This window comes from Rhodococcus ruitaii, from assembly GCF_055230935.1.
In genome coordinates, this window is sequence record NZ_JBUYWC010000004.1 from 1 (window position 1) to 230,686 (window position 230,686).

At 65.1% G+C, this 230,686-nt stretch carries 212 protein-coding genes, 3 tRNA genes and 1 pseudogene (1 of these 216 cut by a window edge); 102 read left to right on the plus strand and 114 right to left on the minus strand.

Going from position 1 to position 230,686, the window contains the following annotated elements:
- From ACZI8W_RS05800 to ACZI8W_RS05815, 4 genes are all read left to right on the plus strand, one after another.
- On the plus strand, nucleotides 1–902 hold a 902-nt coding region (locus ACZI8W_RS05800), incomplete at its 5' end, for a sensor histidine kinase (protein ID WP_463367547.1).
- Between the two features lie 112 nt (nucleotides 903–1,014).
- Nucleotides 1,015–2,934, plus strand: a complete 1,920-nt coding sequence (locus ACZI8W_RS05805) for a HAMP domain-containing sensor histidine kinase (RefSeq protein ID WP_463367548.1) — start codon at nucleotides 1,015–1,017, stop codon at nucleotides 2,932–2,934.
- 65 nt (nucleotides 2,935–2,999) lie between these two features.
- The gene (locus tag ACZI8W_RS05810; protein ID WP_463367549.1) at nucleotides 3,000–3,599 is read left to right on the plus strand and encodes a histidine phosphatase family protein; all 600 of its coding nucleotides are present in this window, start codon (nucleotides 3,000–3,002) and stop codon (nucleotides 3,597–3,599) included.
- A 41-nt stretch (nucleotides 3,600–3,640) separates the two neighbouring features.
- Nucleotides 3,641–4,015 (plus strand): hypothetical protein, encoded by a 375-nt coding sequence (locus ACZI8W_RS05815; protein ID WP_463367550.1) that lies wholly within the window; start codon nucleotides 3,641–3,643, stop codon nucleotides 4,013–4,015.
- A gap of 35 nt (nucleotides 4,016–4,050) precedes the next feature.
- On the opposite strand, the gene ACZI8W_RS05820 is transcribed toward ACZI8W_RS05815, so the two are convergent.
- The 4 genes from ACZI8W_RS05820 to ACZI8W_RS05835 all read right to left on the minus strand — a co-directional run bounded on the left by ACZI8W_RS05820 (nucleotide 4,051) and on the right by ACZI8W_RS05835 (nucleotide 8,679).
- On the minus strand, nucleotides 4,051–4,959 hold the full coding sequence (locus tag ACZI8W_RS05820) for a cutinase family protein (protein WP_463367551.1): 909 nt from the start codon (nucleotides 4,957–4,959) through the stop codon (nucleotides 4,051–4,053).
- A gap of 117 nt (nucleotides 4,960–5,076) precedes the next feature.
- A complete protein-coding gene (locus tag ACZI8W_RS05825; RefSeq protein ID WP_463367552.1) occupies nucleotides 5,077–5,871 on the minus strand; it encodes a YncE family protein in 795 nt (264 codons plus the stop codon).
- Between the two features lie 57 nt (nucleotides 5,872–5,928).
- Nucleotides 5,929–7,443 carry a carotenoid oxygenase family protein gene (locus ACZI8W_RS05830; protein WP_463367553.1) on the minus strand — a complete coding sequence of 505 codons (1,515 nt, stop codon included), beginning with the start codon at nucleotides 7,441–7,443 and terminating at the stop codon, nucleotides 5,929–5,931.
- A 15-nt stretch (nucleotides 7,444–7,458) separates the two neighbouring features.
- Nucleotides 7,459–8,679, minus strand: a complete 1,221-nt coding sequence (locus ACZI8W_RS05835) for an acetyl-CoA acetyltransferase (protein ID WP_463367554.1) — start codon at nucleotides 8,677–8,679, stop codon at nucleotides 7,459–7,461.
- A 149-nt stretch (nucleotides 8,680–8,828) separates the two neighbouring features.
- On the opposite strand from ACZI8W_RS05835, the gene ACZI8W_RS05840 reads away from it, so the two are divergent.
- The 4 genes from ACZI8W_RS05840 (at nucleotide 8,829) to ACZI8W_RS05855 (ending at nucleotide 13,825) form a co-directional block, all read left to right on the plus strand.
- On the plus strand, nucleotides 8,829–9,767 hold the full coding sequence (locus ACZI8W_RS05840) for a winged helix-turn-helix transcriptional regulator (protein ID WP_463367555.1): 939 nt from the start codon (nucleotides 8,829–8,831) through the stop codon (nucleotides 9,765–9,767).
- Between the two features lie 108 nt (nucleotides 9,768–9,875).
- Nucleotides 9,876–11,063: an acetyl-CoA C-acyltransferase gene (locus tag ACZI8W_RS05845; RefSeq protein ID WP_463367556.1), complete on the plus strand. Its 1,188-nt coding sequence runs from the start codon at nucleotides 9,876–9,878 to the stop codon at nucleotides 11,061–11,063.
- Nucleotides 11,064–11,126: 63 nt separating this feature from the next.
- On the plus strand, nucleotides 11,127–12,860 hold the full coding sequence (locus ACZI8W_RS05850; RefSeq protein ID WP_463367557.1) for a class I adenylate-forming enzyme family protein: 1,734 nt from the start codon (nucleotides 11,127–11,129) through the stop codon (nucleotides 12,858–12,860).
- The gene (locus tag ACZI8W_RS05855) at nucleotides 12,857–13,825 is read left to right on the plus strand and encodes an NAD(P)H-dependent flavin oxidoreductase (protein ID WP_463367558.1); all 969 of its coding nucleotides are present in this window, start codon (nucleotides 12,857–12,859) and stop codon (nucleotides 13,823–13,825) included. The genes ACZI8W_RS05850 and ACZI8W_RS05855 overlap by 4 nt, the downstream gene beginning before the upstream one ends.
- A 57-nt stretch (nucleotides 13,826–13,882) precedes the next feature.
- Here the strand turns inward: ACZI8W_RS05855 and ACZI8W_RS05860 are convergent, their stop codons facing one another.
- The 3 genes from ACZI8W_RS05860 to ACZI8W_RS05870 all read right to left on the minus strand — a co-directional run bounded on the left by ACZI8W_RS05860 (nucleotide 13,883) and on the right by ACZI8W_RS05870 (nucleotide 20,809).
- A complete protein-coding gene (locus ACZI8W_RS05860) occupies nucleotides 13,883–15,334 on the minus strand; it encodes a glutamate synthase subunit beta (RefSeq protein ID WP_463367559.1) in 1,452 nt (483 codons plus the stop codon).
- Nucleotides 15,327–19,922, minus strand: a complete 4,596-nt coding sequence (gene gltB / locus ACZI8W_RS05865) for a glutamate synthase large subunit (RefSeq protein WP_463367560.1) — start codon at nucleotides 19,920–19,922, stop codon at nucleotides 15,327–15,329. The genes ACZI8W_RS05860 and gltB overlap by 8 nt, the downstream gene beginning before the upstream one ends.
- Nucleotides 19,923–20,224: 302 nt before the next feature.
- Nucleotides 20,225–20,809, minus strand: a complete 585-nt coding sequence (locus tag ACZI8W_RS05870) for a TetR/AcrR family transcriptional regulator (protein ID WP_463367561.1) — start codon at nucleotides 20,807–20,809, stop codon at nucleotides 20,225–20,227.
- 68 nt (nucleotides 20,810–20,877) lie between these two features.
- Here ACZI8W_RS05870 and ACZI8W_RS05875 point away from each other — a divergent pair, with 68 nt between their 5' ends.
- The 5 genes from ACZI8W_RS05875 to ACZI8W_RS05895 all read left to right on the plus strand — a co-directional run bounded on the left by ACZI8W_RS05875 (nucleotide 20,878) and on the right by ACZI8W_RS05895 (nucleotide 25,831).
- Nucleotides 20,878–21,909: an FAD-dependent monooxygenase gene (locus tag ACZI8W_RS05875; RefSeq protein WP_463367562.1), complete on the plus strand. Its 1,032-nt coding sequence runs from the start codon at nucleotides 20,878–20,880 to the stop codon at nucleotides 21,907–21,909.
- Nucleotides 21,910–21,983: 74 nt separating this feature from the next.
- The gene (locus tag ACZI8W_RS05880) at nucleotides 21,984–22,340 is read left to right on the plus strand and encodes a hypothetical protein (protein ID WP_463367563.1); all 357 of its coding nucleotides are present in this window, start codon (nucleotides 21,984–21,986) and stop codon (nucleotides 22,338–22,340) included.
- Entirely contained in the window at nucleotides 22,341–24,704 is a 2,364-nt protein-coding gene (locus ACZI8W_RS05885; RefSeq protein WP_463367564.1) for a TPR repeat domain-containing protein, read from the plus strand. It abuts the gene before it with no gap.
- Entirely contained in the window at nucleotides 24,704–25,516 is an 813-nt protein-coding gene (locus ACZI8W_RS05890; RefSeq protein WP_463367565.1) for a hypothetical protein, read from the plus strand. The genes ACZI8W_RS05885 and ACZI8W_RS05890 overlap by 1 nt, the downstream gene beginning before the upstream one ends.
- A gap of 15 nt (nucleotides 25,517–25,531) precedes the next feature.
- On the plus strand, nucleotides 25,532–25,831 hold the full coding sequence (locus ACZI8W_RS05895) for a YbaB/EbfC family nucleoid-associated protein (RefSeq protein ID WP_463367566.1): 300 nt from the start codon (nucleotides 25,532–25,534) through the stop codon (nucleotides 25,829–25,831).
- Nucleotides 25,832–25,985: 154 nt separating this feature from the next.
- Here ACZI8W_RS05895 and ACZI8W_RS05900 read toward each other — a convergent pair whose 3' ends face one another.
- From ACZI8W_RS05900 to ACZI8W_RS05915, 4 genes are all read right to left on the minus strand, one after another.
- The gene (locus ACZI8W_RS05900; RefSeq protein WP_463367567.1) at nucleotides 25,986–27,482 is read right to left on the minus strand and encodes a carboxylesterase/lipase family protein; all 1,497 of its coding nucleotides are present in this window, start codon (nucleotides 27,480–27,482) and stop codon (nucleotides 25,986–25,988) included.
- Between the two features lie 106 nt (nucleotides 27,483–27,588).
- A complete protein-coding gene (locus ACZI8W_RS05905; protein WP_463367568.1) occupies nucleotides 27,589–28,251 on the minus strand; it encodes a superoxide dismutase family protein in 663 nt (220 codons plus the stop codon).
- A 65-nt stretch (nucleotides 28,252–28,316) separates the two neighbouring features.
- Nucleotides 28,317–29,048, minus strand: coding sequence for a Clp protease N-terminal domain-containing protein (locus tag ACZI8W_RS05910; RefSeq protein ID WP_463367569.1), 732 nt, complete (start codon nucleotides 29,046–29,048; stop codon nucleotides 28,317–28,319).
- Nucleotides 29,049–29,174: 126 nt separating this feature from the next.
- On the minus strand, nucleotides 29,175–29,591 hold the full coding sequence (locus ACZI8W_RS05915) for an AMP-binding enzyme (protein WP_463367570.1): 417 nt from the start codon (nucleotides 29,589–29,591) through the stop codon (nucleotides 29,175–29,177).
- 695 nt (nucleotides 29,592–30,286) lie between these two features.
- Between ACZI8W_RS05915 and ACZI8W_RS05920 the strand changes: the two genes are divergently transcribed.
- On the plus strand, nucleotides 30,287–30,793 hold the full coding sequence (locus ACZI8W_RS05920) for a hypothetical protein (RefSeq protein ID WP_463367571.1): 507 nt from the start codon (nucleotides 30,287–30,289) through the stop codon (nucleotides 30,791–30,793).
- A gap of 68 nt (nucleotides 30,794–30,861) precedes the next feature.
- Nucleotides 30,862–31,371, plus strand: a complete 510-nt coding sequence (locus ACZI8W_RS05925) for an RES family NAD+ phosphorylase (RefSeq protein ID WP_463367572.1) — start codon at nucleotides 30,862–30,864, stop codon at nucleotides 31,369–31,371.
- Nucleotides 31,372–31,672: 301 nt separating this feature from the next.
- Here the strand turns inward: ACZI8W_RS05925 and ACZI8W_RS05930 are convergent, their stop codons facing one another.
- Genes ACZI8W_RS05930 through ACZI8W_RS05940 form a run of 3 tightly spaced genes read right to left on the minus strand, consistent with a single transcriptional unit; the run spans nucleotide 31,673 to nucleotide 33,479 of the window.
- Complete coding sequence (locus ACZI8W_RS05930) at nucleotides 31,673–32,047, minus strand: hypothetical protein (RefSeq protein WP_463367573.1); 375 nt, start codon at nucleotides 32,045–32,047, stop codon at nucleotides 31,673–31,675.
- Nucleotides 32,044–32,871 carry an NAD(P)H-binding protein gene (locus ACZI8W_RS05935; RefSeq protein WP_463367574.1) on the minus strand — a complete coding sequence of 276 codons (828 nt, stop codon included), beginning with the start codon at nucleotides 32,869–32,871 and terminating at the stop codon, nucleotides 32,044–32,046. The genes ACZI8W_RS05930 and ACZI8W_RS05935 overlap by 4 nt, the downstream gene beginning before the upstream one ends.
- Complete coding sequence (locus ACZI8W_RS05940) at nucleotides 32,868–33,479, minus strand: TetR/AcrR family transcriptional regulator (protein ID WP_463367575.1); 612 nt, start codon at nucleotides 33,477–33,479, stop codon at nucleotides 32,868–32,870. The genes ACZI8W_RS05935 and ACZI8W_RS05940 overlap by 4 nt, the downstream gene beginning before the upstream one ends.
- 498 nt (nucleotides 33,480–33,977) lie before the next feature.
- Between ACZI8W_RS05940 and ACZI8W_RS05945 the strand changes: the two genes are divergently transcribed.
- On the plus strand, nucleotides 33,978–34,298 hold the full coding sequence (locus tag ACZI8W_RS05945) for a hypothetical protein (RefSeq protein WP_463367576.1): 321 nt from the start codon (nucleotides 33,978–33,980) through the stop codon (nucleotides 34,296–34,298).
- A complete protein-coding gene (locus ACZI8W_RS05950; RefSeq protein ID WP_463367577.1) occupies nucleotides 34,288–35,037 on the plus strand; it encodes a hypothetical protein in 750 nt (249 codons plus the stop codon). The genes ACZI8W_RS05945 and ACZI8W_RS05950 overlap by 11 nt, the downstream gene beginning before the upstream one ends.
- 158 nt (nucleotides 35,038–35,195) lie before the next feature.
- On the opposite strand, the gene ACZI8W_RS05955 is transcribed toward ACZI8W_RS05950, so the two are convergent.
- Nucleotides 35,196–36,050, minus strand: a complete 855-nt coding sequence (locus ACZI8W_RS05955) for an SDR family NAD(P)-dependent oxidoreductase (protein ID WP_463367578.1) — start codon at nucleotides 36,048–36,050, stop codon at nucleotides 35,196–35,198.
- Between the two features lies 1 nt (nucleotide 36,051).
- Nucleotides 36,052–36,534, minus strand: a complete 483-nt coding sequence (locus ACZI8W_RS05960; RefSeq protein WP_463367579.1) for a nuclear transport factor 2 family protein — start codon at nucleotides 36,532–36,534, stop codon at nucleotides 36,052–36,054.
- 293 nt (nucleotides 36,535–36,827) lie between these two features.
- Here ACZI8W_RS05960 and ACZI8W_RS05965 point away from each other — a divergent pair, with 293 nt between their 5' ends.
- Complete coding sequence (locus tag ACZI8W_RS05965; protein ID WP_463367580.1) at nucleotides 36,828–37,361, plus strand: hypothetical protein; 534 nt, start codon at nucleotides 36,828–36,830, stop codon at nucleotides 37,359–37,361.
- Between the two features lie 49 nt (nucleotides 37,362–37,410).
- Here ACZI8W_RS05965 and ACZI8W_RS05970 read toward each other — a convergent pair whose 3' ends face one another.
- The 3 genes from ACZI8W_RS05970 to ACZI8W_RS05980 are packed head-to-tail and all read right to left on the minus strand — an operon-like array spanning nucleotide 37,411 to nucleotide 39,769.
- The gene (locus tag ACZI8W_RS05970; protein WP_463367581.1) at nucleotides 37,411–38,787 is read right to left on the minus strand and encodes a DUF6297 family protein; all 1,377 of its coding nucleotides are present in this window, start codon (nucleotides 38,785–38,787) and stop codon (nucleotides 37,411–37,413) included.
- A complete protein-coding gene (locus ACZI8W_RS05975; protein WP_463367582.1) occupies nucleotides 38,778–39,398 on the minus strand; it encodes an ABC transporter ATP-binding protein in 621 nt (206 codons plus the stop codon). The genes ACZI8W_RS05970 and ACZI8W_RS05975 overlap by 10 nt, the downstream gene beginning before the upstream one ends.
- Entirely contained in the window at nucleotides 39,341–39,769 is a 429-nt protein-coding gene (locus ACZI8W_RS05980) for a DUF6412 domain-containing protein (protein WP_463367583.1), read from the minus strand. Before ACZI8W_RS05980 ends, ACZI8W_RS05975 begins: the two co-directional genes overlap by 58 nt.
- 282 nt (nucleotides 39,770–40,051) lie before the next feature.
- Between ACZI8W_RS05980 and ACZI8W_RS05985 the strand changes: the two genes are divergently transcribed.
- Nucleotides 40,052–40,615, plus strand: a complete 564-nt coding sequence (locus tag ACZI8W_RS05985; RefSeq protein ID WP_463367584.1) for a TetR/AcrR family transcriptional regulator — start codon at nucleotides 40,052–40,054, stop codon at nucleotides 40,613–40,615.
- Nucleotides 40,616–40,647: 32 nt separating this feature from the next.
- On the opposite strand, the gene ACZI8W_RS05990 is transcribed toward ACZI8W_RS05985, so the two are convergent.
- The 4 genes from ACZI8W_RS05990 to ACZI8W_RS06005 form a co-directional block, all read right to left on the minus strand.
- Complete coding sequence (locus tag ACZI8W_RS05990) at nucleotides 40,648–41,994, minus strand: MFS transporter (protein ID WP_463367585.1); 1,347 nt, start codon at nucleotides 41,992–41,994, stop codon at nucleotides 40,648–40,650.
- A gap of 30 nt (nucleotides 41,995–42,024) precedes the next feature.
- On the minus strand, nucleotides 42,025–43,944 hold the full coding sequence (locus tag ACZI8W_RS05995; protein ID WP_463367586.1) for a flavin-containing monooxygenase: 1,920 nt from the start codon (nucleotides 43,942–43,944) through the stop codon (nucleotides 42,025–42,027).
- Complete coding sequence (locus tag ACZI8W_RS06000) at nucleotides 43,941–45,119, minus strand: alpha/beta hydrolase family protein (protein ID WP_463367587.1); 1,179 nt, start codon at nucleotides 45,117–45,119, stop codon at nucleotides 43,941–43,943. The genes ACZI8W_RS05995 and ACZI8W_RS06000 overlap by 4 nt, the downstream gene beginning before the upstream one ends.
- 130 nt (nucleotides 45,120–45,249) lie before the next feature.
- Nucleotides 45,250–46,032 (minus strand): SDR family NAD(P)-dependent oxidoreductase, encoded by a 783-nt coding sequence (locus ACZI8W_RS06005; RefSeq protein WP_463367588.1) that lies wholly within the window; start codon nucleotides 46,030–46,032, stop codon nucleotides 45,250–45,252.
- Between the two features lie 140 nt (nucleotides 46,033–46,172).
- Here ACZI8W_RS06005 and ACZI8W_RS06010 point away from each other — a divergent pair, with 140 nt between their 5' ends.
- Both ACZI8W_RS06010 and ACZI8W_RS06015 read left to right on the plus strand, forming a co-directional pair.
- Entirely contained in the window at nucleotides 46,173–46,595 is a 423-nt protein-coding gene (locus ACZI8W_RS06010) for a YidH family protein (RefSeq protein WP_463367589.1), read from the plus strand.
- Nucleotides 46,571–46,915: a DUF202 domain-containing protein gene (locus ACZI8W_RS06015; RefSeq protein WP_463367590.1), complete on the plus strand. Its 345-nt coding sequence runs from the start codon at nucleotides 46,571–46,573 to the stop codon at nucleotides 46,913–46,915. Before ACZI8W_RS06010 ends, ACZI8W_RS06015 begins: the two co-directional genes overlap by 25 nt.
- Before the next feature lie 166 nt (nucleotides 46,916–47,081).
- On the opposite strand, the gene ACZI8W_RS06020 is transcribed toward ACZI8W_RS06015, so the two are convergent.
- Both ACZI8W_RS06020 and ACZI8W_RS06025 read right to left on the minus strand, forming a co-directional pair.
- The gene (locus ACZI8W_RS06020) at nucleotides 47,082–47,213 is read right to left on the minus strand and encodes a hypothetical protein (RefSeq protein WP_463367591.1); all 132 of its coding nucleotides are present in this window, start codon (nucleotides 47,211–47,213) and stop codon (nucleotides 47,082–47,084) included.
- Between the two features lie 49 nt (nucleotides 47,214–47,262).
- Nucleotides 47,263–49,080 carry a plasmid pRiA4b ORF-3 family protein gene (locus ACZI8W_RS06025; protein ID WP_463367592.1) on the minus strand — a complete coding sequence of 606 codons (1,818 nt, stop codon included), beginning with the start codon at nucleotides 49,078–49,080 and terminating at the stop codon, nucleotides 47,263–47,265.
- 164 nt (nucleotides 49,081–49,244) lie between these two features.
- On the opposite strand from ACZI8W_RS06025, the gene ACZI8W_RS06030 reads away from it, so the two are divergent.
- Complete coding sequence (locus ACZI8W_RS06030) at nucleotides 49,245–50,201, plus strand: ERCC4 domain-containing protein (protein ID WP_463367927.1); 957 nt, start codon at nucleotides 49,245–49,247, stop codon at nucleotides 50,199–50,201.
- 127 nt (nucleotides 50,202–50,328) lie between these two features.
- Here ACZI8W_RS06030 and ACZI8W_RS06035 read toward each other — a convergent pair whose 3' ends face one another.
- The 9 genes from ACZI8W_RS06035 to ACZI8W_RS06075 all read right to left on the minus strand — a co-directional run bounded on the left by ACZI8W_RS06035 (nucleotide 50,329) and on the right by ACZI8W_RS06075 (nucleotide 57,085).
- A complete protein-coding gene (locus ACZI8W_RS06035) occupies nucleotides 50,329–51,195 on the minus strand; it encodes an RNA polymerase sigma-70 factor (RefSeq protein ID WP_463367593.1) in 867 nt (288 codons plus the stop codon).
- A complete protein-coding gene (locus tag ACZI8W_RS06040) occupies nucleotides 51,192–51,764 on the minus strand; it encodes a carboxymuconolactone decarboxylase family protein (RefSeq protein WP_463367594.1) in 573 nt (190 codons plus the stop codon). The genes ACZI8W_RS06035 and ACZI8W_RS06040 overlap by 4 nt, the downstream gene beginning before the upstream one ends.
- A 116-nt stretch (nucleotides 51,765–51,880) precedes the next feature.
- Nucleotides 51,881–52,363: a DinB family protein gene (locus tag ACZI8W_RS06045; RefSeq protein WP_463367595.1), complete on the minus strand. Its 483-nt coding sequence runs from the start codon at nucleotides 52,361–52,363 to the stop codon at nucleotides 51,881–51,883.
- Nucleotides 52,364–52,419: 56 nt separating this feature from the next.
- Nucleotides 52,420–52,638, minus strand: coding sequence for a GlsB/YeaQ/YmgE family stress response membrane protein (locus ACZI8W_RS06050; RefSeq protein ID WP_463367928.1), 219 nt, complete (start codon nucleotides 52,636–52,638; stop codon nucleotides 52,420–52,422).
- A 107-nt stretch (nucleotides 52,639–52,745) separates the two neighbouring features.
- On the minus strand, nucleotides 52,746–54,311 hold the full coding sequence (locus ACZI8W_RS06055; RefSeq protein WP_463367596.1) for an MFS transporter: 1,566 nt from the start codon (nucleotides 54,309–54,311) through the stop codon (nucleotides 52,746–52,748).
- A 54-nt stretch (nucleotides 54,312–54,365) separates the two neighbouring features.
- Nucleotides 54,366–54,506, minus strand: a complete 141-nt coding sequence (locus tag ACZI8W_RS06060; RefSeq protein ID WP_463367597.1) for a hypothetical protein — start codon at nucleotides 54,504–54,506, stop codon at nucleotides 54,366–54,368.
- A 120-nt stretch (nucleotides 54,507–54,626) separates the two neighbouring features.
- Nucleotides 54,627–55,031 (minus strand): MerR family transcriptional regulator, encoded by a 405-nt coding sequence (locus tag ACZI8W_RS06065; protein WP_463367598.1) that lies wholly within the window; start codon nucleotides 55,029–55,031, stop codon nucleotides 54,627–54,629.
- A gap of 6 nt (nucleotides 55,032–55,037) precedes the next feature.
- Nucleotides 55,038–56,300, minus strand: a complete 1,263-nt coding sequence (locus tag ACZI8W_RS06070) for an MFS transporter (protein ID WP_463367599.1) — start codon at nucleotides 56,298–56,300, stop codon at nucleotides 55,038–55,040.
- Nucleotides 56,301–56,443: 143 nt separating this feature from the next.
- The gene (locus ACZI8W_RS06075; protein WP_463367600.1) at nucleotides 56,444–57,085 is read right to left on the minus strand and encodes a dihydrofolate reductase family protein; all 642 of its coding nucleotides are present in this window, start codon (nucleotides 57,083–57,085) and stop codon (nucleotides 56,444–56,446) included.
- A 519-nt stretch (nucleotides 57,086–57,604) separates the two neighbouring features.
- On the opposite strand from ACZI8W_RS06075, the gene ACZI8W_RS06080 reads away from it, so the two are divergent.
- Nucleotides 57,605–58,039, plus strand: coding sequence for an anthrone oxygenase family protein (locus ACZI8W_RS06080; RefSeq protein ID WP_463367601.1), 435 nt, complete (start codon nucleotides 57,605–57,607; stop codon nucleotides 58,037–58,039).
- 24 nt (nucleotides 58,040–58,063) lie between these two features.
- Nucleotides 58,064–59,170 (plus strand): alpha/beta hydrolase, encoded by a 1,107-nt coding sequence (locus ACZI8W_RS06085; RefSeq protein ID WP_463367602.1) that lies wholly within the window; start codon nucleotides 58,064–58,066, stop codon nucleotides 59,168–59,170.
- 31 nt (nucleotides 59,171–59,201) lie between these two features.
- Here ACZI8W_RS06085 and ACZI8W_RS06090 read toward each other — a convergent pair whose 3' ends face one another.
- Nucleotides 59,202–59,549, minus strand: a complete 348-nt coding sequence (locus tag ACZI8W_RS06090; protein WP_463367603.1) for a hypothetical protein — start codon at nucleotides 59,547–59,549, stop codon at nucleotides 59,202–59,204.
- A gap of 95 nt (nucleotides 59,550–59,644) precedes the next feature.
- Nucleotides 59,645–59,833 carry a ChaB family protein gene (locus tag ACZI8W_RS06095; RefSeq protein WP_463367604.1) on the minus strand — a complete coding sequence of 63 codons (189 nt, stop codon included), beginning with the start codon at nucleotides 59,831–59,833 and terminating at the stop codon, nucleotides 59,645–59,647.
- A gap of 103 nt (nucleotides 59,834–59,936) precedes the next feature.
- On the opposite strand from ACZI8W_RS06095, the gene ACZI8W_RS06100 reads away from it, so the two are divergent.
- A complete protein-coding gene (locus ACZI8W_RS06100) occupies nucleotides 59,937–60,476 on the plus strand; it encodes a putative immunity protein (protein ID WP_463367605.1) in 540 nt (179 codons plus the stop codon).
- Nucleotides 60,477–60,485: 9 nt separating this feature from the next.
- Here the strand turns inward: ACZI8W_RS06100 and ACZI8W_RS06105 are convergent, their stop codons facing one another.
- From ACZI8W_RS06105 to ACZI8W_RS06115, 3 genes are all read right to left on the minus strand, one after another.
- Nucleotides 60,486–60,881, minus strand: a complete 396-nt coding sequence (locus tag ACZI8W_RS06105; RefSeq protein WP_463367929.1) for a RidA family protein — start codon at nucleotides 60,879–60,881, stop codon at nucleotides 60,486–60,488.
- 346 nt (nucleotides 60,882–61,227) lie between these two features.
- Nucleotides 61,228–62,091: a cytochrome c biogenesis CcdA family protein gene (locus ACZI8W_RS06110; RefSeq protein WP_463367606.1), complete on the minus strand. Its 864-nt coding sequence runs from the start codon at nucleotides 62,089–62,091 to the stop codon at nucleotides 61,228–61,230.
- A complete protein-coding gene (locus tag ACZI8W_RS06115; protein WP_463367930.1) occupies nucleotides 62,091–62,804 on the minus strand; it encodes a DsbA family protein in 714 nt (237 codons plus the stop codon). The genes ACZI8W_RS06110 and ACZI8W_RS06115 overlap by 1 nt, the downstream gene beginning before the upstream one ends.
- A gap of 168 nt (nucleotides 62,805–62,972) precedes the next feature.
- Between ACZI8W_RS06115 and ACZI8W_RS06120 the strand changes: the two genes are divergently transcribed.
- From ACZI8W_RS06120 to ACZI8W_RS06145, 6 genes are all read left to right on the plus strand, one after another.
- On the plus strand, nucleotides 62,973–63,536 hold the full coding sequence (locus tag ACZI8W_RS06120) for a hypothetical protein (RefSeq protein ID WP_463367607.1): 564 nt from the start codon (nucleotides 62,973–62,975) through the stop codon (nucleotides 63,534–63,536).
- Nucleotides 63,533–63,919: a BlaI/MecI/CopY family transcriptional regulator gene (locus ACZI8W_RS06125; RefSeq protein WP_463367608.1), complete on the plus strand. Its 387-nt coding sequence runs from the start codon at nucleotides 63,533–63,535 to the stop codon at nucleotides 63,917–63,919. The genes ACZI8W_RS06120 and ACZI8W_RS06125 overlap by 4 nt, the downstream gene beginning before the upstream one ends.
- The gene (locus tag ACZI8W_RS06130) at nucleotides 63,916–64,911 is read left to right on the plus strand and encodes a M56 family metallopeptidase (protein WP_463367609.1); all 996 of its coding nucleotides are present in this window, start codon (nucleotides 63,916–63,918) and stop codon (nucleotides 64,909–64,911) included. The genes ACZI8W_RS06125 and ACZI8W_RS06130 overlap by 4 nt, the downstream gene beginning before the upstream one ends.
- A gap of 651 nt (nucleotides 64,912–65,562) precedes the next feature.
- A complete protein-coding gene (locus ACZI8W_RS06135) occupies nucleotides 65,563–65,844 on the plus strand; it encodes a transposase (RefSeq protein ID WP_463367610.1) in 282 nt (93 codons plus the stop codon).
- Nucleotides 65,845–65,876: 32 nt separating this feature from the next.
- Nucleotides 65,877–66,065, plus strand: coding sequence for a hypothetical protein (locus ACZI8W_RS06140; RefSeq protein ID WP_463367611.1), 189 nt, complete (start codon nucleotides 65,877–65,879; stop codon nucleotides 66,063–66,065).
- Between the two features lie 415 nt (nucleotides 66,066–66,480).
- Entirely contained in the window at nucleotides 66,481–66,852 is a 372-nt protein-coding gene (locus ACZI8W_RS06145; RefSeq protein WP_463367612.1) for a hypothetical protein, read from the plus strand.
- Nucleotides 66,853–67,325: 473 nt separating this feature from the next.
- Here ACZI8W_RS06145 and ACZI8W_RS06150 read toward each other — a convergent pair whose 3' ends face one another.
- The 5 genes from ACZI8W_RS06150 to ACZI8W_RS06170 all read right to left on the minus strand — a co-directional run bounded on the left by ACZI8W_RS06150 (nucleotide 67,326) and on the right by ACZI8W_RS06170 (nucleotide 73,580).
- Nucleotides 67,326–69,110 carry a hypothetical protein gene (locus ACZI8W_RS06150; protein WP_463367613.1) on the minus strand — a complete coding sequence of 595 codons (1,785 nt, stop codon included), beginning with the start codon at nucleotides 69,108–69,110 and terminating at the stop codon, nucleotides 67,326–67,328.
- Entirely contained in the window at nucleotides 69,107–70,243 is a 1,137-nt protein-coding gene (locus ACZI8W_RS06155) for a hypothetical protein (RefSeq protein WP_463367614.1), read from the minus strand. Before ACZI8W_RS06155 ends, ACZI8W_RS06150 begins: the two co-directional genes overlap by 4 nt.
- A 193-nt stretch (nucleotides 70,244–70,436) precedes the next feature.
- Entirely contained in the window at nucleotides 70,437–70,697 is a 261-nt protein-coding gene (locus ACZI8W_RS06160; RefSeq protein ID WP_463367615.1) for a hypothetical protein, read from the minus strand.
- 504 nt (nucleotides 70,698–71,201) lie between these two features.
- On the minus strand, nucleotides 71,202–71,825 hold the full coding sequence (locus ACZI8W_RS06165) for a hypothetical protein (protein ID WP_463367616.1): 624 nt from the start codon (nucleotides 71,823–71,825) through the stop codon (nucleotides 71,202–71,204).
- Nucleotides 71,826–72,482: 657 nt separating this feature from the next.
- Nucleotides 72,483–73,580: a DUF4238 domain-containing protein gene (locus ACZI8W_RS06170; RefSeq protein WP_463367617.1), complete on the minus strand. Its 1,098-nt coding sequence runs from the start codon at nucleotides 73,578–73,580 to the stop codon at nucleotides 72,483–72,485.
- A 483-nt stretch (nucleotides 73,581–74,063) separates the two neighbouring features.
- Here ACZI8W_RS06170 and ACZI8W_RS06175 point away from each other — a divergent pair, with 483 nt between their 5' ends.
- Nucleotides 74,064–75,227: a hypothetical protein gene (locus tag ACZI8W_RS06175; RefSeq protein WP_463367618.1), complete on the plus strand. Its 1,164-nt coding sequence runs from the start codon at nucleotides 74,064–74,066 to the stop codon at nucleotides 75,225–75,227.
- On the plus strand, nucleotides 75,220–75,735 hold the full coding sequence (locus ACZI8W_RS06180; protein ID WP_463367619.1) for an endo-1,4-beta-xylanase: 516 nt from the start codon (nucleotides 75,220–75,222) through the stop codon (nucleotides 75,733–75,735). The genes ACZI8W_RS06175 and ACZI8W_RS06180 overlap by 8 nt, the downstream gene beginning before the upstream one ends.
- 209 nt (nucleotides 75,736–75,944) lie before the next feature.
- On the opposite strand, the gene brxL is transcribed toward ACZI8W_RS06180, so the two are convergent.
- The 7 genes from brxL to ACZI8W_RS06215 form a co-directional block, all read right to left on the minus strand.
- Nucleotides 75,945–78,002, minus strand: a complete 2,058-nt coding sequence (gene brxL / locus ACZI8W_RS06185) for a protease Lon-related BREX system protein BrxL (protein WP_463367620.1) — start codon at nucleotides 78,000–78,002, stop codon at nucleotides 75,945–75,947.
- Nucleotides 77,999–80,338, minus strand: a complete 2,340-nt coding sequence (gene pglZ, locus ACZI8W_RS06190; RefSeq protein ID WP_463367621.1) for a BREX-1 system phosphatase PglZ type B — start codon at nucleotides 80,336–80,338, stop codon at nucleotides 77,999–78,001. The genes brxL and pglZ overlap by 4 nt, the downstream gene beginning before the upstream one ends.
- Nucleotides 80,335–83,553: an Eco57I restriction-modification methylase domain-containing protein gene (locus tag ACZI8W_RS06195; RefSeq protein WP_463367622.1), complete on the minus strand. Its 3,219-nt coding sequence runs from the start codon at nucleotides 83,551–83,553 to the stop codon at nucleotides 80,335–80,337. The genes pglZ and ACZI8W_RS06195 overlap by 4 nt, the downstream gene beginning before the upstream one ends.
- Entirely contained in the window at nucleotides 83,553–86,999 is a 3,447-nt protein-coding gene (gene brxC / locus ACZI8W_RS06200) for a BREX system P-loop protein BrxC (protein ID WP_463367623.1), read from the minus strand. Before brxC ends, ACZI8W_RS06195 begins: the two co-directional genes overlap by 1 nt.
- Entirely contained in the window at nucleotides 86,996–87,532 is a 537-nt protein-coding gene (locus tag ACZI8W_RS06205; RefSeq protein WP_463367624.1) for a BREX protein BrxB domain-containing protein, read from the minus strand. The genes brxC and ACZI8W_RS06205 overlap by 4 nt, the downstream gene beginning before the upstream one ends.
- A gap of 20 nt (nucleotides 87,533–87,552) precedes the next feature.
- The gene (locus ACZI8W_RS06210) at nucleotides 87,553–88,308 is read right to left on the minus strand and encodes a BTB/POZ domain-containing protein (RefSeq protein ID WP_463367625.1); all 756 of its coding nucleotides are present in this window, start codon (nucleotides 88,306–88,308) and stop codon (nucleotides 87,553–87,555) included.
- A 342-nt stretch (nucleotides 88,309–88,650) separates the two neighbouring features.
- A tRNA-Leu gene (locus ACZI8W_RS06215) sits at nucleotides 88,651–88,733 on the minus strand.
- Nucleotides 88,734–88,936: 203 nt separating this feature from the next.
- On the opposite strand from ACZI8W_RS06215, the gene ACZI8W_RS06220 reads away from it, so the two are divergent.
- The 7 genes from ACZI8W_RS06220 to pknB all read left to right on the plus strand — a co-directional run bounded on the left by ACZI8W_RS06220 (nucleotide 88,937) and on the right by pknB (nucleotide 98,883).
- A complete protein-coding gene (locus ACZI8W_RS06220; protein ID WP_463367626.1) occupies nucleotides 88,937–90,328 on the plus strand; it encodes an FHA domain-containing protein in 1,392 nt (463 codons plus the stop codon).
- Between the two features lie 200 nt (nucleotides 90,329–90,528).
- Complete coding sequence (locus tag ACZI8W_RS06225) at nucleotides 90,529–90,990, plus strand: FHA domain-containing protein FhaB/FipA (protein ID WP_463367627.1); 462 nt, start codon at nucleotides 90,529–90,531, stop codon at nucleotides 90,988–90,990.
- On the plus strand, nucleotides 90,987–92,459 hold the full coding sequence (locus ACZI8W_RS06230) for a PP2C family protein-serine/threonine phosphatase (protein ID WP_463367628.1): 1,473 nt from the start codon (nucleotides 90,987–90,989) through the stop codon (nucleotides 92,457–92,459). Before ACZI8W_RS06225 ends, ACZI8W_RS06230 begins: the two co-directional genes overlap by 4 nt.
- The gene (locus ACZI8W_RS06235; RefSeq protein WP_463367629.1) at nucleotides 92,459–93,907 is read left to right on the plus strand and encodes an FtsW/RodA/SpoVE family cell cycle protein; all 1,449 of its coding nucleotides are present in this window, start codon (nucleotides 92,459–92,461) and stop codon (nucleotides 93,905–93,907) included. Before ACZI8W_RS06230 ends, ACZI8W_RS06235 begins: the two co-directional genes overlap by 1 nt.
- Complete coding sequence (locus ACZI8W_RS06240) at nucleotides 93,904–95,388, plus strand: peptidoglycan D,D-transpeptidase FtsI family protein (protein ID WP_463367630.1); 1,485 nt, start codon at nucleotides 93,904–93,906, stop codon at nucleotides 95,386–95,388. The genes ACZI8W_RS06235 and ACZI8W_RS06240 overlap by 4 nt, the downstream gene beginning before the upstream one ends.
- A gap of 1 nt (nucleotide 95,389) precedes the next feature.
- Nucleotides 95,390–96,970, plus strand: coding sequence for a serine/threonine-protein kinase (locus ACZI8W_RS06245; protein ID WP_463367631.1), 1,581 nt, complete (start codon nucleotides 95,390–95,392; stop codon nucleotides 96,968–96,970).
- Complete coding sequence (pknB, locus tag ACZI8W_RS06250) at nucleotides 96,967–98,883, plus strand: Stk1 family PASTA domain-containing Ser/Thr kinase (protein ID WP_463367632.1); 1,917 nt, start codon at nucleotides 96,967–96,969, stop codon at nucleotides 98,881–98,883. Before ACZI8W_RS06245 ends, pknB begins: the two co-directional genes overlap by 4 nt.
- Before the next feature lie 26 nt (nucleotides 98,884–98,909).
- On the opposite strand, the gene ACZI8W_RS06255 is transcribed toward pknB, so the two are convergent.
- Nucleotides 98,910–99,572, minus strand: coding sequence for an aminodeoxychorismate/anthranilate synthase component II (locus ACZI8W_RS06255; protein ID WP_463367633.1), 663 nt, complete (start codon nucleotides 99,570–99,572; stop codon nucleotides 98,910–98,912).
- A 22-nt stretch (nucleotides 99,573–99,594) separates the two neighbouring features.
- On the minus strand, nucleotides 99,595–100,320 hold the full coding sequence (locus tag ACZI8W_RS06260; protein WP_463367634.1) for a DUF881 domain-containing protein: 726 nt from the start codon (nucleotides 100,318–100,320) through the stop codon (nucleotides 99,595–99,597).
- A 104-nt stretch (nucleotides 100,321–100,424) separates the two neighbouring features.
- Here ACZI8W_RS06260 and crgA point away from each other — a divergent pair, with 104 nt between their 5' ends.
- Together crgA and ACZI8W_RS06270 are read left to right on the plus strand one after the other, a co-directional pair.
- The gene (gene crgA, locus ACZI8W_RS06265) at nucleotides 100,425–100,691 is read left to right on the plus strand and encodes a cell division protein CrgA (protein ID WP_463367635.1); all 267 of its coding nucleotides are present in this window, start codon (nucleotides 100,425–100,427) and stop codon (nucleotides 100,689–100,691) included.
- A gap of 85 nt (nucleotides 100,692–100,776) precedes the next feature.
- On the plus strand, nucleotides 100,777–101,247 hold the full coding sequence (locus tag ACZI8W_RS06270) for a PH domain-containing protein (protein ID WP_463367636.1): 471 nt from the start codon (nucleotides 100,777–100,779) through the stop codon (nucleotides 101,245–101,247).
- Here ACZI8W_RS06270 and ACZI8W_RS06275 read toward each other — a convergent pair.
- Nucleotides 101,232–102,158, minus strand: a complete 927-nt coding sequence (locus ACZI8W_RS06275; RefSeq protein WP_463367637.1) for a rhomboid family intramembrane serine protease — start codon at nucleotides 102,156–102,158, stop codon at nucleotides 101,232–101,234. The genes ACZI8W_RS06270 and ACZI8W_RS06275 overlap by 16 nt on opposite strands.
- A 70-nt stretch (nucleotides 102,159–102,228) precedes the next feature.
- Nucleotides 102,229–102,756 (minus strand): peptidylprolyl isomerase, encoded by a 528-nt coding sequence (locus ACZI8W_RS06280; protein WP_463367638.1) that lies wholly within the window; start codon nucleotides 102,754–102,756, stop codon nucleotides 102,229–102,231.
- A 131-nt stretch (nucleotides 102,757–102,887) separates the two neighbouring features.
- Between ACZI8W_RS06280 and ACZI8W_RS06285 the strand changes: the two genes are divergently transcribed.
- Together ACZI8W_RS06285 and ACZI8W_RS06290 are read left to right on the plus strand one after the other, a co-directional pair.
- A complete protein-coding gene (locus tag ACZI8W_RS06285) occupies nucleotides 102,888–103,355 on the plus strand; it encodes a hypothetical protein (RefSeq protein WP_463367639.1) in 468 nt (155 codons plus the stop codon).
- A gap of 93 nt (nucleotides 103,356–103,448) precedes the next feature.
- Nucleotides 103,449–105,389 (plus strand): acyl-CoA dehydrogenase family protein, encoded by a 1,941-nt coding sequence (locus tag ACZI8W_RS06290; RefSeq protein WP_463367640.1) that lies wholly within the window; start codon nucleotides 103,449–103,451, stop codon nucleotides 105,387–105,389.
- A gap of 25 nt (nucleotides 105,390–105,414) precedes the next feature.
- Here the strand turns inward: ACZI8W_RS06290 and ACZI8W_RS06295 are convergent, their stop codons facing one another.
- Nucleotides 105,415–106,707 (minus strand): lipase family protein, encoded by a 1,293-nt coding sequence (locus ACZI8W_RS06295; protein ID WP_463367641.1) that lies wholly within the window; start codon nucleotides 106,705–106,707, stop codon nucleotides 105,415–105,417.
- Nucleotides 106,708–106,770: 63 nt separating this feature from the next.
- The gene (locus ACZI8W_RS06300) at nucleotides 106,771–108,474 is read right to left on the minus strand and encodes an alpha/beta hydrolase (RefSeq protein WP_463367642.1); all 1,704 of its coding nucleotides are present in this window, start codon (nucleotides 108,472–108,474) and stop codon (nucleotides 106,771–106,773) included.
- Nucleotides 108,475–108,596: 122 nt separating this feature from the next.
- Between ACZI8W_RS06300 and ACZI8W_RS06305 the strand changes: the two genes are divergently transcribed.
- The gene (locus ACZI8W_RS06305; RefSeq protein WP_463367643.1) at nucleotides 108,597–109,760 is read left to right on the plus strand and encodes a hypothetical protein; all 1,164 of its coding nucleotides are present in this window, start codon (nucleotides 108,597–108,599) and stop codon (nucleotides 109,758–109,760) included.
- A gap of 16 nt (nucleotides 109,761–109,776) precedes the next feature.
- On the opposite strand, the gene ACZI8W_RS06310 is transcribed toward ACZI8W_RS06305, so the two are convergent.
- The 6 genes from ACZI8W_RS06310 to ACZI8W_RS06335 form a co-directional block, all read right to left on the minus strand.
- Nucleotides 109,777–110,748: a R2-like ligand-binding oxidase gene (locus ACZI8W_RS06310; RefSeq protein WP_463367644.1), complete on the minus strand. Its 972-nt coding sequence runs from the start codon at nucleotides 110,746–110,748 to the stop codon at nucleotides 109,777–109,779.
- Between the two features lie 44 nt (nucleotides 110,749–110,792).
- Complete coding sequence (locus ACZI8W_RS06315; RefSeq protein WP_463367645.1) at nucleotides 110,793–111,965, minus strand: Dyp-type peroxidase; 1,173 nt, start codon at nucleotides 111,963–111,965, stop codon at nucleotides 110,793–110,795.
- The gene (locus tag ACZI8W_RS06320) at nucleotides 111,958–112,476 is read right to left on the minus strand and encodes a copper chaperone PCu(A)C (RefSeq protein ID WP_463367646.1); all 519 of its coding nucleotides are present in this window, start codon (nucleotides 112,474–112,476) and stop codon (nucleotides 111,958–111,960) included. The genes ACZI8W_RS06315 and ACZI8W_RS06320 overlap by 8 nt, the downstream gene beginning before the upstream one ends.
- Nucleotides 112,477–112,566: 90 nt before the next feature.
- A complete protein-coding gene (locus ACZI8W_RS06325; RefSeq protein WP_463367647.1) occupies nucleotides 112,567–113,070 on the minus strand; it encodes a hypothetical protein in 504 nt (167 codons plus the stop codon).
- 66 nt (nucleotides 113,071–113,136) lie between these two features.
- Nucleotides 113,137–114,282: an RNA polymerase sigma factor gene (locus ACZI8W_RS06330; protein WP_463367648.1), complete on the minus strand. Its 1,146-nt coding sequence runs from the start codon at nucleotides 114,280–114,282 to the stop codon at nucleotides 113,137–113,139.
- A 31-nt stretch (nucleotides 114,283–114,313) separates the two neighbouring features.
- Nucleotides 114,314–114,721, minus strand: coding sequence for a YciI family protein (locus ACZI8W_RS06335; RefSeq protein ID WP_463367649.1), 408 nt, complete (start codon nucleotides 114,719–114,721; stop codon nucleotides 114,314–114,316).
- Nucleotides 114,722–114,932: 211 nt separating this feature from the next.
- Between ACZI8W_RS06335 and ACZI8W_RS06340 the strand changes: the two genes are divergently transcribed.
- The 5 genes from ACZI8W_RS06340 to ACZI8W_RS06360 all read left to right on the plus strand — a co-directional run bounded on the left by ACZI8W_RS06340 (nucleotide 114,933) and on the right by ACZI8W_RS06360 (nucleotide 120,694).
- Entirely contained in the window at nucleotides 114,933–115,139 is a 207-nt protein-coding gene (locus ACZI8W_RS06340; protein ID WP_463367650.1) for a heavy-metal-associated domain-containing protein, read from the plus strand.
- 35 nt (nucleotides 115,140–115,174) lie between these two features.
- The gene (locus tag ACZI8W_RS06345) at nucleotides 115,175–116,095 is read left to right on the plus strand and encodes a hypothetical protein (RefSeq protein WP_463367651.1); all 921 of its coding nucleotides are present in this window, start codon (nucleotides 115,175–115,177) and stop codon (nucleotides 116,093–116,095) included.
- A 26-nt stretch (nucleotides 116,096–116,121) separates the two neighbouring features.
- On the plus strand, nucleotides 116,122–118,371 hold the full coding sequence (locus tag ACZI8W_RS06350; RefSeq protein WP_463367652.1) for a heavy metal translocating P-type ATPase: 2,250 nt from the start codon (nucleotides 116,122–116,124) through the stop codon (nucleotides 118,369–118,371).
- Nucleotides 118,372–118,419: 48 nt separating this feature from the next.
- Complete coding sequence (locus tag ACZI8W_RS06355; protein ID WP_463367653.1) at nucleotides 118,420–118,767, plus strand: metal-sensitive transcriptional regulator; 348 nt, start codon at nucleotides 118,420–118,422, stop codon at nucleotides 118,765–118,767.
- A 382-nt stretch (nucleotides 118,768–119,149) separates the two neighbouring features.
- A complete protein-coding gene (locus ACZI8W_RS06360; RefSeq protein WP_463367654.1) occupies nucleotides 119,150–120,694 on the plus strand; it encodes an RNA-directed DNA polymerase in 1,545 nt (514 codons plus the stop codon).
- Between the two features lie 251 nt (nucleotides 120,695–120,945).
- On the opposite strand, the gene ACZI8W_RS06365 is transcribed toward ACZI8W_RS06360, so the two are convergent.
- The 3 genes from ACZI8W_RS06365 to ACZI8W_RS06375 all read right to left on the minus strand — a co-directional run bounded on the left by ACZI8W_RS06365 (nucleotide 120,946) and on the right by ACZI8W_RS06375 (nucleotide 123,443).
- Nucleotides 120,946–122,751, minus strand: a complete 1,806-nt coding sequence (locus ACZI8W_RS06365; protein WP_463367655.1) for an AAA family ATPase — start codon at nucleotides 122,749–122,751, stop codon at nucleotides 120,946–120,948.
- Nucleotides 122,752–122,871: 120 nt separating this feature from the next.
- Entirely contained in the window at nucleotides 122,872–123,132 is a 261-nt protein-coding gene (locus tag ACZI8W_RS06370; protein ID WP_463367656.1) for a hypothetical protein, read from the minus strand.
- A 92-nt stretch (nucleotides 123,133–123,224) separates the two neighbouring features.
- Nucleotides 123,225–123,443 carry a helix-turn-helix transcriptional regulator gene (locus ACZI8W_RS06375; RefSeq protein WP_463367657.1) on the minus strand — a complete coding sequence of 73 codons (219 nt, stop codon included), beginning with the start codon at nucleotides 123,441–123,443 and terminating at the stop codon, nucleotides 123,225–123,227.
- Between the two features lie 119 nt (nucleotides 123,444–123,562).
- Between ACZI8W_RS06375 and ACZI8W_RS06380 the strand changes: the two genes are divergently transcribed.
- Genes ACZI8W_RS06380 through ACZI8W_RS06390 form a run of 3 tightly spaced genes read left to right on the plus strand, consistent with a single transcriptional unit; the run spans nucleotide 123,563 to nucleotide 125,519 of the window.
- Nucleotides 123,563–124,060, plus strand: a complete 498-nt coding sequence (locus ACZI8W_RS06380; protein WP_463367658.1) for a helix-turn-helix domain-containing protein — start codon at nucleotides 123,563–123,565, stop codon at nucleotides 124,058–124,060.
- On the plus strand, nucleotides 124,047–125,126 hold the full coding sequence (locus ACZI8W_RS06385; protein ID WP_463367659.1) for a site-specific integrase: 1,080 nt from the start codon (nucleotides 124,047–124,049) through the stop codon (nucleotides 125,124–125,126). The genes ACZI8W_RS06380 and ACZI8W_RS06385 overlap by 14 nt, the downstream gene beginning before the upstream one ends.
- Nucleotides 125,127–125,162: 36 nt before the next feature.
- The gene (locus tag ACZI8W_RS06390) at nucleotides 125,163–125,519 is read left to right on the plus strand and encodes a hypothetical protein (RefSeq protein WP_463367660.1); all 357 of its coding nucleotides are present in this window, start codon (nucleotides 125,163–125,165) and stop codon (nucleotides 125,517–125,519) included.
- Nucleotides 125,520–125,622: 103 nt separating this feature from the next.
- On the opposite strand, the gene ACZI8W_RS06395 is transcribed toward ACZI8W_RS06390, so the two are convergent.
- The 13 genes from ACZI8W_RS06395 to dnaA all read right to left on the minus strand — a co-directional run bounded on the left by ACZI8W_RS06395 (nucleotide 125,623) and on the right by dnaA (nucleotide 142,691).
- A tRNA-Ala gene (locus ACZI8W_RS06395) sits at nucleotides 125,623–125,695 on the minus strand.
- 137 nt (nucleotides 125,696–125,832) lie between these two features.
- Nucleotides 125,833–125,906, minus strand: a tRNA-Ile gene (locus ACZI8W_RS06400).
- Nucleotides 125,907–125,981: 75 nt separating this feature from the next.
- Nucleotides 125,982–127,178 (minus strand): DUF3566 domain-containing protein, encoded by a 1,197-nt coding sequence (locus tag ACZI8W_RS06405; RefSeq protein ID WP_463367661.1) that lies wholly within the window; start codon nucleotides 127,176–127,178, stop codon nucleotides 125,982–125,984.
- Nucleotides 127,179–129,683, minus strand: a complete 2,505-nt coding sequence (gene gyrA / locus ACZI8W_RS06410; protein WP_463367662.1) for a DNA gyrase subunit A — start codon at nucleotides 129,681–129,683, stop codon at nucleotides 127,179–127,181.
- 197 nt (nucleotides 129,684–129,880) lie between these two features.
- Entirely contained in the window at nucleotides 129,881–130,435 is a 555-nt protein-coding gene (locus ACZI8W_RS06415) for a GTP-binding protein (protein ID WP_054715879.1), read from the minus strand.
- 13 nt (nucleotides 130,436–130,448) lie between these two features.
- Complete coding sequence (locus tag ACZI8W_RS06420) at nucleotides 130,449–130,823, minus strand: DUF742 domain-containing protein (protein WP_054805600.1); 375 nt, start codon at nucleotides 130,821–130,823, stop codon at nucleotides 130,449–130,451.
- A gap of 13 nt (nucleotides 130,824–130,836) precedes the next feature.
- Nucleotides 130,837–131,253, minus strand: a complete 417-nt coding sequence (locus ACZI8W_RS06425) for a roadblock/LC7 domain-containing protein (protein ID WP_054805599.1) — start codon at nucleotides 131,251–131,253, stop codon at nucleotides 130,837–130,839.
- Nucleotides 131,250–134,855, minus strand: a complete 3,606-nt coding sequence (locus ACZI8W_RS06430) for a sensor histidine kinase (protein WP_463367663.1) — start codon at nucleotides 134,853–134,855, stop codon at nucleotides 131,250–131,252. The genes ACZI8W_RS06425 and ACZI8W_RS06430 overlap by 4 nt, the downstream gene beginning before the upstream one ends.
- A 385-nt stretch (nucleotides 134,856–135,240) precedes the next feature.
- On the minus strand, nucleotides 135,241–137,277 hold the full coding sequence (gene gyrB, locus ACZI8W_RS06435) for a DNA topoisomerase (ATP-hydrolyzing) subunit B (protein WP_463367931.1): 2,037 nt from the start codon (nucleotides 137,275–137,277) through the stop codon (nucleotides 135,241–135,243).
- 213 nt (nucleotides 137,278–137,490) lie between these two features.
- Entirely contained in the window at nucleotides 137,491–138,048 is a 558-nt protein-coding gene (locus tag ACZI8W_RS06440; RefSeq protein WP_463367664.1) for a DUF721 family protein, read from the minus strand.
- Nucleotides 138,035–139,273 (minus strand): DNA replication/repair protein RecF, encoded by a 1,239-nt coding sequence (gene recF, locus ACZI8W_RS06445; protein WP_463367665.1) that lies wholly within the window; start codon nucleotides 139,271–139,273, stop codon nucleotides 138,035–138,037. The genes ACZI8W_RS06440 and recF overlap by 14 nt, the downstream gene beginning before the upstream one ends.
- A 25-nt stretch (nucleotides 139,274–139,298) precedes the next feature.
- Nucleotides 139,299–140,483 (minus strand): DNA polymerase III subunit beta, encoded by a 1,185-nt coding sequence (gene dnaN / locus ACZI8W_RS06450; protein WP_463367666.1) that lies wholly within the window; start codon nucleotides 140,481–140,483, stop codon nucleotides 139,299–139,301.
- Between the two features lie 561 nt (nucleotides 140,484–141,044).
- A complete protein-coding gene (gene dnaA, locus ACZI8W_RS06455; RefSeq protein ID WP_463367667.1) occupies nucleotides 141,045–142,691 on the minus strand; it encodes a chromosomal replication initiator protein DnaA in 1,647 nt (548 codons plus the stop codon).
- Between the two features lie 470 nt (nucleotides 142,692–143,161).
- Here dnaA and rpmH point away from each other — a divergent pair, with 470 nt between their 5' ends.
- The 9 genes from rpmH (at nucleotide 143,162) to ACZI8W_RS06500 (ending at nucleotide 150,029) form a co-directional block, all read left to right on the plus strand.
- A complete protein-coding gene (rpmH, locus tag ACZI8W_RS06460; RefSeq protein ID WP_040744549.1) occupies nucleotides 143,162–143,305 on the plus strand; it encodes a 50S ribosomal protein L34 in 144 nt (47 codons plus the stop codon).
- Between the two features lie 21 nt (nucleotides 143,306–143,326).
- The gene (gene rnpA, locus ACZI8W_RS06465) at nucleotides 143,327–143,701 is read left to right on the plus strand and encodes a ribonuclease P protein component (RefSeq protein WP_463367668.1); all 375 of its coding nucleotides are present in this window, start codon (nucleotides 143,327–143,329) and stop codon (nucleotides 143,699–143,701) included.
- Entirely contained in the window at nucleotides 143,698–143,979 is a 282-nt protein-coding gene (yidD, locus tag ACZI8W_RS06470) for a membrane protein insertion efficiency factor YidD (RefSeq protein ID WP_463367669.1), read from the plus strand. The genes rnpA and yidD overlap by 4 nt, the downstream gene beginning before the upstream one ends.
- 70 nt (nucleotides 143,980–144,049) lie before the next feature.
- On the plus strand, nucleotides 144,050–145,162 hold the full coding sequence (gene yidC / locus ACZI8W_RS06475; protein WP_463367670.1) for a membrane protein insertase YidC: 1,113 nt from the start codon (nucleotides 144,050–144,052) through the stop codon (nucleotides 145,160–145,162).
- Nucleotides 145,163–145,184: 22 nt separating this feature from the next.
- Nucleotides 145,185–145,727: a Jag family protein gene (locus ACZI8W_RS06480; protein ID WP_463367671.1), complete on the plus strand. Its 543-nt coding sequence runs from the start codon at nucleotides 145,185–145,187 to the stop codon at nucleotides 145,725–145,727.
- A gap of 111 nt (nucleotides 145,728–145,838) precedes the next feature.
- A complete protein-coding gene (gene rsmG, locus ACZI8W_RS06485) occupies nucleotides 145,839–146,519 on the plus strand; it encodes a 16S rRNA (guanine(527)-N(7))-methyltransferase RsmG (protein ID WP_463367672.1) in 681 nt (226 codons plus the stop codon).
- Nucleotides 146,520–147,089: 570 nt separating this feature from the next.
- On the plus strand, nucleotides 147,090–148,064 hold the full coding sequence (locus ACZI8W_RS06490) for a ParA family protein (RefSeq protein WP_463367673.1): 975 nt from the start codon (nucleotides 147,090–147,092) through the stop codon (nucleotides 148,062–148,064).
- Nucleotides 148,061–149,281, plus strand: coding sequence for a ParB/RepB/Spo0J family partition protein (locus tag ACZI8W_RS06495; RefSeq protein WP_463367674.1), 1,221 nt, complete (start codon nucleotides 148,061–148,063; stop codon nucleotides 149,279–149,281). Before ACZI8W_RS06490 ends, ACZI8W_RS06495 begins: the two co-directional genes overlap by 4 nt.
- Nucleotides 149,282–149,336: 55 nt before the next feature.
- Nucleotides 149,337–150,029: a GNAT family N-acetyltransferase gene (locus tag ACZI8W_RS06500; protein WP_463367675.1), complete on the plus strand. Its 693-nt coding sequence runs from the start codon at nucleotides 149,337–149,339 to the stop codon at nucleotides 150,027–150,029.
- 68 nt (nucleotides 150,030–150,097) lie between these two features.
- Here ACZI8W_RS06500 and ACZI8W_RS06505 read toward each other — a convergent pair whose 3' ends face one another.
- The 8 genes from ACZI8W_RS06505 to ACZI8W_RS06540 form a co-directional block, all read right to left on the minus strand.
- A complete protein-coding gene (locus ACZI8W_RS06505) occupies nucleotides 150,098–151,276 on the minus strand; it encodes an N-acetylmuramoyl-L-alanine amidase (RefSeq protein WP_463367676.1) in 1,179 nt (392 codons plus the stop codon).
- Nucleotides 151,277–151,397: 121 nt separating this feature from the next.
- A complete protein-coding gene (gene trxA, locus ACZI8W_RS06510) occupies nucleotides 151,398–151,721 on the minus strand; it encodes a thioredoxin (protein WP_463367677.1) in 324 nt (107 codons plus the stop codon).
- 61 nt (nucleotides 151,722–151,782) lie between these two features.
- Entirely contained in the window at nucleotides 151,783–152,748 is a 966-nt protein-coding gene (gene trxB / locus ACZI8W_RS06515; protein WP_463367678.1) for a thioredoxin-disulfide reductase, read from the minus strand.
- Nucleotides 152,749–152,943: 195 nt separating this feature from the next.
- Nucleotides 152,944–153,687, minus strand: a complete 744-nt coding sequence (locus ACZI8W_RS06520) for a hypothetical protein (protein ID WP_463367679.1) — start codon at nucleotides 153,685–153,687, stop codon at nucleotides 152,944–152,946.
- Nucleotides 153,688–153,741: 54 nt separating this feature from the next.
- Nucleotides 153,742–154,341 (minus strand): RNA polymerase sigma factor SigM, encoded by a 600-nt coding sequence (sigM, locus tag ACZI8W_RS06525; protein WP_463367680.1) that lies wholly within the window; start codon nucleotides 154,339–154,341, stop codon nucleotides 153,742–153,744.
- 51 nt (nucleotides 154,342–154,392) lie between these two features.
- Entirely contained in the window at nucleotides 154,393–158,343 is a 3,951-nt protein-coding gene (gene murJ, locus ACZI8W_RS06530) for a murein biosynthesis integral membrane protein MurJ (protein ID WP_463367681.1), read from the minus strand.
- Nucleotides 158,340–160,715, minus strand: coding sequence for a glycoprotein (locus tag ACZI8W_RS06535; protein WP_463367682.1), 2,376 nt, complete (start codon nucleotides 160,713–160,715; stop codon nucleotides 158,340–158,342). Before ACZI8W_RS06535 ends, murJ begins: the two co-directional genes overlap by 4 nt.
- Entirely contained in the window at nucleotides 160,712–161,317 is a 606-nt protein-coding gene (locus tag ACZI8W_RS06540; protein ID WP_463367683.1) for an NUDIX hydrolase, read from the minus strand. Before ACZI8W_RS06540 ends, ACZI8W_RS06535 begins: the two co-directional genes overlap by 4 nt.
- 75 nt (nucleotides 161,318–161,392) lie before the next feature.
- Here ACZI8W_RS06540 and ACZI8W_RS06545 point away from each other — a divergent pair, with 75 nt between their 5' ends.
- The 8 genes and pseudogenes from ACZI8W_RS06545 (at nucleotide 161,393) to ACZI8W_RS06580 (ending at nucleotide 171,306) form a co-directional block, all read left to right on the plus strand.
- Nucleotides 161,393–162,847, plus strand: a complete 1,455-nt coding sequence (locus ACZI8W_RS06545; RefSeq protein ID WP_463367684.1) for a CCA tRNA nucleotidyltransferase — start codon at nucleotides 161,393–161,395, stop codon at nucleotides 162,845–162,847.
- A gap of 157 nt (nucleotides 162,848–163,004) precedes the next feature.
- A complete protein-coding gene (locus ACZI8W_RS06550) occupies nucleotides 163,005–167,066 on the plus strand; it encodes a bifunctional nitrate reductase/sulfite reductase flavoprotein subunit alpha (protein ID WP_463367685.1) in 4,062 nt (1,353 codons plus the stop codon).
- A gap of 203 nt (nucleotides 167,067–167,269) precedes the next feature.
- Entirely contained in the window at nucleotides 167,270–168,199 is a 930-nt protein-coding gene (locus tag ACZI8W_RS06555; RefSeq protein WP_463367686.1) for an MHYT domain-containing protein, read from the plus strand.
- A gap of 30 nt (nucleotides 168,200–168,229) precedes the next feature.
- The gene (locus ACZI8W_RS06560) at nucleotides 168,230–168,634 is read left to right on the plus strand and encodes a TOBE domain-containing protein (RefSeq protein ID WP_463367687.1); all 405 of its coding nucleotides are present in this window, start codon (nucleotides 168,230–168,232) and stop codon (nucleotides 168,632–168,634) included.
- Nucleotides 168,631–169,398 (plus strand): molybdate ABC transporter substrate-binding protein, encoded by a 768-nt coding sequence (modA, locus tag ACZI8W_RS06565; RefSeq protein WP_463367688.1) that lies wholly within the window; start codon nucleotides 168,631–168,633, stop codon nucleotides 169,396–169,398. Before ACZI8W_RS06560 ends, modA begins: the two co-directional genes overlap by 4 nt.
- 35 nt (nucleotides 169,399–169,433) lie before the next feature.
- Nucleotides 169,434–170,195, plus strand: a complete 762-nt coding sequence (locus tag ACZI8W_RS06570; protein ID WP_463367932.1) for an ABC transporter permease — start codon at nucleotides 169,434–169,436, stop codon at nucleotides 170,193–170,195.
- 73 nt (nucleotides 170,196–170,268) lie between these two features.
- A pseudogene (locus ACZI8W_RS06575) lies at nucleotides 170,269–170,706 on the plus strand (ATP-binding cassette domain-containing protein); the annotation flags it as partial.
- 69 nt (nucleotides 170,707–170,775) lie between these two features.
- Nucleotides 170,776–171,306, plus strand: a complete 531-nt coding sequence (locus ACZI8W_RS06580; protein WP_463367933.1) for a TOBE domain-containing protein — start codon at nucleotides 170,776–170,778, stop codon at nucleotides 171,304–171,306.
- Here the strand turns inward: ACZI8W_RS06580 and ACZI8W_RS06585 are convergent.
- The 3 genes from ACZI8W_RS06585 to ACZI8W_RS06595 all read right to left on the minus strand — a co-directional run bounded on the left by ACZI8W_RS06585 (nucleotide 171,278) and on the right by ACZI8W_RS06595 (nucleotide 174,483).
- Nucleotides 171,278–172,057 (minus strand): acetoin reductase, encoded by a 780-nt coding sequence (locus ACZI8W_RS06585; RefSeq protein WP_463367689.1) that lies wholly within the window; start codon nucleotides 172,055–172,057, stop codon nucleotides 171,278–171,280. The genes ACZI8W_RS06580 and ACZI8W_RS06585 overlap by 29 nt on opposite strands.
- A gap of 154 nt (nucleotides 172,058–172,211) precedes the next feature.
- Nucleotides 172,212–173,504: an MFS transporter gene (locus ACZI8W_RS06590; protein ID WP_463367690.1), complete on the minus strand. Its 1,293-nt coding sequence runs from the start codon at nucleotides 173,502–173,504 to the stop codon at nucleotides 172,212–172,214.
- Nucleotides 173,505–173,535: 31 nt separating this feature from the next.
- Nucleotides 173,536–174,483 (minus strand): NAD-dependent epimerase/dehydratase family protein, encoded by a 948-nt coding sequence (locus ACZI8W_RS06595; RefSeq protein ID WP_463367691.1) that lies wholly within the window; start codon nucleotides 174,481–174,483, stop codon nucleotides 173,536–173,538.
- A gap of 132 nt (nucleotides 174,484–174,615) precedes the next feature.
- Between ACZI8W_RS06595 and ACZI8W_RS06600 the strand changes: the two genes are divergently transcribed.
- A complete protein-coding gene (locus tag ACZI8W_RS06600) occupies nucleotides 174,616–175,323 on the plus strand; it encodes a TetR/AcrR family transcriptional regulator (protein ID WP_463367692.1) in 708 nt (235 codons plus the stop codon).
- Nucleotides 175,324–175,335: 12 nt separating this feature from the next.
- Nucleotides 175,336–175,944 (plus strand): YqgE/AlgH family protein, encoded by a 609-nt coding sequence (locus tag ACZI8W_RS06605; RefSeq protein ID WP_463367693.1) that lies wholly within the window; start codon nucleotides 175,336–175,338, stop codon nucleotides 175,942–175,944.
- 7 nt (nucleotides 175,945–175,951) lie between these two features.
- On the opposite strand, the gene ACZI8W_RS06610 is transcribed toward ACZI8W_RS06605, so the two are convergent.
- The 3 genes from ACZI8W_RS06610 to ACZI8W_RS06620 form a co-directional block, all read right to left on the minus strand.
- On the minus strand, nucleotides 175,952–177,223 hold the full coding sequence (locus ACZI8W_RS06610; RefSeq protein WP_463367934.1) for a reverse transcriptase family protein: 1,272 nt from the start codon (nucleotides 177,221–177,223) through the stop codon (nucleotides 175,952–175,954).
- 301 nt (nucleotides 177,224–177,524) lie between these two features.
- On the minus strand, nucleotides 177,525–178,487 hold the full coding sequence (locus tag ACZI8W_RS06615) for a DUF1648 domain-containing protein (RefSeq protein ID WP_463367694.1): 963 nt from the start codon (nucleotides 178,485–178,487) through the stop codon (nucleotides 177,525–177,527).
- A 34-nt stretch (nucleotides 178,488–178,521) separates the two neighbouring features.
- The gene (locus ACZI8W_RS06620) at nucleotides 178,522–178,923 is read right to left on the minus strand and encodes an SdpI family protein (protein WP_463367695.1); all 402 of its coding nucleotides are present in this window, start codon (nucleotides 178,921–178,923) and stop codon (nucleotides 178,522–178,524) included.
- 103 nt (nucleotides 178,924–179,026) lie between these two features.
- Here ACZI8W_RS06620 and leuS point away from each other — a divergent pair, with 103 nt between their 5' ends.
- The 3 genes from leuS to ACZI8W_RS06635 all read left to right on the plus strand — a co-directional run bounded on the left by leuS (nucleotide 179,027) and on the right by ACZI8W_RS06635 (nucleotide 183,261).
- Entirely contained in the window at nucleotides 179,027–181,903 is a 2,877-nt protein-coding gene (leuS, locus tag ACZI8W_RS06625) for a leucine--tRNA ligase (RefSeq protein WP_463367696.1), read from the plus strand.
- A gap of 126 nt (nucleotides 181,904–182,029) precedes the next feature.
- Nucleotides 182,030–182,752, plus strand: a complete 723-nt coding sequence (locus ACZI8W_RS06630; RefSeq protein ID WP_463367697.1) for a hypothetical protein — start codon at nucleotides 182,030–182,032, stop codon at nucleotides 182,750–182,752.
- A gap of 92 nt (nucleotides 182,753–182,844) precedes the next feature.
- Nucleotides 182,845–183,261, plus strand: coding sequence for a VOC family protein (locus ACZI8W_RS06635; RefSeq protein WP_463367698.1), 417 nt, complete (start codon nucleotides 182,845–182,847; stop codon nucleotides 183,259–183,261).
- A 27-nt stretch (nucleotides 183,262–183,288) separates the two neighbouring features.
- Here the strand turns inward: ACZI8W_RS06635 and ACZI8W_RS06640 are convergent, their stop codons facing one another.
- The 3 genes from ACZI8W_RS06640 to ACZI8W_RS06650 form a co-directional block, all read right to left on the minus strand.
- Nucleotides 183,289–184,182, minus strand: coding sequence for an alpha/beta fold hydrolase (locus tag ACZI8W_RS06640; RefSeq protein ID WP_463367935.1), 894 nt, complete (start codon nucleotides 184,180–184,182; stop codon nucleotides 183,289–183,291).
- A 5-nt stretch (nucleotides 184,183–184,187) separates the two neighbouring features.
- Entirely contained in the window at nucleotides 184,188–184,904 is a 717-nt protein-coding gene (locus tag ACZI8W_RS06645) for a TetR/AcrR family transcriptional regulator (RefSeq protein WP_463367699.1), read from the minus strand.
- A gap of 95 nt (nucleotides 184,905–184,999) precedes the next feature.
- On the minus strand, nucleotides 185,000–185,764 hold the full coding sequence (locus tag ACZI8W_RS06650) for an alpha/beta hydrolase (RefSeq protein ID WP_463367936.1): 765 nt from the start codon (nucleotides 185,762–185,764) through the stop codon (nucleotides 185,000–185,002).
- 218 nt (nucleotides 185,765–185,982) lie between these two features.
- On the opposite strand from ACZI8W_RS06650, the gene ACZI8W_RS06655 reads away from it, so the two are divergent.
- The 3 genes from ACZI8W_RS06655 to ACZI8W_RS06665 are packed head-to-tail and all read left to right on the plus strand — an operon-like array spanning nucleotide 185,983 to nucleotide 188,448.
- Nucleotides 185,983–186,366, plus strand: coding sequence for a nuclear transport factor 2 family protein (locus ACZI8W_RS06655; protein WP_463367700.1), 384 nt, complete (start codon nucleotides 185,983–185,985; stop codon nucleotides 186,364–186,366).
- A complete protein-coding gene (locus tag ACZI8W_RS06660) occupies nucleotides 186,366–187,343 on the plus strand; it encodes an alpha/beta fold hydrolase (RefSeq protein WP_463367701.1) in 978 nt (325 codons plus the stop codon). The genes ACZI8W_RS06655 and ACZI8W_RS06660 overlap by 1 nt, the downstream gene beginning before the upstream one ends.
- A gap of 37 nt (nucleotides 187,344–187,380) precedes the next feature.
- Complete coding sequence (locus tag ACZI8W_RS06665) at nucleotides 187,381–188,448, plus strand: DUF6777 domain-containing protein (RefSeq protein WP_463367702.1); 1,068 nt, start codon at nucleotides 187,381–187,383, stop codon at nucleotides 188,446–188,448.
- 8 nt (nucleotides 188,449–188,456) lie between these two features.
- Here ACZI8W_RS06665 and ACZI8W_RS06670 read toward each other — a convergent pair whose 3' ends face one another.
- Together ACZI8W_RS06670 and ACZI8W_RS06675 are read right to left on the minus strand one after the other, a co-directional pair.
- Entirely contained in the window at nucleotides 188,457–189,143 is a 687-nt protein-coding gene (locus ACZI8W_RS06670) for an SDR family oxidoreductase (RefSeq protein WP_463367703.1), read from the minus strand.
- Nucleotides 189,144–189,189: 46 nt separating this feature from the next.
- On the minus strand, nucleotides 189,190–189,840 hold the full coding sequence (locus tag ACZI8W_RS06675; RefSeq protein WP_463367704.1) for a SanA/YdcF family protein: 651 nt from the start codon (nucleotides 189,838–189,840) through the stop codon (nucleotides 189,190–189,192).
- Nucleotides 189,841–189,891: 51 nt separating this feature from the next.
- On the opposite strand from ACZI8W_RS06675, the gene ACZI8W_RS06680 reads away from it, so the two are divergent.
- Together ACZI8W_RS06680 and ACZI8W_RS06685 are read left to right on the plus strand one after the other, a co-directional pair.
- A complete protein-coding gene (locus tag ACZI8W_RS06680) occupies nucleotides 189,892–190,902 on the plus strand; it encodes a PHP domain-containing protein (protein ID WP_463367705.1) in 1,011 nt (336 codons plus the stop codon).
- Between the two features lie 16 nt (nucleotides 190,903–190,918).
- The gene (locus ACZI8W_RS06685; RefSeq protein WP_463367706.1) at nucleotides 190,919–192,358 is read left to right on the plus strand and encodes a flavin-containing monooxygenase; all 1,440 of its coding nucleotides are present in this window, start codon (nucleotides 190,919–190,921) and stop codon (nucleotides 192,356–192,358) included.
- Nucleotide 192,359: 1 nt separating this feature from the next.
- Here ACZI8W_RS06685 and ACZI8W_RS06690 read toward each other — a convergent pair whose 3' ends face one another.
- On the minus strand, nucleotides 192,360–193,385 hold the full coding sequence (locus tag ACZI8W_RS06690) for a pirin family protein (protein ID WP_463367707.1): 1,026 nt from the start codon (nucleotides 193,383–193,385) through the stop codon (nucleotides 192,360–192,362).
- 14 nt (nucleotides 193,386–193,399) lie between these two features.
- The gene (locus ACZI8W_RS06695) at nucleotides 193,400–194,296 is read right to left on the minus strand and encodes a spermidine synthase (protein ID WP_463367708.1); all 897 of its coding nucleotides are present in this window, start codon (nucleotides 194,294–194,296) and stop codon (nucleotides 193,400–193,402) included.
- A 36-nt stretch (nucleotides 194,297–194,332) separates the two neighbouring features.
- Here ACZI8W_RS06695 and ggh point away from each other — a divergent pair, with 36 nt between their 5' ends.
- Nucleotides 194,333–195,670 (plus strand): glucosylglycerate hydrolase, encoded by a 1,338-nt coding sequence (ggh, locus tag ACZI8W_RS06700; protein WP_463367709.1) that lies wholly within the window; start codon nucleotides 194,333–194,335, stop codon nucleotides 195,668–195,670.
- Between the two features lie 10 nt (nucleotides 195,671–195,680).
- On the opposite strand, the gene ACZI8W_RS06705 is transcribed toward ggh, so the two are convergent.
- From ACZI8W_RS06705 to ACZI8W_RS06720, 4 genes are all read right to left on the minus strand, one after another.
- Nucleotides 195,681–197,765 carry a PhoX family protein gene (locus tag ACZI8W_RS06705; protein ID WP_463367710.1) on the minus strand — a complete coding sequence of 695 codons (2,085 nt, stop codon included), beginning with the start codon at nucleotides 197,763–197,765 and terminating at the stop codon, nucleotides 195,681–195,683.
- 102 nt (nucleotides 197,766–197,867) lie between these two features.
- Entirely contained in the window at nucleotides 197,868–199,055 is a 1,188-nt protein-coding gene (locus ACZI8W_RS06710) for an alpha/beta fold hydrolase (protein WP_463367711.1), read from the minus strand.
- Between the two features lie 68 nt (nucleotides 199,056–199,123).
- Entirely contained in the window at nucleotides 199,124–199,918 is a 795-nt protein-coding gene (locus ACZI8W_RS06715; RefSeq protein WP_463367712.1) for an LLM class F420-dependent oxidoreductase, read from the minus strand.
- Nucleotides 199,915–201,180, minus strand: coding sequence for a glycosyltransferase 87 family protein (locus tag ACZI8W_RS06720; protein WP_463367713.1), 1,266 nt, complete (start codon nucleotides 201,178–201,180; stop codon nucleotides 199,915–199,917). Before ACZI8W_RS06720 ends, ACZI8W_RS06715 begins: the two co-directional genes overlap by 4 nt.
- Nucleotides 201,181–201,273: 93 nt before the next feature.
- Between ACZI8W_RS06720 and ACZI8W_RS06725 the strand changes: the two genes are divergently transcribed.
- Nucleotides 201,274–201,750, plus strand: coding sequence for a nitroreductase family deazaflavin-dependent oxidoreductase (locus ACZI8W_RS06725; protein ID WP_463367714.1), 477 nt, complete (start codon nucleotides 201,274–201,276; stop codon nucleotides 201,748–201,750).
- 12 nt (nucleotides 201,751–201,762) lie between these two features.
- Here ACZI8W_RS06725 and ACZI8W_RS06730 read toward each other — a convergent pair whose 3' ends face one another.
- A complete protein-coding gene (locus tag ACZI8W_RS06730) occupies nucleotides 201,763–202,395 on the minus strand; it encodes a TetR/AcrR family transcriptional regulator (RefSeq protein ID WP_463367715.1) in 633 nt (210 codons plus the stop codon).
- Between the two features lie 121 nt (nucleotides 202,396–202,516).
- On the opposite strand from ACZI8W_RS06730, the gene ACZI8W_RS06735 reads away from it, so the two are divergent.
- Together ACZI8W_RS06735 and ACZI8W_RS06740 are read left to right on the plus strand one after the other, a co-directional pair.
- A complete protein-coding gene (locus ACZI8W_RS06735; RefSeq protein WP_463367716.1) occupies nucleotides 202,517–203,686 on the plus strand; it encodes an acyl-CoA dehydrogenase family protein in 1,170 nt (389 codons plus the stop codon).
- 10 nt (nucleotides 203,687–203,696) lie between these two features.
- The gene (locus ACZI8W_RS06740; RefSeq protein WP_463367717.1) at nucleotides 203,697–204,833 is read left to right on the plus strand and encodes an acyl-CoA dehydrogenase family protein; all 1,137 of its coding nucleotides are present in this window, start codon (nucleotides 203,697–203,699) and stop codon (nucleotides 204,831–204,833) included.
- A gap of 7 nt (nucleotides 204,834–204,840) precedes the next feature.
- On the opposite strand, the gene ACZI8W_RS06745 is transcribed toward ACZI8W_RS06740, so the two are convergent.
- Together ACZI8W_RS06745 and ACZI8W_RS06750 are read right to left on the minus strand one after the other, a co-directional pair.
- Nucleotides 204,841–205,356, minus strand: coding sequence for a TIGR04338 family metallohydrolase (locus ACZI8W_RS06745; RefSeq protein ID WP_463367718.1), 516 nt, complete (start codon nucleotides 205,354–205,356; stop codon nucleotides 204,841–204,843).
- The gene (locus ACZI8W_RS06750; RefSeq protein ID WP_463367719.1) at nucleotides 205,353–206,159 is read right to left on the minus strand and encodes a DUF2786 domain-containing protein; all 807 of its coding nucleotides are present in this window, start codon (nucleotides 206,157–206,159) and stop codon (nucleotides 205,353–205,355) included. Before ACZI8W_RS06750 ends, ACZI8W_RS06745 begins: the two co-directional genes overlap by 4 nt.
- A 103-nt stretch (nucleotides 206,160–206,262) precedes the next feature.
- Between ACZI8W_RS06750 and ACZI8W_RS06755 the strand changes: the two genes are divergently transcribed.
- The 7 genes from ACZI8W_RS06755 to ACZI8W_RS06785 all read left to right on the plus strand — a co-directional run bounded on the left by ACZI8W_RS06755 (nucleotide 206,263) and on the right by ACZI8W_RS06785 (nucleotide 214,713).
- On the plus strand, nucleotides 206,263–207,711 hold the full coding sequence (locus ACZI8W_RS06755; protein ID WP_463367720.1) for an alanine/glycine:cation symporter family protein: 1,449 nt from the start codon (nucleotides 206,263–206,265) through the stop codon (nucleotides 207,709–207,711).
- A 44-nt stretch (nucleotides 207,712–207,755) separates the two neighbouring features.
- Nucleotides 207,756–208,829, plus strand: a complete 1,074-nt coding sequence (locus ACZI8W_RS06760; RefSeq protein ID WP_463367721.1) for an ABC transporter ATP-binding protein — start codon at nucleotides 207,756–207,758, stop codon at nucleotides 208,827–208,829.
- Between the two features lie 157 nt (nucleotides 208,830–208,986).
- Nucleotides 208,987–210,267, plus strand: a complete 1,281-nt coding sequence (locus ACZI8W_RS06765) for an ABC transporter substrate-binding protein (RefSeq protein ID WP_463367722.1) — start codon at nucleotides 208,987–208,989, stop codon at nucleotides 210,265–210,267.
- Between the two features lie 17 nt (nucleotides 210,268–210,284).
- On the plus strand, nucleotides 210,285–211,364 hold the full coding sequence (locus ACZI8W_RS06770; RefSeq protein WP_463367723.1) for a carbohydrate ABC transporter permease: 1,080 nt from the start codon (nucleotides 210,285–210,287) through the stop codon (nucleotides 211,362–211,364).
- 77 nt (nucleotides 211,365–211,441) lie between these two features.
- Complete coding sequence (locus ACZI8W_RS06775) at nucleotides 211,442–212,263, plus strand: carbohydrate ABC transporter permease (RefSeq protein WP_463367937.1); 822 nt, start codon at nucleotides 211,442–211,444, stop codon at nucleotides 212,261–212,263.
- The gene (locus ACZI8W_RS06780) at nucleotides 212,260–212,457 is read left to right on the plus strand and encodes a hypothetical protein (protein ID WP_463367724.1); all 198 of its coding nucleotides are present in this window, start codon (nucleotides 212,260–212,262) and stop codon (nucleotides 212,455–212,457) included. Before ACZI8W_RS06775 ends, ACZI8W_RS06780 begins: the two co-directional genes overlap by 4 nt.
- Nucleotides 212,458–212,571: 114 nt before the next feature.
- Nucleotides 212,572–214,713 (plus strand): transglycosylase domain-containing protein, encoded by a 2,142-nt coding sequence (locus tag ACZI8W_RS06785; RefSeq protein WP_463367725.1) that lies wholly within the window; start codon nucleotides 212,572–212,574, stop codon nucleotides 214,711–214,713.
- On the opposite strand, the gene ACZI8W_RS06790 is transcribed toward ACZI8W_RS06785, so the two are convergent.
- Nucleotides 214,688–215,311, minus strand: coding sequence for a TetR/AcrR family transcriptional regulator (locus tag ACZI8W_RS06790; protein WP_463367726.1), 624 nt, complete (start codon nucleotides 215,309–215,311; stop codon nucleotides 214,688–214,690). The two genes, ACZI8W_RS06785 and ACZI8W_RS06790, sit on opposite strands and share 26 nt — an antisense overlap.
- Before the next feature lie 117 nt (nucleotides 215,312–215,428).
- Here ACZI8W_RS06790 and ACZI8W_RS06795 point away from each other — a divergent pair, with 117 nt between their 5' ends.
- Together ACZI8W_RS06795 and ACZI8W_RS06800 are read left to right on the plus strand one after the other, a co-directional pair.
- Nucleotides 215,429–216,502 carry a phosphotransferase family protein gene (locus ACZI8W_RS06795; protein WP_463367727.1) on the plus strand — a complete coding sequence of 358 codons (1,074 nt, stop codon included), beginning with the start codon at nucleotides 215,429–215,431 and terminating at the stop codon, nucleotides 216,500–216,502.
- Complete coding sequence (locus tag ACZI8W_RS06800; protein WP_463367728.1) at nucleotides 216,499–217,257, plus strand: SDR family oxidoreductase; 759 nt, start codon at nucleotides 216,499–216,501, stop codon at nucleotides 217,255–217,257. The genes ACZI8W_RS06795 and ACZI8W_RS06800 overlap by 4 nt, the downstream gene beginning before the upstream one ends.
- A gap of 144 nt (nucleotides 217,258–217,401) precedes the next feature.
- Here ACZI8W_RS06800 and ACZI8W_RS06805 read toward each other — a convergent pair whose 3' ends face one another.
- The 3 genes from ACZI8W_RS06805 to ACZI8W_RS06815 all read right to left on the minus strand — a co-directional run bounded on the left by ACZI8W_RS06805 (nucleotide 217,402) and on the right by ACZI8W_RS06815 (nucleotide 219,409).
- Nucleotides 217,402–218,532, minus strand: coding sequence for an inositol-3-phosphate synthase (locus ACZI8W_RS06805; RefSeq protein WP_463367729.1), 1,131 nt, complete (start codon nucleotides 218,530–218,532; stop codon nucleotides 217,402–217,404).
- Nucleotides 218,525–219,085 carry a PadR family transcriptional regulator gene (locus ACZI8W_RS06810; RefSeq protein WP_463367730.1) on the minus strand — a complete coding sequence of 187 codons (561 nt, stop codon included), beginning with the start codon at nucleotides 219,083–219,085 and terminating at the stop codon, nucleotides 218,525–218,527. The genes ACZI8W_RS06805 and ACZI8W_RS06810 overlap by 8 nt, the downstream gene beginning before the upstream one ends.
- Nucleotides 219,086–219,208: 123 nt before the next feature.
- Nucleotides 219,209–219,409: a DUF1707 SHOCT-like domain-containing protein gene (locus ACZI8W_RS06815; protein WP_463367731.1), complete on the minus strand. Its 201-nt coding sequence runs from the start codon at nucleotides 219,407–219,409 to the stop codon at nucleotides 219,209–219,211.
- 96 nt (nucleotides 219,410–219,505) lie between these two features.
- Between ACZI8W_RS06815 and ACZI8W_RS06820 the strand changes: the two genes are divergently transcribed.
- From ACZI8W_RS06820 to ACZI8W_RS06835, 4 genes are all read left to right on the plus strand, one after another.
- Complete coding sequence (locus tag ACZI8W_RS06820; RefSeq protein ID WP_463367732.1) at nucleotides 219,506–219,925, plus strand: DUF5318 domain-containing protein; 420 nt, start codon at nucleotides 219,506–219,508, stop codon at nucleotides 219,923–219,925.
- Nucleotides 219,926–220,445: 520 nt separating this feature from the next.
- On the plus strand, nucleotides 220,446–222,956 hold the full coding sequence (locus ACZI8W_RS06825) for a transglycosylase domain-containing protein (RefSeq protein ID WP_463367733.1): 2,511 nt from the start codon (nucleotides 220,446–220,448) through the stop codon (nucleotides 222,954–222,956).
- Nucleotides 222,957–222,965: 9 nt separating this feature from the next.
- Entirely contained in the window at nucleotides 222,966–224,621 is a 1,656-nt protein-coding gene (locus ACZI8W_RS06830) for a glycosyltransferase family 87 protein (protein ID WP_463367734.1), read from the plus strand.
- 22 nt (nucleotides 224,622–224,643) lie between these two features.
- A complete protein-coding gene (locus tag ACZI8W_RS06835; RefSeq protein WP_463367735.1) occupies nucleotides 224,644–225,108 on the plus strand; it encodes an RNA polymerase subunit sigma-24 in 465 nt (154 codons plus the stop codon).
- A 169-nt stretch (nucleotides 225,109–225,277) separates the two neighbouring features.
- Here the strand turns inward: ACZI8W_RS06835 and ACZI8W_RS06840 are convergent, their stop codons facing one another.
- From ACZI8W_RS06840 to ACZI8W_RS06850, 3 genes are read right to left on the minus strand one after another with little or no spacing between them, the layout of a single operon-like run.
- Nucleotides 225,278–225,691, minus strand: a complete 414-nt coding sequence (locus ACZI8W_RS06840; protein WP_463367736.1) for a DUF2752 domain-containing protein — start codon at nucleotides 225,689–225,691, stop codon at nucleotides 225,278–225,280.
- A 24-nt stretch (nucleotides 225,692–225,715) separates the two neighbouring features.
- On the minus strand, nucleotides 225,716–226,060 hold the full coding sequence (locus ACZI8W_RS06845; protein WP_463367737.1) for a CD225/dispanin family protein: 345 nt from the start codon (nucleotides 226,058–226,060) through the stop codon (nucleotides 225,716–225,718).
- Complete coding sequence (locus ACZI8W_RS06850) at nucleotides 226,057–227,418, minus strand: glycosyltransferase 87 family protein (RefSeq protein WP_463367738.1); 1,362 nt, start codon at nucleotides 227,416–227,418, stop codon at nucleotides 226,057–226,059. Before ACZI8W_RS06850 ends, ACZI8W_RS06845 begins: the two co-directional genes overlap by 4 nt.
- Nucleotides 227,419–227,548: 130 nt before the next feature.
- Between ACZI8W_RS06850 and rpsF the strand changes: the two genes are divergently transcribed.
- The 5 genes from rpsF to dnaB form a co-directional block, all read left to right on the plus strand.
- Complete coding sequence (gene rpsF, locus ACZI8W_RS06855; RefSeq protein ID WP_463367739.1) at nucleotides 227,549–227,836, plus strand: 30S ribosomal protein S6; 288 nt, start codon at nucleotides 227,549–227,551, stop codon at nucleotides 227,834–227,836.
- A gap of 64 nt (nucleotides 227,837–227,900) precedes the next feature.
- Entirely contained in the window at nucleotides 227,901–228,422 is a 522-nt protein-coding gene (locus tag ACZI8W_RS06860; protein WP_463367740.1) for a single-stranded DNA-binding protein, read from the plus strand.
- Nucleotides 228,423–228,462: 40 nt separating this feature from the next.
- A complete protein-coding gene (gene rpsR, locus ACZI8W_RS06865) occupies nucleotides 228,463–228,705 on the plus strand; it encodes a 30S ribosomal protein S18 (RefSeq protein WP_054806388.1) in 243 nt (80 codons plus the stop codon).
- Nucleotides 228,706–228,720: 15 nt separating this feature from the next.
- On the plus strand, nucleotides 228,721–229,176 hold the full coding sequence (rplI, locus tag ACZI8W_RS06870) for a 50S ribosomal protein L9 (protein WP_463367741.1): 456 nt from the start codon (nucleotides 228,721–228,723) through the stop codon (nucleotides 229,174–229,176).
- A 521-nt stretch (nucleotides 229,177–229,697) separates the two neighbouring features.
- On the plus strand, nucleotides 229,698–230,686 hold the start of the coding sequence (dnaB, locus tag ACZI8W_RS06875; protein WP_463367742.1) for a replicative DNA helicase. Its footprint extends 2,209 nt past the window's final position; the window shows 989 of its 3,198 coding nt (coding positions 1–989); its start codon is at nucleotides 229,698–229,700; its stop codon lies beyond the right edge, outside the window.

A 230,686-nucleotide genomic window follows, 5' to 3' on the forward strand; every position in this document is an offset into this window, starting at 1 on the left:
TCGCCGCAGTCAAGGACGGCGCCGACATCAACAGCGTCCAACTCCCCCCCATCAGCATCGACACCGACGAAGAAGTCGGCGAACTGTCGCGGGCCGTGGACTCGATGAAGAACGAAGCACTCCGACTCGCAGGCGAACAAGCCCACCTGCGACAACAAGTCAACGTCATGTTCGAAACCCTCGCACGACGCAACAAAACCCTCGTCGAACAACAACTCTCGCTCATCGACTCCCTCGAATACCAAGAAAAAGACCCCGCCCGCCTGCAAAGCCTGTTCTCCCTCGACCACCTCGCCACCCGCATGCGCCGCACCGGCGAATCCCTGCTCGTGCTCGCCGGCACCCGACCCCGCACCCGCACCTCCCCGGCACCCCTGGCCGACGTCCTGCGCGGCGCCGTCTCCCAGGTCGAGAACTACCAACGCGTCCACATCGGACGCACCCCCCACGGATACCTCCTCGGCAGCGCCGTCGACGACGTCGTGCACCTCATCGCCGAACTCGTCGACAACGCCCTGCGCGCATCACCACCCAACAGCCCCGTCCGGCTCGAATTCGCCTCCGCAGAAGGCGGCGGACTCCTCCTCGAAATCGCCGACGTCGGAATCGGCATCCCCCGCGACGCACTCGACCAGATCAACACCCGCCTGTCCGACGGCGCCGAAGCCGACGTCAACGCACCCCGCCAGATGGGCCTGTTCGTCGCGGGACGCCTCGCCGCACGCAACGGAATGAACGTCCGGCTCCGGCCCACCTTCGACTCCGACACCAACGCCGGTGTGACGGTATCGATCTACTTCCCGGCGACGCTGCTCTCCGAGGTCAGCTCCACCGTCCCCTCCGCGATGACCGAGCGACCGAGACGATTGCCGGACCGGCTCGAGGCGGGAGCTGATCGGTAGCGGGACACACCCTGTACAAGATCGAGACTTTCCTGTAAAAACTTGGGCTGACATGTCTGCACCAACGGTGATCGGTCGGGGGTCCCGTTTATGGAAGGTAACGGCTCGCGTAATGCGCAATATCGGTATCCGGGGGGTTCAGCCGCGTAATTGGCGGTTGGGATTCAAGCTCGGCGTTGTTCTCGCAGTGCCATTGCTCGCCGCGAGCGTACTCGGTGGGCTCCGCGTGTCGTCCCAGCTCGACGATGCTCAGCGCGCCGCTTCGATCTCCGACCAGATCGAAGTAGCGCCGGAGATCCTCGAATTCTCCCGGGCCGTCACCAGCTTGTCGATGAGTACCTCGCTCGGACTTCCTGTCCTGCCCGAATACTCGGAAGGCATCGACACCTACGGGTCGCGCCTCGCCGCGCGGACCGAACTCGACCCACAGATCACGGACGGCGTCGACCTCGTTCTGACCAACGGCCAAGCGCTCCATCAGTCGGCCACCGGGTCGCAGGTCAACGTCGACCAACTACGTCGCGCCACTGCAGACTTCGTCGCGCTGGGCAGGCACACCGTACGCGCCGTGTTCAACCTCCTCGAGGACAATGAAGCTCTGGTGGATGCCTCGAACCTGCTCACCGTCTGGGACGCCCAGAACAACATGGTCGATCAGATGGAATCGTTCCGATTCATGGGCACCAATCCCGAGGCTGCCCAGTTGATCGCCGAGAACGCGATGAACAACGAGCAGGCGACACTGCAGCTTCTCATCGGATCCCGTCTCGATACCGGTCAGATCGACGAGATGCTCGCCGACCTCGAGAGTCGACGCTCCCTCATCCGGGCGATGGAGCCGAGCCCCGAATACGGCGAGCAGCTGGGCTACGCGATGATGGCGGCAGTCCAGCCCTACACCACAGCCATCGAAAACGCCGTCGAGCAGATCACCGTCACACTCGACAAGCTCACCTCCGATGCCCGCTCCGCCGCCACCCGCGACGCGATCCTCGTCGCCATCATCCTGATCGCAGCCCTCGTCCTCGCCCTGTTCGTCGCACGCTCTCTGTCGATTCCGATGCGGCGCCTCCGAGACGACACCCTGACTGCCGCCAACACCGAACTCCCGGCCGCACTCGCCGCAGTCAAGGACGGCGCCGACATCAACAGCGTCCAACTCCCCCCCATCAGCATCGACACCGACGAAGAAGTCGGCGAACTGTCGCGGGCCGTGGACTCGATGAAGAACGAAGCACTCCGACTCGCAGGCGAACAAGCCCACCTGCGACAACAAGTCAACGTCATGTTCGAAACCCTCGCACGACGCAACAAAACCCTCGTCGAACAACAACTCTCGCTCATCGACTCCCTCGAATACCAAGAAAAAGACCCCGCCCGCCTGCAAAGCCTGTTCTCCCTCGACCACCTCGCCACCCGCATGCGCCGCACCGGCGAATCCCTGCTCGTGCTCGCCGGCACCCGACCCCGCACCCGCACCTCCCCGGCACCCCTGGCCGACGTCCTGCGCGGCGCCGTCTCCCAGGTCGAGAACTACCAACGCGTCCACATCGGACGCACCCCCCACGGATACCTCCTCGGCAGCGCCGTCGACGACGTCGTGCACCTCATCGCCGAACTCGTCGACAACGCCCTGCGCGCATCACCACCCAACAGCCCCGTCCGGCTCGAATTCGCCTCCGCAGAAGGCGGCGGACTCCTCCTCGAAATCGCCGACGTCGGAATCGGCATCCCCCGCGACGCACTCGACCAGATCAACACCCGCCTGTCCGACGGCGCCGAAGCCGACGTCAACGCACCCCGCCAGATGGGCCTGTTCGTGGCGGGACGCCTCGCCGCACGCAACGGAATGAACGTCCGGCTCCGGCCCACCTTCGACTCCGACACCAACGCCGGTGTGACGGTATCGATCTACTTCCCGGCGCGCCTGCTCGCCGAGGTACAGGGGCCGAACGCCACCGCACTCACCGAGCGTCCGCGGCGACTCTCCCGAGAGGACGACTCTGCGCAGTACCCACAAGGTGGACGCTGACAGGGCGTGTTTCACGTGAAACGCGCGTTCTCACCGGCGCGGGCCGACATGGCATGGTGGACACCGTGCAGCTTCTCCTGATCCGCCATGCCCAGCCGGAGTACGCCCGAGTGAACCTGGGGCGCGCCGATCCGTCCCTCACCGAACAGGGCGTGGTGCAGGCCGGACGGTTGCTGGAAGCACTCGCGCCCTACCGAATCGCGCGGTTGTTCTCGAGCCCGCAACTGCGCGCACTCCAGACAGCACAGCCGCTCGCCGAGTGGAAGAAGCTGTCGGTCGAGCAGATCGACGGGCTCGCGGAATACGACTACGAGCTCGATCACTACATTCCGTTCGAGACCGCCAAAGAACTCGGATCCGACGCCTACAAGCGCATCCTCGCAGGCCATCTGCCCGATTTCGTCGATGCGGAATCATTCCGCACCCGCGTGCTGGCCTCCGTCGACCAGGTCGTGTCCTCGTGCGCGCATGAGGAGACCGCGGTGGTCGTCGCGCACGGCGGTGTCATCAACATCGTGTTGCAAGACCTTCTCGGGCTCGAGCTACCGCTGACGTTCCCGGTCGAATACGCATCGGTCACGCGCATTCTCGTCTCTCGCACCGGCCGACGCCGGGTAGCGTCGATCAACGAGACAGGGCACGTGCGCGACACGTTGCGTGTGTGAATCCAGGCGCTGCCAAGCACGGGCGCCTACGCTGAAGGATCATGCGAACCCTCACTCGAACTGTCTCGATTGTTGCTCTCGCCGGCGCTGCGGCACTCGGCACCGCCAGCACCGCCGCCGCGGAGGAGTGGCCCTCCGACAACGGCGCGGTGAGTGTCGTCGAGCAGCCCGACTTCCTCGTCCCGGGCGACGCCGACTACTGGAATCCCCTCGTGGCCCAGAACCGGCTCACCTCACCGTACGGAGAGACGACCCGCATCGCGTGCACGCAGTTCCACGGCGTGCTCCTCGAATGCTGGCAGGCCGACGAGAACGGCAACCCGCACAAGCTCACCGAGTTGCCGTTCAACTTCCCTGCGATCACCGGCTCGTCGCAGCCGGGTGGAGGACCGTCGCACTTCGTGTATCTACCCTGATCCGGGTATCACCAGCCGTGGTCGACGGCTCCACGTCATACCTTGGACGCGAGCCAGTTGTTGAGCCAGATCGTCGCCGTAGTGCCATTCTCGTCGACCACGTAGTTGGAGTAGTCCTGGTGGACCTGCGACCCGTAGAAATCCCGAAGCTGCGTTTGGCGTTCGGCATTCGCTTCCGGACTGATCTGCAACTGCAGCGTGGGCACTCCACCGGCGGTCATGATGTCGTTGTAGAGGATGGTTGCCTCGTCGCGGTAATGATCGACAGCGTCGGTACCCGTTCCCGCCGACATCGCCATGAACCCGGCGAGCCGGGTGACGTAGTCGTCTCGGGATGTCGAGCAGTACAGATCTCCGACCGCGCAAATGGTACGGACGTTGGGGCTCACGAATCCGAATCCACCGACTCGGGATCCGCTGGCCCCATCGCCGGACACGGGAGGACCGACCAGCTGGTCGGCCTCGGAGCGACGGGGATCGGAAATCAGGCCGACCGCGGTGAGCCGATGTGGCGGGATCACGCCGAGCCCGGTGCCGATCTCGGCGGCCAGATCACCCGCGGCGTCGGCACCCTGGCTGTATCCGACGAGCGCGAAGTCGGTGCCCGGGCAGTGCGCTGCAGTACCGGCGATCAGGTCTCGGGCATTGTCGACCGCCCGGTTTCGAGAGACCCCGTACATGTCGCCTTCCCACGGGAAGGCAGTGGCCGGGTACTGCACGTAATCGACGCGGGCACCGGCCGGTAATCCAGACGTGACCTGAGCCAGCATGCCGTTACCACGCTCCGGGTCCGGGGTGCTCGACGTCTCCCATGTGCCGGGAACCGCGACCACGTTAAACGTCGGGCAGCCACCCGGATCTGCCTGTGCGGCAGGAACTGCCACGATCGAACCCACTACCGCGGCAGCCGCCGCGACCATCGTCGATGCCCTACCGAAACGCATCCGAATATCCCCCGACCTCGTCGTCATGTCACGCCACGCCCACAGTGTGCATTACGAATATGACACATTCGTGAACGCCGCGTGATACGAGTCCCCCACATTCGGGGCAGTAAGGCACTACTCGCGCACGACGGTGACGGCCCCACCCCCGATGTTGGTGACGAACACATTGCTGGTGCCGTGATCGAGGGAGGTGACCGGATCAGGTTTCTCGACGACCCGCGAGACCGGCCCTCCTGAGCGACCCACCACGGTCACTGCCGGACCGAACAAGTTGGTGACGTAGACGTTGCCGGTGATCGGATCGGTGACGACCATGCCGGGCGGAGCCGGAATCTCGTCCGGCAACGGGCCACGCGCATCGTCCCAGTCGACCACGTCGACCGAGCCAGTTCCGAGGTTGGTGACGAACACACCGTCGCTACCGGCGTCGAGCGTCAACTGTGGCAGCGGATCAGGTGTGTCCGCGGCGGGCTGTTGGCCTGAAGCAGCCGGGGGTGGCGGTGCGACCGAGTTGCGGTCGACCGTCACGGCGCCCGTTCCGAGATTCGTGACCGCAATGTTGCCGAGGCCCCCGTCGACACGCATCTCGAGCGGAGCATCCGCTACGTAGTTGCGGCCCGGTTCGCGGCCTTCCGGGTGGGTGACATGCACAGCGCCCGGCCCGACGTTGGTGATGCAGGAATTACCGCTTCCACCGTCGACACCCAGCAATCTCAGCCCGTCGAAGCCGAAAACCGGTGGCACCGGTGGCGCTCCGTCGACCGATACGATCCCCCCGCCATTGCGAACACACTCGCCCAGTGGCTCTGCCCCGGCAGTCGGCGCCGTCAGCCCGGCCATCGCGGTGGCTCCGGCGCCGACCGCGACCATCGCCAGTGCCCGCTTCGTGACACTCCGTGATGCAGTCATGCGCAGAACGATAACGGCTCGCTCACCCGGCAGCAGCAGAACTGTCGACGGCGAGAGTTACAAGCCCAGTGCGGCCTCTGCACGATCGGTATCGCGCCAGCCGGGGATCTGCGCCCCCGGCGCCCACGTCGAGTGCGTTCCCGAGCTGATCCGTTCGGGAAGACGGATGCGGGCGCGCGGACCGTCGGACAGACGCGTCGCGTCGAAGATCAGGCACTCGGATAGATCGCGGTTCATGTCGACCGTCATCGTGATGAGGTATCCGTCGTCCTCATCGGTGGATCCGACGCGCGGAGCCATCACCGTCTCGCTACCGAAGACCCCGTCGCCCAGGGAGAAGTGTTCTTCGGTGCCCGCGACGGTGTCGTGCCGAACGAGCCCGTCGAACAGGAACCAGCCCGGTTTGCCGGTCGCAGCATAGGTGTAGCGGTGCGCGATGCCGGCGTGACGGGGATTGATCATGCCGAATTCGGTGATCCGATCCGAGAGCCGCTCCTCCGTCACCCGACCGGTGCGCAGATTCAGGCGCCAACGGTGCAGATGCGTTCCCATGCGATCGAGTGCGAGGAAGCGGAACATCCGCTCGTAAATCGAGCCGGTTCCGGTGTCCTCCGGTTCCGGGGCCTCCTGATGGAACCCTTCGAGGACGATCTCGTCCCCGTTCTCGTAGGCATTGGTCCAATGCAGCACATAGGTCGGTGCGGCATCGAACCACATGATGTCGCTGCCGTCACCGCGACGCGGGAGGACGCCCAGACGCATCGGTAGGTCGGGGTGGAAGCGCGACACGTACTTGCCTACCGCGAGGGCTTCCGGAATCCAGAACAGCGGGCAATCGTTGAGGATCGCGTAGTTCTCGGTGAACGCCATGTCGTGGGGCAATCGCGGGCCGGGCAACTCGATGCCGGTGTAGTGGACGAGGTTGTCGTGGGCGTCGACCACTCCGTAATTCATGTACGGCGCGTCGGTGCCATAGTTGAAGAACAACATTTCGCCGGTCCGCGGATCGGGCTTGGGATGCGCCGAGACGCCGAGGTCCGCGGGAAACCCCCCACCCCATTCGGATCGCCCGCGGGTCTCGCCCGACACCGGGTCGATCCGGTACAGGTCTCCGCACTGCCAGAAACTCGTGAGGGCCACTCCGTTGTGGAATGCGACATCGGTGCTCGACGCATCCTTCATGCGGCCCCGGGCGCACCAGCCGTCACGTTCCGATTTCGCGGGGTTCTCCGCGATGCCCGCCCACAACGCGCGGCCGGATTCCTGCTCGGCGATGAACCCGTCGGTCTTCACGAACCGGTTCCGGTAGAACGCCTTTCCGTCCCGGAATCCCGCAATGTGCACCATGCCGTCGCCGTCGAAAGGATGGTAGCGCCCCTGCTGGGCAGGATGGACCGGGTTCTCGGTGTTCCGGATGTACACGCCGTCCAGGTCGGTAGGCAGATCACCGATCACTTCGAGGTCGTCCGCCTGGTATTCGACGTGCTGGGGCCGCCACGGCCCGGTGCGGTACGGGTGGTCGTCGTCCGCCGGCAACGTCGACAGTGCGCGACCGAGAATTTCGAGTTCCATCCATACTCCTTGGCGTCAACCGATGATCAGGGACACTGCCGTGGTGGTGCTCCCACCGAAATTGAGCGTGGCCGCGCGGCGCGCGCCGTCTACCTGGTAGGAACCTGCCGTACCGGTGACCTGCCGGTGACCGTCCAGAGCCATACGCACTCCGGTCGCACCCACCGGGTGCCCACCACCGAGCAGGCCACCGCTGGGGTTCATCGGCATCCGTCCCCCGATCTCCAGATCGCCCGATTCGACGGCACGCCAACACCGGCCCGGATCCGTCAGCCCGAAATGGTCGATCGCCAGATATTCACTGACACTGAAACAGTCGTGGGTCTCGATCAGATCGACATCGTCGACACCGCGGAGTCCCGCCCGGCCGAACGCATCGTCGATGGTGTCGCGGAGATGCGGGAACATCAGCCCGTCGCCGGAGCTGCGTGCGAGCTTGTCGTCGAGTGACAGGCCCACCGTGCGGTGCCCCCAGCCGAGGATGCGCGAGCGCGGCCGACCATCGAATGCCGGATTGCGCCCGACATACCGGTCGCTGACGAGGACGACACCGGCGGCACCGTCGGTGAGAGGTCCGCAGTCGATCCTGCGGAGGCTCCCTTCCACCACCGGATTCTCGGTATCGTTCGCGGTGAACGACTCCGGGGAATAGTCACGGGTGCGCGTCTGGGCATTGGGATTGCGGCGCGCGTTGCGGAGGTTCAGTTCGGAGATGCTCCACAGGTGTGCGGGATCCAACCCGTAGCGGTCGCGGTATTCGTCAGCGATCCGACTGAACATATAGGGCCACATGTACTTTGCGTCCTGGCCTTCGCGGCCGACCCACGCCGCAGGACTCATGTAGTTCGTACCGACGTCGCCGGGCACGGTCTTCTCGAGCTCGATTCCGATGACGAGCGCGGTGTCGTACCGGCCGGATTCGAGGTCGGCCATCGCGGCGAGGATCGCCAGCGACCCCGAAGCGCAGGCACCCTCGTGTCGAGTGGCGGGGACATGCCACAAGTCGGGGATCATCGAAGCGGGCATTGCTCCGAGGTGCCCCTGGCCGGTGTAGAGCTGACCGAAAGCATTCCCCACGTGAACGACGTCGACATCGCTCGCTGCGATACCCGCGTCGTCGAGGGTGTGCATCGCGACCTCGGCTGTGAGATCGGCGATATCGAGTCCCTCGCGCGTGATGTTCCGCGCGAAGTCGGACTGGTAGCCACCTGCGATCCATACCTGCGCTGGAGACATATCGCTTCACTTTCCGAATCGATTCGAGGCGGGGCGTGTAGTTGGATGAGCGAGTCGGCGACGGAACCCTCCGGCCGATTCAGTACAGTTATTGAAGCATCTTGGCGCACGCACCGCAATGGAACTGCGCCAACCGGAAGAGGCAGACCGTGGACCACGAACCGACATCCCATCCAGAGCCCGCGGCGGTGAATCCGGTCGCCGCCACCCTCGATCTACTGGGCGACCGCCTCACCCTCGCCCTACTCGGCCACGCATTCGTCAGCGGAACGACCCGGTTCAACCAGTGGCTCGACCTGACCGGCGCACCGTCGTCGGTCCTCACCGACCGCTTGCACTCGCTCGTGGCCGCCGGCGTGCTCCGGCGTTCACGGCAATCCGCTGTGTCGGAACGACACGAGTACCTGCTCACCGACCTCGGTACCGCGACCTGGCCGATCCTCGTGTGCATCTGGGGCTGGCAACGGGAGTGGACACCGGAAGGGGCGTGGCAACCCGATCTCGTACACATCCCGTGCGGGCACCGCGGGCCCGCGGTGGTGCGCTGCGGAACCTGCGGCACCACCGTGACCGGCCACGATACCGACATCGAGATGAATGCCGAAGCGGTCTGGACGGTGACTTCGGGTGCGCGGCGCAGGTCCACTCGCGGCCCCGCGCGCGACACCTCCCGCGGGGACATGCAGTTCAACGCGATCATGGAGGCTCTCGGCGACCGGTGGAGCGGGGCCGTCACCGGCCTCGCACTGGCCGGTACCCGACGATTCGGAGAGTTCCGCACGGCACTCGACATCTCGCCGACCACACTGTCCGACCGCCTCGCCCGGCTCCACACCGCGCAGATCCTCGAGCGCCCCTCCGGCAGCGACCGCGAATACGGCCTCACGCCCCGCGGCCGCGCCCTCTTCGGCGTGTTCGTCTCCCTGATCCGGTGGTCCGCACAGGCGTATCCCGAAGTTCCCGGACCACTACGGATCCTGCATCGACGCTGCAGCACCCCGCTTGCACCCCAGTTGCAGTGCCGTGGCTGTGACGGGCGGGTCGATCGGCACACGGCACGGATCGAATCCGTGTCGGCGCACCCGTAGCCGGTACCGCGTCCGGATCACCGCCCTTGACACCATCGGACGTGATCGGTAACACTTCATTAGCTGTAGTGCGCTGTATCACGAATCTTCCCGAGTCGGAGCAAATCTGTGAACCGGAGCAATCCCGCATACATCTACGACGCCGTCCGCCTCCCTCGCGCACGGGTCCGCAAGAGCGGAGGCACCCTTGCCGGTCTCCCTCCCGTCGAGTTGGCCGGCCGGTTGCTCGAGGCATTGGCTGCGCGGTCCGACGCCACCGACGTCGTCGACGACGTGATACTCGGCATCAGCACCGTCACCGGTGAGCACTCCGGCGATCTCGCACGCGCAGCTGTGCAATGGGCCCGCTGGCCCGACCGCATCCCGGGCGGCGTGGTGACGAGACTGTGCTGCTCGGGCCTCGACGCCATCGAGAGCGCCGCGGCACGAGTGACCGCGGGCGCCGCACGCGCCGTGGTCGCGGGCGGTGTCGAATCGATGTCCAGGGTTCCGATGTTCTCGGACACACCCCCGATCGCGTCCGATGCGGACCTCGGCGAACGCACGGGATTCGTCACCATCGGTGTATCCGCCGATCTCACCGCGGCACGATACGGGTTCACCCGAGAACAACTCGACGGCTACGCCGTCACCTCGCACAGACGTGCCGCAGCGTCGCCTCCATCACCGTCCCTCGTCGGTGTGAAAGTCGGCGATACCGAGTTCGTCACGGACGAAGGAGTGCGACCGGATCTCACGGTCGAGGATCTCGCAGCACTGCCCGCGTTGTTCGGGGAGGATCCGGGGTGGGAACGGGTCGCCAGGCAACTGCCTTCTTCACCTCGTCCGGTCGAGGGTCTACATACCGTCGCCACCGCGCCTCAGCTAGCGGACTGCGCGTCGGCCGTACTGATCGGCGGGACCGATGCCGGGGCGGCGCTGTCGATGCCGCCCCGCGCACAGATCGTCGGCACCGCGCAAAGCGCAGTTCGCTCCCCGCTTCTCACCGCACCGGTGGAGGCATCCCGCGGGGCGCTCGGGCGTGCCGGTATCGTCGCCGCCGATCTCGACGTGGTCGAGGTCAACGAATCCTTCGCCGTCACACCGCTGATGATGATCGAGGAACTCGGTATCGATCCTTCCCGGGTGAACGCGCACGGTGGGGCTCTCGCCGTAGGGCATCCTCTCGGCGCCACCGGCGGAATACTGGTCGCACACGCCCTCGATCAACTCGAACGCACCGGCGGCGAGCACGCACTGGTCACCATTCCCGCCGCACTCGGCCTGGGTGCGGCCGTCGTGCTGCGTCGCATCTGAACCCGAACTCCGCCGAATTCACCTCTCTTGAATCCCTGCCGGACTCCCGTGAAAGGTCACCCGATGTCCTCACCCCACCCCACGGCACGCGCTGCGCGCGAATGTCATTCCACCGACAAGGTCTCCGACTACCTCGCACGCGGCTGGTGGCAGCCAGAAACGCTCGTCGACCTGTTCGACGCCTGGATCGAGCGCAGGCCGGATCACCTCGCAACCACTGACCCTGCCAATCTCGCGGACCTCACGGGAGCGCAGCCTACGGCGCTGACCTGGCGAGAACTGGACGGATACGTCACCCGCGTCGCTGCGGTTCTCTACTCACACGGAATCCGGCAGGACGACACGGTCGCGGTGCTGATCCCGAATTCGGTTGCTCTCACCGCCACGTACCTGGCGCTCTGGCGTCTCGGTGCCGTCGCAACGCCGATGCCGGCGTCGTATCGGCGCCACGAACTGTCCGGCATCGTGACGGCATGCTCAGCGGTTGCGGTCATCACCGTCGGGAAACTCGGTGAGCGAGCACCCGCCACCGAAGCCTTGGAACTGGCACCGGACCACGCGAGCCTGCGCACCGTATTCGCCTTCGGCCCCGAGGTTCCGCCGAATGCGGTGGAGATCGGTGCGGCAACAGCACCCACCGATGTCGCCGACACCGCACACACCTACATCACCGGGGTACGCCGGACGATCAACGATCGAGTTACCATCTGCTGGACCAGCGGGACGGAGGCCGCACCCAAAGGCGTACCACGGTGTCACGCAGACTGGCTCGCCATCGGTCAGGGGGTGCAGGACGCACTCGGTACCACCGAGGACTCGGTCTTGGTCAATCCGTTCCCGCTGGTCAACATGGCCGGGTTCGCCGCAGCGCTGCTGCCCTGGCTCATCGGCGGCGGTCACCTCGTCCATCATCAGCCCCTCGATATCGGCGTCTTTCTCGGTCAGATCCAGCAGCACCGGGCCACCCATACGACGATGCCGCCGGCAATCCTGACGATGCTCCTACAGAACGACGCGGTGCGCGGGGCCTTCGATCTGTCGTCGCTGATCCGCGTCGGGGCAGGCGGTGCGCCGCTACCACCGTCTGTAGTCGACAAATGGCAGAACGACCACGGTGTCGAAGTGATCAACTTCTTCGGGTCCAACGAAGGAGTGTGCCTACTCAGCGCACCGGCCGACTTCCCGGATCCAGATCTTCGCGCCCAGCATCTGCCGAATTACGCGACACAGCACCGTTCGTGGGCAGTCCGATTGAGCCGAAGCACAGAAGTGCGTCTCGTCGACCCCGCGACGGGCGACGTTGTCGACTCGGTCGGTGGCCGAGGCGAACTCCGCTTGAAGGGCCCCTCCGTCTTCGCCGGGTACCTCGAGGGTACGGCTACCGCATCCCCCTTCGATGACAACGGGTTCCTCTGCAGCGGTGATGTATTCGAGCTGTGCGGTGAACACGGCGAGTACCTGCGCTTCGTCGACCGCATCAAGGAGATCATCATCCGCGGCGGGATGAATATCGCACCCGCCGAAATTGAAGGCCTGTTGCAGGATCATCCTGCTGTGTCCGAGGTCGCGGTGGTCGGGATCCCCGACGACGTCCTGGGCGAGAAATGTTGCGCAGTGGTCGTTCCCGTCGACGGGACCGTACCCGAGCTCGAGGATCTGACCGCGCATCTACGTGCCCGCGACGTCGCGTCCTTCAAGTTGCCGGAACGCATCGAGGTCGTCGACACACTGCAGCGCAACGCAGTCGGCAAGCTGCTTCGCCGCCACATCCGTGCCGAACTCCTGGAGAACCGTTGACCGATCACCGCACTCACACCGCTCGCACCACCCTCCCCGCCCGGCTACGGGTGCCCGTGGTCGCGGCACCGATGTTTCTGGTGTCCGGCCCCGAACTGGTTGTCGCAGCAAGCACGGCGGGAGTGGTCGGGGCATTCCCGACGCCGAACTGTCGCACCACCGCCGAGCTCGACCGATGGATGGGAACGATCTCCGACGGCGTAGCGGCCGCAGGATCGGGCACAGCACCGTGGGCCGTCAATCTCGTGACGCACAGTTCCAACCAACGGCTCGCTGAGGATCTGCGTCTGGTGGCCGAACACCGACCTCCGGTGGTCATCACTGCCCTGGGTTCCCCCCGCCCGGTCGTGGAGACCGTCAAGGAGTACGGCGGCGTGGTACTCGCCGACGTGTCTTCACTCCGGCTCGCACGCAAGGCATCCGAGTTCGGGGTGGACGGGCTCGCATGCATTTCGGCGGGAGCCGGCGGCCACACCGGCCACCTGTCGCCGTTCGCCTTCGTCTCCGCCGTACGAGAGTTCTTCGACGGACTCGTGGTCGTCGGTGGTGGCATCGCCGACGGCTGGGGCGTCGCCGGTGCGATCGCCGCCGGTGCCGATCTGGTGTACATGGGCACCCGCTTCCTCACAGCAGCGGAAAGCATGGCACCGAACGACTACAAGCGGATGGTCGTCGAATGCGGAGCGGACGATCTTGTCGTCACCTCCGGGATCACCGGTACCGCCGCATCCTGGTTGCGGCCCAGCCTGATCGCGAACGGGCTCGATCCCGATATCCTCGCTGCCCCCGAAACGCGCGACTACAACGCGACGGAGGATGTCCACGGCCGGTGGAAAGACATCTGGGCGGCCGGTCAAGGGCTCGGCCTCATCGACGCGATAGAACCCGTCGAGGCCATCGTTGCTGGGATCGAGAAAGAGTACTCGGCCGCGACCTCCAGATTTTCCGCCATGCACCGCCGCTGAAAACAAGCGCGATGAGGCCGCACTCCGGAGTGCGGCCTCATCGCGGGGTCTACCGCGTCAGCGCTGCGGCACGGTTCGCGTGGTGATCGGGACGGGAAGCGCCGTTGCTCCCTCGAGGTACCGATCGACCGCAGCCGCGCACGCGCGGCCTTCTGCGATGGCCCACACGATCAGCGACTGCCCGCGACCCATGTCGCCCGCGACGAACACACCGTCGACGTCGGTGCTCCATTCAGACGAGCGGGCGACGTTGCCACGCTGGTCGAAGTCCACACCCAGATCGGTGAGCAGTCCGGGTTTCTCGGCACCGGTGAAGCCCATCGCGAGCAGCACGAGATCGGCTTCGAGTTCGAAGTCGCTGCCCTCGACCTTCTCGAACTTGCCGTCCACCATCTGCACCTCGTGTGCCTTCAGTGCGGTGACCTTGCCGTCTTTGCCGACGAACTGCTCGGTATTGACCGAGAAGACCCGTTCGCCGCCTTCCTCATGCGCGGACGACACCCGGTACATGAGCGGGTAGGTCGGCCACGGGGTCGAGTCGGCACGTTCCTCCGGCGGGCGGGGCATGATCTCGAACTGGTGAACGCTCTCGGCGCCCTGACGGTGCGAGGTGCCCAGGCAGTCGGCGCCGGTGTCGCCGCCACCGATGATGATGACCTTCTTGCCCGTCGCCGTGATGGTGGGGGCGGGCAGGTCGCCGAGCTGGACACGGTTCGCGATGGGCAGGAACTCCATCGCCTGGTGGATTCCGTCGAGTTCCCGGCCCGGAATGGGCAGGTCGCGTGCAACAGTGGCACCGCCGGCGAGGACGACCCCGTCGAACTGCTCACGCAGCTGCTTTGCAGTGATGTCGACGCCCACGTTCACGCCGGTGCGGAAGATGGTGCCTTCGGCCTCCATCTGCGCGAGACGACGATCGATGAACCGCTTCTCCATCTTGAACTCGGGGATACCGTAGCGGAGCAGACCACCGATGCGGTCGGCGCGCTCGAACACCGTCACGCTGTGCCCGGCACGGGTGAGCTGCTGAGCCGCAGCGAGTCCGGCCGGTCCCGAACCCACGACCGCGACCTTGCGTCCGGTGAGCTTCGACGGCGGAATCGGAGTGACCTTACCCTCGTCGAATGCCTTCTCGACGAGTTCGACCTCGACCTGCTTGATGGTCACCGGATCCTGATTGATGCCCAGCACGCACGACGCCTCGCACGGAGCGGGGCACAACCGGCCCGTGAACTCCGGGAAGTTGTTCGTGGCGTGAAGACGCTCGATCCCGTCCTCCCACTTGCCCTTGTACGCGAGGTCGTTCCACTCGGGAATCAGATTCCCGAGGGGGCAACCGTTGTGGCAGAAGGGGATACCGCAGTCCATGCAGCGGCTCGCCTGGATCTGGAGCGTCTCGAGCGGAAACGGCTCGTAGACCTCCTTCCAGTCGAGCAGTCGCAGCGGAACCGGGCGACGGACCGGTGTTTCGCGAGAACCGTGCTTCAGGAAGCCGTTGGGATCAGCCACGAGCCGCCTCCATGATCGCTTCGTCCACGTTCGCGCCACGAATGTTGGCGTCCTTGATAGCCATGAGAACCTTCTTGTAATCGCGCGGCATGACCTTCGCGAAGTGACCGACCTGCTGTGACCAGTCGGCCAGGATGCGGGCTGCAACCTCGGAGCCCGTTTCGTCACGATGTCGTTCGACGGCACCCTTGAGCCAGACGAAGTCCTCGCCTTCGAGGTCTTCGAGATCGACCAGCTCGGTGTTCAGGTTGTCTTCGAATTCCTTGTCCGGGTTGTACACGAACGCGACACCACCCGACATACCCGCGCCGAAGTTGCGCCCGGTCTTGCCCAGGATCACAACCTTACCGCCGGTCATGTACTCGCAGCCGTGGTCGCCGACGCCTTCGACGACGGCCGTGGCTCCCGAGTTACGCACGGCGAAACGTTCCCCGGCGACACCGCGGATGAGTGCTTCACCGCCGGTCGCGCCGAACAGGATCACGTTGCCGGCGACGATGTTGTCCTCGGCGACGAACCCGGGCGCCACCTTCTCCGGCGGACGCACCACGATGCGTCCACCCGACAGGCCCTTGCCGACGAAGTCGTTGGCGTCGCCGAGCAACTTCAGCGTGATGCCCTTGGGGACGTACGCACCGAAGCTGTTCCCTGCCGATCCGGTCAGGGTGATGTCGATCGTGTTGTCCGGCAACCCTTCCGCACCGTAGCGCTTGGTGAGTTCGTGACCGAGCATCGTGCCCACCGTGCGGTTGACGTTGGTGACGGTCGTGTCGATGGACACCGCGGCGCCCGATTCCAGAGCAGCCTGCGCCTTGACGATCAGCTCGTTGTCGAGCGCCTTGTCGAGAGCGTGGTATTGCTCCTTGGTGCAGCGCGTGTCCTGATCGGCGAAGATCGGCGACGTCACCTTCTCGAGCAGCGGCGACAGATCGAGCTTCGATGCGCGGAAGTGGTCGACGGCCTTGGCGGTGTCGAGGTGGTCGACCTGGCCGATCGCCTCGTCGAGACTGCGGAATCCGAGCTCGGCCAGATACTCACGTACTTCCTCTGCGATGTACAGCATGAAGTTCTCGACGAACTCCGGCTTGCCGGTGAACCGCTCGCGCAGCACCGGATTCTGCGTCGCCACACCCACCGGGCACGTATCGAGATGGCACACGCGCATCATGATGCAGCCCGACACGACGAGCGGCGCGGTCGCGAACCCGAACTCCTCGCCACCGAGCAGCGCCGCGACCATCACGTCGCGACCCGTCTTCATCTGACCGTCGACCTGCACCACGATGCGGTCGCGCAGACCGTTGAGCATCAGGGTCTGCTGAGTCTCGGCGAGGCCGATCTCCCACGGTGCACCCGCGTGCTTGAGCGAGGTCAGCGGCGATGCACCGGTACCGCCGTCGTGGCCCGAGATGAGCACGACGTCGGCGTGTGCCTTCGAGACACCCGCCGCGACCGTACCCACACCGAGCTCGGAGACGAGCTTGACGTGAATGCGGGCCTGCGGATTCGCGTTCTTCAGGTCGTGGATGAGCTGCGCGAGATCCTCGATCGAGTAGATGTCGTGGTGCGGCGGCGGCGAGATGAGGCCCACACCCGGCGTCGAGCCACGCACCTCCGCCACCCACGGATACACCTTGTGCGGCGGCAGCTGACCGCCCTCACCGGGCTTGGCGCCCTGCGCCATCTTGATCTGGATGTCGGTGCAGTTCGACAGATAGTGCGACGACACGCCGAAGCGGCCGGACGCGACCTGCTTGATCGCCGAGCGGCGGAAGTCGCCGTTCTCGTCGGGAGTGAAACGCGCCGGATGCTCGCCGCCCTCACCGGAGTTGGAGCGTCCACCGAGGCGGTTCATCGCGATCGCGAGAGTCTCGTGGGCCTCCGCCGAGATCGAGCCGTAGCTCATCGCGCCCGTGGAGAACCGTTTGACGATCTCACTTGCCGGCTCTACTTCCTCGATCGGGACCGAGGGACGCAGGCCCGTCTTGAACTCGAAGAGCCCCCGGAGCGACGCGAGCCGCTCCGACTGGTCGTCGACCAGCTTCGTGTACTCCTTGAAGATCTTGTACTGACCTGTGCGCGTGGCGTGCTGGAGCTTGAACACCGTGTCCGGGTTGAACAGGTGGTACTCACCCTCGCGACGCCACTGGTACTCGCCGCCCACCTCCAGCTCGCGGTGCGCATGCGCCGACGGGCGATCGAGGAACGCCATCCGGTGCCGCGCAGCGACATCCGCCGCGATCTCCTCGAGGCCGACACCACCGAGCTGGCTCTGCAGCCCGGTGAAGTACTCGTCGACGAGCTCCTGCGACAGACCGATGACCTGAAACAGCTGTGCACCGGTGTACGAGGCGAGAGTGGAGATGCCCATCTTCGACATCACCTTGAGCACGCCCTTCGACGCGGCCTTGATGTAGTTGGCGATGGCCTTGTCGAGGGTCATGCCTTCGGGCAGGTCGCCGTTCTGGAGCAGCTCGTCGATGCTCTCGAACGCCATGTACGGATTCACCACAGCCGCGCCGAAACCGCACAGGGCGGCGATGTGGTGCACCTCGCGCGCGTCGCCCGCTTCGACGAGCAGACCCACTTTGGTGCGGGTCTTCTCGCGCACGAGGTGATGGTGCACCGCGGAGGTGAGCAGCAGCGATGGGATCGGAGCGAGCTTCTCGTCGGATTCGCGGTCGGATAGCACGATCAGGCGCGCGCCCTTGTCGATCGCCTGCGACACCTGCTCGCGGATGCTCTCGAGCGCGGTGTGCAGACCCCGCGCGCCCTCGGCGACCGGGTAGAGACCGCGCACGATGACGCTGCTGAATCCCGGGTACTGCTTCTTGTCGTTGACATGGATGAGCTTCTGCAGGTCGTCGTTGTCGATGACCGGTGCAGAGATCAGGATCTGGCGGCACGACTCCGCCGTGGGCCGCAGTACGTCGCCCTCGGGTCCGAGCATGCCGCCGAGGCTCGTGACGATCTCCTCGCGGATGGCGTCGAGCGGCGGGTTGGTGACCTGAGCGAACAGCTGGGAGAAGTAGTCGAACAGCGTCCGCGGACGCGCCGAGAGCACAGCGATGGGGGTGTCGGTACCCATCGAGCCGAGCGCCTCACCACCGGTCGCCGCCATCGGCTTGACCAGCAGGTCCACTTCTTCCCGGGTGTATCCGAACACCTGCTGACGCAGCACGACACGCTCGTGCGACATGTAGGTGTAACGGGACGGCGGGAGATCCTCGAGACGGGAGACGCCCTTCTCGACCCATTCCTCGTACGGGTGCTCGGCAGCGAGCTCCGACTTGATCTCTTCGTCCTCGACGATCCGCCCCTTTGCGGTGTCGACGAGGAACATACGACCCGGCTGGAGACGTCGCTTGCTGATGATCTTCTCGGCCGAGATGTCGAGCACGCCGACCTCGGAGGCCATGACGACGAGACCGTCGTCGGTGACCCACGCACGCGACGGTCGCAGGCCGTTGCGGTCGAGGACCGCACCGATGACCGTGCCGTCGGTGAAGCACACCGACGCCGGGCCGTCCCACGGCTCCATGAGCGCCGAGTGGTACTCGTAGAACGCGCGGCGGGCGGGATCCATCGTCTCCTGACGTTCCCACGCCTCCGGGATCATCATGAGCACGGCGTGCGGCAGACTGCGGCCACCGAGATGCAGCAGCTCGAGCACCTCGTCGAAACGCGCGGTGTCGGATGCGTCCGGCGTGACGACGGGGAAGATCTTCTCGAGTTTGCCGCGGCCACCGAAGACGTCGGTGTCGATGAGCGCCTCTCGGGCACGCATCCAGTTCGAGTTGCCGATGACCGTGTTGATCTCGCCGTTGTGTGCGACACGACGGAACGGGTGCGCGAGCGGCCACGACGGGAACGTGTTGGTGGAGAAGCGTGAGTGCACCAGGCCCAGCGCCGACTCGACACGCTCATCCTGCAGATCGAGGAAGAAACCCTTGAGCTGCGGCGTCGTGAGCATGCCCTTGTAGACGAACGTCGACGCCGACAGGCTCGGGAAGTACACGGTCTCGCTGCCGGGGCCGTCCTGGCCGGAACCGCTGTTGCCGAGTTCGTGCTCGGTGCGCTTGCGCACCACGTATGCACGGCGCTCGAGGTCCAGGCCGGTGAGTGCCCGCGCACCCGACGCGACGAAGATCTGCCGGAAGGTCGGCATGGCGTCCTTGGCCATGGAGCCGAGATCGGCGGTGTCGATCGGCACCTCGCGCCAGCCGAGGACCTCGAGGCCCTCTTCCTCGACGATCCGATTCACCGCGCTCTGCGCCTCGTCGGCCGCATCCGTGCCCTGGGGCAGGAACGCCATTCCGGTGGCGTAGGCGCCGGCGGCGGGCAGGTCGAAGTCCACGACCGCGCGGAAGTACGCGTCGGGTACCTGGATGAGAATGCCGGCGCCGTCGCCGGTGTTCTGTTCTGCGCCCGCCGCACCGCGGTGTTCGAGATTGACCAGCGCCGTGATCGCCTTCTCGACGATGTCGCGGCTGCGTCGACCGTGCATGTCCACGACAAACGCGACGCCACAGGAATCGTGCTCGTTTGCCGGGTGATAGAGCCCTCGAGGCCCGGGAAGATGAGTCATACCTAGCCTTCGTTGCGGTGATGGCAACTGACGACCAGCAACACTGATGGCCATCTACTGCTGTAGATGGGTATCGACCCGGGTGCGCCGATACCTTGTCTTCGCCAGTATCCGCCCATCCGCGACGGTGCGGGTGCCTTTTTCGGCAGCGCGGGTACGAACCTGACGATCGGTGGGACGTCGTGGGCCCACCGCCTCGCACCAAACGATATGCCAGGCTACGGGGGGCTACGCAAGCAAGGCTGCCCTACTTTGCACGTGAGCAGCGGAAATACGTCGGTAACGAGCCGTTAGCAACGGTGTCACCGTGCACCTCGAGGGTGCAGCGCCACTGCGAGGATCCGGCGGATCCCCTCTCTGGGATCCGGGTCGCTCCCGGACGTCAACCGATGCAGGATCACGCCGTCGAGATAGTCGACGATGAGCCTCGCACCGGCGTCGGATTCACCCGGCTCGTCCACTCCGAGACCTGCCAGCATGGCCGCGCCCCACGCCCTCAGCTCGCCGCGTCTGACCTCCACCGCGGTGCGGAGTTCCGGCACGGCCATGGCCTCGACGAACATCGCGAAACGCGCCCGCGTCCGCACCGCGTCCTCGCCGGTTGCGAACAGCACGTATCCGTACAGCAGGTCTTCGAGGTCACGCTCGCGCGGCGCTGCGGATGCGGATCCGGTCCCTGCAAGTGCGGCCACGTCGGCCCGGTCGCGTTCGAGAAGGCGATCGAGGACCCCTTCGACGAGGGCCTGTCGCGTGCGGAAGTAGTTGGATGTCGACCCCGGCGGCACGTCGGCAATCCGGTCGACGCGTCGGTGGGTGAGTGCGCGCAGGCCTTCTGTTCCGAGTAGTTCGATCGCAGCGTCGAGCACGGTGGTGCGTTTGTCCGTCACGTTGCGATCCTACGACCTTCACTACGCATGTAGTGACAACTCCACTACATGCGTAGTATGTTGCAGGCATGACCACCACATACACCGGAAAGGCCGCCGTGCTCGGCGGAGGAATCGGAGGGCTCACCACCGCGAACGCCCTCATCACCCGCGGCTGGCACGTGGACGTGTTCGAACGTGCCGCGGCGCCGCCCGACACCGGCACCGCGCTGGGACTGTGGCCCGAAGCCCTCGAGGCGCTCGAACTCGCCGGTCTCGGCGGGCAAGCGCAGCGCCTCGGTGTGCTGCAGGACTCCGGGGCACTCATGAGCTGGAACGGAAAGGTCCTCGGACGTTTCAGCGACATCCGCACGCCGGCGATCCTGCTGTCACGTCCCGTCCTGCTCGGGCTCCTCACCGGCGGCATTCCCTCCTGCACCGTCAGGTTCGGGGCGGCCGCTCCCGAACTCGCCGAGCTCGCGGGCTACGACGTCACGATCGGCGCCGACGGCATAGGCAGCGCGGTCCGAGACCAGATCTTCGGCCCGTCGTATCGGCCCGTGCACTCCGGCTACGCAGCCTGGCGCGGCTGGGTTCCCGGTGCCACCACCGCGATGAGCGAGACGTGGGGGCCGGGTGCACTCTTCGGGATCACCCCGCGCGACGGCGACCTCACGAACTGGTTCGCCGCCGTGCGCGCGCCCGCGGGTGGAGCAGGAACCATCGACGAACTGCACGCACGCTTCCGGGATTGGCATCCCGCCGTGCTCGACGTGCTGGCCCACATCGATCCCGCCGAAGTGCTGCACCACGATCTGTACGAGTCGCCGCGACTCCCGTCGTATGTGCGCGGGAATGTTGCCCTGATCGGCGACGCAGCGCACGCGATGACCCCCAACCTCGGCCGAGGCGCGTGCGAAGCGATGGTGGACGGCGCCACACTCGCCGCGCTACTGGCCGAGTATCCCGTCAGCGAGGCCCTCGGCCGCTACGACCGGGCACGACGTCGTCGCACACAACGTCTGGTTCGTGCATCCCGGATGGTCGCGCGGGTTGCGACGGCAACCCGGCTCACCGGGCTGCGCAACGCAGTGATCGGCACCGCCGTTCGATTCGCCTGAAATCTTGTGGAACCGATCGGACACCTGCTGCGTCCAACCCCATAGGACTGTTTCAAGATCAGAGGGGCGACCGGATGACATCGTGGCAAGTCGACATCGACGCGTTGAGGGCGCTGGCGGCGGCATTGACGTCGGAAGCCGAGATCATCGGCGAGCTGAACCCGGGGACCCCACTCGCTGCTGAGGTCAGGGCGATGACGTCGTCAGCGGTCGGTGCCGCGCTCACTCGCGCCGAAGCTCCACTGCACACCGCGTACCATGCCATGTCCATCTGCCTGCACCGCATGGCCGAAGCAACATCCGCCGGCGCGATGAACTACGACACCGCGGAGGACGAATTCAGGAGGCAGGTCGAGGCAGTAGGAAGCAGCTTCGAGAGCGCGGGTACCTCTGAGAGCAGCGCGGGGACTGCCGAAAGCACAGTGTCGTAGATGTCGACGCTTTCGCAGATCCGAAAGCTCGACCCCGCCGCGCTCACCTATGCAGCCGACGGTGTGGAAGCCGCCAACTTCGCGTTCGGCAAGGCAACCGACCAGGTCGACCGTCACGTGGACCACGCGTTCCGCACGTGGGAGGGCGATGCGGCCACCGCCGCAGCGGCCCGCGCGTGGAGCGATCGAGTCGTCGGCCGCGGCATTTCCAATGCCGTCGCCGAGCAGGTCGAAGCTCTTCGTTCCGCATCCACTGCGCTGGTTCCCGCGCGCGACACCGTGGTCCGCATCGCCGACAACGCGATCGGCGCCGGGTTCACCGTCCACGACGACGGCAGCGTGGTTCCACCTCGGTGCGACACGGGAGATTCCCGCGCCGATGTCGTCGCGCAGGCGTGCCTCGATGAGGAAGCCGCCACATTCGAGGCGCAGTTGAAGTCCGCACTGAGCACCTTCGACGAACTCGACGTGCACGCCGCCGACCTGATCGACCAGAACTCCATCCGCTTGTCGACATTCGGAGGAGACTTCCGGACTCAGGGCGTCTGGACCCTGAGCGGTCCGGGCGGCGACGAGGAGGCCGAACTCCTCATGTCCGGCCACGCCCGCGACTCCGACCTCGAACGCATCGGACGTGCACTGTCCGCCGGAAGCGGCGCAAGTATCGACTACCTCGACGCCTTCTACAACGGACTCGAGCAGGACGACCTCACGGAACTGTTCGCGACCTTCAAGGAATGGGAGGCGGACGGTCATCCGCATGCGGCGGGCTGGGCCGACGCGGTGGGCAACGGTCTCCTCACGTTGTCGAATCCCGACTACGGCGGTAGCTGGGAGCGGATACCGCAGGACATCCGCGACACCCTCCACTACGGATACGAACCCGGGCCTCGTGAACCGGGTGCCGGTATCCAGTTCGACCGTCTCGGTGCGCTCGGCGCGGTGCTCGGCGAATCGAATCCCGAGTATCGGCCCGGCACCGAGATGGGGATCGAGCTGAATCGGGTCGCGGGATATATGGCGGGCGTACCGACCTATGCCGATCCGCACCTGGTGCCCACACCGGATCCGGCGTACTACGACGAGACCGCGCGCACCTTCCTCGACATCGGCACCCGCAACCCCGATGCGTCGTACCACCTCTTGTCAGGCACCGATGTCGACGGCACTCCCGCAGCGTTCGACCGCGACGAAGTGCTCGTGCCCCTGCTTACCCGCGAATGGGACGACGACGGCGCTACCCTGGCCGGCCTCACCGACTGGATCGCCGCCGACGCAGTGCCCGCCGACCCGACCGACCCGGGCGACGTCGCACGGGCAGAGCGTGCCGGGCAAGCCGCATACGGTCTCGCGGAGGTGTTGTCGTCGCCTGAATCGGAGTGGGACGGCGGCAACAACTTCGACCGCTTCCTCCACATGCCCGAGCCCGGCGGAGGGCTGTCCGACCGGACGATCGGCGACGTCAACCCCCTTGCAGTCCAGTCATTCTCGGAATCACTGGCGCCGTATGCATCCGACATGGTCGGGGCAGACGAAGACGCCACACCCACTCACGGCTTCGGCGACCTCGGCCCTGTTCCGGCGACCCGAGTGTTCACTCTCCTCGATACCGACCCCGCGGCCGGGGCGCTCATCAACGGCGCAGCGCTCGCGCAGGCCACCGACTTCGATCGGCAGTTTGCGCTGGATCAGCTGGAGGGTGAGGGGAAGTACTCCTACGGTACGTATTCGGGCCGGTTGCAGAGTCTCGTCGAGGTCGGTTTGAGCAGTGCGTACGAGAACGAGAAGTCGATCGAGCAGGCTGCGATCGACAACCGGAACCAGTACCGGTCCGATGCTTTCGCGGTCGCGCAGACTCTCGCCACCGGTGCCGTTGCGGCACTTCCCGGTGGGATGGTCACCGGGCCGATCGTCTATTCGGCCGGGGTTCTCTTGGATTCCGAAATCATCAATGCTGAAGGACAATACGTGGGACACGCATCGGGAATCGAAGGTTTGGATACCTCGATGTACCTGACGGAAACGAGTGCGCAAAGCACGATGCGGTACAACATGTTGCGGGGACTCGCCGACTCTGGGCACGTGGAGGCGTCGGCGCTCCCAATCGATTGGGTCGAAAATGGGGTACTCAACGAGCGCGAGTATATTTCAGACAGCGAACTCACCCGGGAAGCAACCTGGATCCTGGCTAACGCTGGAATTCCTCAAGAGGTACAAGGCGGCTATCTCAGCACGTCCGCTGCCGGTAGCCAGGATCTCCGCAACATCATTTACGCCGACCAGCGGGATGGCGAATCCGGTTTCCGCGAGGTGCTCCTCGGCGGCGTGGTTGTCTCTGGCGGTGAACGATGGGACTACTCGTAGTGAAGCGAAAGTCGGTACAGTTCATTCGTTCTGCTGCTGCAGTGTTGAGCATTCTTGTGCTCACATCATGCTCACACGATGCCCCCAAGGAGGCAATCACCACAACCCTCACAACGCTTGAGCCTTCAGAGTACGAAACGCCCGCACACGTCCGCAACGCCACCTATGAGTGGTCGGCTGAAACCGGTATCGATTTGCTCGGCGAACGTGGCCAAATCATCCGTGCCGCACACGAGTCCAAAACTATCGCGCACTATGCCGGCATGGACGCAACCTACCCTGGATTCGCGGAAGCACTCGATCCCAGGTATGCCTCCCAAATCAATACACGCTGGGATAGATCGCTCGCGGGCACCATGCGATCACACATCCTACAGATCGTCGAGACCGACATCGGCTTCAAAGCCACTGTATGCAGTCAGCCTTCGCACTTCGCAATCCGTGAAGCCGACGGCACGTACCGCATAACCAACGGATCTGGAAGGGAGGAGTACATCCAGTTCGACCACATCGTCTACACCCCCGACAACCCCAGACTCGACCCTGAAGACTTCTGGCCGACCGTACACAACACCGGGCACTTTCCGGTACCACCAGGCCTGCCAGTATCCGAACACCAATGGTCCGCCCCCACCGAAGATCTCTTCACTGACACCGGATGGACCATCACCTTCGGCGCCGACCTCGGCGAAACAATGCACCGCTGCCAAGACTGGGGACGCAGCATCGAACCCGACGTCCCCGACGAAGGCTCCGAAACCATTCGCTCCCCCATCCCACCCAAGACCCTGCCCGCCTACCCCGGCTGGTAAGAGAAGGAGAATGCCGTGACTCGAACCGAAGAGTTCTCGTCGAAGGTCCGCAGGATCCAGGACGCGATCGACATGATCAGAGGCACCGGATCCTCACACGGGATCACGATGACGGTGTCGCCCACGGGACAGATCCTGAGCCTCGAGATCCCTCCTCACGCGTACGACCTGTCGCCCCGGGCACTCTCCGGCCACATCACGAGCGCGCACGCGTCTGCTTATTCGGACGCGAACGAGAAAGCACGGAACGTCCGGGAGGAGCTTGCCGAAGACCCAAGGGTTCGTCGCATCATGGCCGAGACGGGGCACTCATGATCCGGCCAGCCCAAGATCAGGCGAACTACCCGTAAATAACAACTGGCCGCAGCGAGAATATCAGCTGCGACCAGAGGTAACGAAAGAATAACTTGGGGCGCCCCAACTTCGTAAGCCCCGGTTCCCGTGAACTCGGTCACATGAAACGGGGCGGTCAGCGAATCCCGTCCCACAGCACACGAAGCTCGGCCTCGGCGTCGTCCACGGTCTCGCAGCCGGCCGCCTCGGAGGCGTCGCCGAACACCATCTCGGTCCGGGATGTCCCGTACGGGGCCCATCCCGGCGTGCCGGTCGTCACGAACGTGATCCACGCCTGGTGCATGTGCTGCGCAAGGTCTCGCGGCGGATTCGGCCCGGCCAACGCACTGATTCCCGAGACGTGAAGGTTATCGAACACGAAACCGATGTCGAGCGCATGCGTTGCGCCGAGCCGGCCGCCGTACTCCGGCGACTTCCAATCGAAGCGATACACATAGGTCGCCGCGTCGAACGCGGAGCGCGCCTCGGCGACGCGAACGACCGGAATGCGATACATCCAGTCGCGCACCACATGCATGAGCACCTCGCCGGGCGTCGCCTCGGATCGCGCTGCCCGGTAGGCATCGAGGGCTCCGGGTTCCGTCAGACCGTAGGGCGCCACGAGTGCGGGAAGCATCGTGTCGTCGATCGCGTCCGCAACGCCGGTGGGCACGAGGAACAGCGTCATCTCGTCGCCGTTGTGGCCGATGAGAACGTCGACATCACGCGACGACCCTGTGGCGATCCGATCAATCGGCAGCTCCGACAGCACGCTGCCGTCGATGCACGGTTCGAAGGCCATCGCATGGGTAGGGATCTCACCCCACACCTGGGGATCCGACTCGCCGCGGATCCGCGCGACCAACGCTTCCTGCGCCTCGACGAGTGCGTCGGGATCGATTATCGAGAGACCTGCGCGGGTGGGTTCGACATCGAGCGCGTCGGCCAGGGCCCGCGACACCTTGCGCGCGGTGTCGGCCGACATCACCGAATGCCCGGCTCCGCTCTGCGCGATCGCTCGACGGAACAGCCCCTCTGCAGACGGCATCGACAGTAGCGATCCGACACTCATCCCGCCCGCCGATTCGCCGACGATCGTCACTGCATCGGGGTTCCCGCCGAACGCGGCGATGTTGTCTCGAACCCACTCGAGTGCAGCCACCTGATCGAGCAACCCCCGGTTGGCGGGTGCATCGGCGAGTAAGGCGAACCCTTCGGCACCGAGTCGGTAGTTGATACTGACGAAGACCACGCCGTCACGGGCGAAGTTCGCACCGTCGTACAGCGGCACCGCGCTGCTGCCGCGAACGAACGCACCGCCGTGGATCCAGACGAGCACCGGCAGCGACGCATCGAGGCCGGGTGTCCACACATTCAGATTCAGTGGGTTCGCACCGGGGATTGCCGGATCTTCCAAGAGTCTGTCGAACGGCGCGCCGTAGGGCGCCTTCGGTGCGGTGGGGCCGAATTCGACCGCGTCTCGCACGCCGTCCCACTTCGGTGCAGGTTCAGGTGCCGCGAATCGACGGTCGCCGAACGGTGCGGCCGCGTACGGTATGCCCTTGAAGATCGCGGTGCCCCCCACGGCTGTTCCCCGCACCCGTCCGCGCGTGGTCTCGACGACGGGATTCATTCGCTCTCCTCATGTTCGGACCGTGTCGACCGTCAGCATGGCATGCCGGACGTACAGTTTCGAGGCAAACGCGCACCTCGACACCTGCCGCAGTCGTCATGAGAGATCAGTCCTCGTCGATGCAGGCGAGACGATCACCGGCAGTACCGGCCTCACCGGGCCCCGTCATGGTGTGGTGTTCGTGGATCACCAACGACTCGCCTTCATCATCACGGAATTCCCAGTCGACCGTGCTCGTGGCACGGGCATTTCCGCTGTCATCGGTGGTGAAGTCCAACCAGATCTCGTTCTGCGGGTTGGCGTAGGCCGGGTCGGTGGATGGCGAGTCCGGTGTCGCCGCGGGGTCCGCCTGATTCTGATAGTGCGGTCCTGCATCCGCGGGGTCCGGTCCGCACGGTCTCGTATGCACGTGAGCACCGAAGTCGCGGTTGGGCTGGAGACCTGTCACGGTGAGTGTGACGGTGGTACGGCCGTCGTCGTCTTCGGTGTCCACGTCAGCCCGCGCGCCGACCGGCACGGCAACCTCGTCATAGGTCACGGCGTCGACGTCGACACCTCCAGGAAGCGCGAATGCATCGTCGTCGTCGATTCCAGACCCGGGTGCGGGCGTCCCCGAGGTTGCCGTGCCGGTCGGCGGCTCCGCCGTTGTCGTCACGGGGGGCGCTTCGACGGTGGTCGCGTCGTTGCCGCTTGTGTCGTCGCTACACCCGGACGCGAAGAGTGCGGTCAGGGAGATTCCGGCCAGGAATGCTGTGGTTCGGGTATTCATGGCCGGAGGTATACCCGTTCGGAGCTTGAACTGAACACTCCGCCACGGGAGAATTCAGCAGGCTTTCACTCCTGCTGCGCAGCCACGATCGCTTCGAGGGCTTCCGCGATGTTCGCTTCGGCCTTCGACTTGTCCACCCCGGCCGACGACAACGCCCCCGTACCGTTCTCCAGTTCGAGGAGTGCCAGCAGAATGTGTTCGGTGCCAACGTAATTGTGCCCGAGTCTCAGCGCCTCGCGGAAGGTCAGTTCGAGAGCCTTCTTGGCTTGTGCGTCATACGGAATGAGCTCGGGAGGCGTTCCGGTCGTGCTTACCGGCAGCGCGGCAAGAACGGTACGTCGCAGATCGTCGAGCTTGATTCCCTGTGCGACGATCGCGCGAGCCGCGAGCCCGTCAGGATCGGCCAGTAGACCGAGCACGAGGTGTTCGGGAGCGATCTCCGTGCCGCCTGCAGCGCGCGCTTCGTTCATCGACGCCATCACCGCGTTCTTCGCGCGCGGCGTGAACCGGTTGAAGCCTTCATTCGGATCGAGGTCGTTGTCGGCTTTGGTGACGAATTTCTTCTGAGCGGCCTGTTTGGACACCCCCATGCGTTGTCCGATCTCCGACCAGGAGGCACCCGAGCGTCGGGCCTGGTCCACGAAGTGGCCGATGAGGTGATCGGATACATCACCGAGATGATCGGCGGCGATCATGGCGTCTTGGAGTTGGTCGAGGACGTCGGGATGGACCTTCTTGATGGCCTCGATGAGGTCGTCGAGGCGAATCGGGTGAGTGCTGCGTATTGGTTCGGTCATATGTCAACCATAGGTTGACGATAGGCGATCGTCAATCATAGGTTGACGAATACGGGTCGATTTTGCGTCGGCAGCACATGGCGATTGTCGGGCTGGCGTGAGGCCTCCGCAGGCGCCAGGATGCCTTTACTGCCCCGGCCGGCGGATTTGTCGGAGCGCAGCGGCCCGGGCCGCGTTCCGGTCTGTTTTGCCGCCGGCGCCGACGTCGAGCCGGTCGACGGTGACGACGTATTCGGGCAGGTATTCTGTGGTCACCCCGCGGGAGCGCAGCCATTCCGCCATCGAGGCGGTGTCGATACAGCAGCCCTCGTCCAGGACCAGGACAGCGCAGACACGTTCGCCGTAGATCTCGTCGGGAACACCCACCACCGCCACGTCGGTTACTGCAGTGTGACGGCGGACGAGATCCTCGATTTCGAGGATTGAGATGTTTCTGCCGCCCCGGATGATGAAGTCGGCCGTCCGTCCTACCACCCGTATCCGTCCACGGTCGTCGACCTCCACGATGTCGCCGAGGAGCATCCAATCGTCGTCGGTGTACAACTCCTGATTCGCTGCCGGATCCTCCCAATAGCCGGCGGACAGCAGTGGCCCGCGCCGAGAAGTCGGAGTACGCGGCGATCTGCTTCGTGCACAGCAAGTGGTCCAGGTACTCACCCACCGTGCTCACACCAGGGATCGGGGACGCTCCGCCGAACCGCCGACCGTGCTCGTCGTCCCAGGTGAAGTCGACGCCCAGGTCATCCCACCGACGGTGCATATCGCAGGAACACTCCGCGCACCTGGTACGGGTGGGCGCGGTCACGGCGGGCAGGGGATAGGTGGGGCGGCAGTCTGTCGGCATGGCGGTCACGCTCCTGGTTCGTCTAGGGGTGCCACCAACGGTGGAGACAGGGGTGATGCGTTGCGGCACAACACGTCATGCGCGGACGCCAGCAACAGTTCGGACAGCCCGACCCGTGTTGCTCGTTCACTCAGTTCGGCACAGCCACCCCTCGGACAGGGGTGAGGCCCGGCACTTCTTCGCTCGGGCGCTACCGGGAGCCGGGCCGAAACTGATACCCGGCGCAGTGAACTGCGCCGGACACCCGTCCGGTCCCCACGTGGGTTAGCTCCACTGCACGTCGCGGCCGTTCGCAGCCGACCGCAGTCGATGACTCGCCCCACGGCATCGACGCGCCCGAGCCGCACTGCTTGACCGCTTGACTTGACCTACTTGACCGAGGGCGATGGGGGGTATGACCACTGCACTCCAAAAGGTCGTAGACGACCAACTCGCCGCCAGCGGGATGGCCGCCGAACAACTCGACGACGACGCCGCCACATACGTCGCCGCTGGCGTGAAGAACGTCCTGTCCAACCTCAAGGCACGCCGAGCCTGGGAGAACCACATCGGCGCGATCTTGACCCACAAGCAGGCCGTCGACGCCACCGGCTGGACGAAGCAGGCCCTGAGCCAGGCAGTCAAGGACCGTCGTGTCCTGCGCCTCGAAGCCGCGGACGGAACCATCGGCTACTGGTCCGGCGGACTGACCGACACCGCACCACACGTCCCGATCCTCGGCATCAAGGACGTCCTGAAAGCGTGGGCCCACGCCGACGTCCAGGCATGGACCATCGCATCGTGGGTATCGAGCAGGCAGCCTGAACTCGGCGACCGCACTCCCAGACAAGCACTCCTCGACGGCGACACAGCCGAGGTCGTGAAGCTGGCACGGCAGGCCGCTGAACGGCTGGCTTCGTGAGTTCGCCTCGCGCAACACAGCACCTCGCCGCACCACCGTCCCCGAACACACTCCGGGGACGGTTCCGTGTGTTCACCCTTCCCGCCGGCACGACGACGTACCGCACGAACGGCGCCAAGTTCGGGCCATGGTGGTTCGGTTCCAGCGGCGGTGGCCGGTTCGAGACCTGGTGCGGGATCCAGCTCATCCCGAGCACGGAGATCGCACAGCGAGCGATCTCGACGGTGGCGGTGCGTCGAGATTTGCGGGTCGCCGACGCGACCTCGAATGCCGCGAACCAGTTCGGCATGACCTCCGAGATCGCGACGACCTCCGACTACAGCCTCACCCAGCGGTGGGCACGGGAGCTCCACGCCGCCGGCTTCGATGGCATCCGCTACTGGGCGCGCCACGACATGGCACACGTGGACGCCTGCGTCGCCCTGTTCGCACCGAGTGGAGACCGGACCAGCACCGTGGCGATTCCCAGTGACTTCACCGTCCCGAGCACCGCCGCGTTGCCTGATCGCCCCGACCTCTGGGAATTGTTGCGGGAGACCGCCGGGATCGAAGTCCTGCACATCCCCGGCAGCATCTGAACGACGCGACCCCGAGACGCCCGCAGACCCCTCGGGGTGCGCTCGGTCATGGTCAGGAGGCCGCCGCGGTCGGCGGCTCGGCAGCACGGGGCAGCGTCGCCAGCCATGGTAGGAGTCCAGCCGCGATCCGCGCTTGGGGGCCGGCTTGCGCTCTTTCGGCCACGCTGGCGGAGCGCCGCAGTGGGCTGTGCGGATGCCGGCGATGATCGTGCTCGTATGGGTTGATCTTCTCGTGGGTCGGTGGCTGCCAGGTAGGCGTGGCCGCGTTCGGACAGTCCGTAGCCGACCCGCAGGCTGCGGGTCAGGGCGTACCCGCATCGATCCGATCCAGCTGGACGTCGATGTCCGCGAAGTCGGCGGGTGAGAGTACCGCGTTCTCTGCGCGCGCTTCTCGGGGATCGGGGCCGGCCCAAGCCAGGGTGATGCACCAGAGCGGACAGACATGGTCCTCGTGGAGGGTGGCGAGCAGCTCGTCCGGTGTGGCGCAGCCCGCGTCCTGCGCGGCGGTGGCGTCGATCAGTTCGGGATCTGTCTGGTCGATTGCTTCGACACGCACGATTCCGGCCACGGTGCGGAACGTCGATCCGGGTTCGACGCGCGGGTGCTTCCAGCGGCGGTAGGCGACCGTGACTGTCCCGGCGGCGACGTCGTGGGCGATCCGGTTCGTGAGAATCATCGGGCCTCCGCGAGGAACTCGACGAGCGACCGCGGCGCGCGACCCAGAACCTCGGCGGTGTCCGGGAGGACGGGTTCGGCGTGACCGGCGGCAATCGTGGCGAACAGGCCGCTCAGGGTGTTCACGTAGTCGGGGTGCCAATCCAGGTTGAGGGCGGCGCGACGGAAACCCGCCTCGGAGACCGGCTGGTAGGCCACCACCGGCACCGGCGAGTTCCGGCATGCTTCGGCGACCTGGTTGAAGGTCAGGCTCTGCGGTCCGGTGAGCGCGTACTCGCGGCCGTGATGATCGCTGAGCAAGGCTTCGACGGCCACGGCCGCGATGTCACGGGTATCGATGAAGCTCACCGCTGCATCGCCCGTTGGCAGGCACAGTGCGCCCTCGTGTACCTCAGCGAGGGTGCGCAAGGGTCCGTGGGTGAGGTTCTGGAAGAACCAGTTCGGGCGCAGGATCGTCCAGGCGAGATCGCGGTCCTGCAGGTGCAGCTCGACGGCACGCTGCTCCACCTCGGCCGGAGCGTATTCCATGCCGAGTGCGGTCATCAGCACCACACGCTCCACGCCCCGACCCTGGGCGAGGTCGATGAACTCGACCACCCCGCTGCCGAGCCCAGTGACCGAGCGGTGCCCGTCGTCGCCGCCGGGCATGATCAGGAATACCCGGTCGACACCGTCCAGCACGGCCGGCCAGGTTGCAGGATCGCTCCAGTCCAGCGGTGGCGCGCTGCGCCGGGACCCTGCCCGCAGCTCGACATCCCGAGCCTGAAGCTGCGCGGCAACCTCACGGCCGACCTTCCCTGTCGCTCCGGTGACCAGAACCGTCATGCGTCGGTCCCGAGCGCGAAGGCGAGCTGGGCGAGCACCGCATCGCGGTAGTCCAGATCGGCCGAGGCCCGGTGACCCAAGACGAGCGGATAGAGCAGCCCGTCCATTGTCGCGACCAGCACGTCCACGACCGCCGTGACCTCGAATCGGGAGGAGAACGCCCCGGCGTCCACCCCACGCCGCACCGTCTCCAGGAAGGGCTCCCGATACTGCCCGGCCAGTACCGCGGCATGCGCGCGCAGCTCCGCGTCGTGAGCCGCGGCGGTCCAGAACTCCATCAGCATCCGCCATGTGGGCACCGGGGTGGACAGGCCCCGATCGACCAGCGCGACGAGCTGCTGCCACGGATCATCGAACCCAGCAGCAAGGTCGTGGAGCGCCGCTACCTCACCGGAGGTGGCACCCCTCAGCGCCTCGATGAGCATGTCCTCACGCGAGCCGAAGTAGCCCTGCAAGGTGCTGACCGCCACCCCGGATGCCGCGGACACGTCGGCGAACCGAGTCCCGGCGAACCCACGGTCTGCGAGCACCTCGACAACCTGACCGAGAACAACTGCTCGCCTGCTCCCGCCTGCGCGCCGGGTACGACTCGATGCCGACTGACTCATAGCCCTACCGTATCACCATACGGTAGGTCGGTACGTCGCGATCGGATCAGAGAACTCTGAAACTGCTTCATAGCCGGGGAGATCAGGTGGTGCCAGGACTCGCCTACAGACGGTGTCGGATGAGACCCCCGAAGCCAGAATCGTTGCGTGGTCACCGTCGGAACGCCGAGTAGTGCGGGCAGGAAGTGTGCCGACCACAGACCGAATCCGAATGGTGCCGGCACCATGGAACACACGACGTCCGAGGCACTGATCCGGCCACCGGACATCACCATCCGAACCCACCCGGTTTCCCTGTCGCGCCGCCACCGGAATGGTCTGTATGTGCGTTACCATCGTTTGGGTGCCCTTCTCGGCTGGGTTTCTGTTGTCTTCGCAAACATCATTGTTCCAGCTCAGAGGGTGCTTTCATGTCATCGACACCCCGGTCCTACTCGCGGATTCAGGTTAGAGCTCGCCTTCAGTGCAACACTGCACAGATATGTATAGAGTTGCAGCATGACCTCGACTATGAACTTGCCGGTGTCCCTCGCGGCGCGTAAGGGTGTTTCCGCCCTCGCCGAGCTGAGCGAGGAGAAGCGTGTGGCCTTGACCAGTCACGGTCGCGTGGTCGCCGTCGTGGATTCTCCTGCCCGTGTTGACGCCGAAGTCCGCGAGGTCCGCGACGCCGCCTGGGCCGTGGTTGAAGCCGCGGCTGATCTGGCCTCTCAGCGTTCCCGCCGGTACAGCCTCGACGAGCTGTGCGCGAAGGTCGGCGTCGACGCCGGTCGTGTCCGAGAGCGCGCGGCGCAGCTGCGCACGCAGTCGGATGCGCGGTAACGAGCGACTGCCTGGCGATCAGGCGGAGATGGTCTTCTCCGAGCCGTTCCTGCTGTACCTCGACGAGCTGACGACCGATGAACGGGAGTCGGTGATCTCCGACGTCGTGGCGCTCTGCGGCAATCCGGTCGGTAAGCACCCGTTGAGCAACAAGTCGGCCACCGACCGCCTCGCGGGCCTGAACACTGTAGAGGTGCTGAACAAGAGGCACCGCGTCATCTTCTCCGCGCGCATCGAACAGGGCGTCGGGCTCATCGAGGTGATCTGCGCAGGTCCCCGAACCGGGAACGCGGTGTACGACGTCGCGAACGCCCTCGTGCAGTCGGGGCAGCTCACCGAGGAGGAGGCTACGCAGGTCTGGGACGCCCTTGCGTTGCTGGACGTCATTACCGAGACTGTGGGGCTCGACAACTGGGACTACACGCCCCAACCTGCCGAGGCGCACCTCGTCCGCGCGCTGGTGCAACTCAGGCTTCTCCCCGAGGAACTCGCTGTGGTTGTGTCCCGCCCCGAGGCCGAAGCGGCGATGCGCGACGGATACGACGAGTCGGGCCAGCCCAACCAGCACGCTGCTTTGGCGGCAGTGATGCGCGCGGCCCGCAGTCGATCGGACTACGGTGATGCAACCGACGTCCTCAAGCGTCGGACCGAGGAACGTTGCGGTGCGGATATGCCGCGGGCGCGGGCGACGTGCATCCGCCGTGTCGGCCACCCGGGGCCGCACCGCGCTACTGCCTGAACCCGGGACCGGGTCCGGTGGTGGTGCGATGGGCGACGTCGACCGGACTCCAGAGTCGTTCGGCGCACAGGCTGAGCGGCTCGCCGCTCAGGCCTGGCGGTACGCGCAGGGGTTGTGATCGGTACTCAGCAGCGGTGTACTCCAGCGCACCGCCCTGGTCACCCACCGAACAGTGGACCTCCTCCGAATACATCTCGGTGTGAATCCGGGTGGTTTCCTTCGACGTCCACAACACCGTAGTCCAGTGCCGCTTCTGCAGTGATCAGCGTGGATCCATTGCGTTCGTTCACCTTCGGGTCGGCAGCGAGCGCCGCGACCACCCGGCCGATGAACTCGGGAGTCTCAGCGTTGGCGAGCGGGAAGCCCTGGAAATTGTCGAGCCCGCGGGCAAGCATGGCCTCGTTCTTCACGAGCCCCGGCCACAGCGACAGTGCCGTCACCCCCGTGTCGCGCAGGTCGACCGCCATGTCCGCAGCCATCTTGTCCAGACCCGCCTTCGACATCCCGTACAGCACCGAATGCAGGTATCCCCGGGTACCGAACGACGAGATGTTGACGATCATCCCGCTTTCCCGAGGCACCATGAGCTGCGCGGCCTCGACCGAGGCGACGTAGTGAGCGCGCAGGCCGATTCCGATGAGACTGTCCCAATCGTCGATGGGGCGTTTCCAGAACGGGTCGGAAAAGCCTGCGAACCCTTTCGGGCTCGCCCACACATTGTTCACGAGCAGGTCGAGGCGGCCGTCCTGCTCTTCGGCGATACGCGCGACGAGTTTCTGGATCTGCGCGTCGTCGCCGTGGTCGCACTGCACCGCGATTCCGCGTCCGCCACGTTCGGTGACGGTGGCGGCGGTGTCGTCGAGCGGACCGCCCACACCGACCGGGCCGCGCGCGGTGACGTACACCGTCCAGCCTGCAGACCCGAGCGCGCACGCGATCCCTTTACCGACGCTGCGACTCGCACCGGTGACGAGAGCGATCTTCTGTTCTGCCGTGTCTCCGTGCTCCGCCATCTCACTGCACCACTTTCACATCGTCGGTCAGGGCACGTTCGATCGACCAGAGCATCTTCACGTGGCACCGGGAGATCTTCCATTCACCGTCTTCGACGAGGTAGTCGTCGTCGTAGTCGAGCGCGGTGACCCGCTCCGTACCGGCGTTGAGGTCCACCTGGCGGAACCGCAATGTCCAGGCGCCGGCGGCCGTGTCCGCTCCGGTAATGGAAATGCTCGGGTGCATGCCGTGATGCATGTCGAGGATGACGTACCGGTCGTCGACGCGCTGAAGTGCGATGCGCGAATAGATGTCGACGAGTCCGTCGGCGTCGTCGAAGCTGCCGAGCGCCGGCCCGTAGTAGATGTCGGCACCCGTCGCGATGAAGCATGCGCGCATCGCCTCGGGATCCTTGGCATCGCATGCGCGGAAGTACCGGTGCTTGAGCATCTTGATTTCTTCGAGCGCCTCGAGACGTGCGAGGCGGTCTTCCACGGTCGGCATGTCCTGGTCCTTCCGGCGGAGATACGACGGGCACCGGCCGTGCCCGCTGCGCCATCCTTACATGGAACGTGTTTCAGAAAATACCCGTCATCCCGGCCATCGGCCGGGTAGCAGCCTGCCTGCCCGGCAGAATGCCTGCCACTTGCAGTTTCCAGACCCGGAGCCGCGCGGCCACGGTTGTGACATATCCAAATTCGCTCGGATACCCGTGACGAATCGAGCATCGGCTCCGATAGAGGGGTGGCACATGTACCGACAGGTCGGACGGCTGTCAATCTATCGGAGGAGTGTTCATGAGCAAGCGAAACATGCGTCGTATGGGTGCGTCCGCACTCACCGCGGTCGGGTTGGGCGCCGCGATGGTGGCCGGCGGGGGCGTCGCGCACGCAGCGCCGACGTCCACGGATATGACGTGCACGAGCGCGAATCCGCTCCCTTGGGCTCCGGCGTTCACGTGGAACATCCGGGCAGGGTCCGGCGAATCACTTCCACCGGGCGGCGACGACCTTGTGCCGTCGCTCCTGCTCAGCGGCGGTAACGATCTGCCCTACCCCCCGGCCGGACTCATCCCGAGCATCGGCCCCAACTGGTACGGCACGCAGGTGCTGGTCGACTGGAACAACACGACCACGGGAGAATCCGGGCGTAGCGTCAGCGACCAGGAAGCGTGGAAGCAGAATCCCGGTATACCGGTCAACCGTGCGTTCACGGGGACGGGGACGGTCGATTTCACCGTCACCGTTCAGACCGGCGGCGGATGGTGGTTCGTCAACACCCAGAACGCGGTGTGCGAAGGCACCATTGACATCGTCGAGCGAGGCCGGTAACCGAACGAGCCCGACACAAGGCCGCTCGCACCCCGTGCGAGCGGCCTTCTCAGCTCACGAGCACCAGCACGAGCGCGGCAACCGCGAGGACGTCGAGCCCACGAATCCGTTGCCGGATCAGGTCGACGGGGATCTGCCCCACCGCCGTCTCCAGAATCAAACCGTCGTAGTCCGTATGGGGGTGCGTCCGCGCTCGATAGGTCGCGGCACACGCTCCAACCAGGCAGATCACCATCACCATGGGATTCGTCGCCGTCAGAATCGCCGTCAGAATTGTTGTCATTACAGCGAATACGGCCGGAACCACCATCAGTGGCATCTGCACTGCTCGATCGTCCGCACCGAGCATGGCCCGTAACTCACTGTTGGCGGCCAAATCCCGCAGACCACCGCTGAAAGCCATTGCCACAACAAAGGCCAGTGCGAGGTGCACGAATACCGACGCCAGCGGAGACAGTATCGCCACCAGCGTCGATCCCACGAACACTGCGCCGACAACCACCAGAAGCGACGACGGACGTCGCCGATGACGCAGCACATCGCTGCGGATCAACGCGCGAGCACGACCCCTCGGTAGGGTGCGCGACGGAGTGCGGGCCACCTGACGCCATGCGCGCTGCCCGGCAACCCCGGTCAGCACCGACAGGTCCAGTGCCGTGAGTGACACGTTCGCTGCAACGGCCATGTCGGATCCCTCGGCGAGGTCGGCGAGGCTGATACGGCCACACAGCGACACGGCAGCAACACCGACCAGCAGCGCCGCGACACCCGCAAGGACAACCGGGGTCCATGTGACGACCATCGGTACCGTCACGCCTGCCGCAGCGCACACCACCGCTGCACACCCGATCAGCACCCACACCACCGTCAACACACGAGGGATCCACGCGGGCAACAGAGTGCATTGCACAAGTACCGCCGCGGCCACAACACCGAGTCCGATACTCGCCCCGAAGGCCGTGAACGGAACCCACGTTGCGAGAGCTCCGGCGAAAGCCGCGACACGCCCCGCTGCGGCACCGAGCAGCGCACCGACGCTGAGCGCCGCCAGCACACGCGACCGTAGGAGCCCCCCGCGATCGACCGGGGTGGACAGCACCCACCACACCGTATCGCTCCCGGTGGTGACCGGTCCGAGCGCTCGCGCCGCGGTGGTGGCCAACGCAGTGAGAATCGCGAACACCACCCAACCCCAAGTCGGACCCCATCCTTGGCCTTCCGCGAACAGGCGTGACTCGGTGAGGACGGTCGGCGGACGCGTCGCCAGCCACCATATGAGTCCACCACACACGTAAACGCCGAGAATCGCCACGAAGATCCTGCCTTCGCGCTTCGACCGCGGGGCGTGGGTGCGCTCGAACCCACGCCGCAACCGGTTCAGAGTGCGCACCGTGGGAATGAACAACGATGACTCGGTCAGCGCCATGAGTCTGCGTCCACGGTGTCGTCCGCAATCTCGGTGACGAGAGAGGCATCGTGGGAGACCACCAGCACCGTGGTGCCCGCTCGTTTCTCGGCGCGGATCGCATCGGCCAACCAGGCTCGTCCGTCGGCGTCGAGGTGCTGTTCCGGCTCGTCGAGCACCAAGAGCCGACGAGGCCGTACGAACGCGGACGCCAGGGCCAGTCGACGGCGTTGACCACTCGACATGGTGCTCGGAAGCTGGTCGGCGGCGTCAACCAGACCGACGTCGCCGAGCGCCCGCGATGCCTCGTCGTACGGGTCTGATGCGCCGTGGGCGGTGGCGACGAGCTGCAGATGTTCGTGTGCGGTGAGGTGCGCAAATACCGCGACATCACCGACGACGGACGCCACAGCGGCTCGAAAGCCCGGTGACGACTCGTCGACGACGGTGCCCTCGACGGTGATGCTGCCGTGGTCGAGCCGCTCGGCACCGATCACGCATCGCAGTAGTGTTGATTTACCTGCACCATTGGCACCGACGATCGCGCAGCAGTGTCCCGCTGCGACGTCGAAGCTCAGTTCGGTGAATACGCACAGGCCACCGTAGTGGCGTTCGGCGTCGCGTACAGACACGACGGGGTCGTGTGACGACATAGGGTTGTTCTGCCTTCCTCGAAACTGACGGTGTATGCGAGGAAGGCAGACCCGGGTGCGCGCGGCCGTGGACGGCCGGCAGTGTTCGGATGAGAGTGGCGACGGAGTTCGCCGTGACGGCGATGTTCCTCCTCCGTCGGCCCGCGGGTGGTACGACCGAGCGCGAAGAGCAGGTCGTCGGCCCGCCACACCAAGACGAGCGCAGCAACTGCCACGACAGTGACGAGCAGACCCGCGAGCAGCGTCGACGTACTTCCGGCGGAGGTGACATCGACGGTCAGGAAGACCGCGGCGGCCCACGACAGCACGAAGAGGAGTACCTCCACCCCGTTGCGGGTACCGAAGAACATGCTGTGCAGTCTATCCGGCGGGCAGCAATCTATCCCGGCGGGCACTGGAATGCCGTCATGCATGTATACCGGAACAACCGCAGCAACCGCCGCGTGTTCGGGATCCGCCACCACACAGGGGCTTCACACCACGCAGTGAGATCTCGAGAGCGTATCGACGCAACCGCTCTTCACCGCGTCGGCGGCACGCGGTAGCTCTTGATGGCGTTCACCGAGCAATTGATTCGCCCTGCGAACTCTGCGATGGACAATCCGCTAACGGTCACGCGATAGAGTCGGGGAGTGACAGGTTCGAAGAAATCTTCCGCGACGGACAAAGCTGGTGACACAAACTCGCGGACCGCACTCATCGAAGGCGCTCAGCGCCTACTTGCCCAACGGCCCCCGAGCGCGATCACCGGCAAGCAGATTGCGAAAGAATCCGGCGTCCACTACGGCCTGATCTATCACTACTTCGAGTCGAAGGACGCACTGTTCCTGACTGCCATGCAGGAACTGACGTCGAACTACATCGCGTATCGAAGCGCCACAGTCGACCGTTCGATAGCTCTTCCTCGGATGCCGTTCGAAGGTCACGAGTTGTGGTGGAGAGCGGCCGCTAACTTTTCCGCGGACGGTGGTGCATCGTATACGTCGATGGGGTGGACGTATCCGGTGATGAATCACGAGCTCGGTGAAATCCTCGAGCATCATCCGGAGGTATCGGAGTTCGAGGCCAAATCGCACATCGTGCGGGAAGTGTGTCTGAATTTCGGGTGGATGTTCTTCAAGGAAACGCTGGCTCGCGGCATGCAGATAAGTGAGGAGCAGATGGCCGAGCTGGGACATTTCATCTCGGAGAGATGAGTCCCAACTCGACCATCGAGGGGTGCGACGTTCTAGGCAGGGCCACCTGCCGTGTCGGTCCCGACCAGTAAGGTGCCGAGCCGCTTGGCTTCGCGTCCCGGATCGATCAACAAGAAGCCGGCCAGGCCCCCGGCGAGGACGATCACGCCGGATACGATGAAGGCCTGGTTGTAGCCTTGTCCTTCACCGAAAGCGTCGACGATCCACCCGAACACGGTGGGACAGAAGACCCCGGCGGACGTAATGATCGCGACGTAGATGCCCAGGGCTGCCCCGCGTTGCAGAACTGGCAGGAACTCGGAGAGCAACGTCGCTCCGGTGGTGAAGGTCACCAGTCCGAGCCCGAAGCCGATGCACAGGGCGACGATCTGCGCCGTTCCTGGCGCCATCTGTGTGCTGACTATGACGAAGATGCCAGCGAGGGTGACGCTGCCCGCGGCCATGTAACCCCGCGCAATCTTGCTGCTGACGCCGTTCTTCATGAGTTTCTGTGTGACGAACGCTTGGCCCAGCAGGAAGAAGATCGCGGTGAGTGAGACTGACATGACGATAGTCGACGCCCCTTGCGCAGAGTATCCCTGGGCTTGGCGGAGGAAGGCCGGCAGCCACGCGGACACGATCGCCAGTGCCCAGTAGGCGGCGAATCCGACGCACACAGTGCCGATGTAGGTGCGGCTCAGCAGCAGTGTTCGGTAGGGGACTCGTCCGTCGCCGTCGAAGACCGATCCGCTCAGGGCGGCGCCCTTGGCGCTGCCGGTGTAGGGACCGTCCTTGCCGACGAAGAACCAGATCACCATCCACACCACACCGGCGGCACCGACGGCGAAGAAGGCCCAGTGCCAATCGTGGTTGCTGATGATCCAGGTCAGTGCCGGTGCTGCGACAGCGATGCCACCGAACGCACCGACATTCTGCAAGGCGATAGGCATGGTGCGTTCGTGGTCGCGGAACCATTGCGTGGCGGCGTGGAACGACAATCCGGCCGAGGGCCCTTCGCCGAGGCCGAGGATGATGCGCGAAATCAGGATGATGAGGAACCCGGGTGCCAGCCAGATGGAGAATTGGCTGATCGACCAGATCGCGACCATGATGAACAGCAGCCATTTCATGCTGCGTTTGTTGGCCAGGAAGCCGGCGCCGACCGCGGCGAGGGAGAACAGGAAGTAGATCGAGCTTGCGAGCAGTCCGTACTGGCTCGCGTTGATGTTGAGATCGTCCATGAGCGGGACGGCGACGAGACCGAGGACCGCTTTGTCTGCCCAGTTGACCAGGGCGAGGGCGACGAGCATGGCGGTCACTGCCCAGGCTCGTCGGGCGGATCGATGCGCTACGGGTGCAGCGGCAATGGGGGCGGCGTGCGCGCCGACTTCAAGGGACATGCCGATCAACCTTCGATTCTGGTGACCACGTTAGCGGGCCGAGGAGGCTTGTGGGGAGATGGCGTTGAGCGTGAAGTGGCCGAGGTTCACTTCCTGGGTCATGGCCCAGTACTCGAAGGAGGTCCACGGCATGTTGGTGGTGACTCGTCCGACGCTGTTGCGGTACCAGGTGCCGCCGGCCGAGACCGACCAGACCATCTCACCGAGTCGCTGGTCCAGAGCTTCGTTGTAGTCCTCGAAGGCCTCGGGGTTCACCTCGACGACACTGGCGTCGCGCTCGAGCATGGTCTTCACGAGGTCGGCGATGTAGCGCGACCAGTTCTCGGCTTGGAAGAAGATGCTTCCACCGGTGCCGATGTTGGTGTTGGGCCCGTACATGATGAGGAAGTTCGGGAATCCGGGCACTGCCATACCGAGGTAGGCGCGCGGGTCGTCGTCACCCCACACCTCGCGGATGGATTGTCCGGCGCGGCCGTAGATCGAGTAGGACGCCAACATCTTCGATGCTTCGAACCCTGTGGCGAACACGGCGATGTCGACGGGGTGACGCTGCCCCTCGTCGTCGACGATAGCGTCGGATTCGAAGCGAGGAGTGCGGCAGTTGACCAGTTCCACGTTGTCGCGGCGAAGCATGCGGTACCAGCCGTTGTCCCGCAGCATGCGTTTGGTGAACGGCGGGTAGTCCGGCAGCACCTTGGGTAGCAGATCCTGGCGGTCACCGAGTTCGTCCGCGATGTACTGGGTGAGGACTTCACGCATGCGTGCGTTCTCGGCGCTGATCGAGCCGTCGTCGCTGCGCCACGTCGGATCGACTGTCTGGGCTGGGCGCATGACGTCGTTCTGCGACAGCAGGGTGCGGGCACGGAACCATCGTTCGTAGGCGGGCACATTCGCCAGCAACCATTTCTCGCCGTCGGTGACGTTGTCGCTGTAGTTCTCGACGCCGACGTTCCACTGGGCGCTGCGCTGGAAAACGGTGAGTGTGTCGACGACTGGGGCAAGTGTCGGGCCGATTTGATTGCCGCTGGCCCCGGTGCCGATCAGCGCCACCCGCTTACCGTCCACCGCGACCGAGTGGTCCCATTCGGCGGCGTGGAAGGCCGGTCCTTCGAAATCGGTCAGGCCCGGGAGGTCCGGGATGCTGGGGCGATGGAGGAGTCCGGCGGCGCTGACCACGACGTTGGCGCGGATCTCGCGAGCGTGACCGTCGGCAGTGCGGGCGCTCACCAGCCATACCCCGTCGTCCTCGCGCCACTCGGCGGCGAGTACCTCGGTGTTGTAGCTGATGAAGTCGGTCAGTCCCTCGAGTTCGACGCATCGGCGGATGTAAGCGAGGATCTCGGGTTGTTTGGCGTAGTACCGGTCCCAGTCGGGATTACGCGCGAAGGAGTAGGAAAAGTAGTGGCTGGCGATGTCGACGCCGCAGCCGGGGTAGGTGTTGTGATGCCACGTGCCACCGCTGTTGTCGCTCTTCTCCACGACCTCGAACGAGATCCCGAGCCTGTTGAATCGTCGTGCGGCGGCGATCCCGGACAGGCCGGCGCCGATGATGACGATATGGAAATTGTCGGCTGTCTGCGGCCGCCCTGCCGACCACTCGACCTCTGCCGTATCGGACAAACCCATCTCTTTGTGCAGCATCGCGTGCTCAGCAGCGGGCAGGGCGACGCCCCGGGCTCGGTCGAGCAGAGTGTCCACCAGCGACAGCTCAGGTGTGCCGTCGATGCCGACGGACAGGATGGCATCTGCCAGCCGGTTGCGGATTTCGTCGAGGGCATCGTCGGGGAATGTGTGGTCCCAGGGGTTGGCGCCGGTGATGTGGCCTGCCCACCGGTCGGCCGGTGAGGTGTCCTCGGTGAGCTCGCACAGGGTGAGCAGCTGGCTCGCCGGTTCGCCGTCGCGCAGCAATGCCACGAGCTGGTCACGGCTCAGTGTTGTCGGTTCGGTCATGATGTCGGCTTCTCCTCGAGATGTCGCTGGTCGGTGGTGGTCAGGACACGGTCGACGCGGTCGCGCATCCATGTCCGGGTGATGTGGTGTTTGTCGGCTGGATAGCGGTTGAGGACGTGCTCACCGCGCTCGAACAGCGCCATGTGCTTGTCCGGTGAGGCGAGGTGTTCGAGTAGTCGTTCGCCGTCGGCAAGGGAGACCATCGGGTCGGCGTCCCCCTGCAGGAGTAGATAGGGGCAGGTCAGGGCGATGCGTTCAGCGGACAGTTCCATCGACTCGAACACCGCCCGCACGTCCTCGGCAGCGACGTCGTTGCCGCAGAAGGTGCCGAGTTTGCGGGCGTAGCTGCGACGGGTCAGCGTGGAGGGCATCGACAGGACAGGTCCGTTGCTGCAGACGGCCGCGAACACCGGATAACGCGAGGCGATGAGAACGACGAGAGCGCCGGCCATGCTGTTGCCGAGGGCTGTGATCGGCATTCCTTCTGCGCGCATCACCAGGTAATCACAGACCTGCTCGTAGGACTCGAGCCACCGGGTCGTCAGGTAGTGCTCGTGGACGAACCGTGTTTCGCCTTGTCCGGGCCCGTCGATGACCACGGCCACAAAGCCCTCGTCGACCAGCGGCAGCGCGGTGCTTTCCCAGTCCATCGACCACCCGTCGACCCCGCCATGCACCAGCACCACTGGATGAGGGCCCGGCGTCGAGGGAGTGATGACCCACGCGGCCACTGGTCCGCCGACAGTGTCGATGACGACGTGCTCGTACCGAGGATCGTGTGCTCGTGCCGTGGCGAAGTTGGCCGCTGCTGCGAGATACGTTGCGCGCCTTTCGGCGGTGTTCTCGAGGTCCATGACCTGACTGATGCGCTGCAACGACGATGCGCGTGCGTACAACATCGATTGTCCCAGCACGGTCTTGGGTACATCCGGCGCTTCGGCTCGGGCCAGAAGCTGATCGGCCAGCGCCAGCGCCGACCGTTTCCAGGAATCGGTCTCTGCGGCGAGTTCCATCAACCGCAGCCCGTCGCCGAGTTCGACGCCGTAGGCGTGCAGCCGATGCACGGTGAACTGTCGCAGCGCAGCCGCGGTCGTTGTTGCGTCGTCATGTGTCGCCGCGATCCCCGTCGGATAACTGAAGTCGTCGACGAGCGCGGACCGTGCACGTGAGGTCACGGGTATTTCTCCTTCGGAGGTGATCGGGGAAACGCACACCCGTCACGGCCAGCAGGCAATCGGGGCAGGTTTCGGTGCACCGCCGCAGCACTGCGCGGGGCGTGCGATGGGGGGCGCCGGTCCCGGCTTGTCAGGCCCCGTCGGTGGCTGCGGTCATCGCGTCGGAGATGATGCGCAGACCGACGTGACCGACCGCGCCGCCGTCGACGGGGATGTCGACTCCGGAGATCCACGAGGCGGCGTCCGACATGAGGAAAGCGACGACGGGGGCGACGTCGGCGGGCGCTCCGACCCGACCCAGCGGGATCAGACTGAGGTGCGCGTCGATGAAATGCTGCGGCGTGCTGTTCTGCATGGGGGTGTGGATATAGCCCGGCAGGACGCTGTTGACGCGAATGCCGCGGGGCCCCAGTTCCATGCTGGCAATTCGTGAGAGTCCACGAAGCGCCCACTTGCTCACCCCGTACCCGGCGGCGAGGTGCGCGCCGACTCCTGCGATGGAGCTGATGTTGACGATCGACCCACTTCCGGACGACATCAGCGGTGCCATGGCCTGAATCGCCAGCAGCGGGCCGGTCGTGTTGACCGCGATCAGCTTGTTCCAGTCTTCCAGCGAGATATGTTCCAGCCGACCGGCTTTCCCTCGCGCGCCGACGATGCCGGCGTTGTTGACCAATCCGAAGATCGAGCCGTAGGACTTCTCCAGTTCGCCGGCCAGTTGCGACCAGTCGGTGGGCGATGTCACGTCCATGTGCCGATAGGTCACGCCGTGGGGCAGGTCGCCTTCGGGTTCGAGAAGATCGGTGACGACGACCGTCGCCCCCTGGCCGGCCATCAATTCGGCCTCTTCTCGGCCTTGTCCGCGAGCACCCCCGGTCACCACCACGACCCGACCTTCCAGTACTGCATCCATGCGTCCTACCTGCCCTTCTCGGTTGTCACCAACGAACTCCTTCAGCGTGACCGATGCCCGCGGTGGCCGTTGGTTGTGATCTATCCCACCTATAAGATAGGCATTGACTGACAGATCAGTCAACCCATCGGAGGGGTGCAATGACGCGGTACGGGCAGACAACGAAATACGAGAACGGGGCCGGTCGAATGGCGTCGGACCCCCAGGAGGCCGCGGCGAGAGCGCACGACGAGGTGCGTGACGACGAACCGGACTACCGATTCACCTTGGCCAACGAGCGCACTTTCCTCTCGTGGATCCGAACCGCCCTCGCACTGTTGGCCGCGGGCGTAGCGGTGGGTGAACTATTCGCTGATGCGTCCGATGGTGTCGGACATGCCGCACTGGCCGTGACCTGTGTCATCGTGGCGACCACGCTGTCCTTCGGCGCGTTCTACCGATGGCGCCAGGTACAGTCGGCGATGCGCCGCAGTGCACCATTGCCTTCGGCCGTCATCGTGCGCGTGACGATCATCGGAATATGTGTGATCGCAGGTGCATGCGCGCTGGTTGTGATTGCGTGAACGCCGCACCGCACCGAGATCCCGGGCTCCAGCCGGAGCGGACCGTCCTGGCGTGGCGTCGAACTACCCTCACCGGTACCTGTCTCACATTCCTGTGCTATCGCGCCTGGGCCTCGGACCGTCATTGGACAGCGAGTGTCTTGCTGGCCTTCAGCGTGCTGCTTGTTGCGCTGTTGTGTGTCGGTATGGCGATCCGCGCGCGCCGCTATCGACTCGACCATGCCTCACCAGAACCTCTGCCGGCCAGGCTGATGATGGTCACCGTCGCGGTAGTGAACGGCGTCGGCATTTCACTTCTGGCAGCGATCCATCACCCCTGACACGACAATGAGGTGACGTTCCTGCGGCGTCGACATGTGAGCGCAGCCAAAGGTTCCCGCGGTAAGGGTGCTGGTAACCGGTCATGGGCGGGGTCCACCCCCTTGGTGGTCGGTGTGCTCGCGCCGCGGCGATCCTCGACCACGGCAACACCGTGCCATGCGAGGACTACTTCACTTGCATCGCGATCCCTCGACTGCCGACCGGGTCCACCACGACCCCGGCGATCTGCCCGAGTATGTCGGCGCTTGCGGAGCTGACCACCTGGCGGCCGGTGGCGTTGGAGAACCGCATCATCATGCCCCGTTCGGTTGGGTCCGGAACGCCTGCACGGCAGCCCCGAACGCGGTCAGGGGAACAACCGCTGCAACCGCGTGTTCGGCACGTCGACGTCGAACGCCTTCGGGTCGACACGTTCCCCGGGCGTCAGACCGAGAAGATCGCGCATCTCGTCGTGCTCGTCCGCGGACGGATCATTGGCGCTGGCCACGGCGTGCTCCCAACCCCACGATCCCCCGCAATCCTCGGCGGGTGCCCTGCCACGTCCGGTCGTGCATACCGCGCGCGGGGCGTCCGGATCGACATCGCCGATCGACTCCACGACGATCTCATGGATCCAGCTGTCGCCGAAGTCGTACTCGTAGGTCAGCTTCGAACCCACCTCCGGAAGCGCTTCGGAGACCGCTACGGTCTCCTCGGCCACGGTGTCACGGAGACCGAACATGAAATTGTCATTCATCTGGTCTTCCGGTAGATAGGTACGACCGGTCCGATTCCGGGTCCCCTCGGTGAACTGGTGCAGATGGCTGTCGTCCCAATCGAAGCACGCCTGGATGGTGTCGTGCAGGCAGCACAGGGGCATTGCGCCGTCGACGATGATCCGCCGCCACACCGGGGGCTTCATACCTCGCAGTGAGATCTTGAGGGTGTATCGACGACCCGGCTCATGCTCGACGACGTCACCCTCGCCGAAAAGCACGGTGAGTGCATGATGCACTGCCGGTTTCAGTGGATCAGGGACCCGGAATGCACCGCTTGTGACGTCCAAGAACCCGTCTTCGACGAGTTTTTGGGTCCGGGTGGTCACCACCATGTCGATGATGGCGAGCAACCCGTCGGGTGCCCCCTCGAACTGTGCCCGCCTCTCCTCCGGGTCACACGGCACGGGAGTGTCGCCGAGCCCCAGCATCAACACGACGGTGACCGCCTGATCGAACGTCTGAAGGAACGAGGCAAGGCCTGTGCTGCCGCGGGAAGACAGACTCGTCACCAGCCAGGCGGAGGCGACATCCCGGCGCAATGCGAGAAAGGCGTCGGGGTCGGAGTCCGGGTCGTGCCAGAGTCCCGCGGCCGGTCCGGGCGTGACGACGGTGGATCCGCTCACGAGAAGGCCCGTGCTCTGCGCGATCTTCCACGATTCCGACAGTCCCGCCACATCCCACATGGACCTCACCGGATGCGGCGGGTCGTCGGAGGAACCTCCGGTCGTGGAGCGGCGGGCCGCGGTGGTGACGGAGTGACCGAACAACGCTGCCGCTTCCGGGACCACAGCTAGCTTCAGTGCCCCCGTGGAGGTGACCGGTCGCGACGAACCGACCCAGTCGAGCAGTGCGGACATTTGCTGCACCAGTGGAAGCGCGTTCAGCGCAGCAACTTCGACGTCGGGGGCGATGCTGGGAACCAGCTCGTCCCAGGCCGCCTCCTCCGGTGCCTCGAGTTCGATGTACTCGTCCACCATGTCGATGCAGTGCGACAGATCTTCATCCGATCCGGTCCACAGGTCCGACTCGGCGAGGAAAAGCAGGTAGGCCGCCGCATGGCTTGCGATCAGATGCCGAGCGTCCTCACCGTGGAGCACCACCCCGAGCAGGTGGTCGATGTCCGACGGGCGCCACGCGGTCGCCGAGAACCGGATCGTTTCGTCTGCGAGTATGTTCACGGTCTGTTCGACGCTGGCAACACCCAGCGCGGCCACTTGCTCATCGGGCGCCACGTCGCTCTCGAGCAGCCACGCATAGAGTTCCGGGGCGAGCCGGTGGTATTCCTCGACAGCACCTTGCCGAGACCGATCCGCCAGCGAGATTACTGTCGCCTGGTTCTTCTGCTGCCGCTTCTTGGCCTTCGCGGCGCGTTTCTGCCCCGCTGAGCCTCTGTTCTTGTTGGACATCTCCGGCAGGCGAACCCTTCGTCGGCGTACGGTAGCGGGGGTTCATCCTATTTGTCGCGGGACCACGCGTCGATCGCGACCGCCGACCACTTGTCGCCGCTCACCGCGTACCGGACACTGCTCGGTAAGACCCGTCGACCGAAAGGCAATCGCGCGCCGTGGAGATGGTGATCGCCCGCAACCCGGACCCCGACTCACGGTTGCCGTTCCTCCTGCGGCTGCCTCTCTCGGGCGGACTGGTGTTCCGCACCTCCGATACCTGGCCACGCACCAAGGCACTGTTCTGTTATCCCGTCCCGACCGGTGAATGGCCCGACGACCCCGAGATCATCGAGCAGGTGGGGCTGCGTTCCTGTGTACGTCGCGGTGCTGCAATCGATGTAGTGCTGGATCGGGGCAGGGAGAACCGGTCTCAGATCGTCTTCACCAAAGCCCGCGGACGCGACGCCGTGTTCTGGCAATCGCCGCGCACCCGCAAGCAGGCGCGTCCGAATGTGCGCACCCCCACCGCTCGAGCTGCCGGAATCGCCGACCTGACCATCGTCGTCGATTCTCACGAGCGCTACGCCTACAAGTTCTCCGGTCAGCAGGTCGTCACCGTCAGCCGTGCGCTGCCGTGTGGCGACTACGGCCTCATGGTCGACGACCGGTTGGTCGCTTCCGTCGAACGCAAATCGCTGGCCGATCTGGTCGGTAGCCTGACCGGCGGCAAACTCCGCTTCGCGATGGCCGAACTCGCTGCCCTGCCGCGCGCTGCCGTGGTGGTCGAAGATCGCTACTCGGCGGTGTTCAAGTTCGAACGGGTCCGACCGGCGGTGATCGCGGACGGACTCGCCGAACTCCAGATCCGCTACCCGAGCGTGCCGATCGTGTTCTGTGAGACCCGGCAACTCGCCGAGGAGTGGACGTACCGCTATCTCGCGGCTGCGCAGGACTGGACCGGTATCGAGGATGCGGCCCGCGACCGGATCGCACCGCAGCAGAAGAATGCTGACGCCACGGAACCGTCCACCGCCGAGGTACGCACGTGGGCACGCGGGGCGGGCATCGACGTGCCGGATCGTGGCAGGCTGCGCCCCGAGGTGTGGGCCGCCTGGCGCAACGCCCACGGCTCCGACTGACTTGCTGATCCTGGCCACGAGCGGCAGCGCGATGGGCGTAGAACATGCGGTGCTCTTCCAGGCGCACGATCTGCAGGCACCGCCTTCCCTACCCACCCCGGCTGGGGTCGACGAATAGCTTCATCCGTCAAATCCCGGTCAGATCCACCGCCGCGTCCATCCTCCCCAGCTTGTGGGGATTCGCGATCCCGTAGAAGTGCGTGATCCTGCCGCCCTCCATCACGATGCTCACCGCCACCGTGCCGCCGCCGGCGGAGAGTCGTGCGCCCGGCATCCCATTGATCCGCGCGGCCGTCACCTCGAAATCTCGAACGTTCACGTACCGGACCAGCAGCGACGCCAGGCGCTCGGCTCCGACAATCGGTTTCCGCGACGCCGGCGCCAATCCGCCACCGTCGGCGATCGCCACCACATCCGGGGCAAGAACGTCCAGTAGCGCCTGCAGATCACCGGTGGTGACTGCCGCGAGGAATTTGTCGACCACCGCGGATTGCTCGACGGGGTCGACGTCCATCCGCGGTCGTCGTGCGGCGACATGTCGGCGGGCACGATGCGCGATCTGCCGGACCGATGCAGGGGTCTTCTCCACCGCCGCGGCGATCTCCTCGTACGGAGTATCGAATACCTCCCGCAACACGAACACTGCTCGTTCGGTCGGCGCAAGGGTCTCGAGCACGGTCAGCATTGCGATCGAGACGTGCTCGGCAAGTTCGACGTCGTCGGCGACATCGGGACTCGTGAGCAGGGGCTCCGGCAACCACTCCCCCACATATTCCTCGCGTCGTCGCGTCGACGCTCGAATCTGATTGAGCGACAACCGTGTCACGATCCGAACCAGATAGGCGCGGGCATCGCGCACCTCGGCACGATCCGCCGCGTCCCACCGCAGCCAAGCTTCCTGGACGACGTCCTCGGCGTCGGCTGCGGAACCGAGCATCTCGTACGCGACCGTGAAGAGCAGGCTGCGGTGGGTGACGAACGGATCGTCGCTCATGTCTTCGACGCTACGGCGAGTGGGGCGAGATCGCAGCTCGCCGCATACTCTTCCGACCTCACGCCCAGTGCGATATTGGACCGAGTAGCGAAATTCGCGAACGCGATGTGTGCCGTCAACTCGACCAGCGCCGCCGGGCCGAGCGCATCGAGCAACCGGGCCGACAACTCGTCGGTGACGGTCGGCGGAGTAGAGCTCATCGCTTCGGCATACTCCATCACGTCGCGTTCGAGCGGTGTGAACGCAGCGGACTCGCGCCACCGCGGGACCTCACGCGCCTTCGTCACATCGAGGCCCTTGTTGTGTGCCTCGAAATATCCGTAATCGAGGCAGAATTCGCATCCGACGAACGCCGCCACCGCCATGTTGGCGAGCGACTTCAAATTCTCGTCGCATCGATCCCACTTCTTCACCTTGCGACCGACACCGAGGCTGAAGTTCATCACCTTCTTGTTGTGCCACAACACGGCTACACCGTCAGGTACGTTGCCGACCATACGTCGCGATATGCGTTTGACGAGTTCGCCGTAGACGCCGGTCATCTCTGCCGTCGGGATCCTGGTGGTCATGGTTCCTCCGATCAAAAGTGGCTTCGACATGAAGACACCGGCGACATCGGAAATGTGACAGCCGCTGCCAAGAATTCAGGGCCGGCATCGCCGACGTCAGACCGCCCCGGCAGTTGTCAGTGATCGTTCGTCGAAAGCAGATCGCGAGTGATCTCGAGTTGCCCGAGGTGCTGGGACAGCTCACGCACGATATGCAGGAGCACCCACGTCGGACTGGCAGTCTGTGCGTTGTTTCGCGTAGTACCGATGGCGGTGCGATCGCGGATACCTTCGGTCAGTGCGATTCTCACCCAGCCGGGGAATCGTCGACGCAGCCGTTCGATCTCGTCACACAGGTCTCGCGGGTCGCCTTGCGCCTCGAACTCGGCATCTCGGTCGCGTGGGATGCGCAGGCCGGCGATCAGCGATCCGCCCCAATAGTCGGTCATACCGACACAGTGGGTGACGATGGCATATGGACTGTTGGCGCCGGGTAACGCCGGAACGGTGTTCGCCACCTGATAGCTCATCCGAGACAGAATCTTCCGCATGTGTTCCAGCGACTCGTCCGCGATCGCCACCACGGCCTGGTGTATCTCGTCGACGTCGGTTTCTGCCATGCACGCGAGGATAACCCGATCACATCCCGGTGCTGGGCATCAGCGTGTATCGACTGTCAACGACGGGCACCACGCCCGGTGACAGCCTTGACCACGAACAACAAGACCACCGCTCCGAGCCGGCACGTCAGGAAACTGAAGATCAAGCCGCCACCCTCGACATCGACTCCGAACAGCCCCAACAAGAATCCTCCGAGCAACCCTCCGACGATGCCCACGACAATGTTGAGAATGATGCCTTGCTGCGCGTCGGTCCCCATGACCTTGCTGCCGATCCAACCGGCCGGACCCGGACCTCAACAGTACTGACGCCGAGTACCCATCGGGCAACGGATTCACACAATTCCGCGCTCGCCGCCACGGCACGGTATGACGCAGAAGCCTATTCCGAGTCCTCAGCGGCATACCCGGCCAGCAACTCACGCTCCGCATCGCGCTTCGGGAACACGAAGAACACCAGTGCTGCGCCAACGAGGACAATCGCGATCGCTGCTGCGTATGCGCGCGTGTCGCCGTCGAGGAACGCCGCGCGCGCGGCGGCGATGATCTGCTGCGCGTATTGCGGATACTGCTGTGCGATGTTCGCGGCGCCGGCGAAAGACTTCTCGAGTGCCGACTGCGTCTGTTCGCTGACCGACGACGCCTGCGGATTCGCGTCGATGGTGGCCGCGAACGACGCGGTGTACCCCGCGGTGAGCAGCGCACCGAGGATGGACTGCACGATAGCGCCACCGAGGTCGCGTTGCAGATCCGCGGTACCCGACGCCATTCCGGCCCGCGACACCGGAACCGAACCCGTCAGCGAATGCGATGCCGGAGTCCCCGCCAGGCCGACGCCGGCACCGAGGAACATGAAGCCGAGCGCGATCACCCAGTAGTGGGCGTCCTCGCCCCACATGGTCAGGGCAACGACCAAGCCCACCACGATCGCGACGTACCCCAGCAACAGCGTAAACCTCGCCCCGTGTGCTTCGACGAGTTTCGCCGACTGCGGCGCCACCAGCACCATGACGAACGCCGCGGGCAACGCCGCCGAGCCTGCCGCGAGCGTCGAATAGCCAAGGACGTTCTGCAAATACTGCTGACTGATGTACATCGTCCCCATCAGGGTGCCGAACACGATGATGCCCGCAACGGCCGCGACCCAGAAGATCCGGCGACGCGCGACCCGCAGATCGAACAGCGGGTTCCGCGCACGTCGTTGCCGAAGCACGAACAGGACACAGGCCGCCGCAGCGATCACCAGCGCGGACACCGCAATTGTCATCATGCCGTCGACCGGAGCGAAGTTGATTCCGACGACGAGCGACCCCACCAGCACCACCGACACGATGCCGCCGAGATGATCGACAGGATCGGTGGACTCGTTGACGTGGCTCGGCACGAACACCACGGTCAGCCCGAGCGCCACAAGCGCCAGCGAAATCGTGACGAGGAAGACGGAACCCCAGAAGAACCCCTCCAACAGCGACCCTGCGACTAGCGGTCCGAGTGCGGTGAGTCCGCCGCCGATCGCCGACCACAATGCGATTGCACGGGTGCGCGCGGCACCCGACCACAAAGCGGTGATGAGCGCCAACGTCGTCGGGTAGGCGAGACCGGCGGAGATCCCCCCGACCACACGCGCAAGAAACAAGATCTCCTCGTTCGGTGCGAACCCCGCGACGAGCGACGCGGGGACCGACAGCGTCATGCCCAGCATCAGCATGGTCTTGCGTCCGTAGCGGTCGCCGATGGCGCCGAGGTAGAGCACGGACGCCGCAAGACCGAGCGAGTACCCGACAGCGATGAGGTTCAGGCTCGTCTGGGTTGCGTCGAACGCCTTCCCGATGTCGGGCAGCGCGACGTTCGCGACGGCGAGATTAAGGTTCGCCACCGCCGCGACGAGGATCAACGACGCCAGAACCAGCGGTGCCCGGGTGGGACTGCCCTCGTGGGGTGTGGTCACAGAACAATGGTGCGTGATCGGCTGTGCGTCCGGTCCGGTTCGCAGGAAGTCACCTCAGCCGATCTGACCGATCGACAGCACAGCAAATGACGATGGCAAGGGAACCTCGTTGGCGCGCATGGTTTCCTGCTGCAGGTCGTCGGCTCGGGGTAGTACTTCGGCGACCGAAGGTGAGGTGATCGCGCTCGGCCACATTGCCTGCAGCGCGTACGCGGCCGGAAGAGGTTTGTGGCGACAAGGCGTAACATCCAAGACCAATCGGGCGTTGCTGCGCCGCAAAGGCATCAACGCTGGTGATAATCACGCCCCCAAAAGCTATTCTGGAGAAGGGCCGTCCGCCTCGATGGAGTGCGCTACTGCGGTCTGGTGCGCAGCCAGACGCTCTCGAAGGCTTTGAAGCCGCGAGATCCGTTCGTCCAATCCGGAGAGCCGCTCTCGTACCGTGTCCAGTTCACCGGCGCAACGCGGTGACTCGATCAATGGCCGGTCCAAGCAGCCGTTCTCAATGTAGTGGCGGACATCCGTCGATGTGAGGCCGACCTCGAAGAGCCGCTTTATATTGTCGGCCCGGACGGTTGAGAGCGGATCGTAGAGCCGATAGCCGTTCGTGTCGCGGGAGGGTGTCAAGAGTCCCTGTTGCTCGTAGTAACGCAACGAGCGGGAGCTGACACCGATATGTTTCGCCAGCTCACCGATCTGCATTGTCTTCGGATGGGACATTGCTTCCTATTCTAATGCTCTGTTGAACTCGATGGGACCCGTCGAACCAGCGTCGGCGGAACCAACTAACTGGGCGGTACCCGAGGGATAGAAGCGAATCGAAAGGCCCATGACGACCAGCGTCACCAGACCGATCCCGGCAGCTGCGATCGCCGCACCGGTGCCACCGAAGACAGTGACCGCAGCGCCGCCCAGTGCGCCAGCAATGGCGATTCCGACGTAGAGGCCACTCGTATTCAGGGCGACGGCCTCGGTCCCGGCGTCGCCGGCCAGATTCAGCGCGCGGGTATTCATAGGCGGGTTGAATCCCCATCCGGCGAACCCGTACACCGCCAGAGCCGCGATCACCATCCAGATTGGGGCGGCCCCCTGCCCCAGCAGGCCGATCGTGGACAGGCCCACCGTGGCCAGGACCAATACGGCGAAGGTGGCGATCAGCGTGCTATCCGCTCCCCACTGGTCAGTCAGGCGTCCGCCCACGAAGGTACCGATCGCGCCCGCCGCACCGACTGTGCCGACGAACACCGCGAGCATTCCGCCGCTCTTGCCGCTGAGGGCCTCGGTGATGGGGCCGATGTAGGTGTAGACCAACAACCCGCCGCTGGCACCCATCACGGTGCCGATCACGCAGGTCAGGATGGCAGGACGCGACAGAATGCTCAGCTGTTGACGCACTCCGATCTCCGGCGCTCCGGCCAGGTGCGGAAGTAGCGCGGCGCAGGCGATCAGCACAGCCACGGTGAGCAGGGCGACCGCGACGAACGTCGAGCGCCACCCGAAGGTGGTCCCCAGTAGCGAACCGATCGGCACCCCCACGAACAGGGACACGGTCAGTCCTGCCGCAACCACGCCCATCGCCTGGCCCACTCGTTCGGGGGCGGCGAGTCGTCCTGCCATACCGAATACCGCGGGCGTGATCGATGCGGCCACCAGGGCGGCGAGTACCCGCAGCACCATGAGAGCAGCGTAGGTGGGGGCGAACGCCGTCACGATGTTCAGTGCTGCAAAGGCCAGCAGGCCTCCCACGATCAGCGTCTTGCGCGGCCACCGGGCCGTCACTACAGCGATGGGAGGCGCGGCCACCGCGTAGGTGATCGAGAAGACGGTGACCAGCTGTCCCGCGGCCGCTTCGCTCACGTGCAGGTCAGTGGCGATAGCCGGCAGGAGGCCGGCGATGATGAAGTCATCGGTGCCGATGACGAACGTGACCAGTAGGAGGCACAGCAGCCATCCAGCCCCCTCGCGATTCGTGTGCTTCTGCGAAATCATGGAACGACCGTAAAAGGTTGACGTCAGCGTCAAGGTCAACCTCTGTGGCGCTGTCCACACGGTGCTTCCACCTGCGACCGCGCACAGATTTCGGCCAGTTACTGATCCACAGTGGTTCCACGGTCGCACGGCAGGCCGCGCGGTCACTTCCTCCAGAACAAGTGGTGAGTGACGCCGCTCGGACTGGGCACCACGTCGAGGTGGAACCGATCGAGTAACTCGTCGGGCGACTCCCACAACCGAAGGCCACTACCGAAGGTCACGGGCGACACCACCACATGCAGGGTGTCGACGAGATCCGCGTCGAGGAATTCCTTGATGGTGGTGACCCCTCCGCCGAGTCGGACGTCCTTGCCGTCCGCGGCCGTCTTTGCTTGCTCGAGGACCATCGCCGGATCTCCGTCGACGAAGTGGAACGTGGTATCGCCGAGCGTGAACGACGGGCGCTCGTAGTGGGTCATCACGAACACCGGCGTGTGGAACGGCGGTTCGTTACCCCACCATCCGAGCCATTCGTGATCGGCCCAGGGGCCACGTTGCGGACCGAACTTGTTTCGCCCCATGATCTCGGCGCCGATGTTGTGTGTGAAGTCGCGTGCGAAGTAGTCGTCGAGGCCGCGACTTCCACCGGGCTCGGTGCGATTGGGCCAGCTCGCCGTAGCACCGGCCCACGCGAGCAGATCGCCGTGGTCGAGACCGAACGGGCTCTCGAAACTCTGCTTTTCACCTGCAGCGATGCCGTCGCTCGACACGGTGAAGTTCTGGACTCTCAGCAGTTGACTCACTTCGGTTCTCCACGATTCGTCGTTGATGACACAGCTGTTGATGACACAGGATGAGACTCTCCGCGTCAGCGAAAGTCATCACGCGTCGCGACAACGAACGTGCTCCCGCGACGGCGGAACATAAGGGTCGTGCGTCAGCGAGGCGCCCAGAGGCCGGCTGAGCTAAGAACCGGTGAGCCCGCCACCGTCGGTCGACCCGGTCGCGATTCCGATGAGAATCGCAAGAAGCGGGTTCAGCACATTGCACCGTAGCGGTTCCGAATTGCACCCCCAATTGTCGATAACCGGGAGTGGCGACACCGGATCCGCAGCAGCAGTCCCCACCGACCCCAGGCAGAGCGACACAGACACAGCACCGACCAGAGCGAGCTTTCTGAACATGATGCACCCTTCGACGTTGTGTCGATCTCGATAATTCGCCTATGTATCGCGGTCGACGGTGCAGCGTTACAAGGCCAATGACACACCACGACAAGCCTTCACGTTGTCGCCCACGACCGGAAGGAGCATCATGCCTGCATGTCGATACTCGGTCTCATCACACTCGTCCTGCACGGAACTCTCGCCGGCACGTACTACTCGTTCTCGATGTCGGTGATCCCCGGGCTCAAAGCGATCGACGCCGACGCAGCCGACCTCGCCATGCGGAGCATGAATCAGAAGATCCTCACCCCGTGGCTGTTCGTACCCTTCTTCGGTGCTCCGATCCTGGCTCTCGTATCCGGGTTCTTCGCAGAGGGGTCGTCAGCGCTGTGGTTCTTCGTCGCGGCAGCGGTCAGCCTGGTCGGCTCCCTGATCGTTACCGTCATCGTCAACGTTCCGTTGAACAATTCACTCGCTTCCACACGTATCGGATTCGCTGAATTCCATCCCCGCTGGAACACATTCAATATCGTGCGTACGGTATCGTCCCTCGCGTCGCTCGTTCTTGTCGGTGTGGGACTCATCGGCTGAAGCAAACTGGGGGGAAGGACCAAGATGCGGTCGGTATCGACAAGGCGAATCAAGACCACGGTCGTTGCTGGAGCAATTGCGGCGATGCTGGCAGCCACTGCCGGTGGCGGCATCGCGTTCGCGCAGGATCAGGTATCGAGCGATCCCATCGTCGCGACGCAATCCCTGCTTGCGGATCCGGTGTCGCCGAATGGCTCCCGAATCGTCTCGAGCGAGATCGACGGACAGTATCTGACCCTGCAGGTCCACTCCGCCGCGATGCGCAAGGACATCACGGTCCGAGTCCAGCGTCCACGCGACGCATCTACTCCTCGGCCAGTGTTGTACCTGGTCAACGGCGCCGGCGGCGGCACCGATTCTGCAACGTGGTGGGCCAACACCGACGTCGGCGACTTCCTGAAGACGCAGGACGTCAACGTGGTGATGCCCATCGGCGGCGCGTTCTCGTACTACACCGATTGGAAGCGCGAAGATCCGAACCTCGGCCTCAACAAGTGGCAGACGTTCTTCCTCGAAGAACTTCCGCCCCTGGTCGATGGCGCGCTGGGCACCAACGGGGTGCAGGCCATCGCGGCGAACTCGATGACGGCAACCGCGGTGCTCCAATACGCAATCGCCAAGCCCGGATTCTATTCCGCGGCGGCCGGTTACAGCGGCTGCGCACAGACATCCGATCCGATCGGCAAGGAATTCGTCAAACTCGTCGTCGAAACCTGGGGTGGCGGCGACGTCCGCAACATGTACGGCGAGGACGACGATCCGGCGTGGGTGGAGAACGATCCCGTGGTCAATGCCGAAGGTCTACGCGGAACCGAGCTGTTCATCTCCGACGCCACCGGACTGCCCGGCCCGCACGAAACCCTCGGCAATGAGTTCACGATCGAAGAACCCGACGCGAGTGTCGAGGATCAGGCGCTCGCACTGGCGAACCAGGTCGTGGTCGGTGGAGTGATCGAGGCCGCGGTGCACTGGTGCACGACGAACCTGCAGAAACGTCTGAACGAACTCGAGATCCCGGCAACCTTCGACCTGCAGCCCCAAGGGACCCATTCGTGGGGCTACTGGCAAGACGCCTTCCACCAGTCCTGGCCGCTCCTCGCCGACGCACTGAGTTTGCCGCCCACCCAGTGATTCGCCCCGATCGGTCAGTGCGGATCGATCACTACGTTGGAACCTCGGTGAGATCAGGGCCCGCTGGGAAAGGAAGGGCGAACTCCTGCCCGACGTCGCCTATTGCATCGGACACCGCGGTGGTGACGATGACACAGTCCTCGTAGAGGTGCCTGATCCGCACGGTGTGCCCGCGGTAGTGGAATCGGTTCATCAGGAAGCGCAGGCCCAGGTCGTCGAGCACCTCCTCGGCTGCGTTCCAATCAGGGACCGATGGGAGGGGCCGACCCAGGCGGTCGATCGGAATGAGGTCCGGTTCCTGAGATTCGAGGTCGATCCAACCGATGATCTCCCCGTCCTCACGACGGTGCGGAATCCAGTGGCTGGGAATGTCGCTCATGGCCTCACCGTATCCGGAAGGTCAGGACAGAGACACCAACGAACACGAACAGCCGACCGGCGGTCGATGACGTTCACCGAGCCTGTCGCCGAGAATCAATCCTGCTTCGGTACCCAATGGTCGTTCTCGAGCTCGTACTTCTCCTTGACCGCCCCGTACGCGGCGCGCTCGGCGTCCTCGCCCTCGCCAACCCGCTCGGCCGCAGCTTCGTAGGCAGTCCCGTACAGCTCCTGCACCTCCTTCGACGATCGACGCAGCGTGTGCGGAAGCTCGAACCGATCCACTTGGACACCTCTTCGTCGGCGACGGACGTGCTGTCATCCATTGTGGGTCGGTTGGCGGCGCCGCGGTGCAAATCGGGCCACTTCGACAATGAGAGGATCGGGTATGGCATCCGTGACCGGCGACTTCGAACTGACGCACGATGAACTGCGCGTAGTGGCCCGCTACGTCGCCGAGTCCGCGCAGGAGGTGCTCCCCTTGTTCGAGGGCACCACACCGGACGATCCCCGACCGCGTGCCGCCCTGGATGCCGCTTGGGAGTTCATCAACGGTGCGCGCCGCACCAAACGCCAGCGTGTCACCTCGATGGACGCGCACCGCGCGGCCGGCGACGCACCCACCGAGATCACCCGTCTGGCGGCACAAGCCGCCGGCGACGCCGCCTCGGCTGCCTATCTGCATCCGATCGCGAAGGCCCACCAGGTCGGGCACATCCTTCGTGCGGCAGCCAACGTAGCGCGTATCGCCGAGATCGAAGCCGGCGACGACCCTGCCGTCGGGGACGAGATGATCGAGCGGGCGCGTACACGAGCAACGCCGGTGTTGATCGACGTGCTGTGCCGGTATCCCGTTGTGCCGACAGGCAGGAGCCGTGCTGCGCACCTCATGACCGTCCTGGACGCCTCGCTCCGAGCCTCCCGCTGATTCCGACCCCTACCCGACGGCGGTCCCCTCCAGCTCGATCATCAGACTGGGGATCGCCAGCCGTGTCACCCCGAGCAACGTGCTGGTCGGCGCCACCTCGGCAGCGGCCAGCCGCGAGGTCAGTAGTCCGTAGTGTGGGAAGAGCAGATCGATGTCGGTGGTGTAGACGTTGAGCCGGACCAGGTTCGCGAGGGACATACCGCCCTCGCCGAGCACAGCCTCCAGGTTGTCGAGACTCAGCGTCAACTGTGCCGCCATGTCGCCGTCATGCTGAGGCTCACCGTCACTGTTCGTCGCAGTCTGCCCTGAGCAGTACAGCGTCCGGGTGTGTCCGGAGACGATCTCGCCCTGGTTGAATCCCATCTCCATCGACCACTTCACCGGGTTGACCGCAATACGTTCCATTGCCACATCAGCTCCATTCGATTCGACAGTGCGTGCGTCCCAGCAGCGCGGAAGCCACCGTGACGGACCAAGCCTCCCAAATATTTACGACACCTTGTGTCGTATATTCCTGGCTCGGCATTGGTTGCGCTGAACCGTTGCCTTCTGGTGAGCAAACGTGAACACGCTCGGTGTGCTCGGCTGGTTCTCGACGCGATCTTTTTTCGTGGTGCGCGGCGGTATCGCGTGCACGACGGATCGCCTCGACCACCAACGGCCGTCCTCGGCACCTTCAGCGACGGACAACACCCCTCGCCGGAGGAGCCCACACATGCTGGGTTCTGGCGATGTGCGGACCGCTAGCCTTTCACTGTCCCGCATCACACGAGCGCCCACCCACATTTTTCCCGGGGATGCCGCTTCTGGCGGTGTGTCGAAACGACGACACGACCGCACCGATCACCGCGACGGCCGCAGACGCAGCCACAACGACGACATCCGACACGTTCCGGCCGAAGTCCGCGACACCGGTTTCGATCCGGTACTGAACTGCGATCGGCAGGAGGCCATCCGCCTCGGGGTCACGCGCAACGAACAGCAACACCACACCGAGAACAACGGACAACACCCCCGCAATGATTGCGTGCCAACTGTTGCTCCAGCGTCCGATAGTTAGTTCACGCGGGGTGAGGAAACTGCGGAGCCTGCCGGACCGCCTCTTCCACACGAGCGCAAGCACAAGCAACGGAAGGGCCATTCCGGCCGCATAGATCGCGAGCAGAATGGCCCCGTAGACTGGATTCGCTCCCACAGCGGCGACCATCAGCACTGAGCCGAGGATCGGGCCGGTGCATACCCCGGCAACTCCGTAACCCGTACCCAAGACATAGATCGTCCATACACGCCCGGCATCCCCGGTCTGTCCGCTTCGCGACAGCCCCGGAACCGGGATGCCTGCCAGCTGCACCGCTCCGAAGACGACGACCACAGCGGCGACGATCGTGAGCAGCAGCCCGCGGTTCTGATTGAGGAATGCACCGGCCGTACCGGCGAACACGCCCAGCGGAACAAGGGTCGTGATCATGCCGAGGTAGAACACGCCGGTGCGTGCGACAAGGGTGGCAGGGTGCGAGAAGGCATAGGCGAAAAAAGCCGGGAGCAGCATCACCGAGCACGGCGACAACAGACTGAGTACACCACCGAGAAACGCGCCGAGATAGCCGATGTCCATCAGTTGCCTCCGTCTAGCTGCGCGTCCAGAACCTGCTCGAATGCGTAGAGGGGTTGCGCGCCCTGGAGGACCTCGGTGCCGACGATGAATGTCGGTGTCGCCGTCACGCCGAGGGACTGGGATTCGGCCCCCTCTCGTCGGACCGCGTCCGCCAGCGCGGGATCATCCAACGCCGCGGTGAACTCGCCGACGTCGACCCCTTCCACTTGGCCGGCGAGACCGATCAGCGCGTCGCGGCTGTAGTCCTGCGACCCGGCAACCGTATGTTCGAACATCTTCTGATAGAACTCCCAGAACAGGTTCTGTTCCGCCGCTGCGCGTCCCGCCATCGCGGTGCTCTCGGAGTTGTCGGTGAGGATAGGGGTGTCCCTCCATTCGAAGCGGACGTGACCGGGCTTGATGTAGTCCTCGAATAGTGTCGGGAACGTCTCGACGGCGAAGACCCCGCAGTACGGACAGGTGAAGTCCGCGTACTCGATGATCACGATGGGAGCGTCGACGTCGCCGATGGCGAAGGGGTCGTTTCCGTCCCGGCGCGCGAGATCTGCCAGCTGATTCGATTGCTCGGTCGACTGCGAGGTAGCTGTGGATTCGCCGCCGCTCTTCGTCTGCGAGCCGATCGCGATACCGACAGCCAGCAGCGCAACAACGATCGCGCCAACGGCTACGAGTTTCCAGGGGAGTGAACGCGTGGGAGTGGCCTTCTCGGAGATTTTCTTGCTCCTGACATATCGGAGGTTGGGGCGTCACTGCTGTGATGTGGGCACCTGGGACGAGGACCCTCTTGCGATGCACTGGGACAGAAGAACGACTGGGACAGAGATCTACTATGCAAGGTAGTCGACTATGAAAGGTAGTCGACTATCGGGCATAGTAGAAGAATGAGTCGCATCACCCGCTGGGCGAGCCGGCAGAAGCTGTCGCTCCGTCTCGCCGCCCGCGCCCTGCGCGATTGGGGTCCCAGGCAGATGATCACAGCAACCGTGGCGGCCACAGCCGTCGGTGCGACGGTCGGTATCGCCACCGTCCTGATCCCGAATCCTGTTTTCACACGCGAAATCCTGCCGGTGCCATGGAACTATCCGGTGTGGGCGGTCACATCGATCCTGACCGGAATCCTCATCGCCACGTACGTGCGCCCCGCCGAGACTGCCCCGAACGAGCACGCAGCGGAGCGTGCGACGAGCCACGACGATTCGGACCGATACAGCGCACGCCTCGGCGGAGCCGCCGGGGTCCTGGCCTGGTTCGCGGTCGGCTGCCCAGTCTGCAACAAGATCGCACTTCTCGCCCTCGGATACACCGGGGCACTGACCTGGTTCGCTCCCCTCCAACCCGTGCTGGCGGTCGCCGCACTCTGGCTGTCCGCCCTCGCTGTCCTCTGGCGGTTGCGAGGGCAGGCCTCCTGCCCTCTCCCCCGCTCCCGGGAGGTGGTGGCGTCATGACGTCAGACGAACGAGCGCGAGCGTTCGAGCCGGTGCGCCTCGGCGCACTGGAACAGCAGGTCATGGACGTGCTGTGGGATCACGGAGCATGCACGATCCGGCAAGTCATCATCCATCTGGGAGACAACTTGGCATACACCACGATCGCCACTGTCTTGACCAACCTCGAGCGCAAGCGACTCGTGCGCTCGGAGAAGCACGGGCGGTCGGTGTTCTACACGGCGCTCCACACGCGTGAGGTTCACGCCGCTCAGCTCATGGAGCAGGCACTGTCCACCAGCAACGATCGCATTGCGTCGATCGTGCATTTCATGGACTCGATCGATCCTCATGACGCGCAACGATTGCGAGACTATCTCGCACAGAGAGGGAGCCAGGAATGAACCTCCTCGTCCCGGCGCTCGTTGCCGTCGTCGTGATTGCGGCCGCGGTAGGCGGGCCGACGCTCGTGCGTTCCGCAGCGCCGCTCCTGATGCGGATACCTCGCACGGCGATACTCCTGCTCACCGGCAGTCTGCTGCTGTGGCTGCTGGCGGCAGCGTCACTGAGCCTGATGACGGCCTGGATGGTCACCGGCCCGAGCCTGCTTCCCACGCCGCTCGCCGACGTCTGCCAGCAGTGCCTCGATGCGGCCAACCCGTTCGCATCGAACACCGTGAAGACAGCTATACCCGTCCTACTGCTGCTCTTCGTTCCGGCACTCGCTCTCCTCACACTCATCAGCGTGGGAGCGTCTCGGTGGATGCGCCGCAGGCGCGCCACACGCTCTGCCGCCCAGTCGGTTTCCGACCAGGCTCACAGCACGTATGTCATCGGGCACCGCGTCATGCTGCTCCACGATCCGCAACCGATAGCGTTCTCCCTGCCGAAACGATCCGGCGGCATCGTCATATCCGACGGACTGTACGCGGCACTCGAACCCGACGAACTCGCGGCAGTCCTCGCTCACGAACAAGCCCACCTGCGGCAACACCATCACATGATCCTGACCTTCCTCGATGCCCTCGTATGGCCGATGCGACGAGTGCCTCTGATAGCGACCATCGCCGACAGCATTCCGCACTACTTGGAGATCGCAGCAGACAACGCCGCGCGTAGCCACTGCGGGACGCCCGCCCTCGCCAAGGCACTGCTCAAAATCGGTGCCCGGGAAAGCGGTCCGATCGAACCATTGGGGTGCCCTGCCGTCGGTACGGAACTCCACGCGGCCGGCCCCGATCGGATCGGGCACATCGTGGCTCCGTCCCGTATTCGTTCTGCTGTGGTGCCGGTGTCGGCGCTGGGAATCCAACTGGCCGTATTCACGATCGTCACGGCTGCTGTCCACGGGCCGTACTTCCGTGTCGTCCTCGCGGGTTGTGGTCTATCCGCATAGCCAACGCCATCACGGAATCCAGAGTTCGTGTGGCTGATCGCAGCTGCTGGCAGAAAACAGCATTCGACACGCATCGATAACCTACCAGCGCAGATGCGGCGAAACCTTGCGCGCGTTCCGTCGCCCTCTGTGCTGCGACTCGCCCGACGCCGCGCACCCATCCCTAGCTTCGACGACTACACCGACCACTATCTACTACATTCTGTAGTAGCCATGGCGTACCGGGTACGACACGGAAGGTTCAGATGCCAGTCAGAGCCGTAAGGACGACCAGGTTCTTCACCGCGAGTCACGCACTCGTTGACGCGTAGCGTTGGTCCCGATGTCCCATGTGGGAGTTGTGAGGGACTGACAGACCGCAAGCTCGCTCTGGGGGCTCTAGGTTCATCTGCTGCCGCAGACTCCACATTCCTGCTGTCGGAGGTCATCTCTAGACTCCGCATTGGTCTCACGATGAACACAGGGGGCGAAGGTGCGGGTGCGGCAGGTCTGGATTCGTTTCTGTAAGAGTGTGTTTGTGAACGCTGATACTCGAGGCCACCGGCGTGGCTAAAGACAACTGAAGTGGACTCCTGGTAGGTCAGTAGGTGCTTACGCCACGACCAAGCCAGGAGCCACGTTGTCATCATCGCTCATCGAGCTGCGCCCGTCATGTCCTACCCCCGACAACGACGCCGGGCACCGGTACCGGGTGGATCCGTCCTCGTCGGTCACCGACACCCATTGGTCGATCCTCGAACCGCTGCTCCCGCCGCCGGTAACCACACCGAACGCGGAGGACATCTCGAAAAGCACTGCCGTCGGCTGGTTCTCGACGCGATCTTTTTCGTGGTGCGCGGCGGTATCGCGTGGCGGCAACTGCCGTCGGAGTTCCCGCCGGCAATGACCGTCTACGCGATCTTCGCTCGGTGGGTCCGATCCGGCGCCTGGTAACGGATCCACGATGCCCTACGCGAGGCTGCCGAGTGGACGAGGGGCGCGACCCGATGCCGACGGCCGCGATCCTCGACTCGCAATCGGTGCGAGGCGCGGACACCGTGCCGAAGTCGAGTCGCGGATACGATGCGGGCAAGAAGGTCAACGGACGCAAGCGGCACCATCACGAGCGAGCATCGGGAACGTCGACCCAGAAGGTGCCCGATGCCAACCGGTGAGCAGGCACCGGCATCCGGTCCTCGAGGAACCATCGGTGCGCGATCTGCGGATGCACACCCTGCGTACGCGCCACTCGGCCGGCTTCACGTACGTACTGATGTGCACATTCGATCATGTTTGTTCACAGAATGTCGGGCAGTTCGCAACCCTTCCGCGACCGCACCGCTGCGATCGTGCGCATCGCTCAACACACTTATCCCCAGGTGTGGAAGAACGGACAAACACGGCGAAATGGTCGAGGTGTGCTCGAGGGCACCCGTCATCCTGCACTTTCCAAGCCGGCACCGAACCAGTTTCACGTCGAGCACAACTTCGATGCTCGATCGCCCCAGAACGCACGACCTGATCGCTCTCACCGTGCACTCGAGTAGAGCCACTCAGGACACCTGGTCGACCGCGCCGAACAATGAACACATGACCTCGATGAGCCACGACCGTGCCGGCGAAGGCGCACAACGGTCCACTCGTCGCACGATCGATGCCGTCGTGACCACTCTGTTCATAGTCGCGACGATCGTGTTCGCCGCCGTTGCGTTCGTCCTGTCCCTGCTCTTCCCGATGGCGACGGATTCGTGCAGCCCGGACGGCTGCCGGGAGGGCTATCTCACCGCTGCGTTCGCAGTCACCTGGGGTGGCATCGCGGTAGCTGTCGTCGGCACCGTCATGGGAGTCGTCGCTGCCGCGCGACGTCAGGCGATGATGTGGGTGTGGCCGCTACTCGGTGCCACGATGATCATGGTGGTGGTCATCGTCGGCCTGGATCTCGCGGAACGTGCGGGAGGATGAATCGGCCGCCTCGGTCTTCGTCGTCGAACAGGGGAGAATATCTCGGACCGCCGTATTTGTCGTGACAGGTGAGTTTCCACTGCACCTATAACCCAAAACGAGGCCCGGAACTCTATCGAGTTCGGGGCCTCGTTCATTGCAATTCATCGAACTGCATTCTGTGTGGGGTCCACGAAGCCTGGTCGGCCCGGGTAACCCGCGGAGCGGTCCAGAGCATTGTCCACCGATCTCCCGAGATTTTGCGTGATTGTCCTGGGAAGGTACGTGTCGCACTTCCGGGCCCTGGTTCGCGTCACGGCTCACTCCGCCGCGGCGCCTCGTCGTCGACGTTGCCGGACGAGCGGATCTGCCACGGTGGACCCCAGACAGACTCGAACTGGTGTTCGGTGAACGTTCCCGAAGATTCGCCCCGGTGCAGACACGCCGATGGGGCGATCGGCGGTAGCCGGTCGCCCCATCGGAGGTAGCGCGGGTCAGGTTCGCGGAGGAGTTTTCGTCGGATCACGACCGAGGTCGCGGGCGAGTTGCCGCATCCGCATGTCGATCGATTCGGCACGCAACGCCGCACGGTTGGCGTAGCTGCGTTGTACCGCCCAGTTGGCGGTCGCGACCGACAGCGCGATGATGAGTTTGAGCATCGGTTCGCGCCGCGGCGCCCAGGTCAGGTCCTGGTAGCCGGTGACGTGCTGCGACTTCGGGATGCTGAAACGCTGCTCGGTCAGGGCGCGGGCCGCCTCGTAGTAGGTGGCGTGTTCCCACGATCCGGGTACCAACCCAAACTGAGCTCGCTTGAACTGTTCATCGGTCAAAGTCACGGTGGTGGAGGACTTTTCACAGCAGGTGTACTGCGTCGCCGGCCAGGTCGGCTCCACCAGCGGTGCGTCGACGGGTGCCGAGGTCAGTGATTCTGGCTTGAGCGGGCAGCGGCAGCGTCCCTGCACCGCCGGGCACACAAGATCCAGCTTGACGACCTGGGCCGGCGACGGGTCCCCGAGCCGCGGGCGTCCCCGGGTAGGACGTGCCAGCTTGGGACGCGAGTTGGTGCCCATCAGCAGTGGAAGCAGGTTCGCCAGGCGTCGATCGTGTGCGCGGAACCCGTCGGATTCGAGGAGGTCGCGGGTGCGGTGCACGAGCACGGGCCCGAGCTTGGGGGTCGCTGCCGGGCAGTAGAAGGCTCCGTGCCCCTGCACCGGTCCAGGAAGCTGCTGCCCGGACGGGGCACCGGGAGGAACCGAGGAGGGCAGGACCTTGGTCCAATGCTTCGGGTAACGGGAGACGTGGGCGTACCTGCCGTCGAGCATCAGCCGTCCGAAACCCGACGCGGTGATGTAGCCCATATCGGTGGTCAGCAGCGGCCAGGCGTGTCGACCGCCCCGGCGACAGTCGAAGCCGTTGCGGTGGTGATGTTCGAGCGCGTGAGAAAGGCCGTCGACATCGGCGGCATTCGGGTGGTGGATGTCGATCGCGGTGATCACCGGGGTCACCGCGTGAAGGGCGTGGCGCGGCCCGATCCGGGTCAATGCCGTGACACCGACGCTGAATCCGGCCTTGTGGGTCTCGATGACCGTGGCACCGGTGCTGTCCACCTTCTTCCTGCTCTGCACGTGGTACCTGCCGAGATACGCTGCACCCCTGCGCTTGTCTGGCCTGCTGCCGAGACCGGCGGATGGACCGGCCAACCGGATGATCGTCTCGTCGGCCACCACGTCCCCCACAGCCCTCTCGGGGTGCGCGTCGAGGACACTGCCCGCGACGATCCGGTTGGTCACGGTCCTTGCCCGCTCCACGGCGGCTGCACTGATGTCGCGTTGCTCGGCGGTCCGCTCACTGACCTGCCTGCGGTGCGTCTCGTTCGTCACTCGTTTGGCCGGTAGATCCGATCCCGAGTCGAGCGGCCTCAGGCGCGAGTTCAGCCACCCGTCGAAGACCTTGTACTCACGGTTCCACTGCTCCAGCACGACCGACAGGTCCTCGCCTGCCATACCGACCGCCGTCAGCTGACGCTCGGTGAAGTTCACGATCGCTCCCAGAATCTGCTTGATACTGGCTGTCCGCCCGAGCATCAGCAGGGTCAGGGCGGCGACCAACACCGCACGAATCGTGTACCGCGGGCCTTTCCGGGGCCGCCCACCAGCGCCGCGCTCGTCCTCCCAGTACCCCTCGATGAGGCGATCGGCGCCCCCGCGGTCAATGACGGTCAGTGCCTCGTCGAACAGATCGTGGTCGAGTTCGTACTCACGGATGATGGGAGAGATCACTGCTGCACCGCCCGCAGGTAGGAGCTCAGCGCATCGATGTCCTCGACCACGTCGAACGCCCTCACCAGCCGGTGCAGGTCCTCACGCGAGACATCCGCGAGGGAGGTGAGGATCGCAGCCGGAACCCGACTCGCCATGTCGACGACCCAGCGGTTGCGCAGCGCTTCGAAATCTATTGGCGGACAACCACGCTTGCTGAGGCGTTCGGACACCCGATTCACCGCGTTCCGCTCGACGTAGACTCCGTCGGGAGCGAGCACGAACGCCTCCGCGCGGTGCCCTTCACACACCCTCAGCAGCCGCAGCGCCTTGCCGTCATCCACGATCGGCACCCGCCGCACGCGCCGACCGGATGAGGTGACGGACACGACCGCAACAACCACACCGTCGGGAAGGTTCCGGGCGGCGATGTCACCGAAACGCAGGCGCCGCAACTCCGCGGCCCGCAGTCCGGCCCCGGTTACCAGGTCGAGAACAACCTGCGCGCGGCGCGTGAAGGAACTGTCACGCTGCGCCCACCCGTAGGCGTTGACCTCGTCCTCACGTGAGGCGACACGAAACGTCGCTCCCTTGACCGCCCCCGGCGTCACACTCAGCCGACGAATCTCGGTCAGGGACCGGCAGCGCAGCGGCGGGAACAATGCCGGATGCACCACCCGGCCCGCAGCGGTCAGGTAGGCGCGGTAGGTCGGTATCGACACCGGGGACCAGCCACGCGGGTTCATCGCGAGCACCCGCTCGATCTCCCTCGGCATCAGCACCGTGTCCGCGTCGACGGTGCCGCGGTCATCCGCATCCAATTGCAGGACCGTCGCCAACGCGGTCACCGCGTCACGATCCGCGGCCGGCGCCTGTGGCGGGGTGCGGACCCAGATCCCGATGGCGACCGCCACGGCCCGCTCGGTGTGCACCGACGACGGCAATACCCGGCCCTGAGCTGCGAGGGCATCGGCACGGCGACGGTGAGCGTCGTCGATGTCGGTCCACGACGCACTCGCCGGGGCCACGGTGGAACCGGCAGGCGACGCCGTGCCCTGCTCGCACGAGGATGCCCGCACCCGCTGGGCGACACCCGACATCGATATCGGCCCCTCGACCGGCGACGCCGACTTCATCGCGGCATGGCGTCCCATCAGCGATCACCCCCCGAAACGGTGGAGGTCGTTCGGTTGACATCGAACTGCGGGCACGGTGAAATAGGCACAGCGAAACTCCCTGCATCATCAGGATCGAGATTTGCTAGGACAGCGGCATACACCGCTGAACGAAAGTCGATGGATCAAGCCGGGGGGCAACCCGGCTTCTTCCATGTCTAGGGTCCGGCGATCACACGTCGGCCACCCCCTCCGCAGGCTCCCCGGACACCGAAGTCGACGGGAGAGATTCCGGGCCGAGCGGATTGCGCTGGCCGTACTCGCGGATCGCCTGACCACCGACCGAACTGATGGTCCGCTCCATCTGGTGGGCGTACTCGAACAGCATCGCTGCTGTGGATGCGGGGAGCCTGAGCTCAACCCGGACGATCTCGTCAGCGGCGACCGCACGGGTCACGTGCCGTCCGAAACGGGCGGGCCTGACAAGAATCATCGGAGAAGCTCTTTCTGTTGTTTGGTGCTGGTCTATTCAGTTTTTGGTGCTGATCATCTCCGATAGCCGGGACTATACCGGTTGGAACCGGGATCCCGGAAGTCGAAACGACAACGATGTAATTCCCCTGGTACGAGGCCCCACGAGGCGTTGATGGACCCGCCCGTCGAGGCCGCGCGGCCATCGGATCCACGACGCGATCACACCGTCCCTGGCAGTCGTGTCGCCCGGCACCGAACAGGGGTGGACCCTCATCAGGCGGGAGGGGCGCCGACCGACCACCGCGACGCCTCGCCGGCCCCGTGTCCGGATATGCTTACCGAAGCATCGAATCAGGCTTCTGGCCAGGGGTTTCTCATGTGGCCGTACGCCCTGCCTCGATGACTGAACCGACCGACACCTCGACTATCGCTCTCCACACACCGGCGAATGACACAGCCAACCCCGCGACCGGGTCTCGCTACCGCCAGGTCGCCGACCGTCGCCCGATCGCGCGCCGGCCGCCTACGTCGATTCCCACTCGGCCGCAGCAAGTGCCTCAACCGCCCGTGCGATGTCGGCCGCGCAGCAGGCGCTCCGGGACAGCCACGTCACGATCGACACCGGCCGGCCCTCGACGAGAAGCGCCGGGTGCGGCCGGGTGAGCAGCGCCTGCACGGTCAGTGGGTGCAGATCCCGTCCGAGGTGGGCAACGACCGCCTCCATGTGCGGGACCTGGCCGGTATCAGTGAACTGTGCCGGGAGCAGCAACCGGCGACGGTCGACGTCGAACGCCCACAAGGTGCCGGCCGCGATACGCTGGACCCGAACCTCGGCGACACCCAGCCGGACCGCTGCATCGGAGATCGACAACGACGTCACGACGAGGTTCGCCATCCGAATATCGCGGTCAAGGCGCGCCAACGCCGAGGCCGCCGGATCTGACGTGAACCCGGCACCGTCGAGAACCTTCGCGTCGTACCCGGACAACGCCGGGCCGGTTCCGTCCCCGAAGGGCGTGCGCAGGCCGACAAGGATGCGAGCCAACCCGGCGCGACCGAGGTCGACGCCCGTCACCTCCCGCAGGGCCGACTCGAAGTCGAGATCGCCGCGCAGATAGCGGGCCTCGGCCGTCGATGCACTGTCCACTGGAACCGCCCGCTCCTTCGTTGCCGAACGCACCTACAGGCTAGGGCCACAGTCGCGGTCAGCCATCCTCCATTGCCCTGCTACCCCGCCCATCTCGACGTGGGACCGAACCACCGGAAGCCCTGCACCGTGACGCTATCCGACATACCGCTGAGAAGCGGACTGAGCAGCCGGGTCCTGGGCCGATCGTGGCCGACGCGGTACACCCGAACCCGATCATCCTGTGGCACGCGCTGCGCGCAGCCGTGAACGTACGCTGTCTGGCTACTCACCCCGCAACACGATCTCCGCGACCGCACCGTCGTCGACGGATCACGACCGGACACCCCATCGACACCCACTCACCCTGGCGCGCGCCGATGTTGCACGGTGGGCCGTGTGACCCATGATCACGTCGCAGTGTGCGCCGTACCCGCTCACCCACTCCATCGCGAATGCGGACGACGCCCGGCGAACTCCGCGGTCGCGGAACCTTTGCATTACGGTGCTTCACGCTTCCACACCATCGGGTAGTCCTGAACACATCTGCTGCCCAATCATTCTGACTCGACACCAGGCGGTTGCGCCCACCAATCGCGCCGCAATGGTGACCCGTGGTCACGATCGCATTCGACTTCACCGCACATGGCGGGCGGGTCAGTTCCCGCGCTTGGCGGCCTATCCCGCGTACCATCGTGGGACGGGCCAGGCAGGTGCGGCCGTGATGTCCGCGGCCCACCGTGTGCGAGGGCTGGCCGCCTGCAGCAGGTGCTGCAACGCCGCAGCGTCTGCGAGGTTGCGGGCCTGCTCGTCATCGAGGTCGGGTACAACCGGACGCGGAGGCACCGCGATGTTCACGGCAATGTTGTCGCCGGGGCGTTCGAATGCCGTCTTGGTTGCTGCGGCGACGATTTCGGTGTTGATGCTCGCGGTCTCGGATGCGTTGAGCGTGTACGGGCCCCGATGGTAGAGGCCCGGCCGGAGCATGGCGAGGAGGACGTGTGGTCCAACCGGATACAGGACCACGGCGCTGCCGATCGCGCCAACCGAGACTGACCGCGGTAGCGGTGGTCCTGCGAGGAAGACCACCGGTTCGTCACAGGTGACGAGTGGAGATGCGGTCCGGTAGACCGCCCATTCTCGTTGGTAAAGGGCGTCCGCGACGACGTTGCGCACATCGGTGATCATCAGGTCGAGCGCCTCGTGCTTCGGATCGTCCTGCCGGCGGTTCATCGACTCCTCGATCTGTGCCTGACTCCACTGTGGGTTCGCCTTCTTCAAGAACAGACGCTTGGCAGAGTCCGGTCCCTCGACGAGGAGAAGTGTCCGCTGCCGGTTACCGACCGTCCGGGTGACCTGCAGGCCGAGGAACACCGATAGGTCCCGTTTCAGCGCTTCATCGGACACCACTCCGGCACCCCATGCTGTGAGTACATCCAGGTGGCGGGTGGATTCGGATTCAATTCTCCCCAGGTGGGTTTCGATCCACTTCAGCGGAAGGTCCATCGTGCCGTCGACTTCGGGCAGGCTGTAGAAGTTGTTCCGGTACGCAACCTCCTTCGGAGGCTGCGGTCGATGAACCTGCCGGGAGTCGACCTGGATCGGCTGCACCATTCCGTCGATTGCCCACCGCCGCAGGTACATCTGCGGGATGTGGTGGTGCTTCCTCCCTTGCTCGGAGCGACCGATGCGCCGTGATTCCTCGACGAACTCGTCCTCCAGCCACGGGTGCTCGAACCGCATCGTTCCGATGAGCGTCGTCAGGCTGGGAAGCATGGGCCGCAGTGTAGGGACCGGGTCCGACACCCGACCCCAGCGTCGTCGTCCTCCTCCCTACAGGCGATCACCGGGACAGCAGCGGGATGATCTCCGCTGCGACACCTCACACCTGCAGGCGCAACGGCATCTCTCCCGCCGCAGCCACTGGCTGCACGCGACCGGGGCCCGCCGGAGCCGGCACCAGTTCCGAGCTTTCGTACGCCTCCGTCGGGGGAGGTCAAGATGTGAGCCAGACCGGAGGAAGTCCCTCCGGGCATCGCGAAGGACTGGGAGACTGGATGGGGCGTTCACCCAACCGTCTGACCGTGGCGCAGTACGACCTGCTGAAATGGGTGAGATCGACTGAGATCGGTATCAATCACGACCTGGCTCTGGATCCGGGTGAACCGACTATCGGGGACCTGTCAGCTGTGTTCCGTGATCGGGGCTCCCTGAGGGTTCGCCCCACGACGGTCGGTAGCCTCGGCTAGCCTGCTGACTATGACCGAGCCCGAAAACCAGGACACCCGCATCCTCGCGGTGATGCGCCTGAGCGGGGCACGGTTCGACTCCGAGGGCATGCCCGCCGACGCGCTCGTCGAGGTCGCCGCCTTCGAGGACATCCTCCGTTCGCTTGTCCGGCTCTATTGGTTCGACCGTCACCCCGGCCGCAAGCGAATTCCCAAGGGCTACGACAACGAGATCACCTTACGCCTCACTGCGATCGGCGAGGGCTCAGCCGTTCCTTTGCTCGAATACGATCCGAGACTGCGCGCCGACGATTTGTTCGGTCCGGACGAAATCATCCAGGACTTCTCACGCGCCATCGAAGCCATCGAGAACTTCATCAACTACGGCTACACCGACCAAGGACATATCCCTGCCGACATCCGGCGACTCCCCGCCAACAAGGTCAAGAAGCTCGGGCAAACAATGCGCAAGGGTGAGGCTATCCAGGTCGCCTCGACCCCGGAAGTCGCCTGGGACACGGTTACCCGCTACACCCCTGACGCCCGAACCAACGCCCTCGTCAGCCTCGTCGGCAACTTCACGCAGCGCGTCACCATCGAGGGCCAGGTCATCGACTTCAACGTCTCCTCGGGACGACTCGTCGTCCGAGACCGAGAACACAAGCGCGACATTGCTATCCCCTACTTGGAGTCCAATCTCGCTGTCCGTATTGACTCCGATCCTCAATTGTTCGAGTGCGAGGCTGAGGGTATCGGCGAGTTCAACGCCGACGGTCGGCTGACGAAGCTCGTGACCGTCGACTCCCTCAATGTCAGCGACGTCACTGAGGACGCCCGCGTCGCCCGCACTTCTCTCGATGCTCTCGCCGATCTCGAAGAGGGCTGGCTCGACGGCGAGTCCGGCGAGCCGATTGCGACGTCGGTGATCGAGCGTGGCCGGGCGGTGATCGATGCGATGATCACCCTGAGCAATATCACTCGCACCGTAGGCCCAACAGAGGAAGGTGGCGTGAGCTTCTTCTGGCCCGAGGCCGAGAACCAACTTTCCATTGAGGTCGAGCCGAGTGGCGATCTCTACGTGCACACGACCGACCTGTCCGCTGGGACATTTGCCGACGGCAAGGTCTCCGCCGACGTTGATGACCTGGTCGAGGCGCTCGACTCGTGGTTGTCGGAGGTGGCGATCGATGAGTGAGGACGCCGAGATGGCCGAGGCCGTCCGTGAACAGATCACCGCCTCCGACAAGATGCTGTTCCGGCCGATCGTTCGTGCGTGGGTTCCGAATGGCGTCGTCACCCCTGCCGCCTTCAAGCTCACTGAGAAGGACAAGGCCGACTCGAACCGCCTCTCGATTGCCCGGGGCGATGCCGCCAGCGCTGAGGACGCCTACAACGAGCGCGCCGCAGCGATCAAGAAGCGGTGCGACGACAACGGCAAGCCTTACCGCCCTCCGGCGGGCGTGCTGGCCGTGACTGTCGGCGACGTCGAGTCGATCGAGATCAAGCCTCCTGAGGGCTCCGAGTCGCGGCGGCCGTTGACTGCGTGGGACGACTCAATGAACGACCACATCCCTGACACGCACGGGCACATCGACTACAGCGACCTGCCTCCGTCGGATCGTGGCACGTACGATTTCGCGGCGAAGGCACTTCTCGCCCGAGCTGTTGCGAACGGATGGAAGTTCGGCCCGACCGACGAATGATCGGGCGCGAATCGTGGTCGCCCCGAGGTCGTCGAGTATCCGCAACGAATCGACCTTCGAGGTCGGTTCGACAATCCGGGCGATCGCCAGGTCCTTGATCACGGCGTCGTCGACGGTGTCTACGGCCGAGTCGGTCGTAGACGGATCCGATGAAGTTGGCATGTCCCTCGATCACTTCGAATGGCTCCGCATTCGCTGAGTCGCTGCAGTCACTCGTCTAGCGCCTTCACGAGGGCATCCTGGGCGTCGCTGTAAAAGAGGAAGGAAACCTTCGTCGCGACCTCGTCGCTGACGTCGAGCAACTGCCTGCGGGCAGACACCGGGAGCAACAGGGCAGTTGCACCCTTCTCCATCGCGTGCTCAGCGAGAGCAGCCGCGTTGAGGACAGTCTCCACACCGCCACCGAGCGAGAGGTTGCCAACCGCGATCAGTCCGCCACGAACAGAGCGCTGGAGCATGGCCGAGGCAAGCGCAAGGAGAATCGGCAGGCCGAGACCAGCCCCACTCTTCGCGGCATCGAGAGCGCGAACCTGCGCGGTCAGGTTGTGCTCCCGAGGGTCACGGTCCCCCACAATGGCACGCGACTGAGCGATGAGGTTCTGCTCGGCAACCTTGAAGCTTTCGCGAAGCGGTGCTGGTGCAGCCTGGTTGAGGAGGCCCCGGGTGCCGGCGCCCGGAGTGTCGGCGGCTTCGATCCGGTAGAGGCCAGGACCAACTTCGCCGCCGCCCTCGGCGATGGCCCACACCTGCCCCGGCGGTAAGGGGTCGAGTCCGATGGAATCCGGGCTGGCGAGCTCCGGAGTCGAGACGAACTGCTCGACGCCCTCACCGATCCGGTAGCCGAACTGCGTGTTGCGGAACTCGGCTGCGCCGATGCGACGTTGCTGCTCCTTCACGCGCCGGCGGCACTCGAGTGCAATTCGAACAGCCCACTCCAGGTCCTCGTCGGAGATCGACGCCTCAGCGTCCGGAGAGAGCAGTTTGAGAAGGCCGTCGACCGTCTTGTTGACAGCCGAGAGATCACGCCCCGACAGAGCGTCCGAGTAGTTGACGCGCCCTTGGATCGACGCCAGCCGCGACTGCGTCCGCAGGTGCGACCAGCACTCGGAGAGGAAGTCGCTGACGAGGCCGAAGTGATGGGTGAAGTACGAGGGGTTCAGCTTTGGGACGTCCCAGCCGGGCAAATAGGCGTGGATGCGGTCCATGAATGCGGTGTCGTCGCGCATCTCGGGCGGCAGCGGGGAGAGCAGATGGCCGATCCGCTGCTGGTGCGCGACGTCGACGTCGAAGTTGCCGACGAGCACGATCGAGCCATCTGCACGGATGGACTCGCGTCCCCGTGAGAACTCGCCGGACTCCATGTAGCCCTTCATGATGTTGACGCCGTCCTTCTGATCGAAGGAGACGCCGGAGACCTCGTCGAAGCAGACGACGTCGAACTGCGCCACGAGTCCGCGCTGCCCCGTCGCATTGTTGACGAACATGCGCGCAACGGTGGCCTTGCCGCCTGAGATGAGGTGTGCGTACGGCGAGACCTGCTGGAACAGGTGCGACTTACCGGTGCCGCGGGGGCCAAGTTCGACCATGTTGAAGTTGCGCTGCACGAACGGGACCATGCGCAGCAGCAAGATGTCCTGTTCGCGTACCGAGAGTTGCTCTGGCTCGAAGCCCACGGAACGGAGCAGGAGGTGCTTCCACTGTTCGGTCGTGAACCGGGAGCGGCCTTCGGCCAGTCGCTCCAGTGAGTCGCGGGTGGAGAGCTGGATGGGCCGGAGGGAGCCGATGGCGAACGGCTTGCCGTTGCTTTCGTCCGCGATGACCGCGTCGTACGAGAGGTCGACCTCGGCGTAGAAGCCGCCCGTCAGCATGCGCTCATGATCACGCACGACCGCGTCGTCGATACGGACGTCCTTGAGGCCCAGGCTCGGCAGTTCGGCGAGGTAGACGTTCGACTTCGCATCGAGGCGCGCCTTGACGAGGTCAATGAGCTTGATCGTCGTACGTTCGCGGGCGCGGGACTTGAAGAGCTCTTCTTCGCCGGCACGCACCGTTCGATCCGACAGCAGCCGGCGCACGACTTGCAGGCCCTCTTCGATCTCTTCGGGATCGGTGGTGGCGCAGTATCGACCGATGAGGAACTCGCCGACGTAGGTCGGAACGGGGTATGCGCCCTTGAACTGCTGCGCGAGATCCTTGCGTACGACATAGCCCTCGAATGCCGACGCTGCGAGTTCATCAATAGCGTCGAGCGTGATCGTGTCGGTCATGCGGTACCCCCTACCGTCGTCTGGCGTTGCGCAATGACGGTGCCGTCCGGCGCGACCAAAACCACATACGCGTTCGTTCCCTCAGCGGCCTCGTCCTCGTCGACGAGGACCTTGATCTCGCCGGGCTCCGACGGCGACTTCGGACCACCGACCGCAGTCGACGGATCGGCCGGTGCGAGACGGACCTCAGCGAGTACGTCAGCTTCAACGGGCTCGAAGTCGATGCGACAGCGTTGGCCGGTCCAGCGGATGCCCTCGATCTGCGCAGGGCCGGACGTGCCCGCGCCGGCAGAGATCTCGATGACGGCGATGACGCATTCCTGGGGACTCAAGCCGCCGTGCTCGTAGATCGTCCCTGCCTCGAACGCCGCGGCACCGGGGGCGCTGACCATCTCAACCGAGTTGTCCCACGTCCACGGAACGATCGGAAAATCTGGTCGCGTGGCACCCGCCTTGAGCCGGGCAACCCGTGGCTTACGTGCGGCGTCACCTTCGGTGACCGCAAGCGGCAGGTTCACCTTGAGGGCTGCCGCGGCAGGCATCAAGAATCCGTGGTCGGTCACAACCACGACACTCCGCCATCCGGCTGCTAGGAGGCCCTGGACACGTTCCGCCACGAGGTCGAGCTGTTGGTCGAGCATGTCTGCAAGGGCATGGTCGTGATCGTGGCCAAGCGCGTCGATCGTGTTGGTCTGCGTCCACCCGATCTTGTTGACGTCGCCTGTCTCGGCTGCCTTCCAGTCGAGGTACTGCACCCCAGCCGCAGACAGCGCCGAGCGAAAGACCTGGCCCTTCACCGAGCGCCCTTCCTCATCGGCCGCGTCGAACGCCTGGCCAGCACCGAAACTGGCCGCCACGGGTGCAACGGCAGGCTGCCCGGTCGGAGTAACCGTGGGGAACGCCGCAAGCCTCGACGAGATCGAAACCTCGAACGATGCCAGGCGTTTGGCAAGTCGCTGCCCGAGGTCGAAGCGCAGCGCGTCAACGAACACAACGCATGTCCCGGCTGGGACGTCGAGCCCGGTCTCGCCCGGGTATCCAGCCACCGCTGCCGCTTGGAAGGTGCGCGCTGTCGCTTCGACCCACGGGTCGTAGAGTCCCTTGAGCACCTTGCACACGGCGTCGCGGTCCGATGCCGTCGTCGCCGCGGCAATGGCGCGTAATGCCAGGTCATCGACCTTGTAGCCTTCGGCCGCGTGCCACACTGCCTGTGCCTTCACGTCGCCGGCGGGCGCAGGTGTCATCGACAACTCGGCCAACTCCGCGAGGTACCCCGTGGCACGGGCCAGTGGCGTCTGACCAAGCTCGCCCCAGACACTCTCTTCTCGCCGCAGGTGGGCGGCGGCGAGTTCCTTGACTGCTGTGCAGACCTGTCCGGGGTCGTTCTGCCCGTCCAGGTCTGCGAGTGCTTTGCGAAGTTGATCCTCCTGCTCCTGGTTCCAAGATGGCCACGAGTCAGGGTGCGGGTCGGTGCCGCCAAAGAGGTCACCGTCTGGACGGGCCTTGTCCAAGACGGCTGGAAGGTTCGGGTAGCGACGAGGATTGTCGGCGAAGCGAGCCCAAGCGTCACGCCAGGCACCCTCCCGGGCTCCCAGGCGCGCAGTAGCGGTGAGCTGGCCGTCCTTCACCGGGTCGAATCCGTAGGTCGAATGGCATGCTTCGGCGAAGGCCGCCCAGTGAGCACCATCGAGTGCCTGCTTCGTGCCGTCGGGGTCGTCGAGCCATTCCAAGAGGGTCCGAACGCTGTCCGTCAGCACAAGCGAGTGCAGGCGCGAGGCATCGAGGCGGCCCATGTGGCGCAGTTCGTCGACGTCCTCTACGAGGAGTCGGTCGAGCACACTCGTCAGGGCAGACTTGGTCTTGGCGTCGCCCGCGATGTCGAGGCCTGCTCCGCTCTTCGAGCCAAGGAATGAATGTGGCGTCCACGCGGCGTGGCCGTGCGCAGAAGGCCACCAGTTCGACCGAAGCGCCACCTCCGCGAGAGGTGACACGTCGGAGTCGAGGGTAGTGACGTCAGATAGTGCGCTTCGGCCGTGACCGGGAAGGTAAATCACCCAAGGGTTTCGGTCGTTGCGCTCGGCTAGATGTGATGGGAGCTCAACTGACTCTGACGCAGAAAGCACAGCCCGAATCCAGATCGCGGGCCCCTGCGCCTTAGCCGAGTCATACCCGCCGAGCACGAGGATTGGCACGGCTTCCTGCAAGAGGCTTATCACCGGCTCCCACGCGCGGTCCGGGTCAGGCCAGAAGACGGCCGCCGGCGGGGAGTTGGAATCTGCGTTGTACTTCGCGGCCTCGCACAGTGCGTGCGCGACCACAGCTCGAACGACACTCACGGTTTCACCCCAGCGTGCCGTCGTGCATCTCGGCGCTCTTCCAGCGTGGGGTGGAGATCATTCAGACGCTCGCTGCCATCCGGGTTCGTTCCACGGTCCTTCGCCCACTTGATCTTCGAACTCAGCTTGTTTCTGAGAACATCTGCAGTCACGAACGGGCGGATGTTGAGTCGTACGCCGTCGTTCAGATCGGGGTTCCAGCCGATCGGCTGCTCGTGAAGTTCCTTCCACCGGACATAGACGTCGAGCGGCGGCGCGCCGTCGAGGATCAGTTTGAGCTTCTCCTGCAATGCCTCCGCCGCCGCGAGACGAACGTCGGCCCCGGCGCGGCCGGCAACGACCTCATGCTTCTGCCGCTCGATCCATGCGCCAAGCGAGGTGAAGGTGAGTTTCTCCAGTGTTCGATGGTCGAACCGGTGGTAGTTGACGATTGCAGAGAACCCGTCCTTGCGGCCATCCCAGATGTGCCACAGGAAGGGACGGTTGTCGAAGACCTTGACGTGCTGCGCGAAGAAGGTGTCCCGGAGCCAGTCCTCCAACCGACCGTTCTTCCCGCCCGCTTCAGTGACCAGCGTCCGTTCGAGGGCGCTAGACCATGTGTCGCCGTACGCGAACGCAAGAAGCTCACGCAATCGAGTCGCAAGGTCAGGCTCGCCAGGGAGCGACTGCAGCGAAGCAATGCCGTCGTTGTCGACAAACCCGTCGAGATCATCGCCCTTCTGTTCGGGCCACCGGTAGCCAAGCAGGCGCGCGACCGCGACTTGGAGCGACTGCGTTGATGAGACAACGTCGCCCTCGAACAACCACTGAGTCGGGTCGTTCGAGTGCGTCGACGGCAATGACTCAGTCTCGGCCGCGACACGTTGCCAACGCTCCAGATCAAACGGGACCTTGGGCATGCTGGACACCGTGGCGATGACCTTCTGATTGATGGCACGGACTGCTCGGACGTACTCAGTCGTCTGCATGAAGTGCCAGATTGCGGGGATATGAAGTGGATCGTTGGCAACGATCACAGCAGCGCTGTCAAGGAACAATTCACCCGCATACAGCGTCGTGGGAAATGTCCCGGCTCGCGAGGCGCAAATTCCCAGGCGATCCCACGCACCGCGTCCGCGAATCCAGGTGCCTTGGCGACCGTCACCCAGCCGCTCGGTAATGAAGTCGTAGAGCTCTCCCGCTCCGTCTTCCCACTTCAGGTACTCAGATCGCCCGCCGTAGGGTGTACTGACCGACGTCGTGCCAACGATGCGCTCCCAGCCTTGCCCCTTAACTCCGAACTCCCAGAACTTGCGAGCAAAGCGGTTATTGTCACCCGTAGAGATTCCCAGATGCGCAGTGCAGTAGTCGCTCAGATAGCGCTCCGCCTGTGCGGCTCGAAACGTAATTGCACTGTTTGGATTACCAAGCTGATTCGTTCCATCAGTGGCATACGGAGACTCCGTTTGCAATGCTTCCACTCGTGCGTTCGGAGAGTATTCCGACACATCAATCATCAACATCCCATCATCGAAACGCCCTGGGATGTGAATCGATAGAACCGGCTTCACGACCTCGCCGCTCAACTCTGCAAAAGAGTTTGGACCTAACTGGGCCATCAATGGCACTTCTCGAGTCCGCAACACCTTTACTCGGAAGGCCAAATACGGCTTCAAGTACAGCCAGTTGTTTGGAGAAACGAAGACCATTGCCCCGCCCGCGGCAAGCCTCTTCCTGAAGGCAGCGATGAAGACAGTCGCCAACTCGGTCGAAGCCTCCGGCCAGTGGGACTGGCAGTGGGCGAGGAGTACGGGCGACATCTTCTGATCGTTCAAGAACGGCGGGTTTGTCGCAATCAAGGTGTAGGTCTGGGCTAGGAGGCCAGCAGAATGGACAACATCGTCGGCCGCGTTTCCGAGTACTGTTCGGTCCTGCTTCTCGCTCCGTAGCGCCTTCGCCAAAGCCGACCGAACGGATTCCCAGCTTGTACCTATGCTCGTGTCCCGCCCGAAGAGCGCGTCCTCGCCGTCCGCAGACCTTGGTTGGATCAGCGACCCCAGCGTGTCAGCGTGACGAAAAAGGGAGTGCAGCCAAACCAGAACTTTCCGAAGTTCGTCGTCGCCCCCGGCGTGAGCTTCCCACTCGCTAAGCGTTCCTCGAACCGGCACTCCCGAGCACGCGATCTGCGGTGCGGGGAGTTCCCGGAACCCGCCTTGCTTCCAGGCTTCGAGTGCCACGTTGAAAGTGGCGATCTGGGTGCAGCGGGGATCGAGCTCGAGTCCGTGAAGGTTGTCGCGCAGCACCGCGTCCTGTGCATCCGCCGGAGACAAGCCCTCCTCCTCGGCCCGCATCCGCCAGAGCATCCCGAACATTGCGACGAGGAAGTGGCCGGAGCCGCAGCACGGGTCCATGACCGTGACTTCCGCCGCGGTTGCGGGCCACTCCTCGAAGGTCCCCGCAGCGGGAGTGCCGTCGTCGAGGCGGCGCAGGTACTTCCAGGAGTCGACCAGCGGAGAATCCGGGTGCCGAGCGGCCCACCACGCACCGAGTGAGTTCTCCAAGAGGAAACGAACCATGTAGTTCTCGGTGAACAACTGCGTGACAGGCGACAGGTCCGCTCCACCGATCTTGACACCGGACTCGTTGACACGCTTCTTCTCTGAGGTCTGCCAGAACTGGTAGACCCAGCCGAGTGCGTCCTCGGTGACGAAGACCTCCGACGGAATGCTGAGGAGGATCTGCTCCAGTTCGAGGCGATGCTCGGTCGCGAACCGCACTTGGACAGCCGGGTCATCGAGCCGGAAGACACCCGGAAGAATCTCCGAGGCGAATCGAGCTGCGACCGACCAGCTATCGGGTTCGCCCAGGTCATCGGCGAGGTCAGCACAGTCGTCGAGGGTGACGGGGGTGTCCCGGAACTCGGGGTGGCGAAGGAGTCCGTTGACTTCGAGGAATCGGGCGAAGAGCAAACGATGCCACTGCTCATAGGCAACGTCACGCACAAGGTTGGTGAGATCGGCCCCACTTCGCACGGTGTCGTCGCCGAGCTGGCGTGCCTTCTCCCGAAGAGCCAAGCGCAGGGTGTTGCCGTCGTCACTCAGGTATGCCGGGCGACTCGGCTCAGCCACCGCGAACGCGAGCAAGGCATCGGCAGCGGCCTGCTCCGCTGCGGTTCGAGCTCGTTGGACAGCGCGGTCAAGGTGGTTCCTCTGGTCGCTGTTGAGAACTTCGCCCATCAACCCTTCACCACCACCGTGTCGTGTTCCGAAAGCGCCGCGGCCAGCGTCGACCGAAGGTCTGAGAGATACTTTTCGACATCCTCGGCGCTGCTGAGGGTGGCCGTGGGCACGGTGACGGTGCCCGCCTTCGGCGCCGTCAGCCGAACCGCGGCCTCCAGTGCCTTCGCCGCCCGAGCCGGCACCGCGTCGAGAATGGCGTCCCATGACGTCAGCGGCCTCTGCTGGACTGATTTCAGGACTGCATCCGTATCACCCAACTCAGGCTTCCCCTCCGGGGCCAGGTTGTGGTCGTTCAGGAGCTGCTGCTGCTTTTCGGAGTCGAGGGCAACCCATGCTGGCTGATGTCCCAACCCATCGACAGCGGCCCGCCGGGCTTGCTCCACGGCCTCAGTCGCCCTACTCACCGATTCGCGCACGGCACTTGCGAGGTCGGCTGCGATCGGACTGATCTGGTCCGTGTCCGAGAGGAGCTCGCGCGTCTGCTCGAATGCCTCCAACCGTGATCGAGTTGCAGCGGCACCATCGAGGTTCGCAGCGGCACTCGACAGCGCGCGGGTCGTCGCCAGTGCTTCGAGCCTGGACGGGCGCCGCTTCTCGAGCGTGCCGAGGCGATCCGCGAAGTCGGCCAGCTCGTCCTTCGCTGCCAGGAGGGCACGAACACGGTCGTTTCCGGACGCTCTCTTAACCTGCTCAATGCTGGCGGGAAGTGCAATGTCCGGGAGGGGCGCGGGACCGCCGATCGAACCAGCTCTCTGAGCGAGCCCATTGACGGCCTGCTCGGCACTGGGGACGAGCGAATCGTTGTCCGCCGTCACGCCGAGCTTGCTCAGCAGGCTCCGGGCGGCAATCTTGTCGGCGGTCTTCAGGACTGTGGCCTCACGTCTCAAATTCATGGTGCCGAGACGGGTCTGAGAGAGGACCTGGCTTGTTGAAGCGTCAGAGCCGTTGATCGTGGCTCGGACGAGTCCGTTGTCAAGCAGAACACCAAACGCTCCCATGAGGGCGTCACGCGGCCACCCGAATGGAGCAGACAGAACCGTCTTCTCCACTTCGCTCGCTGGTGTGCCGGCACCACCGATCCGGCCGAGGATCTCCTTGACCACGGGATGCTGCTCGGGGCCGGCGTCGTACCCAATCGCCTTGAGCGCGTCCGCGCCGGAACCCTTCTTGGTCCGGTCGATCACCTGGTTCCAGCGAGCGTCATCGGCCATATCGAACTTGCTGAACAGGCGCGTGGCTGCCGACTGAGCGCCGTTCTCGATGCGGTCTCGCAACGCGGTCCCCGTCGGCACAGAACCTCCACCGAGCTGAACACCGGCCTTGGACAAGACATCTCGGATGTGGTCGTTGACCTGCCCCTGGGCACGCGAGAGTCGGGACTCCATCGCGCGTCTTGCCTGCTTGCCCTCATCGTCCTGGGGGATTCCCTGCTGATCGAGGGTGCGTTGCGCAGCAATCTGATTGCGCAACGCCGCGGCGAACGCCTGGGCCTGAACTCGCGGGAGGTGTACGAGCACGACTGACGAATCAGAGCCGAGACCCCGTGCCAGATCCTCGAACTGCTTGGCGGTTGTGCCGTCGTCCCACTCCGAGCGGAGCCACAGTGGGATCGTATCGGATGCGGCCGGCGGGGAGCTGTCAGTGTGCAGGCCGAGCTTTCGTGCGACTTTCGCCTTGCCTTGCGGGACGGAGACCGGCAACGCCTTCTCGACTTCTCCGCGCAATCTGGTGTCGCGCTCGGTGCTGATCTCGCTGTCGGTGAGCTGAGCGGAGTGCCTCCGGAAGGCCTCGTCCCACATCCGGCCGGCCGCTGTCTGGAGTCGGTACTCGTCTCCGTCGCGCTGGAGGATGCCCGCTTCGGTCAGGGCAGCCAGAACCTCAGGAACCTCCTGGCGAAGTGCGGTGCCGTCGTTGGCCAGATCCTCGACGAGCAAGTCGACCAGATGGTCAACCGTGGCGCGGACGCCGATGTCACCGGGAGGAGTGGTCGGCAGCAGGCTGATCAGGTGAATCAGCCCGAGGATCCGGCCTCGCAGTGGCTCCTTCTGCCCCTGCTCGTGAATCAGGCGCTGGGTCTCCTTGAGCAGCAGTCCGGCACCGTTGAGGTCCTCGTGCTTCGCCGAGTACAGGTAGTCGGCACCGACGACCGTTCCGACTGGCTTGTTGGCAACCAGGCGGTTGGCGTCGTGCACGATGCGAAGCTGTGACCGCAGTTGTCCGGCTCGACCTGCGTCGGCCTGGCGCAGGACGCTCTCCCAGAACCGGCGGCGGCTAGGGAGCAGCGGGTAGTCCTCGGGCAGATCCTTGTCGTCCTGAGCCGTGTGCTGAACCTTGCTGCCAACAAGCTGGCGAGAGATCTGGCCGGCGACATCGGCGAGCGTCTTCGCGAGCGTTGAGCGCTCGGCGGGCTCCTTGTTGAGAAGAACTCGGCGGACGACAGCGTCGACGTCCTGGTTCTTCAACACGACCTTGACCGTGAACCGATCCTGAATCTTCTGCAGCGTGGCGTCGGCGGTGAGTTCCTGCTGACCGGTCGCCACCAGAAGGACTCGGCCTTCAAGTTCCCGGGAGACCGACTCAACAAGGTTCTGTACCTCCATCGCGCGGCCGCCATCTCCGCTGATGTACTGCTGTACCTCATCCAGAACGATCAACGTGGGAGGGATTGCCCCGGCACCAACGTGCTGGAGAACCTTGCGGAGAAGAGTGATCGTCCCGTCCATGTTCGGGGTCGACTCGGGTGGGAACTGGCTACGCAAAGCCTTCCTGACCTCCGCGCCGCTCGAGGCGAAGCTCGGATCGACAGCAAGAATGGCGTCCGCGAGTCGGGTGCTGAGGTTGTACTCGCTGAGTTCCTCGATGAAATCCGCACCGTTCGCCTCGACGTGAGCTCGCACGGCGTCCAGGTCGCCCTTGCTTGCCAGCCAGAGCGCGACCTGTGCGGGTTCGACGCGGGTGGGAAGGCCAGCCGCCCCAAACACAATGGCAAGAACGACCGCATTGAGGGTGTCGCCGCTCCGATCGAGCGCACCAGCGGCCGACCACGGGGCGACACCGTCTCGCTTGCCGACCGTGGAGAGTTCGACGAGCTGGTCCTTGATTCCCTGCGGCGGGTTGACCAGCCCGCGGGCAGATGCACCGGTCGGGAGAGCGGTGTCAGCCCACAGGTGTTGGAGTACCCGAACCAAGTGCGACTTACCGCTTCCGTAGAAGCCGGACACCCAGACCGCCGGCTGGGTCGTGCTGCTCCGGTGACGAAGGTAGGAGTCGAGGATGCGCTCGAGCCCGTGTTCGTACTCTCCTTCGCACACGAAGCTCGTGAGTTCGTAGTCCAGAACCTTCCACTGGTTCGAGTCGTCCGGCCGGTCGACGTTAGTCACGCCGTCGTTCGGGATCTCGAAGTCCAGCGGCCGGCGGGTGAAGAGTTCGTTGTTGATGGTCACGCGATGTCCTTCTGCGGGTCGATAACGCGAGCCCGGTAGTTGAAACCATCCCGAGCATCCAGCAAACGGAATGAGTGGGTCTCGGGGTCGTGAAGGCCAGGGAACAGGACGAGAAGCCTCCCGCTCACCTCGTCGTCGATTGCTTTGATCACGCTCGACGCACGAAGGAAGGGGAAGATTGATCCGATCCCTACGAGTGCCACCACGTTGTCTTCGGGTGCGGCGGACAGTTGCTCACGAATTTTCTTCACGAGTTCTGTTTCGAACTTGTCGATGATCGCGGGAGTGAGGTCACTGGGCTCTTCGAAGAAGGCCTCGGCATGCCGATGCGAAGCGAGCCAGCGGCCGAGCTCATCGGTGATGTCGATAAGTGTCCAGCCATGACCTCCTTGGCCTGTGACCAGCTCCAGTCGCGGGAGGGCGGCGCGCATGGCGCGCTCCATGTCCGGCGGATAGACGAGCATCCATACGCGCTCTCCGCCGGAGAGTCCTGAGCGCCACGGGAGGCTCAGCTCCCCGGCAAAGGCATCCACGAGGTCCGATACCCGACTCATCAGCGGGTCCCGTCGATCAGCGGGAAGCTGACATCGACCACGTTGCCTGCGACGAGGAGGTCGAGGAGTCCCTGGGTATGGGCGGTGCGCAGAGCGTCGAGGGCGGCTCCGCCTGGAAGATCGAGCAGGGCAGCCCAGGGAGTGTCCAGAACACCGATACCACGGTTGCCCGCGAGGTGTCCGAGGTAGGCAGCGAAGGCAACAGCAGCCGGGAACGATTCGACCATCTGGCGGACCTTCTTCGTTCGCCCGGCGAGATGACCTGTCTGGGTCCAGCAAGCGCCCGTGTTCCGCCCCGTCTTGCCGAGCGTCGACTCGGAGAGGTCGGCGCCATAGACGGCGGTCACGGCCTTCGTAAGGTCGTCGGAGGTGACGATCGCCCCCGGGGGCGCATGCTGGACAGCCGGGAGTGAGGCGCGGAGGATGCCGTCCCTCGTGAAGGCCAAGACGCCAGCCATGAGAGGTTGTGCAGCGGCATCAACCTCCCAAAGGTTGCGCAGCGCAGCGAATTCCGGCCGCGAGGGATCAAGGAAGTAGAGTTCGCGCAGGTGACGGAACGTGCGTTGACGTCCCGCCTGCGTCGGCCGACCGAGCACGTTGTCGTCGACGACTGCCTCGCGGTAGCGCTCATGGGGTGCGTCTGCCAACACTGCACGAAGCAACTCAATGAGATGCGGGACGGCGATGGTGTGGCTCGATGTGGTGCGCAACGACCCCAGAGCGAAGTGTCCCCCCGGGGAATCCGAAACGGTCATCTGACAGCCATCTCCCACTTGTTCGCGGATCACACCTGAAGTCCAGACCTGCCGGGCGTGACGCACAGCGACTGGCTGAGCGCTGAAGCTACGGTAGTGGAAGGGCTCACCGTTGGCAGGCGACGGGTAGGTGTGTTGCTCGTGCAACTATCGGGCTCCACCGACCATCAGCCACCCCGTCGCGAAATCTGCCGAGCGGAGGTGTGGTGTGGGATCCGCAGCCCTACGTCCCCATCCACTGCCGCCGAGAGATCCATGACCCCAACGAGCCAAAAAGAACGAGGTCACGACCTCTTTCGAGTTCGTGACCTCGTTCGTCGCAGTTCGTGGAACTGCTCTCTGTGGGCGAAGGGGGACTTGAACCCCCACGTCCCGAAGGACACTGGCACCTGAAGCCAGCGCGTCTGCCATTCCGCCACTCGCCCGAGCAACGCAGGAAACAGTAACACAAGGCATACCCGATCACCGATTCACCAGGTCAGGGGAGTTTTCCCGAGCCGATCGAGGCATCGAACGTGTCAAGTTGAACACGCGCAGCAATCCGCCCGGTCGAATCCGAGCAAAAGTAGATACCATGCAGTAGCGAGATCTGCACCCACGACACGCTGTGACCGGAAAGGGGGTCGTCATGGGTATCGCCCAACGCTTCGAGCGAAAGCTCCAGGCTGCAATCGGCGACGCGTTCGCCCGCGTCTTCGGTGGCGGTGTCGTCCCCCAGGAAGTCGAAGCTGCCCTCCAGCAGGAGGCAACCGACGGCGTCCAGCATCTTGCTCGTGGCCACATATTGGCCCCGAACAAGTACGTCATCACCATCAGCGACTCCGATCACGAGGCCTTGGCGGCTGATCGGGACTTGACTGTGAAGGCGTTCGCACGTCACCTTGAGGACTTCATTCGCGAACAGGGATGGCAGACATACGGTGAGATCCAGGTTGTATTCGAGTCGTCCTCGGCGCTGCACACCGGGCAGTTCCGAACACACGGCTCAGTCGACCCTGAGGCAGGGCGTCCACAGACGCACGCCCCGTCACAGCGGACCCCGAAGAACCGTCCAACAGTGACCCCCGAACCAGGAGTTGGCTCCATGACGCAGAACCCCGGCTACGACCCAAGCCGTGACCCCGCTGAGGCGGAAGCACAGTACGCGCGAAACGGTCACGCGCACGGCGGCCAGGATCAGCGCTACGCACAGGGCTACAACGCCGGTTACGCCCCCCAGGGGGGTGGGTACGAAGGCCAGGGCGGCTACGACCAGCCGGCCTACGGCGCCCAAGGTTTCGACCAGCAGCAGGGTTTCAACCAGCAGGGTTTCGACCCGCAGGGCTACCAGCAACAGAGCTACGACCAGCAAGGTTACGGTGCCCCGGGCTATCAGCAGGACCAAGGCGGCTACCAGCAGGATCAGGCCTACGGCCAGGAACAAGCGTACGGCCAGCAGGGCTACGCAGACCAAGGCTACGCAGACCAGGGCTACGCCGATCAAGGCTATGCCGACCCCGGCTACCAGCAGCAGGCATACGGCCAGCAGGGCTACGCAGACCAAGGCTACGCAGACCAGGGCTACGCCGATCAAGGCTATGCCGACCCCGGCTACCAACAGCAGGCATACGGCCAGCAGGGCTACGCAGACCAAGGCTACGCAGACCCCGGCTATCAGCAGGCCGATCAGGGCTACCAGCAGCAGGCATACGCAGGTGGCGGCTACCAACAGCCCCCGGCTGCAGCCGGACGCGTTCTGACGGCGACTCTGCAGCTCGAAGACGGCAGTGGCCGCTATTACCAGCTCCGCGAGGGCAGCAACATCATCGGTCGCGGGCAGGACGCTCAGTTCCGCCTCCCCGACACGGGCGTGTCCCGTCGCCACATCGACATCCGCTGGGACGGGCAGGTCGCGATGCTCTCCGATCTCGGTTCGACCAACGGCACTACGGTGAACAGTGCGTCGGTTCAGGACTGGCAGCTCGCCGACGGCGACGTGATCCGCGCAGGCCACTCGGAAATTCTGGTTCGTATCCTCTGACCAGCGAAAAAGCCGGCTCACCGGATCCGCAGAACTCGTCCGAAGCGCGAGCTGCGGATCTGACTCTGCATGGAGTCGGTCGGTGTCCGTATTGTGAATGACCGCACCGAACCTTGTGAGTAGCTGCACCGAACCTTGTGAGTAGCTGCACCGAACCGGACGACCGAGCACTGGTCGCACACGCCGAAGGAGGGCATGCCGTGCAGGGGCTGATTCTGCAGCTGAGCCGGGCAGGTTTCCTTCTGCTGCTGTGGCTCTTCGTGTGGGCAGTGCTACGTGCACTGCGCTCGGACGTCTACGCGGGTACTGCGCGACCACTGCCGCGCTACTCCCCCAAGCAATCGGTGTTACCGTCGCTCGGCCGCGGCAAGACCGCCAAGCATCTGGTAGTGACTCAGGGTGCACTCGCAGGCACCCGAATCACACTCAGTACGCAACCGGTGATGATCGGTCGCGCCGACGATTCGACGCTGGTACTCACCGACGACTACGCGTCCACTCGACACGCGCGGTTGTCTCCGCGCGGCTCCGACTGGTATGTCGAAGACCTCGGCTCGACGAACGGAACGTACTTGGACCGAGCTAAAGTCACCACTGCTGTCCGCGTACCCCTGGGCACTCCTGTGCGCGTGGGTAAGACCGTGATCGAGCTCCGCCCGTGACACTAGTACTGCGTTACGCTGCCCGCAGCGACCGAGGCCTCGTTCGCTCCAACAACGAAGACTCGGTCTACGCCGGAGCGAGACTGCTCGCCCTGGCCGACGGAATGGGTGGCCACGCCGCCGGCGAGGTCGCCTCGCAACTGATGATCGCCGCGCTCGCGCATCTCGACGACGACGAGCCGGGCGGCGATCTCCTCGGCAAACTCGACGACGCGGTGCGGGAAGGCAATGCCGCGATCGCCGATCAGGTCGAGGAAGAACCCGAACTCGACGGCATGGGGACCACGCTCACCGCGATCCTCTTCGCCGGAAGCAAGCTGGGCCTGGCTCATATCGGCGACTCCCGCGCCTACCTGCTGCGCGACAACCAGCTCACCCAGATCACCCGCGACGACACATTCGTGCAATCGCTCGTCGACGAGGGCCGCATCACCGCGGAACAGGCACACACGCACCCGCAGCGTTCGCTGATCATGCGCGCTCTCACCGGCGCCGAGGTCGAGCCGACGCTGACGGTGCGCGAAGCGCGCGCCGGAGACCGCTACCTGATCTGTTCCGACGGCCTGTCCGATGTGGTGAGCGACGAGACGATCGGCAACACTCTGGGCGAAGACGGTCACGACGAGTGCGCCGACCGTCTCATCGAATTGGCATTGCGCAGCGGCGGACCGGACAACATCACGGTGGTCGTCGCCGACGTCATCGATTTCGACTACGGCCAGAGCAACCCCATCGTCGCCGGAGCAGCCTCGGGTGAGGACGACGACGAAACTCCCCGGCCGAACACCGCCGCCGGTCGCGCCGCTGCGATGCGACCGCCACGCGCCACACCCAAGCGCGTCATCAACAAGACTCCCGAAGAGCCGAAGAAGCGTCGTAGCCGCTGGCGGGCTCCGCTCATCGCGCTCGTGGTGCTCGGTCTGATAGCCGCCGGCGGCTTCTTCGGTCGGCAGATGATCCAGAACAACTACTTCGTCAGCGCCGCCGATGCCCGGGTCACCGTGCTGCGCGGACTCCCCGGCAGCGTCCTCGGCTACTCGCTGCAGCAACCGGCACGCATCGGCTGCGTGACCGACGACGGCGAGCTGACCCTCGTCGATCCGGGCGATGCCCAGTGCCGCGTGATGATGGTCGACGATCTCCAACCTGCCGCACGCGAACAGGTTCGTGCCGGTCTCCCGTCCGGGTCGCTCGACGACGCGAGCGTGCAGATGGCACGCCTCGCCGAACAAGACCTGCTTCCCGTATGCCGGGTCGAGGAGGCCGCGCCCGCACCGCCCGCGCCCGGTGAACCGACACCGGGCGAACCCGCCCCCGGCGAGACTCCTCCTGCCGCACCTGCCCCCGGTGAGGCAGCACCCGAGCCTGGGGAACCGGTGCCCGGAAACGGTGAGACCGACACAACGGTGGCACCGGAGCCGGCGCCCGTACCCCAGGTCCCCGGCCAGAACTGCAGGGTGGGCGCCTGATGTCGGTGACCCATGGTGCGGGGGCTTTTCCAAGCCCCCCCGGTGGTTTCGCTCCGGCCCCTGCTCAATCCACGAAGCGCAACACCGAACTGGGACTAGTACTCGTCGCGATCGGCATCACGACAGTGTCGATGATGCTCGTCGAGGCGTCCCTCGAGCAGGCGCTCACTCTCGACCTCGTCAAGTACGGGTTGGCATACGCCGGGTTGTTCCTCGTCGCACACGTGGCTGTCCGGAGGTACGCCAAGTACGCCGACCCGCTACTGCTGCCGATCGTCGCGCTACTCAACGGCCTCGGTCTCGTCCTGATCCATCGGCTCGACCTCGCCGATCAGGAGAACGCGCGCTACATGGGTCTGCCCATGCCGTCACCCGACGCGAACCAGCAGATCTTGTGGACGGCGATCGGCATCGCGCTGTTCATCGCTGTCCTCGTGTTCCTGCACGACTACCGATTGCTTGCCCGCTTCAGCTACACCCTCGGCTTGATCGGCCTGATCGCGCTCGCGATCCCCGCGTTGCTGCCGGCGCAGTTCTCCGAGGTCAACGGCGCCAAGATCTGGATCAGACTCCCCGGATTCAGCATCCAGCCGGGTGAATTCGCCAAGATTCTGCTCATCATCTTCTTCGCATCCGTGCTCGTGGCGAAACGTGATCTGTTCACCACCGCAGGCAAGCATTTCCTCGGCATGGATTTCCCCCGCGCCCGCGACCTCGGTCCGATCCTCGCCGCGTGGGTCATCTCGATCGGCGTCATGGTGTTCGAGAAAGATCTCGGCACGTCGCTGCTGCTGTTCACCACCGTCCTCGTGATGCTCTACATCGCAACGGAACGAGTGGGCTGGCTGGTCATCGGGTTCTCCCTGCTCGCTGTCGGCTTCGTGTTCGCGTATCAGATGTTCGGTCACGTCCGAGTCCGCGTCGAGACGTGGATAGATCCCCTGGCCGACTACAGCAACACGGGCTATCAGATCTCCCAGTCGCTGTTCGGTCTGGCCACCGGTGGTGTCGCGGGCACGGGCCTCGGTAGCGGACGGCCTGCGCAGGTGCCGTTCGCGAAGACCGACTTCATCATCGCCACGATCGGTGAGGAGCTGGGTCTGATCGGGCTCGCCGCGATCCTGCTGTTGTTCCTCATCCTCGTCATCCGCGGATTGCGCACCGCCCTCGCCGTGCGCGACAGTTTCGGCAAACTGCTCGCCGCCGGTCTGTCGTTCACGCTCGCCGTCCAATTGTTCGTCGTCGTCGGCGGTGTCACGAAACTGATTCCTCTCACGGGCCTGACCACACCGTTCGTCTCGTACGGTGGGTCGTCGCTGCTCGCGAACTATTTGCTGCTGGCCCTGCTCATGAAGATCTCGCACGCCGCACGCGAACCTGCGCAACCGCGCAAGAAGCCGGTGACACCCATCGCGGACGCTCAGACGGAAATGATGGGGCGCGAATGAACAATCCGCTCCGCAAGGTCGCGATGGCCGTGATGTTCATGGTTGTCGCACTGCTCGCCAACGCCACCTACGTGCAGGTCATCAAGGCGGACGATCTTCGCACCGACCCCCGAAACTCGCGAGTGCTGCTCGACGAGTACTCGCGTCAACGCGGCCAGATCTCAGCTGCCGGGCAGGCACTGGCGGTGTCGATCCCCACCGACAGCCGCTACAAGTATCTGCGTGAGTACCCGTCGACACCGGCACAGCCGATGAGTCCGCTCGCCTACGCGCCGGTCACCGGGTTCTACTCGATGCAGTACGGCAGCACGGGTCTCGAACGCAGCGAGGACGAACTGCTCAACGGTTCCGACAACCTGCTGTTCGGGCGTCGGCTGTTCGATCTCGTGTCGGGGCGAAACCCGCGCGGCGGAAATGTGGTCTCGACGATCGATCCGGCCATGCAGCAGGTCGCGTACGACGAACTGACGTCCAAGGGATACACCGGGTCGGTCGTGGCCATCGAGCCGTCGACGGGCCGGATTCTCACGATGGTGAGCACGCCGAGCTACGACCCGAACCGGTTGTCCGGTCATGACGGCGCGGCGACCTCGGAAGCATGGGACGAGTTGAACGCCGACCCCGACAAGCCGATGCTCAATCGCGCGATTTCCCAGACGTACCCACCGGGTTCGACGTTCAAGGTGGTGACGACGGCCGCTGCTCTCGACTCGGGTGTCACTCCGAACGATCAACTCACTGCCGCGCCGAACATCACGCTTCCCGACAGCACGACAACTCTCGAGAACTACGGCGGCGCTGCCTGCGGCGACGCCCCCACGGTGTCGCTGCGCGAAGCGTTCGCACGCTCGTGCAACACCGCTTTCGTCGAAATGGGCATCAACACAGGTCGCGAGGCTCTCGTCGACCAGGCGGAAGCTCTCGGTATCGGCGAGACCATCGACATTCCGCTGCCGGTTGCGGAGAGCACCGTCGGACAGATCGCCGACGGCGCAGCGCTCGGACAGTCCACCATCGGCCAGCGTGATGTTGCGCTGACTCCGCTGCAGAACGCGGTCATTGCTGCGACCGTCGCCAACGGTGGTGTGCGCATGAAGCCGTATCTCGTCGACCGTCTCGAGGGGCCCGATCTCGCGCTCCTCGCGGAAACCAAGCCCGAATCCCTCGGGCAGGCCATCGACCCCTCGGTGGCGGCAACACTGACCGATCTGATGATCGGCTCCGAAGAATGGTCGGGTGGACAGGGTGCGATTCCCGGTGTTCAGATCGCGTCGAAGACCGGCACCGCCGAGCACGGCAGCGACCCGCGTAACACCCCGCCGCACACGCTGTATATCGGGTTTGCACCCGCTCAGCAGCCCACGGTGGCGGTGGCCGTGATCGTCGAGGATGGTGGCGATCGTGCCCTCGCCGCAACAGGCGGCTCGGTGGCCGCACCTATCGGACGGGCCGTGATTGCGGCCGGAATACAGGAAGGCTGACATGGCTTTGTACAGCGGCGCCATGGTCGCCGACCGCTATCGCCTCACGCGACTCATCGCCACGGGCGGTATGGGACAGGTCTGGGAAGGCCTGGATACACGACTGGACCGGCGGGTCGCAGTGAAGGTCCTCAAGGCAGAATTGTCTCACGACCAGGACTTCCTGACTCGATTTCGGTTCGAAGCGCGTACCACGGCGCAACTCAATCACCCGGGCATCGCCGGGGTGTTCGACTATGGCGAGACGACCGACGAGGAAGGGCAGTCCGTCGCCTACCTGGTGATGGAGCTGGTGCACGGCGAGCCGCTCAATGCGGTCTTGTCCCGCGTGGGCCGGTTGTCGTTGCCGCAAGCCCTCGACATGCTTGAGCAGACCGGCCGGGCTCTTCAGGCCGCGCACAATGCGGGTGTCGTGCATCGCGACGTCAAGCCCGGCAACATCATGATCACCCCCACCGGCCAGGTGAAGATCACCGACTTCGGTATCGCGAAGGCCGTCGACGCGTCCCCGGTCACGCGCACCGGCATGGTCATGGGCACGGCGCAGTACATCGCGCCGGAGCAGGCTCTCGGCCAGGAGGCGACGTCAGCGAGCGATGTCTATTCGCTCGGTGCGGTCGGCTACGAAGTGTTGTCGGGCCGGCGGCCATTCCTCGGGGAGAGCGTCGTCACGGTTGCGATGAAGCACGTGCAGGAGACTCCGGCGCCGCTGCCCGCCGATCTCCCGCACGAGGTGCGCGACCTAATCGACATCGCGATGACGAAAGATCCGAAGTACCGGTATTCGAGTGGTGGCGAGTTCGCCGATGCCGTGTCGACGGTGAGGTCGGGCCGACCGGCTCCTCCGCCGGGCAATGTGCCGCCGGTCACGAGCGCGACCCGAGTGCTGCCGCCTGGGGTTCCGGGGGCAACCACGACGGTGCCCATGCAGTCGGGGCCGCAGCAGACTCAACAGTCCAAGCAGTACTCGCCCACCGCATACACACAATCGCCGTACTCGGGGGCGGGGCAGCCGCCGACCGGCCGGCCCCCGTACGGTGCCGCGGCTGCAGCCCAGGACGAAGGTGACGGCGGCCGGAAGGGGCCCAGCCCGACGGCACTCGCCTGGGCTGCGGGCGTGGCGATCGTGCTCGCACTGGTGACGCTGGGCGTCGTTCTGTTGACCAGTGGCAACGACAACGCACCGGAGACGGGGCAGTCGCCCACCACGCAGATCACCACGACCAGGCAACAACCCACCACAACGACACGTCCGCCGCAAACGACGACGTCGGAATGGACTGCTCCACCCCCCGTGCCCACCGAACCGCCGACGTTCGAGCCGACCACCACAGTCGAAGTTCCGACGGTCGAGCCGACCACCACGGTCGAGGTTCCGACTCAGACCACGACGCAAACGCCCACCACGACCACCGCGACACCGACAACCACCACCGCCACCACGACGGAACCCGTCGAAGAAGAGTTGCCAGACGGCGCCTCGGGTGACGGCGAAGGCGACGGAGGTACGGGAGGCGACCAACAACCCGCAGCCAGCAACGGTACGAACAACGCACCGCCGGACACCCGAGGAACGTCATGACCACACCGCGCAAGCTCTCCTCACGCTACGAGCTGGGTGAGATCCTCGGCTTCGGTGGCATGTCCGAGGTGCATCTGGCACGGGATCTGCGGCTCGGCCGCGACGTGGCGATCAAGGTTCTGCGTGCCGATCTCGCCCGGGATCCTACGTTCTACCTGCGGTTCCGCCGCGAGGCCCAGAATGCGGCAGCACTGAACCATCCGGCGATCGTCGCCGTATACGACACCGGTGAAGCCGAAACCGAGGCCGGCCCGATCCCGTACATCGTCATGGAGTTCGTCGAGGGCGACACTCTGCGCGACATCGTGCGCGGCGAAGGGCCCATGCAGCCGAAACGGGCGATGGAGGTGATCGCCGATGTGTGTGCGGCGCTCGACTTCAGTCACCGCAACGGGATCGTGCACCGCGACGTCAAACCCGCCAACGTCATGATCAACAAGGCCGGTGCCGTCAAGGTCATGGATTTCGGTATCGCTCGCGCGATCTCCGACGCCTCGAGTCCGATGACACAGACGGCCGCGGTCATCGGCACCGCTCAGTATCTGTCACCCGAGCAGGCGCGAGGCGAGCAGGTCGATGCGCGCTCCGACGTGTACTCGGTGGGCTGTGTCCTGTTCGAGATCATGACCGGCGAGCCACCGTTCAAGGGTGACTCGCCGGTGGCGGTTGCCTACCAGCATGTCCGTGAGGATCCGCCGCTGCCGTCGTCGGTGAACCGGCAGGTTCCCCCCGAGCTCGATTCGGTGATCCTCAAGGCGATGGCGAAGAATCCCGCCAACCGTTACCAGTCCGCGGCGGAGATGCGCAGCGACCTCATCCGTGTTCTCAGCGGTCAACGTCCCAGCGCACCGATGGTCATGACCGATGAAGACCGCACCACCCTGATCGATTCGGTCGAGGAGAACGCAGGCAGGCACCACCGTCCCGCCGCAGCGGCCGCTGCGGGTGGTGGCGCCGTCAGCAGTGATTCCGGAGGCGGCGGAGGGTCCACGCTGCGCAAGGTCCTGCTCGGTGTCGCGGCCGTGATCGTGGTGGGTGTCGTCGGCGTGTTCCTGTGGTCGCTGGGCCCGGGGTCCACCGCGGCGCAGGTGGCCGTCCCGGACGTCCGTAATCTGGCGGCGAACGAAGCCGAGGCGCAGCTTCAGAACAGCGGCTTCCGGGTGGCTATGCAGGAGAAGCCCGACTCGGTGGTGGCCGACGGCAACGTGGTCAACACCCGGCCGGTGCCGGGTAGCCAAGCCGAAGAAGGTTCGACGGTCACCCTCGAGGTGTCGAGCGGGCCCGAACAGGTGCAGATTCCGCGACTCGCCGGCCTCTCCCAGGAGAATGCCGCCCAGCAACTCGACTCGGTGGGCCTGCGGCTCGACCCGAACGTGTTGCGGGCACCGTCCGACGAAGATCAGATAGACACCGTCGTCGAGCAGAGCCCGTCGGCCGGCGCGAACGTCGACCGTGACGGCTCGGTGACCATCACGCTCGGCTCCGGGCCCGAACAGGTCCGTGTCCCGAACGTAGTGGGTCAGGCGGAGGAGGTTGCCCGCGGCAACATCGAGGGCGCCGGATTCGAGGTCGTCGTCGAGCAGGTCGAATCGAGCGAGCGGGCCGGCACCGTCGTATCGACGAGCCCGGCCGGTGGCGCCACGACCGACCAGGGTGGCACCGTCACGATCCAGGTTTCCGACGGCAACCGGATCGAGATGCCTGTGCTGACCAACCGCTCGGTGTCGCAGGCCCTGTCGGCGCTCCGCGCGGCCGGCTGGACAGGCTCGGCTGCGCAGCTCGTACAAACCCGTGAGGCCACACTCGATGCCAGCCTTGTGGGCACGATCATCACCCAGCAACAGCCACCCGGTTCGGAGATTTCCACGTCCGACACGGTGAGTGTCGGCGTCGGCATCCTGGGAATCCCGTAAGGGCCTTCTCACCGAGCGTGGTTACGTCAGGCAGCGCCGTCGTCGAGCGCTCGGGCCATTTCACCCTCGAGCTGCGCGACGAGCGATTCCTCCGGCGCCTGACCGCACACCCCGAGCCAGTTCGCCAGCATGCGATGACCACCTTGGGTGAGTACCGATTCGGGATGGAACTGCACGCCGTGAATGGGCAGTTCCGCATGCCGCAGCGCCATGATCACGCCGCTGTCGGTCTGTCCGGTGGCGACGAGTTCGTCGGGCATCGTTTCCGGGAGCACGGTAAGCGAGTGGTACCGCGTTGCGGTGAACGGGGCGGGCAGACCGGCCAGGACGCCACTGCCATCGTGGTGCACCAGGCTCGTCTTACCGTGCAGGAGTTCCGGGGCACGATCGACTGTCCCGCCGAATGCGACACCGATCGACTGGTGACCGAGACACACGCCGAGCAGCGGCGTGCGTGCGGCTGCGCAGGCCTTGACGAGGTCGATGCTGACGCCGGCGCGTTCGGGAGTGCCGGGGCCGGGGCTGAGCAGGATGCCGTCGAACTCGGCGACGACCGTCTCGAGTGCGCCCGGTGCAGTCAGCCTCTCGTCGTCGTTGCGCCACACCTGCGCCTGTGTCCCGAGCTGACCGAGGTACTGCACGAGGTTGAACACGAAGCTGTCGTAGTTGTCGACGACGAGAATGCGCATGGTGGGAAGAGTACTCACCGAATCATCGCGCTGCTGCTCCACCGGTGTATGCGGGGACGGTGAGCACGGTGCCGGTCTGTTGCATGAAACCCAGCCCGTAGCGAGTGGAGTACTGCTTGTAGACGCGCACTCCGGGTTCGGCATCGAGCGACGCAGCGATCTTCGCGGGATCTCCCAAAGCCGTGATGACATACGGCGGCGAATAGGTACGCCCGTGCAGAAGGAGGGTGTTGCCGATGCAGCGGGGCGCCGACGTCGCGACGATCCTCTGATCCTGCATCGAGATGGCTTCGGCACCACCCGCCCACATCGCGTTGAGCACGCTCTGCACATCCTGCTGGTGCACGACGAGGTCGTCGGGCGAGGCGTCTGCCGGATACCGGCCGTGCGCGTCGCGCGGTGCGTCGGTCAAGGTGACGGTGACGCCGGCGCCCTGCAGTTCGGTCAGGCCCGCTGGGGCCTCGAGCGCATCGAGCTGAGCGAGCACAGCCGCGACCTCCCCGTCGTTGGTGGCCGCGCTGCTCTGGAGCTGAGCGACCTGTGTGGCCAGCGTGTCGCGGGTGGCGGCGAGATCGTCGGACTCCGACTGCGCCACGCGCACGAGGTCGGACAGACGCGGCGAGTCACCCGCGCGCAGTTCGGTACCGTCGGAGACCCCGCGGGTGGTACCGAGCAGCAGCCCCGCGACCAGACACACGACGAGCGTCGCGGAGCCCCAGGCCAGAGTGCGCAGCCGACCGTTCGACACGTCGAACCTCCCTTTCGGCTACTGCGTTAGCGTGTACAGCACAGGTAGATGCCCAACCTACTCTGCCGGCCTGCAGGAGGCGGAGTCGTACCAGCGAGGACACCATGCCCAAGTCGAAGGTCAGAAAGAAGAAGGACGACGCGGTCGAAAGGTCGGTCAGCCGGACACCGGTGAAGGTGAAGGCCATGCCGTCGAGCACCCTCTACGTCTCGGTGATGCTCGGCCTGATGATCATCGGCTTGGTGTGGCTGATCGTGTACTACCTCGCCGCTGAGCACATTTCCTTCATGAACAGCCTCGGTGCATACAACTTCCTCATCGGATTCGGATTCATGGTGGCCGGTCTGGTCATGACGATGAAGTGGCGTTGACGATCGTCGGCGCCGCCGGATTACACACGTGTGATTCATCCCCACCTGTGGAGAAACCTGTGCACAACTGTGCGGAATCAGCAGTATGACCGCCCGATCCCCACTCGAATGGGCGACGCCACCTGTTGCCGTCGCGGCTCTCGCGGTCGGCGGAGTCGTGCTTGCGGTGGCAGCGGTGGTCGCGACGCCCGACGCGGTGGGCCGGGTCCTGATCGGATTCGCCTCGCTACTCGTTCTCGCGATGGCGTTCTCCGCCGCCCGGCAGCGTCCTCGACTCGAGATTCTCGGCGACTCCGACCGCCCGGCATCGGGCATCGCGACCACGCGCCTGACCGGTCGCCGCGAGTTCACGCGCGCGCAGTTACACCGGGTGCGAATCGTCGACTACCCACGACTCGGGCGGCGAGTCCCGATGCTCGAAATCGACGCGTTCGACCCCGACACCGGCGACGAGCGGCTGATGATCTTCGGGCGGTGGGATCTGGGTACCGATCCGCGCGAGGTGTACGACACACTGGCGGTGCACGGTCTGGCGCCCGATCACACCCCCAATTGAGAGCGCAAACGTAGTACGGCGAGCACCACCAGCACGAGCGACAACACCGCTACCGCAGTGAGCGCGATCCATCCCGTACGGACGATCTTGTTCCGATCGGTACCGGCGCCGAGATACTGCGGTGCGTAGAGCAGGGCAGCCGTCGACGCCGCGCCCGCGACCAGGCCGCCGAGATGCCCCCACAACGAGATGCCGGGGATCGTGATGCTGATGAAGACGTTGAGCGCGACCACGGCGAGGACCGGTGCGGGGCTACGACGCAATCGCAGCAGAATGATGGCCTGAGCGCCGAGCAGGCCGAATACGGCGCCGGACGCTCCGACGGTGACCGCGTTGGGCTGCAGGAACATCACCGCGGCGGAGCCACCGATGATCGACACCGCGTACACCGCGAGGTACCGGGCACGACCCAGCACCAGTTCGGTGTCGCGACCGATGATCCACAACGCGAACATATTGATCGCAAGGTGCATCAGGCCGTAGTGCAGGAAGCCGCCGCCGAGAACACGGATGTAGTCGCCGTTGGCGGCGATCATGGGCGGCCACAGCGCCCATTCGAAGAACAGACTGGACGCCTGCTCGTTGTTCATCACACTGCCGGACTGCGCGGCAGTGACCCCGAAAATCGCGACATTGAGCGCGATGAGGATGTAGGTGACCAGCGGAGTTTGCCGATCGGTGCGCACCGGCGCACCGGCGACCGTCCGGGCCTGCGGCGCGGATCGCTGGGCAGCGGCGACACACTCGACACACTGGTGCCCCACCGACGCGGGGCGTAGACACTCGGGACAGAACGGTCGACCGCACCGCGTGCACGCGAGCAGTGTGGGGCGGTCGGGGTGACGGACGCACCGCGGCTGGGACGCAGGGCCGCCCCCCTCGGCCGCTGGGCCCCAGCCGGGGTTCGTCATAGCAATCTCTCTCGGACTGTGTTTCTGATCAAGCTGTTCTGATCAGGCTGTTCTTATCAGGCTGTTTCTCTCAGGCGATGGTGATGCTGTTGATCACAACGTCGTCGGTCGGGCGGTCGCCACGATCGGTCGCGGTGGAACCGATGGCGTCGACGACCTTCTTCGACTCCTCGTCGACGACCTCACCGAAGATCGTGTGGCGACGGTTCAGGTGCGGCGTCGCGCCGACCGTGATGAAGAACTGCGAGCCGTTGGTGCCCGGCCCCGCATTCGCCATCGCGAGGAGGTAGGGACGGTCGAACTGCAGCTCCGGGTGGAACTCGTCGCCGAACTGGTAGCCCGGGCCACCGCGACCGGTGCCGGTCGGGTCGCCGCCCTGGAGCATGAAGCCGTCGATGACCCGGTGGAAGATCGCGCCGTCGTAGAACGGGCCCGTGGCCTCGCCCTTCGCGTTCTTGGTCTTGTACTCCTTCGAGCCGTCGGCCAGGCCGACGAAGTTCTCGACCGTTTTCGGCGCGTGATTGCCGAACAGGGCGATCACGATGTCTCCGCGGTTGGTGTGGAGAGTGGCGGTTGCTGTCTGGTTGGGTGAAGTCACACCCCCATGTTGCCATCCTCGGATTCTTCGACGCTGTGTTGTTCGGCTCGACAGTCCTCCGACTGTGATGTGCCTCCCGCGCTTGGGTCGGAAGGATCACCCGGTGTGGCAATGTGGGAGCCATGTCGAGTGTGAGCGAGTCCCTTTCCGATAGCGCAACCCCCGAGTCCATCCGCGACCTCGTACGCCCGATCGACGACCGCACCGATCTCGGAGGCGCACTGCGGGTCGCCGGCGACGGTGCTGTGGCATTGGCCCAGGGGTCGGCAACGGCCGGCCTCGTCGTAGCCCGCAAAGGTATCGAGGCATCCAAGCAACTCGCTGCTCGCGCACGCCGCGCACGAGAAGAGGCTTCGCCGCTGATCAAGGCCGCCACCGAAAAAGCCCTGGCCGATAAGAGCGCGGCGGAACAGGCCGTGGAGAAGGTCGTCCCGAAGTCGCGTCGCGGGCGGAAAGCACTGCTCATCACCGGTGTTCTCGGTGCCGTCGTCGCCGGCGGTGTCGTCTTCTACCGCAGTCGTCGCCCGTCTTTCCCGCCCGTCGCAGCCGAGCCGCCCCGCGTGCATGCGGTACCCGACGACGAGATCGCCGGCGCCTGAGTTACCGGTCGGTATCGAAACCGACCAACTGTGTGACGCGTACCACAGAAGAGTGGATACTCACGGGTAGACACTCTCTGATGGAGGCGCATCATGACCGGATCCGCGCACGTCACCGAAGAACAAGCACGCGCAGTGGCCGAAGAATCTCGTGAAACCGACTGGGACAAGCCCTCGTTCGCGAAAGAACTGTTCCTCGGCCGGCTCACCCTCGACCTCGTCCACCCCTTCCCGCGACCCACCCCCGATGAGGATGCCCGCACCGAAGCATTTCTGACCACGCTCCGGAACCTGTGCCGAACTATGGACGGCAGCATCATCGAACGCGACGCGAAGATCCCCGACGAGTACGTCGCCGAACTCGTCGCACTCGGGTGTTTCGGCATGAAGATCAAGCCCGAATACGGCGGACTCGGACTTTCCCAAGTGGCCTACAATCGCGCATTGACACTGGCGGCGAGTGTGCATCCGAGCATCGGCGCCCTATTGTCCGCCCACCAGTCGATCGGTGTCCCCGAGCCCCTCGCGCTCGCCGGCACCGACGAGCAGAAGGCGGAATTCCTGCCGCGATGCGCGAAAGGGGCCATTTCTGCCTTCCTTCTCACCGAACCCGACGTCGGCTCCGATCCTGCGCGGCTCGCATCGAGCGCAACTCCGATCGAGGACGGTGACGCCTACGAACTCGACGGCGTCAAGCTGTGGACCACCAACGGGGTCGTTGCCGAACTGCTCGTCGTCATGGCACGTGTTCCGCGGAGCGACGGCCACCGCGGCGGGATCTCGGCGTTCGTCGTCGAAGCGGATTCGCCTGGCATCACCGTCGAGCGCCGCAACAGTTTCATGGGTCTCAGGGGCATCGAGAACGGCGTGACCCGCATGAACAAGGTGCGTGTTCCCGCGCGCAACCTCATCGGACGCGAAGGAGACGGTCTCAAGATTGCACTGACCACGCTCAATGCCGGCCGTCTCGCCATTCCTGCGATGGGTGCAGGCGCGGGGAAGTGGTCGCTGAAGATCGCGCGAGAGTGGTCGGCTGTCCGCGTTCAATGGGGCAGGCCGGTGGGCGAACACGCCGCGGTGGCGTCGAAGGTCTCGTTCATCGCTGCCACCACCTACGCTCTCGAGTCCGTCGTGGAACTGTCCGGGCAGATGTGCGACGAGAAGCGCAACGACATCCGCATCGAGGCGGCGCTTGCGAAACTGTGGGCAAGCGAGATGGCGTGCATCATCGCCGACGAACTGATCCAGATCCGCGGTGGACGCGGCTACGAGACCGCGCAATCCCTCGCCGCACGCGGAGAACGAGCCGTGCCGACCGAACAATTGGTTCGGGATCTGCGGATCAACAGGATCTTCGAAGGATCCAGCGAGATCATGCGCCTCCTCGTCGCACGCGAAGCCGTCGACGCCCATCTACGGGCCGCAGGAGATCTCGCCGACCCGAAGGCCTCGACGTCTGCGAAAGCTCGAGCGGCCGCCAATGCAAGCGGCTTCTACGCGAAGTGGCTCCCCAAGCTGGTCGCAGGTCGCGGACAGATTCCGGGTTCGTACGCCGAATTCGGTTCTCTTGCCACTCACCTCAGATACGTCGAACGCGCGTCCCGCAAACTCGCGCGATCGACGTTCTACGGGATGGCGCGCTGGCAGGCAGGACTCGAGAAGCGGCAGAACTTCCTCGGGCGCATCGTCGACATCGGTGCCGAACTGTTCGCGATGTCGGCGTGCTGTGTGCGCGCCGAACAACAACGCGCCGACATGCATCCCGGTTCCGAGGGTGCCACCGAACTCGCCGACACATTCTGCAATCAGGCACGCGTACGCATCGATGCGCTCTTCGCCGGGTTGTGGGCCAACACCGACGACGCCGACGTCGCATTGACCCACGGAGTGCTCGAGGGCCGCTACACGTGGCTCGAGAACGGGGTACTCGATCAGAGCGAGGGCACCGGGCCGTGGATTGCCGAATGGACACTCGGCCCGTCGCGGGAGGAGAACGTGGCGCGCCGCATCGGACTGTCACCGCATCATGCATAGCCGCTCGACGGCGGTGGGAACCCGGTCAGAAGGCCCCGCAGTTCGACGGCGCGGGTTTGTCTGCGAAACGATCGTTCATATAGACGACAGCCTCGGGCATGCCACCGAGCATCGGTAGCGCGTGGTTGACGATGAATCCGGGGAGGATCGGCGGCGTGTGGTTCGGGGAGAACTGCACGGTGGCGCCCTGATCACACCAATCCACCGCCAACTGACGGCCCTGCCCGTACGGCACGGTGTCGTCCTGGGTGCCGTGCTGAACGAGCACCGGAACCTGTGGTGTCAGGCGGCCGATGCGCTGCGCGTCGACGATCTCCCTGGCCTCCGGGATCCGCGAGATCACCGCGTCCAGGGGTTCGCCGGTGCGCGTGAAGTCGCTGGTCTGTTGGAAGGCGTGGCGGAAGATCGTCTCGGGCAGGCACTGACCTGCGACGGCCGCGAGCATCTCACGACCGCGATCGTTGATTTCCGCATCGAGGACGTCCGTCAACTGCGGGTACGCCTCGATGATGCCGTTGATCGTGTAGCCGATGGCGCCGGTGAGCGCGGTACCGTCTATCTGCTTCAGCGTCTCGAGCAGGTCCGCCGGAGGCGCCCCTGCGTACGCGCCCTTGAGATCGAGTTCGGGGGCGTATCCGGGCGCAAGTTCGGCCGCGGCGGCGGCTGCCCCACCACCTTGGGAGTAGCCGAAGAGTCCGACCGGCCCGTTCTCCGAGATGGAGGCGTCGGGGAGGTTCTGTGCAGCGCGCGCGGCGTCGAGTACCGCGTGCGCCTCTGCCAGACGATTGACGTACGTGTGATGACCGGGGGTACCCAATCCGTCGTAGTCGGTGACCACCACGGCGATCCCCTGCACGAGCATCGCGTTGATGGAGAGGAGTTCGTATTCGGTGAAGAGGTCGAGCGGCGGTGTGTACTGCACAAGGTGGTTGAGCACCTTCGACGGCGCGCACTGGTCGCCCTGCCCCTGCGTTCCCGGGGCCAGGACCACCAGGGGCCGCTCGCCCGGCCCGTTCCAGGCCATCGACGGTTCGAGGTAGGTGCCACTGACGGCATTCGCGGCGCCGTTGGCGTCGTTGCTGCGATAGAGCAGCCGGGTTCCCTGCGCGGGGAACATACCCTCGGGGGTAGGAACTCGGATGGCAAGGTCGGACGGCTCGGTACGAATGAGATCGCCCGGTGCTCCCCCGAGCACCTCCGGCGGCTGATAGAAGTCGCCTTCGGCATTCGCGGTCGCCGGACCTGCCAGTAATCCACCCACCAGCGCCGCAACGACGACTGCTGCCGGCACCCCCCATCGCCGGTTGCGACCCGCCATTGCTTCCTCCCAGCGTCCAGAAAATGTGCCGCCCATCACGGCAGGACGTAATGTAACACGCACCTACTCGCCAGTAGCTTCCATTTGGACATTCTGTGAACTGACGGCAATAGCTTCCTGCGCCCGAATGGTCTTCTCCTCGTCCCACCCTTGCGGAGCGAGGATTCCCGCCCACAGATCTACCGCCTCGGCGCCATACGAGTGACCGTGTCCGTCGGGAACGTCCGCGGAGAAAACCATGTCGAGGGTCACCTGCCAGAACGTCACGAACGGAATCCAGCTCATCCCCGGATCCACATCAGGGCCGAGCGGTTCACGTAACCAGTCCGGCTCGTGCAGGATCAGGTCGAACGACCACCACGTGATCGGGTCACTTGCGTGCTGCCAGAACACCACACGCGGGAACTCCCATTCGGCGGGAAGATCGACATCGTCCGGGGCGGACGCGAACCGGATGTTCCGGCCGTCGTCGACCACAGGAAGCCGTTCGTACGAACCCTCATCGCGGCCTGCGGTGATCCATCCCCAGGGCTCCGCGAAGTTCGGCGTACCCACGAGCAGGGCTCCGTCGGTGAGCTCGACGATCGCGTCACCGGACGCGAACGCCGCTTGTCCACCGTACGATCCGAGACTCTCCCCGAAAACCACGAGCTTCGGTCGAGCATCCTCGGGGAGTTCGGACCACCGTGCATGCACCGCCTCGAACAAGGCACGACCGGCATCCTGCGGGGTTTCACGGTCAGCGAGAAATGCCAACGGACTCGGCAGGAACGAATACTGCATGGCCGCAATCGCCGAATCACCACCGCTGACGAATTCGAGTGCACTCGCGACGTTTTCGTTGACCCAACCGCGGCCGGTCGTGGTCACTACCGCCAGCACCGACCGGTCGAACGCACCCGTGCGTTCCAGCTCGGCAACCACTTTCCCGGCACCTTCGCCGACCGTGTCGGCGGATTCCTTACCCGCGTACGCGCGGATCGGTGTCAGCGCGGGTTCGCCGGTGACGCCGCTGATCTCATCGGCTGTGGGGCCGCCCGCAACGAAGGTTCGGCCCTCCCGCCCCAGCGTCTCCCAACCTTCGAGCGAGTCGGGGGAACCCGACCGTTCGGGTGCGGTCGGACTGGTTACGCCGTCTTCCGTTCCATGATCCGACACCGCTGCCGAATTCTCTGCGACCGAAAGGATTCCCCGGTAGACCCCGTAGTCGAAAACCACCACCAGCAACAGCAACACCACGACGATCGCGGCGACCTTCGCGACCGCGTCCGGCAGGAATCGTGCGGAGAACGCAGACAGCCACACCACCCCGAACCGCAGAAGACGTGCCACTGCGATCAGCACGAGCGCCACCACTACAGCGACGGGTAGAACCGGCAGGTACAGAAGGCGTTCGAGTCGTTCGAGCCCGACCAATTCGCGAACGATCTGCTGCCACCACGAGCCGAGAACGAGGAAGGTCGGGACCACGACGATCGCGACGGCGGCCAGCACCCACCAGCCGCGTCGCCGTGTCGTCGCAGACCATCGGGGGTGTACTCCGCACCGGCGCAGAGTCCAGGCGACGACGCAGCCGAGCCCATAGCCGGTGGCCACCGAGATTCCTGTGGCAACACCCTGGAGGTACCACACGCGCGGCAACAGCGACGGCGTCATCGACTGCACGAAGAAGAACAATGCGAACGCGAGTCCGACCGGGTGAACCGCACGCCGGTAGACGGTATCCCGGAACGATCCGGGGTCCGGTGGCGCCTCCTGCTGTCTCATCGCTGGAGTCTAAATGGGATATTCACGACACGCTCGGTCTACGGTGGCCTATATGGCGTGCCACGCCCTCCTAGAAGGGCAACGGGGCATGATGTAAGCAAATCGTTACAGGGAGGGTTTTGATGGCCATCGGGGTAGGGCTTCGGATAGGCAGGATCGTCTCCACAGCTGTGGTGGCGTCCAACGAACCCGGCACCCCGGATCCCGTCGTCATCGCCCGCGACACGGTCCTGCACATCGACCACGACGGCAACTCCCAACTCGGCGGCTCCACACGCACTGTCGACGAGGCACGCACCCTTTCCGGGTTCCTGTCCCGTGTAGGCGATCCCGGTGGAATCGCTGCGAGCGACGGTCGCGTCTACCGCGCCGAGGACGCCATGGCGACCGCAGTCCACTGCCTCCTCAACGAATGCCACCCGCTCCCGACCTTCGGAGGCATGGATCGGGACACCGACCCCGGATACACAGCCACCTACCCATCGCACTGGGATCCGTCGAAGGTCTCCGTGCTCCGCGCCGCGCTCGACTACGCCGAACTGAGGCACGTCGACCTTGTCTCCGACGCTCAGGGTGCCGCGACGTGGTACGCCTCGGAAATCTCTGAAACCCCAGGCCTGCTCATCGGCGTCTACCACGTGGACGACGCCGGATCCACGGTCACGCTCGTTCGCTCCGGTGTGCCCGCGGGAAAAGCCTTCCGTGTTGCGGCAAAGGGCGCGCCGTCCCCGGCTGCTCAACTCGCAACTGCACTCGGGGCGTTCGGGTGGATGCCCGACAACCTCGACGCCGTCGTGGTCATGGGCGACGGACTCGTCGCACGCGACCGGTCGCACATTCAGGACATCGCCAACAGTCTCGCAACCAAACTGATGGTGCGAAGCCTCGTCGGTCCCGGTCCCGAGCAAACAGCTGCGCTCGGTGCCGCGATCCTGGCAACGGGCTTCACACCTGCCCGAGAGAAGAAGGCACGCATCGGCCTACCGCCGTCGTACGACCGGACAGACGTCCTCACCGGAGGATTCGCGCGCCTGCGCGAAGCCGAGTCCGATTCGGAGGATGACATACCTGTGGCAATTGCCGCCACCTCCGATTCGGCCTCGGCCGGAAAATCCTCGGCCGGAGACTCCGCAGCGTCCGAGGTGGTGGACGAAGATCAAGAGGCATTGAACGGCTCGGAGTCCTCCGAATCATCCGTCGATCCGAAAGTGTCGACCCTCACCTACGCGCTGGCCGGGATCGGTGCAGTGATCGTCGTTCTCCTCGTGCTCGCCTTGACGCTCTGATCACCGGATTTTTCGACTACCCGGCCGTGTCCGACGCGACTATCGACGCGAGTTCCGCTGCGTCCTCTGCGCCGAACTTCTCCTCGAGCACCTCCGGTGTGTAGTCGAGGTCGATCTCTCGGACATCCCGGCCCCGGGCGGATTCGATCGCCCCCAGACGACGTTGTGCTCGGTCGGCCGCATAGGCGACGAACTCTTCGGGATCGAGTCCGTAAGGCTGTTCGTCGAACTGGTCGTTGACCCACCCGATCATTCCGAGCGCCATCGGGAGCAGTTCGTTCATCCGCTCCTGCACGACGTTCCAATTCGAGTCGTCTGCCGCAACGTGTCGCCGGCACGTGAACGTCCCCCACGCCATGTGCCGGCGTTCGTCGTCGCCGATACGCTGCACCAGTTCCTGCATGCCCGGCAATATTCCCCGCGTGGTGCAGACCTTCTGCCAGGCGTAGTAACCCGTGAGAGCGAGACTTCCTTCGATCACGTGGTTGTACGTGACGCTCGCCCGAACCTGGTTCGCGGGTGACGGATCGGAATCGAGCACCAGCAGCGAGTGCGGTAGTTCCTCGTAGAACAACTGGCGATAGTACGGGTTGTCCGCCACATACGGGTGCAGATCCGACGTGAGGCCCACTTCGTCCATCCACAGCCGGAACACCTGCATGTGTTTGGCTTCCTCGAAACAGAACTGCGTCAGATACATTTCGTCGCCGATCCTGCCCTCAGCGGCCATTGCACGCAGGAACGGCTGAATGTCCTGGGTGACGGCTTCTTCACCGGCAGCGAACTGCGCCACGAGAAACGTCGAGCTGCGCTGTTGCTCCGAGTTCAGATCCGCCCAATCCGCGGCGTCACGGGAGAAGTCGAGATCGTGAGGATCCCAGAACTTGGCGTTGCCCTTCGAGAAGAGCCGAAGCGGGAAGGCATCCCAATTGAGGCCGCCTTCCCGCAGCGACGCAAACCCCTGACGTTCCTGTGTTATCCGCGTCACATCAACCAGGTTAGCGCTGTGCGCGCCCGGAGTCACACATTCGGTCAGTTCTCCAAGAGCACATCCCCTGGATACCCATCTGCCTCATATCCAGGCGGTATGAGGAAAACCGCCGATCCGACCGGGGTGGTCCAGGTGTTGAGTGCGTCGTGCTCCGCGAGCCGCTTCTGCACGGGAACGAACTGTCGTTCCACATCAGCCTGATACGCGGCGAACAGCAGACCTGCACCGTCGTCGTCGTAGTTGTAGGCGCGGCGGAGGAACTGTTCGTCGGCGCTCCGCGGCCGGGCCCGGGCGACATGCGACTCCGGTGGGATCACCGGGATCCCATGGTGGTCGACCGCCTCGAAGTCAGCGTCGTCATGCTCGGCGGTGCCGGTCAGCGGTGAGCCGTCCGATTGCCTGCGACCCATCACGAGGTCCTTCGCTGGACGGTCGAGTTCATCCCACGTGTCGAGTTCCATACGGATACGACGCAGTACGAGTGACGTTCCGCCCGCGAGCCACGGCAGATCACCCGCATTCCAGACCTGGCGATCGAAATCCGGGGTCGTCGGTTGCGGATTGATGGTGCCGTCGACCTGGCCCATGAGGTTGCGCATCGTCTGCCCGTCGGGTCGGGTGCCCACAGCATGGCGGAAACCTCGCTGCACCCACCTCACCGATGCCTGCGACCGCACGCTCTTGGTGAGTGCGCGCACCGCATGCGACACCGTCACCGGGTCGTCACCGCACACCTGCAGCAGCAGGTCGCCTCCGGACCATCGGTCCTCGAGCATGTCGACGTCGAACGGCGGCAGCGGCCGAAGCCACGAGGGCCGCGCCGCGACCATGTCTGCCGCATCGAACACGGCGCTGCCGTAACCGACGGTGACGGTGAGCCGCGCGGGGTCCACCGCCAACTCGGGTTCGGTGTCGCCCAGCGCGGGCACTCCCCGGGTGAGCCGGTGCGTGTCCTCGGCCCACACCTTCATGACACCGATCACACCGACTCGATCGACATCCGGGTTCAGGTCGAGTGAGATGAACGCGGCGAACGCCTGTGGCTCGGTGGCGATGCCCGCCTGGTGCACACCATGGGCCTCGACAATGTTCGTGCCCATCCTCTCGGGTTCCCGCGTTGCGGCGGCGACCCCCGCGCCTGCGGCACCGAGACCGGCTGCACCCAGCATCGCGGCGCCACCGCCCAGCAGTCGGCGCCGACTGAGGTCAGCCACTGTGGTCGGTTCCTTCCCCGTCATTGTGGTCGGGCGCGTATTCCTCCTGGGCACCCGCGAAATCCCGGACCTGAGCTGTGAAGTCCTTCGTGGAACCGTCGGTGAAGGTGAGGGTGAAGCTCACGTCCGCTCCGGGGACGATCGGTCCGGTCAGGTCCATGAGCATGAGGTGGTCGCCTCCCGGCTCGAGGGTGTGCACGCTGCCGGCCTCGACGACGAACCCGGATTCGGATTCGCGCATCACCATCGCGCCGCCGTCGCCCGCAACCATTTCGTGCAGTTCGGTGCTACCCGCACTGGGGCTCGTCGCCGACACGATGTGCAGGTCGTCGTCACCGGTGTTCTCGAGTTCCGCGAACGCGGCGGTCATGCCGGAGTCGGCCGCCTTCGCCCAGGAGGACGACACGACGAGTGCGTCGGCGGCGGGGGTATCGGTACTGCTGTCGGTGCTGCATCCCGCGACGAGAACGGCGGCGGTCAGAAGTAATGGTGTGCTGAAAGTCTTGATCACAGTTGTTCTCCATGCTGATGTCCGGGCATGCGGCAACGCCGAACGCCGCACAGCGGCGATCCCGGGAGTGACTCGTGTACGAGGTCGAGGTCAGGCGACGAAGCCCGGTGGACCTCTCGTGCCGAGCCCAGCAGCGGGGAGGAGCACCCGACGTGCGGGTGGGTGGTGCGCGATGCACGGGGTGGTCCGAGAGCGCACGGGCGGCGGGTTGTAACCGCGAGGGACGAGACGCCGCACTGCCGCCAGGGCGATACGGCAGCCTCGCTCGGCGCCGGTGATCAGAACGGCCGCGACACCCACCGCCGCGATGTGTGCGGCGACCATGGCGAGGCTCGGCACGTGCGTGTGCTCGGACTCGAGCGCAAGTGCGATGTGGCCGAAGACCTGCCCCATCGTGAGGATCGCCATGACGGGAAGTCGCGTTCCCTCCGCGACCGCACCGGCGGCGACCGCCGCAAGGAAGAGGAGGACGGCCGCACTCTGACCGGGTGTCGCTCCCCCGGCCGCCGCGTGCGCGGCGACGCTCACCGCAGCGGACGTGCCACCGACGAAGCCCCCGCGCACATGCGCCACGAGGTTTCGTTCGGCGAACATGGACCCCAGCGTACGTGGGTACTACAAGCCGTCGTACAGGGGTCTCGTTTCACGTGAAACACGCGATTACCCGTGCAGCGGTCGACTCACCCTCGCCGCCTGCTTCGCGAGATGGTGACGTTCGGCCAGGTTGGGGGCCGACCGAGCCGCGTCGGCATACAGCCGTGCGGCATCCTCGAGATCCCCTGCCTTCTCATGGAGGTACGCCGCCGCTGCGCTGTATCGCGGAAGGTCGGGATCCACCGCGGCCAAGGCCGCGAGGCCTGCGGCCGGACCGTCGGCCTCACCGACCGCAACGGCACGGTTGAGCGCCACGACCGGGCTTCCGGTGAGCCGGAGGAGCTCGTCGTACCAGCCGACGATCTGCACCCAATCGGTTTCTTCGACACGCACCGCATCGGCATGCAGAGCAGCGATGGCAGCCTGGGCCTGATACTCACCGAGACGGTCCCGAGCCAACGTGGTCTGAAGGATCTCCACGCCCTCGGCGATGAGCGAGGTGTCCCAGCGGAAGCGATCCTGCTCCGCGAGCGGAACCACGCTTCCATCGCCACGCGTGCGAGCGGACCGCCGCGCGTGGTGCAGCAGCATCAACGACAGCAGCCCGGCAGTCTCCTCCTCATCGCTCATGTCCGCCAGCTGCCGAGTGAGCCGGATCGCTTCGGCGGCCAGGTCGACGTCGCCCGTGTAGCCCTCATTGAAGATCAGGTAGAGGACGCGTCGCACCGTTGCGAGATCGCCCGACTCCTCGAACCGTGCACCGCTGACGGTTTTCTTGGCACGACTGACCCGCTGCGCCATCGTCGCCTCGGGGACGAGATAGGCCGACGCGATCTGCCTGGTCGTCAGACCTCCGACGGCGCGTAGGGTGAGCGCCACCGCCGATGTCGAGGTCAGTGACGGATGGGCGCAGAGCATGAACAGGCGCAGCGTGTCATCGTCGGACTCGGCCGGTCCGGGTGGCGGCTCGACGCCCACTCGTTGCTCACGGTCCCTCCGCGCCACCTCGGAGCGGTATACATCGAGGGCCTTGCGCCACGACACCGTAACCAGCCACGCTTTCGAGTCGTCCGGCGCACGGACCGGCCATGTCCGGATCGCCTCGATCAGCGCCTCCTGCACGGCATCCTCCGCGGTCGCGAAATCGACCCCGCGACGTACGAGCACGCCGATCACTGCGGGCACCAATTCCCTCAGCAGCAGTTCGTCCATGTTTTCGGTGATCGGCGTTGTTCGGTGAACGTCATTCGGTGATTGTCGGTGGCGCGGTCAGGAACGGGCGCAATTCGAGCCACTCGTGAATCGGTTTACCGGCGGCGCCGGGCGCTGCCGACAACTCACCGGCGAGGGCGACGGCACGCTCGTAGGAGTCGACGTCGATCACCATCCATCCGGCGATGAGATCCTTCGTCTCCGCAAAGGGCCCGTCGGTGACCGGTGGACGACCTTCCCCGTCGTATCGGACGAAGGTGCCCTCGGGCGCAAGTGCCTGCCCGTCGACGAATTCGCCGGTCGTCTCGAGTTTCGCCGCGAAATCCCGCATGTATTTCATGTGGTCGTCGACCTCTTGCGGCGTCCACTGATCCATGGGGACGCTGTTCACAGCCTCGGGCGCGCCTCGGTAGTGCTTGAGCAGCAGGTACTTCGCCATGGTGGCCTCCTGGGTTCTGTGCAGCCAGTGTGGCTGCATCCATACCTGGGACGGAACTGTTCGGCCGATCTCGACATCGCCCGGCCGAAAATACTCGGCAGTCTTCGTCCTCGATGTCATTCGCAGTCACCGCACTCCCTTGATACCTATAGGGGGTATATGTATATTGACAGGCGGTACACCGTCGTGCAGCGATCGAGAAGAGGCACCCATGAGCACCACCACCGTCACCGTGACCGGCATGACCTGCGGGCACTGCGTTTCGTCGGTCCGTGAAGAAATCAGCGAGATCCCCGGCGTGACCGGCGTGAACGTCGACCTCGAAACCGGACGCGTCGATATCGAGTCGAACACCGCGATCGACAGTGCGGCGATAGCAACAGCCGTCGATGAGGCCGGTTACACGATCGCCGACTGATCCACCCATTCGGACTCGGACAGGAAGCCCCTCCGATGAAAACATCGACGAAGGTCGCCGGATTCGTTCTCGGCCTGGCCGCAGTCTTCACCCTTGCCCTCGGGGCCGGCGCTCTGACCGGCCCCGAGAACAGCACCGGCACCCCCGGGGACGAAGGTGCGCCCGAGAGGGGGGTATCGGTCATCGAGGGGATCCCTGCAGGACTGACGGCCACCGACGGCGGTTACACCTTTTCCCTGGAAACGACCGATGTCGACGCGGGCACAGGGGTCCCGGTGCACTTCCGCATCCTCGACCCCGACGGGCAGCCGGTCACCCGGTACGTCGAAAGTCATGACAAGCAACTCCACCTGATCACGGTGCGACGCGACCTGACCGAGTATGCGCACGTACACCCTGTCCTCGACGACACCGGAACATGGACCGTGCCGCTCGACCTCGACAAGGCAGGAACGTATCGACTCTTCGCCGACTTCACGCCCGCTGGCGGCGCACCCCTGACGCTGGGCGCCGACCTGCAGGTGGCCGGACACTTCGATCCGTATCCACTCCCCCTGGCGACCGCAACCACCACGGTCGACGGATACACCGTCACGCTCGACGGAGCGCTCACCCCGGGCCAGGCATCCACCGTGACCGCGACGGTATCGCGGGACGACCACCCGGTCACCGACCTGCAGCCGTACCTCGGCGCCTACGGACATCTCGTGGCACTGCGAGCAACCGATCTGGGCTACCTTCATGTGCACCCGAGCGGACATCCCGGTGACGGGATCACGCCGGCCGGCCCCGGAATCGACTTTGCTGTGACGACCCCCAGCGCCGGCGACTACCGACTGTTCCTGGATTTCCAGCACGACGGGGTGGTGCGGACCGCCGAGTTCACGCTGACCGCCGAACCCGCACCGTCAACCGGTACCGACACCCCTCCCGCATCCGGCGGGCACGGGCACTGACCACCGCATCCGAGGGGAGGATCCGAATGAACTCCATCACCCGACCGGCAGACGGCCGGATCGAGCTCGAGATCGGCGGCATGACCTGCGCGTCCTGCGCGAACCGGATCGAGCGCAAGCTCAACAAACTCGACGGCGTCACAGCGACCGTCAACTACGCCACCGAGAAGGCACGCGTCGACTACGTCGGCGATGTGTCGCCCACCGACCTCGTCGCCACCGTCGAGGAGGCCGGATACACCGCGTCACTTCCCGCACCACCGGCCACCACCGGATCCGAACCCTCCGCGGAACCCGATCCGACCGCCGCGGTACGCCAGCGCCTACTGGTCTCACTGGTCCTGAGTGTCCCGGTGATCGCGATGGCCATGGTTCCGGCCTTCCAGTTCCCGAACTGGCAGTGGCTCTCGCTGACCCTTGCTGCTCCGGTCGTCGTGTGGGGTGCCTGGCCGTTCCACAAGGCCGCCTTCACCAACCTTCGGCACGGTGCCGCCACCATGGACACTCTCATCTCCATCGGCACCCTTGCCGCACTCGGCTGGTCGATCTACGCCCTGTTCTGGGGCACAGCCGGAACGACGGGTATGACGCACCCGTTCGAGTTCACCATCGCCCGCACCGACGGCTCCGGCAACATCTATCTCGAAGCCGCCGCCGGGGTCACCACTTTCATCCTTGCGGGCCGGTACTTCGAGGCCCGATCCAAGCGCAGCGCCGGCGCAGCGTTGCGGGCACTGCTCGAACTCGGCGCCAAGGAAGTCTCGGTGCTCCGCGACGGTGTCGAGCAACGGATACCGGTCGACGAATTGAGTGTCGGCGACGAGTTCGTGGTCCGCCCCGGCGAGAAGGTCGCCACCGACGGCATCGTCGTCGACGGCTCTTCCGCGGTGGATGCCGCGATGGTCACCGGCGAATCGGTGCCGGTCGAAGTCGGGCCCGACGACCAGGTCGTCGGCGCCACCGTCAACGTGGGGGGGCGCATCGTCGTGCGCGCCAACCGCGTCGGATCGGACACGCAGCTCGCGCAGATGGCCGCGCTCGTCGAGGACGCCCAGACCGGCAAGGCCCAGGCGCAACGGCTGGCCGACCGAATCTCCGGAGTCTTCGTTCCGATCGTGATCGCCCTGTCGGTCGGCACTCTCGGGTTCTGGCTCGGCACCGGCGGCTCGGTCGCAGCTGCGTTCACCGCCGCCGTCGCCGTGCTCATCATCGCCTGCCCCTGCGCCCTCGGGTTGGCGACACCCACCGCACTGATGGTCGGTACCGGTCGCGGTGCCCAGCTCGGCGTCCTGATCAAGGGCCCCGAGGTCCTCGAATCGACCCGCCGCGTCGACACCGTCGTTCTCGACAAGACCGGCACCATCACCGCCGGCAAGATGACCCTGGTCGACGTGGTCGTCGCCGACGGCGAAGACACCGGCGAAGTCCTCCGTCTGGCAGGAGCCCTGGAGGACTCCTCCGAGCACCCCATCGCACAGGCAATCGCCAAGGGCGCCCGCGAGAAGGTGGGCGACCTGCCGACGGTGGAGCAGTTCACCAATGTCGCGGGACTCGGCGTACAGGGCACCGTCGACGATCATGCCGTACTCGTCGGACGTACCCGGCTACTCGACGACTTCGCTGCCCATCTCCCCGCCGAGCTCGACGACGCCATGAAGACCGCCGAAGCCGACGGCAGGACCGCGGTCGCTGTCGGCTGGGACGGAACTGCGCGTGCAGTGCTCGTGGTCGCCGACGTCGTCAAGCCCACCTCTGCTGAGGCGATCGGCCAGCTGCGCGATCTCGGGCTGACGCCGATCATGCTTACCGGCGACAACACCGCCGCCGCCCGGGCCATCGCAGGTCAGGTGGGAATCGACGAGGTGGTTGCCGAAGTTCTGCCGTCCGAGAAGGTCGACGTCGTCAAGCGCCTGCAGGACCAGGGCAAGGTGGTCGCCATGGTCGGTGACGGGATCAACGACGCTGCCGCGCTCGCCCAAGCCGACCTCGGATTGGCGATGGGCACCGGTACCGACGTCGCGATCGAAGCAAGCGATCTGACGCTCGTTCGCGGCGACCTGCGCGCCGCCGCAGATGCGATCAGGCTTTCCCGTCGTACCCTCGGCACGATCAAGGGCAACCTGTTCTGGGCCTTTGCGTACAACGTCGCCGCACTGCCGCTCGCGGCGATGGGTCTGCTCAACCCGATGATCGCCGGCGCCGCGATGGCCTTCTCGTCGGTGTTCGTGGTCAGCAACAGTCTGCGGCTACGCCGATTTCGCTCCACCGCACGATAGGCATAATCGACGATGCGCCACATGACAGCCGGATTCCAGGAGGACACAATGGCCACCCCCACCCCCGCGGCCACACCATCGGATGTTCCCGCGGCCGACTGCCATGAGCACGCCGGTCACGGATACATCACCGAGAAGGATGCTTATCTCAAGCGACTCAAGCGCATCGAGGGCCAGGCCCGTGGGCTGCAGCGAATGGTCGAAGACGAGAAGTACTGCATCGACATCCTCACCCAGGTCTCGGCGATGACCAAGGCTCTGCAGGCCGTCGCGATGGGTCTGCTCGAAGATCACATCAGTCACTGCGTAGTCGACGCTGCGGTAGCCGGCGGACCGGAAGCGGACGAGAAGATCAAGGAAGCAACAGACGCCATCGCCCGGCTGCTTCGCTCCTGAACTGCAGCTTTCCTCCGGTCCTGAGGGTTTCCGTTGGTTCTGAGCGAGCGGAAACCCAGGTATGTGGAGGAAGGTTCACCCACAATGACCGAAGGGCGCTTCCGATTTCGGAAGCGCCCTTCAACTGTGGAGCCTAGGAGATTCGAACTCCTGACATCTGCCTTGCAAAGGCGCTGCAGGTAGGCAAGTGAACCACTTAAACAGCCATCTACCTGCATAAATACATGGGCATACCTCTCTGTTGAACAGCCACACTTCCGGTCGAATGTGGGCAACATATGGGCAGAAGCCCCTCACAGGCCACTGCCAAGCAGGCGGGTCGAACCGTGGATAGAGACAACGGGGCCAAAAAATGCACCCACGCTAACGTATTATCCACCGAGTGGACGTTCCCGGATCGCTTTCAAGAGGTTTCCTTCCCAAGGAAGTGCCTCCTTGCTTCTCATCATCGAAGTTTGCGAAAAATATTGGTTCCATTTCCACTCCATCGAGCAAAGAATGGGTGCAACCCGTTCGCTTTAGCGTAACTCGCGCGGGCGGGGTGCGCAGAACGCTGGAGATACCGAACCCTTTCAGCCATTACTACATTTCCGTCGAATGTTCTAATAATTGGGATACTCTACGCCGCCTTACGGCTCGAAGTGAAATTTCCCTGAGTCGACCATTACGCGGTGGAGAGGAGCGGTCACTTCGCTACCGCACTCCCATGTCGAAATGGGGGCGCACGCTCATCTCAAAAATGCCGGGAGGTCGCGTAACCCTTAAGACCGATATAAGCCAGTTCTACTCTTCAATCTATACTCATGCGGTTGATTGGAGCATCCGCGGAAAATACCAGGCGAAAAAGAAAATTCAAGCGAATGGCCTGGGGCCCAAGATCGATAAACTACTTAGGAATTCTCGCCACGGGCAAACGATCGGATTATCGGTAGGCCCTGATACTTCCTGGCTTATCGCGGAGGTCGTCTTAGCGAGAATTGATTCAGAATTAGCGAAGAAGTTCCCTAAGACAGTGCGTCGCAGCGCTCGATTCGGTGACGACATGACGGTGTACGCAACCTCAATCGGCGAAGCCGAAGACGTTCTTGCGACATACCAAATGTTACTCCTTGAATATGAACTTTCCGTTAATCCAGTAAAAGTAACTATCGTAGACGGACTTGCTCCGGTAGAAGCCGAATGGGTCCGAAAACTAAGATCCCATCGTTATCGGGATGATCGAGACTTCAATCTCACCACCGACGTAATTGATATATTTGATACCGCTTTCGAAGAACGTGCAAAGTACCCCACTCAGGCTGTACTAGGCTATGCGATCAAGCGCTGCAACCCATTCCCTGCAGGCGAGGATAGCTGGTTGGTATATCGCGATCTGGTATTAGCTTCGATTGGATTGGAACCCAGCGCACTCCCACAGGCCCATGCTGTACTTGAGTTCGCCCACAGGCACGGGTTACTTGTTGACAAGTCACGGGTTTCGGAGATTTTGAACGAGCTCATTATTGATCACGCACGACTTGAGCACGGATTCGAAACAAGTTGGATGCTCTACATGATACAGTCTCTCAACCTAGAGCTTGATTCTGAAGCTGCACGCCAAGTCTCAGAAATGTCCGACAATTGCTCACTGATCATCCTTCGCGACCTGTGCGAAAATTCACGCAAACTGCAACGCAGCGTGTCCTTCGAAAACGCTGTCCGACGCGCTGAACGCAGCGGATCACTCAGTTCCAACGATTGGCTTCTGGCCTACGAATACCGGCACAACGGTTGGTGCAGACCAAATAAATGGGACGACAGCACAGCCTGGAAAGGACTCCACCAAGCCGGTGTCGAATTCTATGTAAAGACTTCCTATCCGTCCAGCAAGATGCTGCGCCGAAAAAGGCCCAGCTTCGTACCATCATGGCGATATGGACCGTTGTAAAAAAATACAATTTCACCTCAATTAAAGACGCCCGATCAGCCATGATGACCGTTACTTACAGGGCTTCACAGCGCGGCCCAAATCCACATGTCCGACGGTTCATATCAGGTAATCATCTGGCAGATTTTGATGCCAGAATTGCGCATCCGCAGACAACCACGCCGACACCATGTCCGAAATGGTACATATAAGGGCTTGCGAACTTCCGGAGACTCGCCCAGAACGGGTTGACCGGCAGGCTGCGCGTCTACCTAATACAACGATTCCGTCGAAGGTGCCGAAGATTCCCATTCGCGAGTGAAGGCACCTTCGGCACCTTCGCCGGCATCTTGGGCACCCTCGTAAACCCGAACTGGTTCAAGAGTCCACACCCAACCCTTGTTGAAACCGTCCTTGCCGGTACGGACACCAGCCTTCTTCCGCGCCTTCTTGACCGCGTTGTCCGACAGGCCCGCCGCCCGCGTCACCTTCAGAACATCCCCTGCCGGCGCTGATCCGCCGCAGTCGATCAAGTAGTCGCGGATCACTGCGGTGATCTCGTCCCGCTCATCCATCTCGCCATCAACGCCACTCAGCAGCTCTCGCGCATCGCGAGTGGTCTCCCCCAACCACTTCAAGACACCCACGTCAGCCGGACCATCGTCGGTCTCTACCGACGTCGACACGATCGTTGATTCCATCGAGCGCGTCCGCGGCGCAAGGTTGCCCTTCGTGTTCGTGACGATCAGATTCCCCGTGTCGTCATCCTTCGCCACCGACAACACCGACCGCGCCACCTGCGACCACGCGATCGAGCCGAGAATCAACTTCCCGGTGTCGGTACCGTCGCGTTTGCCGAAATGGCAGAGCCCGAGCACGACACAACCCTGCCTTGCAGCGAGCTGCGCGAGCGGCTCGAGATACGAGCGCACCGCACGATCATCCTTACCTGACAGCTCCGACGACATGCTCGATGTCGCCGCATCGAGAACGACAAACGCGACCTGGTGCTGCGCAATAACCTTCTCGAGCGTCGCGACGTCCAACGGCAGGATCAACGTCCCCGAATCCGTGTGCGCAGTCTCGACATCAACAAACAACACCCGATCCATTTTCGCCCCAGCCGCTTTCAATCGCGGGGCGACGGTAAACTCACGAGAATCCTCCGAATGGATGTACAGCACATTCCTGGGAATGCCGTGTAGTTCGCCAGCGAGCGTGCCACAGGTGATCTGCGCGCAGATCTCCGCCGCGATCGTGGACTTGCCGAGCCCCTCGCGGCCGGCGAGCAGCGTCAGCGACCCGGCCGGGATCCAGTCCTCCATCACCCACCTGACCCGCTGCATCTTCACGTCCGAACCGCGGGTGACCTTCAACCGGCGAGCCGCCTGACCACCACCCAGGTCGACAGGCTCGAAGTCGTCGAGTCCGTGACCGGCAGCAATGTGGTCGGCCGCGTCCTTACCGGTCCTCGCCACCACGATCGCGGCACCAGCAGCGATCGGTTCGACCAGCTCGTGGACCTGCAACGCGTGCCGGCGGCCCGGCTCGTCGTCATCGGCGACGATTACGACCGTGTGGCCGGCCAACGGCGACCAGTCGAACATGTGAGCCTTGCCCGCACCCATCGCCGAACACGCCGCGACGCCGCCGGCTGATTCGATGGCGTGCACATCCTTCTCTCCCTCGACGACGTACACCGTTGTGCCCGTGGGTACCTCATCGAGTCGTTCGACGCGGTACAGGTCGCGTCCTCCGGTGTTACCGGACTGGCGGAACTTCTTGCGGCCGCGGTCGTCGTAGGTGCGGTGCACGGTACGCCCGTCGCGGTAGCGGTATCGAGTGCCAGCAGGATCGTCGAACAGATCGCGCATCGCCAGGCCTACAGCGTCGAGCACAGCCTGTTTGTCGTCGGCGTGGCTGTTCATCAAGACTTGTCCGTCGATCTGGCGGAACGTCACCGACCGATCCACTGCGGAATGGCCGGGGGCCTGCGCAGATGCCGTGTTGCGCGCGCTGTCCTTCCACACCAAGCCTTGATCGTGCCAGCGCTCCCGAAGCCGATCGAGCGCCGTCATCTCCCCCACCATCCACGGTCCAGCATGTTGCTCATTCGAATCTGCCTCTCTCTGGGAATCGAGGCCGGGAATCCGCAGACTCCCGGCCTCGCACTTCTCCGAATCCTCGAACTTCGTTGTTCAGAAACGGCTTCGGACTTCCCTACCGAGCACGACGAGTTCCGCACGCTCGGCAAGGATCCGGCGACGGAGCCGGTCGATGTGTTCGTCCCTGAACATCGGGATCCGGCGGTATTCCTCGCGTAGACGTCCCGACCTGATCGCGGCGGTCTCGAGTTCACCGAGCGTCCATCCGGACGCGTTGATGATCTCGTCGTACGTTGCGCCAAGATCCGAGAGCAAAGTTTCCGCCTCGATGATGGTGTAGCTAGACTCGCTCATTGCAGGTTCCCTTTCTGTGAGTTGGTATCGACGCCGCAAGTGGGATTCAGGAGTGGCAGCTCCCCCACAGCGGCGTCGTTCAATTTCTGGAGTCACGCGGCACCGGACTGGTCGTCAGTGCGCGTCATCAGACGAGACTCGACGTACTCCTCGATATCGGTCCAGCGGTAGAGCACCCGCTTACCGTCGACCTTCACGAACTTCGGACCGACACCCTTGTAGCGCTGCGTCGCCAGCGAAGCCACGGTCGTGCGCATGTACGCGGCGACCTCCTTGAGAGTTCCGAGAGGTGAGTTTTCGTTGACAGCCATTGAGCATCCTTTCAATCACTCAGCGATGGTTTCGATCGATGCACGATCAGAGTGCATGTCCATCCCTTGACTGTCAATACCATCTAGAAACGATGGAAAGGATCGTTTACCCTTACTGCATGAGCGCCCCGCAGAAGAAGAATCCTCTCGGACCGACCGGCCGCACCGTCGCCGCGAACGTAAAGCGTCTCCGGACCAGACACGGATTGGCCTACACCGAGCTGGCTGCGAAACTCGATGAACTCGAGCGGCCGATTCCCACACTCGGGCTCCGGAAGATCGAGAGTGAGGAGCGGCGCGTCGATGCTGACGATCTCATCGCGCTCGCACTCGCTCTCGGCGTTCACCCCAATGCACTGCTGCTCCCACCGACGAAAGATCCGAATCACGTCGTGACGATCACCGGTGCGGGTCCCCGGCCTGCGTTGGATGTGTGGATGTGGGCCGAAGGGGACGCTCCGATCATCTACAGCCACACGCCCGACCATGTCCCCGAGAAGGACCGGGCTGAGTACGCAACGGCAGCATTCAGGACGAACTCAGCCCCAGAGATGCAGGACTGGACGAAGGATCCGAACGTCAGAATCGGCGACCGGTCGACCGATGGCGACGATTGAGCCATACGACACGGCAGCCGGCCGCAGGTACCGAGTCCGCTATCGCACACCCGATCGCCGGCAGACCGACAAGCGGGGATTCAAGACCAAGCGAGACGCTGACGCGTTCGCGGCGACAGTCGAAGTCCAGAAGCTGACGGGTTCCTACATTGCGCCGTCTGCCGGCCGCATCACGTTCGGCGAGGTCGCCGAGGAGTGGATCGTCGCCAAGGTCAACCTCTCGAAGTCCACCGCAGCGCGATACCGCTCAGCGCTCGACGTCCACATCTTGCCCAGCTTCAAATCCGTACCGATCGCGGACGTCACCCGTGAGCGACTGCGACGCTGGGTCTCGAGGATGTCGGAGACCAGCTCTGCAGCAACCGTGCAGAAGAACGTCAGTGTGGTTTCGCAGATCCTCGCCCAGGCCGCGACGGACTCGCGAATCCTCGCGAACCCGGCAGTCGGTCTCGACCTTCCCCGCATCGACCACGAGGAGCGGCGGTACCTGACGGCTCAGCAGGTCTCGCTGCTCGCCAACGCCGCCGAGAAGAACGCACTGTTCGTCTACGTCCTCGCCTACTGCGGCCTTCGATTCGGTGAAGCTGCTGCACTCACGGCCCTCGATGTGAACCTCGACCGCAGCCGACTGCGCATCCACCGATCTGCCACCGTCGTCGACTCGAAGATCGTGGTGTCCACCACGAAGTCCAACCAAGCGCGTGATGTGCCGGTCCCCGGCTTCCTCCTCGAGATGCTGAGCAAGCGCATCGAGGGAAGATCCGACGACGGACTCGTGTTCCCCGACAGCCGCGGCGGATACCTCAGGTCGAACAATGTCCGCCGACGATGGTGGGACAAGGCTGTAAAGGCGTCTGCAGTCCCGCAGGGGCTCACTCCGCACGAGCTACGCCATACGGCTGCGTCACTGGCAATCACGGCCGGCGCGAACATCAAGACGCTGCAGCGCATGCTCGGCCACAACAGCGCTGCCCTCACCCTCGACCGGTATGGACACCTGTTCGACGACGACCTCGGAATGGTCGCCGAAAGCCTCGATAGACTCGCCCGTCCGCACGTCGCGTGAACCAGCCTTTCTCGTGAGAGAGCGATACGGTGCGATGTGCCCGAAATAGCAAGCCGCCGCCGTTCCCAGCCACCGCCACCGCACGTGGTCTATGAGGCGATCACCGAACCGGACCGGGACCCGATGCGGCCTTGGCTGACCCTGAATAAGGACGAACAACGCCCGGTCGTCCTCGATGCCGTCGAGCCCGATCTGGTGGTGTGGAGCTCGCTGTGGCCGTCACGTCCGGACGCCCGGATCCGATTCGATCTCACCGGCGGGCATGGAGGCACCATGTTGCACTGGACGCTTTCCGTCGACGATCCCGTCCCGGACGACGACACGATCGTCAGGATGAGAAAGAGGATCAACGAACTGATCAACGCGAACCTGCGCTTCACGTTCGGGCAGTAGGACCACCCCCAGATCCACCGGATGTGGGCAAATTGTGGGCAGAAACGAGCGAAGAGCGCTTCCCGGTCTCCCGGAAAACGCCCTTCACCTGCACTAACTACTGTGGAGCCTAGGAGATTCGAACTCCTGACATCTGCCTTGCAAAGGCAGCGCTCTACCAACTGAGCTAAGGCCCCGTCCGCCGAATTACCGGCCGGGTACCTCGTGCCACTCATCCTCGCTCCGGAGCATCCGGGCGATTCCGAAGGCCACCAGAACTACCGTTCCCACCACGAGGAGAAACTTCATTCTGCTGCCCTTTCAGCACGGGGAGTGGGCCTAGGAGGACTTGAACCTCCGACCTCTTCGTTATCAGCGAAGCGCTCTAACCGCCTGAGCTATAGGCCCTCGAACCGAGATGGAACACTACCCCACCGACCCTCGCAGAACAAAATCGCATCGGCGGGGCAGCATTCCTGCATTTCAGTCCGGGTCGGCCAACGTGACCTGAACTCCACCGACGAGGTCGCTGCAGAGGTTGTAGATGAACGCACCGAGCGTCGCAAGGGCGGTCATCAGCACCATGTTGGCGAGGCCGATCACCGACGCGTAGCCGAACACCTGACCGACACTGATAAGTCCGTCACTACCGGTTTCCGAGACGAGGTCGGTGAACGCGCTGTTCAGCCGCTCCCACACTCCCATACCCGCCAGCACGCCGTACAGCAATCCCACCGCGATCATCCACACGAAGAACAGCGACAAGGAAATCAGCGCGGACACCTTGAGCATCGACCACGGATCTATGCGGCGCATCTGTACAGTCGCCCTGAGCGCATCGCCGGTGGTAGGTGCCACGACCACGGGACTCGCATGCGGAGTGTCCACCGCGACCGCCGCCTCGGGGGTCGGATGCTTGACGCTCGACAGGTCCGGCAGATCCTTCGCGAGGTCCTTACGCTCGATGTGCCGGGTCGGGCCGTCGATCACCGCGGACTTCGACTTCGCACCGGCCCGACCGGATCCCTGCCCACCGCCGGTCGTGGACGCGGCGGCTGTACCGGTGACCACAGGGCGCGTCGGCGCTGTGCCACCCTTCGCAGGAGCAGCACCACCCTTCGCGGCAGGTTTACCCACGGCAGGCTGCGGACCCGATGCGGGACGCTGAGAGGCGCCTGCTGGGCGATTCGCGGTCTTTCCCAGGCCTGGCCCGACTCCGGGGAGATTCGTCTGTGGGGTGCTCTGCTGAGACGTGTTCTGTTGCGCAGCACCCTGCGTGTCGGCAACCGGCTGCTGGCCGCGCTGCCACGGCGGTGTCTGACCCGACGGCCGCGCAGTCGGGTTCGAACGCAGCGCCGGCCGTGTCGCCTGACCCTCGTCGGGCGCCTGCTCGCCCTTACCTGAGTTCGCTGCGGGCTCCGGCGACTTCGCTGACTTCTGGGTGGGAGGGGTCTCCGGCGGCTGCGGGTTCCCGGAATCTGCTGCGGCCTTCCCGGCGGGCTTCTCCGACTGAGCGGCCTCCGGCTTCGCAGCGTCACCGGCGGGCCTCCCCTTCCCGGGCGCCTGCTTGTCAGCGGCCGGGCCACTCGGGTCGGTCTCCACCTCGCGTCCGTTCCGATCCTCGGGCTTCCGGGCGGATTTTCCCTGGTCGGATCCGTTCGGCCCCTGGGGAGTGCTCACTTACGACTCCTTCGATTCGGATGCGTCGATCTCCTCGGGCTCATCGGCGTTGCGTGCAATCGCAAGCAACGTGTCGCCGTCGCCCAGGTTCATCAAACGCACACCCTTGGTCTGTCGGCCTGCCTTGCGTACCTGCTTGGCACCGGTACGAATGACGCCGCCGCCGGACGTGATCGCGTACAACTCGTCATCGTCCTCGACGATTCGTGCACCGACCAGGGTGCCACGTCGCTTGTCGTACTGGATGGTCAGAACACCCTTGCCTCCGCGACCCTGAACCGGGTAATCCTCCATCGGCGTGCGCTTCGCGTAGCCACCGGATGTCGCGACCAGCAGATACGTGCCATCCTTCACCACGTTCAGCGACAAGAGTTTGTCCTCGCCGTTGAATCGCATGCCCTGGACACCGGACGTCGCGCGACCCATCGGACGCAACGCCTCGTCGGTCGCCGCAAAACGGATGGACTGACCCAGCTCCGACACGAGCAGCAGGTCGTCGTCGGAGGAACACAGCACGGCGCCGACCATCTCGTCCTCGTCGCGCAGGTTGATCGCGACGATGCCACCCGATCGGTTCGAATCGAAGTCCGACAGACGCGACTTCTTCACCAATCCGTTACGGGTGGCGAGCACCAGATACGGCGCGTCCTCGTATGTCTTGAGGCGGATGACACCCTGGATACGCTCGTCCGGCTGGAATGCCAGGAGGTTCGCGACATGTTGGCCGCGGGCGGTGCGGTTCGCCTCGGGAAGCTCGTACGCCTTCGCCCGGTAGACACGACCCTTCGTCGTGAAGAACAGCAGCCAGTCGTGCGTCGACGTCACGAAGAAATGCTTGACGATGTCGTCCTGTTTGAGGTCGGCACCCTTGACACCCTTGCCACCACGCTTCTGCGATCGGTACAGGTCGGTGCGGGTGCGCTTGGCGTAGCCGGTCTCGGTGATCGTGACGACAACATCCTCGCGAGCGATCAGATCCTCGTCGGCCACGTCGCCGTCGGCGGGAACGATGCGGGTGCGACGCTCATCACCGTACTTCTCGACGATCTCCATGAGTTCGTCGCGGACGATCGTGCGCTGCCGCTCGGGCTTGGCGAGGATGTCCTTGTAGTCGTCGATTTCGCGTTCGATCTCGGCGAGATCGTCGACGATCTTCTGTCGCTCGAGAGCCGCAAGGCGGCGCAGCTGCATCGCCAGGATCGCGTCGGCCTGGATATCGTCGACGTCGAGCAACTCGATCAGGCCGGCACGAGCGATGTCGACGGTCCGCGACGCACGAATCAGGGCGATGACCTCGTCGAGCGCGTCCAGCGCCTTGACCAGACCGCGCAGGATGTGGGCGCGTTCCTCTGCCTTGCGCAGCAGGTACCGGGTGCGCCGGACGATGACCTCGATCTGGTGGGTGACATACAGCCGGATCATCTGGTCGAGGCGCAGCGTGCGTGGCACTCCGTCGACGATCGAGAGCATGTTGCAGCCGAAGCTCGTCTGCAGCTGCGTGTGCTTGTACAGGTTGTTCAGCACGACCTTGGCGACGGCGTCGCGGCGCACCGTGACGACGATGCGCATGCCGACGCGGTCGGACGACTCGTCGTGGATATCGGAGATACCCGCGATCTTCGCGTCGCGGACCTGTTCCGCGATCGACGTGATCAGATTGTCCGGATTGACCATGTACGGCAACTCGGTGATGACGATGAACGACCGGCCCTTGGCATCCTCTTCGATCTCCACGACGCCGCGCATCTTCACCGAACCACGTCCGGTGGTATAGGCGTCGTGGATGCCCTGCGAACCGGTGATCAGGCCTGCCGTCGGGAAGTCGGGGCCCTTGATGCGCTCCATGACCGCCGCGAGCGTGGCTTCCTCATCGGCCTCGAAGTTGTCGAGAGCCCAGTAGACCGCCTCGGCTACCTCATTGAGGTTGTGCGGGGGAATGTTGGTCGCCATACCGACCGCGATACCGCCCGAACCATTGATCAACAGGTTGGGGATACGGCTGGGGAGTACCGTCGGTTCCTGGGTACGACCGTCGTAGTTCGGCTGTAGATCGACCGTATCGTGGTCGATCTCCCGCAGCATCTCCATCGCGAGTGGCGTGAGCCGGCACTCGGTGTACCGCATGGCGGCGGCACCGTCGTTGCCGCGGGAACCGAAGTTGCCCTGTCCGTCGACGAGCGGGTACCGCAGAGACCACGGCTGAGCGAGCCGCACCAGGGTGTCGTAGATCGACGAGTCGCCGTGCGGGTGGTAGTTGCCCATCGTCTCCGCGACCGCACGCGCAGACTTCACGTAGCCGCGATCGGGACGGAAGCCGTTGTCGAACATCGCGTACAACACGCGGCGGTGAACGGGCTTCAGACCGTCACGCACATCGGGGAGGGCGCGGCCCACGATCACGCTCATCGCGTAATCGATGTAGCTGTTCTGCATCTCCTGCTGGATGTCGACCGGCTCGATGCGGTCGTGCCCAGCACCCTCCGGCGGCAACGTGGTGTCGGTCATGAGCTCCTTCTTCTCCTCGGCTCGAACGTCCGATCCGAGCTCAGGCCCGACGAACGTCTCGCAACCACCCGAGTCTATAGGTGCAGGTCAGCTACCGCCTCCAAGGACAGGCACTTTCTCCGGACACCCGATCACCGAGGTGAGGGCCCGCGCCGTCATCCACACCCCCGGAATGAACGGCTGCAGGCCCGAATCCCTTACTGGGCCACCGGCTGATGCAGCTTTCGCAGTGCGTACTCGGTGACGGTGACAAGTGCCTGCTTCGCGGATTCACGCGAGCGAGCATCGATCGACACGATCGGTACCTCGGGAGAAATGGCCATGGCCTGGCGGATGTCTTCGAGGGGATAGCGCGGGGCATCGTCGAACTCGTTGATCGCGACGATGAACGGGAGGTTGCGCGCTTCGAAGAAATCGACAGCGGCGAAGCTCTCGTCCAAGCGTCGGGTATCGATCAGCACAATCGCGCCGATGGCACCTCGGATGAGGTCGTCCCACATGAACCAGAACCGATGCTGGCCCGGCGTACCGAAGAGGTACAGCACGAGATCTTCGGCCAAACTGATTCGGCCGAAGTCCATCGCCACGGTCGTGGTGGACTTCTGCGGCGTTGCCGCAAGGTTGTCGACGCCGTCGCTGGCGTTCGTCACGAGCGCTTCCGTGCGGAGCGGAACGATCTCCGACACCGCCCCCACCAGCGTGGTCTTGCCGACACCGAATCCGCCGGCGATCACGATCTTGGTCGAGGTCACGCGCTTCGTAGCGTTAGAGTTCGCGAAGTCCACTGAGGACCCTTTCAATCAGCTCACGACGCTCCGCGTCGCTCGAATCGTCTTTCAGCGTGGCCAGGATCTGTACATGCCCGGCTTCGACGAGGTCGGCTACGAGCACGCGTGCCACTCCGAGCGGCACACCCACCCTTGCCGCAATCTCAGCGACAGACGGGGATTCCTTGCACAGTTCCAAGATCGTGGCGTTGATGTTGTCCAGATCCCGGGCCCGACTGTCCGTTCCCGGAATTGCTTGTATCAAGGCTTCCAACGCCAGTTCGACCGCAGGACTGGTGCGTCCCGAAGTCAGCGAGTACGGCCGGACCAGACTCGGCTGGTCCGGCACCGACTCCGGCTTGCGCGGTTCCATGGCCACCTCGACGTCAGGACCCCAGGCCGACCCGAGGCGTCGCCTCGACCGACGCACCCACGCGGTCGACCAGGAGCGCCATCTCGTAGCCGACCTGTCCGATATCACATTCCGAAGCGGTGAGTGCAGCGAGATGCGAGCCATCGCCGACGCTCATGAGCAGCAGGTAACCGTGCTGCATCTCGACGACGGACTGCAACACTCCGCCACCGTCGAACAACTGCGAGACGCCGTTGGACAAACTTGCGAGTCCGGACGTCACCGCAGCGAGCTGCTCGGCACGGTCGACCGGCAGATGTGCGCTGGCAGCCATCAGAAGCCCGTCGGCCGACACGAGCACCGCATGCGAGACACCGGGGACTTCGCGCGCAAAGTTGGAAACCAACCAGTCCAAAGGACGAGCTACATCGGATCCATGATCAATGTTCATCGAACTCCCTGTTCGTTGTTCTCGCGATTACTTGTTGTCGCCGAAGCGCGACCATTACGGACACCCTGCTGGTGGCGACTGAGATTGGCCCGAATGGATTCCGGGTCACGACGTCGGAGTGCGCGCTGTTCTTCGGTCACAGGCTGGCGCACAGCACCCGGGACGAGACGTTCGCCCGGCGCGCGACGGGGTAGACCGGAGGTGGTGTGTTCCTCCACCGGGACTTCCGCAGCGCGCTGCGCTGCCTGCCATCCGGAGTCCGCAGCCGAATGCCACTCGCGCTTCCGACGATCCTCGGGGAGGTTCGTCGGATCGACGAGCCAATCCGACATCATGTCGGAGAAAATCGGGTTGCCGGCAGCGGAGTGCGGTTTCAGTGAACCCGCATCCGGCCGCGGCTGGAAGAACGACGCAGTCTTCGCGGAGTTCGTTCGGTAACGATGCCGAGCTGCGTTCTGCGCATCGGCCTGCTCCGACACCGAACCACCGTCGGCGATGCTGGCCGGCCGGGCCGCGGACTGCGGGATCCGCGGTGACGAACCCGGCTGCCGACGCGGGAGCCCGAACGCCCCCCCACGACGCTTCTCTCCGCTGGGCGGCGGCCCCGCCTGCAGCGGCGCGACTCCCGGTGTCGCACCGGGATGCCGCTGCGGCAGACCTGTCGAGGTGACCTGAGCCGGTCGCGCGTCCTGCTCGCCACGGGCCGGCTGGGTGGCACGCCCACCCGGCTCCGCTTGCCCGTCCTGGTTCTGCGACTGCAAACCCGGTGTGGCACCCGGCTGACGCTGCGGCAGACCGGGCGTGGAACCGGGGTTGCGCTGAGGAAGACCAGCCTCGGGCGCATCGTGCGGTGGCCGTACTGCCCGCACCGGAACGCCGGGGGTTGCACCGGGATGCCGCTGCGGAAGTCCCGGGGCTGGGGCTGCCGGGTGTCCCTGATCGGAAAGGCGGTTCGGTGGATGCTGGTCCGATACCGGACGACGCTGAGGAAGACCCGGCTCAGGAGCCGGCGGGGTCTTCAGAGCGTGAGCTGCGTGGCCGGATTCTCCGTTCTGCTCGCCTTGGTTCTGGGCTTCCTGATCCGGGGCACCGGATGGCGTCGATGTACCTTGCTGGTCTTGCTGGTCGCGCTCGAGGTGTGCACGACGCCCGTTCTCGGCATTCGGGTCCGCGGGGGTGCGGTTGGCCCGCGATGGAAGCGCCGAGGCGAGCGCTGCCGCGGCGTCCGGTTGGATACGACGCGGAGCCTGCTGGCCATCCGGCTGTGGCAGACCCTCTGTCGAGCCGGGACTGCGCTGCGGAAGACCAGGAGTCGAACCCGGCTGACGCTGCGGCAGACCCGGCGTTGCTCCGGGACGACGCTGCGGAAGACCTGTCGGCGCCTGCTCACGCGGCGGATTCGGCTGCCGAGGTGGGGCGACCGGAGCGGACGCAAACCCCTGCGGCTGAGAATGTGGCTCCGGCCGTTCGCGATACACCGGCTCCGACTGCTGGAACCCTGCCGGGAAGGTGTCCGGGCGACGAATCTCCGTGAGCTGGTCGTCGGCGCTCGATTCCTGACGCGAGTCGGCACGCACCGGCAGGTACTCCGGAATCGCCTGCGAGTGTTCGGGGTCCGGTGCCGTGTCGGCACCCGGCGCGGGCAGAGCAGAATCACCCGGCGCGGGCAGAGCAGAATCCTGCTGCTGCTCGACGGAGGCATCCTCCGCCTCGGCATCGACGACGACCGGACTCGGCTGTGCCAGTGCCAGCGGCGACATGAGCAGGACATCCGGAATGTGGACGCTCGCGGTGATACCGGGATTCCGCGCGGTGTCGAATGTCGGTCGCAGGCGCACGGTGAGCCCGTGGCGATCTGCAAGACGTGAGGTCACGAACAGACCCATGTGACGAGCGGTGTCCGGGCCGACCTCGCCACCCTGCCGGAGCCGCTCGTTGATCGATTCGAGTTCGTCGGACGGGATGCCGATACCGCGGTCGGCGATCTCGACGAGCAGACCACCGTCGACGGCCCGCGCAAAACTGAACGTGACGGTGCTGTCCGGCGGAGAAGCGCGCAGCGCGTTGTCGACCAACTCAGCAAGCAGGTGGACGATGTCCGTCGCGACTGCACCACTGAGCGCACCGTCGGGAGTAGAACCGATCTCGACCCGCTGGTAGTCCTCGACCTCGGACATCGCTGCACGCAGGATGTCGCCGAGCTGCACCGGAGCCGACTGTCCACGCCGCATACGGGTACCGGAGAGAATCAGGAGGTTGTCGCCGTTACGGCGCATACGTGCCGCAAGGTGATCGAGCTTGAACAAGCTCTCGAGACGGGACGGATCTTTCTCTTCGTACTCGAGTAGTTCGATCAAACTGAGCTGCTGCTCGACGAGCGACTTGCTTCGACGAGCGAGCGTCTCGAACATGTCGTTGATCTGCAGACGCAGATGAGCCTGCTCGCCGGCGAGACGAAGCGCTTGACCGTGCATATCGTCGACCGCCCGGGCGAGCTGGCCGATTTCCTCGGTCGTGTGCACCGGCACGCGAGTGAACTCGATGTCTTCGATGCTGTCGCCGACCTTGATCCGGTCGATCGCCTCGGGAAGCTCCTGTCGCGCAACCTTCAGCGTGCCGTAACGCAGGGTACGAATCGGGCCGACCAACGACCGCGACACGAGCAGCGCGAGAATGAGGGCTGCGAGCAGTGCCGCGAGCACGATTGCGGTGTCGCGCAGAGCGGCCGAACGGGTCTCCGCTGCGCGATCCTCGACCGTGGTGGTGATTCGTTCGGTGGCCTGCTCGATGATGGACCCGTAGATCTCGAGGCTTCGCAGCAGCGACGCGCGCAGCTCCAGCATCGGCATCGGGCCTGCGGCAGCTGCGTCGATCATCGCGGCGCGTTCGGCCACCGCGTTGCGCAGTTCAGTGACTCGGTCATCGGCCGCCGGGTACGAACGAGCAAGGTTCTCGAGCATCGCGAGCTCGGAACCGGAAGCGGAAACCAGTTCGTTGCCAGGGTTATTGGGATCCTCGAGGATCGCCACCATGCCGAGCACCTGGTCGAGCAGGTAGCGCTGCGCGGCCCAGGCATCGACGAGCCGGGCTCCTTCGGTGAGGACCTCTTCGTTTTCGATCGGTTGGACGATCGCGTCGACGATGTCGGAGAGTCCGATACGCACGACATTCGCGCGGTCGTACAACTCGGAGATCTGAACTTGACCGGCCTTGAGCTGATCTCGAAGGGTTTCGCCGGCGATCAGTATCTCGGTGAGATCCGCCGCGATGTCCGAATCCATCTCAGGTGCCGACGTGACGGCCCGTACGCGGGTGAGCGCGTCGTCGAGTCGGTCGACTTCTTCGCTCGTGCTCATGCCCGCGGCGGTCGAACCTGCCAGGGTACCGAGCGCGGTTTCCAAGTCGACGAGATCGGGGACGTGCGCGACCTGATCCGCGGCTTCCGAGAAATGGATCGCGTTGGTCAGTTCGTTCTCGACGCGAAGGACACCGAGGACCACCGCCACTGTTACGGGAACGGCAAGAACTGCGGTGACCTTCCTTCGAAGACCCCACCCCTCGATGTTCCACCACCGCTGCCGAGGCGGTGACTCGTCACTCATGTGTTTACAGCTCTCCTTCCAACCCGTTCACGCCGGGCGACGAGCATCCACGGACAACCCACTCGACCGGGTGAGCATGATTTCCGCCGGAATACAGTCGAACGAGACGTTTCTGGGTGAGGGCACCATAGCGGGACATACCGGGGATATGGAAGATGGGTTTCCACATACGCCGGATATCCCTTTCATGCCCTGTTCGGCAGCCACGCATACGGGTGGCCTCAGCGAGTGTACTCATGGGTAACTGCAAAATGTAAGCGGTATTCGTCCGGATTGAGAGTATCAGGACGGCCTGTGACATGATTTATCACACATCACAGGCCGTGTCGCGCCGAGAATCCGCTATTCGCAGTGTCGCGCTGAGTATCCTCCCGAGCTCGCCCGATCACACGTCGAGGAAGCGCACATCCTTCGCGTTACGCGTGATGAAGCTACGCCGAGCCTCGACATCCTCCCCCATGAGCACACTGAACAACTCGTCGGCCGCAGCGGCATCGTCGAGGGTGACCTGACGCAGGATGCGCACGGTCGGATCCATCGTGGTCTCCCACAGTTCCTTGGCATTCATCTCGCCGAGGCCCTTGTAGCGCTGGATACCGTCGTCCTTGTTGATTTTCTTGCCGGCCGCGAGGCCTGCCTCGAGAAGCCCGTCCCGCTCGCGATCCGAGTAGGCGAACTCGGCCTCTGCGCGCTGCCACTTGAGCTTGTACAGCGGCGGTTGCGCCAGGTACACGTGGCCGTGTTCGACGAGTGGACGCATGAACCGGAAGAGCAACGTCAGGAGCAACGTCGCGATGTGCTGTCCGTCGACGTCGGCGTCGGCCATCAACACGATCTTGTGATAACGCAGCTTCGCGATGTCGAACTCTTCGTGGATGCCCGTGCCGAACGCCGTGATGATCGACTGGACTTCGGCGTTCTTCAGCACGCGGTCGATGCGTGCCTTCTCGACATTGATGATCTTGCCGCGCAGCGGGAGGATCGCCTGGTACATCGAGTCGCGGCCGGACTTCGCCGAACCACCGGCGGAGTCGCCCTCCACGATGTAGATCTCACACTTGCCCGGGTCCTTCGACCGGCAGTCCGCGAGCTTACCTGGCAGGCCCCCGATATCGGTGGCGCTCTTGCGGCGCACCAACTCACGTGCCTTACGTGCTGCGACCCGGGCCTGAGCCGACGACACCGCCTTGGTCACGATCGTCTTCGCGTCGGCCGGATTGGCTTCGAGCCAGTGCGAAATGTGCTCGTTGCAGGCCTTCTGCACAAACGACTTGACCTCGGTGTTGCCGAGCTTCGTCTTCGTCTGGCCCTCGAACTGCGGCTCGGCGACCTTCACCGAGATGATCGCGGCAAGACCCTCGCGGATGTCGTCACCGGTGAGGTTCGGATCCTTGTCCTTGAGGAGCTTCTTCTCTTTCGCATATCGGTTGACCACACTCGTGAGCGCAGCACGGAAACCCTCCTCGTGCGTACCGCCCTCGTGGGTGTTGATGGTGTTGGCGAAGGTGTGCACAGACTCCGAATAGCCCGAGTTCCACTGCATCGCGAGCTCGAGCTCGTGACCGGTGCCCTTCGCGGTGAACCCCACCACCGAGTTGTGGATCGGTGCCTTGGTGCGGTTGATGTGCCGGACGTAGTCCTCGAGTCCACCCGGGTAGTGGTACACGCGGGTCTTGGTCTTCTGCACTGAGGGTTCGGCAGCCTCGATCGCCTCGTCCTCGGCGGTCTTCGGCGCTTCGGCGGTCCCGGCGACGACCTCGTCGGTGACCTCTTCGGGGAGGACCCGCTCGTCGGTGAGCGTGATGGTGAGCCCCTTGTTGAGGAACGCCATCTCCTGCAGGCGCCGCGCCACGGTCTCGAAGTTGTACTGCGTGGTCTCGAAGATCTCGTCGTCCGCGAAGAACCGCACCGTCGTACCGGTGTGCTTGGTCGCCTCGCCCTTGATCAGCTCACCGGGTTTCGAATTCGTGTAGGTCTGTTCCCAGTGGTGTCCGTCGACATCGATCTCCACCTCCAGCTTGGTGGAGAGCGCGTTGACGACCGAAATTCCGACGCCGTGCAAGCCACCCGACACCGCGTACGCGTCGGAGTCGAACTTGCCACCTGCGTGGAGCTGGGTGAGTACCACCTCGACTGTGGGGGCGCCCGATGCGTGCATACCGACCGGAATGCCACGACCGTCGTCGACGACCTCGACGCCACCGTTCTCGAGCAGAGTCACCTCCACCTTGGAGGCATAACCCGCCATCGCTTCGTCGACCGAGTTGTCGACGACCTCCCAGATGAGGTGGTGAAGACCACGCTCTCCCGTGGAGCCGATGTACATTCCGGGTCGCTTACGCACCGCCTCCAGGCCCTCGAGGACGGTGATGGAAGACGCACCGTAGTCACTTTTGTTCTTGTTCGACTTCTCGGCAGCCACGGGTGGGTAGCTCTCCTTTTCCGCCTCGGCCTCGCACACATGCGCGCGGCGCATTCTTGTCCATTCTACTTGGCCTGAGCTCAGATGCCCCCGGCGACACAGAGTGCGGTTGCCGCACCGCTGACGTCCTCACAGTCGGCTCCGCGCGGATCAGCGAAAGTGAATTCCTACGTCGCCGGGATTTCGACGCGCGCACGCAGAACGTGACAGCGTCTACCCGTAGGTGTCGCGGGGACCGCGGCCGCGGATGTGTCGCTCGCCCTTGCGCCAGCTCGGAGCGGTCGGACCGGTGATCCTCAGTTCCTTGACCACGCCGTGCCCCACCGACGCCGCGACCTTCGCAAGTATCTGTGATTGGATCATCCGAAGCTGCGTCGCCCATGCGGTCGACTCCGCCGAGACGTGCAGGATCCCGTCGCGCAGCGTCGTGGGTTGTGCATGCGCGGCGATGTCCTCGCCCACGACACGCGCCCAACTGCCCAGCACCGTACCTTCCGACACATGCGCGGACCAGCCGCGCTGCTTTGCGATCGCACCCGTCAACGCACCCAGCCGCTGAGGGTCGCGGTCGTCGGGTCCGGGACCCGACCATCCCCGCTTGCGGCGACGTGGTCGCACCCGGCCGCGCGAGGCACGCCCCTGTCCGACCGATTTGCCACTTGCCTTCGCGGCCGCTCGAGCCTCCTCGAGCGCACGGCGTGCAAGATCCACTCCGCGGAGTTCCGGCTCTGCCCTGTTTCCATTGGAACCAACGGGATCATCGTCCGTCATCGGCTACCTCCCCGACCGATTCTCCTCGCACCGCCGTACCCAATGCGGAGATACGGCCACGTTCGGTCTCCTCGGCGTGCACCGGGAATCGAGTACCGGCCAGCTCGGACGGCACATCCTCGGGTACCGCCGCCGTGATGAGGACCTGTTCCGCGCTCGCTGCGACCGAGGCGAGCGCGGCTCGGCGACGACGGTCCAACTCGGCAAACACATCGTCGAGCATGAGCACCGGATCCGTACCGTCCGATCGGAGCAGAGCGAACGCACCGAGACGCAGCGACAGAGCGAACGACCAGGACTCCCCGTGACTCGCATACCCTTTCGCAGGCTGATCACCGAGGATCAACTCGAGATCGTCGCGATGTGGGCCGACCAGGCACACGCCCCGTTCGATTTCCTTGGAACGCATCTCCGACAGTCTCTTCAGGAACGCGACCTCGATCGACTCGCGGTCGTCGTGCTCGGGCACACGCGCGGGATCGGCGAATTCTGCCGGTAACGCATCGCCGAGACTACTCCGATACCGCAGGGCAGCCGGACGCGATTCCGGGGCGATGGATCGGTAGGACTCGACCACGTGCGGCGCGAGGTCATGCAGCAACACGATCCGCGCGGCGAGCAACTCCGAACCGTGCGCCGCGAGATGTCCGTCCCACACATCGAGCGTCGCCAGAGCACTCGCACCATCGCTCGAGCGCGCCCCCCGGCGGAGTGCGCCCCCGGCGGTCTTGAGCAACGCCGAGCGTTGACGCAGAACCTTGTCGTAATCCGCTCGAACCCCACCGAGACGGGGGAAACGGGTAGTGAGCAGTTCGTCGAGAAACCGTCGACGGTCGCCCGGATCGCCGCGCACGAGCGACAGGTCTTCGGGCGCGAACAGCACCGTCCGGAGGATCCCCGCGATCTCCCTCGGTCTCCTGGCCGGCGACTGGTTGATCCGGGCCCGATTGACCTTGCCGTCGTTGATCTCGATGTCGATCCCGAGTTCACGTCCGCCGTTGACGACCACGGCACCCACGAATGCTCGTGAGGCCCCGGCGCGCAGCAGAGGGGAATCGGACGACACACGATGTGACGACAGCACCGAGAGGTATCCGAGTGCCTCGAGGAGGTTGGTTTTGCCGTGTCCGTTCGGTCCGACGAAAACCGTTGGCCCCGGGGTCAAATCGGCCGACGCGGACTCCCATGACCGGAAGTCGCGCAGCGCGAAGGTGCGAACGTACACGGTCCGTCCACTTTCTGCTCGCCGGTCAGCCGGGCAGACGCACCGGCATCAAGAGGTAGGTGTAGGCGCTGTCGGGGGCAGCGAACGTACCCGACTCGTCGGGGACGGGTTCCTCGTCGGTGGCCGGACGCAGCACGGCCGGGCGACTCGACGTGGTGAACCCGAACGACACCCTGTCGGTGTGCATCGACGTCAGACCATCGAGTAGGTAGCCCGGGTTGAATGCGATGACCATCGGTTCGCCGAGGAACTCGGCCGGATGCGATTCCTCGGCTCGTCCTGCGTCGTCGCCACCGGCCGAGAGCAGCACGCTGCCCTCGCTGAATTCGAGGCGGACCTGAGCACCGCGTTCGGCGACCAGAGCGACACGCTTGATCGCCTCGACCAGAGGCGCGATCTCGACCGTGGCCATCGCGGTGTGCTCGTTCGGGAGCAACTGCCGAAACTTGGGGAATTCGGCGTCGAGAAGACGCGTGGTGGTGCGGCGGCCATCTGCGACGATGCCGAGCAGACCGTCGGCACCGATGGAAGAGCCACTGCCGAGTGCCAACTGGACAACCGGACTAGACGCTCCACCAACAGTTTTCGCAGCTTCGGACAGGGTCTTGGCAGGCACCAGCACGGCCGAGTTGGTGCTCTCACCGGTGGGCATCCACTCGAGCGTACGCACCGCGAGCCGGAAACGATCGGTGGCGGCGAGCACCATGTCGGTGCCCTCGATCTCGACGCGGATGCCGGTGAGCATCGGAAGGGTGTCGTCCTTGCCGGATGCAACTGCGACCTGACCGATCGCCTCGGCGAACAGATCGCCCGACAGCGCCCCCGTCTGCTGCGGGAGCTCGGGTAGTTGGGGGTAGTCCTCGACCGGCATCGTCGGCAGGGAGAACTTCGCGCTACCGCAGGTGATGAGCACCCGGGTGCCGTCGAGGACGACATCCACCGGCTTGTTGGGGAGGGCGCGGGTGATGTCGGCAAGCAGTTTGCCCGACACGAGCACCTTACCCGGAGTGATGATCTCTGCGGGGACGTGCACCTGCGCCGAGACCTCGTAGTCGAAGCCCGAGACGGTCAGGCCCTGTTCCTCGGCGCCGAGCAGCACTCCGCCGAGCACCGGAACCGGTGGGCGCGACGGGAGGCTTCGTGCCACCCATGCGACAGAGTCGGCGAAGTCCTCGCGAGCAACACGAAACTTCATGCTTCCAAGCTCCATCGCCCGGGGGATCCTCTCTCGATCGTGGTCATCGACAAGTCCGACGAGTCTGACACACGGCCCCGACTTCACCGCTCGGCGACTCCACCACTCGGCGTCGGGGTTGCTGCTCCACGGTAGGCGTTCGAGCTCCGCTTGGAAAGCCGGACATCGCCTTCGAGGACACGACCCGAGGGCCTGTGGACTCGAGGGATCCACACACCTGTTTTGAAAGAGTATTTCTGAGAAGAACTCACAGAAGTAGTAATAGGTCCTGTGGAATCTGTGGACCAACAACCGTCTAGGCTGGTGGGGTGGCCTTCTCGAGGGGGTCCCACTCGAGGATGAACTCGAGGAATTCTCGAGGATGAATGTGGACTCCTCGAGACTGTTCTACTTCTGTCCACCGTTCGTCCACAAAGATCCCACGTTCTGCACACCCTTGTCCACAAGTGTGGGAGTGACTGCCTTCTCGAGATGCGAGACGGAATCGGTGGGTTACCCACAGGCTGTGGACCGAAAAGAATCGGGAGCGTCGCGTCGACGCTCCCGATTCGGGCATGCTCTTGCGGAGTGCCTCCGCTACCGTTTCGAGCGCTGCTTGATACGGGCTGTGAGCTCTTGCACCTGGTCGTAAATCTTGCGTCGTTCCGCCATTTCCTTGCGAATCTTCTTGTCCGCGTACATGACTGTGGTGTGGTCGCGTCCGAAAGTCTGGCCGATCTTGGGTAGCGACAGGTCTGTGAGCTCACGGCACAGATACATCGCGATCTGCCTGGACTGGGCCAACGGGCGTGCCTTGCCCGGCCCGCACAGGTCGTCGATCGAGATACCGAAGTACTCGGCGCACACCGCCATGATCGTCGAGGCGTTGACCTCGAGTGCCGTCGAATCGGGCATCAGGTCGCGCAGCACCACTTCGGCGAGAGTCAGGTCGAGCGGCTGCCTGTTGAGGGAGGCGAATGCCGTGACCCGGATGAGTGCGCCCTCGAGTTCGCGGATGTTGCGCTCGATCCGGCTGGCGATGAGCTCGAGCACATCGTGGGGCACGTCCAGGCCGTCCATCCGTGCCTTCTTGCTGAGGATGGCGATGCGCGTCTCGAGTTCGGGTGGCTGGACGTCGGTGATCAGCCCCCACTCGAACCGGGTCCGCAGCCGTTCCTCGAGCGTGGCCAGCTGCTTGGGCGGACGGTCCGAGGAGACGACGATCTGCTTGTTCGCGTTGTGGAGAGTGTTGAAGGTGTGGAAGAACTCTTCCTGGATGCCTTCTTTGCCCTCGATGAACTGGATGTCGTCGACGAGGAGGATGTCCGTCTCGCGGTATCGGCGCTTGAACGCGACCTTGCGGTCGTCACGCAGGCTGTTGATGAAGTCGTTCGTGAACTCTTCCGTCGAGACGTACTTCACCCGCATCCCGGGGAAGAGTCGCTGTGCGTAGTGTCCTGCGGCGTGCAGGAGATGTGTCTTGCCGAGGCCGGATGCACCCCAGATGAAAAGGGGATTGTAGGCGCGTGCCGGCGCTTCTGCGATCGCCACAGCGGCAGCGTGTGCAAAACGGTTCGACGCACCGATGACGAAGGTGTCGAACGTGTACTTCGCGTTGAGGCTGCTGCCGATGGTCGGCATTTCGGGAGGCGGGGGCTGGGTGAAGTACGACGGCCACGACTCGCGCACCGCGGTGAGCGCCTCGTGATCGTCGTCGACTTCGTCGACATCCCCGTGGTCGGGTTCGAGAGGCTCGTGATCGTATCCGGGTCCGAAACGGCGATGATAGGGATCTCGACCGTCGCCGGAGGGCATCGTGTCGCGGAGCGCGCGCCGTGGCCTGGGTTCGGTGTCGCGACGTGCGGTGTCGCGGGTCTTGACTTCGCGTGTTGCGGGTTCTGTCGGCAACCCCTCGAGGGGCAAGGTGTCGCGCGGTTCGGCGTAGGGGTCCTCGGCGGGGTCGTCGACCCGTTCGCGGGGTTCCACGCGAACGCCGAGGCCTTCCACACCCTGACCGAGGTTGCGGGTGAGCACCCGCAAGATGGGCTCACGCAAGTCACGTTCGATCGATTGCTGTGCCAGTGTGGACGGCACCGAGAGCAGTGCGAAGCCCTGGGCGAGGGTGATGGGTTTTACCAGGTTGAGCCATGCTTTCTGACTCTTGGACAGTTCACCGTTGTCCACGGTGAGCTCGGAAACGACGTCCGCCCACACATCGGCAAGCGCGTTAGGCTCGTCGTTCACGAAGCTTCCTCCCACAGAGTCGACCGGATTTCCACATGATTATCCACAGGTGTGGACAACCGGGGGAATCGCCCGGTCGGGTTGGGGATGAATGCTCGAGTTGTGTACAGAGTGCAACTGCATTGGTCATCGGCGAATGCATGCCGCGGTGGCCAGTCGTGAACCCAGCGTGGCACACGGTAGCCGAGTAACAGCGATCCCCCTCGACGCCATGGGGGAAGCGTACCGCACAGTGACCGCGGTCACGTGGCGTCTGGGGTGGGATCGATAAAATTCGGATCGGCGTGTCGTGTTGCGCGATACACGCCATCGCGGTTTGATTTCGCGCTCGGACCCGCGTAGCCTCGAACAGTCACTCGTACTGCAGTGGCTGGTCCGTGCTGTGTTGCAGCGTGCGGGTCATGCGAAATTCCGTAAACGTTGGACCAAGTGGCACCGCTGGTGCCGCAGATTATCGAGGAGTGTTGACCGTGGCCAAGGGCAAGCGGACGTTCCAGCCGAACAACCGACGCCGCGCGCGCGTTCACGGCTTCCGTCTCCGGATGCGGACCCGTGCGGGCCGCGCCATCGTGACAGCGCGTCGCCGTAAGGGCCGCGCTTCCCTCACCGCCTGATCCTGTTACCGGGAGCTCGGGGTGTTACCTGAGCCGTATCGATTGCGGCGCCGCTCGGAGTTCTCCGAAGCTGTGCGTCGTGGTCGTCGTCAGGGGCGTCGAGATCTTGTAGTTCACGCACTTTCTCGGTCGCCGGATTTCGTGGTGAATGGTGTGGACGGTCCTCGTTTCGGACTCGTCGTGAGTAAGGCTGTCGGGCCGGCGGTGATTCGACATCGAGTCGCACGCCGGCTTCGTCATATCTGCGTGGAGCTCGTCGAGTTGATTCCTGAAGGCACCGATGTCGTGTTGCGTGCGCTGCCGGGAGCGGCTACAGCGGAGTCTCGCGATCTCGAGCGGCAGGTCCGCTCCGGATTGATGCGCCTCGGGGTTCTCGGGAGCGGGGAGCAGCAATGAACCGGTCCGGTTGGGGTGGTGCGCTGCGAACTGCACCGGCGCGGTCACTGATCTTCTGCATCGAGCTCTACCGCGTCTATGTATCACCCACTCGGATGCCGACCTGTCGATTTTTCCCCACCTGCAGCGAATACGCGGTCGACGCGCTTCGAATGCGGGGTGTCGTCGTCGGATCTGTACTGACGGCTGTGAGACTGCTCAAGTGTGGCCCCTGGCACCCTGGTGGTTGGGATCCGGTGACTGAGCGCCGACACCGACCGTCCCGAGCGGGAACCTGAGCGGCGCCAAGACCTTAAGACCGACGCCGCTGCGTGACGATCATGGACGACCAGAGGAGTACCTAGAGCCGTGCTCGACTTCATCTACTATCCCGTGTCTTGGATCCTGTGGGTCTGGCACAAAGCCTTCTCGTTCGTGTTGGCGCCCGACAGCGGGTTGACCTGGACGCTGTCCGTGGTCTTCCTCGTCTTCACGCTTCGAGCCATCCTGTACAAGCCGTTCGTGAAGCAGGTTCGTACGACGCGTCAGATGCAGGAGCTGCAGCCGCAGATCAAGGCGCTGCAGAAGAAGTACTCGAATGATCGTCAGCGGCAAGCCACCGAGATGCAGAAGCTGCAGAAGGAGCATGGCTTCAATCCGCTGATGGGCTGCCTGCCGATGCTGTTGCAGGTGCCGGTGTTCATCGGGTTGTTCCATGTGCTCCGGTCGTTCAACCGCACCGGTACCGGCTTCGGGCAACTCGGTCTGACACCCGAGGAGAACGCACAACTCGGCAACTACGCGTTCAGCCCGGACGATGTCCAGTCGTTCCTCAGCGCACGTATTTTCAATGCTCCGATTTCGTCGTGGATCACCCAGCCGATCGAATCGCTTCAGGCCTTCACCGTCGACGGCGGCGAGCTGCCGTCGCGCATTGATATTGCGGTGGTGGCAATTCCGCTCATGGTGATCGCCGGTATCGCCACCCATTTCAACTCGCGTGCGTCGGTGGCACGGCAGAGTGCACAGGCTGCGGCTGCGCCACAGGCCGCGATCATGAACAAGCTCGCGTTGTACGTGTTCCCGCTCGGCGTGATGGTGGGTGGCCCGTTCCTTCCCATCGCGATCCTTCTCTACTGGGTGAGCAACAACGTCTGGACCTACGGTCAGCAGCACCTCGTCTTCCGCAGGATCGACCGCGAAGAAGAAGAGAAGCGCCAGGAGGCACTCGCACGCCGGAACGAGAACGCACCCAAGCCCGGGGCACGCCCGACCAAGAAGAAGAAAAAAGGCGGCGCGGTTGCCGCCGCAGCAGCGGATGCGGACTCTGCGCCCGGGGATTCCGCGGGTGACGACACCACGGCACAGACCGGAGATGTGTCGCTGAAGAAGACCGATACCCAGGGCAGCGGGAAGGCTTCCGGTCCAAGCACACCGAAGCCCGGTAGCCGGCCCAAGAACTCCAAGCGCAAGCGGCGCTGACCGAAGTAGAAGAGAGCTGAATATGGCCAGTGACCTGGACAAGGTGCAGGACGACCTCGAGGTGACCACCGAGCCGCGGGATGCAGAACTCGGTGCGGACGACGATGATGACCTGATCGAAGAGGGTGAGATCGCCGGCGACTATCTCGAACAGTTGCTCGACGTGCTCGACTTCGATGGCGATATCGACCTGGATGTCGAGGGCGACCGCGCGGTGGTCAGCATCGACGGAGGCAAGGATCTGTCCAAGCTCGTGGGTCGGAGCGGTGAGGTTCTGGATGCACTTCAAGAACTCACCCGTCTGGCCGTGCAGCAGAGTACCGGTGAACGCAGCAAGCTGATGCTCGATGTAGCGGGCTGGCGCGCGGGTAAGAGGTCGGAACTGAGTGCTCTCGGTGCGTCGGCGGCGAAGCGGGTCCTCGACTCGGGTGAGCGCGAGGAACTGGCCCCCATGACACCGTTCGAACGGAAGATCGTGCACGACGCCGTGGCACAGATCGAGGGTGTGTCCAGCGAGAGCGAGGGCGCCGAGCCCAACCGGCGAGTCGTGATCATCCGAGAGTGATCGGTATCCGTTTTCGAAGAGGAGTCCGGCCGGCCCGGGCTCCTCTTTTCTCATCTGCGGGGGCGGCACGGCTGGGCTGTCGTTTGTTTCACCACCCGTTCACGGGAGAGGATGTTTCACGTGGAACACGAAGAGTCCGACCTTCTCGCAGTCGCCCACCGCATCTTCGGCGACCGATTCGACATCGCGCAGCGCTACCACGAGTCGTTGTCGACTGATGGTGTGGAACGCGGACTCATCGGGCCCCGGGAGGTTCCGCGATTGTGGGAGCGACACATCCTCAACTGCGCCGTCCTCGGTGAATTGATCGAAGAGGACGAGAGTGTCGTGGATGTCGGCAGTGGTGCCGGTCTTCCGGGGATCCCGCTTGCCATCGCCCGCCCCGACCTTCGGGTGACACTCGTCGAGCCGTTGCTGCGACGTTCTGTGTATCTCGCGGAGTTCGTCGAAACGCACGGACTCGAGAACGTGCTCGTGGTGCGCGGCCGTGCGGAGCAACCCGGTGTGGTGCAGGAAGCGGGCGGCGCCGATGTGGTGACGTCGCGGGCGGTGGCTCCACTCGCGAAGCTCGCCAAGTGGTCGTTGCCGCTCATCCACGAAGGTGGCCGGATGCTTGCGCTCAAGGGAAGCTCCGTGGCCGAGGAGATCGAGCGTGATCGCGCCGAGCTTGCAGGGCTGGGTGCAGGAAACCTCGAGGTACTCGAGTGCGGCGCCGATCTCCTCGAGGTTCCGACGGTTGTGGTGAAGGCCGAACGGATCGCGAAGCCTCAGCGTCGGCGACGTAAGCGTTGACCAGCTTCGCGTGACACCGGATCTCCCCCGTGGCGGGGGTCGGGCTGAGCCTCAGGTGTCCGATCGTACAGCGCAGAACGATGTTGACGAGTCGTGCTTGCTACCCAGGGACGTTTCGTCACTGTGACAACTAGTTGCCCGGTTGGAATGAATCTGCAGGATTCGCTCGAATGCGGTGGTACGAAATCTTTTTGGCGATACGGAGATCCAATCGCGTTTCTATGCAAGGGTTTTCGATGAGAGGTAGATCCGGGCTGTCGACGAGGTGAAGCTGGGCGGAAAGCCGGTCTCGTAGCACCGATGTTTCACGTGAAACGTCGAGCACGTTTCACGTGAAACATCGGGGGCGAGGTGTCGTCGTCACTTCTGAGAATTCTTTTGTCATACTTGATCGCGAGCGGAGAAGTGGGCACGCGGCACGCGTCGGGATGTGCGTCCACGGATCCGAGCTAGAGCACCACCCCCTTGGGTGTTCACGTCGTCCTCTGCCGCCACCGCGCACAGCGAGTGTCGGACGCATGAAGGATGTAGCGTGCGAACCGAGCGGATCTACGTCTTAAGGAGCGTTCTATGTCGGGTGGATCTGAATCCGCTGTTTCACGTGAAACCGAAGCTTCGAGCGACGACGACTTCTTTCCGGTTCCGGTCGACAGCTTCCCGTCGATGGACACTCCGATCGGCGCGGCTGCGCATCGTGCGAGTCAGGTACTGCACCCCAGTGAGGCGACCGCGCTCCCCAAGCCCCGTGAACGTCGTGTCCTCACCATTGCGAATCAAAAAGGTGGAGTCGGTAAGACGACGACGGCCGTCAACCTTGCCGCCGCCCTCGCGGTTCAGGGGCTCACCGTCCTCGTCATCGATCTCGATCCCCAAGGCAACGCGAGCACGGCATTGGGCGTGCCACACCATTCCGGAGTCGCGTCGAGCTACGAGATTCTGCTCGGTGACGAGAGCGCCGCCGATGCAGTGCAGCAGAGTCCGCACAGTGATCGGCTCTTCTGCATTCCGGCGACGATCGACCTGGCAGGCGCCGAGATCGAACTCGTCTCGATGGTGGCCCGCGAGAACCGGCTCCGAAACGCGGTCACGAAGCAAGCCCTCGGCGACCGCGATTACGACTACATCATCATCGACTGCCCGCCCTCACTCGGGTTGCTCACAGTGAATGCGCTCGTCGCTGCGAAGGAAGTCCTCATTCCCATCCAGTGCGAGTACTACGCGCTCGAGGGGGTCGGTCAACTGCTCCGCAACATCGAGCTCGTGCAGTCGCACCTCAATCCCGAACTGCACGTGTCGACGGTTCTCCTGACGATGTACGACGGTCGGACCAAGCTTGCAGACCAGGTCGCAGCCGAGGTCCGTCAGCACTTCGGTGACGCAGTCCTCCGGTCGGTGATCCCGCGCAGCGTGAAGGTCTCCGAGGCTCCCGGGTACGGAACCACCGTTCTCGACTACGATCCAGGTTCGCGCGGTGCAATGAGCTACCTCGATGCAGGGCGTGAGTTGGCGGCACGTGGGCTTCAGGACAACCAGGGGAACCGATGAGTGCGACACGCAAGGGCGGACTAGGGCGCGGTTTGGCGGCATTGATCCCGACGGGCCCACCCGTCGAGACACCCGACGATGCTGCAGCCGCGACGGGCACCACCTCCGCTGCCGAGAAGAAGCCACCGCTGATCAAGACGACGTTCACGCGTCGCCCGGAGGGTATCTCCGGGCTCACGATCTCCCCGTCGGGTCTCGGGACGGCAGCGGCCGATGTGATCATCGGCGACGGTAGACCGGCCGCAAACGGGAGTGCAGAGTCGGGCACTCCGGAATCGCCGGGTCCTGAATCGACCACGCCCGGCCCGGATGCGCCGACGGCGGAGAACCCGGATGTGACCGAGCCCCTCCCCTCCCCCACCGGGGCGGTGTACCTCGAGATCCCGATCGATCGCATCGAAGCGAACCCGAAGCAGCCGCGCCAGGTCTTCGACGAAGAGGCGCTGGGCGAGCTCGTGCACTCGATCCGCGAGTTCGGACTCATGCAGCCGATCGTCGTGCGTCGGATCGACGGCGAAGCCGGTGGCGATGACGCGGTCGGCGACCGGTTCCAGCTCATCATGGGCGAGCGGCGGTGGCGTGCCGCGCAGCAGGCCGAGCTCGGGACCATCTCCGCCATCGTCCGCGACACCGAGGACGACGCACTCCTTCGCGATGCACTCCTCGAGAACATTCACCGCGTGCAGCTCAACCCGCTCGAAGAGGCCGCTGCGTATCAGCAGCTGCTCGAGGAGTTTGAAGTCACCCACGAGGAACTCGCCGCACGCATCGGCCGTTCGCGTCCGGTGGTCACGAACATGATCCGGCTCCTCAAACTCCCCATCGCCGTGCAGCGTCGCGTCGCGGCGGGCGTGCTGTCGGCCGGCCATGCCCGTGCACTGCTCTCCCTCGAAGCGGGAGCGGATGCCCAGGAAGTGCTTGCCGCTCGGATCGTGGCGGAAGGCATGTCGGTGCGCGCCACCGAGGAAGCTGTCGTCCTGGCGAATCGTTCCGGGACGCCAGATGTGGCGGCGCCTGCAAGACGGAAGCCGATCCAGATGCCCGGATTGCAGGACGTCGCCGAGCGGTTGTCGTCGTCGTTCGACACCCGCGTCACCGTCAGCCTCGGAAAGCGGAAGGGCAAGATCGTGGTCGAGTTCGGATCGGTCGACGATCTCGAGCGCATCGTGACCCTGATGGAAGCGCAGAAATCGGGCGCCCAGCAGAATCCTTCTTGACTCCCCGCCGGAGCAGGACGACTGTCTAGACCAGAGGTGGAGGCGAAGGAATCTCGTGTCGACACGAATCTCGCCGCTCGCATTGAGTGGTATCGATCGGTTGCCGCGGCACCCCCGGCGGTGTGTGTTCTGGGAGATGGACCCCGACACCGTCGACGAGGCGCGTGAATACGTTGACCCGCGGTTCGAGAAGGAAGCGTGGCTGTCGACGGTCATGTTGCAGTGGGGGTCGTGCGCGCAGATCGCAACCGTCGACGAGAAGGTTTCCGCGTGTGCGTTCTACGCCCCGCCCAGTATGGTGCCCCGCGCGCAGTTGCTTCCCACCGCGCCGGTGAGTGCCGACGCGATCCTCTTGACGACCATGCGGATCGAGCCGCACGCCGAAGGGTTCGATGTGGGTACCGGCCTCGTCCGTGCCGTCGTGGCAGATCTCGTGCGGCGGAATGTGCGTGCGCTCGAAGCGTTCGGGATCAGAGGGGATACCGAGGCCGACGCGATCGGCGACATTCCCTCCGCGACGGCAGCCGACACGTGCTCCCCTTCCGAGTGCATGATCTCCGCCGATTTCCTCGAGGACATGGGGTTCGACGTGGTCGCGCCGCATCACCGTTTCCCGCGCCTGCGGCTCGAACTGGATCGCGACCACGGGTGGAAGGAAGAGGTCGAGGCGGCGTTGGACCGGCTGATCGAGGCGGCGTCGATCACCGTCGAGGATCTCGCGGGCAGGGCGTCGGTGGGAGTCCGGTAGGCTCCCCCACCCAGATGAAGAACGGGCCCCCTCACCGAGGCGGCCCGTTCTTTCGTGCGGAGTGAGACTCAGCGCGTCTCGGTGATCGACAACTCCTCGGCGAGCAACTCGGCAAAGGTGTACGTGCCGGTCGGCTGGTCGTCCTGACCGAGCAGGTAGAGACGCTTCACGGCAATGAGCACTGCTTCAGCGATCGTGTCGCGGTGGCGTGGGTCGGCGAGCGTCATGGCGTCGTGTGCATTGGTGAGGTATCCGAGATCGATCTGAATAGTCGGCATGTTCGTCAGCCGCAGCAGATCCCAGGTCCGTCCGTGGCTGCGGCAATCCTGGAGAGGTGTGCGTGCCACGATCTCGCGCTGAATGTATCCGGTGAGGACCTGCCCGATCATCGATTCGGAGCCGTGCGAATTGCCATAGTGGAAGCTGGCGATTCCGCTCGCCGACGGGTTGGAACTCGCATCGCAGCGCAGCGAGATCATCAGGTCGGCGCCGAACGCGTTGGACGTACCGGCGCGTTCGATGTCGGTGGGGTTGGCGTGATACGGCCGCGACAGGAAGGTCTCCATGCCGGTGGCGGCCATGCGTCCCTCGAGCCGGCGTGCAAGATCCCACAGAATGTCTGCCTCGGAGATGGTGCCGTGCGGGCTGCGGACGATGATCCCGTGGTTGTCGCCACCGCGGCCCGGATCGATGACGATCCGCTTACCGCTGAGCTGAGGACCCGACCGTCGGACGATCTCTTCCTCACTGATGGCATGCGGCGACCCACCGGAGACACGCGTACCGAGGAGATCGAGTGCCCGCAGGGTCTCGGGCCCGCAGATTCCGTCGGGTGCGAGACCGATCTCTTTCTGGAAGGAGCTGAGTCCCGCGTGGGTTCGGGGGCCGAAATATCCGTCGACCCGATCCACGTAGAACCCGAGATCCTGCAGACGTCTCTGCAGTGCCGCCACGTCGTCCCCGTAGAGAGGCGCAGACAATTGATAGATCAAGGTGCGGGCACCGAGCCGATAGGACGCTTCCTTGAGTGCCCGGTATGTTGCGGGGCCGACTACGCCGTCGACGAGCAGACCACGTTGTTGCTGGAATGCGCGCAAGGCGCCGTCGAGCTCGTGATCGAAGACGACGTCGGAGCCGACCCACTCGTCGGCGGGTTCTGATCCTCCGTGGAGAAACCCTAATCCGGCCAGTGTGTTCCGGATCTCTGCGACAGCAGGACCGTGGTCGCCGTGACGAAGAGGGCGCATGTGTCGGGGGCCTTTCCGTGCTGACCGGAGTGCCCAGCACGCGCGGGGCAGCATCGACGGAATTGTCTCAGATGCGCGCGAGGTCGATGCTCACGGGCGCGCGGTCGATCCTGGGACGTTACTACAGAACTTCGTCGAGTTCCCGGAGCAACGCCGCCTTGCCCTTTGCGCCGACGATCGTCTTCACGGGCTTGCCGCCGGAGAACAGGATCATGGTGGGAATCGACATCACCTGGTAGTCGCGAGCCGCCGACGGATTGGCGTCGATATCGAGCTTGGCGACGGTCAGCTTCTCGCCGTGCTCACCGGCGATCTCCTCGAGAACCGGGGCAACCATCTTGCAGGGACCGCACCACGTCGCCCAGAAGTCGACGAGCACAGGCTTGTCGGCCTGCAGTACGTCTTCGACGAACGACGAGTCGGTGATCTTGACGGTGTTTGCCATGGTGTTCTCCTGTGCAGTGACGGGGGTAGGAACGGAGCGAGGGATACTCAGGCGGGGATACTCAGGCAGGGGCAGCGACCGGCTCGGTCGCCTCGCGGTTGGCGACGAGCCAGCGCTCGGCATCGATGGAGGCGGAGCATCCTGTACCTGCGGCGGTGATTGCCTGACGGTAGGTGTGGTCGACGAGGTCGCCCGCAGCGAAGACACCGGGCGCGGAGGTGGCGGTGCCCGGGGCAGAGACCCGCACATAACCTTCGTCGTCGAGATCGACCTGACCGGCGACCAGCGAGCTCCGCGGGTCGTGTCCGACAGCGACGAACAGACCGGTCACGGCGAGATCGCTGCGCTCACCCGTCACGGTGTCTTCGATCACGAGGTTGGTGACGCTGTTCTCGCCCTGGACCTCGGCGACGGCAGCGTTGGTGAGGAAGCGGATCTTCTCGTTCGCGCGTGCACGTTCGAGCATGATCTTCGACGCGCGGAACTCGTCGCGGCGGTGGATGAGCGTGACGCTGCGCGCGAAGCGGGTGAGAAAGGTAGCCTCTTCCATCGCGGAGTCGCCACCACCGACGACGGCGATGTCCTGATCCCGGAAGAAGAAACCGTCGCATGTGGCACAGGCGGAGACGCCGCGGCCGAGTAGCTTCTCCTCCCCCGGCACCCCGAGGTAGCGCGGCTCGGCGCCCATCGCGAGAATGACAGCGCGGGCGCTGTAGGTTGCGCCGTTCGCGACGACAGTCTTGATGGTGCCGGTCAGGTTCATGTCCTCGACGTCTTCGGTGCGGATGTCGGCTCCGAAGCGGAGGGCCTGTTCGCGCATCTGATCCATCAGCTCGGGTCCCATGATGCCTTCGCGGAAGCCTGGGAAATTCTCGACCTCGGTGGTGGTCATCAGTTCGCCGCCGAACTGGGTTCCTTCGAACACGAGCGGGGAGAGTTCGGCACGAGCCGCGTAGATCGACGCGGTGTATCCGGCCGGTCCCGAGCCGACGATGATGAGGTCGTGGATCGTGGGCGAAGTCGTCATGCGAGCCTTCCGGGGTCGTGTGCTGTGGTGGGGACGCAGTCAGCGGCCACAGTCGTCCGTGCAGGTGGGGCCACGGCCGAACGTCAAGTATCAACACCAGGGTAAACGGTGTTGTTCCCTGTTTGCCGTGCCACACACCACAGTCGTCGCGACGACCTCCGGAGGCGGCCCCCGAAATACTCGATCAGGCCGGCATCATCCCAGAACCTCGACCTGGATCGTCGCGGGATCATCCGCCCCGCATCGGGTGCCCACTACGAGCGCCGTGATCTGCGGCGCCTGCGGTCCGCCGAGCAGGATCGCGACGGCATCCGAGTCGCCCACCCGAATCTCACGTGACCCGAGAATCGGGCTGTCCGGATGGAACCCGTTCATCGACAGGCAGTCTCGTAACCGTTGCTCTTCGGACAGCGGCCCGAGTCCGGTGGAGCCGGCGATTGCTCGCAGGGACGCCGGAGTGAGTGCATTCTCCCCGGGCCGGTGATCATCTCGTGACGACACGGCATCGGATGCGAGCGGCGGTCCGACGGTCTCGTCTGCGGCACCGACACCGCGGAAAACGAGAGCGAATACGACTGCGAGGGTTGCCGCGGCACCGATACACGCTGCCGCAAGGATTCGTCGGTCGCGGCGTGGTCGGCCGTGGTGTCGTCCGAGAGTGTGGTGTCGTCCGAGACTGTGCATCGTCGCGTCGAGACGCGCTGCTACCTCGCGCGGTATCGGTTCGGGGGTGGCCTTCTCACCCCGTAAGCCTTCCTCACCCCAGGCGCGTAGCCGCGCCTGGACGGCGTCGAGCCGGTCGATCACAGCCATGGCTGCGCTGTCCTGTCGCACGAGCGGCCACAGCTGCTCGGCGAGTTCGTCGTCCAGTACCCCCGCGTGGAGATCAGCGAGCAGGTCGTCGGAGTACGGCGGACGTGGAAACTCGTCCTCGTTCATGCGCAGTTCTCCTCGGCGACTCGGGTGCCCTCACCAGAGTAGGACGTACGCGGTTCACGATCGGTTCCCTCGGAAACGTAGGTCGTCGAGAACCACGGCAAGTTTCTTTCGGCCGCGTGCGCAACGGCTCTTGATCGTGCCCTCGGGGACACCGAGTCTGCGGGCCGCCTCCTTCACCGAATAGCCCTCGACATCGACGGCGACCACTGCGGCGCGTTGATCGGATGGGAGCGCGAACAATGCGGCCTCGACATCGAGGGTGATCTCGAAATCGGATATCCGATCGTGTTCGTCGCGGATCTGTTCGACGTCGTCGGGATAACGGGTAGCGATCGGACGGACTCGGTTGCGGCGGATGCGATCCAGGCATGCGTTGACGACGATGGAGTGCAGCCAGCTGCGCACTGCGGCATCGTTCCGATACGTGGCGGCCATCCGGTGGGCCGAGAGCATTGCGTCCTGCAATGCGTCGGCTGCGTCCTCGTCCGAGTAGCTCGTGCGCTTGGCCACATGCCACAGGTGGTCGCGGTGTCTCGACACCAACATCCCGAACGCGTATCTGTCCCCGCCGACATGCGCCCACAGCAACTCTGCATCCGACATCTCTCCGGTGTCGGGCACAGCGATTTTTGCGATCCCCCCGAAAATTCGCACGCGCGGATGGTATCCGATTTGTCGGATGAATCCGCGTCGTGCGCGAGGATCCTACTCTGCGGCGGTGAAGGTGACCTCGGAGATCGAGCTTTGGTGACTACCTCCGCTGGCGCTCAGATCGGTGATCCACAGCAGCACATGCGAGGTCCCCCCCGTGGACTCGACCGGAATCTCGGTTTCCCCCGAACCCAGTGTGGCCGAACCGATCACCTGGGTCTGGTCCAGCGATGACTGGGCCGACGGTGCACTGCGTACCTCGAGTACCGTGCCGGGGGTGTCGGTGGTGACGGTAACCGACGACAACGTGGAGGTGTCGGCGAGCGTGACCAGCAGGCCCACACCGTTCTTCAACGACGGAAAAGGATCGAAATAGGCGTCGGTACTCCACTCCGTGCTCGGGTCACCGTCGATGGCCTGCGACGCGGTCGCGGGAGAATCGGGGGTGCCCTGCGGAGAAAACACCGCTACCGACGCGGCGGCGACCGGTCCGGCGGCTACCGGAGCCGGTGGGGCTGCCGCCTCGCCGGTGCCCTCACCCGGTGTCACCGGCGCCTCGGATGTCGGCGTAAGACCGAATTCCTGGCTGGTCAACGGTGCGTCGCTGGTATCGCCGGCAAGAAGGCTGGTGATCCACCAGCCGATCAACGCGAGGATGATCACGGTGACGATGCCGAGGCCCACGAGCGCCATGAGCATCCGCTCGGAGTGTTTCTTCTTCTGGGCGAGCGCTTCCGGGTCGGCGAGGGCGTGGTTCTCTGTAGCTGCCGTGCGCTGCCCGAGCCGCAACGCCGGGATCATGTCGGTCTTCTGATCGACCACCGACGCCTGGTCGAGGATGTGCTGCACCGTCGCGGCCGTCCGAATGCCGCCGTCGGTGGACAACGCGCGGACTGCGACCGCGGAGATCTCGAACGGCACGTCAGGACGGATCGCGCGTGGCTCGACGAGGGCACCGTCGGAACCGCGCGCGGCGAGCGGCATCCCGCCGACCGTGCCGCCACTGCGCGCAGGAGTCGCCTTGGGGGCACCGGGGTTCCGGGGTTCGTCGATCGGCCAGCGACCGGTGATGAGCCCGTACAGGGTCGCGCCGAGACCGTGGACGTCGGAGATCGCGTCGGCGTCGGAGAACGTGGCAGGGAACGCGAGCACTGCGTCGCCTGCGACACTGATGCGGATCCGGTCGGGATGATCGATCGACAAGGCACTGCCACCGCGGTGCGTGGCCTCGGCCGCTGCGGCAAGTGCCCGAACTGCACGCGCAGCACCGATCGGTGACGGCTCGGTGGTCGACATCTCCTTCAGCGACCGGCCCGGAGTCCACTCGGCGACCACGATGCCGCCCGAGCTACCGCGCACGACGTCGAGGACACGCGCGAGACCCGGCGAGTTGACGCGTCCGAGCCGGAGCGAGCGCGACAGCACGGCTTGAGGCGAGTCGGGTCCGGTGGAATCGGAGGCCCGTTGGTCGGCGTCGACGAATGTCAGAGCCACTTCACGGTCGAGCTTGACGTCGAGTGCCTGCCAGAATCGCAGTCCTCGTGCTCCACCGTGAGGTGCGAGCAGTCGGTAGCGTCCGCCCGCTACCGATGCGCCCGCGATGAGTTCGGGGCCGCGCATCGTGCGCCGAGGTGTGCTGCCCGGCACGCGGACCGGCGGCAGCTGCGGCGAACCGATCGGGATGACGCCGGTTTCGGTGTGGGGATCGCGAGGCGGAGTGGTCTCGGGTTGCTGTGTCCGGGGTTGCTGTGTCCCGGGATTCTGGGCCCCCGGTTTTTGGGCCCCGGGTGCAGAAGTGCGGTTCGCTGTGCCCGACTTACCGGCGGCGTCCTTCGCGCCATCGAGGGCGGCGGAGCCGGTGTCGTCCCGGTTTGCCGATTCGAGCGCGGACTTACCGGCAGCGTGGTCGTCGCTCACCCTTACTCCTTCGTTGTCGACTCGTCCACCCTGTGTACGGAGACGGGGATCGCCGGGAGCCGCGAAGTATCGCGGTCCACGCCGTCCGGGTCGAATCTGTTGACCAGGGTACGGGAGTTGCTGCCGTCCATCGATGGGATGGGGCAAGTCCCGAACCGCGGGAATGACCTCGGTGATCGCGTCGTACGGCCCTACGCCGTACTCCCCGTAGTCGATACGTGGCAGCACCACGGTGCGTTCCACGTCGGTTTCGGGGTAGTCGTAGCGGCGGGGAACGGGCAACGGCCCGGTCGGTGTCGGTGTTGTCGGACCGATACCCGCACCAGCGGATTCTGGGGTGTCGTCCGGTGCACCACCGCGCAGCGCACTCACCTTGCGCCGGACCATCGCTTCGATCGAGAGGATCTCGGGAACCTTCAGCAACCACATGCCGACAAGTGCGACCAGGACCATGAGTACCCCCGTGATCCCGACTCTCACGAAGGAACCGATACCGCCGAAGCGCTCGCTCAGTGCGTCGAGCTGCAGCAGCCTGTCGGCGAGCAGTACCACCACCGCAGCGGCAGCCGACGAGAACACCACATGCCAGACCGTCCGCCCGACATTCGCCATCTGCAGGTCGCCGAGCGTGCGATGCAGCAGGAATCCGCCGATGAACGCGCCGACCGTGAACGCCACACCGGTCGCGACACCGAGGAGCACGACGACCTGACTGCCGTCTCTCGCGATGACGGGCGCGAGCGCCGACAACCCGATCTTGACCGCGGTGATGCCCAGGATGATCCACGTGGGTGTCCACGCCTGCTCTCGTGCGTAGAACACCCGGAGGTGGATCAGCACGAGCGAGTACGGGATGAGTGTGAACGCCGACCAGCTCACTGCCTGGCCGAGCAGTTCGGCGTTCGCGCCACCGAAGTTGCCGTAGCCGTACAACGCGGCGCCGATCTGCGGGCCGGCGATCGTGAGGAAGGTGACGATGGGTATCAGCGAGATCATCGTCAGGCGGGTCGCGACGGAAAGATCGTCGACGACGGCGGGGGTGTCGCCGTCGGCTGCGTTGCGGCTCAGTCGGGGCATGATCGCGGTGAGCACCGTGACGCCCAGCACGCCGTACGGCAACTGCAGGAGCAGCCACGCATTGTTGTAGATGGCCGGACCGGCCTCGTCGGCCCCCGACGACACCCGGGTTGCGAAGACCATTCCGGCCTGGCTGATCAGGACATACATGATGATCGCCGCGGCCATACCGCCGAATTGGCGGAGCCGGTCGTCGAGTCCCCACAGGGGTTTGAGGTTGATTCCTTCCCGGCGCAGCGCGGGGACCAGACTCATGGCCTGGGTGATCACGCCGAGGAGCACACCGATCCCGAGAATCAGTAGTTTCGGGTCGCTCATCCGTACCGGGTCGAGGGTGATCTCACCGGGCGTGAGGTAGTACAGAACGAGTACGGACAGCACGACCACGTTGTTCAGCACCGGTGCCCACGCACCGGGCTTGAATACCTGCCGGGTGTTGAGGATGCCCGTGAACAGGCCTGACATGCCGTAGAAGACGATCGCCGGCAGCAACAGGTAGGACAGTGCCGTGGTCAGCGACGTCGAGACCTCACCCGAATCATCGAGGAAGACGTGGGTCGTCAAGAGCGGGGCTGCTGCGACAGCGAGCAGTGTCGCGGTGCCGAGCAGCACCAGCGCGGCAGTGAACAACCGCCGGATGAACGCCTCGCCACCGTCGGGGTCGTCCCGTTCGGCGCGGACGAGTACCGGCACCACGATCGAGGTGAGCACCGCACCGAGCACGAGCTCGGAAATCATATTCGGGATCTGGTGCGCAACCGTGAACGAACTCGCGACTCCCGCGCCGAGCAGCGTGAGGATGAGCAGCTGCTTGAGGAAGCCCGTGACGCGGCTGATCAGGGTGGCTATCGCGATCGACCCGGTCGCAGCGAGCAGGCTCTGGGGCTTGCGGGACCGCGCCGGCCCGGTGATGTCCGGGGACGTCGTCGGACCCTGAAGCTGCTCAGGTCCCTGGGGTTCACTGCGACCGGTAGCGCCCCCGGTACCGGTGCGGGTGGGGTTCCCGGTCATTGCTCTCCATATCCTTCATCGGCCGGATCCGGCTCCCCCCGGAACCGGTGCAGAAGTCGCCGCCCCGCCAGGAACAACAGGAGCGCTCCCGCGCAGCCCGTAACGATGGCGAGGACCTGGCCGTACGCATTGGAACGTACCGTGACCTGCGTGGGGCTGCCGAGTGGCAGACCGGACTCGGTCGTGAGCGCGAACTCGACCTCGATCTTCCTCGAGTCGCTGATCTCCGCCGGCACCGTGAGTGTGCGGCTCCCGCGCGGAGGAAGCTGGGTGGGTCCGATGTCGGTGATGTCCATGGCGTTGGGCACATCCACATGCAGCCGGACGGTGATGCCCACGGGTAGATCGTTGCGGGCCACCAGCAGCAGCGGGCTCTGTTCCGACGTGAGGGTGAAGACGCCGCCCGGTGCGAGTACCGAAACCGAATCGAACATCTGGTCGACGGCCTCACGGGCTTCCGTCGCCCGCCGTTCGGCAGCTGCTGCGGCGGCGTCCGGATCGGTACCGCGTCGTCCGGCCAACGTCATCGAGCGCAGCATGTCGTTCCGCAGCGGTGCGGTGTATGCGTTCGGCGTCAGCTGAGCCTGAGGATCCTCGACGAAGGCTTCCTCGAGTCCGTCGAGACGCGGCATCTGCGCCGAGGCCTCGTGCACCACCGACGCGGGTGCACCATCGGTGACCGCCTGCTCCGGGTACGTCAGCAGCGACGCTGCCGGGTCGCTGCCGGTCGCCGCAGCAGCGTCGATCATCGCCTGGAACGGCTGCGGCGTCGCGAGCCCCGATTTCATCAGGGTCGACACCATGGACAAGGCCTGAGCGGCATCGTCGGCCGATGCCGACCACAGTTGCGGTGGCGCGAGCACCACCGAAGTCGGTCGGGCCGACGGTGCCGACTCCGACGACGACGTCAGGGCAGGCCAGGCGATCGCGCCGAGTGCGTCCTGGAGCCGGGCCGTCGTCGAATCGTCGGTGAGGGTGTAGCGCGACGCGGCAGGCACGTACGACGGGGTCTGCGGTTCGTCGCCCATAGCGGCCAACGCGGCGCCGGCGGCGCTGTCGAACAGCCCCGCGGTCAGGCCGTCCACACCACTCACACGGACAGCTGTTGCACCGGGATCCGTTTTCTGGACGGCGCCGTCGGCGAGCAGCGCGGTCACCGGCCCGTTCGCCGCGATCATCGAACCGGCCTTTTCGGTGAGCACGCCGGAGTCTGGCCAGATCACCGAGCCCACCGAGGTGGTGCCGAGGGTCGAATCGATGATTGCGGTGGGTGACTCGAGTGCGGATTCGATCAGCGCTGCGCTGTCGGTCTCGGCGAGTGCCGTCAGATCTACCTGGGCGTACGGCACCGCGGTGGTGCACATCCGCGCAGACAGGGCGCGCAGCCGTTCGAGCCATGCGATCGCCGCGTCGGTACCCGTGCCGGGCCGTGCGTCGCCGAGCGGATCGGCGGGGTCGGCCACCACCAGGTAGTTCCGGGTGATATTTGTGACCGTGACCAGCAGATCCGGGTCGATCGCGAGACACATCGCCTCCCCGACTCGCGCGTCGTTGTCCATCGCGTCTTCCGCGATACGGAGCAGGCCGTCGAGTCGGCCCCCCTCGGCGAGGGAGGTCGCCAGTTCGTCATCGACGAGCCGGACCGGATCGGTCGCCGATCCGGGCACCCCCGCCGCGATCCGGGGACGATCGGCGAGCGGCCACAGCACGGTCGTTGCGACAGGAGTCGATCTCTCGGGCGGTACCGCAGGGAAATCCTTCCCGCCGACCCCGGCGGACGTGCCCCCCAGCGAGGTAGGCCCGCTCGTGCCGGTGCCAATTTCGTCGGCGGCGGGTACGCCGAGGACGGGAAGCAGGAACCGGGCGTCGTCGAGACGCGCCTGGCCGCCGTACTCGGGGACACCGTTGACGTTGACGAGCAACGGGTACACGCCGGGGGCGGCGATGTTCAGGGAAGGGACGAGATCGGAGCGCAACGGCAGTTCGAGTGTGAACTCCTCCGTCTCCCCTTGCGAGAGGCGATCGCTGACCACCTCGAACTCTCCGACCGTGTCGTATCCCGTCTGGTCCAGCGTCAATGCGCTGCGCAGGGTCGCCGAATCCGGGACGGCCTGTGCGCGTTGCAACCGCACCCAGATGTCTTCGACGTCGCGATCGCCGATATTGGTGACGGTGCCGGTCACCGACACCACCGGATCGCTGGTCAGCGACACGGCAGACGGGGTGACCTCGTCGATGTCGAGCCGGAGAAACCGCGGTTCGTCGGTTGTCTGTGCGGTTGCGGCACCCGGAATCGGCCCGCCCAGCGTTACGAGGACCAGCGCGAGCACAGCGAGGACCGCGGCGCCGGTCCGAGAGAGCACCACCGTCATCCGAGCGCGGCCCCCGGATCGTCGGCGTCTTTCAGCCAGTCGGGGTCGATGTCGGCGATGAGCTGATCGGCGATGTCGGCGAGTTTGCGTTCGTCGGCGTAGGCGAGCCGCGTCCGCAACTCGGTGAGCGGTACCCATGCCACCTCGGTGACTTCGATGTCGGCGTCGGAGAGTTCACCGCCGAGATAGCGGAGGAGATAGTGGTGCACGGTCTTGTGGACGCGGCGCCCTTCGGTCACGAACCAGTAGTCGATGCTGCCGAGTTCGACGAGGACCTTGCTGCGCACACCGGTCTCCTCGTGGACCTCGCGCATTGCGGTCTGTTCGGCTGTCTCGCCCTTCTCGATGTGACCCTTCGGCAGCGACCACAGCAGGCGTCCGCGGCGGTCCGTGCGGCCGATCAGCGCAGCGCACAGTTTGTCAGGTGGGCCGCCGAGACCGTCGACGACGAGACCACCCGCTGATGTCTCCCGTACGGTCCGCATCCGCACGTGTGGCGTCGAACCTGAGGCAGCCGCACCGCTGCGCACCGGTGATGTGCCGCCCGAACCGCGCCGCCGCGGATTGCGGCGGTTGCGGTTGGCGCGTTCTGCAGGTGACACCTGATCGATAGTAGTTGTAACGGCCACTGTGCCGGTTCGACCACGCGCAGGGGCCGCTCGGTAAAGTCCGAAGGCGTGAACTCTCCCACTACGGACGCCGATCGCCGCGCCCGACTGCTCGCGGGCGCCGACTCGACACTGCGCGCGCTGTCGGATGTCCTGGCCCCGCTCGGGGCGCGGTTTGCCGAGGCAGGGTACGAGCTGTACCTGGTGGGCGGCAGTGTCCGCGACGCCGTGCTGGGGAGATTGGGCACCGATCTCGACTTCACCACCGACGCCCGCCCCGAGCTCGTGCAGGAACTACTACGCGGATGGGTCGATCACCAGTGGGACACCGGTATCGACTTCGGGACAGTGAGTGCGTCGAAGGGCTCTGAACAGATCGAGATCACCACGTTCCGCAGCGACGCCTACGATCGCGTCACGCGTCATCCCCTCGTCGAATACGGCACCCGGCTCGAGGACGATCTGGTGCGTCGCGACTTCACCGTCAACGCGATGGCGATCCGCATCGGACCGGACGGCGCCGGCGAGTTCGTCGACCCTCTAGGGGGGATGGATGCGCTGGTGGCGGGGGTGCTCGACACACCGGCGCTGCCCGAGGACTCCTTCCATGACGACCCGCTGCGGATGCTGCGCGGCGCGCGGTTCGTGTCGCAACTCGGGTTCACCCTCACCGAGCGTGTGCGCACGGCAATCACGCAGATGGCCGACGAGATCCTTCGGATCAGCGCCGAACGAGTCCAGGCCGAACTCGACAAGTTGATACTCGGCACCTATCCGGTCGAGGGCATCGACATCATGGTCGAAACGGGCCTTGCGCAGCGCGTGCTCCCGGAGGTACCGGCGATGAAACTCGAGATCGACGAGCATCACCAGCACAAGGATGTGTACTGGCATTCGCTGACCGTCCTGAGGCAGGCGATCGACCTCGAGGACGGCGACCCCGATCTGGTGCTGCGCTGGGCGGCGCTCCTCCACGACATCGGCAAGCCCGGCACCAAACGCAACGAGCCGGGCGGCGGCGTGAGCTTCCACCACCACGAGGTGGTCGGCGCGAAACTCGTTCGCAGACGGATGCGGGCGCTGAAATACTCCAAGCAGATGGTGGAGGACGTCGGTCAGCTCGTGTTCTTGCATCTGCGGTTCCACGGGTACGGCAAGGGGCAGTGGACGGACTCGGCTGTGCGTCGCTATGTGCACGATGCCGGGCATCTCCTGCCCAAGCTCCACAAGCTCGTGCGTGCCGACTGCACCACCCGAAACAAGCGTCGTGCCGCATCGCTGCAGGCCACCTACGACGATCTCGAGCATCGCATCGCTGCGATCGCCGAGCAGGAAGACCTCGCGCGGGTCCGTCCGGATCTCGACGGCAACGCGATCATGGAACTGCTCGGAATCTCCGCAGGCCCACAGGTCGGGGAGGCGTGGAGGTTCCTCAAGGACCTGCGCCTCGACCGCGGGCCGCTCGAGCGGGACGAGGCGGAGACCGAACTCCTGACGTGGTGGGAGCAGCAGTCGAAGGCGTGAGCATCGACGGCAGACGTGTTTCTGTCTCCTCACACCTGCGGCACGGCTCGGTGAGCCAGATGTCACAGCCTGCTCACCGCGTTTGATCCTCCCGCAACACCGTGTCCGCAGCATGGACACTGGGCCATTCACGAGACGGTCCGGGCGGGAGCTGGGAATGCAGGACGCGATCACGACGGTGAGAACTGCCTGCTCGTATTGCGGTGTGGGATGCGGCATGATCCTCGAGGTCGGTGTCGACCCGAGCACGGGAACTCGTCGTGTCCTCGACGCATACGGCGACAAGGAACACCCCACCAACCGGGGTCGCCTGTGCACGAAGGGCGCGACGAGCGCCGCGATGCTCGCCGGAGGTGGCCGACTGGAGACCGCGCAGGTGCGTCGGGAACGCGGCTCCGATCCTGTCCCGGTCGCACTCGGGACGGCGATCTCGGATACCGCGCGGCGCCTGACCGCCATCATCGACGAACACGGTCCCGACGCTGTCGCGCTTTATGTGTCGGGGCAGATGTCGCTCGAGTCGCAGTACCTGGCGAACAAACTCGCGAAGGGGTTCATCGGTACCAACGGGATCGAATCGAACTCGCGGCTGTGCATGGCCGGTGCCGGTACCGGCTACAAGCAGTCGCTGGGATCGGACGGACCACCCGGCTCGTACGAAGACTTCGACCGCGCCGACGTGTTCTTCGTGACCGGCTCCAACATGGCCGACTGCCATCCGATTCTGTTCCTGAGGATGATGGATCGCGTCAAGGCCGGAGCCAAGCTCATCGTCGTCGACCCTCGCCGCACCGCGACGGCCGACAAGGCCGACCTGTTCTTGCGGATCTCCCCCGGAACCGATCTCGCCCTCCTCAACGGACTGCTTCATCTCATCGTCGAAAACGGCCATCTGGATCGTGACTTCATCGGCGAACACACTGATGGCTGGGACGCGATGGAGGACTTCCTTGCCGACTACCCGCCGGACGTGGTCGCCCGGATCACCGGAATCGACGAAGGCGACATCCGGACCGCGGCGCGGTGGATCGGCGAGGCCGGGGAGTGGATGAGCTGCTGGACCATGGGGCTCAACCAGAGCACCCACGGCACGTGGAACACCAACGCGATCTGCAACCTCCATCTCGCAACCGGAGCGATCTGCCGGACCGGTAGCGGCCCGTTCTCTCTCACCGGCCAGCCCAATGCCATGGGCGGACGCGAAATGGGATACATGGGGCCGGGTCTGCCCGGGCAGCGCAGCGTGCTTTCGGAAGCCGATCGCATGTTCGTCGAGCAGCAGTGGGGGGTACCGCACGGCACGCTTCGCACCGAGGTGGGTACCGGCACGATCGACATGTTCGAGAAGATGGCCGCGGGCGAGATCAAGGCCTGCTGGATCATCTGCACCAATCCTGTCGCGACCGTTGCCAATCGGAAGGCCGTTCTCGAGGCTCTCGAGAAGGCCGAACTCGTCATCGTGCAGGACAGTTTCGCCGACACCGAGACCGCTGCGTACGCGGATGTTCTCCTGCCGGGAGCGCTCTGGTCCGAATCCGACTACGTGACCATCGGTTCCGATCGCACACTGAACCTCATCGGGCAGGCTGCCGACCCGGTCGGCGAGGCGATACCCGATTGGGAGATCATCGCCAGGATCGCCACCGAGATGGGATTCGGCAGCGCATTCGACTACTCGAGCGCCGAGGCGATCTTCGACGAGATCACCGGCTTCGCCAACCCCGCAACCGGCTACGACCTGCGCGGAGTCACCTACGACCGGTTGCGCGAGACATCCGTGCAGTGGCCGTGCCCGCCCGGGTCGGGTTCGCGTAATCCCATCCGGTATCTCAACGACGGCACCGTCTGCCCGCGCCTGGTCCGTGAAGACGGCACCGTTCCGCGTCTCGTGTTCGCCACACCCGATGGACGGGCCCGCTTCTTCCCGCGTCCGCACGTGCCGGCCGCCGAACTGCCCGACGACGACTTCCCGCTGGTCCTCAACACCGGTCGCGTCCAGCACCAATGGCACACCCTGACCAAAACGGGCCTGGTCGCCAAGCTCAACAAGCTCGAACCGGGGCCCTTCGTCGAAGTCAACCCGGACGACGCGCAGCGCTTGGCGATCACCGACGGGGACCGGGTCGAAGTGGCGTCGCGACGCGGGCACGCGATACTCCCGGTGGTGGTGACCGATCGCGTGGGGCCGGGTAGCTGTTTCGCGCCGTTCCACTGGAACGACAGGTTCGGGGAGGATCTGGCGATCAACGCGGTCACCAACGATGCCGTCGACCCTGTATCGCACCAACCCGAATTCAAGGTGTGCGCAGTCTCGCTGACGAAGGTGGAGACGCCCGCGGCCGACACCGGTGACAACCCAGCCGACCGGTTGGCATCCGTGATCGGTATCGGTGAAACCGAGGTACCGATTCTCGCGGAGACGGAACGAATCTACTTGTCCGGCTTGATCTCCGGGTTGCGCTCGAGCGACGTCACCAGAGTGCCGGTCCTGCCGGCGTCAGCACCGTTCACACCCTCGGCACGCGCATGGGTCGAGGGACTGCTCGCCGGGGTCTACTCACGCGGTCCGGGGTCGGTGATCTGCGACTCCGACGAGGCATCGGACGACGGGATCCCGGTCACGGTGGCGTGGGCATCGCAGACCGGGAACGCCGAGGAGCTTGCGGCCGTGTGCGCTGCGCGCCTGCGGTCCACCGGCTGTGCGGTGCGGTCCATGACGCTGAACGAGCTGGATGTCGCGGCCCTGGCGGACATACCGAATCTGGTCGTCGTCGCGAGTACGTTCGGCGACGGTGACGCACCGGACAGCGGCGGTACCTTCTGGAGATCTTTGAGCGCGGGTGATGCGCCGTCTCTCACCGATATGCGGTACGCGGTTCTCGCATTGGGTGATTCGAGCTTCGACGACTTCTGTGGTTTCGGGCGGCAACTCGATGAGCGTCTGGCGGGGCTCGGTGCGACACCGTTTCTCCCCCGCGTCGACTGCGAGCCCGATTTCGAGGAGCGATCGGCGCAGTGGCTCGGCGAGCTCGCAGCACACTTCGGTGGCGACGCCGGAGCTGTGACATCGGTGACTCCCGTGTCTGCACCTGCTGCGTCGTCCTACTCGCGGAAGTCCCCGTTGGTCACCCGGCTCACCCGTAACGTCCGCCTCAGCGGAGGCCAGTCATCGAAAGAGGTGCGGCAGTTCGGATTCGAACTCTTCGATCCGGATTTCGAGTACAGTGCCGGAGACGCACTGGGGGTGGTGCCCACGAACGGTCCGGACACCGTCGACGAGTGGCTCCAGGTCACCGTTCTCGATTCCGAGGCACCCACCGAGATTGCAGGTCTTCCGACGATCCCGCTTCGCGAGGCCGCAACCCGCCACCTCGACATCACCCGGGTGACGCCCGACCTCCTGAAGTTCGTGCAGCAACAGACCGGAAGTGCCGAGCTGGCAAAGCTGCTGCGACCCGGCAACAAGATCGAATTACAGCGGTGGCTCTGGGGTAAGCAGGCGCTGGATGTCATCGCCGAGTATCCGTTCAAGGCACCGCTGGACGAATGGTTGCCGTTGCTCGAGCGGCTCCAGCCCCGCATGTACTCGATCTCGTCGAGTCCGAAGGTCGATCCTCGTGAAGTCCAGTTGACGGTCTCGGTGGTGCGCTACAACAACGACGGTCGAGACCGTGCCGGGGTGTGCTCGAGCTTCCTTGCCGACCACAGCAAAGGCGCCGACATTCCGATCTTTGTGCAGCGCAGCGCTCATTTCAGGCCGCCGTCGTCATCGGATACACCGATGATCATGGTGGGGCCCGGTACGGGCATTGCGCCGTTCCGTGCGTTTCTGCACGACCGCCGGGAATCGGGGTGTACGGGCAGGAACTGGCTGTTCTTCGGCGACCAGCGATACGACTCCGACTACCTGTACCGGGACGAGATCGAGGCAATGCACTCGGATGGGTTCCTCACCGAACTCGACCTGGCGTTCTCGCGGGATCAGCGGCAGAAGATCTACGTGCAGGACCGCATGCGCGAACACGGTGCGCGGCTGTGGCGGTGGCTCGAGGACGGTGCCCATTTCTACGTGTGCGGCGACGCGGCCCGGATGGCGAAGGACGTCGACGCAGCCCTGCGTGACGTGGTGCAGGCCCACGGTCGTCTCGATCACGAGCAGGCTCTCGCCTACGTCGACGGACTTCTCGCAGAGAAGCGCTACGTGCGCGACGTGTACTGACCGACCACGTCGGTGCCCAGCGGCGATCTGTCGAGCCGATCGTCATACTGGTGATCCATCCGCACCGCGCGGCGACGGTGTTGTGATATCGGGTAATGTGAGTTCCGTCGCGTCGGGGATCTGGGTGCGGCCTCGCTTCGGTCGGTACGGCACGTCCCATCCGGATATGGGATTACAGCCCGACGTGCCGTACGGAGAGATCAATGTCGCACGAACTACACCACTTCACGATGGGGCTGTGGGTGTTCTTCCTGGCGTACGCGACCGCAGTCGTGGGGTCGTACGTCGGTCTGTCCTGTGTCCGTCAAGCGGTCAAGGCCGGTGACGTGAAGCACCGAATGCAGTGGATCCTGATGGCCTCGATGGCGATCGGTGGAGTCGGAATCTGGCTGATGCACTTCATCGGGATGATGGGCTTTGCGGTACCCGGTTCCCTGATCCGCTACGCAATCGGGCCCACGGTGTTCTCGGTTCTGCTTGCGGTCGGAGCCACGATGTTCGGACTCTGGTTCGTGGATTCGCCGGCGAGGTGGCTCCAGCGCGTTCCGCGTGGTCTCCGAGTGGCGTCCGGCGGGGTGGTGATGGGCCTTGCCGTCAGCCTCATGCATTACAGCGGGATGTATGCAATCCGGATCCAAGGAACCATCGAACAGGATCCGGCGTACGTGATCGCATCGGTGATCATCGGCATCGTGGCGTCCACGGCGGCGCTGTTCCTGGCCGGAGTGGCCGAGCGTCTCATGATCCGTGTCGGTGCGTCGCTGATCATGGGATGCGCGGTGGTGGCGTTGCACTACACCGGAATGGCCGGGGTGAGCGCGACCGTCGACCCAGGTGCCGAGAGTCCCGAAGGGCTGACGGTGCTGTCACTTCTGTTCCCCGCGTTCATTATCGGTATCGCCGTGCTCGCGTTGCCCATCTCCGCGTTGCTGCTCACCCAGGACCGGGACGAGGTGCGCCGCGAAGAGTCGGTGGCGCGGTGGGCGCAGGGAGACGACGCCGAGGAGGCAGCGCCGTCGGACACTCGGATCGAGGTGGCACCTCAGGGTGCGGAACCTGGAACCACCGTGCGTGTCGCGGTGTTTCCTGACGAAGGCGGAGATCGTCCTTCGCGGTGGCGGCGTCGGTTGTGAATCCGCACATGCGGAAGTAATGTCCATTTCATGGCGAATGTGCGGGTGAAAGATGCTGCAGCCCTCCTCGGTGTCAGTGATGACACCGTGCGGCGATGGATCGATCAGGGCCTGCTCACTGCGAGTAAGGACGAGTCGGCACGCAAGGTGATCGACGGTAGCGAGCTCGCCGCCTTCGCTCGATCCCAGGCGGGAGACGTGCCCGATGTACTCGGCGTCGGTAGTTCCGCGCGCAATCGTCTCGTCGGCCTCGTCACCAGGGTCATCTCCGACACTGTGATGTCGCAGGTGGAGCTGCAGTGCGGCCCGCACCGGATCGTCTCGCTCATGAGCACCGAGGCTGTCGAAGAACTCGGTCTCGAACCGGGCACTGTCGCCGTCGCGGTCGTCAAGTCCACCACCGTCATCGTCGAAACCCCCGGAGGAAACGCATGAGGACTCGTGCCCTGGCAGCAACGTCGAGCGCACTCGTAGTCGCCTTCGCCCTGGCGTCGTGCAGCAGCAGCGACTCCAGCGGCGAAGGCGCCGAGACGGTGACGGTCTTTGCGGCGGCATCGCTGCAGTCCACGTTCACCGAGATCGGGGAGCTGTTCGAGAATGCAAACCCGGGTGTGACCGTGGAGTTCTCCTTTGCGGGATCGTCCTCACTGGTTACCCAGCTCGAAGAGGGCGCGCCCGCCGATGTTTTCGCATCTGCCGACACCAACAACATGAACAAGGCTGTCGACGCCGGGCTGGCCTCGGGCGAACCCGTCGACTTCGCGACCAACGTCCTCACCATCGTCACCGAGCCGGGGAACCCGGAGAACATCACCTCATTCGCCGATCTCGACCGCGATGGGTTGTCTGTCGTCGTCTGCGCACCGCAGGTACCGTGCGGCGCAGCCACCGAACGGGTCGAGGAAGCCACCGGAGTCACCCTCACTCCGGTGTCGGAAGAATCGTCGGTCACCGACGTCCTCGGTAAGGTCACATCCGGCCAGGCCGATGCTGGCCTCGTCTACGTCACCGACGCCACTGATGCGGGTGAGTCGGTCACCGCGGTGCCCTTCCCGGAGTCGTCCGGTGCCGTCAACACCTATCCGATCACCGTTCTCGCAGAGGCCGACAACGCTGAACTGGCAGCGGAATTCGTCGATCTCGTCACCGGAGGGGAAGGTCGCGCCGTGCTCGAACGGGCGGGATTCGGCGCACCGTGACAGCGGTGCGGACGTCCACTGGGATTCCCCGGTGGATGTACGTGCCTGCCGCGGTGGGGTTGCTCTTCATCGCGGTGCCGCTGGTCGCGATGCTCCTCACCGTCGATTGGACGAACTATCCGGCACTGATCACGTCCGAGGCGTCGCTCGAAGCACTCGAACTCAGCATCGTCACCGCGACGACCAGCACCGTGCTGTGCATGATCCTGGGGATACCGATGGCCCTGGTCCTGGCGCGCAGTACGTTTCCCGGCATACAGGTCGTGCGCGCGCTGGTGCTGCTTCCGCTCGTGTTGCCCCCGGTGGTCGGGGGTATCGCGCTGCTCTACACCTACGGCAGGCGCGGACTGATCGGTGAGCACCTCGAGGTGTTCGGGATCAGTATCGCCTTCTCCACCACGGCTGTGGTGGTCGCGCAGACCTTCGTTGCACTCCCCTTTCTGGTGATGAGCCTCGAAGGCGCGGTGCGCACCGCCGGACAGAGGTACGAGAATGTCGCTGCAACACTCGGTGCCAAACCCACCACCGTATTTCGTCGCGTCACTCTGCCTCTCGTGCTGCCGGGGCTTGCGTCGGGGGCGGTCCTCGCATTTGCCCGTGCCCTCGGGGAATTCGGTGCGACGTTGACATTTGCGGGCAGTCTGCAGGGCACCACCCGGACGCTTCCTCTCGAGATCTATCTGCGACGCGAAACCGATCCGGATGCCGCGGTGGCCCTGTCACTGTTGCTCATCGTCGTCGCACTCGTGATCGTCGTCGCCGTACACTCGCGTCGATCGCCTGGAGTACCGGAGTGACTGGAGTACTGGGGTGAGCAGATTACGAGTTCAGGCGAGTGTCGACGTCCGTGACTTCGCCCTCGACCTCGAAGTGGACGCGGGCACCACCGTCGCGATTCTCGGTCCGAACGGTGCCGGGAAGTCCACGCTGCTCAGTGTGATCTCCGGGCTGATCCCCTGCGACCGCGGACGAGTGGAACTGGGTGGCCGGGTCCTCACCGACACCGAGTCGCGCACGGCAGTACCACCGCACAACCGCTCCGTCGCACTGCTTGCGCAGCAAGCCTTGCTTTTTCCGCATCTGACGGCGCTCGACAATGTGGCCTTCGCGCCGCGCAGTGTGGGGCAGCCTCGACGCGTCGCCCGAAACACCGCGACGCGCTGGTTGAAAGCGGTGGATGCCGTCGAGTTCGCTGATCGGAAGCCACACCAACTGTCCGGCGGACAGGCCCAGCGCATCGCGGTGGCGCGCGCACTGGCCGCGGAACCCGAACTGCTGCTACTCGACGAACCGATGGCCGCGCTCGATGTCGCTACGGCCCCTGCGGTGCGATCGCTGCTGCGTCGTGTGTTGCGGGAGGACGGTCGAACCGCCCTGATGGTCACCCACGATCCCCTCGACGTACTTGCCCTCGCCGATCGTGTGATCGTCATCGACGGCGGCCGTCTCGTCGAGGACGGCACGGTGCAACGGGTCCTCACCCGGCCGCGAAGTGCATTCGCGGCGCGGATCGCCGGGACGAATCTGCTCGGCGGGACGGTTCGCGCCGAGGGGCTCGCCACCGATGTCGGTGTGGTGCACGGTGTTGCCGACGACGATTGTTCTCCCGGCGATGCGGCGGCCGCGGTGTTTCCACCCTCGGCGGTGGCTGTCTACACTGATCCGCCGCATGGCAGCCCCCGGAACTCTCTTCGGGTCACGATCGGTGAGCTCGAAGCCCGCGGTGCGACGGTTCTGGTGCGCGCGTCGGGGGGCCTGACGGCCGAGGTCACCACGGCTGCAGCGGCCGAGCTGAAACTCGAGCCGGGGGCAACGGTGTGGTTCGTGGTCAAGGCCACCGAGGTTCGGATCCACCGGGGGCCCAGTTGTGACGGTGCCCTTACCGGAACACCAGGCCACCGTCGATGAGGCCCGCCTGGCCAGTCATGTAGTCGGAGTCGGGGCTCGCGAGGTACGACACGTAGGCTGCAACATCCTCCGGGGTCTGGGCGCGACCGAGCGCGATGCCGCCGACGAACTTCTCGTACGTTGCGCCCTTGGCGGCACCGGTGAGTTCGGCGAACCGTTCGTCGATGGTCACCCACATGTCGGTGCCGACGACGCCGGGGCAGTACGCGTTCACGGTGATGCCCTCGGACGCATACTCTTTGGCCGCCGCCTGCGTAAGCCCGCGGACTGCAAACTTGGTTGCCGAATACACGCCCAGCATGGCAAATCCCTCATGGCCCGCGATGGACGACGCATTGATGATCTTGCCGCCGTGGCCGAGCGCCTTGAACTTCGCCGCAGCCGCCTGGATGCCCCACAGCACACCCTCGATATTCACCGAGAGTATGCGTGACACCTCGTCCGGTGTCACGTCGGCTATCGGATCGACCTGGGCGATACCGGCGTTGTTGACGATGATGTCGAAAGACCCCAGTTCGCTTTCCGTCCGGTCGACGGCAGCCTGGACCTGGTCGCGTACCGTCACGTCCGTCACGATCGAGACAGCTCGCGGCCCCAGTGCACGGATCTCGTCGGCGACCGCCTCCGCCTTGCTTCCGTTGACGTCGACGACGGCGATGTCGGCGCCGTCCGACGCCAGCCGCAACGCGATTGCGCGGCCGATACCCTGCCCTGCTCCGGTGACCAGAGCGACCTTGCCTTGGATGCTCATACGTATCTCCTTGCACGATTGCCAGCGCCGCACGATTGACAGCGCCGCATGATTGCCAGCGCTGCATTGTCGACAACACTGGGTGAGTCACATCACAGTCAAGAGAATCACCGGTTGTCGAGTAGACGCAAGGGTTGCGCCGGGTTGCGTGTGCTCATGCCCGACCCCCGATCCGATAGCGTCTGATCGCGAGCACCCCGATCACGCCGAGTACATACACGGCCGCACCGGCGACAGCAAGGGCGGGCGAACGGCCGTCCGGCGCAATCACGAATGCGGCCGCCGCGATCGCGGCGAGGAACGCAATGTTGAAGACGGTGTCCTGTAATGCGAACACTTGCCCGCGACGTGCGTCGTCGATGTCTATCTGCATGGCAGCATCGCCGGTGAGTTTGATCGTCTGCCCCGCGAGTCCGAGTAGGAATGCGGCGATGAGCAATGGGCCCTGAGCCACCGTGGTGACGAACAGGAATTGCACCACCGCAGCGACGATCAATCCGACGGTGACGGTACGCGGCCGACCGAGTCGCGGAATGAGGAACGGTGCGACGATCGCTGCGACGAGCATACCGATTGCGGTGGCTGCGACCGCCACACCGAATCCGGCGAACCCACCGGGCAGCGGTGTCTCGTGCTCGGTGTGGCGGAGGACGAGCACCATGATCAGGGTGTCCATTCCGAAAACTATGCGGTGTGCGCCGATTCCGACCATGGCGGCGGCCACACCGGGGGCTTCCCAGACTGCCGTTGCTCCCGTGCGTAGCCCGGCGATGATGGTCCGCACCACCGCCCGCGGTCGTGCGCCGTCCGGACCCAGCGCCTGGTGTGCGAAACCTCCCGCTGCGATCGCACCGATGACTGATCCGGACGCTCCCAGGGCGACGGCGATTCCGGAACCGACGTCGCCTGCGCCCACGAGTGCGATCGTCGCGACCGCGGCTCCGGCACCGGCCGCCGACACGGCAGAGCCCACCGTCGCAAGAACGGAATTGACGGGGACAAGCCAAGATTGGGCTACAACGTGAGGGAGTGATGCCGACACCCCAGCGAGAACGAAGCGACTCACCCCGACGGCGGCGAGTGCGAGCAACATCAACGGGGTCTGCGGACCTCCGGTGAGGAGCACGGATGCGGCCGCAAGAATGAACACGCCGCGGAGCGCGTTGGCCCACACCAGAACGAGGCGACGGTCCCAGCGGTCGAGGAGCGCACCGGCGAATGGGCCGATCACCGAGTACGGGAGCAGAAGGACGGCGAACCCCGCGGCGATGGCTACAGGGTCTGCGTGTCGTTCGGGATTGAACAGTATTGCTCCGCCGAGAGCGGCCTGGAACATGCCGTCGCCGAACTGGCTCGCGAAGCGGACGATCGTCAGACGAGCGAGTCCCGGCGATCCGCGGAGGGCGGAGATCGTCGAATGCCACGCTTGCCGCCTCGAGTCCTGCATGATCACCGAGACTATCGGTGCGGGTGGGGATTCAGCGGGGGCGGTGCTGCCACCAGCGGACGGTCGCGTCGGCGGCCTCCACGATCGGTGTGGGTGACAACCCGAGGGCGGTCTCGGTGCGGCTCGAGTCCATGACGAACGGGCCGGTGAACATGTAAGCGGTCTCCGCGAGTTCCCGGATGTCGCTGCTCACCACCGCGCCGGCACGTAGGGCCCAGGCTGGGATGGTCGACACCTTCGGGATGGGCATTCCCGCGGCGGTGGCGAAGGCGGTGGCCAGTTCACGCTGGGTCACCGGCGGTGCGGTGGGTGCGTGCAGGACATGATCCCAGACCGCGTGGTTGCCGCTGGCAGCGATCATCGCGGCCGCGAGATCGGGCACGTAGGTGAAGGAGTGCGGTGTATCCGCCGACCCGAGGACCCGGGACGTCTTTCCGGCGAGAACGGTGGGGACCATGCGTTCGCCCGCGTGGGCAGTGAGGACGTGGGGACCGAAGAAATCCGATGCCACGACGCTGACCGTCGGTGTGGAGTGCGCGTCGCGGGCTGCGAGCAGGCGGGTGCGCACACCGAGTTTGCCGCGGGTCGCGTTGCGGGGTGAGTCCTCGGTCATGACGTCGTGCGGGGAACTGTAGGAGTAGAGGCTCTCGGGGAACACGACGACCGCCCCGACGCGACCCGCGGCGTCGAGCACGACCTGCTCGGCGGCGGGCAGTTCCTTCTCCCACACCTCAGCGGAGTAGGCCGAGCCGTGGATGCACATGTACAAGGCAACGGCGCTGTCGCCGTCGGGGCCGGTCAGTGCGTCGTCGAGTGCGCGGGGGTCGTTGACGTCGACGCGCAGGCGCTCGACGCGGGGATGATCGGGTCCGCTTCCCGAGCGGGTCAGGACCCGGACGTGGTGTCCCTGTGCTGCGAGTTGTTCCGCAACGGTGGTGCCGACAGGTCCGGCGCCGGCGACGACGTGGAGTTTCGACATGGAGTCCGCCTTCCGTAAAATTGTGAGCACTGCTCTCTAATCTGGATCCAGATTGCACTCCAGACCGAAGTCCTGTCAAGAGCGGTGCTCGCATTTGTTGACAGTGCTCGCAACGGTGGGCAGGCTGGGAACATGACGACCCCCCGCGCAAAGGCGCGCGCCCGCACGATGGCCGACATCCTCCGGATCGGCCGCGACCACCTGGCGACCGAAGGTGCCGCCGCACTGTCGCTGCGAGCCGTCGCTCGCGACCTCGGCGTGGTGTCGTCCGCGGTGTACCGCTACGTCGAGAGCCGCGACGAGCTGCTCACCCTTCTGGTGATCGATGCGTACGACGAACTCGGAGACGCTGTCGACGCCGCCATCGCCGACACGGAAGACTCGCTCGACCAGTTCCGTGCGCTGGGACACGCGGTCCGCGGGTGGGGGCTGCGAGAGCCGGCCCGATACGCTCTGTTGTTTGGAAGCCCTGTCCCCGGTTACCAGGCACCCCCCGACCGTACGATCGAACCCGGAACCCGGGTCGTCGTTCGTCTCGTCGGGATCCTGGCGGATGCCTATGCCGCCGGTGCATTGCGGTCCACCGAGACCATTCCGATCCCCGACTCGCTCGGGGCCGATCTCGCGCGGATCAGGAGTGAGTTCGACAGGGAATTACCCGACGCGGTCCTCGCCCGCGGGGTTCTGGTGTGGTCCGGCCTGTTCGGTGTGGTGAGCTTCGAAGTCTTCGGTCAGTACGGTCGCGACACCTTCACCGACACGTCTGCGCTGTTCGAGCATCAACTCGCGGTTCTCGCCGACACTGCAGGATTCGTGACCACAAAGGCGCAGCCGCGGTGAGAGAATGACGGAGTGGCGCAACACCAGGACGACCCCGAGGACCGCACCGCACAGTCGACCCCCAAGGTCCGTGCGGGGAATCTGCTTGTTGCCGGCACCGCCCTCACCGAACCCACGTTCCGCCGCACCGTCATCTACATGATCGAACACAACGAATCCGGCAGTTTCGGCGTCGTGCTCAACCGCATCAGCGACACCGCCGTCGGCGCGATGCTCCCCCGCTGGGCGCCGACGTCGGCGTCGCCGGGTGCCCTGTACGTAGGCGGCCCGGTGCACCGGAATTCTGCGTTGTGTCTCGGCACCGCGCGCGAGGGCGCCGAGATCGACAACGTGAAGGGCGTGCGCAGGATCGACGGCCGGGTGGTGCTGATCGATCTCGACACCGACCCCCAGACCCTCGTCGAGCACATCGAAGGTGTGCGGATCTTCGCAGGATATGCGGGGTGGAGCGCAGGTCAGCTCGACGGTGAACTCGGCAACGACGACTGGATGGTCGTCTCCGTCCGGCCCCGCGACATTCTGGCTCCGGCCGGTATCGACCAGTGGGCTGCGGTGCTGCGCCGCCAGCCGCTCCCGACGGCCCTGCTGGCGACCCATCCGATCGAGGTCGAGCGGAACTGACCCACCCTCAGGATTCCCAGTCGACAGCCGCGGCCAGCTGCAACAGCCGTTGTCTGCGTGCCGGCGACGTGGCGCCGATCCAGGCGATCAGCCCGTACACGTGAGCGCGAAAGTCGGGATGACCGCCCCGATTCTGGGAGGCTGCGCCCTCGTGGAGCGCGTTGTGCAGTAGCGCGCGCAGAGTGTCGTACTCGGATCGGGCAACCTGTGGCCGATCGTTGACGACCAGGCCGGCGAGGCGCTGCCGCTGATGCCGATGCATGATCCGAAGCTTGTCTGGGTGTACGACGAAGCCTTCCGCGGATACCACCCGAAGCACCACCCACAGCACTCGGTCGACGTCGAGTGTGTCCCCCGACAACGCCAGGTCGTCGCCGTAACGGGTGTAGCGCAGGTCGTGGCGCCGGGCATATCCGTCGAGACGTCGGTCCAGCGACCGCAGCACCAGGTTCGCCACATGCGGCGACGTCGGCGCGCCCTGCGGCAAATGCCTGTCGCGCAGCAGAGCCGCATGCGCTGAGGCGACACCGGTGAGCGCATCGACCGGGGTCGCAGTCGTGCACAACTCTGCGAGTAGGCGAGCGATCCGCGGTGGGTAACCGGCGCGGTCGAACACTCCCCTGACACGACGAAGGGTGATCGTCTCGAAGCAGTGGCGCAGATCGATGCGCAGCACCGTGCCCCGGTCGGTGTGCGGCCAGGCGAACGCGGCAGGCGACGAACCCGGAACGAATCCGCGAGCGGCCGGATGCGCGGGAATCTGTCCGACGAGTCGGTGGAGCAGACGTCGCTGGGTTTCGCGCATCCGGGGTTTCGGCGCTTCGATGAGGCGGACACCATCGCGTTTCGTGCGGTGCCAGATTCGGTAATGCCGTAGCGGTGGTCCGGCGGTGCGCAACCAGTTGCCGCGGTCGGCGAACCATTCGAGTTCGGGAACGGTGAGGCCGAGCCAGTGCGCGCACTGCTCGACGGAATAGAGATCAGGCAGGCCGTCGAGCACCGACCCGGTCGACGTCGGCTCGTGCAATTCGATGCGTCGAGGCACTGCCGGCCTGGGTATCGTCCACGGTGCGAGCGCGTCGACCAGGGCAGCTGCGGGATGACGTGGCTCTGCCCGTGCCAGATGGAACAAGCGATTCGCGACATCGGGGGCGATCTCCCCGGGGAGGACCGACTCGAGGGCTCGCAGCACCTCGGGCCATGTCCAGGCGGTGTATATCCGTGAGAACTCGGCTGCCGCCTCCGAGGCCTCGTCGGCGGGAAGTGACGGTTCGATCATCACAGGGGGAACGGTGCCCTCCAGGATGGTCGGCATGCAGGACGGACGGCACGCGAGGTGACCTGAACCTCGTGGTCGCGGCGCCGTTCGGCACGCGGAGCGTGCGGTGCGGCGTCGGACGCAGGAACCAACTGTGAACTGTACCCAGGGGTTTCCCCTGAGACGGATCGAAACGATCCGCTCTCACCTCGCCTGCCGCCCATAGTTCCCGATGGTGCCAGATCCGAGGAGACAGCGCCGAATAACAGAAGGCCGAATGACAGAAGGCCGAATGACAGAAGGCCGAGTGGAAGAAGTGGGATTACGCCGCTCGTCGATCGGCGAGTGTGTTGATCGCGCCCGCCATCTCCTCGGCGCGGTCGGTGGTGATTGTGAGTTCGTGACCTGATTCGGTGGTGATCACCAGCGCGGGTCCGGTGTTCGTGACCAGCCCGTACCGGTGGGGTCGCTTGATCCGCATCCCCCACCCGCCCCAGTCCTGGAACGGGCGGGTCTCGGTGACCTTCGCGCCGACGATCTCGTCGAGGTCGTAGTCGAGGGCAGATCTGCCGAAGTTGCGCACCGACACTCTCTGCTCGTCCAGTCGCACCGTGAACCGGAGCAGGCTCAGGAGCAGGAAACATACCGGGAGTGCGATGGCGATGGGCCACCAGCTCCCCATCAGGAGACACACGATGATCATGGGGGCCATTACGACAAGTGCAAGTACGACGGTGGCTGATCGACCCGTACCGACCTGGTCGACGAGGGGCAGTTCGACGGAGCCTCGTGGCAGTGACGGGTCGGGCGTGGTCTTCGCGGACGGACGCTCCCGGTAGTCGCGGAGCAGGCCCGCGCCGAGCCACCCGACCGCGATACCGAGGCACATACCCAACCCGAGTGCCCACGAGGGGAACGGTGTGTCCGAGGGGTCGGACACATCCAGCTGTTCGGCCAGGGTCGCGACATACAGTGTCGCCATCAGGAAGGTCACCGCAAGCCCGATCACCAACATGTACCGGCGCATCATCAGCTGCGCCTGGGCGAGTGCGGCGATCGCGCAGCATCCACCCCCGACCAGCGCGATGAGCAACGCCATCGTCCACGCCCCCGTCATGGGGCTCGAGAAAGAGTCGGGGGTCGAGCCCGACCAATGAGATGCGACTTCCGCGGGGAGGCGAGATTCCCACGCCAGGGTGAGGAGCAGAACGGCGAGCGCACTCAGCAGTGGAATCCCGAGTCCGAACACGGCTCCTGCGGGGTCGACAACTCGGCGGCTGGTCATGGCGACAGGATAGGGACAGCAGTAGGGGCGACGATCAGGCGGTCGGTTCGCACATTCCGCGCAGGCTGCACGACCCGCAGGAGGTCCCGCAGCCGGCTTCCTCGGGTTTCGTGGCTTCGGCGACTCGCGCGGCGATGGATCCACCGGCGCCGGCGGTGAGCAGAGCCGCTACGACGGTGACGACCACGGCGACCGCGCCCCACACGGTCGGCAGGGTCAACGCTGCTACGCCACCGAGGACGCAGAGTGCGCCTGCGCCGAGCATGCTGGGTGCGGCGACCTTGTTGGACATGGCGAAGGTGGCGTCGTCGCGGAGTGACTCCGGCGTGCGCACACCTGCCCAGCGGTTGCGTGGAAGCTTGCCGGTCAGCGCCGCGACACCGACCGCGCCGACAGCGAGGGCGATAAGGAAAAGCAGAATGGCGACGATCAGCACCCGATCAGGATACCGTCGCGTGTGACCGCCCCACCCGTCGGGTACGGGCACGTTCTACCCTGGTTGGAGCCCACAAACGCCGGCCGAGTAGATAGTGATCACCGTGACCCGTCCCGTTCAGCCCTCAGCACAGCAGCAGTCCGACGCCACCCCGCAGCATCGCTACACCGCGGAACTCGCAGGGCAGATCGAACAGCGCTGGCAGGACCTGTGGCGCGAACGCGGCACGTTCCACGCTCCGAACCCGGTGGGCGACCTTGCCGGCAATGACCCCGCGACCGGGGTGCCCGCCGACAAGTTGTTCGTGCAAGACATGTTCCCGTACCCGTCGGGCTCGGGTCTGCACGTCGGGCACCCCCTCGGCTACATCGCGACCGACGTCTACGCCCGGTTCCACCGGATGCAGGGTCGCAACGTGCTGCACACACTCGGCTACGACGCGTTCGGTCTGCCCGCCGAGCAGTACGCGGTGCAGACGGGCACCCACCCCCGCACCACCACCGAAGCCAACATCGTCAACATGAAGCGGCAACTCGGACGTCTGGGCCTCGGTCACGACGACCGTCGCTCGGTGGCGACCACCGATGTCGACTTCTACCACTGGACGCAGTGGATCTTCCTGACGATCTACAACGCGTGGTACGACACCGCAGCCGGTAAGGCTCGTCGGATCAGTGAACTCGAAGCCGAGTTCGCAGACGGCACGCGCACCCTCGACGACGGGCGCGACTGGGCCTCGCTGTCGAGCAGCGAGCGCGGCGCGGTCATCGACTCGTACCGCCTTGTCTACCAGTCGAATTCGCTCGTCAACTGGTGCCCCGGTCTGGGTACCGTGTTGGCCAACGAAGAAGTCACGGCCGACGGCCGTTCGGAACGCGGCAACTTTCCGGTGTTCCGGAAGAACCTGCGCCAGTGGATGATGCGGATCACCGCGTACTCGGACCGCCTCATCGACGACCTCGAGTATCTGGATTGGCCGGACAAGGTCAAGTCCATGCAGCGCAACTGGATCGGACGCTCGAACGGTGCCCAGGTGACGTTCGCGGTGGACGGTCGGGATGCCGCGGTCGAGGTCTTCACGACCCGGCCCGACACCCTGTTCGGCGCGAGCTACGTCACCCTCGCCCCCGAACACGCTCTCGTCGACAAGATCGTCGCGTCGAGCTGGCCTGTCGACGTCGACAGGCGGTGGACCGGCGGCGCTGCCACTCCCGCTGACGCCGTTGCTGCGTACCGTGCCGAGATCGGCGCCAAGTCCGACCTGGAGCGGCAGGAGTCGAAGGAGAAGACCGGTGTGTTCCTCGGCGCGTACGCCGTGAACCCCGTGGGCGGTGAGAAGCTCCCGATCTTCATCGCCGACTACGTGCTCACCGGCTACGGCACCGGCGCGATCATGGCCGTTCCAGGCCACGACCAGCGCGACTGGGAATTCGCGACGGCATTCGGACTGCCCATCCGCGAGGTCATCTCGGGTGGCGACATCACGACCGAGGCGTACACCGGCGACGGCACACTCGTGAACTCAGGTCTGCTGGACGGGCTGAACATCGGCGACGCGAAGAAGGCCATCATCGAGAAGCTCGAAGAAGACGGTACCGGTACAGGTACCGTCCAGTACAAGCTGCGCGACTGGCTCTTCGCCCGGCAGCGTTACTGGGGCGAACCGTTTCCCATCGTGTACGACGAGCAGGGTGACGCACATGCCCTTCCGGAATCTGTTCTCCCCGTGGAGCTTCCGGAGGTCGAGGATTACGCGCCGGTATCTTTCGACCCCGACGACGCCGGCTCCGAGCCGTCTCCCCCGCTCGCGAAGGCTACCGAGTGGGTCAACGTCGAGCTCGACCTCGGCGACGGACTGCAGCACTACACCCGCGACACCAACGTGATGCCGCAGTGGGCGGGCAGCTCGTGGTACCAGCTGCGCTACATCGACCCGACGAACTCGGAAGAGTTCTGCGCCAAGGAAAATGAGGCCTACTGGACGGGTCCGCGCCCCGAACTCCACGGTCCGAACGACCCGGGCGGCGTCGACCTGTACGTCGGCGGTGTCGAGCACGCGGTGCTGCATCTGCTCTACGCCCGCTTCTGGCACAAGGTGCTCTTCGATCTCGGGTACGTCACGTCGTCCGAGCCGTATCGCCGCCTGTTCAACCAGGGCTACATCCAGGCGTACGCGTACACCGATGCCCGTGGCGTGTATGTTCCGGCGGACGAGGTGGTCGAACGCGACGGCACATTCTTCTGGACAGGCCCCGACGGTGAGCAGGAAGTTGCTCGCGAGTACGGAAAGATGGGCAAGTCCCTCAAGAATTCGGTTGCGCCCGACGAGATCTGCAACGATTACGGTGCCGACACTCTGCGTGTGTACGAGATGTCGATGGGTCCGCTCGACCAGTCCCGTCCGTGGGCGACCAAGGACGTCGTCGGTGCGTCGCGGTTCCTGCAGCGCGCGTGGCGTCTGGTGGTCGACGAGGAGAGCGGCGCTGTCCGCGTCGCCGACGCCGAGCCGGACGAGGACACTCTGCGGGCACTGAACAAGGCCGTCGCCGGCGTGACCGACGATTATGCCCATCTGCGCGACAACACCGCGATCGCGAAGCTGATCGAGTACACGAACCATCTGACGAAGCAGTACCCGTCGGGTGCGCCTCGCGTCGCGGTCGAGCCGCTCGTACTCATGATGGCCCCGGTCGCGCCGCACGTCGCGGAGGAGCTGTGGTCGCGGCTCGGGAACTCCGAATCGCTCGCACACGGGCCGTTCCCGACCGCCGACGAGAAGTGGCTGGTCGAGGACACTGTCGAATACCCGATCCAGGTCAACGGTAAGGTCCGTAGCCGCCTCACAGTCCCGGCCGACGCGAAGCCGGATGCGATCGAGGCAGCGGCGCTGGCCGATGCGAAGATCGTGGATCTGCTCGAGGGCGCCGCGCCGCGCAAGGTGATCGTGGTGCCCGGCAGGATGGTCAACATCGTGAAGTAGGTGTCGCGTTCGTGCATCGCGATCATCAGATCCACGCGGTTTTGATAGCTTGGCGGATGGATCTGCTCCTGCCGAGCGCCCCGATCCCCGCCCCGATCCCCACCGGGAGGAAGTGACTTTCGCGCTGTGAACAAGCAACTCGTCGCCGGACTCGCGTGCCTCACCGTGTGCGCGTTGAGCGCATGCGGTGCCGATTCCGGTAGTGCCGAGACCGACGCGCCGTCCACGCCGTCGTCTGGAGTCGTGCCCTCGGAGGTGGTCCTCTCCGATGTCGATGCCCCGGCGGGTTACATCCATGCAGATGTGGCGGAAACGTTGGACTCGGATATGGGCGAGGTGAGCAACGACGAGGTGATCGCGATGTTCACCGAGATCCGCGACAGCACCGTCACCGACCCCGAGGCGTGCAGCGTACTCGTGCCCACCGCGGTGGACACCGTGCTGCGCCTCGACGAGGACCGGGCCGGCACGGCTGTCTCGGAGTACGCCTCCGACGGCACCGACGGATCCAACAGCGCCGTCACCATCATGGTCACCACGAGTGACACCGGGCCCCGGGTGCCCGAGAACCTCGACGGGTGCGCGAGTTTCACCCGGACGAGTTCGTCCGGCGACACCGAAGCGTCTGTCACCTACCGGGTCTCCCCGCTGGACCTCGACGTGGAGGGAGCCGACGGTCTGATCGCTGCCCGCGCGGAGGCGGATCAGGGCGGGGCAGCAGAGTCCACCGCCCTCGTCGCCGGGACGGTCGACGGCGTGTACTTCCAGATCAATGCCACCGGACCGGTCGACGATCAGCTGGTCAGCGACCTCGCGGCAAAGCAGATCGGTAAAATCGAAGGAATCTGAGTAACGCCGAACGAGCAGTGGTCTCGACAGTTCCAGCAGAACCTGGTATCTCTGGAAACAGCGTCGCGTGTCGATGACGGACTGCGTCAGGCATGGAGGCGTCGAACCCTGAGGGATTCCTCTTGACTATCTCGCTCAACCACACCATCGTCGCTGCCAAGGACAAACAGCACTCGGCGTATTTCCTGACTACCCTGTTCGGGCTCCCTGATCCGGTACCGGCCGGGCATTTCCTGGCCGTTCAGCTCGCCAATGGGGTCACTCTCGATTTTGCCGAGCCGCCGCCACACGTCGACGTCTCGTCTCAGCACTACGCGTTCCTGGTGTCGGAGGACGACTTCGACAAGATCTACGGGCGCATCCTCGATCAGAAGCTCGAGCACTGGGCCGATCCCCGGCAGTCTGCGCACGGGATCAACCGAAACGACGGCGGGCGTGGGACCTACTTCCTCGACCCGTCCGGTCACTACCTCGAAATCATCACGCGGCCATACGGTTCGGGCGGGTAATGGACCGCGTGGTATGGGCGGTCCGGCCTATCCCACAGTGGCGGGGTGGGAGCGGGCGGCGAGGTCGCGGATGAAGCGGGCGATTTCGGCGGGTTTCTCTTCGGCCATGAAGTGGCCGGCCTCGATGGGCTCATACGTCAGGTCGGGTGCCCATACCCGCCAGAGCGCCGCAGCGTCGAACCCCAGTTGGGCGCCCCAGTCCTGGGAGATCACTCCGACGGGCATGGTGAGTTGTTTGCCTGCGTCGCGGTCCTCACGGTCCATGTCGAGGTCGATGCTCGCTGTGGCGCGGTAGTCGGCGACGATGGAGTCCACAGAATTGACCGAGCTGTCGATGTAATGCCGGCGGGCCTCGGGCGGGAACGTCGAACCATCGGTGTCCCAGGCGTCCAGGAACGAACCGAAGAACTCGGGTCCGACGGCGCGGATCATCTTCTCGGGGAGACCTGTGGGCTGTGCCATGAGGTAGAGGTGCCAGGCGACCTTGGCGTCGACGCCGTGCAGGACGTCCCAGGTGTCCAAGGTTGGCAGCACGTCGAGGATCCCGAGAAACTGCACCGACTCCGGATGGTCGAGTCCTGCGCGAACGCCGACGAGGGCGCCTCGGTCATGGCCGATCAGGCCGACACGGTCATGGCCGAGCGCTTCGGCTATGCGCAGGATGTCTCGGGCCATCGTCCTCTTCGAGTAGGTCTGCCGGCTCTGTTCTGCCGGTTTGGCGCTCTCGCCGTACCCGCGCAGGTCAGGGATGATGACCGTGTGCTGTTCAGTGAGCTCATGTGCGACGTGACGCCACATGTAGTGCGTCTGCGGGAATCCATGGAGGAGGACGATTGCGGGCCCGGTACCGGCTACGGCGACGTTGAGGTCGACTTCGCCGTCTCCGGGTAGCGTCCGGTAGCGGAATCCATTGATGGTCAGTTGGTTCACGGGGTGTCCTTCGAAGCGGTGTCGGTCGATCGGGCAGCCGGATGGCCCGAGAAGATGCCCGCGGGAAGTGAATGTTCCGCGGAAGGTGTGGCACGTAACGCAGGGATCAGGACGGTGTCGACGAGGGCTTCTAGGTAGCGGTCGTCGATCTCCAGTCCGTTGAGTCGCCGAAGCAGGATCACGGCGCCGGCGACTTCTTCGAACGGGAACGGGTCGGTGCCCTCGTGCGGCAACTCCCCACGACCGACGGCCGCCTGAACGACGGTCTTCGGTAGCCGGGCCCCGGTCGGCCCCACGGATCGTTCGATTTCCTCGCAGAGTTCCGGATCCTCGAGGCCGGCTTGGAGCAGCAGCATCGCGGTCTGGCTATCTGCAGAGCGCATGGACTGCACGAGGCGGCGACAGAGGGCGAGCAGGTCACCGCGCAAACTTCCGGTGTTGATTTCATCCGGCTCGTCGCGCCGTGAAGGGCCTGCTTTCAGAGCGGCAACCACTATGTCTCTCTTGGACTTCCATCGTCTGTAGAGAGTGGCCTTGGACGCGCCCGCCCGGCGGGCCACCTCTTCGAAAGTGACCCCGTCATAGCCGACTTCGGAGAGGAGTGAGATCACGGCAGCGAGGATCTCCCTCTCTCGTTGATCATCACGCGGACGGCCCACGCGATGAGTGCGTGGCCGGCGCCCGTCGAACTCGTCCTTACTGAGATACGGCACGTTTCGTATCGTAACAGCACTTGCGATGATCACCGCAACCTGCGACGACCCGGATCGCGTCTTCCGCCGGCGATCAACGTGTTCGGTCGATATCGCTACCGAAGGTGCTCGTGCACGAAGTCGAGCACGTCGCCGAGCACCTCGTCGCGGTTCGTCTCGTTGAAGATCTCGTGTCGCGCACCGGGGTACACCTTCGATGACGAATCGCGACCGGCGAACATGGCCCAGCCGGTGGTAGTGCCGTCGAGAGGGACGAGACGGTCGTCGCTGCCGTGTAGCCAGAGCACGGGCACGGTGTCGACCGTCCCCGTCGTGGTGATGGTGTCGAGGCAGTCCTTCATCGCCTCGAGGGTGGGTCGCTTGAAGGGGCCGTGCCACACGAGCGGATCGTCGATGTAGGCGCGCCCCACCCCGGGGTCGCGCGACAGCGTCGACGGATCGATCGGGGTATCGGGGATCTCCTCGGCGGCAAGAAGGGTGTCGACGGTGGCCCACGTGCCGAGTACCGGGCCCGACAGGACGACCGCGGCGAGCTCGTCGCCGTGGATCTGGGTGTAGCGCGCCGCGATCATGCCGCCCATCGAATGACCGATGAGCACGACGGGGAGACCGGGGTGTTCGCGTCGTGCAGTGATGTCGAGGAGTCGGAAGTCGTGGACGACGTCGTCGAAGCTCTCGACGAGCACCCGCTGCCCGTCGCTCAGTCCGTGCCCGATGTGGTCGACGGCGTACACCACGGCGCCGTCGGAGGTCAGGCGGGTCGCGACGTATCCGTACCTCCCGGAGTGCTCCCCGTAGCCGTGGCACAGAAGTGCTATGTAGCGGGGCGACTCCGGTTCCCAGCGTCGTGCCGCGAGCATGACGGAATGGCCGGCCAGAGTGAAGGCGGTGTCTGCTGAGGAGTCGGAGTCCGGAGAGCCAGAACGGTCGGTGAAAGCAGGGTCGGTGCGCATCAACTGCATTCCTGTCCTGGGAGTCAATGGTGCGCACAAGGATCGCACGTTCCCGCTCTGGTCGAGGGCGGGATCGTGCACTACTCTCCGAAATGGAACATGTTCTAAGACTTGAAGGGGGCACCATGGCACCGACCCGTGACGCGATCCGCGACACTGTCGAGAACTACGTCCGCGCGGTGGCGAAGGGCACCACGGACGACATCCTCGCGCTGTATGCGTCGGGTGCGACCGTCGAGGATCCGGTCGGTACCCCCACGCGCACCACCGAGGCCGAGATCCGCGAGTTCTACAGCATGATCGAATCGCTCGACCAGACCGGCGAGGTGCTCACCGTCAAGATCGCCGACAACAATGCCGCCTTCCTGTTCCGCCTGGTCACACACGTCGGCGAACAGAATCTGGTGATGGAAGTCGTCGACGTCATGACATTCGACGACGACGCGAAGATCACCAGCATGAGGGCCTATTGGAGCCAGGACGATATGCAGACGGTGCCAGCAACCTGATGCCGGTTCGCACGCTCGAAGTCGATGGTTTCACGTGGAACATTCACGACGAGGGCGTTGGGCCCGCGGTCGTGCTGTGCCACGGATTTCCCGGTCTCGGCTACAGCTACCGTCACCAGATCGAGACGCTCGCCGCGGCGGGTTACCGTGCCGTAGCCCCGGACATGCCGGGCTACGGACACACCGACCGGCCCGGGGACGTCGAGGCGTACACCAACGTCGCAGTGTCGGACCGATTGACGAGCCTCCTCGACGCACTCGACATCGATCGGGCCGTGTTCGTCGGACACGACTTCGGCGCGCCCGTCGCGTGGACGATGGCCCTGCGGCATACCGATCGAGTGGCCGGCCTGGTGTTGCTCGCGGTGCCGTACGCGCCGGATCGAATGCCTGCGCCACCCACCGAGCTGTACGCCGCGATGGCGCGCAAGCACTTCCTGCATCTGCACTACTTCCAGCAACCAGGTGTGGCCGAAGCCGAACTCGATCCACGCGCGGCAGAGTTCCTCCAGCGCGTGTTCTTCGCACTCTCGGGCGAGTACCGGTACCTCGACATCTGGAATCATCCGTCGGAGGGGTACGGCTACCTCGATGTGCTGCCGACGGCGCCGGACCTCCCGTGGGACTGGCTCAGTGCAGCAGAACTCGACCACTACGCGAGAGAGTTCTCCCGCACCGGATTCGGTGGGGGGCTGTCGTGGTACCGCGCGTACGACGCGAACTGGAAGGCGTCGGCACAGTACGAGGGTGCGAGCGTCACGGTCCCGACATTGTTCGTTGCAGGTGCGTCCGATCCGGTGATCACCATGTCCGGGCCGCGCGCACTCGACCGGATGCGGCAGACAATCCCGGACCTGCGGGGTGTGCATCTCCTCGATGACGCCGGACATTTCGTACAAATGGAGCGTCGCCGGGAAGTCGACGCCCTACTGCTCGACTTCGTAGCAGACGTGTATTCCCGCAAACGATCCGAATAACCGACGCGGTAGGCACTGCCGTCCTAGGCTGACGAACGTGGCCACCGACACCGCAGTACGCGGATTCGGAATGGTGCTCGCCTTGACTGCGCTCGTGGCAGGTGCGTGTTCGTCCGGCGGCTCCGGTTCTCCGGATCCTGTACGACTCGACATCGCGACCGCGCAGGGCGACCACCCCTGGACCGGACTTCTGCTGCCGGCCCAGGTTCCCATTGCGGTTCCGCCACCTCCCGGCGATGCCCTCGCCGAGTCCGGAGACCCGGTATCGCGGGACGGGACGGCCGCAGTCGCAGGCGACCGTGTCGCGCTCTACGGGGGAAGCCTCCACCGGGAACTGTGCGACCGGAACGAACTGGTCGCGACCTTGACCAGCGACGCGACGAAGGCGCAGGCATGGAAGGCCAAGGTCGGCGCTGACGACATCCTCGAGTACACGAGCGCCCTCACCCCCGTGCTGCTCCGCGCGGATACTCGCGTCACCCGCTACGACTACATCGACGGCACGGCCCAACCCGTTCAGGCGGTTCTCGAGACGGGGACCGTGGTGCTCGTCGACGACCACGGGGTGCCACGGGTGCGGTGCGCGCGCGGTAACCCACTGTCACCACCCATCCTTGCAAGTGACACCGACATCGAGGGCACCGAGTGGGCGGGATTCGATCCCGAAAGACTGTTCATCGTGCAGGCTTCCGCCGCGGCGGTGAACGAGTTGAAAGTCGTCGACATCACCACCGGCGACCTGCTCGCGGTGCCGATAGGTGCAGGCCCGCTCTCCCCGGTCGCCCCGCCACCGAGCCCCTCCGAGCCTTCCGAGACCGCGGAGACACCCGACGCCGCCCCGCAGAACCCGGCACCCGCGCCGGTGCCGCCCCCAGCGCAGTCCCGGGTCGAGGCGCCACCGCCACCCCCGGCGGCACCCCAGCCGGAACCGCCGCCACCCCCGGCGCCCGAACCGGTACCGCCACCTCCCCCGGCGCCCGAACCGGTACCGGAAATACCCCCGCCGCCTCCACCCGCGCCGGCGCCTGCTCCGGCACCACAGCCGCCGCAGATCCGGATCAATGTGCCGGGTGGGCCTCCGGTGGTGATTCCGTTACCGTTCTGAGTGCGTGCTCAGGACGCGGGCGGCGACCACGGCCGCAGGATGATCTCGGCCGGATGCGCGTCGGCGGGTGTCTCGACTGCATTCCGGACGGCACGCGCCACCGTCGACGCCTTCAGGAAGCGCGACGGGTCGTAGTCACTGCCCTCGGTGGCGACGATCGCACGCTGCATGTCGGTGTCGATGCGACCGGGATGCACCGACGTCACCCGCAGCGCCGGTTCTTCGAGGCGCAGCGCGTCGCCGAATGCGCGCAGCGCGAACTTGCTCGCGGCATAGGCACCCCATCCTGGGTTCGCTCGGATACCGGCCCCCGAATTGATCAGCACGACGTGTCCGTTCGTGGACCGCAAGGCCGGGAGCAGTAGCTGCGTCAGCGCGACGACGGACAGGAGATTCGCGTCCAGCATGTGTCGCCACTGTTCGACGTCACTGTCCGCGATGGTGCCGAGTTCGGCTGTGCCCGCGTTGTGGACGAGGACGTCGAGTCGCTCGATCCCGGCTGTCGCGGCGATCAGCGCATCGTGATCGAGCAGGTCGACGGGCCACGGAGTGGTGCCGGGGAGTTCCTCGGTGATCGCGGTGAGCGAATCGGGCCGGCGGGCGCCGAGGAGAAGATCGTGGGTGGGGGCAAGTTCGCGGGCGATCGCGGCGCCGAGGCCGCGACTCGCTCCGGTGATGAGGGCGCAAGGTCGCATCCGATCACACTAGGACGATCACAGTGCGACCGAAACGACCCGGCGGTCAGCGGACGGCGAGGATCTCGGCGAGTGTGTCGTCGGGAGGCGTCGACACCGCGGGGTCACGGGGAAAACGGAGTTCCAGGAATGCCTTCGGACGCGACAATACCCATTCGCGCAGATGACTGCGGACCTGCGAAACGGGTCGTGCCCGCCCGTCCGCGACGACACCGGTCGCGTCGATTCCCGCACGCAGGCACAACGCGACCGCCCGCGGCAGATGAAACCGCTGTGTCGCGATACTCGCCTCCCGCACTCCGAACGTGCGCACAGCGCGTTGCGCGGTGTCGAACGTGTCGAGACCGAATGGGTCTGCGACGATGCGGTCGCGGTCCACGCCGTGTTCGACGAGGTAGTCGATCATCGCGGTGATCTCGTTTCCGGAGCGTCCCGCGGCGTCCCCGGAGACGAGGACGGCCCGCGCGCGTCCGTCCCGAACGAGCGACACCGCGACGTCGAGCCGTCCGCGCAGGAATCCACCGGGTCGTCCGTCTCGTACCCGTGCGCCGGGCACGATCACCACGGGGGCATGCGGAGCGTCGGCGAGGCTGTACATCCGGCCCTCCGCAGACGACGCGACCTGCACGGACACCCACACGAGCGCCGGTACGGCTGCGGCGCATCCGGTGAGCAGCACCATCCGACGTCTCGACATGGGCTCCACATTACGGAGCGCAACCCGTGCGGGCGCGTCCACAATGGGGCCATGGACCCGGTGGCTGCACTTCGCGAGGTCGCGTTCTGGCTCGAGCGTCAGCACGCGTCGACCTACCGCGTACAGGCGTACCGGAACGCGGCCGACGTGATCGCGGGACTGTCCGACATCGCCCGGCAGCGACATCGCCGCGCGAACGACTGGACCGAACTCGCCGGCATCGGCCCGAAGACCGCGACGGTGATCCGGGAAGCGTTCGACGGTGTCCCCGACTACCTGCAGAGCGTGCGCGAGGACGCCGAACCGATCGGCCTGGGCGGGCGAGAGCTTCACGACGCGGTGAAAGGTGATCTACACACCCATTCGGATTGGTCGGACGGCGGCAGCTCCATCGATGAGATGCAACGGGCCGCCACGACGATGATCGGCCACGAGTACCTGGCCCTGACCGATCACTCCCCCCGCCTGACGGTGGCGAACGGGCTCAGCACCGAACGCTTGCACACGCAGTTGTCCGTCGTCGCCGAACTCAATGCGAGCGCGCAGGGCACCAGGATCCTCACGGGCATCGAGGTGGACATCCTCGACGACGGGTCGCTGGACCAGGACGACGGGCTGCTCGCCGAGCTCGACATCGTCGTGGCGAGCGTGCACTCGAAGCTGCGTGACGACCGGTCGACGATGACGAAGCGGATGTTGCGGGCTGTGGAGAATCCGAACGTGGACGTTCTCGGGCATTGCACCGGTCGGCTCGTCACGGGTGGCCGCGGACAGCGCCCCGAGTCGACGTTCGACGCGGAGGCCGTGTTCACGGCGTGCCGCGACTACGACACCGCGGTGGAGATCAATTCGCGTCCCGAGCGCCGCGATCCACCGTCGCGGTTGATCGATCTCGCGCTCGATATCGGGTGCCTGTTCGCGATCGACACCGACGCGCACGCCCCGGGTCAGCTCGATTGGCTCGGCTTCGGGTGCCAGCGCGCGACCGAGCGCGGCGTCGAACCCGACATGGTGGTCAATACGTGGCCGGTGGATGGTCTGCTGGCATGGGCGAGTCGGTAAGGGCAGGGCGGTAGGAGTGAGCGTGGAACATGTAGATGTACTGGTCGTCGGTGCCGGGCTGTCGGGCATCGGTGCCGGATTCCGGCTGCAGACTCAGTGTCCCGACCGCACCTATGCAATTCTCGAGGCACGCGACAGTATCGGCGGTACGTGGGATCTGTTCCGGTACCCTGGGATTCGGTCCGACAGTGACATGTATACGCTCGGATTCCCGTTTCGGCCGTGGCGCGGCGAGAAGTCGATCGCCGACGGCGCGAGCATCCTGCAGTATGTGCGTGACACCGCCGCGGAGTACGGCATCGACACCAAGATCCGGTTCGGGCACCGCGTCGTCTCGGCGGCGTGGTCGAGTGCCGACGCGCGGTGGACTGTCCGAGTGGATTCGGGCGGTAAGGAAACCGAACTGACCTGCACCTTCCTGTATCTCTGCAGTGGGTACTACAGCTACGAATCCGGTTACCTGCCCGACATTTCCGGCCTCGACGATTTCGCCGGAACCGTCGTGCATCCCCAGTTCTGGCCCGGCGACCTCGACTACGAGGGCAAGAGGATTGTGGTGATCGGCAGTGGCGCCACCGCGATGACGCTCGTACCCTCGCTTGCGGAGAAAGCCGAGCACGTGACGATGCTGCAGCGTTCACCGTCGTATGTGATGTCGTTGCCGTCTCGCGATCCGATCGCAAATCGCATTCGGAAGTATATGCCCGACAAGCTGTCCCACGGGCTGATCCGGGTGAAGAACACGGTGACCAATCTCGGCTTCTACCAGCTGTGTCAGCGTTTCCCGTGGGTGGCGAAACCGGCATTGCGCAGGCTCGCGAAGCGTCATCTGCGCGACGAGTCGACGGTGGATCCGCACTTCTCCCCGAGTTACCGGCCCTGGGATCAGCGCCTGTGCCTCGTGCCCGACGCCGACCTGTTCAAGGCCCTCAACGCGGGTACCGCAGACATCGTGACCGACCACATCGACACCGTCACCGAGAAAGGTGTGCAGTTGATGTCCGGCGACCATCTCGATGCCGAGATTCTCGTGACCGCGACCGGGCTGCGTCTCGTACCCGCGGGCGGAGTCGAATTCACGATCGACGGTGACGCTGTGGAACTCCCCGAGCACTACACCTATCGCGGGATGATGCTCAGCGGCGTACCCAATCTCGCGCTGTGTCTCGGCTACACGAACGCGTCGTGGACGCTGCGTGCCGATCTCGCGTCGCTGTACGTGTGCCGCCTGCTCAACCACATGCGGGAAGGCGGGTACCGCGTCGCCCGGCCGCAATCGCATCACGACACGTCACCGCAGCCGCTGCTGGGGTTGACGTCGGGGTACGTTGCCCGTTCGGAAAGCCTTCTTCCGAAACAGGGTTCACGAAGTCCGTGGTTGATGCGGCAGAACTATCTGCTCGATCTACCCATGATGCGATTCGGCCGGATCGACGAAGCGATGGACTTCTCCTGATTCACCGCTTCTCGACGGTGCCGTCGGGATATTTCGCGAAGCGCCCGGCATCGGCGGCGTGGACGGGGTCCGGGCTCCCCCACGGCCAGCCTCCGAAGCCGGTGCGGCGATAGTCGTCGAAGGCCTGTTGGATACCGGCCTCGTCATTGAGGACGAACGGCCCGTACGACGCGACGGGTTCGCCGATCGGACGCCCCTGCAGCATCAGGATCTGAGTGGTGTCGTCGCCACCACCGAGCACGACGGGCGACGAGGCATCGACGACGACGCCGTGCCCTGCGCTCACCGACCGGCCGCCGATCTGCACCGGAGAACCGTTGTACACGTAGAGAACACGTTGAGTTCCGGATCCTGCAGCTACAGGGAGCGTCCACCGTGCGCCGGCCGACAGGTCGATGTTCCAGATCGCGACGTCGGTGTCGGAGCGCGAGGCCCACGAATGCGGCGGCGGGGCGGGAGCGGTTGCGTCGTCCAGAATGCCGGCGAGCACCCGGATCGACACGGTCCGATCGGCGTCGTCGGTGAATGTCACCGTCGGCGTGTCCTCGTTCCACAGCATCGAGAAGTGTGGGTCGGCGGTCTTGGATTCAGCCGGCAGATTCAACCAGATCTGGAACAGCTCGAGCGGATTGTCGTCGTCCTGGTTCAGTAGCGGAAACATCTCGCTGTGCACGACGCCGTGTCCGGCGGTGAGCCACTGCGTGTCGCCGCCGCCGAATCGGGCGGATGCACCGACGGAGTCGGAGTGGTCGATGAAGCCCGATCGCACGAACGTCACCGTTTCGAACCCGCGGTGCGGATGACCGGGGAACCCCGGAACGGTGGTCCCGTGGTACATGTTCCACCCCGAAGGATTGCCGAAATCCTGCCCCAGTGGGCGATCCTCGAGCGACGCATCCGGCCCGAGATCGGCGTTGCCGGCGGGATACGCGTCTACGTGGTGCGCGACGAACAGGAACGGATCGATCGTCTGCCAGGGTGAACCCAGCTCGAAAACCTGCAGGACGGGCGAGTGTGTCGAGGTCATGCAGGATTCAACAACTAGATTCGCCCCGGTGTTCCCGGCGGAGGCGCACCGGCGGCCTGCCGGGTTGCCTCGGCGTCGACGAGCACCTTCGACCCCGCCGCGAACGTGCGCGCCCCGCCGGTGTGCTTGATCTGTGCCGGCACCGCACCCCCGAGCAGATCTCGGGCCAGAGCATCGGACTCTCCGAGCGGCCGGTCGCTGCCTGCGATGATGAGATTGCCGTAGCGCCTGCCCTTGAGCATGGCCGGATCCGCGATCATCGCGGTGTGCTCGAACACCGAGCCGATCGTCGCGACCTCGCGTCGAGCCGTGGTCAGGTCGCGGGTGTCGCCGCAGTTCACGGCGTAGAGACCACCGGGGGCCAGCACTCGACGTACCTGCCGGGTGAACTCGACGGTCGTCAACGCAACCGGTGTCTTGGCGATCGCGAACACGTCACGGATGATGACGTCCCGCGTCGCGTCGGTGAGCGAGGTGAGGACCGACCGGGCCTCACCCACCCGGATCCGCAGCAGTGGGGCGCGTGGCAGGTCGAACCACTCACGTACCAGCTCGGCGAGGCGACCGTCGATTTCGACGACGACCTGCCGGGCTTCGGGATAGGTGGCGGCGAGATACCGCGCCATGGTGCACGCGCCGCCGCCGAGGTGCAGAGCACGCAGTCGCGTGTCGCGTGGGAACTGACTGTGCACCAGCATCGTGATCCAGCGCATGTACTCGAACTCGAGCAACGTCGGATCGTTCGGATCGATGTGGGAACTCGGGACTCCGTTGACCTCGAGTATCCATCCCGAGTCGCGGTACGGGTCCGCGAGCAGCTCACACGTGCCCGTATCGGTGTCGTACAAACCCGCGACCGGTTTCCGGCCCGACACAGTCGGCTCGGCCCGGCCAGTCCTGCGTCTGCCCATTCGACGAGCCTAGTACCGAAGCCGCAGAATAGGACGATGGCGGACCGCGGATTCACCTCCACCCAGCTCGCAGCGCGCGCTGCGTATCTCCTTCGCGGCAACGATCTGGGCACGATGACCAGCGCCGCGCCCAAACTGTACCCGCACATGTGGAGCTGGGACGCCGCGTTCGTGTCGATCGGATTGGCTCCGCTGAGCGTGGAGCGGGCCGTCGTCGAACTCGACACTCTGCTGTCGGCGCAGTGGTCGAACGGGATGATTCCGCACATCGTGTTTGCGGGTGGCGTCGACGGCTACTTTCCCGGCCCGTCACGGTGGGAAGTGAATCGGCTCGCGGCCCACGCGCCGCAGCGGGTCCAGACATCGGGGATCACTCAGCCGCCGGTCCACGCCATCGCGGTGCAGCGCATCCTCGACCATGCGGGCCGCCACGGTCGCAGCACTCGCGCGGTTGCGAACGAATTTCTCGATCGTCGTTGGCCGGATCTCATGCGCTGGCATCGGTGGCTCGCGCGCGCCCGGGACCTCAGCGGAAACGGCCGGGTCGCTGTGTTCCACGGTTGGGAGTCGGGCATGGACAATTCGCCGCGATGGGACAGCGCCTACGCGAACGTCGTCGTCGATGCCCTGCCGCAGTTCCGTCGTGAAGACCTCGACCATGTGACCGATCCGGGTGAGCGCCCCAGCGACGTCGAGTACGCCCGCTACCTGTGGTTGCTCGAGGAAATGAAGACCGCACGGTACGACGATGACGCACTCGCGAACGGGATGAGTTTCGCGGTGGAGGATGTGTTCGTCAGCGCAATATTCGCGCTGTCCTGCGAAGTCCTCGCCGGCATCGGCGAGGAGCATTCGTGCCCCCATGCGGATGTGCGCGCACTCTACGAGTGGGCCGGGGTGTTCCGGCGTGGCGTCGCGGAGTCCACGGATCCGCGAACGGGCGCGGCGAAGGATTTCGATCTGCGCAGCGGAAAGTGGGTGGCCACCGACACCATCGCGATGTTCGCGCCGCTGTTGAGCGGCGGCCTGGACCGTACGGCAGAGCGTGCGCTGCTCCGTACGTTCGAGGGTCCGAAGTTCTGCGGGCATCCCGATGTGCGGTATGCGGTACCGCCGTCCACATCTCCGGTGTCCGTCGCCTTCCGATCCAGGGAATACTGGCGCGGTCCGGTGTGGCCGGTCATGACGTGGTTGTTCTCGTGGGCGTTCGCGCGTCGCGGCTGGGCCGAACGCGCGAACGCCCTGCGAGCAGAGGGGCTACGGCAGGCCAGTGACGGCTCGTTTGCCGAATACTATGAGCCGTTCACCGGGGAGCCGTTGGGGAGCATGCAGCAATCCTGGACGGCTGCAGCGGTTCTGGACTGGCTGGGATGAGTCGGCGGCATCAGACACCGATCTGGCCGCCGCCACTCTTCCACGCTGCCACCACGGACGGCCGCGGCTGCGAGTCGCCGCCGTCAGGCCAGTTCGAACCGGGGCTGTCCCACGAGGCGTCGTCCGTCTCGCCCGGATGCTGGACACACACGACGACACGGCTGTCCTCGACGATCGGTCCACAGGTCTCAGCACCGATCGGTACGGTGAGGAACTGCTTGGTTTCGCCGCGACGTGGTCCGTCGAGCACCACCGCGAACAGGCCGTCATTGGAGCCGAGAGCGTTGCCGTCGGTGGAGATCCACAGATTGCCGTGCGGGTCGAACGCGAGATTGTCGGGGCACGAGATCGGACTGACCTGCGACTTGTCGAATCCGCCGAAGTACGTGTCGGCGGTGGAGGGGTCGCCGCAGACGAGCAGCAGGTTCCAGGTGAACGAGGTGCCGGCATGGTCGTCGTCGATCTCGAGGACCTGGCCGTCCTTGTTGTTGTTCCGCGGGTTCGCTTCGTCGGCTCCCGGGTTGTCGTCGACCCCGCGCTTGCTGTTGTTGGTCAGCGCCACGTAGGCCTTGCCCGTGACGGGGTTGGCCTCGAAATCCTCGGGGCGGTCCATCTTGGTGGCGCCCACCTTGTCGCCTGCCTGGCGAGTGAACACCGCCACCTCGTCGGCGCTCATGCCGTCGACGAGCGACTCGCCGGTGCCGTCCTCGTTGGTGCGCAGCAAAGGAATCCAGGTTCCGGTGCCGGTGAAGGCACTGCCCTCCGGCAGAGCGCCGGAGCCGTCGACGACATCGGGGTTGTCGCCCTCGAGTACTGCGACGTAGAGCGTGCCGGCATCGAGCAGCGTCATGTTGTGTGCCGTTGCTGCGCGTGAGTTTCCGTCCTGCATCCGGCGGGACGAGACGAACTTGTACATGTAGTCGAAGCGCTCGTCGTCGCCGCTGTATGCGACGACCGTACCGTCGTCGGTGACATAGATCGTGGCGGCCTCGTGCTTGAAACGACCGAGCGCGGTGTGCTTGACGGGCGTCGAGGCGGCGTCGAACGGATCGACCTCGACGACCCAGCCGAACCGGTTGACCTCGTTGGGCTCCAGAGCAACATCGAATCGGGGATCGAAGCGCTCCCACTTGCGGTCGGATGCCGCACCTTCGATGCCGTACCGAGCGAGGCGCTCCGCGCCGGCGGGGTCGGTGACCGTCTCGGCGTTCGCGAAGTACTGGTTGAAGTTCTCCTCGCCGGACAGCACGGTGCCCCACGGAGTGACGCCACCGGCGCAGTTGTTGAGCGTACCGGCGACCCTCGTGCCGGTGGGATCGGCAGCGGTCTTCAGGAGGTCGCTGCCTGCTGCCGGCCCGGTGACCAGGAACTCGGTGGTTCCGGTGATTCGTCGGTTGTACTCACCGAATTCCGGTGTGAGACGTCCTGATCCGGCTTCTCCCTTGACCTGTACGACGGACAGGCCGTGGTTCGCGATTCCGATGCGAACCTGCTCTTCCGTGGGATTGTCCTCGTCGTACCCGGCGAACATGAACGGTTCGGTGGTGTACTCGTGATTGACGACGAGCAGGTACGTGTTCGCGACGCCGTCGACCGGCAGGAGTCCGGCGAAGTCGTTGTTGAACCCGAATTGCTTCTCTTGCGCCGCCGCAGTCTGATTCTCGATGTCGAACTCGGGAGCATCCGGGAGAACCTTGTCACCCCAACGGATCACGACGTCCTGCTCGTAACCTTCGGGTACGGTCACTGCATCGTCGGTGTTGGGAGCGACGGCCGTGAAGTCGGTACCGGCCGGGCTCGGACCGAGATCGACGGCGCCGTCTGCTGCGCCACCGCTGCTGCTAGCGGCCGAGGAATCGTCGGAACATGCGGCGAGCACGCCGCCTGCGCCTACGGCAAGGACGGCCATCGCGCCGCCGCGTAGCACCCCTCGGCGCGACATCGCGTGACGGACGATATCGCCGAAGTAGGCGCCGCCGGAGGTGTTGGGCACGTCGTGCGAGCAGGCGTCGCCGCACTTGTACTTGCAGGTGATGTTCGAGCGCGACGATTTGCCGTCGTGCGTGACGATCAGAGGTAGTTCTTTGCGGGCCACGGGGCTGTCTCCCTTATCTCCTAGGTACAACCGTGGGACCGTAGGACCCGGAAGCAAGTCGAAGGCAACGAGAAGGTGAACGCAGGGTAGGTGTTCCGAAGGTCACGGACCAACTGTTGGGCCGGTTGCCGGTCCAACTCCGATGTCGTCCTCGGTGTTCTCGCCGGGCACCAGGTCGATGAACGGTGCGATTCGCTTGGTGATCGCGTCGTTGTACGCCTCCGGCGCTTGAATCGGATTGGCGTGACCGGTGCGATCGAGCTTGGCGACCAGAAGGGTGCCGTCGACGCCGCCGGAGTGCTCGATGAGGGCCTGCTGTGTGTAGTCGGCGTCCACGACAGGGTCGTTCGATGCGTTCCGTGGTCGCACGAACACGATCGCAGGCCGCACCTTGTCGTCCTGCCGGGCGGAGAGCGCCCTCAGGTTGTCGGACGCACCGGATGCGACGATCGCCCGGAACTGCGATTCGATCAGACCGTTGCTCGCGGCGTCGGTCGACAGGATCTTGTCTTCGAGAACCTCGTCGACGACGTCGATGAATTCGGAACCGTCGATGCGCCGGTACCAACGATCGGACGGGAGGATGAACCTGTCCTGGCGTGCTGCGATCTCGACGAGCATCCTCATGATCCGGCTTTCGCGGGCGCCGGGGACCCAGCCGATCCAGCGCAGCAACTCCTCACCCGCATCGCGGCTGTCGGCGCGTACCGCGTGCAGGTCGATCGGTGTGCAGTCGAGGATCACCCCGAGCACCTCGAGCGGCGTGTCCTGATACAGATGATCGGCGACCTCGAGTGCGATGATGCCACCCATGCTGTGGCCGGTGAGGATCACCGAGTCGATACCCAGGGTCTCGGCGCGTGCGGCGACGAGACGGCTCACGACGGCGGTGTCGATACCGGAGTTGTCGTACTCGATTGCCCACACGTCCCCGAGCTCGCTCAGCGCGGGCAGGGCCGTCGCGGTATCGGTGGCGTCGAGATTACCGAGCCCGACGAGGTCGATGACGGCGGTGCCACGGTTGTCGGGGTCCTGCGCGTCGTAGATCTGATGAATCCGGGGCTGCGTCTCGGCGAGTTGTTCCCGCATGGGTGCGACGTCGAAATGCCAGTACTGCGTGTAGAGGGCGACGAACGGCACCGTGGCGATCGCGGTGCGCGCAAGGAACCGGCGCGTCCGACCGAACCGGCGCCAGCCGTGCCCGGTCCTCGTGTCGCGCAGGCGCCGCCGCCGGCGAGCGTTGTCCCAGTCGCCGGCGGTGCACGGTGGAAGCGTCGGTAGCGCGGGCATGCACCATCGATCGTACGAGACACATCGCGACCGCCGGTCGGCCCGCTCCGCGAAGCCAGGCGTCTGTGCTACGCCAGGCCCGCCAGCGACGGCGGCGAATTCTCATCGCGCCACGCGATCGCCTCGACCAGCGGCGCGAGGTCGTAGTCGGGGCCGCCGATACCGACGGTGAACAGACTGATGCCGGCCTCGACGTATGCCGCCGCGTGTTCGAGCCCCGGCCACGACGTCGACCGTTCGATCTCTGCCGGTGACCTGCCGACGTCGGCACAGCGCGCATCGAGGATCGCCGACTTCTCGGTGTGCGTGTCGAATTCGCCGAAGCTGTGCCAGATGTCGGCGTACTTCGCGACCAGCGGCAGCGTCTTCTTCGGGCCGCCGCCGCCGATGAGCAGCGGAATGTGCCGGGTGGGCCGCGGGTTGAGTGTGCCGAGTCTCGAAGTGATCCGTGGAAGGTACTCGGCGAGCAGATCGAGCCGTGATCCCTTGGTTCCGAACTCGTAGCCGTACTCGTCGTAATCCTTCTCGAACCAGCCCGAACCGATGCCGAGGATCAGACGGCCACCGCTGATGTGATCGACGGTGCGGGCCATGTCGGCGAGCAGGTCGGGATTGCGGTAGCCGCCGCCGGTGACGAGAGCGCCGATCTCGACGCGTTCGGTCTGCTCGGCCCACGCGCCGAGCATCGTCCAGCATTCGAAATGGGCGCCGTCGGGATCGCCGTACAACGGATAGAAGTGGTCCCAGTTGAAGACGATGTCGGCGCCGGCGTCCTCGGCGCGCAGCACCGTGTCGCGGATGACCCGGTAGTCGGGCTGCTGCTGGGGCTGGAGTTGGAGTCCGATGCGAATGGGGCGTGTCATGTTTTCAAGGTAGGCGGATCCGGTTCTCGGTGCAGTGTTGTCGGCCTGATTCCGGTACTGCGGTTGGTCGAGAGCACGGCGATGAGCAGCACCGTGTACACGATCGGATAGGCGGCCTGCAGCAGTGCCTGCACGACGGGCGATGCGGGGGTCATGAAGATGCCGATCGCCACCACGCCGTCGGGATACGACCGGTACCACGCGAGCAGCGGAAGCGCTGCGGCGATCGGCAGGAGGTATCCCCACCACCGGCCCCAGCGCAGGGCTTGATCCAGGCACAGGACGAGCAGGGGGATCACCCACACCCAGTGGTGTCCCCACGAGAACGGCGCCACCATCGGGGCGGTGAGTCCCGCGACGGTCAGACTCAGCAGGCGCTTGCCGTTGCGATGCGCGAGGTACGCCGCCCATAGACCGAGAAGTCCGACGGTGCCTGCGCACAGCAGCCACAGCCACATCGGGGGTTCCTCGGTGTGCAGGGTGCGGGCGAGGATCCCGCGGATCGACTGGTTGGCGGGCGACGAGATCAGCCCGATCCGTTCCGACCGGATGATGGTGCTGGTCCAGAATCGCCAGGAGTCCGAGAAGATCACGACGAAACCGAGAAGGACGGTGGCGACAAAAGTTGCCGTGGCCACAGCGGTTGCGCGCCATTGCCGAAGCGCCGCGAGATAGGCGATGAAGAACAGTGGGGTGAGCTTGAGACCCGCGGCGATCCCGACCCCGATCCCCCGCAGTCGGGAGTGACGGGGTCTCCCGAGATCCCACAGCACCAGGACCAGCAGCACGAGGTTGATCTGCCCGAGCCAGATCGTCATGCGCACTGGTTCGATCCAGGTGAACAGCACCGCGAGGAAGATGCCGATCAGCCGGGTCCGCCCGGAATCCCGGTAGCCGAGTTGCCGCCAGCACAGCCACACCGCGAGGTACACGAGCACGAGATTGGCCAGATTGAGCGCGAGCTCCGTGCCGCTGATCGACAGAACGGACAGCGGCACGAATGTCAGTGCGGCGAACGGTGGATACGTGAACGGCAGTGCGCCGTGCAGGACGAAGTCGTACAGCGATTCGGCGGTCCGGACAGTTGTGCCACCGTAACGGTAGACCTCGGCGTCGACGGTGTTGCCGAACAGTCCGTAGAAGGTGTCGAAGCCGAGCAGCCGATCGTGCGCGACGAACGCGACGGCTGCGGCCAAGCCCAGCACGGCGAGCAACCACCGGGGGTGGTTGCGTGCGCGTGCGGTGCCGTCCCTCTGTCTCATCGCTTCGAAATCTATGCCCGACTTCGGTGAACCACTCGGAAGGTGCGGGTGGGCGTGTCGACAGAGCCGGTTTCCGGGCGCATGGTGGATGGTATGCGTGTCACAGAACCCGCTGTACCGCCCGTAGGTCTGCGGCGTCGGCTCTTCCGCTCGCCGATCCGGTTGTACCGCTGGCACCTCGGTTTCCTGCTGGGCCGCCGTTTCCTGCTTCTCGAACACCGGGGTCGCAAGACCGGGAAACCTCGGTATGTCGTACTGGAGGTCGTCAACTACGACAACACGCACGACGGTTTCGTCGTTGCGGCCGGGTTCGGTGCCACGTCCGACTGGTATCGCAATCTGCGGGCCGATCCGCGTGTGCGCGTGGAGTCGGGTCGTGAGCGGGTCGCGGTCACCGCGGAATTTCTCGAGCCCGAAGAAGGTGCGCTGTTCTTCATGCACTACGCGGGCAAGCACCGCCGCATCGCGACGAGGTTGTCCGCGGCGATGGGATTCGAGGTCGACGGAAGTGATTCCGATTTCCGGGAGGCGGGGAGCCGTATCCGGTTCGTCCGATTGCGGCGCATGTGATCCCCGGGCGGGTCACCGGGTGTCGAGCGCTGCGTACTGCAGGGTGAGCCCCGACAGGAAGGTCTCGAGCACCAACTCGAAGCTGTCCTGGTCGATCTCGGCGGCGTACTCGCGGAGCCGATGTGCTTGCGACAGGTGTGGATAGCGCTCGTTGTAGGTGTCGATGTCGTCGATGAATCCGCCGGCGAACGAGGTGATCGCCGAGCCGACGACGATGTATTTGATCGAGGCGCCGATCATCGTCGCGGTGCGCGGTGGCCAGCCCGCGCGGGTGAGTCCGCCGTGAACCGCGTCGGCGCGGACGAGGGCGACGGGGCGGTCGCTCGGGCCGGAGGCGAGGAACGGAACCATGTTGGGGTGTTCGGCCAGGGCATTGCGGTAGGAGTGCGCCCAGGTGCGGAGGGCGCTTCGCCAATCGTCGGCGCAGAAGCCGCTGACGTCGACGTTCTCGGCGATGGTGGCGGCGATGTCGTCGAGCAGTTCGTCCTTGTTGGCGTAGTGGCTGTACAGGGAGGGTGCGCGTACGTCGAGTTCGCTGGCGATCTTGCGCATCGACAGGGCGCCCAGTCCGTGTTCGTCGATGAGGCGCAGCGTGGTGTCGCGGATGAGTTCCCGGCTCAGGATCGGGGTGCGTGGCCGCGCCATGCGCGTCTCCTTCCGACAGTCGTACTGGACAACCTTACAGTGTCAGGTTACCGTTTCGGTGTACCCGATAGCCAGCTACTCGCTGGTCTCCCTACCGGCACAACCGTGACAGAGGGCCACTATGAATCTGAAGCTCACCGACGACGAGCGCGCGTTCCGCGACGAACTGCGCACCTTCTACACCGCGGAGTTTCCCGCCGCCCTGCGTGAGAAGGTCGCGGCCGGTACGTCCCTGACCAAGGACGAGATGGTCGAGAGTCAGCGGATCCTCAACGCACACGGTCTGGCCGTCCCGAACTGGCCCGTCGAGTGGGGCGGTAAAGATTGGACTCCGGTGCAGCGCAACATCTGGCTCACCGAGATGCAGCTCGCGTCGGTGCCCGAACCACTCGCGTTCAACGCGTCCATGATCGGTCCGGTGCTCGCGCAATTCGCGTCGCAGGAGATGAAAGAACGCTTCCTTCCGGCCACGGCGAACCTCGACATCTGGTGGTGCCAGGGATTCTCTGAGCCCGAAGCCGGCTCCGATCTCGCGTCGCTCAAGACCCGCGCGGTGCACGACGGCGCCGACTACATCGTCAACGGTCAGAAGACCTGGACGACGCTGGGGCAGCACGCCGACTGGATCTTCTGCTTGGTCCGCACCAACCCCGATGTCAAGAAGCAGGCCGGCATCTCGATGCTCCTGATCGATATGAACACCCCCGGCATCACCGTGCGCCCGATCAAGCTGATCGACGGCAGCTACGAGGTCAACGAGGTCTTCTTCGAAGATGTGCGGGTGCCCGCCGAGAACCTCGTCGGTGAGGAGAATGCCGGCTGGACGTACGCGAAGTTCCTGCTGGGCAACGAACGCATCGGCATCACCCGCGTCGGCGCGACCAAGGTCAAGCTGGCTCGCGCCAAGAGCTTCGCCGCCGAGACCCGGCTCGGCGAGGGGACGCTCCTCGAGGATCCGCTGTTCGCCGCCCGCCTCGCCGAACTCGAGAACGAGCTGATCGCTCTCGAGCTGACCCAGCTGCGCGTCGTCGCCGGCTCCTCCGATGGCAAGCCGAACCCGGCATCGTCGCTGCTCAAGATACGTGGATCCGAGCTGCAGCAGGCCGCCAGCGAGCTTCTCGTCGACATTGCCGGCCCGGACTCGCTCCCCACCAGTTCCGACGACATCGATTCGCCGGAGTGGGCGCAGCTCACCACACCGACCTACCTCAACAACCGCAAGGTGACCATCTACGGCGGGTCGAGCGAAGTGCAGCGTTCGATCATCGCTTCCTCGATTCTCGGACTGTGAGGCCCAGGACATGAACTTCGATCTCGATACCGAACAGGACCTGCTCCGCAAGACCGTCCGCGACCTGCTCGCCGATGCGTACGACGTGGAGACCCGCAACCGTGTCGCCGAGGGCGAGCTCGGCTGGAGCCGCGAGGTGTGGCAGCAGCTTGCCGACCTCGGCGTGCTCGGCCTGCCGTTGCCCGAGAAGCACGGCGGAATGGGCGCCGGACCCGTCGAGGTCATGGCTGTGGCGACCGAGCTCGGCGCGGCCCTTGCCCCCGAACCGGTTCTCGACGCCGTGTACCTGCCGGGCGGACTCGTCGCGGAAGTCGGCAGCGACGACCAGCGCGACGACTTCCTGCCGCGCCTGTCCGAAGGTGCGCTGCTGATGGCGTTCGCGCACGACGAGCCGGGAACCCGCTGGCCGTCCACGACCGTCGCCACCACCGCTGTGTCCCGCGGCGACGTGTGGACCCTCACGGGACGCAAGAACCCTGTGCTCCACGGTGATTGCGCCGAGACGCTGATCGTGTCGGCGCAGCTGCTCGACGGCGGTGTGGGCCTGTTCGTCGTTGCTGGCGACGCCGACGGGCTCACCCGCACGGCGTACCACACCAACGACGAGCGTCGCGGCGCGCAGATCGTGCTCGACGGCGTCACCGCTACCCCGTTGGGTGAGGCCACCGATGCGTCGGCCGCGATCGTCGCAGCGCAGGTCCGGGCGCAGGCGGTGCTGTGCGCGGAGGCGACCGGCGCGCTCGATCGGGCGGTGCGCTCGACCGCGGATTACCTGAAGCAGCGCAAACAGTTCGGTGTGCCGCTCGCGACGTTCCAGACCCTGACGCACCGGGCCGCCGACATGTACGTGCAGTACGAACTGGCATCCAGCATGAGTCTGTACGCGACCATGGCGCTGGCCGACGGCATCGTCGACCCGGTGATCGCCTCACGTGCGAAGCTGCAGGTCGGGCGCTCCGCGCGCAAGATCGGGCAGGATGCGGTGCAGATGCACGGCGGTATCGGCGTCACTGCCGAACACTCGATCGGGCACTATCTGAGCCGGCTCACCGCAATCGAGCACACCCTCGGCACCATGGACGATCACCTGCGCGTGCTCGCTGCGTGCGTCGATGACTATGGCCGCGTCGAGATCGCCGGTATGTGAGGCGAACTCACACGCGCACGGCGATCCCTGATGCGCGCAACACGAACGCCGCCTCGGGCCCGATGATCTCGTCGACCAGTGTCAGGAACCGGTCGACGAATGCGGGTCCGTGGGCGGCTTCCGTCGGATCGTCCGGGTCCTGCGGGTCGAGATGGTGTGCCAGCTCGTGCAGCACCACGAGTTCGCGGAACGCCCACGCCTGGTTGCCGCGATGCACGGGGAGAGCAATGGTGGCGCAGTCGTTTTCGTAATGTGCGGCGGTATTTCCCGACCGCGCACGTACCCGTACCGGTAGCGCCGAACGCGGCCAGCGTGTGCGGACCCAATTCAGAGCGAGCACCTTGTCGACGTACTGCTGTGCGGACTCGAGCGATGCGAATCGTCGTTCGACGGGCAGCGTGACGTGGGACCCCGCCACCTCGACGGTGCGCAGGCCGCGTTCATCGGCGAGATCGAACATGCGCCGCACCAGCGACTCCGCCTCGTATACGGATGTTTTCTGTGTGTCGCGCACTCTGGTCACCGTTCCAGTCTCCTCGCCGCGGGCGGTAGCTCGGGTGAGTTGCCGAGTTGCGCCGTGCGTCCGGCGCGATCTCCGGCGCGTTGCGCATCGGTGGATCGCATGGCCACACGGTTCCCTCGCCAGCTTCCTCGGGCCTGCGAGGTGGTGCGGTAGAACTCGCGCAATTCGAGCTCCTTGCCGCGCAGGACGAGAGCGGTGCCCGGTGCCGATTCCTCGGCTTCACGCTCGGTGTCCTGTTTCGCTTCGGCGAGGCGCGCGCCGATCCGTGCGGCGAATGCCGACTGGAAGTTCAGGCGTGCGGTGACGCCTGCGATCGGTTTCCGTACTTTCGTGCGGACCTGCCTGCCACCGCGGCGCTCGATCACCGTCTGCACCGTCGTTTCGGTCTTGTAGGTGCCCAAACGCAGGTAGGAGTCGGATGCCCGCACCATCTGCACCAGCAGCGACGAGTAGAGGGCCTCACACACGTCGATGTCGTCGGCGAAGCCGTACGCGTAGATCACCGTGGAGGTGGCGGTGATGTCGCACTGCACGTCGTTGGCTGCCGCGATCGCGAGAAACAACTGCGCATAGGTGCGCAGCCCCTTCTTCCCCGCGTCTCCGATCGTGATGAGTCGCTGGACCGGTGTTGCCCGACGTTCCTTGGCGGTGGCGTGGGCGCGGGCCACCGCGAGATCGACCGAGGCCGAGGTCGCGAGCCGCTGGGCGGCGGCGAGGAAGGCATCGGCTTCGTGTGGATTGTCGGTCGACTCCGCCTGACGCAACAGTCCGCCGATGCGGGTCAGCATCTTGTCCGAACTCACGCGTCGAGCGTAGAGGGTCGGAGTGTCGATGATCTGGGCGACAGCGCCCTGCACTTGATCCGAAACCCGTGCGGAAGCCTTCCCCGACCGCGAAGATCAGGGGATGGACACCGCAGTCGAATTCGTCACCGACATCAACGACTGGTACTGGTACGCGGTCATCGCGCTCCTCGTGGGGTCCGGTCTGTACTACACATTCCGGTCACGGTTCATCCAGATCCGGCTGATCCCCGACATGCTGCGGTCCATCGTGGAGAAACCCGAAGAACTCCCCGACGGGGAGAAGGGGATCTCCGCATTCCGCGCATTTTCCATCTCCGCGGCGTCGCGGGTGGGAACGGGCAACATCGCCGGAGTCGCGATCGCGATCAGTATCGGCGGCCCCGGCGCACTGTTCTGGATGTGGGCGATGGCGCTGATCGGTGCGTCCACCGCCTTCGTCGAATCGACCCTCGCCCAGCTCTACAAGGTGCGCGACAAGGGTGCGTTCCGCGGTGGCCCGGCCTACTACATGCAATACGGGCTCGGCAAACGCTGGATGGGCATGATCTTCGCGGTCATCATCACGATCACCTACGGTTTCGTCTTCAATGCGGTGCAGACCAATTCGATCGTCGATGCTGTCGCAAGTTCGGCCGGCGAGAAGACAACGGGGTTGCAGGTCGGTGTCGGTCTCGTTGTGGCGGTTCTCGTCGCTGCGGTCATCTTCGGTGGGGTCCGGCGGATCTCGGGTGTGTCGCAGATCGTGGTGCCGATCATGGCCATCGCCTACCTGATCATCGGAATCATCGTGGTGGTCCTCAACATCGGTGAGGTCCCCGGCATGTTCCGGCTGGTGTTCGAGAACGCCTTCGGCATCCGTGAGATCGCAGGTGGCGGGTTCGGTGCCGCGTTCATGTACGGCATTCGGCGCGGCCTGTTCTCGAACGAGGCGGGTATGGGTTCGGCCCCGAACGCGGGCGCGACCGCATCGGTGTCGCATCCGGTGAAGCAGGGGCTCGTGCAGAGTCTGGGCGTCTACTTCGACACGTGGCTGGTGTGCTCGATCACCGGGTTCATCATCTTGCTGTCCGATCCGGATTTCGGCTCCGGACTCGAGGGCGCAGCATTGACGCAGAATGCGTTGGCGTTGCAGCTCGGCGACTGGACCGTGCACTTCCTCGCGGTCCTGATCTTCTTCCTCGCCTTCACGTCGGTGATCGGCAACTACTACTACAGCGAATCGAACATCGAGTTCCTCACCGGATCACGGAAGGCGCTGCCGTACCTGCGTGCGCTCGTGGTGGTGTGCGTATTCCTCGGAGCGATCGGCTCGGTCCCGCTCGTGTGGGCACTCGCCGACTTGGCAATGGGTGTGATGGCGACGGTCAACCTCATCGCGCTGATCCCGCTGTCCGGCGTCGCGTATGCGCTGTTCCACAATTACACCGCGCAACGCAAACAGGGACGGGACCCGGTCTTCCACCGCGGCGATGTCCCGGGGGTCCGTGGGATCCAGGTGTGGGGCGAGGACGACGCGCCGGTGACGGTGGACCCACAGGATGCACGGTAGATTCCCGTAGCGCACGAGCGTGTCCGCTTCGGAAAGGATCTGCGATGGCCTCGGTGACCTTCGACAAGACGACGTGTCTGTTCCCCGGTTCGAGTACACCCGCGGTCGACGCACTGGATCTCGAGATCGAGGACGGCGAGTTTCTCGTCTTGGTCGGGCCATCGGGCTGCGGCAAGTCGACGTCGTTGCGGATGCTCGCCGGACTCGAACAGGTCCACAGCGGCCGCATCCTCATCGGAGACAACGACGTCACCGCGCAGGATCCCAAGGAACGTGACATCGCGATGGTGTTCCAGAACTACGCGCTGTACCCGCACATGTCGGTGGCCGAGAACATGGGATTCGCGCTCAAGCTCGCGAAGACCCCGAAATCTCAGATTCGGGAGCGGGTCACCGACGTCGCGAAGATGCTCGACCTCGAGCAGTATCTCGACCGCAAGCCCAAGGCTCTTTCCGGTGGTCAGCGACAGCGCGTCGCGATGGGCCGTGCGATCGTGCGCGAACCGCAGGTGTTCCTGATGGACGAACCGCTGTCCAACCTCGACGCGAAACTGCGCGTCCAGACCCGCACGCAGATCGCGCAGCTGCAGCGGCGCCTCAACACCACCACGGTGTACGTCACCCACGACCAGGTCGAAGCCATGACCATGGGTGATCGCGTCGCGGTGCTCGACAAGGGCATCCTGCAGCAGTGTGCGTCGCCGCGCGTGCTCTACAACCGGCCGGCCAACGTGTTCGTCGCCGGATTCATGGGGTCACCCGCGATGAACCTGTTCACTCTCCCCGTCGTCGATCGCGGGGTCATGGTGGGCGATGTCCACGTCCAGGTGCCCCGCGACATCCTCGGACAGGTCAGTGAGTCGGAGGTGACGCTCGGTATCCGGCCCGAGCATCTCGAGATCGCCGAGGACGGGCTCGCCGTCGACGTGGATGTGGTGGAGGAACTCGGTTCGGACGCGTACGTGTACGGGAACGCCACGATCGGTGGGATTCGGCAGGAGATCGTGGCGCGGAGCGACTGGCGGACCCCGCCACAGAAGGGCGACCGTCTCCACCTGCGGTTCGACCCCAACCAGGTCCACGTGTTCAAGATGTCCGACGGCCTGCGCATCGGCTGATCGGAGGTGTTCGGGTGCTGCGGCTCCCGACACAGAACCGATCAAGGATGGGTGGAATGCCGACTTTTCCGGGTGGCCCGTGCCACAGTAGTGGCCGGTGTCGGTGACCGAACGGTTACCGGCGAGTTGATTTTCCGAACTCACACGGGAGATGTTCATGGTTTCGAAGAAGAAGGCGATGCGCAGAGCCGTCGTCGCCGCCTCCTCGGCGGCGCTGCTGGTCCTGACGGCGTGCGGCTCCGACGACGGCGGCAGCGACGACGCCTCGACCGACACGGGCGCCGCATCCAGCGAGGGTCGCGGCCCCATCACCATCGTCGAGGGGCAGGACCCCTTGAACGCTGCGCTCGAGAACATCATCGCCGACTGGAATGCCGAGAACCCCGACGAGCAGGTCACCTTCAAGCCGCTCGCGCGCGAGGCCAACGACCAGTACGCCGACATCGCGCAGCGAATGCAGGCGCAGAGCGACGAATACGATCTCGTCGCCGTCGACGTCACCAACACTGCCGAGTTCGCCGCCAACGGGTGGCTGCTGCCCCTCGAGGGCGACAACGCGATCGACACCGCCGGTCTGCTGCCCGCGACCGTCGAATCGGGTACCTACAACGGCACCCTGTACGCCGCGCCGAAGAACACCAACGGCGCGTTCCTGTACTACCGCACCGACCTGGTCGATCAGGCGCCCGCCACGTGGGACGAGCTGAAGGCCGAATGCCCGAAGGCCGAGGAAGCAGGTATTGCCTGCTACATCGGCCAGTTCAGCAACTACGAGGGACTGACGGTCAACGTCACGGAGATCATCAACGGCTTCGGCGGCAGCTTCGTCGCCGAAGACGGTCTCACCCCGGCGATCGACGAGCAGACCGCTGAGGGCCTGCAGTTCATCGTCGATTCCTTCGAGGACGGCACGATCCCGGCCGCTGCGCAGACCTACACCGAGGCCGAGTCGCAGACCGCCTTCGGTAACGGCGAAGCCCTGTTCATGCGCACCTGGCCAGGCTTCTACACCGACGGCGAAGAGTCGTCGGTCGCCGGCAACTACGGGATCGCGGTGCTCCCGGGCGTCGACGGTCCGGGTGTGTCGACGCTCGGCGGCTACAACGTCGGTATCAGCGCGTTCACGGACGCTCCGGCGACAGCACGCGACTTCCTCGAATTCATGCAGACCCGTCAGTCGCAGGAGTACTACGCCGAGGTCGGTGGCGCACCGGTCCTCGCCGAGGTCTACGACGATCCGGCGATCCTCGAGCAGTACCCGTACTTCTCGACCCTGAAGGAAGCCCTCGAGAGCGCGGCGCCGCGTCCGTCGTCGCCGTACTACTCGGCCGTGTCGAAGGCGATCTCCGACAACGCCTACGCTGCGATCCGGGGCGAGAAGCCCGTCCAGCAGGCTCTGGACGACACCCAGGCCGGCATCGAAACTGCCGGCAACTGATCCACTAGGAGCGGTAGATGGCAGAACCGCAGGTTGGTACACCCGCGGATCCGCCACACGACAACGCGGTCGGGACCGATGGTCCCGACCGCGGACGTGTGGCAGGACGGCACCGTGCGCCCGCGCCGCCGCCCATGACCGCGCCGCCGGCCAAGACCCGGCGGAAGGTGCCGGTGTGGATGTTCATCGCGCCGTCGATGATCGTCCTCGCGGTGATCATCCTGTACCCGCTCGGCAGAGCGGTGTGGATGTCGCTGCACGGCGACGCGAAGACGCTCGATCCCGACACGGGCCGATTCGTCACGGGCGGGTTCGTCGGCATCGAGAACTACACCCGCTGGATCACCCAGACCTGCGGTACTGCCACCGGTTCCATCCCCTGCCCACCGGGAACTCTCGGGTCTCAGTTCTGGCAGTCGATCTTCAACACCTTCTTCTTCACAGTCGTCACGGTGTCGATCGAGACCGTGATCGGTTTCGCGATGGCGCTCGTGATGGCCAAGTCGTTCCGAGGTCGTGGACTGCTGCGCGCATCGGTTCTCGTGCCGTGGGCCATCCCCACCGCGGTGACCGCCAAGCTGTGGTTCTTCATCTTCGCCAACGACGGCATCGCCAACAAGATGCTCGGCACCGACATCCTGTGGACCGCAGACCCGTGGCCCGCACGCTTCGCGATCATCGTCGCCGATGTGTGGAAGACCGCGCCGTTCATGGCGCTGCTCATCCTCGCGGGTCTGCAGATGATTCCGTCCGATGTGTACGAGGCGGCGAAGGTCGACGGTGCGAACGCCTGGCAGCGCTTCACCCAGATCACGTTGCCGCTGGTCAAGCCCGCGCTCATGGTAGCCATCCTGTTCCGCACCATGGACGCACTGCGCATGTACGACCTGCCGGCGATCATGATGGGCTCCAACCCTGCGACGTCGACGATCTCCGTGCTCGTCGTCGACCAGATGCGTCAGGGCGCCAACTCGGCGTCCGCGCTGTCGACGATCACATTCCTCATCATCTTCGCGGTCGCCTTCATCCTGGTGCGGTTTCTCGGCGCCAATGCGGTCAGTACCCAGGAGAAGCAGCGGAAGGGAGACCTGGCGTGACCGGTACGACCACCGCCACCGAGACGGCTGCCGGCAAGGCACCACTGCCCCGGCCGAAGCGCGCGGGCAGGGTCCGGATGGGCACAATCGGCACCTATCTCGGGGTTGCCCTCATCGTTGTATGGGGTCTTGCGCCGTGTTACTGGATGATCGTCACGGCGCTGCGCGACCCCGCCGACACGTTCAGCACGAGCCTGTGGCCGACGAATCCCACGCTGCAGAACTTCGCCGATGCCTTGGACCCCGACGCCAAGGTCAACTTCTCCCGAGCGTTGATCAACAGCGTCATCATCGCCGGGGCCACCACGTTGATCGCGCTGCTCATCGGTGTATTCACCGCCTACGCGCTGTCGCGTTTCGAGTTCCGGGGCAAGTACTTCGTCACCGGCATCATTCTCGGTGCCTCGATGTTCCCCGTCGTCGCTCTCGTGACGCCGCTGTTCCAATTGTTCACCGATATCGGCTGGATCGGCAGTTACCAGGCGCTGATCATCCCGAACATCTCGTTTGTGCTTCCGCTGACGGTGTACACGCTCACCTCGTTCTTCTCCGAGTTGCCGTGGGAACTCGAGGAGGCGGCGCGTATGGACGGCGCAACCCGCGGGCAGGCGTTCCGGCTGATCATGCTGCCGCTCGCGGCCCCTGCGCTGTTCACCACCGCGATTCTCGCGTTCATCGCGACGGTCAACGAGTACCTGCTCATGTCGCAGCTCTCGAGTGAACGGACGGCACCGGTGACGGTGGCGATGGCACGGTTCACGGGCACCGACCCGTATGTGACGCCGTACGCGTCGATCATGGCGGGTGGCACGCTCGTGATGGTGCCGCTGGTCGTCATGGTGCTGATCTTCCAGCGTCGGATCATCTCGGGCCTGACGGCCGGTGGTGTGAAGTCGTGAAGCGTCTCCCGCGCCGGCAGCGACTCGAGATGCTGCTCGGCGTGATCACGGTTTTCGCCGTGATGGCGGTAGTGGGGGCGGTCGCGGAAATGCTGTCGCCCGAGCCGGGTATCGTGCCGTCACTGGTGCTGGCAGGCTTCGCGCTCGCGTGGTGGTTCACATACCGTGCGTGGCGTCGTACAGACTCGTCCTAGTGCTGCGCACCCATTCTGCAGTGCTGCGTACGTCACTTCTGCGCGTGACTTCGTACCCTGGGGTCGGCAGGATGGAAGAATCTGCCGAGTCCCATCCCGGAGAAAGTGGTACGTGTGAGTTCCTCGAATCCGTCGACGTCCGACCGCGGGCGTTCTTCCGCTGATTCGAAGTCGCGGCGGTGGCGAACCGTCCGATATGTCGCACTCGTGGTGGTTGCACTGCTGATTCTCGCGCCCATCGGAGTGTTCGCCGGCGCGTACGTCTCGGCAGAAGTTCCGCGCCCGTCCGACATGACGACCAACCAGATCGCCCGCATCTACGCTGCGGACGACACCACCGAGATCAGCCGGGTGGTGCCGCCGGAGGGTAATCGCGTGGAGGTCGGCATCGACGAGGTGCCCGAGCACGTCCGCAATGCGGTGCTCTCTGCCGAAGATCGCAACTTCTACAGCAATCCCGGTTTCTCGATCTCCGGATTCGTTCGCGCGGCTCGCGACAACGTGATGGGCAAGGACTCCGCCGGCGGCGGCTCCACGATTACCCAGCAGTACGTCAAGAACGTGCTCGTCGGGTCCGACCGCACCCTCACCCGCAAGATGAAGGAACTCGTCATCTCCTCGAAGATGGCACGCGAATGGTCGAAGGACGAGATCCTCGAGGCGTATCTGAACACCATCTACTTCGGTCGGGGCGCCTACGGCGTAGCCGCGGCGTCGCAGGCGTATTTCGGCAAGCCGGTCGGCGACCTGACGGTCTCCGAGGGGGCGGTCCTCGCCGGCGTCATCCAGACGCCGTCGTCGCTCGATCCCGAATTCAATCGCCCCGCGATCGAGGCGCGCTGGAACTACGTGCTCGACGGCATGGTCGAGATGGGCGTGCTCGGTCCCACGGACCGTGGGGAAGCCGTGTTCCCGGAAACCGTCCCGTCGGATCAGGCGGCGCGGGCCAACGAGGCGCCCGGCCCCGAAGGGCTGATCCGGTCTCAGGTGCTGCGTGAGCTTTCCGCATCCGGCATCAGCGAGCAGGTGCTCAATACCGAGGGCCTGCGTATCGTCACCACCATCGACCCCGTCGCCCAACAGGCTGCGGTCGATGCGGCGCGGGGCAACCTCGAGGGCGAACCCGAGGACCTGCGGACGGCCGTGGTGTCCGTCGACCCGCAGTCGGGCGCCGTTCGGGCGTACTACGGCGGCGAGGAAGGTGCGGGTTACGACTACGCGCAGGCGCCGCTCCAGACCGGTTCGTCGTTCAAGGTGTTCGGCCTCGTCGCAGCCCTGCGCGAAGGTATCGGCCTCGGTGCACGTTACGACAGCACTCCGCTGACCATCGGCAATCTCGAGATCAACAACGTCGAAGGCGAATCCTGCGGTAGGTGCACGATCGCGGAGGCGACCAAACGCTCGCTGAATACGAGCTTCTACCGGCTCATGATGTCGATGGAGAACGGTCCGCAGAAGATCGCCGATGCGGCGCACGACGCCGGTATCCCGATGGAGATCCCAGGTGTCGAGGGCACCTCGCTCACCGAGGCCAACGGGGTTCCCGAGGGGGGCATCGTGCTCGGCCAGTACCAGTCGCGAGTGATCGACATGGCGTCGGCGTATGCCACCCTGGCGGCGTCGGGCACCTTCCGCCAGCCGTATTTCGTGCAGAAAGTCACGACGTCCGACGGTGAGGTACTTCTGGACCGGGCGGCGTCTCCCGGCGAGGAGCGCATCGACCCCGCGGTCGCCGACAATGTCAGCCAGGCACTGCTGCCGGTTGCCGCGTACTCGCGGGGTCACGCGCTCGCCGGCGGCAGGCCCTCGGCAGCGAAGACCGGGACCACCCAGCTCGGCAACACCGGTATGAACAAAGACGCGTGGATGGTCGGGTACACCCCGTCGCTGTCGACGGCGGTCTGGATCGGCACCGCGGATGCCGGCCCGATCACCAACCTCTGGGGTGGCTCCATCTACGGCTCGAGCCTGCCTTCCGACATCTGGAAGGACACGATGGACACCGCGCTCCAGGGCACCGACGTGGAGAGTTTCCCGTGGCCGGCCCCGATCGGCGGGCAGGCCGGTGTGCCTTCCGATGCCGGTATCAGCACCCCGTCGACGGGTCGCCCGCCACCGGGGTTCGAGCTTCCCGACTTGAGTGATCTGCCGCCGATCACGATCCCGGCGCCGCCGGTCGACATCCCGCCGCAGGTTCAGTTGCCGCCGGAGATCGAGGTGTTCCCCGGCGTCACGATCCAGATTCCGGGAATGTGACGACGCGTGCTGCGGGCTCGTCGAGCACGACGGTCCGCAGCACGGTGATGCTGTAGTCGACGATATCGTCCACCGATGTCGCGGGGGCATCGGTGCGGTCCACCGCAAGTGATTCGACCATCGACCACCAGGCGCGCAGTCTCATGACGGTGAGCGGATCCGGTGTCGCTTCCGTCGCGGCGAGGATGCGCTCGACCATCGTGTTCTTGACCTGGTCGTGGATCTCGCGGATCTGGGGGTCGGTACCGAACCCGCCGTGGAAGAACGCCTGATAATTGTCGCGGTGACGATCGACGAACGAGACGAACGCGTTCAGGCCGGAGTGAAGCGGGTCGGGGTCGTCCGGATTCGGTGCGGCCGCGCGCAGCATGCGGCGAGACGCGGCGCCGACGACCGCGACGTAGAAGTCCTGCTTCGTGGGGAAGTACCGGAAGAGCAGGCCCCGTGAGATGCCGGCGATCTCGGCGACACGGTCGATCGACAGTGCATGGATCGGTCTGGTCGACAACTCTTGGAGACCCACCGCGACGAGCTGGCGTCGACGCTCCTCGGGCGGCAACCGACGCCGGACGCCGGGGGCTTGTCTGGAGGTACTCACCCCGATAGCCTAACTGAGCATTGCTCAATTGATGGATGGGGCACTCATGGATTTCGGGCAGTCCGAACGCAGCCGCGACTACCTCGATCGGTTGCACAGCTTCATGGGGGCACAGGAGTGACCGAACTTCCCGACAACGCGCGGGTGGTGCGCGACGAGGACACGTTCGACGTCGAGGCCGTTGCGGCGTGGCTCGTCGAACATGCTGGTGCGGAAGGGGTTCCAGAGGTACGTCAATTCGTCGGTGGCGCATCCAATCTGACCTACCTACTCCGCTACCCGGAGCGCGATCTCGTCTTGCGCCGCCCACCCTCCGGGACGAAACCGTCGTCCGGACACGACATGGTGCGTGAGTACCGCATCCAATCGTTGCTCGCACCGGCCTACCCGCACGTGCCGGCGATGGTCGGCCTGTGCACCGATCACAGTGTGCTCGGCAGCGATTTCTACGTCATGGAACGCGTGCCCGGTGCGATCCTGCGGGCCGACCCGTCGACCGCACCGGACCTGACTCCGGAACAGACCCGCACACTGTGCCTGCGGATCGTCGACCTGCTCGTCGAACTCCACAGCGTCGACCCCGAGAGCGCGGGGCTGAACGAATTCAGCCGCGGGACCGGATACGTCGCGCGACAGGTCGCGGGCTGGACGGCGCGTTACGAGAATGCCCGCACCGACAACGTCCCCGATTTCGCGCGAGTTGCCCGCTGGCTCGACGAGACCCGGCCGGCCGATGTCTCGTCGGCGGTCGTGCACGGAGATTTCCGGCTCGACAACGTCGTCCTCGACGAGAACGACCCGCTCCGACCGGTCGCGGTGCTCGATTGGGAACTTGCGACGATCGGCGATCCGCTGATGGACCTCGGATCCTCGCTCGCGTACTGGGTGCAGGCCGACGACGACCCGATGATGCTCGCCACCAAACGGCAGCCGTCGGATCTACCCGGCATGCTCACCCGCCGCGAGATCGTCGAGTACTACTCGGAGAGAACGGGACTTCCGGTGCACAACTGGGGTTTCTACGAGGTGTTCGGCCTGTTCCGGCTCGCCGCGATTGCCCAGCAGATCTACTATCGCTACCACCACGGACACACCACCAACCCCGCGTTCAAGGACTTCTGGGTGGTCGTCGGCTACCTCGATTCCCGGTGCAACGCGCTCATCGACCGATTCGACAAGGAGAGCCGATGAGTCGGCCACAGCGACACACTATTCTCATCACCGGAGCGAGTTCCGGTCTCGGAGCCGGCATGGCGCGCGAATTTGCTGCGCGCGGACATAATCTCGCTCTTGCTGCGCGCAGGGTCGATCGCCTCGACGCACTGCGCTCGGAACTGCTCGCCGAGCACCCGCACATCACGGTCGCGGTGCGGTCCCTGGACGTCGACCGGCACGACGACGTCTTCACCGTCTTCCGTGAGTTCGACGAAGAACTCGGCGGTCTCGACCGAGTGATCGTCAATGCCGGGCTCGGTAAGGGGCAGCCCCTGGGCACGGGCTACTTCCACGCGAATGTGCAGACCGCGCAGACGAACTTCGTCGGTGCGCTTGCCCAGAGCGAGGCGGCGCTCGAGCTCATGCGGCCACGCAACGCAGGGCACCTCGTCTTGATCTCGTCGATGAGCGCACTGCGCGGAATGCCGCGCAACATGACGACCTACGGTGCGTCGAAGGCCGCTGTTGCGGCGCTCGGCGAGGGAATGCGATCGGATCTGGTGGGCACCGGGATCGATGTCAGTACCATCTTCCCCGGCTACATACGGTCGGAGATCAACGAGAAAGTGAAGAAGGCCCCGTTCCTCGTCGATACCGAAACAGGGTGTCGCGCCCTGGTATCGGCGATCGAGAAGGAACCGGCCAAGGCATACGTACCGGGATGGCCGTGGATTCCGATCGCGTACGCGATGAAGGTGTTGCCGCTGTGGGTGGTCCGGCGCATGGCGTAGCTGCAGTCGGTGGCTGCAGCCGACTGTGGCGGGGGGGGGGGGGGGGGGGGGTGGGGGGTGGGGGGGGGGGGGGGGGGGGGGGGTGGGGGGGGGGGGGGTTTTTTCAACCCCCCCCCCCCGCCACAGTGTGTTCGGGTACCCGAGTTACTCGGCGCCGATGATGAAGGCTTCCAGTTCGCTGCGGGCCTTGTCGTCGGCCATCTGGACCGGCGGGGACTTCATCAGGTAAGCGGACGCCGGGAGGATCGGGCCACCGAGGCCGCGGTCCTTGGCGATCTTCGCGGCGCGGATGGCGTCGATGATGATGCCCGCGGAGTTCGGTGAATCCCATACTTCGAGCTTGTACTCGAGGTTCAGCGGGGCGTCGCCGAAGGCGCGGCCCTCGAGGCGGACGTACGCCCACTTGCGATCGTCGAGCCACTCGACGTAGTCGGACGGGCCGATGTGGACGTTGCGATCGTGGACCTTGCCCGACAGGGGGCCCTCGAGGTTGGAGGTGACGGCTTGGGTCTTGGAGACCTTCTTGGACTCGAGACGCTCGCGCTCGAGCATGTTCTTGAAGTCCATGTTGCCGCCCACGTTGAGCTGGTAGGTGCGGTCGAGCACGACACCGCGATCCTCGAACAGCTTCGCCATCACGCGGTGGGTGATGGTGGCGCCGACCTGCGACTTGATGTCGTCGCCGACGATCGGCACACCGGCATCGGTGAACTTCTTGGCCCACTCCGGGTCGGAGGCGATGAACACCGGGAGTGCGTTGACGAACGCCACACCGGCGTCGATGCAGCACTGGGCGTAGAACTTGTCGGCCTCGTCGGACCCGACGGGCAGGTACGACACGAGAACGTCGACCTCGGCGTCCTTCAGGGCCTGGACGACATCGACGGGTTCGGCGTCGGACAGTTCGATGGTCTCGGAGTAGTACTTGCCGATGCCGTCGAGGGTGTGGCCGCGCTGGACGGTGACACCGGTGGGCGGCACGTCCGTGATCTTGATGGTGTTGTTCTCGCTGGCGTTGATCGCTTCGGAGAGATCGAACCCGACCTTCTTGGCGTCGACGTCGAATGCGGCGACGAACCGGACGTCGCGCACGTGGTATCGACCGAACTCGACGTGCATCAGACCGGGGACGGTCGTGGTGGCATCGGCGTCCTTGTAGTACTCGACGCCCTGAACCAGAGACGAGGCACAGTTACCCACGCCCACAATGGCCACGCGCACAGCGGTGTCGGGTCGCTGGTCGTGCCGCGCTCCCGTGGTGCTGTTCTCACCCATGGTCGGGTTCTCCTTTTTTTCTGCTTGCTGCTGACGACTGCTCGGCGGCGATGAGTTCGTTGAGCCAGCGGACTTCGCGTTCGCTGGACTCGAGGCCGAGTTGGTGTAGCTGACGGGTGTAGCGATCCAAGGTGCCGCTCGCCCGCCCGATGGCGTCGCGGAGGCCTTCTCGGCGTTCCTCGACCTGGCGTCGCCTGCCCTCCAGAATCCGCATCCGCGCTTCTGCGGGAGTCCGGCTGAAGAAGGCGAGGTGAACGCCGAATCCGTCATCGGTGTAGTTCTGTGGGCCGGTGTCGGCCACCAGTTCGGTGAACCGTTCCCGTCCTGCCGGGGTGAGCTGGTACACGCGCCGCGCGCGTCGTTTCACCGGCCCGGGGACGCCGGCATTCTCCTCGGCGATGAGGCCGTCGGCCTGCATCCGCCGCAATGTCGGATACAGCGACCCGTACGAGAAGGCGCGGAAAGCACCGAGAAGCCCGGTCAATCGCTTGCGAAGCTCGTAGCCGTGCATAGGCGATTCGAGAAGCAGCCCGAGAATTGCCAGCTCGAGCAAGGTGGGCCACCTCCTACGTCTGATCGAACCTAACCGACTGATGCGATGAACAACTATATCGCACCGATATATAGGACCATACGCGTGTGCCGATAGGTGTGCACGGAAGGGCTGGGCCGTTCGTCAGGCGTCGGCGGGTGGCCGCAGGTCACGCACGAGATTTGCGAGTTCCGGCAGCGTTCTCGCGGTTTCTGCACGTGCGACGAGGTCGCGCCACTCGTCATCGGTGAGCCGACCTTCGGCGCATGCAGCGTCGAGATGCGCGCGTGCGTGTGCACGGTCGCTGTCGCGGACACGGGTCGGCGGCGATTGTCGGCGGGCCACGGCAGAAGCGTAGTTCGTCCCGAATGGGTGTGCTGTGTTCCGGATCGAGCCCACTCCGCGCCCACTTGCATTGGGGCCGCACGTACTCTGGAGCCCGTGCAGACTCAGCGGCAGGTGGTGGACTATGCGTTGCAGCGACGGTCGCTGCTCGCGGAGGTCTACTCGGGGCGACGCGGCGTGGCCGAGGTCTGCGATGCGAGCCCTTACCTGCTGCGAGCCGCAAAATTCCACGGCAGGGGCAGCGACGTCGTCTGCCCCATCTGCCGCAGGGAGCAGCTGACCATCGTTTCGTGGGTCTTCGGCGACAAGCTCGGGCCGGTGTCCGGTTCCGCGCGTACCCCCGAAGAGTTGATCCGCTTGGCATCCAGCCAGGAGGAATTCACCGTCCATGTGGTCGAGGTGTGCCGAACCTGCAGCTGGAACCACCTGGTGCAGTCGTATGTTCTCGGTGCGCAACCCGCGCCGAAACGGCCCCGTCGTCGATCGTCGGGTGCACGACGCACCGCGAGCGAGTGAACGGACGGCCGGACGACGTGACTTCGACGTGCCCGACGGTGTACACAGCTGCACAAGACCGGACGACCGGGTCGTCGACCACCTGTCCGAGGACGGAATCGAGGATGCGGCGTAACGCGTCGTGCCGACATTTGGAGATACGTACGTGAGTTCCACCGACAACGAACCCGAGGACAACCGGGCGGTTCCGCCCCAGCCGAACGGCTCTGCCGGCACCCCGCCGCAGCGGCCGACACCGGATGGAGCACCCGCTGCGGGGCGTCCGCTGCCGCCTCCGCCGCGTCAGCCGGGGTCGGGGCAACCTCCGGGTCCGGGCGCACGGCCGCCACGTCCTCCCCAGGGAGCTGCGCCGCAGCCACCCGGACGTGGTGGGTTCCCTCCGCAACACCCGGGAGCCCGCCCGCCCGGCCCCCAACAGCGAGGACCTCAGCAGGGCCCACCGCCGGGCCGGGGCGGGCCGCCGCCTCAGCAGGGTCGCCGCCTGCCGCCGCCAGGGCCTCAGCAGCAGCGTCCGCCGCAGATGTTCCCCGGTGCACCCACCGATCGTGCACCGGGCGGCCCCGACGGCCCCATCGACCGCCGTGCACCGGGCGCCGATCCCACCCGTCGGATGCAGTCCGGTGCCCCGAACAGTCAGGAGCAGGCGGCGGTCAGGCAGCCCCCGCCGCGGCCCGCTGCCGCTGCGGCTCGTCCGGCCGGCGGCCCTCCCGCCGGCGGACCGCCCACGGTGCCTCCTACGGGCGGGCCTGGTGGAGCCGGTGGTGGTGGCGGGAAGCGGAGGTTCCCGTGGCGCACGATTCGCCGCGTGGGCTACGTGGTGGTTGCGGCGGGCATTCTCGTTCCCGTTCTCGCGTTCATGCTCGCGTATGTCGCGCAGGACGTGCCGCGGCCCGGTGAGCTCGTCACCAACCAGGCGGCCACCGTCTACAACTCCGACGGGTCCACGGTCATCACCAAGATCATCCCGCCCGAGGGCAATCGCACCGAGGTGGATCTGCAGCAGATCCCCGAGGACGTCCGGAACGCCGTGCTCGCAGCCGAGGACCGCGAGTTCTACACCAATCCAGGCTTCTCGATCACAGGCTTCGCGCGAGCAGCACGCGACAACGTCCTGGGTCGCGACAGCGCGGGCGGTGGTTCGACGATCACGCAGCAGTACGTCAAGGTCGCGCTGGTCGGATCCGAACGGTCGCTGACCCGTAAGGCCAAGGAACTCGTTCTCTCGACCAAGATGGCGAACCAGTGGTCGAAGGACGACATCCTCGCCGCGTATCTCAACACGATCTACTTCGGTCGCGGCGCCTACGGTATCTCGGCGGCCGCAAACGCCTACTTCGGGAAGCCGGTCACCGATCTCACCGTCGAGGAAGGCGCCGTACTCGCGGCGTCGATCCAGCTGCCGTCCCTACTCGATCCGGAACAGAACCCCGAGGGCGCGGAGGCCCGCTGGAACTACGTGCTCGACGGCATGGTGTCGGCGGGCACTCTCAATGCAGCGGATCGCGCGGCGATGCAGTACCCCGCATACCAGCCCCTGGCCGAACTCAACTCCGGCGACCAGACGATGGGTCCCGAGGGTCTGATCAAGAACCAGGTGCTGGCAGAGCTCTCCGCCGAAGGCATCGACGAGAACCTTCTCAACACCGCGGGTCTCGAGATCACCACGACGATCGACACCACGGCGCAGGCCGCCGCGGTCGATGCCGCGCAGTCGAACCTCGAGGGCGAGAACGAGAACCTGCGTACCGCCGTGGTGTCCGTCGACCCGCGCAGCGGTGCGGTGCGTGCGTACTACGGCGGCGACAGCGGCGTCGGATACGACTTCGCGCAGGCAGGGCTCCAGACGGGCTCATCGTTCAAGGTGTTCGGTCTGGCCGCCAACCTCGACCAGGGCAATCCGCTGTCGACGACCTACGAAAGCGGGCCGCTCACCATCAACGGCATCGACATCGGCAACGTCGAAGGTGAGCAGTGTGGTGAGTGCACGATCGCCGAGGCGCTCAAGCGATCCTTGAACACGAGCTTCTACCGGATGATGCTCGACATGGACGACGGCCCGCAGGCCATCGCCGACATGGCACACACGCTCGGTGTCGCTAAGGAACTGCCGGGAATCGGCGAGACCCTCACCGAGCCCGGCGGTGTGGGACCGAACTACGGCATCGTCCTCGGCCAGTACCAGTCGCGGGTGCTCGACATGGCGTCGGCCTATGCCACGCTCGCCGCGTCGGGCATGCACTACGACCCGCACTTCGTGGAGAAGGTCGTCACCTCCGACGGTGAGGTGCTCCTCGACCGCGGTGCACCGAGCGGCGAGCAGGTGATCGACGACGCCGTGGCCGACAACACCACGGCCGCCATGATGCCGATCGCTGCCTACTCGAACGGGCACGCGCTCGCCGGTGGTCGTCCGTCCGCCGCGAAGACCGGAACCGCCCAGCTCGGCGACACCGGATCGAACAAGGACGCATGGATGGTCGGGTACACCCCGTCGCTGGCCACCGCGGTGTGGGTCGGTACCGAGCAGGGGCTGCCGATCACGAACAGCTGGGGCGGCAGTATCTACGGTTCCGGTCTGCCGTCGGACATCTGGAAGGACACGATGGACGGCGCTCTCCAGGGCACCGAGGTCGAATCGTTCCCCAAGCCGGGCGCGATTGCCGGTGAGTCCGGCGTACCGACCTGGTCGGCGAAGTCGACGGCACCGCCGACCAGCGACAACCCGTCGACGTCGCGCACGATTCCGACGTTGCCGGAGATCCCGGACATCACGACGGAGAACGTGGAGATCTTCCCGGGCGTGACGATCCCGATTCCGGGGGTGGCGCAGGCGCCGGCCGCCACGACTCCGTCGCCTGGGCAGCTGAACGGCGATTCGACCTCGGACGAAGAAACCGGCAGTGACGGTGCGGGTGGCAGTGTTCCCACCGTGCCGTCGGCTCCGACCACCACGAACCGGGTTCCCCAGTTCAATCAGGCCCCGGACACGGCGAACGGCCCGAGGTCCGACCAGCTCCAGCCCGCGGGGTAGCGTCTCGGCGTGACCGTCAACGAGGAGGCCGCGCACAGGGGACACGTCTCTCCGGAGCCTCTCGCCGACGATCGTCGTTCCGTGGACTGGCGCGACACACCGGGCCGAACCGACCCGATGGTGTCGCGCCTTTCCGCACTCGTCGGAGGCCCGGTCGGGCGGCACGCCCTGCTGGGCCGCACCCGGTTCTTCACGCCGCTGCGGGCGATGCTGCTGCTCGCGGTGGTGTTCTTGGCCCTGGGCTGGTTCGGGAAGGCCGCGTGCATCCAGCAGGCGCCGATCGGTCCCGACGGTGAACTCGGGTTGGACTGGAGCAACAACCGCCAGTACGTGGCGATGTGCTATTCCGACATCGTTCCGCTCTACGGTGCGGAGCGTCTCAACGAGGGCGCGTTCCCGTACGCGACGTCGTGGGAGGAACCGGGCGCGGACGGGCAGACGCAGACCCGGTACATGGAGTATCCCGTCGTTTCGGGGCTCTACCAGTACGTTTCGATGCGTGTCGCGAAGGCATGGGATTCGGTGTCGTGGTTGCCCGGGGGGCTCCAGGTCGCGATCTACTTCAATGTCGTCGCGTTGGGGCTCGCCTTCGCGTGGCTCGCGACGGTGTGGGCCACCGCCATGTCTGCGGGGCGGCGCGTGTGGGATGCCGCGCTTGTCGCTGCCTCCCCGCTCGTGATGGTCCATGCGTTCACGAATTTCGACGCCCTGGCCACGGCGTTCGCTGCGGGTGGTCTGCTCGCGTGGGCCCGTCGTCGCCCGGTGCTCGCGGGTGTGCTGCTGGGGATCGGTGCCGCGACGAAACTGTATCCACTGCTGCTGCTCGGACCACTGCTGGTGTTGTGCCTTCGCACCGGGAAGATGCGCGCATTCTTCCGGACCCTCGGTGCGGCGGTGGGTGCGTGGCTCGCGGTGAACCTGCCGATCATGCTGCTGTATCCGCAGGGATGGTACGAGTTCTTCCGCTTGAACTCCGATCGTGGCGCCGATCCCGATTCGATCTACAACGCGCTGCGGTCGTTCGTCGGATGGCCCGACTGGTCACCGTCGACCCTGAACATGGTGTCGCTGGTGTTGTTCGCGGCGGCATGTGCCGGGATCGGCTGGCTTGCGCTGACCGCACCTAGGCGCCCACGACTGGCCCAGCTGTGTTTTCTGGTCGTGGCGGCTTTCCTGTTCACCAACAAGGTGTGGAGTCCACAGTATTCACTGTGGCTGATCCCGCTCGCGGTGCTCGCGATACCGCACCGCAGGGCGTTGCTCGCCTGGATGGCGGTGGATGCGCTCGTGTGGGTTCCGCGCATGTTCTATTACCTCGGCCCCGAGAACAAGGGCGTGCCGGAGCAGTGGTTCACCGCGACGGTGATCATCCGGGACATCGCGGTCTTGGCCTTGTGTGCGGTGGTGCTGTGGCAGATCCGACGTCCGGTCGAGGATCCTGTCCGGTACGGATTCATCGACGACCCGGTGGGTGGTGTCCTGGACCAGGCACCCGATACGTACCCGAGTTGGCTACCACGATGGTTGAAACCGGCGCACCAGCGTGCTGCGGCGGTGCCGCCTGGAGCTGCTGCGGCGGTGCTGTCAGGGAAGGTGTCCCGACGGGTTTCTTTCGATTCGGTTTCGATCGATCGGAGGACGGCGGAGCCGCCGCCGTCGTTCTAGGCTTGTCGTGGAGGAGGGGAGCATGACCACTGTGCGCAGCGGCGGAGTACTCGGGCACTTCACGATGTGTGAGCTCGCCTGGTCGGTTGCAGCAGGCGACACCGCTGCGATGCCTGCCCTCTTGCGTCAGCTGTATCCCCAGACCTCCGCCTATTGTCGGGCGCGCGCCCGCGATACCGGCGTCTCCTTCACCGAGGCCGATCGACTTGCCCTCGAGGTGTGCCACGCGATCCTCGCCGAGGTGTCGTCGGCTGTGGGGGCCCAGCAGCCGTTTGCGCGCCTTGCCTACGCGACCGCTGTCGGCGCCGCAGACTCCCGCTTCGCTCGGCCGGCGGGCGATGCCGGGCTCCGGATGCAGCGGGAGATCCTCATTCTGCGCATGATCGTCGGCCTGGATCTCGAGCTGACGGCGATCGCATTGGGCATCAGCCCGCGGCGCGTACGAGCCGAGCAGCATGCAGCGTTGAGATCGTTCCGCGCCGCCTGAATCTCGCGCCGCCTGTTCATCGAATTCGGTGTTCGGTCCGTCTTCGGGAGTTCCTCTACGACAGGGAGATTCGGACCGTATCTGACGAATATCATCCGAACACACGATATTCGGCGGCAGGTATCTGATGGGGGTATCAGGTCCACTGCCCTGCCCTCCGAGATCGGAGTCAGATGCGCAGTGCGGTGAACGGCGCAACCGGAATGTTGCGCACTACGAACCACACCGAGACCACGACGAGCGCGATGTGCGGGGCCCACCGATAGCGATCCCACCGGGGCATCGGTGTGCCCCGTACGCGGCTCATCGTCCACACTCCGAACACGGCGAGCAACCCCGCCGTCACGATGACGCCGAGTGCGTTGAAGTGGAATGCCGCTGGAAAGTCAAGGTGCACAAGTGAGTACAGCATCCTCGATGCCCCGCAGCCGGGGCAGAGGATGCCGAAGACCGTGTAGGTGGGGCACGGCGGGATGACCCCGCCCGGGGTGGTCGGGTCGGCCCACGCGACGAATGCGCACGCGCACACCGCACCTGCCGCGACTGCGGCCGGTGCTCTCAGGCGCGCGAGGGTGCGTTCCATGAAGTCTTCAGCGCGTCGAAGTCTTCAGCGCGTCGTGGCCACAACCGCGGCCCAGAACGCGAAATAGCCCACGACGAGTGCGATCAGCCCGAGAATCCAGATCACCGCCGACCAGATCGCCCAGGTCTTCGCTGAGCGTGCGGCCCGGTGCGCTTCGTCGAATCGTCCCTGAGCCCACAGATTGTTGACCCGCGACGCCTTGACCAGCGACACGATCCCGATCGGCATGCAGAACACCACGCTTGCGACGATTCCCCAGACGAGGTTGTTCTCCGGTGGGCGGCCGTAAGGATGGAAGGGGGTGCCGTAGGCACCTCCGGGCGGATACTCGCCCGGGCCGGAGTGCGGGAACTGCTGATACGAATTCATACTCCGGTGCGCTCCTCGGGCCGTGTGCGTTGTATGGCGTGCCCCCCGGTCTTCTTCGGCCGAGTGCGCTCGGACGAGTTGAGGAAGACGAAGAACAACACGATCAACAATAGTGCGCGCCCCCACACTCCGATGTGGACGAGGGTGAGCGGCATCGCCGGGTCGTTGTTGCCGGCGGTCGCATCGAACCAGAGGAAGATCCCGATCCCCATCGACAGATCGACGAGGAGGTACGCCGCGACGAGTTGCCACGGGATGCGCAGCAGCACGAACAGAGGCAGTAGCCACAGCGTGTACTGCGGGGAATGCACCTTGTGGAGCAACAGGAAACCGCACAGCATTGCTGCGGCCACGGGGAGCCACGGGTAGACGCCGTCGCGGAGGTAGCGGCGCCACCCGAGCCACATCGCGAAGGCGAACGCCGCGAGCATCAACAGCGGCGACGCGAGTGCGACCGCGTCGTTGTATTCGGAGGTGACGTCGTGTCCCTGATAGTTACCCATCAGCGGACGCAGCCCCCAGTACCAGATCGAGTTGCTGGTGGCGTCCGCCTCTCGGTTCTGCTGGAACGTGAACGACGCGCGCCACCCTTCGAAGCCGAGGATCGCAAACGGAAGATTTACCGCGACGACGGTTACGACAGCTGTCCCGGCCACGGTCAGCGCACCGCGAAGGTCGCGGCGCCCGGGGGGTGTTGTGTCTTCGTTGTCGGCTGCACCGCCGGTGAAGACGTAGGCGATGAGGGGCAGCAGGAAGAGCCCCGGATAGAGCTTGAGGCAGAACCCGACGGCGAGAAGTACTGCGGCGATCACCCCGCGGGTACGGGGCGACCAGCGTCGGACGCCCATGACCGCGGCGGCCAGCACGGTGACCGCGACCACCGGAAGGTCCCAGTTCAAGAACGCATACATCACGAGCGGCGGCGTGGCCGACCACCAGAGAGCATGCCATCCTGCGAGCCGTCCGAGAATCCACGCGGTGAGCAACCCGAACGGTGCGAGTAGCAGCGCGGAGTGCAGCAGGAAATCGGCGTCGGTCTTCGCGAACAATGCCCCCACCCACATGAGGACGCCGCCGAGCACGGGGTACTCGACGGTGCCGCCTGTGAGGGCGCCGGCCGAGGTGATTCCGCCGTCCACGAACGGGAACTGGTGGAGGTTGATCCCCCGTCCGAGCCAGAGCTGCTGGATGTCGGAATAGCAGACGGTGGCGTCCTTGACCTCGTCGAACTGCATCGAGCGGCCGAACAGATCGAACGGCGGGCCTGCGCAGCGGGCCTTGTTGAGGTAGCCGAGCAACAACATCAGCGCACAGGAGACGACCGCGACGAGCGTGGGAAGGGATCGGCTCGTGCGCATGTTCTTCACCCTAGGTCAATTTCGCTGGTCAAGCGGTGGTCATGTACCCTTCTTGGGTTGCTGACGCAACGACCCTCCTGTCACGGATCGTCCGTGACCGTTCACAGTCCATGGGAGGTGATGAGGTCTTATGCGTCGTTACGAATTGATGATCATCCTGGACCCCAGCCTGGACGAGCGCACAGTCGCTCCCTCGCTGGAGACGTTCCTCAACGTGATCCGCCAAGAAGGCGGCAAGGTCGACAAGGTCGACGTGTGGGGTAAGCGTCGTCTCGCGTACGAGATCGCCAAGAATGCCGAAGGCATCTACGCGGTCGTCGACATCAGCGCGACGCCCGCTGCGGTTGCGGAGCTGGATCGCCAGCTCGGCCTGAACGAGTCGGTGCTTCGCACCAAGGTTCTGCGCCTCGGGAAGTGAGCCTGTCGGCGCTTGGCCGTAGGCTCTGGCGCATCAGGACTCCACACACTGCAGGAGGAACCACATGGCAGGCGACACCGTCATCACCGTGGTCGGCAATCTGACCGCCGATCCAGAACTGCGTTTCACCCCGTCGGGTGCTGCGGTCGCGAACTTCACCGTCGCGTCCACGCCCCGGATGTTCGACCGTCAGACCAATGAATGGAAAGACGGCGAGGCTCTGTTCTTGCGCTGCAACATCTGGCGTGAGGCAGCCGAGAACGTGGCCGAGAGCTTGACTCGAGGAACCCGCGTGATCGTGCAGGGTCGGCTCAAGCAGCGCAGCTACGAAACGCGTGAAGGCGAGAAGCGCACTGTCGTGGAGCTCGAGGTCGATGAGATCGGCCCTGCGCTCCGCTACGCCACGGCCAAGGTCACCAAGGCCGGTCGCGGCGGTGGCGGTGGCGGCGGCTTCGGCGGTTCCTCCGGCGGATCGGGCGGTGGGCGCCCCAGTTCCAACGCCGCTGTCGGCGGGGACGACCCGTGGAGCAACGCTCCGCAGGGTGGTTCCTTCGGTGGCGGCGCGGACGACGAGCCCCCGTTCTGATCCGACCTTCGATCGGAACATCTAAGTACGGAGAAAGACCATGCCTAAGTCGCCTGCGCGCGAGAAGGTTTTGAAGAAGAAGGTCTGCGCCTTCTGCAAGGAAAAGAATGTGCAGATCAACTACAAGGACACGACGCTGCTGCGTAAGTACGTCAGCGATCGCGGCAAGATCCGCGCTCGCCGCGTCACCGGCAACTGCGTGCAGCACCAGCGCGATATCGCTGTTGCTGTGAAGAACTCCCGTGAGGTGGCTCTGCTTCCTTACGTCTCGACGACTCGCTAAGGAAAGGGGAACACGATGAAGCTCATCCTCACCGCCGACGTGGACAACCTCGGTGCGCCTGGCGACACCGTTGAGGTCAAGGACGGTTACGGCCGCAACTACCTGCTGCCCCGCGGTCTGGCAATCGTCGCCACCCGTGGTGCCGAGAAGCAGGTTGCGGGCATCCGCCGTGCACAGGAGGCCCGTGCAGTCCGCGGCCTCGAGCACGCGCAGGAGCTCAAGGCCGCCATCGAGGGCCTCGACAGCGTCTCGCTGGCAGTCAAGACCGCCGCTGACTCGGGCAAGCTGTTCGGCTCGGTCACCGCTGCCGACGTTGCCGGCGCGCTCAAGGCTGCCGGTGGCCCGGTTGTCGACAAGCGCATTGTCGTGCTGCCCAAGGCGCACATCAAGGCGACCGGCAAGCACGAGGTCGTGGTGAAGCTGCACCCGGATGTCACCGTGAAGTTCACGCTGAACGTCGTCGCTGCCTGATCTGGGTTTCGAGGGGCCCCGCGCACATCGCGCGGGGCTCCTCGGCGTCTGTGCACAACCTGTGGATGAATCCTGTGGGATTCGAAGAATGTGTGATCCACACCATGTCGTTTCTGGAACGAAACGACTGACACGCCCGACTGCCGATGTGACCACGACACGCCGAAATTCTTTTGCTCCACAGTTGTGAACAGCAGTTTTTGCGCTCTGAACTGGACAAATGCGCAGTGTGACATGCGTTCTCCCCAGGTTGTCCACAGAAGGTGCACAACGGTGTCCACGTGTTTCCACAGTTCATCCACAGATGTGTGCACAACCCGATTTGGTGAGCGGCCTCTTCGTCCCTAACGTCGTGCACACGACTCTCCCCACACGATGTGCCCGGACGGACCGGTAGGTGTCGGTGGGGGCGGGTAGAACGTGGATTGTGGATCTGGGCCGTAGCGTCGGCGCCGTGTACGGAAAGTTCGTCGGCCAGGCATGACCGGAGTCGGTTCGGGATTCGGAAGGGCGGTATCGCGTTGGCAGTTGTGGACGATCGAGGCCATTCCGAATATCCGGGACCGCCCGACGAGCCCGAAACCGATTTCGGGCGCCAGCCTCCCCACGACTATGTCGCGGAGCAGTCCGTACTCGGCGGCATGCTGCTGAGCAAGGACGCCATCGCAGACGTCCTCGAGGTGCTGCACCCGGGTGATTTCTACAAGCCCGCGCACCAGTTCGTCTACGATTCGATCCTCGATCTCTACAGCCGCGGTGAGCCCGCCGACCCCGTCACCGTGTCGGCCGAACTCGACCGCAAAGGCGAACTCAAGCGCATCGGTGGCCCCGCCTACCTGGTCACGCTCACGCAGACGGTCCCCACCGCCGCGAACGCCGGCTACTACGCCGAGATCGTCTCCGAGAAGGCCATCTTGCGCCGCCTGGTCGAGGCGGGCACACGCATCGTCCAATACGGGTATGCGGGCTCCGAGGGGCAGGACGTCGCGGAGGTCGTCGACCGTGCCCAGGCCGAAATCTTCGACGTTTCCGAACGCCGCACCAGCGAGGATTTCGTCCCTCTCGAAGAACTCCTGCAACCCACGATGGACGAGATCGACTCCATCGCCAGCCGCGGCGGTATCTCCGTCGGTGTCCCCACCGGGTTCGCCGAACTCGACGAGCTCACGAACGGTCTGCACGCCGGGCAGATGATCATCATCGCCGCGCGTCCCGGTGTCGGTAAGGCACTCGCGCTCGACACTCCCCTGCCCACCCCGAGTGGGTGGACCACCATGGGGGAGGTTGCGGTAGGCGACGACCTGCTCGACGCCGACGGTGCTCCGACCCGCGTGGCCGCAGCCACCGAGGTCATGCACGGCCGCCCGTGCTTCGACGTGGTGTTCTCCGACGGCACGGTCCTCGTCGCCGATGCACAGCACCAGTGGCGCACCTCCGACGGCGCCGTCCGCACCACAGCCGAACTCGCCGCCACCCTCGACGACGACCACGCTGTCGCCAGCACCGTCGT

Coding starts and splice junctions, on each gene's coding strand:
- ACZI8W_RS05805 (WP_463367548.1), top strand. CDS start 1,015: ATGCGCAATATCGGTATCCGGGGGGTTCAGCCGCGTAATTGGCGGTTG.
- ACZI8W_RS05815 (WP_463367550.1), top strand. CDS start 3,641: ATGCGAACCCTCACTCGAACTGTCTCGATTGTTGCTCTCGCCGGCGCT.
- ACZI8W_RS05820 (WP_463367551.1), bottom strand. CDS start 4,959: ATGCGTTTCGGTAGGGCATCGACGATGGTCGCGGCGGCTGCCGCGGTA.
- ACZI8W_RS05825 (WP_463367552.1), bottom strand. CDS start 5,871: ATGACTGCATCACGGAGTGTCACGAAGCGGGCACTGGCGATGGTCGCG.
- ACZI8W_RS05830 (WP_463367553.1), bottom strand. CDS start 7,443: ATGGAACTCGAAATTCTCGGTCGCGCACTGTCGACGTTGCCGGCGGAC.
- ACZI8W_RS05835 (WP_463367554.1), bottom strand. CDS start 8,679: ATGTCTCCAGCGCAGGTATGGATCGCAGGTGGCTACCAGTCCGACTTC.
- ACZI8W_RS05850 (WP_463367557.1), top strand. CDS start 11,127: ATGTCCTCACCCCACCCCACGGCACGCGCTGCGCGCGAATGTCATTCC.
- gltB (WP_463367560.1), bottom strand. CDS start 19,922: ATGACTCATCTTCCCGGGCCTCGAGGGCTCTATCACCCGGCAAACGAG.
- ACZI8W_RS05875 (WP_463367562.1), top strand. CDS start 20,878: ATGACCACCACATACACCGGAAAGGCCGCCGTGCTCGGCGGAGGAATC.
- ACZI8W_RS05880 (WP_463367563.1), top strand. CDS start 21,984: ATGACATCGTGGCAAGTCGACATCGACGCGTTGAGGGCGCTGGCGGCG.
- ACZI8W_RS05885 (WP_463367564.1), top strand. CDS start 22,341: ATGTCGACGCTTTCGCAGATCCGAAAGCTCGACCCCGCCGCGCTCACC.
- ACZI8W_RS05900 (WP_463367567.1), bottom strand. CDS start 27,482: ATGAATCCCGTCGTCGAGACCACGCGCGGACGGGTGCGGGGAACAGCC.
- ACZI8W_RS05905 (WP_463367568.1), bottom strand. CDS start 28,251: ATGAATACCCGAACCACAGCATTCCTGGCCGGAATCTCCCTGACCGCA.
- ACZI8W_RS05910 (WP_463367569.1), bottom strand. CDS start 29,048: ATGACCGAACCAATACGCAGCACTCACCCGATTCGCCTCGACGACCTC.
- ACZI8W_RS05920 (WP_463367571.1), top strand. CDS start 30,287: ATGACCACTGCACTCCAAAAGGTCGTAGACGACCAACTCGCCGCCAGC.
- ACZI8W_RS05930 (WP_463367573.1), bottom strand. CDS start 32,047: ATGATTCTCACGAACCGGATCGCCCACGACGTCGCCGCCGGGACAGTC.
- ACZI8W_RS05935 (WP_463367574.1), bottom strand. CDS start 32,871: ATGACGGTTCTGGTCACCGGAGCGACAGGGAAGGTCGGCCGTGAGGTT.
- ACZI8W_RS05940 (WP_463367575.1), bottom strand. CDS start 33,479: ATGAGTCAGTCGGCATCGAGTCGTACCCGGCGCGCAGGCGGGAGCAGG.
- ACZI8W_RS05945 (WP_463367576.1), top strand. CDS start 33,978: ATGACCTCGACTATGAACTTGCCGGTGTCCCTCGCGGCGCGTAAGGGT.
- ACZI8W_RS05950 (WP_463367577.1), top strand. CDS start 34,288: ATGCGCGGTAACGAGCGACTGCCTGGCGATCAGGCGGAGATGGTCTTC.
- ACZI8W_RS05955 (WP_463367578.1), bottom strand. CDS start 36,050: ATGGCGGAGCACGGAGACACGGCAGAACAGAAGATCGCTCTCGTCACC.
- ACZI8W_RS05960 (WP_463367579.1), bottom strand. CDS start 36,534: ATGCCGACCGTGGAAGACCGCCTCGCACGTCTCGAGGCGCTCGAAGAA.
- ACZI8W_RS05965 (WP_463367580.1), top strand. CDS start 36,828: ATGAGCAAGCGAAACATGCGTCGTATGGGTGCGTCCGCACTCACCGCG.
- ACZI8W_RS05970 (WP_463367581.1), bottom strand. CDS start 38,787: ATGGCGCTGACCGAGTCATCGTTGTTCATTCCCACGGTGCGCACTCTG.
- ACZI8W_RS05980 (WP_463367583.1), bottom strand. CDS start 39,769: ATGTTCTTCGGTACCCGCAACGGGGTGGAGGTACTCCTCTTCGTGCTG.
- ACZI8W_RS05990 (WP_463367585.1), bottom strand. CDS start 41,994: ATGTCCCTTGAAGTCGGCGCGCACGCCGCCCCCATTGCCGCTGCACCC.
- ACZI8W_RS05995 (WP_463367586.1), bottom strand. CDS start 43,944: ATGACCGAACCGACAACACTGAGCCGTGACCAGCTCGTGGCATTGCTG.
- ACZI8W_RS06005 (WP_463367588.1), bottom strand. CDS start 46,032: ATGGATGCAGTACTGGAAGGTCGGGTCGTGGTGGTGACCGGGGGTGCT.
- ACZI8W_RS06010 (WP_463367589.1), top strand. CDS start 46,173: ATGACGCGGTACGGGCAGACAACGAAATACGAGAACGGGGCCGGTCGA.
- ACZI8W_RS06015 (WP_463367590.1), top strand. CDS start 46,571: ATGCGCGCTGGTTGTGATTGCGTGAACGCCGCACCGCACCGAGATCCC.
- ACZI8W_RS06020 (WP_463367591.1), bottom strand. CDS start 47,213: ATGATGATGCGGTTCTCCAACGCCACCGGCCGCCAGGTGGTCAGCTCC.
- ACZI8W_RS06025 (WP_463367592.1), bottom strand. CDS start 49,080: ATGTCCAACAAGAACAGAGGCTCAGCGGGGCAGAAACGCGCCGCGAAG.
- ACZI8W_RS06030 (WP_463367927.1), top strand. CDS start 49,245: ATGGTGATCGCCCGCAACCCGGACCCCGACTCACGGTTGCCGTTCCTC.
- ACZI8W_RS06035 (WP_463367593.1), bottom strand. CDS start 51,195: ATGAGCGACGATCCGTTCGTCACCCACCGCAGCCTGCTCTTCACGGTC.
- ACZI8W_RS06040 (WP_463367594.1), bottom strand. CDS start 51,764: ATGACCACCAGGATCCCGACGGCAGAGATGACCGGCGTCTACGGCGAA.
- ACZI8W_RS06045 (WP_463367595.1), bottom strand. CDS start 52,363: ATGGCAGAAACCGACGTCGACGAGATACACCAGGCCGTGGTGGCGATC.
- ACZI8W_RS06060 (WP_463367597.1), bottom strand. CDS start 54,506: ATGTGGCCGAGCGCGATCACCTCACCTTCGGTCGCCGAAGTACTACCC.
- ACZI8W_RS06065 (WP_463367598.1), bottom strand. CDS start 55,031: ATGTCCCATCCGAAGACAATGCAGATCGGTGAGCTGGCGAAACATATC.
- ACZI8W_RS06070 (WP_463367599.1), bottom strand. CDS start 56,300: ATGATTTCGCAGAAGCACACGAATCGCGAGGGGGCTGGATGGCTGCTG.
- ACZI8W_RS06080 (WP_463367601.1), top strand. CDS start 57,605: ATGTCGATACTCGGTCTCATCACACTCGTCCTGCACGGAACTCTCGCC.
- ACZI8W_RS06085 (WP_463367602.1), top strand. CDS start 58,064: ATGCGGTCGGTATCGACAAGGCGAATCAAGACCACGGTCGTTGCTGGA.
- ACZI8W_RS06090 (WP_463367603.1), bottom strand. CDS start 59,549: ATGAGCGACATTCCCAGCCACTGGATTCCGCACCGTCGTGAGGACGGG.
- ACZI8W_RS06100 (WP_463367605.1), top strand. CDS start 59,937: ATGGCATCCGTGACCGGCGACTTCGAACTGACGCACGATGAACTGCGC.
- ACZI8W_RS06105 (WP_463367929.1), bottom strand. CDS start 60,881: ATGGAACGTATTGCGGTCAACCCGGTGAAGTGGTCGATGGAGATGGGA.
- ACZI8W_RS06110 (WP_463367606.1), bottom strand. CDS start 62,091: ATGGACATCGGCTATCTCGGCGCGTTTCTCGGTGGTGTACTCAGTCTG.
- ACZI8W_RS06120 (WP_463367607.1), top strand. CDS start 62,973: ATGAGTCGCATCACCCGCTGGGCGAGCCGGCAGAAGCTGTCGCTCCGT.
- ACZI8W_RS06125 (WP_463367608.1), top strand. CDS start 63,533: ATGACGTCAGACGAACGAGCGCGAGCGTTCGAGCCGGTGCGCCTCGGC.
- ACZI8W_RS06130 (WP_463367609.1), top strand. CDS start 63,916: ATGAACCTCCTCGTCCCGGCGCTCGTTGCCGTCGTCGTGATTGCGGCC.
- ACZI8W_RS06135 (WP_463367610.1), top strand. CDS start 65,563: ATGTCCTACCCCCGACAACGACGCCGGGCACCGGTACCGGGTGGATCC.
- ACZI8W_RS06145 (WP_463367612.1), top strand. CDS start 66,481: ATGACCTCGATGAGCCACGACCGTGCCGGCGAAGGCGCACAACGGTCC.
- ACZI8W_RS06155 (WP_463367614.1), bottom strand. CDS start 70,243: ATGGGACGCCATGCCGCGATGAAGTCGGCGTCGCCGGTCGAGGGGCCG.
- ACZI8W_RS06160 (WP_463367615.1), bottom strand. CDS start 70,697: ATGATTCTTGTCAGGCCCGCCCGTTTCGGACGGCACGTGACCCGTGCG.
- ACZI8W_RS06170 (WP_463367617.1), bottom strand. CDS start 73,580: ATGCTTCCCAGCCTGACGACGCTCATCGGAACGATGCGGTTCGAGCAC.
- ACZI8W_RS06175 (WP_463367618.1), top strand. CDS start 74,064: ATGACCGAGCCCGAAAACCAGGACACCCGCATCCTCGCGGTGATGCGC.
- ACZI8W_RS06180 (WP_463367619.1), top strand. CDS start 75,220: ATGAGTGAGGACGCCGAGATGGCCGAGGCCGTCCGTGAACAGATCACC.
- brxL (WP_463367620.1), bottom strand. CDS start 78,002: ATGACCGACACGATCACGCTCGACGCTATTGATGAACTCGCAGCGTCG.
- ACZI8W_RS06195 (WP_463367622.1), bottom strand. CDS start 83,553: ATGGGCGAAGTTCTCAACAGCGACCAGAGGAACCACCTTGACCGCGCT.
- ACZI8W_RS06210 (WP_463367625.1), bottom strand. CDS start 88,308: ATGACCGTTTCGGATTCCCCGGGGGGACACTTCGCTCTGGGGTCGTTG.
- ACZI8W_RS06220 (WP_463367626.1), top strand. CDS start 88,937: ATGGGTATCGCCCAACGCTTCGAGCGAAAGCTCCAGGCTGCAATCGGC.
- ACZI8W_RS06235 (WP_463367629.1), top strand. CDS start 92,459: ATGTCGGTGACCCATGGTGCGGGGGCTTTTCCAAGCCCCCCCGGTGGT.
- ACZI8W_RS06240 (WP_463367630.1), top strand. CDS start 93,904: ATGAACAATCCGCTCCGCAAGGTCGCGATGGCCGTGATGTTCATGGTT.
- ACZI8W_RS06245 (WP_463367631.1), top strand. CDS start 95,390: ATGGCTTTGTACAGCGGCGCCATGGTCGCCGACCGCTATCGCCTCACG.
- pknB (WP_463367632.1), top strand. CDS start 96,967: ATGACCACACCGCGCAAGCTCTCCTCACGCTACGAGCTGGGTGAGATC.
- ACZI8W_RS06255 (WP_463367633.1), bottom strand. CDS start 99,572: ATGCGCATTCTCGTCGTCGACAACTACGACAGCTTCGTGTTCAACCTC.
- crgA (WP_463367635.1), top strand. CDS start 100,425: ATGCCCAAGTCGAAGGTCAGAAAGAAGAAGGACGACGCGGTCGAAAGG.
- ACZI8W_RS06270 (WP_463367636.1), top strand. CDS start 100,777: ATGACCGCCCGATCCCCACTCGAATGGGCGACGCCACCTGTTGCCGTC.
- ACZI8W_RS06275 (WP_463367637.1), bottom strand. CDS start 102,158: ATGACGAACCCCGGCTGGGGCCCAGCGGCCGAGGGGGGCGGCCCTGCG.
- ACZI8W_RS06290 (WP_463367640.1), top strand. CDS start 103,449: ATGACCGGATCCGCGCACGTCACCGAAGAACAAGCACGCGCAGTGGCC.
- ACZI8W_RS06295 (WP_463367641.1), bottom strand. CDS start 106,707: ATGGCGGGTCGCAACCGGCGATGGGGGGTGCCGGCAGCAGTCGTCGTT.
- ACZI8W_RS06300 (WP_463367642.1), bottom strand. CDS start 108,474: ATGAGACAGCAGGAGGCGCCACCGGACCCCGGATCGTTCCGGGATACC.
- ACZI8W_RS06305 (WP_463367643.1), top strand. CDS start 108,597: ATGGCCATCGGGGTAGGGCTTCGGATAGGCAGGATCGTCTCCACAGCT.
- ACZI8W_RS06325 (WP_463367647.1), bottom strand. CDS start 113,070: ATGTTCGCCGAACGAAACCTCGTGGCGCATGTGCGCGGGGGCTTCGTC.
- ACZI8W_RS06330 (WP_463367648.1), bottom strand. CDS start 114,282: ATGGACGAACTGCTGCTGAGGGAATTGGTGCCCGCAGTGATCGGCGTG.
- ACZI8W_RS06335 (WP_463367649.1), bottom strand. CDS start 114,721: ATGGCGAAGTACCTGCTGCTCAAGCACTACCGAGGCGCGCCCGAGGCT.
- ACZI8W_RS06340 (WP_463367650.1), top strand. CDS start 114,933: ATGAGCACCACCACCGTCACCGTGACCGGCATGACCTGCGGGCACTGC.
- ACZI8W_RS06345 (WP_463367651.1), top strand. CDS start 115,175: ATGAAAACATCGACGAAGGTCGCCGGATTCGTTCTCGGCCTGGCCGCA.
- ACZI8W_RS06350 (WP_463367652.1), top strand. CDS start 116,122: ATGAACTCCATCACCCGACCGGCAGACGGCCGGATCGAGCTCGAGATC.
- ACZI8W_RS06355 (WP_463367653.1), top strand. CDS start 118,420: ATGGCCACCCCCACCCCCGCGGCCACACCATCGGATGTTCCCGCGGCC.
- ACZI8W_RS06365 (WP_463367655.1), bottom strand. CDS start 122,751: ATGACGGCGCTCGATCGGCTTCGGGAGCGCTGGCACGATCAAGGCTTG.
- ACZI8W_RS06370 (WP_463367656.1), bottom strand. CDS start 123,132: ATGAGCGAGTCTAGCTACACCATCATCGAGGCGGAAACTTTGCTCTCG.
- ACZI8W_RS06375 (WP_463367657.1), bottom strand. CDS start 123,443: ATGGCTGTCAACGAAAACTCACCTCTCGGAACTCTCAAGGAGGTCGCC.
- ACZI8W_RS06380 (WP_463367658.1), top strand. CDS start 123,563: ATGAGCGCCCCGCAGAAGAAGAATCCTCTCGGACCGACCGGCCGCACC.
- ACZI8W_RS06385 (WP_463367659.1), top strand. CDS start 124,047: ATGGCGACGATTGAGCCATACGACACGGCAGCCGGCCGCAGGTACCGA.
- gyrA (WP_463367662.1), bottom strand. CDS start 129,683: ATGACCGACACCACGTTGCCGCCGGAGGGTGCTGGGCACGACCGCATC.
- ACZI8W_RS06420 (WP_054805600.1), bottom strand. CDS start 130,823: ATGGAACCGCGCAAGCCGGAGTCGGTGCCGGACCAGCCGAGTCTGGTC.
- ACZI8W_RS06425 (WP_054805599.1), bottom strand. CDS start 131,253: ATGAACATTGATCATGGATCCGATGTAGCTCGTCCTTTGGACTGGTTG.
- ACZI8W_RS06430 (WP_463367663.1), bottom strand. CDS start 134,855: ATGAGTGACGAGTCACCGCCTCGGCAGCGGTGGTGGAACATCGAGGGG.
- ACZI8W_RS06440 (WP_463367664.1), bottom strand. CDS start 138,048: ATGACGGACGATGATCCCGTTGGTTCCAATGGAAACAGGGCAGAGCCG.
- dnaN (WP_463367666.1), bottom strand. CDS start 140,483: ATGGAGCTTGGAAGCATGAAGTTTCGTGTTGCTCGCGAGGACTTCGCC.
- yidD (WP_463367669.1), top strand. CDS start 143,698: ATGAACCGGTCCGGTTGGGGTGGTGCGCTGCGAACTGCACCGGCGCGG.
- ACZI8W_RS06480 (WP_463367671.1), top strand. CDS start 145,185: ATGGCCAGTGACCTGGACAAGGTGCAGGACGACCTCGAGGTGACCACC.
- rsmG (WP_463367672.1), top strand. CDS start 145,839: ATGTTTCACGTGGAACACGAAGAGTCCGACCTTCTCGCAGTCGCCCAC.
- ACZI8W_RS06490 (WP_463367673.1), top strand. CDS start 147,090: ATGTCGGGTGGATCTGAATCCGCTGTTTCACGTGAAACCGAAGCTTCG.
- ACZI8W_RS06495 (WP_463367674.1), top strand. CDS start 148,061: ATGAGTGCGACACGCAAGGGCGGACTAGGGCGCGGTTTGGCGGCATTG.
- ACZI8W_RS06505 (WP_463367676.1), bottom strand. CDS start 151,276: ATGCGCCCTCTTCGTCACGGCGACCACGGTCCTGCTGTCGCAGAGATC.
- trxA (WP_463367677.1), bottom strand. CDS start 151,721: ATGGCAAACACCGTCAAGATCACCGACTCGTCGTTCGTCGAAGACGTA.
- trxB (WP_463367678.1), bottom strand. CDS start 152,748: ATGACGACTTCGCCCACGATCCACGACCTCATCATCGTCGGCTCGGGA.
- ACZI8W_RS06520 (WP_463367679.1), bottom strand. CDS start 153,687: ATGAACGAGGACGAGTTTCCACGTCCGCCGTACTCCGACGACCTGCTC.
- murJ (WP_463367681.1), bottom strand. CDS start 158,343: ATGACCGGGAACCCCACCCGCACCGGTACCGGGGGCGCTACCGGTCGC.
- ACZI8W_RS06535 (WP_463367682.1), bottom strand. CDS start 160,715: ATGACGGTGGTGCTCTCTCGGACCGGCGCCGCGGTCCTCGCTGTGCTC.
- ACZI8W_RS06550 (WP_463367685.1), top strand. CDS start 163,005: ATGCAGGACGCGATCACGACGGTGAGAACTGCCTGCTCGTATTGCGGT.
- ACZI8W_RS06555 (WP_463367686.1), top strand. CDS start 167,270: ATGTCGCACGAACTACACCACTTCACGATGGGGCTGTGGGTGTTCTTC.
- ACZI8W_RS06560 (WP_463367687.1), top strand. CDS start 168,230: ATGGCGAATGTGCGGGTGAAAGATGCTGCAGCCCTCCTCGGTGTCAGT.
- modA (WP_463367688.1), top strand. CDS start 168,631: ATGAGGACTCGTGCCCTGGCAGCAACGTCGAGCGCACTCGTAGTCGCC.
- ACZI8W_RS06570 (WP_463367932.1), top strand. CDS start 169,434: ATGTACGTGCCTGCCGCGGTGGGGTTGCTCTTCATCGCGGTGCCGCTG.
- ACZI8W_RS06580 (WP_463367933.1), top strand. CDS start 170,776: ATGGTCACCCACGATCCCCTCGACGTACTTGCCCTCGCCGATCGTGTG.
- ACZI8W_RS06585 (WP_463367689.1), bottom strand. CDS start 172,057: ATGAGCATCCAAGGCAAGGTCGCTCTGGTCACCGGAGCAGGGCAGGGT.
- ACZI8W_RS06590 (WP_463367690.1), bottom strand. CDS start 173,504: ATGCAGGACTCGAGGCGGCAAGCGTGGCATTCGACGATCTCCGCCCTC.
- ACZI8W_RS06595 (WP_463367691.1), bottom strand. CDS start 174,483: ATGTCGAAACTCCACGTCGTCGCCGGCGCCGGACCTGTCGGCACCACC.
- ACZI8W_RS06600 (WP_463367692.1), top strand. CDS start 174,616: ATGACGACCCCCCGCGCAAAGGCGCGCGCCCGCACGATGGCCGACATC.
- ACZI8W_RS06610 (WP_463367934.1), bottom strand. CDS start 177,223: ATGATCGAACCGTCACTTCCCGCCGACGAGGCCTCGGAGGCGGCAGCC.
- ACZI8W_RS06615 (WP_463367694.1), bottom strand. CDS start 178,487: ATGACCAGCCGCCGAGTTGTCGACCCCGCAGGAGCCGTGTTCGGACTC.
- ACZI8W_RS06635 (WP_463367698.1), top strand. CDS start 182,845: ATGGAGGCGTCGAACCCTGAGGGATTCCTCTTGACTATCTCGCTCAAC.
- ACZI8W_RS06650 (WP_463367936.1), bottom strand. CDS start 185,764: ATGCTCGCGGCACGACGCTGGGAACCGGAGTCGCCCCGCTACATAGCA.
- ACZI8W_RS06655 (WP_463367700.1), top strand. CDS start 185,983: ATGGCACCGACCCGTGACGCGATCCGCGACACTGTCGAGAACTACGTC.
- ACZI8W_RS06660 (WP_463367701.1), top strand. CDS start 186,366: ATGCCGGTTCGCACGCTCGAAGTCGATGGTTTCACGTGGAACATTCAC.
- ACZI8W_RS06670 (WP_463367703.1), bottom strand. CDS start 189,143: ATGCGACCTTGCGCCCTCATCACCGGAGCGAGTCGCGGCCTCGGCGCC.
- ACZI8W_RS06675 (WP_463367704.1), bottom strand. CDS start 189,840: ATGTCGAGACGTCGGATGGTGCTGCTCACCGGATGCGCCGCAGCCGTA.
- ACZI8W_RS06680 (WP_463367705.1), top strand. CDS start 189,892: ATGGACCCGGTGGCTGCACTTCGCGAGGTCGCGTTCTGGCTCGAGCGT.
- ACZI8W_RS06690 (WP_463367707.1), bottom strand. CDS start 193,385: ATGACCTCGACACACTCGCCCGTCCTGCAGGTTTTCGAGCTGGGTTCA.
- ACZI8W_RS06695 (WP_463367708.1), bottom strand. CDS start 194,296: ATGGGCAGACGCAGGACTGGCCGGGCCGAGCCGACTGTGTCGGGCCGG.
- ggh (WP_463367709.1), top strand. CDS start 194,333: ATGGCGGACCGCGGATTCACCTCCACCCAGCTCGCAGCGCGCGCTGCG.
- ACZI8W_RS06710 (WP_463367711.1), bottom strand. CDS start 199,055: ATGCCCGCGCTACCGACGCTTCCACCGTGCACCGCCGGCGACTGGGAC.
- ACZI8W_RS06715 (WP_463367712.1), bottom strand. CDS start 199,918: ATGACACGCCCCATTCGCATCGGACTCCAACTCCAGCCCCAGCAGCAG.
- ACZI8W_RS06720 (WP_463367713.1), bottom strand. CDS start 201,180: ATGAGACAGAGGGACGGCACCGCACGCGCACGCAACCACCCCCGGTGG.
- ACZI8W_RS06725 (WP_463367714.1), top strand. CDS start 201,274: ATGCGTGTCACAGAACCCGCTGTACCGCCCGTAGGTCTGCGGCGTCGG.
- ACZI8W_RS06730 (WP_463367715.1), bottom strand. CDS start 202,395: ATGGCGCGGCCACGCACCCCGATCCTGAGCCGGGAACTCATCCGCGAC.
- ACZI8W_RS06735 (WP_463367716.1), top strand. CDS start 202,517: ATGAATCTGAAGCTCACCGACGACGAGCGCGCGTTCCGCGACGAACTG.
- ACZI8W_RS06740 (WP_463367717.1), top strand. CDS start 203,697: ATGAACTTCGATCTCGATACCGAACAGGACCTGCTCCGCAAGACCGTC.
- ACZI8W_RS06755 (WP_463367720.1), top strand. CDS start 206,263: ATGGACACCGCAGTCGAATTCGTCACCGACATCAACGACTGGTACTGG.
- ACZI8W_RS06760 (WP_463367721.1), top strand. CDS start 207,756: ATGGCCTCGGTGACCTTCGACAAGACGACGTGTCTGTTCCCCGGTTCG.
- ACZI8W_RS06765 (WP_463367722.1), top strand. CDS start 208,987: ATGGTTTCGAAGAAGAAGGCGATGCGCAGAGCCGTCGTCGCCGCCTCC.
- ACZI8W_RS06770 (WP_463367723.1), top strand. CDS start 210,285: ATGGCAGAACCGCAGGTTGGTACACCCGCGGATCCGCCACACGACAAC.
- ACZI8W_RS06775 (WP_463367937.1), top strand. CDS start 211,442: ATGGGCACAATCGGCACCTATCTCGGGGTTGCCCTCATCGTTGTATGG.
- ACZI8W_RS06800 (WP_463367728.1), top strand. CDS start 216,499: ATGAGTCGGCCACAGCGACACACTATTCTCATCACCGGAGCGAGTTCC.
- ACZI8W_RS06805 (WP_463367729.1), bottom strand. CDS start 218,532: ATGGGTGAGAACAGCACCACGGGAGCGCGGCACGACCAGCGACCCGAC.
- ACZI8W_RS06825 (WP_463367733.1), top strand. CDS start 220,446: ATGTTCCCCGGTGCACCCACCGATCGTGCACCGGGCGGCCCCGACGGC.
- ACZI8W_RS06835 (WP_463367735.1), top strand. CDS start 224,644: ATGACCACTGTGCGCAGCGGCGGAGTACTCGGGCACTTCACGATGTGT.
- ACZI8W_RS06840 (WP_463367736.1), bottom strand. CDS start 225,691: ATGGAACGCACCCTCGCGCGCCTGAGAGCACCGGCCGCAGTCGCGGCA.
- ACZI8W_RS06845 (WP_463367737.1), bottom strand. CDS start 226,060: ATGAATTCGTATCAGCAGTTCCCGCACTCCGGCCCGGGCGAGTATCCG.
- ACZI8W_RS06850 (WP_463367738.1), bottom strand. CDS start 227,418: ATGCGCACGAGCCGATCCCTTCCCACGCTCGTCGCGGTCGTCTCCTGT.
- rpsF (WP_463367739.1), top strand. CDS start 227,549: ATGCGTCGTTACGAATTGATGATCATCCTGGACCCCAGCCTGGACGAG.
- ACZI8W_RS06860 (WP_463367740.1), top strand. CDS start 227,901: ATGGCAGGCGACACCGTCATCACCGTGGTCGGCAATCTGACCGCCGAT.
- rpsR (WP_054806388.1), top strand. CDS start 228,463: ATGCCTAAGTCGCCTGCGCGCGAGAAGGTTTTGAAGAAGAAGGTCTGC.
- rplI (WP_463367741.1), top strand. CDS start 228,721: ATGAAGCTCATCCTCACCGCCGACGTGGACAACCTCGGTGCGCCTGGC.